Origin of the sequence: Jeongeupia sp. USM3, from assembly GCF_001808185.1 — a bacterium.
Lineage (GTDB): Bacteria > Pseudomonadota > Gammaproteobacteria > Burkholderiales > Chitinibacteraceae > Jeongeupia.
The window spans coordinates 111,912-337,639 of record NZ_CP017668.1 but is presented as its reverse complement, the minus strand read 5'-3'; the positions used below and the strand labels follow the sequence as shown (position 1 = coordinate 337,639).

The following is a 225,728-nucleotide window of genomic DNA, read 5'->3' as shown; positions in this document are numbered from 1 at the left end:
CGGCACTACTTTTTTACGTAGCGGGACGGCAGCGGAAGAGCCCAGCTGCACCTCAAGGCTGGAGCGCACTCTTAAGCAGACAGGATGCCCACTGCAAGTGCAGCAGAAGCTAGGAAAAACCAGCAGATGTCTAGTTAATTACCACAGAAAATTTGATATATTTCTAGTATATTTCCCATGCATTTCTTATGTATTTTTTTTGCATTTCTCACACTAGAAGCGATATATTTCCTGCACGAAAGAACAGCATTGCACCAACTCTTGACCTCGGTCACCATCCAAAAAAACAAACGAAAAACACATGACAATAGTTCGCGACTATAGTAATGACAGGGAAGCACACCCTCTCGCATGGACTCTACTCAAGCGATGCCTTCCTTCGTGGAAGCTGGATGAACGAGAACGAGTTTGGATATGGCTCAAACTTAGCCATTCAGGTGATGACCTCCCCCTGGACGGGTTCGGCACGGTTGAAACATATAAACGAATGGCCGAAATAATCGACAAGAACGAGTTTGCAACTCTCCTTGAGAATGACAGGACGACAACTCAAGTACCAAAACACGACTTACGATGGATTGACAAGACCGGCCGACAAATAAGCTGGCTTCTTCACGAAATAAAGCGCAACAGCGACATTCCCGATATTCAATGCCCCGCACACTTACCCGAAAAAGAAGAATTTATTGCACGACTCGATTATTGGTCGGAGTCGATCTCAAAGAAAAGGAAATTCCTAGAGAGCATTAGAAACCAATGGAACCGGCACTTGCGCGAAGACAAAAATTACAAATGGTTCGAAGGAGATAATGAGAAACAGAAGTGCGAGGCGGCTTGGGAATGGCTTCAAAAAGTTGATCACCGCCTGCTACGAGGTACATCGAAGTTTACAGAGATTGAGCATTTACAACGATGCTTCGACACTTCGACGCTAACCACTAACGAAAAGCTCTATTACATCAATGAAATAAAAAAAGAAATGAAGCGTCGGCAGTCAAAGGAAAATCTGAAAGGAAAAATTCAAACCAACCTTGCGTTACCCGACGAATCCAGGAATCAGCTAACAGAACTAGCCAAACGAAACGGCATGACAATGACAAAGATGGTCGAGTACCTCGTCAGGCATGCACATACAAATGGCTTACCTAAGGAATAAATCTTCAACGCCATTCGAACTACTTGAAATCCAAGTAGTCCGCCCAAGCCTGCATTAATGGCCGGCGCTGCTCCAGCAAATCGGTACGGTGATACGCCGCTTCGACCTTGTTCTTGACGGTATGGGCCAGTGACCGTTCGGCCAGATCACGGTCATAACCGTGTTCGCTGCACCAGTCGCGGAAGCTGGAGCGAAAACCATGTGCCGTTGCAGTCCGGCCGGGGATATCGCTATGAGCATCTGCACGCCGAAGAAAGGACGTCAGCACCATATCGGACAGGACGACACCATCACGCGGCGAGGGAAAGATCAGCACGTCATGCTGACCTTGCTGCTGCTTCAGAAGCGCAATCGCTTGCGCGGCGAGTGGGACGCGATGCAAGAGACCGGCTTTCATTCTCTCGGCCGGAACGGTCCAGACTGCATATCGCCAGTCAATTTCGTCCCAGGTCATACCACGTGCTTCGACCGAGCGGCAGGCGGTCAGAATCACGAACTCGAGCAGCCGACGGCTGACGTCACTCTGCTTTCCACGAAACTGGGCAGTAACGAACGCAGGAATATCCCGCCAAGGCATGGCGGGTTGATGGGTCGTACGGACTGTTTTGCTGGGCTGCTGCGGCAGCAGGAACGAGACGACGTCGACCGGATTGGCAGCGCAGTAACCATGCGCCCAGGCCCAAGCCATTACGGCATGCAGTCGTTGCTTCACACGACTTGCCGTTTCCGCTTTGTCGAGCCAGAGCGGCCGGAGCGCATCGGCAATGTGTTTGGGCTGAATCTGGTCCAGCTGCAATGCACCCAAGCTTGGGAAAGCATACTGCGTCAGGGTGTTGATCCATTGCTGGCCGTGCTTGACGTTCTTCCAGCCTGGCAACAACTCCGCATGCAGTCGCTCGGCGGCCTCCTTGAACGTCGGAATTGTTGGAGCACTCGGCGCACCCAGTTCGCTCGCTCTGGCATCCAGTGGGTCAATCCCCTGCGCCAGCTGTTCACGCATGGCCTGCCCCATTTTGCCGGCTTCGGCCACCCCTACCTCGGGGTAGCTCCCCAAGCCCGCATTGCGGCGCTTGCCACTGACCGGACTGACATAACGAAGCACCCACTTGCCCCGTCCCTTCGTCGCGGAAGGGTGCAAGGCGAGACCGGTAACCCCACCGTGTGGCAGCGCTGAGTCGTCGGGTTTGATGTTTCTGGCTTTGGCATCGGTCAGGTTGGCCATGGCATACTCGGCGAGTTGGTATGCCACACAGTATGCCATTTTCGAGAGAACGATTCAGATACCCATGGACTCGTGCGGACACAAACCCAATAAAATAAAGAGTGTAGCCACAGAAAATGGATGTTCATGGACATGCACGGACTGAATTATGGCGGTCCGTCTCTCCGCCAGAATACGATAAGCCCTTGATTTCTTGGTAACTTACTGAGAAACAAGGGCTTTTTCTTTGGCGCGTGGATACGAGTGTGGATATTCAACTCGAGACACGGGGCACTCAAGTCTTCAGCGCTGTAGATATGAACCACCCCATGAAACCTGCCCGGCACGTCGGCAAACGGCAGTAAACGAAATGCCGCAGAAACCGAACCCACCCGAGGTTCGCCACGCCATTACGGCCTAGCAGCGCAGAAAATACGCCCCCGACGCCCAGCGGAATCGGGGGCGCCTGCGGATTACTGGTAGGCCACCGTCAGCATCGCCATGGCGCTGCCCGTCTGGGCCGGGATGCGACTGACATGGAACGAGGCACGTTCGGACGAAACAGGCAGCCGGCGGGCCTCCCCGGCTGCAACGCTGTTCCCGAGTGCATCACGAATCTGCAGGGATGAATTGATGCTGGTCAGACTGAGCGCGGCCGTGGATGCGCGCGCACCACAATGGCCGATCTCCATCGAGACGTTCGTCGTCTGGAACAGCGTATCCGGAGCGGCAAGGGCCGATCTGGGCGCCGGAACCAGGCTATAGGTTGTCGCGTGCCCGATGGAGCAAGGGCTTTCGACGACCTGCCCGACAAAGGTAAGGGTGCCGCCGGCGGCAATGCTGCCCGTCGCGGTCGCAACCGCGGCCAAGGCCAGCCCTGAAAAAACAAGCGCCTTCATCTGTATACCTCCTCGTGGTCATGCATCGACGTCTATGCGCCGCGCATCATTAATTCGGCTTCGGCCGTGACAACTTGAGGAGTCAACAAAAATATTACAAAGGCATTTTTCGTATTGATGCGGGGCGACGTACGACGCCCGCACATTCAGATCCGGCCACCGCCCATGACCGGAACACACCACAGCAACTGCGCTGCGCCGCCCAGCTCGCCGAATACGACCGCGTACTGGTCGAAATCGTGACCGAGCTGCGTCGCCCGCTCGGCAGAAACACCGAGGACCAGCGCCGACGACTCCGGCGCCCAGCCCGCATCAAGCGGCTCACCGATGCCGTCGAACCAGGTCACGCCACATTGCGCCAGCGTGTCGGTCAGGTTCTGGTGGCGGGCGCGGTTTTCGTGCTCGCACAGCGCCACCGACCGCGGGTTGGCCGCCGAGACGAAGGCCCACGCAACAACGCCGTGCTGTTGCAGCACGGCGTCCAGATCGGGATGGCGGCGGCCGATGCGCAGGCCCAGCTGCAGCGCCGGCACCACGTAGCGCGTGGCGCGGTAGGCTGCTTCGAGGCGCTGGCGCTCGACCGCGTCCATTACTTGATGTTGTGCTGCTTGATCAGCTGCAGCATCTGACCGAACACGCGCGGCGTGCCGCAGAGCACGTCGCCCGACTCGAGGAATTTCTCCTCGCCCGCGAAGTCGGTCACCAGGCCGCCGGCTTCCTGCACCAGCAGCGTACCGGCGGCGATGTCGACGAGCTTGAGGTCGAACTCGAAGAAACCGTCGAAACGGCCGCAGGCGACATAGGCCAGATCCAGCGCAGCGGCACCCGGGCGGCGCACGCCGGCGGCTTTTTGCGCCATGTCACGGAAGATCGCCATGTAGGCATCGAGATTGTCGAACTTGGTGTACGGGAAGCCGGTGCCGACCAGCGCATCCGACAGGTCGCGCACCTTGGACACGCGGATGCGGCGGTCGTTAAGGAAGGCGCCGACGCCACGCGTTGCGGTGAACAGGTCGTTGCGGTTCGGGTCGTAGACGACGGCCTGAGTGATCACGCCGCGGTGTTCGAGCGCGATCGAGACCGCGTATTGCGGGAAACCGTGCAGGAAGTTGGTGGTACCATCGAGCGGATCGATGATCCACACGTATTCCGAGTTGCCGCGCGCGCCGGATTCTTCGGCGATGATCGCGTGCTGCGGGTAGGCTTCGAGGATGGTTTCGATGATGGCCTGTTCGGCGGCCCGGTCGACTTCGGAGACGAAGTCGTTGTGGCCCTTCTTTTCCGGCTGGATCAGGTCGAGATTGTTCGACGCGCGCTGGATGACGGAGGCGGCACGGCGGGCGGCGCGGACGGCCGTGTTGAGCATCGGATGCATGGCGGGTTCCTGTACGGTTCATCAGCGGATCGACGGGAACGCGGGCCGGAAAGGCCATCAAGCAACGCGATGCAAATTGTCTGCGATCGGGCGCGTGCGCCGGATCCGCCTGTAAAGATCGAAAATCGGCCCCCATTGTAACCAACTCAGTGATGAATCCCAAGACCTCCGGCACCGCGCCGACCGCTCCGCACTCCGCCAACCTCGAAGCCAATCAACAGCTTGCGCGCTTTCGGGTCATCCTCTCGCACACCTCGCACCCGGGCAATATCGGCTCTACCGCCCGGGCGATGAAAACCATGGGCCTGAGCCGGCTCTACCTCGTCAACCCGAAGGAGTTTCCGTCCGAAGTGGCCGTGTCGCTGGCGTCGAACGCGCACGACCTGCTCGACAACGCCGTTGTCGTCGGCTCGATGGAAGAAGCGCTTGCCGGCACGACGCTGCAGGTCGCGATGACCGCGCGCCGGCGCGAACTGGCCCAGCCGTTGCAGACGCCTCGCCAGCTCGCGCCCGAACTGGTCGCCGAAGCCCGGCACGGCGGCGAGATCGCGCTGGTGTTCGGCACCGAGATGAGCGGCCTGACGATCGACGAAGTCCAGCTGTGCAACCGCCGGGTGACGATCCCGACCAACCCGGACTACTCGAGCCTGAACCTTGCGCAGGCGGTACAGGTGCTGTGCTACGAGCTGCGCGCCACCCTGCTCGACGACGTCAGCCACCTCGAAGAACAGCGCAATCTGGCCAGCCATGAGTATGTCGAGCTGTTCTACCAGCACCTGGAAGAAACGCTGACGACGATCGGCTTCCTGCGCCCAAAGGCGCCGAAACGGCTGATGCCGCGGCTGCGCCGGATGTACCAGCGCATCGGGCTTGAACAGGAGGAGGTCGACATCCTCCGGGGCATCCTGCGCGCAACGCTCGAGTTCGACCGCAGAAACAAGGACGAATAGCACGCCGGCACGGCCTGCGAAATTCGGCACCAAACGGACCGAACCGCAGGCGACACGTGCATCGCGGCTGGCCGGCCACCGCCAGCGGGATGGCGCCGACCGCGCTTACTCCAGATAGCGCCGGCCGCCGTAGCCGCTGATTGCCATCAGCACCCGGACGATGCCGTGCGAGATCCACGGCAGGATACGGAAATACCAGCGGCCGCGGCGCAGATCGTCCGGCGCGATCGCCACCGAATCATGGTCGAGCCGGCGCTGCAGATCGTCCCGCAGCGCGCCGGCCAGATCATGGTCGCGCACGACGATATTGGCCTCGCGCGCCAGCAGCAGGCTGAACGGATCGATATTGCTCGAACCGACCGTTGCCCAGTAGCGGTCGACGACCGCAACCTTGGCGTGCATGAACCCCTTGCGGTATTCGTAGATCTCGATGCCGGCCTTGAGGAAGCTGTGGTAGAAGCCGCGACTGGCGTAGTGCAGCAGCGCATGATCGACCCGCCCCTGCAAGAGCAGCACGACGCTGACGCCGCGCTCGGCCGCACGCAGCAAGGCGTGACGGAAGCGGTAGCCCGGCAGGAAGTACGCGTTGGCGATGATGATCTCGTCGCGCGCGGTCTCGATCGCGCGCAGGTACTCCTGCTCGATCGCGTGGCGGTTGCGGAAGTTGTCGCGAATCGCCAGCTTGGCGATGCTCTGCCCGGCCTTCATCGGCTTTGGCGGCGCCGGTAGCGTCCTGGCCCACTCGGGCTGCAGCTGCACCCAGGCGGTATGGCGCCAGACGCGGTCGGCGGTTTCGCGCATCTGCGCAACCAGCGGCCCGTTGACCCTCACCGAGTAATCGTAACGCGGCGCCAGTTCGGGTGAGTCGACGTCGGACAGGATGTTGATGCCGCCGATGAAACCGACCTGGCCGTCGACGACCGTCAGCTTGCGATGCAGCCGCCGGAGCCGCTGGCGGTTGAGCGAGAAGCGTCCCACCTCGGGCCGGAAGAACAGCAGCCGGACGCCGGCGTCGCCCAGCCGCGCCTGCCACCCGGCGGGGAAGTTTCGCGCCCCGAAGCCGTCGATCTGCATCTGCACGCTCACCCCGCGTCGCGCCGCCGCCATCAGCGCCTCGATCACCGCGATGCCGACCGCGTCGGTTTCGAACAGATAGCTTTCCAGATAGATTTCGCGCCGCGCCGATTCGATCGCCGCGATCAGCGCCGGAAAGAAATCGGCGCCGTTGTACAGCAGCGTCAGGTGATTGCCGCGAACGAAATCCGTCATGCCTGCCCTCGGTGCAGGACCGTATACAGCGGCGCATGATCGGACAGCGCCGCCCATGGCGCGCCACTCAGGACGTCGGCGGCCTCGATCTGGAAACCGCGCACGTAGACGCGGTCGAGCGACAGCAGCGGCATGCGGGCCGGAAAGCTCCGTGCCGAATCGCCGTGCAGCGCCTCGAACGCCTCGACGACGCCGAGCTCGTGTCCGAGCAAGCGCGTCGACTCGCGCCGCCAGTCGTTGAAATCACCGGCCAGCACCATCGGGGCGTTCTTCGGAATGCGCTTGCCGATGAAATCGACCAGCATCGCCAGCTGCTTGCGCCGGTCGTGCCCCAGCAGGTTCAGGTGGACGCACAGCGCGTGCAGCGGCTGGTTCCAGTCCGGCAGATCAAGCTGGCAGTGCAGCAGCCCGCGCTGCTCGAAGCGGTGCAGCGTCAGATCATGGTTGTAGTAGTTGCGGATCGGAAACCGTGACAGCAGCGCATTGCCGTGATGGCCGTGCTGATAGTTGGCATTGCGGCCGTAGGCGGCGGTCAGCCCGTCGCCGGCCAGGTACAGGTGCTGGCCTTCGTCGGGCCAGGTTTCGAAGCGGTGCGCGTGCGAGCGGTGTGCGCCCTGCACTTCCTGCAGGAACACGAGATCGGGCGACAGCTTCTTGAGCGCATGCCGCACCTCGTGCACGACCAGCCGGCGATTGAACGCCGACAGCCCTTTGTGGATGTTGTAACTCGCAACGCGCAGCTTGTTCACGATCTGGAGGTCGGCCGCGAACACTCCGCGGCCTGATGCTGGACATGATGTCCAGCTTATCACGCCCGCCCGCCGCACCCCCGCATCACAACAAACCAAGATCCGGCGAATGCCTCAGCCGAGCAGGCCGGCGGCATACAGCAACAACATCAGCACACAGGCAATCAGCGGTGCATTGAACTTGAGCAGCGTGACTGCCATGGCGGAATGCGACGACTGGGCTTTGAGCATGATGGCGCTCCTTTGGCTGGATACGGCCATCGTGCCCGCGCAACCCGGCGCCAACCTTGCGCCCGGTCAAACCCGATAGCGATTTCGCATATCGCCCGCCTGTCGCAACGGCCCCGGCCATGCGGGTAGAATGGGCAAGGGGCAGCCGCCCGCAGATCGCCCTTCGGTTTCAACCAGCCAGGAGTCGATATGGTGTTCGAAGAAAAGCAGCCCATCGAGGGCCTGCACATCAACCTGCCCGTGCGCAAGCGCGACGAGCGCAAGCACACCGACACGACAACGGCGCCGCCACCAGAGGCACGCCGGGTCGACGTGACGCTGCAGAAGCCTTTCGACCATGACATCGGCGATCTGTACGACCCCGACCACCCGCCCGAAAACGACTGAGCGATCAGTGGCCGGTGCGCACCGGCAGCATGCGGATCGCGTCGGCGTTCGATGGCGAGAACACCATTTCCGCGGCCTGCGACCAGTCGACCCAGCGGTAGCGGCCGTGCTCGCCCGGCGACAACGTGACCGGCAGCTCGGCCGGCACCTCGAGCGAGAACACGTGCTCGGCGTTGGTCGTCACGCCGGGCGCGTAGCGGTGGCGCCAGACCTCGTAGATTTCGTACTCGTTGACGCGCTGCCAGTCGTCCAGCCGGTACAGGGCCGCGTCGATACCGGTTTCCTCGCACACCTCGCGCCTGGCCGTCTCCGCCAGCGCCTCGTCGCCCTCGCGGCTGCCGGTGACCGACTGCCACGCATTCGCGAAGTCGCGCCGCTCGATCAGCAGCACCTTGCACTCGGGCGTATGGATCACGACGAGTACGGAAACCGGTTGTTTGTAGGTCATCGCGGCATTATACAATCGCCGTCCGCTTCCACCCCCCTTCCTCAGTCATGAGCAGCGCACGCCGATGAACGCGCCTTTCTCCGCCGCCCGCATCCGCGACGAATTCCCGGTCTTCCGCCATCATCCGGACCTGGTCTACCTCGACAACGCCGCGACGACGCACAAGCCAGCAACGGTGCTCGACGCCGAGCGGACCTTCTACGAAACCGCCAATGCCAACGTCCACCGCGCCGCGCACCGGCTCGGCAGCGCGGCGACCGACGCGTTCGAAGGGGCGCGCACGCGCATCGCCGCGCACCTGAACGCCGCCCATGCCGACGAAATCGTCTTTACCCGCGGCACGACCGAAGCGATCAATCTGGCCGCCTACAGCTGGGGCCGCGCGAACCTGCGCCCCGGCGACGTGGTGCTGCTGTCGACGCTCGAGCACCACGCCAACATCGTACCGTGGCAGCTCGTCGCACAGCAGACCGGTGCCGTCGTCCGGCCGGTGCCGCTCGGTGCCGACGGCCAGCTCGACCCGGACGCTTACCAAGCGCTGCTGGCCCGGGGCGTCAAGCTGGTCGGGCTGACGCAGTGCTCGAACGCCACCGGCGTGCAGCCGCCGCTTGCGGCCATGATCGCCGCGGCCAAGGCCGCCGGTGCAACGGTGCTCGTCGACGGCGCGCAGGGCATCGCCCACGATGGCGTCGACGTGCAAGCCCTCGGCGCCGATTTCTATGCATTCTCGGGCCACAAGGCCTACGGCCCGACCGGCATCGGCGCACTGTGGGCGCGGCGCGAACTGCTCGCGCAGATGCCGCCATGGCAAGGCGGCGGCGAAATGATCGAGCGCGTGTCGTTCGACGGCACGACCTTCGCCGAACCGCCGTTCCGCTTCGAGGCCGGCACGCCGCCGATCGCGCAGGCGGTCGGCCTTGCCGCGGCGCTGGGCTGGCTCGCCAACCTCGACCGCGACGCCCTGCTCGCCCACGAACTGGCGTTGCGCGACCGCTTCGAGGCCGGCCTGGCCGGACTCGACGATGTCCGTATCCTGGGTGCGGGCGCACCGCGCGGCGCGATCAGCGCGCTGACCTTCGACGGCATCCACCCGTACGATGTCGCGCAGTTCCTCGACGGTTACGGCGTCGCCGCCCGCGTCGGCCAGCACTGCGCCGGACCGCTGCACCAGGCGCTGGGCATCGCCGGCAGCCTGCGCTTTTCGTTCGCCGCCTACAACACCGACGCCGACGTCGACACCGCGCTGGCCGCACTGGCATCGACACTGGAGTTGCTGCGATGAGCCATCCGCCCCCGTTCGATCACCCCTTCGGCACGGCGCTCGACCGCAATGCGCTGGCCGAAAGGCTCGAGGCGGCGGCCGGCTGGGAAGCCAGGAACCGGTTGCTGGTCCAGCTGGCGCGCGAACTGCCGCCGCTGCCCGACGCTTTCCGCAACGACGAGTACCGCGTAGCCGGCTGCGAAAGCACCGCCTGGATCGTCACCGGCTGGCAGGACGGCCGGCTGCTCGTCGCCGCCGACAGCGACTCGCGCATCGTCAAGGGCCTGCTCGCGCTGCTGCTGACCGCCTACCACGGCCGCACCCCGGCCGAGCTGGCCGGCTTCGACTTCGAGGCCTGGCTGGCGTCGCTCGGCCTGCAGCGTTTCCTGACCGCATCGCGCGGCAACGGCCTGCGCGCGATGGCCAGAACGATTCACGACGCGATTGCGGAATACTCGCATTGACGCTGTCCTGATGACGCGCGGATGCTTGGGCGGCTAATACCAGAAGGAAATGCCGCCCATGAAATCCGCCCGCTCACTGCTTGCCACCCTGATCGCCTGTGCCGCCATCGCCGCGCCGACCACCGCGCTGGCCCGCACTTACACCGCCGGCGCCGAAGCCACGTTCGCGCCGTTCGAGTCGCTGAACCAGAAGCGCGAGGTCGTCGGTTTCGACGCCGACATCATCGCCGCCATCGGCAAGAAGACCGGCCTCGACATCAAGATGGTCAACACGCCGTGGGAAGGCCTGTTCATGAGCCTGAACAACGGCGACATCGACATCGCCGCGTCGGCGATCACGATCACGCCGGACCGCCAGAAGACCATGGACTTCAGCCAGCCCTACTTCGAAGCGCAACAGCTGATCGTCGTCCCCGAAGGCAGCAAGGTCGCAACCCTGTCCGACCTGAAGGGCAAGAAGATCGGCGTGCAGACCGGCACCACCGGCGACATCGTGTCGCAGAACGCCTTCGGCAAGACCACGCCGGACATCCGCCGCTACGAGAGCATCACGCTGGCGATGCAGGAACTGCGCGACGGCGGCCTGCAGGCCGTGGTCGGCGACAACGCCGTGGTCAAGAACTACCTGAAGAACAACCCGGGCGCGAAGTTCAAGCTCGTCGACGACAAGAGTTTCAAGAAGGAGTACTACGGCATCGCCGTGCGCAAGGGCAACAAGCAGTTGCTCGACCAGATCAACAAGGGCCTCGGCGCCATCAAGGCCGACGGCACCTACCAGACGATCTACGGCAAGTATTTCGGCAAGTAAGCCGAACTCCCCGAAAAAGCCCGGCCTGTGCCGGGCTTTTTTGTCAGCCCCCCCCCGATCCGGCCGGCTCAGCGCGTGCGTGCCGACCCCTCCGGCACCGCCTGCGGGGTGCCGTCGAAGCCCGGACTCACGCGCCGGCCGATATCCCTGAGCCTTGCCATCTGGTCAACCATCGCCGGCGCCTCATCCAGGCTGGTCACGAACGTCCACAGATAGGTCATGACCGCATACACATGACCCGGCGTCACTGCCGGCGTCGTGGCCAGCTGCACGATGGCGAGGGCGAAGAGCAATGCCGCCGCCGTGCCGACCACCAGGAACGCCGAGGCCTCGCGGTCCGAGAGCCAGATCCTCAGCTTCGACAGCACGGTGTAGTGACGCAGCAGGGTCTTCGAGCCGGCTCGCTCGACCATCCGGATTTCGTTCTCGAGCCTGTCATTCAGGCGCTCGTGCAGCGCTTCGTTGCGTCGGGCAAATTTCGGCAGCCTCGTGATGCAAACGAGCAGTGCGGCCGTGCTCGCCAGGCCCAGCCACGGCTCGATGATCAACAGCATGGCTGCCGCGCCGAACATCGACACCAAGGCGGTGGTGATGATCGGCACATGCTTCTCGAAAAAATCCACGAACTCGCGCGCCAGCACGACGCGCGCCGCGGCGGTCGACGTCGGCTGCTGCTGAAGACGCTGGGCAAGCACCACGTCCACAGCCAGGTCGGCGTAGATGCGGGTGAAGGTGCGTGTGTCCATCGCCCGGCGTGCGGCGCCCACCAGCCAGAACGACAGCACCACCGCGGCATACCAGATCGCGCTCGATACATCGCCGCGGATGATGGCGTTCACGGCAAATCCGGCAAAGAGCGGGTAAGCCAGCAGCAGCGCGTTTTCGAGGGCCACCAGTGACAGGGTGACCGACAGTTGCCCCGGATAGGCCTTTGCAATAGCCTTGAGCGTACCGGCAGCCGTCTGCTGGCCGATACCTTGCGCCGGCGCGCAGGAGGCCGATGGAGGAATGCTGTTCATGGATTACACGAAAAAATTGAGCGGTCGCTCAATATTACTTGAGCGACCGCTCAAATCGCAAGAGCGGGTATCCTGCCAATCACGGAACCAACCAGCAGGCACCCCGCTTTGCCGCCATCCAACCGCAAAGACCAGATCATCGACTCGGCCCTGAAACTCTTCAGGACCATGGGCTTCGCCAATGTCTCGACCCGCGACCTTGCCGATGACGCAGGCTTGTCGCGAAGCCACATCTATCACTACTTCGCCGACTGGAACGAGCTTCGCCGGGAAGCGTTCTTGCGGTTTGCCAACGCGCAGCTACAGGAAGTCGGCGCCCTGGTTGCAGGCATGCAGCCGGACGACGCGCTGCGGGCCTTCCTTCGCAACTGCCTGCCCGCCAAGGGCGACGACGCCTGGGTGCTCTGGCTGGATGCCTGGGATGAAGCGATGCACGACCCGGCGCTGGCCAAGACCTACCAGGCCGTGGACGAGCAGTGGCAGCAGATGCTGGCGACATTGATCGACCATGGCGTCGAGGCCGGTGTCTTCCGCTGCAGCTCGTCCAGGCGCGCAGCCAGGCAACTGTTCTTTCTGGCCATTGGCTACGCCAACGACCTGATGCTTCGGCAGTCCGACCAAGCGGCGGCCGAGGCCGAGGCGGAGTTGATGGAGGTCGCGGACCTGCTGCTGGGTACGCACCCCGCGCCGGCCTGATCGCCGCTGGCCGCATCGCTGGCGGGGACTTCATCGACCGGAATCCGCACGGCAGGCCGGGCCGATGCCGGCGCCATTGCATGCGGGATCGAAGCGGATCGGCGACCCGGAGCACGGCATCATCGCCGGCCCCGTGAATGGTTTGCAGCTGACGGAACGGATTTGTCCTGCACGGAGGCTGCCGGCAGGACGCCGCACATCCCCCGCTGCATCAGCGCGTCAGGCGGTCAGCCCCGCGTGTAACGGGCCACATCCTCGTCGCAGATGCGCTCGCCGAGGAAGCCGAGCAACGCCCGCACCGCCGGCAGCAGCCCGCGACGACTCGGGTAGACCGCGTGGACGATGCCCGGAGGCGGAAACCAGTCCGGCAACACCTGGACCAGCGCGCCGGATTTCAGCTCGTCGCGACACATGAAATCGGGCATCAGCGCCATCCCGACGCCACCGACCGCGGCGCTGCGCAGCGTCTGCAGGTCTTCGGCCACCAGCCTCGGGTAATGATTGAACGGATATTCGGCGCCGCCCGGCCCGTTCAGCAGCCACTGCACCCGCCCGTCGCTCTCGCCGGTTGCCACCGTATCGAGCCAGGACAACTCGTCCGGCCCGCCCGGCTGCCCCTGCCGCAACAGCTGTTCGGGGCTGGCGACCAGAATCGTCCGGCTGACGCCGAGTTTCTTGACGACCAGCGTCGCGCTGTCCTGCAGTACCGGGCGCACCCGCAGCGCAACGTCGATGCCTTCGTCGATCACGTCGATCGGCCGGTTGGCGATCAGCAGGTTCAGCCGCACCTGCGGATAACGCGCCATGAACTCGCCGAGCAGCGGCGCCAGCGACCATTGCGCCAGCGTCACCGGACAACTGACCTTGAGCGTGCCGCGCGGCTCGGACTGGATCTCCTGCACCGCCTCCTCGGCGGCCCTTGCCTCGTCGCGGATCGCCAGGCAGTGGCGGTAGTAGCGCTCGCCGGCGTCGGTGAGCGACAGCTTGCGCGTCGTCCGCTGCAGCAACCGCACCCCCAGCCTGGCTTCGAGTTCGGCCACCCGCCGCGACAGCCGCGATTTCGGAATGCCGAGGCTGCGGCTGGCCGCGCTGAAACCGCCCTGTCCGGCGACTTCGGCAAAGAAAAGCATGTCGTTGAGATCGAGCATTGCCCACACCATTGTTCCACCAACAGGACAATGTATCGCATTTTTGCCGGCTTATCGCCGATTGGATGCAAGACCACAATACGTCCATCGCATCAACGCGACCCGACACATTCAGGAGAGTCCCACCATGAAGCTGCTGCACATCGATTCCAGCGTCCTCGCCGACAACTCGGTCTCGCGCCAACTGACCGCCCGCATCACCCGCGAATGGCAAGCCAAGCATCCGAACACCACGGTCGACTATCTCGACCTGGCCCAGGAAGCCCCGAGCCACCTGTCGATCGACTCGCTCGGCTTCCGCCTCGGCGTCGACGCCCAGACCGAGGTGCAGCGCGCCGAGAACCAGCGCACCGAAGCGCTGCTGCAGCAGTTCCTTGCCGCCGACGTCGTCGTCATCGGCGCGCCGATGTACAACTTCTCGGTACCGAGCCAGCTCAAGGCGTGGATCGACCGCGTCGCCCAGGCCGGCCGCACCTTCAAGTACACCGAGAACGGCCCGGTGGGCCTTGCCGGTGACAAGACCGTGATCGTCGCCTCGAGCCGCGGCGGCTTCTACTCGACCAGCGAAGCGATGCGCGCGCTGGACCATCAGGAAAGCTACCTGACGACCGTGTTCGCCTTCTTCGGCATCGACAATGTCCGCTTTGTCCGCGCCGAAGGCATGGGCATGGGCGACGCGGTGAAGAACGAATCGCTGGCTGCGGCAGAGAAGGAAATCGCTGCGCTGGCCTGACCGTCACGCCAGCCCCAACCAGCAGCACACAAAAAGGCCCACGAGGCCGAGACCGGCCGGCGCCAACCCGGCGACCGGCCCAACGCGCCGACCACGCGCAATCACTGGAGCAAAACACCATGAAGAAACTGCTGACCCTTGCCGCTTTCGGCGGCCTGCTGAGCCTGTCGCAACTGGCCAGCGCCGACGCGATGCCGACCCAGTTCGACGGCAGCCGCGCCAACTTCCACACCGCGCCGACCCGCGTCGCCGACGCTGGCGACACCAAGTCGCAAGACCGGCTCGAGTGGCTGCACAAGCAGGCCGGCCCGGGTTCGGCGGCAGGCTGACCGGACCCCGACCATGTCCAACCCCGAAGCGCGCTTCGACAAACGCCAGGTCCAAGCGGCCTGGCGTTTGTTCGACGAGGCCCACCCCCCTTGCGCCAGTGCCGGTCTGATCTACCTGCTCGAGGAATCGGCCGGCCGGCTGCTGCTCGACGGCGGCGAATCGCTGTATCCGGGCGGGCTCTACATCGGGCCGCTGGCCGGCAGCCCCAGCGCGGAATCCGGCCTGGCCATCCGCGGCATCCAGATTTCAACGCCGGCGACCTCGCCCAGACGGCTATGCAGGACGCAGATCCCGGTGGTGACCGCGCCGGGCAGCCGGACCCGGCTGCTGGCCGGGCGCATCGGCCAGTGCGCATCGCCACTGCCGTGGCCGGGCGCATTGCTCGACCTTCACCTCGATACCGCCGCGAGCTGGACGCTGCCCGACGGACACCGCGCCCGCGTCATCGTCATCAAGGGCGCGCTGCAGGACGGCTGCACCCCGGTCGCCGCCGGCGGCGAACACGCCATCGACGGCGCGGCGACCCTCCATGCAGGCTGCCGCAGCCACGCGCTGATCTGGCTCGAAGGGTAATGCCCTGCACGCCACAAAACTTTCGTTTTTTGGCGCGCCTTTTTGTGTGACGCTGCGTTGCCCGTCGTCGCCATGGCTACGGCCATGACGCCGCCTCGCGCCTTGATCCGCACACAAATCCGTCGCCCCTTAACGCACGATTTATCACGTGCAGGGCACTAACGCTCTTCCTTGCCCGACACCCAGATCGAGAACACCAGCCAGATGGTGTTGAAGAAGGCGATCAGGAAGCCGAGGAAACCGAGCGCCGGCAGGCCGAACAGCATGGGACCGCTGTCGACCGTCATCACGATCGACGAACCGATGATCAGCGCGCCGGTGACGATGCCCATCGTCAAGCGGTTGGCGCTCTTGGCCAACTGGCTGCCGAAGCGGTCGAGCCGCTTCAGGTCGAGGTCGACGCGCAGGTTGCCGCGCCGCGCCTGCTTGATCAGCTTGCCGATATCGCGCGGCAGGCCGGCGACCAGGTGGAACGCCTCGTAGAGGCCGTCCTTGCCCTTCTTGTAGAGCGATCGGGGCTGGAACCTCGCCAGGATCACCTCGCGCACGAACGGCGTCAGGTGCGGCACCATCTGGAAACCCGGATCGAGCTGGCGACCCAGCCCCTCCAGGGTGACCAGCGCCTTGAACAGCAAGGTCAGATCGGACGGCAGGGTGATCTCGTGCTCGCGCATCAGGCTGGCGACGTCGCCGAGCAAGGCGCCGAAACGGATGTCCTTGAGCGGCAGGTTCTCGTAGTTGAACATGAACTCGGCAATGTCGATGCCGAGCTTTTCCTCGTCGACGACGGTGTCGCCGGTCCATTCGAGCAGCACGTTGAGGATGCCGTGCTCGTCGCGCTCGGCCAGCGCCGCCAGCAGGTCGACGATCTGGTCGCGGCGCGGATGCGGCAGGCGGCCGACCATGCCGAAATCGAGAAAGGCGATCTTGTTGTCCGGCAGGTACTTGACGTTGCCGGGGTGCGGATCGGCATGGAAGTAACCGTCGATCAGCACCATCTTCAGCACCGCATCGGCGCCATGCGCCGCCAGCACCTTGCGGTCCAGCCCCATCGCATCGGCCAGCGCCAGGTCGTTGCCGGCGACGCCGCCGATCCACTCCTGCACGTTGAGCCGCTCGGACGTGTACGCCCAGTGCACCTCTGGAATCCGGATGTCCGCATTGCCGGCAAAGTTCTGCGCAAACCGCTCCTGATTGCGCGCCTCCGACGACAGATTGAGCTCGCGCCGCAGCGAACGCGCGAACTCGTCGGCAATCTTGCGCGGCTGGTAGCGGCGCGTTTCGGGAAACTCGAACTCCATCAGCCCGGCGATGTGCGCAAGGATGCGCAGGTCGGCCTCGATCTTGGCGGTGATGCCGGGCCGGCGCACCTTGAGCACCACGTCGCGGCCGTCCTTGAGCCTGGCGCGGTGCACCTGCGCGATCGACGCCGCGCCGATCGGCACCGGGTCGAGTTCGTCGAACAACTCGTGCGGATCGCGGCCGAGGATGTCGGTCAGCTCGGGAACGAGCTGGGTGAACGGCAGCGACGGCACGTTGCTCTGCAACTGCTCGAATTCGGCGATCCACTCGGGCGGGAACACGTCGACCCGGGTCGCAAGCACCTGGCCGAGCTTGATGAAGGTCGGCCCCAGTTCTTCCAGCGCCCGCCGCACCCGGACCGGCGCCTCCAGCGCCTCGATCTCGTGGTCGCCGGGCAGGTGCAGCAGGTCGGCGCCGCGTTCCAGCCCTTTGGCAAGCCCGAGCCGGTGCACCAGATTGCCCAGCCCGTGCCGCACCATGACGGTGATGATCTCGCGTACGCGCGGCAGATCGCGCATGACCGAGAAGGTTTCTTTCAACACCGTTGAACTCTCCCTGTGATTGGCATGTCAGCCAGTATGGCGCCACGGCCACGTGCGGTGACCGGCGACGGCCAGACGCCCGCAACGGGCGCCGGCTTACAGCTTCCGAATATTAGGCTTTACAGCTTTTTTGTACATCCGATACATTCCAGACCCATGAAATGGTACCGAATCCCCGCAGCGCTGCTTGCCGGCGCCTGCCTTGCCCTGATGCAGCCCCTCGCCCACGCCGAAGAGCCGCCGGCGGATACCGGCAACTGGAGCAGGTCGTCCAAGGAGGGCGGCGACAACCAGGCCGCCGCGCAGGAACTCCTGCTGCAGGCAATGAGCCTGATCGGCGTGCGCTACAGCTGGGGCGGCAACACCCCCGAGGAAGGCCTCGATTGCAGCGGCTTCATCCGCTATGTATTCCAGAATTCGCTCAACATCACCCTGCCGCGTACCGCGCTCTCGATGTCGCAGACCGGCCAGACGGTGAACAAGGACGAGCTCAAGCCCGGCGACCTGGTGTTCTTCAACACCCTGGGCCGGGCTTTTTCGCACGTGGGCATCTATCTGGGCGACAACCGCTTCATCCACTCGCCGCGCGCCGGCAAGAGCGTTGAAGTCTCGAACATCCAGCAAAGCTACTGGCAGCAGCGCTGGAACGGTGCGCGGCGCATTGCCGGCGCGTCGGGCAGCGGCATCAACATGACGACGCTGCTTGCGTCGGCCGGCAACAGCAAGGCCCGCGCCGTCCCCCGCCCGGCCGCCGTCGCCACCGCCGAGCGCCAGTGCCGCAAGGTCACGACCGGCAAGGGCAGCAAGCGCAAGACGACGACGGTCTGCGAACGCAGCGCCGCCAAGCCGGCCAGCGCCCAGAGCAGCACCAAGCCATCGAGCCGGAAAGCCAGTGCCAAACCGGCAAGCGGCAAGTCGGCCAAGCCTGCGGCAAAGGCGGCAAAAAAACCGGCGGCCAAACCATCGGCCAAATCGTCAACCAAGCCGGCCGGCAAAAAACCGGCAACGGCCACGAACAAACCGGCGCAGAAAAAAACGTAATCAGGCCGGCGCCGCGGGCACCACGATCAGCCCCGCACGCTGGCCGACGGCGACATCCGGATTCGGGAAGACGATCAGCGCACCGGCCTCGTCGACAATCCAGCGCGTCTCGCCATCCTCGGCCAGCAGCATGCCCTGCGGCAACGGCGTGAAGTTGTCCGTCTCGGCGTCGATCAGCAGGCGGAACGCGTCGCTGTGTTTGATGACTTCGCGCGAAACGCGATAAACCGTCACCCCGCCCGCCGGCGGCTCGGGCAGCGCACCCTCTATCAGCCCGCGCAGGTAAGCATCGAGCCGAGACAGATCGACACCCCGGTTCTGGCCGAACGGCATTGCCCGGCCCAGCTCGACGGTAAACGCCGATGCCCCGCAGTAGCGGCTGCTGAACAGCGTGAATGTCGGCGCCGCGGCCGACTGCAGGAGCACGGCCGAAATGCCGGCAAGCCCGAGCCTGGCGATTTCGACCTGATCGAAATCGCACCCCTGCGCCGGCAGCGGACAGATCGCGAATTTCTCGATCAGGCTGCCGTGAATCGCCGTATGCAGGTCGTAGTGCAGCCGCGGCACCGCCCCTCCACCTTGCGAGAAAAAGCGGCCGAGCTGCATTTCCAGCATCGCGGCGCGGCGCGCCTCCGCATCGTCGCCGGCATCGGGCACCCGGCAGAACTGGCGGTTCATGTCCCGCTCGACAAAGCGCTCGCCACGACGCAGCGCCTCGATATTGCCGATGATGAACAGCACGCGGGCACGCGGACGCAACTCGCCCGACAACAGCGCCGAGATCAGTGTATCGACGAGTTCGACCGGTGCCGTCTCGTTGCCGTGAACACCGCACGATATAACGACGTCGAACACCCGGTGTTCGGGCTCGCGCGGCTCGAAGCGAATCACGCCCTCGTCGAGCACCTGCACGTGGGTGCCGTTGGCCTGGCAGTACGGCAAGGCAATTGCGGTGCGCCCTGCCAGCGTTTCGGCAAGAAAACTGTTCATCGGGAACCACCTTCAAGACGTTGAAACGGGTAAATCGAACCGAGTCCGAGCAGCGCCGTCAGCTCATCGAGCGCGGTACGCACTTCGAGCAGCAATTGCGGGTCGGCCAGATCGGCTTCGCTCAGGCGGTCGCGGTAATGCCGTCCGACCCAGCCGGTCAGCGCCTCATATAGTGCCGGCGTCAACCAGATCCCCGGGTGGACCGCTGCGGCCTCGGCATCGGTCAGCGCCACACGCAGTCGCAGGCAGGCGGGTCCGCCGCCGTTGCGCATGCTCTGCTTGAGGTCGTAGACGCGGACATCGGCCAGCGGGCCGTCCTGCGCCAGCAGCGCCTGCAGATACGCCCACACCGCCGGCGTCTCGCGGCACTCCTCGGGCACGACCAGCCGCATCCGGCCACCGCCGGCGTCGAGCAACTGGCTGTTGAACAGATAGCTGCGCACCGCGTCGTCGACGCTGACCTTCGTCGCCGGCACCTCGATCAGCCGCAGACCGCCGAGCTTCGTATCGAGTTCGGCATAGACCGCATCGCGGCCGACAAAGGCCGATTCATGGCAGAACAGCACGTCGAGGTTGCCGACCGAGATCACATCGTTGTGGAACACGCCGGCGTCGATCACGTCGGGGTTCTGCTGCACATAGACGGCATCGCGCACGCCGTGCCGTCGTGCGACCGCCTGGCTGGCTTCGAGCGTCTGGCGCGCCGGGTAGTGTTGCGGTGCCAGCGATCCGCCCCAGTGCCGCTGACCGTAGACGAATAGCTCGACCCCGGCAGCGTCGTAGGCCCTGGCCAGCCGCGTGTGGTTGGCCGCGCCCTCGTCGCCGAAGGCCGGGTGCATTGCCAGCGCCGGGTGATGGGCGAAATGCGAGGCATCGCCGAAGATCGCCTTCAGTGTCCGTCCGGTCTGCTCGTGTTCGATCGCCCGGTGAAACTTGTTCTGCAGGTTGGCGACGCTGAAATGCACGCGGCCGTCCGCGGTATCGCCGGACGGGCTGACCGTCGCGGCGTTGGCAACCCACATCGCCGATGCCGACGACGCGGCCGCGAGCAGTTGCGGCGCCTGTTTCGCCGCCGCGGCCAGCACGCCGGCATCATCGCCACCAAAACCGAAGCCGCGCAGGACATCGACCGCCGGGCGCTCGTGCGGCGGCAGCACCCCCTGCCGGTAGCCCAGGTCGGCGAGCGCCTTCATCTTTGCCAGCCCCTGGAGCGCGGCGGCGCGCGGATTCGCCGGCTGGCCCGCATTGCCGGTCGACGCGACGTTGCCGAACGAGTGCCCGCCGTAATGGTGGGTCGGCCCGACCAGACCGTCGAAATTCGCTTCGCATCCCGCCATGTGTCCCCCTGTCGGTTACAGCGTCACGCCCGGCGGCAGCTGCGCCGGCAGCGCCAGCGTCGGCGCCTCGAGCGAAGCGACCGGATAGGCGCAGTAATCGGCCGCGTAATAGGCGCTCGGCCGGTGGTTGCCCGATGCGCCGATGCCGCCGAACGGCGCGGCGCTCGACGCACCGGTCAGCGGCTTGTTCCAGTTGACGATGCCGGCGCGCGCATCGCGCCAGAAGCGCTGGTAGCGCTCGGCCGAATCGGACAGCAGTCCGGCCGCCAGACCGTAACGGGTCCGGTTGGCCAGCGCGATCGCCTCGTCGAAGTCGCCATAGCGCTGGATCTGCAGCAAGGGGCCGAAGTACTCCTCATCCGGCAGCTCGGCCACGTCACTGACGTCGATCAGCGCCGGCGACAGCAGCGCCGAGCCCGGCCGCAGCCGCTTCAACGGCAGGATCGACCGTGCGCCGAGCGCGACCAGCCTGTCCTGCACCGCCAGCAGCGCATCGGCCGCGGCGTTCGAAATCACTGCCCCCATGAACGGCGCCGGCTCGGCATCCCATGCACCGACACGAATCGACTGCGCCACCGCGGCCAGACGCGCGACCAGTGCATCGCCCCACGCGCCCCGGGGAACGAGCAGCCGCCGCGCGCAGGTGCAGCGCTGGCCGGCCGAGACGAAGGCCGACTGGACGATGTGGTGCAGGGCGGCCGGCACGTCGGCAAGCTCGTCGACGATCAGCGGGTTGTTGCCGCCCATTTCCAGCGCAAGAATCCTGTCGGGCCGGCCGGCAAACTGCCGGTGCAGCGCATAGCCGGTCGCGGCGCTGCCGGTGAACAGCAGACCGTCGACACCGGCGTGCGCGGCAAGCGCAACACCGGTGTCGCGACCGCCCTGCAGCAGCCCGATCACCCCGGCGGGCAGCCCCGCCGCCAGCCACAGCTCGACGGTCTTCTGCGCGACCATCGGCGTCAGTTCGGACGGTTTGAACACGACGACATTGCCTGCGATCAGCGCCGGCACGATGTGGCCGTTGGGCAGATGGCCGGGAAAGTTGTACGGGCCGAAGACCGCCAGCACGCCGTGCGGCCGGTGCCGCAGCACCGCCTGCGCATCGCCCTGCTGGCTCTCGTGCTCGCCGGTCCGCTCGGCATGGGCACGCAAGGATATCTCGACCTTGTTGACCATCGTCGTGACCTCGGTCAGCGCCTCCCAGCGCGGCTTGCCGGTCTCGCGGCCGATCAGCGCGGCCAGCTCGGCCTGCGCACCGCGCAGCATGTCGGCGAACACCCGGACGACGGCGACGCGCTCCTCGATGTCCAGATCGCGCCATGCGGGGAAGGCCGCCCGTGCTGCGGCAACCGCAGCGTCGACCTCGGCGCCGTTCGCCGCCCGCCCCTGCCAGACGATGTCGCCGCTCACCGGGTTGGCCGATGCAAACGCCTCCCCACTGCCGGGCCGCCAGGCCCCGTTGATCAACAGCATGTCTACTCCTTGCTTGAAAGTGGCACCGCACGCACGGGGTCGCCGTCGGCCAGCCCTAGCGCGTCGAGTACGGATTGCGGCAACGGCAGCGCATCCTCGAGCGGCCGGGTGATCGCCAGCGCGCAACGGAAGCCGGCCAGTTGCCGGTTAGACACCAGCCAGGGCACGCCGCCCTTGGGTGCACCGCTGATCGCCAGCGCCTGGAAGCAGGTGCTCTGCCGCACCGCGCGGATGTCGGCGCGCGAACATTCGAGCGTCGGGCCGGCATCGAAAATGTCGATATAGCCCTGGTAGCGAAAGCCCTCGTCTTCGAGCAGCGCGCGCGCAGGCCGGGTCGCCGGATGCACGTCAGCGATCGCGTCCTGCGCCTCTTGCGACAGCAGCATCGTATAGATCGGGTAGCGTGGCATCAGTTCGGCAATGAACGACTTGCTGCCGACATAGGAAAGGAAATCGGCGCGGGCGAAGTCCATCGTGAAGAAGTGCCGGCCCAGGCTTTCCCAGAACGGCGAACGACCGTCAGCGTCCGACACGCCGCGCATTTCGGCGATTACGCGCTCGGCGAAACGCTCGGGAAACTCGGCCATGAACAGAAAGCGGCTTTTCGACAACAAGGCGCCATTGCCGTCGCGGCGCCAGTCCGGGTGCAGGAACAGCGAACACAGCTCGGACGAGCCGGTCATGTCCGACGTCAGGAACAGCGTCGGCAGCTGCTTGTAGATGTCGAGCTCGCGCGACGCGTGCACCGACAGGCCGACCCGGTAGTTGTACCAGGGCTCCAGCATGCCGACCGCCGCCTCGATCGCGGCAATACCGGCCAGCTCGCCATTGCCTTCGTCCTCGAGCGCGAAGAAATAGCCGGCATCGGCCGAGCCGCCTTCGTCGGCAACGGTACGCTCGCTCGCGGCGATCCGCGCGGCCAGTCGCGCCGGATCGGGCTGCAGGGTGGTGACGCCCACGCCGGCGCTGCCGGCCAGCCGGACAACCGCGTCGAGATCGGCATGCGCCAGTAAACGGACTCTCATCGGGTACACCTCCCGATCCCACTGTATGCAGCCACCGTGGCGGCAGCCATTCGGTAAAGCCGCAATGTCCGCCGCAAGCGCGCTGAAAACAAAACCGCCCGGCAAGCCGGGCGGTCAGGGTAAGAGCGTTTCGGGACTAGGTCTTGAATGCTTTCAGCGCGCGAGGCTTGCCCGACGGGTTGTCGCACGCCTCCAGCAAGGGGTCAGGCCTTGAACGCCTTCAGCGCGCGGGCAAAGCGCGCCAGACCTTCGTCGATGTCGGCATCGGCTATCACCAGCGACGGTGCGAAACGGATCACGTTCGGCCCGGCCATCAGCACCATCAGCCCTTCGGCCGTCGCGGCGTTCAGCACGTCCTTCGCCCGCCCCTCGTACTCGGGCTTGAGTGCCGCACCGACCAGCAGGCCAAGGCCGCGGACCGCACCGAACACGTCGAGTTCGGCATTGATCGCCTCGATTCCGGCGACGATGCGCGCACGCTTGGCGGCGACACCGGCCAGCGTTGCCGGATCGTTGATCACGTCGAACACCGCACCGGCAACGGCGCACGCCAGCGGGTTGCCGCCGTAGGTCGTGCCGTGCGTACCGGCCGAGAGGTGCTTGGCCAGGTCCGTGGTCGTCAGCATCGCGCCGATCGGGAAGCCGCTACCGAGGCTCTTGGCACTCGACAGGATGTCCGGCACGACACCGAAATGCTGGTAGGCGAACAGATGGCCGGTCCGGCCCATGCCGGTTTGCACTTCGTCGAAGATCAGCAAGGCATTGTGCTTGTCGCACAGCGCACGCAAGCCCTGCAAGAACTCGCGCGTCGCCGGCAGCACGCCGCTTTCGCCCATGATCGGCTCGACGATCACGCAGGCGGTATCGTCGTCGATCAGGGCTTCGACACTGGCCAGATCGTTGTACTCGAAATGGGCGATCCCTTCCGGACGCGGGCCGAAGCCGTCCGAATACTTCGGCTGGCCACCGACCGACACGGTGAAGAAAGTCCGGCCGTGGAACGAGTTCACCGCCGACAGCACCTTGTGCTTTTGCGGCCCGAAGCGGTCGACGCCGACACGGCGCGCCAGCTTCAGTGCGGCCTCGTTCGCCTCTGCGCCGGAGTTGCAGAAGAACACGCGCTCGGCGAACGTCGCGCCGACGATCTTCTCGGCCAGCGCCAGTGCCGGCTCGTTGGTGAACACGTTCGACACATGCCAGAGCCGGTTTGCCTGCTCGGTCAGCGCGGCAACGGCCACCGGATGGCAGTGTCCCAGCGAGTTGACGGCAATCCCGCCGGAAAAATCGACGTATTCGCGACCGGCCTGATCCCAGACTCGGCTGCCCTGACCTCGGACCGGCACGAAGGCGGCTGGGGCGTAGCTGGGTACCATGTACTGGTCGAAATCGGCGCGGGTCGGTGACATCGGCGTTTCCTTGATCGGGAGTGAATTGGACAGGCGTTGGACAATAAAAAACGGGCCACCGTAGTGGCCCGTTTTTCCGTGACGATCAGTGCGCTTTCTGACCGGCCAGGAACAACCAGGTTTCCATCACGGTGTCCGGGTTCAAGGATACCGTTTCGATCCCCTCTTCGACCAGCCATTGTGCGAAGTCGGGATGGTCCGACGGCCCCTGGCCGCAGATGCCGACGTACTTGTCCAGCTTGCGGCACGCCGCAATCGCCATGCTCAGCATCGCCTTGACTGCATCGTTGCGCTCGTCGAACGACGCCGAAACCGGGCCACCCGAATCGCGGTCGATGCCGAGCGTGAGCTGGGTCATGTCGTTCGAGCCGATCGAGAAACCGTCGAAATGCTCGAGGAAACGCTCCGCCAGCACGGCATTGGCCGGGATTTCGCACATCATGATCAGCCGCAGACCCGCCTTGCCATCCGGACCACCCTCGCCGCGCTTGAGGCCGTTGCGCTCGAGCAGCTCGACCACGCACTGCGCCTCGTTCAGCGTACGCACGAACGGGATCATCACCTCGATATTGGTCAGCCCCATCACGTCGCGAACCTTCTTGACCGCACGGCACTCGAGCTCGAAGCAGTCGCGGAAGCTCTTGTCGACGTAACGCGCCGCACCGCGGAAGCCCAGCATCGGGTTTTCTTCGTGCGGCTCGTACTGCGGACCGCCGATCAGGTTTGCATACTCGTTCGACTTGAAGTCGGACAGGCGGACGATGACCTTCTTCGGCCAGAACGCCGCGCCCAAGGTCGCGATCCCTTCGGCCAGCTTGTCGACATAGAAGTCGACCGCACTGCGGTAGCCGGCGATCCGCTCGTCGATCTGCGCTTTCAGCTCGGCCGGCACGTTCGGGTAGGCGAGCAGCGCCTTCGGGTGCACACCGATCATCCGGTTGATGATGAACTCGAGCCGCGCCAGACCGACGCCTTCGTTCGGCAGCTGGGCGAACTCGAATGCCAGTTCCGGATTGCCGACGTTCATCATCAGCTTCACCGGCGACTCGGGCATCTTGGTCAGCGCGATGTCCAGCTTCTCGAACTTCAGCAGGCCGCTGTAGACATTGCCGGTGTCGCCTTCGGCGCACGACACGGTGACGAGGTCGCCGGTCTTGAGCATGCGGGTTGCGTCGCCGCAACCGACGACCGCCGGCACGCCGAGTTCACGCGCGATGATCGCCGCGTGGCAGGTCCGGCCGCCACGGTTGGTGACGATGGCCGACGCGCGCTTCATCACCGGCTCCCAGTCCGGGTCGGTCATGTCCGACACCAGCACGTCGCCCGGCTGCACCTGATCCATTTCCGACACGTCGCGGATCACGCGCACGGTGCCCTGGCCGATCTTCTGGCCGATCGCACGGCCGCTGGTCAGCACTTCGCCCTTTTCGAGCATGCGGAACTTCGACATCTTGTCGGCGGCGGCTTCCTGCGACTTCACCGTTTCCGGCCGCGCCTGCAGGATGTAAAGCTTGCCGTCGACGCCGTCGCGACCCCATTCGATGTCCATCGGCCGGCCGTAGTGCTGCTCGATGATCAGCGCGTAGCGGGCCAGCTCTTCGACTTCCTCGTCGGTGACCGAGAACTTGCGGCGGTCGGCCGCGTCGACGTCGACGGTCCTCACCGACTTGCCGGCGGCGGCCTCGAGGTCGAACTCCATCTTCAGTGCCTTGCCGCCGAGGTGCTTGCGCACGATCGCCGGACGGTCGGCCTTCAGCGTCGGCTTGTGCACGTAGAACTCGTCCGGATTCACCGCGCCCTGCACCACGGTCTCGCCAAGGCCGTACGATGCGGTGACGAACACCACGTCCTCGAAGCCGCTCTCGGTATCGATGGTGAACATCACGCCGGCGGCGCCCTTGTCCGAACGGACCATGCGCTGGATGCCGGCCGACAGCGCGACGAGCTTGTGGTCGAAGCCCTTGTGGACCCGGTAGGCGATGGCGCGGTCGTTGTACAGCGAGGCGAACACGTGCTTCATCGCGTCGAGCACGTTGGCGACGCCGACGATGTTCAGATAGGTTTCCTGCTGGCCGGCGAACGACGCATCGGGCAGGTCTTCGGCGGTGGCCGACGAGCGCACCGCGACAGTCACGCCTTCGCCAAGCTGCGCATAGTGCTCGCGGATCTCGGCTTCGAGCTCGGCCGGGAACGGCGTCTCGATGATCCAGTCGCGAATCTGCTTGCCCACCACCGCCAGTTGCTTGACGTCGTCGACGTCCAGCTTCGAGACGGCGGCGTCGATGCGGTCGGCCAGGCCGTTATGGGCGAGGAACACCCGATAGGCGTGCGCGGTCGTCGCAAAACCGCCCGGAACGCGGACGCCCTTCTCGGCCAGCTGGGAAATCATCTCCCCCAGCGAAGCGTTCTTGCCGCCGACGTACTCGACGTCGGACATGCGCAGGTGGACAAAATCGATCACGTTGCGATCATTGAGGTAGGCGGTCATCTACGGCCTCGGCTCCACAGAGTTGGTTCGAATGCTTTTAAACTTATGTTGCAATGCGCAAAGGGTTACTGCCATTCTAGGCACGCAGTCCTTGCCGGCTAGTCGGGATATTCCATTACATGCTATCCCGCAATTGGCTGTCAGGATGATGGCCATTTACGCCGAGCAGCAACATTCACGTCCCCGCCTCGCGCGCCCGGAGCCCCGATGCCTCGCACTGCCTTCTTCGTATCCGACCGAACCGGCATCACCGCAGAAATGCTCGGCCACAGCCTGATCACCCAGTTCGAAGACGTGAACTTCCGCCGCATCACCCTGCCGTACATCGACAGCGCCGAAAAGGCCCATGAAGCCACCGCCCGCATCCGCCACCAGGCCGAAGTCGACGGCTGCCGGCCCATCGTCTTTTCGACCGTCGTCGACGATGCGCTGCGCGAGATCATTCATGTCGACGAAGCGCTGACGCTGGATTTCTTCGAAATCTTCATCGGCCCGCTCGAAAAGGAGCTCGGCCGTGAATCTTCACACTCGGTCGGCAAGACGCACGGCATCGCCAACTTCGACGAATACAAGGCGCGGATTGATGCGGTCAATTTCGCGCTCAACCACGACGACGGCGTGATGCCGCGCGACCTGAACGAAGCCGACATCATCCTGATCGGCGTTTCCCGGGCCGCCAAGACGCCAACCTGCCTGTACCTGGCGCTGCAGTATGGCATCAAGGCCGCCAACTATCCGCTGACACCGGAAGACTTCGGCCAGCACACGCTGCCCAAGCTGCTGCTGCCCTACCGCAACAAGCTGTTCGGCCTGACGATCGACCCGGTCCGGCTCGCGCAGATCCGCGAGGAGCGCAAGCCGAACAGCAAGTACGCCGCACTCGACAACTGCCAGTTCGAGGTCGGCGAAGCCGAAGCGCTGATGCGCCATGTCGGCGTCCCCTACCTCGCATCGACGACGCGTTCGATCGAGGAGCTGGCCACCACCATCATGCACCGCACCGGACTGACCCGGCGCACCTACTGAGGGCGCCAAGCCCGGAGTCGTCATGCCCCGCACCGCTTTCTTCGTTTCCGGCCGGACCGGCATCACCGCCGAGATGCTCGGCCACAGCCTGATCAGCCAGTTCGAAGAGGTCAATTTCCGCCGGATCACGCTGCCGTACATCGACTGCATCGACAAGGCGCGCGAAGCGATCGAACAGATCCGCGAGCAGGCCCGTACCGACGGCGTGCGGCCGGTGGTCTTCTCGACGCTGATCGACGAGGACCTGCGGCAGTGTTTCTACATCGAGGAAGCGCTGACGGTCGATATTTTCGCGACCTTCATCAAGCCGCTCGAAGAGGAGCTCGGCGTCAAGTCGTCGCATACCGTCGGCAAGGTCCACGGCATCGCCAACTTCGAGGAATACAAGAACCGCATCGACGCGGTGAACTACTCGATGAGCCACGACGACGGCGGCATCTCCCGCAACCTGGCCGACGCCGACGTGATCCTCGTCGGCGTGTCGCGCGCCGGCAAGACGCCGACCTGCCTGTACCTGGCGCTGCAGTACGGCATCAAGGCCGCCAACTACCCGCTGACGCCCGAAGATTTCGCCGACCACAAGCTGCCGCGCGTGCTCGCCCATCACCGCAGCAAGCTGTTCGGACTGACGATCCAGCCCGAACGGCTGTCGCAGATCCGCGCCGAGCGCAAACCGGGCAGCCACTACGCGTCGATCGACATCTGCCGCGCCGAGGTCGCCGAGGCGGAAACGCTGATGAAGCAGGCACAGATCCCTTATCTGAACACCACCTCGCTTTCGATCGAGGAACTCGCCAGCTCGATCCTGCACCACAGCGGTTTGAAGCGCCGGCTGTTCTGAGCTGTGAGCTGAGTCACTGCGGCGCCGTCCGCACAAGCGCTTACGCGCAACTACAGCTTTCGCACCCCAAACCGAACCGGTACACTCGGCGTTTCCTTCGTCCGCACTCCACACCATGCCCAGCGGTAACACCGAGACGGCCTCGGCCTTCGAATTCAAGAGCGCCAGCGTGCAACTGGTCAGCTTCGTCCCCGCGACGCTCGACCCCGAACGACTCGAGGACGAGCTGCGGGACAAGCTCGGCGACGGCGAGCACATGCTCAGCGGCGCCCACGTCGCCATCGACTTCTCCAGCCTGCCGCAAACGCCGGACAGCGACATGCTGCGTACCGCGGTCGCGCTGCTCGCCCGCTTCGGCCTCGACGCAGTCGCGGCCCAGGGCGGCAACGACGCGCAACTGGCCGCAGCGCGCGACGCCGGGCTGATCGTCATCGACAGCGACGCCGTCACGCACCTGTCGCCACCAAAACCGGCCGAAGCCGAGCGCGTACCGGCGATGATCGTCACCAAGCCGATCCGCGCCGGCCAGCAGGTTTACGCCCGCGGCGGCGACCTCGTCGTACTGGCGCTGGTTTCGAACGGCGCGGAGGTCATCGCCGACGGCAGCATCCACGTCTACGCGCCGTTGCGCGGCCGGGCACTCGCCGGCGCACGCGGCGATGCCGCCGCCCGTATTTACACGACCTGCCTCGAGGCCGAACTGGTGTCGATCGCCGGCGTCTACCGGACACTGGAAGAGGCACTGCCGGCCAACATCAAGTCGGCCGCCGCGCAGGTCCGCCTCGATGAAAACAAACTCGTGATCGAGGCCCTGAGCGGCCTCGTCTAAACCAGCAGATACATAAAGGATTTCAGCAACGTGGCCAAGATCATCGTCGTCACCTCCGGCAAGGGAGGCGTAGGCAAGACCACCACCAGCGCCAGCTTCGCAACCGGGCTCGCGCTGCGCGGCTTCAAGACCGCCGTCATCGACTTCGACGTCGGCCTGCGCAACCTCGACCTGATCATGGGGTGCGAGCGCCGTGTCGTGTACGACTTCGTCAACGTCGTGCAGGGCGAAGCCTCGCTGAAGCAGGCGCTGATCAAGGACAAGAACTGCGACAACCTGTACATCCTGCCGGCGTCGCAGACCCGCGACAAGGACGCACTGTCGAAGGAAGGCGTCGAGAAGGTACTCAAGGAACTCGAGCACGAAGCGTTCGACTACGTGATCTGCGACAGCCCGGCCGGCATTGAGACCGGTGCCTTCCTGGCGCTGTACTTCGCCGACGAGGCCATCGTCGTCACCAACCCGGAAGTCAGCTCGGTGCGCGACTCGGACCGCATCATCGGCATCCTCGACGCCAAGTCGAAGAAGGCCGAGGAAGGCGGTTCGGTCAAGACCCATCTGCTGGTCACCCGCTACAGCCCCAAGCGTGTCGACTCGGGCGAGATGCTCTCGCTCGACGACGTCCAGCACCTGCTGCGCATTTCGCTGATCGGCGTGATCCCGGAGTCCGAGTCCGTGCTGCAGGCCTCGAACGCCGGCTCGCCGGCGATCCACCTGAACGGCTCGGACGTGTCCGAAGCGTACAAGGACGTCGTCGCCCGCTTCCTCGGCGAACAGAAGCCGTTGCGGTTTATCGATGCACCGAAGCAGCCGTTCTGGAAGCGGCTCTTTGGAGGTTAATGAATGTCTATCCTGAGTTATTTTTTCGGCGAAAAAAAGAAAACTGCCTCGGTTGCCCGCGAACGGCTGCAGATCATCCTTGCGCACGAACGCGCCGGCGGCCGTGCAACGCCGGACTACCTGCCGCAGCTGCAGAAGGAGCTGATGGAGGTGATCTCCAAGTACGTGTCGGTTAATCCGGACGACATCAAGGTCCAGCTCGACAAGAAAGACGACATGGAGGTGCTTGAAGTGAATATCGTGCTCCCGGAAGGGCCGCGGCGATAGAATCCAAGCATTCCGTGCCATACGATCCAAAGAGAGGCGCACGCCTCTCTTTGCCATTTCAGGACTCCCCATGACGATCGTCATCAAGACCAGCGAAGACATCGCGAAAATGCGTATCGCCGGCCGGCTGGCCAGCGAAGTGCTCGACTACATCACGCCGCACGTCGCTCCCGGCGTCACCACCGAAGCACTCGACAGGCTGTGCGCCGATTACATGCGCGACGTGCAGGGAACGATCGCCGCGCCGCTCAACTACTGCCCGCCCGGCTACACGCCCTATCCGAAGTCGATCTGCACCTCGGTGAACAACGTGATCTGCCACGGCATCCCGAACGACAAGCCGCTGAAGAACGGCGACATCGTCAACCTCGACATCACCGTCATCAAGGACGGTTACCACGGCGACACCAGCCGCACCTTCCTGATCGGCGACAAGGTGCCGCTGCACGCGAAGCGCCTGGTGCAGGTCACCTACGACTGCATGTGGCTCGGCATCGATCAGGTCAGGCCGGGCGCCCACCTCGGCGATATCGGCGCGGCGATCCAGCACTACGCCGAGAAGGCCGGCTTCTCGATCGTGCGCGAGTTCTGCGGCCACGGCATCGGCCAGGTGTTCCACGAGGAGCCGCAGGTCGTCCACTACGGCAAGGCCGGCACCGGCATCGAGCTTGTTCCCGGCATGATTTTCACGATCGAACCGATGATCAACGCCGGCAAGCGCGAACTCCGGGTCATGCCCGACGGCTGGACCGTCGTCACCAAGGACCGCAGCCTGTCGGCGCAATGGGAGCACACGATCCTGGTGACCGACAGCGGCTACGAGGTACTGACCGTTTCGGACGGCGCCCCTGCCCGCCCGGAACGTTACCTGCTCGACTGAGTTTCACCCTACCCAGAGGACCGCCGATGCGCTCGGTCAACGCGATTCGTGACGACTACGCCGCCGCCAAGCTTGCACTGCGAGCCCGCTTCGCCGCGCCGCGCCGCACCACCCCCCTGCTGCGCGCGCTGGCCCGGCAGACCGATGCCACGCTGTGCGAGCTGTGGGAGCGCCATCAGTTCGGCTGCGACGTGCTGCTGGTCGCCGTCGGCGGCTACGGCCGCGGCGAGCTGTATCCGCACTCGGACATCGACCTGCTGATCCTGCTGCCGGACCAGCTCGGCCCGGCGCTGCTCGAGAAACTCGAGGTCTTCGTTGGCGAGCTGTGGGACATCGGCCTCGAGGTCGGCCACTCGGTCCGGACCGTCGCCGACTGCCTTGCCGAAGCGGAAAAGGACATCACCGTCCAGACGGCCCTGCTCGAATCCAGGCTGCTGGTCGGCGACGAGGCGCGCTTTGCCGCGTTTCGCGACACGGTCTACCGCTATATCGACCCGAAGGAATTCTTCGAAGCCAAGCTGCTCGAGCAGCAGGCGCGCTATGGCCGCTTCCAGAACGCCACCTACAAGCTCGAACCCAACCTGAAGGAAGCGCCGGGCGGCCTGCGCGACCTGCACCTGATCGGCTGGATCGCCGCCAGCCTCGGCCTCGGACGCGACTGGCGCGCACTGGCGGCGATGGGCATGCTGACGCGCGAGGAAGGCCAGAAGCTGCGGCGCGCCGAGCGCGTACTGCGGACGATACGCATCCAGCTGCACTGGCTGGCGCGCCGGCGCGAAGACCGCATCCTGTTCGACCACCAGAACCGGCTTGCCGACCTGTTCGGCTACGAGGACGACGGCAAGCTGCGCGCCAGCGAACAGCTGATGGCCCGCTACTACCTGGCCGCGCGCATCATCACCCAGTTGGCGCCGCTGCTGGTCCAGGCATTGCGCGCGCGGATCTTCTCGCAGGTCGGCAGCGACGCCGTGGCGCTCAATCCGCGCTTCCGGTTGCGTGGCAGCACGCTCGAAATCACCGCGCCGGACGTGTTCGAGCGCGAACCGTCGGCAATCCTCGAGCTCTTCCTGCAGTTCGAGCAGCAGCGCGATGTCACCGACATCGCGCCTGAAACGCTGCGCGCGCTCTGGCACGCCCGCCCGCACATCGACGACGATTTCCGCGCCGATCCGCACAACCGCGAACTGTTCATCCAGCTGTTCCGCGAGCCGCGCGGCCTGACCCGCATCCTGCGGCGGATGAACCAGTACGGCGTGCTCGGCCGCTACATCCCGAAGTTCGGCGAGCTCGTCGGCCGGATGCAGCACGACCTGTTCCACGTCTATACCGTCGACGAACACACGCTGATGGTGCTGCGGAACATGCGCCGCTTCGCCCAGCCGGCGTTCACGCACGAGTACCCGCTGTGCTCGCGGCTGATCGAGGGGTTCGAGCACCCCGAGGCGCTCTACCTCGCCGCGCTGTTCCACGATATCGGCAAGGGGCGCGGCGGCGACCACTCCAAGCTCGGCGCCGACATCGCCCGCGAATTCGTCGACCAGCACCCGCTGCGCGACGACGATCGCGCGCTGGTCGTCTGGCTGGTCGAGCACCACCTGACGATGTCGCATGTCGCCCAGAAGCAGGACGTCTACGACCCCGAGGTCGTCGCGCACTTCGCCGAGCTCGTCGGCACGCAGCGCCGGCTGACCGCGCTCTACCTGCTCACCGTCGCCGACATCCGCGGCACCAGCCCCAAGGTCTGGAATGCGTGGAAGGCCAAGCTGCTCGAGGACCTGTTCAGGGCAACGCAGCGCCAGCTCGCCAGCGAAGACCTGCCCCCGTCGACCTGGCTCGAAGAACGCCAGGAGGACGCACTGAGCCAGCTGCGGCTGTACGGGCTGCGCAACGACGCCCACACGGCGTTCTGGAACGAGCTCGACACCGTCTACTTCCTGCGGCACGAAGCGCGCGAGATCGCCTGGCACACGCGCCAGCTCTTCAACAAGGTCGGCAGCACCACGCCGATCGTCCGCGCCCGGCTGTCAGAGTCGGGCGAAGGCCTGCAGGTGCTCGTCTACACCCGCGACATGCCGGACCTGTTTGCGCGGATCTGCAGCTTCTTCGAGCGCGCCGGCTACAACATTTTCGACGCGCACGTGCATACGACGCACCACGGCTATGCGCTCGACAGCTTCTACGTATTCATCCCGGAAAACCGCCACGACAGCTACCGTGATCTGATCGGCTTCGTCGAATACGAGCTGACCGAGCAACTGACCAGGGCCGGCCCGCTGCCGGCGCCGATCAAGGCGCGGGTTTCGCGCCAGCTCAAGCACTTCCCGGTGCAGCCGCACGTACTGATTCGCGCCGACGAACGCGGCAAGTTCCACGTGCTGTCGATCGCCGCCGGCGACCGTCCGGGCCTGCTGTCGACGATCGCCCGCGTGCTCGCCGACCACCGGATCGACATTCAGAGCGCCAAGATCATGACGCTGGGCGAGCGCGCCGAGGACAACTTCCTGATCTCGGGGCCGCGCCTCGGCGACGAACGCAGCATCCGCCAGCTCGAGGGCGAACTGCTGCAGGCGCTGCAGGTCTAGGACACTACTTGCCGGGCCTGCTGGCGTCGCGCTTGTCGGCGCTGCGCTCGGCGGCCTGATAGGCGAGATAGTAGCGGTTGACCGCCGACACGTAGTCGAGCAGGTGCTGGCCGACGGTGCGGCGCGCAACCTCCTCGACATTGCCTCGCCAGACATTGGGGTCAAGGCCTTGCGCCTTGGCCTTCTGCCGCAGTTGCTGCACCCGTCCCTCGCCGGCGTTGTACGACGCGATCATGAAGTAGAGCTGGTCGGTCGGCGTAATGCTGCTACCGGAAAACAGCCTGCGCAGGTACGACAGGTAGCGCGCCGCCGCGGTGACGTTCTGCTCGGTATCGTGCGGATCCTTCACGCCCATCTTGCGTGCGGTGCTCGGGTTCACCTGCATCAGCCCGGTCGGACCACCGCCCTTGCGCGTCATCGGCTGCAGCTTGGTTTCGCGCTGGCCGATCGCGGCGAGCAGCAGCCAGTCGAGATTGTTTGCCGCCGCCACCAGCTGCAGCATCGGCGCAAAAAAGCCGAGCTTGTCCGTCGCACTCATCTCGTCCGGCGCATCGGCGCGCGCATCCTTGGGCAGGAAGCGCTGCGTTTCGATTGCGGCCTTTTGCGCCAGCTTGCCGCCGGTCGATGCGATAAAGCCGTTGAGCACCGCCAGCAGCTGCGGATGCTCGGGCGCGACCGCCCACGCAACCGGCACCGTGTCGCCGGCGCAGGCCTGCGTCTTCAGCGCCGGGTAGCGCTTGCTCCACAAGCGGACCAGGTAATCGGTCGACACCGTCGCCGTCGCGCCACGCTGGACCTCGCCGAACAGCTTCTCGACCGGCTCGCCGGGCTGGGCGTCGGTCACCCTGACCGCGGCCAGCTCGTTCGCCAGTACGCGCCGACCGAAGCTCGCGGTCGGGATCGTCAGCGCCCGCTCGCCGAGTTCGTCGATTCTGGCCAACGCAGGTGCACTGCGGCTCTGCACCACGCACCAGCGCTCGTTCAGATACGGCGCAGTGAATTCGGCCAGATGGCCGGCGCCGGCAATCACCGGGATCAGCCCGGCGGCGATATCGCCTTCGCCGTCGCGCAACTTGGGCAGCAAGGCGCCTGCGTCGACCGGCACATACTGGATGCGCAGCGGCACCCGCCCTTTCGGGCGGTTGCGGTTCAGGTATTTTTCCAGCTCGGCGAGCATCGCGTACTCGACGCCTTGCGGCCGACCGTTGACGAAGAAATACGTCGACGGGCCGAGTGCGACCAGCACGCGCAAGCGGTCCGGCGGATTGGCCGGATCGTAGTCGGCACCGGCAAGCTCGGTCGGTTCGGTCAGGGCGGGGTGAATGCTGGCAGGAGCGGCGACGGGCTTCTTCTTGGGCGGCTTGCTGGCCGCCATCGACACCGGCGAGGCATAGACCAGGGCCAGCAACAAGTACCTGATCGCAAACGTTTTATACGGGTGGGCTGAGCGCATTTTTTTGATTCTAGCGGGATTCGATCAATTCGGCATGTCGCCAACACCGCTTGAAGCGGCCAGACAAATCCGTTACCGGCATCGGGCGCGCTTATAATGGCGCGCTTGTTGAATGGAAGACCGTCATGCCGCTGCTCCTCGTTGAAAACGCTTCGCTCGCCTTTGGCCACTGGCCGCTACTCGACCATGCCACGCTGGCGCTCGAGCCGGGCGAGCGCGTCGGGCTGATCGGCCGCAACGGTCAGGGCAAGTCGTCGCTGCTGAAAGCCGTTGCCGGCGTGATCCGGCTCGACGATGGCGACATCCGCATTCCGGCCGAGGTACGCACCGCCTATGTCGCACAGGAACCCGAGTTCACCGCCGGTGCAACGGTGTTCGACGCTGTGGCCGACGGCCTGGGCGAACTGAAACAGCTGCTTGCCGATTACCACGCGGCGACCCACAACCAGGACGGCTCGACCGCCGCGCTCGCACGGCTGACCGAGCTGCAGCACGAGATCGAGATTCGCGACGGCTGGCGCTTCGACGCACTGATCTCGACCACGCTGACCCACCTCGACCTGCCTGCCGACACGCCGGTGGCCGCATTGTCGGGCGGCTGGAAAAAGCGCGTCGCACTGGCCCGCGCGCTGGTGGTCGAACCGCAACTGCTGCTGCTCGACGAGCCGACCAACCACCTCGACGTCAGCGCGATCGAATGGCTCGAGGGCCTGCTGAACACCTTTGCAGGCAGCGTGCTGTTCATCACCCACGACCGGCGCTTCCTCGACAATGTCGCCACCCGCATCGTCGAACTCGACCGCGGTCGCGTCACGAGCTTTCCGGGCAACTTCAGCGCGTACGAAACGCGCAAGGCCGATCAGCTTGCCGCCGAGGAGCAGGTCAACAAGAAGTTCGACAAGGTACTGGCGCAGGAAGAAGTGTGGATCCGCAAGGGGATCGAGGCACGGCGCACCCGCAACGAAGGCCGCGTACGGCGGCTCGAGCAACTGCGGCGCGACCGTGCGGCACGGCGCGAGCGGGTCGGCAACGTCTCGTTCCAGCTCGACGCCGGCGAGCGCAGCGGTAAGCTCGTTGCCGAGTTCGAGCACGTCGGCAAATCGTTCGTCGACGCGAACGGCGGCGAAAAGCGCATCATCCGCGACTTCACCACGCGGCTGATCCGCGGCGACCGCGTCGGCCTGATCGGCCCGAACGGCGCCGGCAAGACGACGCTGCTCAAGCTGATCCTCGGCGAACTCGAGCCCGACACCGGCAGCGTCAAGCGCGGCACCAACCTGCAGGTCGCCTACTTCGACCAGTTCCGCACCCAGCTCGACGAAGAAGCCGCAATCGTCGACGTGATTGGCCAGGGCAAGGACTACGTCGAGATCGGCGGCCAGCGCAAGCACGTGATGGGCTATCTCGAGGAATTCCTGTTCGCGCCCGAGCGCGCGCGCAGCCCGGTCAAATCACTGTCGGGCGGCGAGCGCAACCGGCTGCTGCTGGCGATGCTGTTCACCCGTCCGGCCAACGTGCTGGTGCTCGACGAACCGACCAACGACCTCGACATCGACACGCTCGAGCTGCTGGAAAACCTGCTCGCCGACTATCCGGGCACGCTGTTCCTCGTCAGCCACGACCGCGCCTTCCTCGACAACGTCGTCACCCAGACGATTGCCTTCGAGGGCGACGGCCTGCTGGTCGAAAACGTCGGCGGTTTCGCCGACTGGCAGGCGGCACGCGCGCGCAAGCTGGCGCATGCGCCTGCCAAGGCGGCCGACGCAGAGATCAAATCCGCCACCGAACGCAACAAGCCGCGAACGCAGAAGCTCAGCTACAACGAGCAGCGCGAGCTCGAACGCCTGCCGGCCGAGATCGAAACCCTTGAGACCGAGCAGGCGGATTTGCAACAGGCGATGCTCGATCCGCTCCTTTACAAAGACAGCCCGATGAAAGCACGGGAAATGCAGGATAGAATCGACGCCATCGAAACCCTGCTGCTGGAAAAGCTCGAGCGCTGGGAAACCCTCGAGGCCAAACGCCCCTGAACATGAACTGGCCCACGAACTGGCCCTGGCCACGCCGGCACTCGAAATCGGCCCAGACGTCGCTGCAGCCGCTGCGGCGCGGCCTGATCCTGCTCTATGCGGCACTGATGGTCGTCGGCATCGCGATGCTGTTCTGGGCGACGTCCCGCGACTACCAGCAGGCGCTCGACGAAGCCGAACGGCAGAACCTCTCGCTCGCCCGGTCGCTCGACGAGCACGCGACCCGAACCTTCGTCTCGGTCGAGCAGGCGATGCAGAACATCATCGAAAACCTCGAAGGGCTTGGCGGCGTCGACCAGGCCGACGAGTACCTGACCTATCTGCTGCTGCGCGACAAGGTCAAGCTCGCGCCGCAGGTGCGCGGCATCATCGCGATCGACTCGCACGGGCGCATCCAGAGCCATGGCCTCGAATACCCGACCCGGCGCGTCGACCTGTCGGACCGCTCGTACTTCCGCGACCACCGGCAGTTCCCCGATCTGCGCCCGCAGATCCAGCTTCCGATCGTCAGCCGCACCGACGGCAAGTGGCTGATCCCGGTCACCCGGCGCATCAACCGGCCCGACGGCAGCTTCGGCGGCATCCTGCTTGCCGGGGTCGAACCGAACTACTTTCTCGATTTCTACCAGTCGCTGAAACTGCCGCCGAGCATGCACATCCAGCTGCTGCGCTCCGACGGTGTCGTCATCCTCAACTACCCGTTCGACGAGGTCCACGTCGGCCAAAGCGTGCGAGCGCGCGACCCGCTGAAGTTCGAGCAGCGCCGGCTGATGCGCAACACCACCTACCGGCAGGCATACCCGGCAACCGGCAAGAACGCACTCGTCGCCTTCCACGCCAGCCAGGGCGAATTGCCGCTGATCGTCACCGTCGCGATCGACGAAGACGCCGTGCTCGGCAAGTTCCGCGACAACCTGCTGACCCGGGCCATCGTCGCGCTGGCGCTGATGCTGATCGTCACCGTGCTGTTCTACCTGCTGCTGCGCCAGCTGCGGCGGATCGAGCAGATCGAGGGCCGGCTGTACCTGACCCAGTTCACCGTCGACGAGTCGCCCGACGCGGTGCTGTGGAGCGACCGCTTCGGCCATATCCGCTACGCCAACCGCTCGGCCTCGCGGATCACCCACTACACGCCGGACGACATCCTGGCGCTTCGCTTCGCCGACCTCTTCCCCAATATCGGCGAAGCGCAGTGGCTGGAGCTGTGGGGGCGGCTCAAGCAGGAACGCCAGCTCGTGCAGACGACGCACCAGCGCGACCGCTACGGCCAGTTGCTGCCGGTCGAAGTCACGCTGTCGCACATCGAGTTCAACAACGAGGCCTACACCTGCGCAACGGTGCGCGACATCACCGAGCGGCAGAACACCGAGCGCGAACTGCGTCGCCACCGTGACCATCTGCAGGATCTGGTGCTCGAGCGCACCGCCGAGATCCGCACCGTGCTCGACGCCAGCCCGCTGGCGATCATGCTCTCGGTCAAGGGCACGATCCGTCTCGTCAACCCGGCGTTCGAGAAGCTGTTCGGCTTCACCTCCGGCGCGATCATCGGCCAGCCGATGAGCCTGATCCACGCCGACCAGAGCGAGTTTTCCGACAGCCAGCAGCAGATGCTGCAGAAGGTCCAGCAGGGCGAAGTCTTCCGCGGCGAAATGGCGCTGTTCCGCCGCGACCTGTCCGAATTCTGGGCCATGCTGTACGCGAAGGCGCTCGACCCGGACGATGCGGACAAGGGCGTCATCTGCGTGATCGAGGACGTCACCGCGCAGCGGATCGCCGCACAGGCGCTGCGCCAGTCCGAACGCCTCAAGCGGACGATCATCGACACGACCGCCGACGGCTTCATCCTGCTCGACGCCTCCGGGCGCATCGTCGAGATCAACCAGGCGTTCTCGCGCCTGCTCGGCTACCGGCGCGAAGACGTCGTCGGCCACCCGCCGCAGGTGCTGTGGGGCGAGCAGGCGGCGAAAATCTTTCCGGCCGACCTGACGCGCCGCGTCGGCGCCGGCAACCACATCGCGGAAGTCAGCCTGCGCGCATCGACCGGTGAGTCGCAGCCCTTCCTCGTCAACTCGGCGGCGATCAACGACGAACATCAGCAGCTCGAATACGCGTTCGCCTTCCTGACCCACATCGGCCGGCTCAAGGAATTCGAGCGCAATCTGGTCGAGGCAAAGGAAGCGGCCGAAAGTGCCAACGTCGCCAAATCGGCCTTCCTCGCCAACATGTCGCACGAGCTGCGCACGCCGATGCACGCGATCCTGTCGTTCTCGGAAATGGGGCTGTCCAAGGTCGGCCGGACCGAGCCGACCAACCTCGCCCGCTATTTCGAGCGGATCAACTCGAGCGGCAACCGGCTGCTGGTGCTGCTGAACGACCTGCTGGACATGTCGCGGCTCGAAGCCAATCGCATGCAGTACGACAAGTCACGATATTGCCTGCAGCAGACGATCCAGGCGGCCGTCAGCGAGATCAACCCGCTCCTGATCGGCAAGCGGCTCGACCTCGACGCCGACGATGCAACACCGCCGCTGCTTGCCGTCTACGACAAGACCCGAGTGATGCAGGTCGTCGTCAACCTGCTGTCGAACGCGATCAAGTTCAGTCCGGTCGGCGGCAGCATCGCCATCGACTATCTGGCCGACGCAACGATCGACGGCAAGCCGGCGATCGGCCTCGCGGTGCGCGACCACGGCCCCGGCATCCCGCCCGACGAGCTCGAGCAGATCTTCGACAAGTTCATCCAGAGCAGCCGGATGCGCGCGACCGGCGGCACCGGGCTCGGGCTGGCGATCAGCCGGCAGATCATGGAAGACCATGGCGGCAAGGTTTTCGCCGCCAACCACATCGACGGCGGCGCCGTGTTCACACTGCTGCTGCCGGCGGAGCGCGACGCGGGCCGCTGAGTTTTGAATACCGGGCGATTGGCGTACAATGCCGCGCTTTCCTGCCGCAAATCCAAGATAAATCAAGACCATGCCCACGCTCGCCCAGCAAGTTGCCCGCCGGCGCACCTTTGCCATCATCTCGCACCCGGACGCCGGTAAGACCACGCTGACCGAGAAGCTGCTGCTGTTCTCGGGCGCGATCCAGCTCGCCGGCACCGTCAAGGGCAAGAAGGGCGGCAAGTTTGCCACCTCGGACTGGATGGACATCGAAAAGCAGCGCGGCATTTCGGTCGCTTCTTCGGTGATGCAGTTCGACTATCGCGACCACGTTGTCAATCTGCTCGACACCCCGGGCCACCAGGACTTCTCCGAAGACACCTACCGCGTGCTCACGGCGGTCGACTCGGCACTGATGGTGATCGACGCGGCCAAGGGCGTCGAGGAACAGACGATCAAACTCCTGAACGTCTGCCGGCTGCGCAATACGCCGATCGTCACCTTCATGAACAAGTACGACCGCGAAGTGCGCGACAGCCTCGAGCTGCTCGACGAGGTCGAATCGGTGCTGCAGATCCGCTGCGCGCCGGTGACCTGGCCGATCGGCATGGGCAAGACCTTCCGCGGCGTCTACCACATCCTCAACGACGAAGTCCTGCTGTTCAACGCCGGCGGCGGCAAGGCCGACGGCAGCGTCGAGATCATCAAGGGGCTCGACAACCCGCGCCTGGACGAGCTGTTCCCGCTCGAGATCGGCAATACGCGGATGGAAATGGAGCTGGTGCACGGCGCGAGCCATCCGTTCAACCTCGACGAGTTCCTCGCCGGTACGCTGACACCGGTGTTCTTCGGCTCGGCGATCAACAACTTCGGCGTGCGCGAGATCCTCAACGCACTGGTCGACTGGGCGCCGGCGCCGGGCTCGCGCGACGCGACCGTACGCAGCGTCGACCCGACCGAAGAGAAGTTCTCGGCCTTCGTGTTCAAGATCCAGGCAAACATGGACCCGAAGCATCGCGACCGGATCGCCTTCCTGCGCGTCTGCTCGGGCGAGTTCTCGCGCGGCATGAAGTTCAAGCACCTGCGCCTCGGCCGCGACATCGCGGCCAACTCGGTGGTGACCTTCATGGCGCAGGGTCGCGAACAGGTCGAAGAGGCTTACGCCGGCGACATCATCGGCCTGCCGAACCACGGTAATATCCAGATCGGCGACTCGTTCTCCGAAGGCGAGGCGCTGTCGTTCACCGGCATCCCCTACTTCGCGCCGGAACTGTTCCGCATCGTCCGGATCAAGAACCCGCTCAAGCTCAAGCAGCTGCAGAAAGGCCTGCAGCAGCTCGGCGAGGAAGGCGCGGTACAGGTCTTCAAGCCGCTGAACGGCTCGGACCTGATCCTCGGCGCGGTCGGTGTCCTGCAGTTCGAGGTCGTCGCCTCGCGACTGCTGAACGAGTACGGCGTCGAAGCGATTTTCGAATCGACGACGATCTACACCGCCCGCTGGGTCAGCTGCGAGAACGCCAAGAAGCTGACCGACTTCGAGAACAGCCTCGGCAACAACCTGGCGCGCGACGCCGCCGACAGCCTCGCCTACCTGGCCACCAGCCGCGTCAACCTCTCGCTGACGCAAGAGCGCTGGCCGGACATCGTCTTCCACGCCACCCGCGAGCATGCGGTGACGCTCTAAGCCAACCGTATAACCGCAAAGAACGGGCCGACTCATGTCGGCCCGTTTTGTTTTCCGCCACCTGGAAGACGGTTCGCATGAAAAGCCACTCCCGAACGGGAATATCTGCTAGCTGTGAAGAGTCAAGACGTTGTTTTTCGTTGCTGAGAGACGGGACATGGGCACGTGGCAGCCGATGCCGTGATGCGGACGGTGCCAGTTGTAATAATGATTCCAATACCTCAGGACTGCGCCGCGCTCATCCGAGTGTTGATAGGTTTGGCCGTAGGCCCATTCGCGCAGCGCGGACTGGATGAAGCGCTCGGCCTTGCCGTTGGTTTGCGGTCGGTAGGCGCGGGTGAACCTCTGCTTAATGCCCAGTTCAACGCAAACGCGGCCGAAGTCATGGGAGCGGAAGGCGGGCCCGTTATCGGTGATCAGGCGCTGGAGCGGTACGCCCAGCGTTTTGAAGTAGTCGTTGGCCGCACGCAGGAAGTCGATGGCGCTGGCGCGGCGCTCGTCGGGGTAGAGTCGGGTGAAGGCGATGCGACTATGGTCGTCGATCGCCACGAACAGATATTCCCAGCCGCTGTTTCGGCTGTTCTGGCGACGATCGCCGGTGATGCGATGGCCGACCTGCTCGAAGCGGGCGAGCTTCTTGATGTCGACGTGCAGCAGTTCGCCGGGCGTTTCGCGCTCGTAGCGCTGCACAGGCTCTGCGGGCTGCAGGTCGCTTAACCGCGATAGCCCTGCGTGTCGCAGCACGCGACTGACGGTTGCTTTGGACACGCCGATATAGCTTGCGATGCGAGCCTGCAGGAACAGCTTGCGACGCAATTCGATGATCGTCAGGGCAACGCTGGGCGCAATGGCACGTGGCGAGCGCTCGGGACGCGAGGATTTGTCGAGCAAGGCAGCCGCGCCGCCGACCAGATAGCGGCCCAGCCACTTGCGGGTGGTGACCGCGCTTACGCCATGGCGTGCCGCCGCCGCCGCGGTCGACAAACCATGCTCGGTGATGTCCTGAACCATTTCCAGGCGACGCAGATACGTCAGTCGGGCATTCTTATGTGTGTTCATCCGGTGTCTTGTTCTGTGACTGGGGGGTTGGCGATTTCCAGTCTCGCAGAACTTCTCCGGGTGAACACCCGAAACAACCTATTGAACCTTCACAGCTAGCCACAGGGATGGTGCCGCGTTCAAATAGCAACGATGGCGCCAGTAGAAAAACATACAACGGTTGCACATGACATACTTCGCCAGCGCAACCAAATCTGCGCAAACCGTGCCGAATCGAGTTGATCCTGATCAATGCCGACGCGGATTCCCGCCCTCACAATGAACGTGCTTTTTTGCAGAGCGCAAAATAGGTCAACGGAGTAGTCTTAATTCCAGAGGAAGCGCCCCACCCGGCGACGATCCGCGGGTCCGGTGGTTCCAACCACTGTTTTTACTGATCGTTGAACAGATTCATCGAAAGGAGCATCACCATGAACGCACCGGAAACCAACCTGCAGATCAATGCCTGGCGTGGCTTCAAAGAGGGCGAGTGGCAGAAGAAAGTCGCGGTCCGCGATTTCATCCAGCTCAACTACACCCCGTACGAAGGCGACGACAGCTTTGTCGCCGGCCCGACCGAGCGCACCAACAAGGTCTGGGAAAAGCTCTCCGAGATGCTGAAGGCCGAACGCGCCGCGCCGGGGCAAGTCCTCGACGTCGCTGCCGACCGCGGCACCAGCATCACCGCTTTCGGCCCGGGCTACATCGACAAGAATCTGGAGAAGATCGTCGGCGTACAGACCGATGCGCCGCTCAAGCGCGCCATCTTCCCGAACACCGGCCTGCGCATGGTGCAAAGCTCGCTCGAGGAAATCGGCCGCGAACTTGATCCGAAGATCGAAGAGGTCTTCCACAAGTACCGCAAGGACCACAATTCGGGCGTGTTCGACATCTACAACCCGCTGATCCGCGCCTGCCGTTCGTCCGGCGTGATCACCGGTCTGCCGGATGCCTATGGCCGCGGCCGCATCATCGGCGACTATCGCCGCGTGGCGCTCTACGGCATCGACCAGCTGATCGAATTCAAGAAAGCCGAAAAGGCCGAAACCGACGATTTCGACTTCACCGAAGACACCATCCGCCTGCGTGAAGAACTGTCCGAACAGATCCGTGCGCTGGGCGAGCTGAAGGAAATGGCCGCCGGTTACGGCTTCGACATCGGCAAGCCTGCCGCCACCGCGCAGGAAGCGATCCAGTGGACCTATTTCGGCTACCTCGCCGCGATCAAGGAACAGAACGGCGCCGCGATGTCGATCGGCCGCATCTCAACCTTCCTCGACGTCTACATCGAACGCGACCTGAAGGAAGGCAAGATCACCGAGGCCGAGGCGCAGGAATTCATCGACGACCTCGTCATCAAGCTGCGCATCGTCCGCTTCCTGCGTACCGAGGAATACAACAGCCTGTACTCGGGCGACCCGACCTGGGTGACCGAGTCGATCGGCGGCATGGGCAAGGACGGCCGCACGCTGGTGTCGAAGAACAGCTTCCGCTTCCTGAACACGCTGTTCAACCTCGGCCCGGCACCGGAACCGAACCTGACCGTGCTGTGGTCGCCGGCGCTGCCGCAAGGCTTCAAGAACTTCTGCGCCAAGGTGTCGATCGAAACCAGCTCGATCCAGTACGAGTCGGACGAACAGATGCGCCCGCACTGGGGTGACGACTACGCGATCGCCTGCTGCGTGTCGGCCATGGAAGTCGGCAAGCAGATGCAGTTCTTCGGTGCCCGCTGCAACCTGGCCAAGGCCATGCTGTACGCGATCAACGGCGGCGTCGACGAAAAGAGCGGCAAGAAGGTCGTTCCGGGCTTCGAGCCGATCACGTCGGAATACCTCAACTACGACGAGGTGATGGCCAAGTACGACAAGATGCTCGACTGGCTGGCTGCGACCTATGTCAAGGCACTGAACGCGATCCACTACATGCACGACAAGTACTCGTACGAGCGGATCGAGATGGCGCTGCACGATCGCGACATCCTGCGCACGATGGCTTGCGGCATCGCCGGTCTGTCGGTCGCGGCCGACTCGCTGTCGGCAATCAAGTTTGCCAAGGTCAAGACGATTCGCAACGAGGCAGGCGTGGCCGTCGACTTCGAAATCGAAGGCGAGTACCCGGCATTCGGCAACAACGACGACCGCGTCGACGAAATCGCCGTCTACCTGACCGAATCGTTCATGAACAAGGTCAAGAGCCACAAGACCTATCGCAACTCGCTGCCGACCCAGTCGATCCTGACCATCACGTCGAACGTCGTGTACGGCAAGAAGACCGGCAACACCCCGGACGGCCGCCGTGCAGGCGCGCCGTTCGCACCGGGCGCCAACCCGATGAACGGTCGCGATACGTCGGGCTTCGTCGCTGCCGGCGCATCGGTCTCCAAGCTGCCGTACGAAGCTGCGCTGGACGGCATCTCGTGGACCGCCTCGGCAACGCCGGATGCGCTGGGTCACTCGCTGGCCGATCGCGTCAACAACCTGACCGCCTGCCTCGACGGTTTCTGCAACGCCACCGGCTTCCATATCAACGTCAACGTGCTCAACCGCGACACGCTGCTCGATGCGATGGACCACCCGGAGAAGTACCCGCAGCTGACCATTCGTGTCTCGGGCTACGCGGTCAACTTCATCAAGCTGACGCGTGAACAGCAGCTGGACGTGATCAACCGCACTTTCCACGTGAAATGCTGATCTAATAAGAAGACGAGGGGGTGGGCCCGCCCTGCCCCCGCAGCGAACAGGGCGGCCCTCGGGTCGCCTTTGTTTTGCCCACCGGAGATTAAACGATGTCCATCGAGATCGTAGAAGTGCAAAAGCCGCTCGGCGAAATCGTCCCGGCCATGGTCGACGAAAACGGCAAGATGTGCGGTTTCGTCCACTCGTTCGAAACCGGCGCCGCCGTTGACGGCCCGGGCATGCGTTTTGTCGTTTTCGTTTCGGGCTGTCAGTTCAGGTGTCTGTACTGCCACAACCCGGACACCTGGAAACTGCACAACGGCAGGCAGAAGACCGTCGACGAGGTCGTTGCCGAGATCGGCAAGTACGCTGCATTCCTGAAAATGACCGGCGGCGTCACCATTTCCGGCGGCGAACCGCTGATGCAGGCGCACTTCGTCGGCGAGATCTTCTACCGGGTCAAGAAGGAATACGGGCTGCACACGGCGCTCGACACCCAGGGCTTCCTGGCCGCCCATCTCGAGGACAGCTGGTTCGACAACGTCGACCTGGTACTGCTCGACATCAAGCAGTTCAACCCCGAACGCTACGAGCGCCTGACCAGCAAACCGCTGCAGCCGACGCTGGACTTTGCCCGCCGGCTGCAGAAGATGGGCAAGAAGATCTGGTTGCGCTATGTGCTGGTGCCAGGCTGGTCGGATGACTTCGACGACGTCGAAGGGCTGGCCGGGTTCGTCCAGTCACTCGGCGATATCGTCGAGCGTGTCGAAGTCCTGCCCTTCCACAAGATGGGCGAACACAAGTGGGAAGAGCTCGGGATGAAGTACGAACTCGGCGATGTCGAACCGCCGAGCAACGAGGTGACCGAGCGCGTGCGCGGCCAGTTCCGTGCACGCGGGCTGAATACCTACTGACCGACAACGGGGCCGCAAGGCCCCGTTCTTCATCGGCACGTCACCGGCGCGTCATTTCGCATACATATAGCCGCGCGACATCGGCGTCGGGTTCTGCCCCGGCGCGCCGGCACGACAGCCGAGCAGCTGGTAAATCGATACCCAGTCGTTGGCGAATGCCCATGCGCAGCCGGCGAGATAGACGCGCCAGATGCGGTAATGCTTGTCGTCGACCATCGCCCGTATCCTGCCGGCATTCGCCTCGAAGCGTTCGGTCCAGAAATCGAGCGTTCTGGCGTAATGGCGGCGCAGCGACTCGACATCGAGCACCTCGATCCCGGCGGCCGACATTTCCTTCACCGTCAGCGCCAGATGCGGCAGTTCGCCGTTCGGGAACACATAGCGGTCGATGAAATCGCCGCCGCCGAAATACGCACCGCTGCCATTCTCGACATCGGTCGTCGTGATGCCGTGGTTGAGCACCAGCCCGCCATCGCGCAGCAGGCTGTTGATCTTGGCGAAATAGCCGGGCAGGTTCGCCAGCCCGACGTGCTCGAACATGCCAACGCTGGTGATCTTGTCGAACGTGCCGGTCACGTCGCGGTAGTCGCACAGCAGCACCTTGCAGCGATCCTCGACCCCGGCAGCGCGGATGCGTTCCTGCGCCAGCGCGTGCTGGTTTTCCGACAGCGTGATCCCGGTTGCGCGCGCGCCGAACTTCGTCGCCGCGCGCAGCACCAGTGCGCCCCAGCCGCAGCCGATGTCGAGCAGCTCCTCGCCCGGCCTGAGCATGATCTTGGTCAGGATGTGGTCGAGCTTCTTGAGTTGCGCCGTATCCAGGTCTTCGTCGCCGTGCTCGAAATACGCGCACGAATAGACCATCTGCTCGTCGAGCCACAGCCGGTAGAAATCGTTCGACACGTCGTAGTGGTACTGGACGGCCTCCGAATCGAGCGCGCGCGAATGGTGCCGGCCGCGCGCTGCCAGCCGCCCCCAGAGCCTGTGGCCCGACACCAGCCGGCCCGCCAGCTCGACCGCCACCTCGAACACGCTCGGCAGCGGCCCGTCGATGTCGACCTGCCCCTCGACATACGCTTCGCCGAGGCTGGCAAGGCTCGGGCGGCGAAAATAGCTGACCGCGTGCGGACTCGGCAGCGTGATCGTCACCGTCGGCGACGGCGAGAAGCAGTAGTCGCGACCGTTCCACAGCCGGATCTGCAGCGGCAGCTCCCCGTGCGCGCGAACCTGCCCTACCCAGCGGTCGAATTGATCGAGTCCGAACCGTCCCAGTTTGTCGATCAGCATGCGCGCACTCCTCGGGGCTGGCCACGCCGCGGCCATGCCTCTGATTCTAGGACGCTTGCCGGAAATCAACGTTCAAAGCTGCCGGACGCGCTGCGACTAATCACGCCCGGGCCGACAAGGACACTGTGCTAAAATCCGCGCCTCCGTCCCTTGGCCTGGGCCATGTACGAACTCCTGATCGGCTTGCGCTACACGCGCGCCAAACGCCGCAACGGCTTCATCTCGTTCATCTCGCTCGTCTCCATCCTCGGCATCACGCTCGGCGTCGCTGCGCTGATCATCGTGCTGTCGGTGATGAACGGCTTCCAGGAAGAGGTCCGCGACCGGATTCTCGGCATGGCCGCGCACGTGCAGATCACCGGCGCCGACAACCGGCTGCCGGACTGGCGGCAAGTCGCCGCCGACGCCAGGCAGAATCCGCACGTCGAGGCCGGCGCGCCCTACGTGCTCGGCCAGGGTCTGCTCGCCAACGGCAGCCTGGTGAAGGGCACGATCATCCGCGGCATCGACCCGGCGCTGGAGCCCAAGGTCAGCGAAGCGGCAAACAAGATGCTCGCCGGCCGGCTGACGGACCTGCAGGACAGCCAGTTCAACATCGTGCTCGGCTGGCAGCTTGCCGCCGAACTCGGCGTGCGTGCCGGCGACAAGATCACCCTGATCACGCCCCAGGGGCAGGTCACGCCCGCCGGGCTGATTCCGCGCTTCCGCCAGTTTCTCGTCGTCGGCGTGTTCCGGGCCGACTACTACCCGTACGACGCCGGCCTTGCCTTCATCCATATCGGCGACGCACAGAAGCTGTTCCGCACCGGTGACGACGTCAGCGGCGTGCGCCTCAAGCTCGACGACCTGTTCAATGCCCGCAACGTCGCGCGCGAGCTGGGCCGGGCGATGCCGTCGCTGCTGGTCAGCGACTGGTCGCAGGAGAACCCGACCTACTTCCGCGCCGTCGAGATCGAGAAGCGGATGATGTTCATCATCCTGACGCTGATCGTTGCCGTCGCCGCATTCAACCTTGTCTCGACGCTGGTGATGGTCGTGACCGACAAGCAGGCCGACATCGCCATCCTGCGCACGCTCGGTGCATCGCCCGGGTCGATCATGAAGATCTTCGTCATCCAGGGCGCGATTTCGGGCTTTGTCGGCACGCTGTGCGGCGTGCTTGGCGGCGTGCTCGTCGCCAGCAACCTCGACGTCATCATCCCGACGATCGAGCGCATCCTGAGCATCCGTTTCCTGTCGCCGGACGTCTACCTGATCACCGAGCTGCCGTCGAAGATCATCCCGAGCGACGTCACGACCATCGGGGCGATCTCGCTGCTGCTGGCGCTGGCGGCCACGCTGTACCCGAGCTGGCACGCCAGCCGCATCAACCCGGCCGAGGCGCTGCGCTATGAGTGAGACCGCGATGAACCGGACGATCCTGAGCGCGCAGAACCTCGTCAAGCACTACCGCGGCGGCAAACTGGAAACGCCGGTGCTCGAGGGCCTCGACTTCCACCTCGAGGCCGGCGACACCGCCGCGATCGTCGGCGCCTCGGGCTCGGGCAAGTCGACCCTGCTGCACTGCCTTGGCGCGCTCGATACGCCGACCAGCGGCCGCGTGCGCATCGGCGACGTCGACCCGTTCGCGCTGAACGAAGCGAAGCGCGGCGTGCTGCGCAACCGGCAGCTCGGCTTCGTCTACCAGTTCCACCATCTGCTGCCCGAGTTCTCGGCCGAAGAAAACGTCGCGATGCCGCTCCTGATCCGTCGCGAACCGAAGGCGCAGGCGCTTGCCGCTGCGCGCGCGATGCTCGAGCGCGTCGGCCTCGGCCACCGGCTGCACCACAAGCCGGGCGAGCTGTCGGGCGGCGAGCGCCAGCGGGCAGCGATCGCCCGGGCGCTGGTCAACCAGCCGGCGTGCGTGCTCGCCGACGAGCCGACCGGCAACCTCGACCGCGGCACGGCGGAGTCGGTGTTCGCGCTGATGCTCGAGCTCAACCGCGAACTGCGCACGAGCTTCGTCATCGTCACCCACGACCCGCTGCTGGCGCAGCGCTGCCAGCACCGCTACCAGCTTGCCGACGGCCGGCTCTCCGAGCTCTGACGATGCTGCTCCGCCTGCGCCGTACCGACCGGCTGGGGCTGATTGCCGGCGTGGTGTCGATTGCACTGGCGCTGCTGCTGACGACGCTGGTCTACCTGCACCACGGCCGGGCATTTACGCTCGACGGCTATCCGTGGCTGCGCTCGATCGGCTGGCTGCTGTTCATCGGCCAGATCGGCCTGCTGATGTCGAGCATCATCCATTACCACCACCGCAGCCTGCCCGCGCTGATCCGGCTGTACGCGTGGCTGATCTTCCAGTTCGCGCTGACCTATTACGCGCTGGTGCTGTTCGACTTCGACAACAGCGCCTTCGCCGGCATCCACGACCTGCACGCCTACAGCCCGGACAAGCCGCTCGTTTTCTTTACCGGCGCGCTGAAGACGTTTCTCGACTGCCTGCACTTCAGCATCGTCACCTCGGCAACGGTCGGCTACGGCGACATCTATCCGCGCGACTGGCTGGCGCGAATACTGACCGACGTGCACATCCTCTCGGCCACCGGCGTCGCGATCATCGGCTTCGGCCGCTACTTTTCCGGCCATGACGCGCCCCCCGGCGCCCAGCGCTAGCCGATGCGCATCTTCCGGACCGACCGGTTTGCCCTGCCGCTGCCGCCCGGCCACCGCTTTCCGGCCGAGAAATACCGGCTGCTGTACGAAGCGGTCGCGGACGATCCGGGCCTGCGCTTTGCCGACGCCCCGCGCGCCGACAACGCCGAACTGGGCTGCGCCCACACCGCCGGCTACCTGCACAAGCTCGACACTGGCACGCTGAGCCGCGCCGAGGAGCGTGCCATCGGCCTGCCATGGTCTCCAGCACTGGTCGAGCGCTCGCGGCATTCAACCGGCGCGACGATCGCCGCCTGCCGTGCCGCACTCGGCGACGGCCTGGCCGCCAGCCTCGCCGGCGGCACTCACCATGCCTACGCCGATCGGGGCAGCGGCTTCTGCGTATTCAACGATTCCGCCGTCGCGCTCAGGCTGTTGCAGCGCGAGGGCGGGATCGGGCGCGCACTGGTGATCGACCTCGACGTCCACCAGGGCAACGGCACGGCGGCGATCCTCGCCGGCGACCCGGCGCTCTATACCTTTTCGATGCACGGTGCCGGCAACTTTCCGTTCCAGAAGGAACGCAGCGATCACGACGTCGAACTGCCCGACGGCAGCGGCGACGACGCCTACCTGAGCCGGCTGGCGCACGAGCTGCCCGGCCTGTTTGCGGCCAGCTGGCCGGACCTGGTGATCTACCTCGCCGGCGCCGACGCCTACGCAGGCGACCGGCTCGGCCGGCTGGCGCTCAGCCAGCCCGGACTGGCCGAGCGCGACGAAATGGTGCTGCAGGCCTGCCGGCGCTACGGTGTGCCGGCGGCGATCACGATGGGGGGCGGCTATGCGGTGCCGATCACCGATACCGTGGCGATCCACGCAACGACGATCCGCACCGCGCTGGCGATCGCCCGGCGCGCCTGAAGCCGCTTCAGGCCAGCCAGTAGCCGAGACGCTGCGTCAGCGTCAGCGAACTCCACCATTTCTCGCCACGCGCCAGCATGTCCAGCCCGTGGTCCGACAGGAACCACGCCCGGACACCGTTGGGCCAGTCCTGCGCGGCGATCCAGCCGTTGCGGCGGAAATAGCCGAGCCACAGCGCCGCCTCGGCGCCATAGCCGTCGAGATAGGTCGTGATGGCCAGCGGGCCGGCTTCGAGGATGGGGTAGCCGAGGCGCATCCGGCGCATCACGCCCAGCGCGCGCCTCGGTCGCGGGATATTGCTCATGACGGGGGGAGATGGAGAAAAGGCCATTTTTCATCATGTCCTTACAGTTTCACTACGCCATATTGGCGAGCGTGAATATCACCGGTTTAGCACCAAAGGCCGGACCGGCGGTCCACCTTCAGGGCTTTGTGCGGCTGGCCGGCGCAAAGCCCGCAAACGCGCCGGGAGATTTCCCGCACGGAAAGCCCCCGGCGAAAGCCTTGCAACGACGGATTTCCGCTCGCGTAATGCCTTGGAAAAATCGCCGTATGTCATTGTGAAATAAGGACTTTTCATGAAATTTTTGGCTGGCAAAACCATATTGACACTGATACCTTGCGGCTTGACTCTGAATCCGAACGCCGCCTGAACCGATGTCGAACACCCATCCTCACCCGCCCCACCTGCCGCTGCTGTGGCTTGCCGCAGCGATCGCCGCCCCGGTATCGCTGACCGTCACCGCCTATGGCGTCGCCGAATACGGCCCGCAGGAAACGGTGCAGGTCCAACACGTCACGCAGCCCCTCGCCACGCCCGAGCTGGTCAGCCGCATCGCAACGACGCCGCTGCGTCAGGACGACGTGATCCGCAACGGCGACACGCTGGCGCGCGTGCTCTCGCGGCTGTCGGTCGACGACCCGGCCGCGCTCGACTACCTGCGCCGCTCGGCGGATGCGCGCGGCTTTTTCGATCTCGCGCCGGGCCGCAGCATCCATGCGGTGACGCAGCGCGACGGCCGGCTGAACGAGCTCGGCTACGTCAACGCGCAAGACCAGCGGCTGACGCTGCGCCGCGACGGCGACCGCTTCAGCGTGAGTTCGGAACAGGTCGTGCTGACCCGCTCGACCGCCTACCGCAGCGGCAGCCTCGCCAGCGCCGGCGCACTCAAGTCGCTCGACCTGCCCGGCAGCGTACGCCAGCAGCTCGATGCGCTGTTCGGCGACGCCAAGCTTGCCCGGGGCAGCCGCTACAGCGTGGTCTACGAAACGTTCAACGACGACGGCCAGACCGTGCGCACCGGCCGGGTTCTGGCCGCATCGCTGAACGACGGCAAGTCGGTCAGGCGCGCGTACTGGTTCCAGCCGCAGGGGCAGGACGGCGGCTACTACAACGAGAACGGCGAGAGCGCGTCGGCACGCTTCCTGCGCTATCCGACCGAGTTCAGCCACGTCTCGTCGGAGTTCGGGCTGCGCATGCATCCGGTACTCAAGCGCAGGATCGGCCACGAAGGCGTCGACCTCGCCGCGCCGAGCGGCACGCCGGTCTACGCTGCCGCCGCCGGCAAACTGGTCAAGTACGGCCGCGAAGGCGCCTACGGCAACATGGCCGAGATTCGCCACGACGGCCGCCTGCAGACCGTTTACGCCCACATGAGCAAGTTCGCCAGCGGCCTCAAGGCCGGCAACACCGTGAGCAAGGGCCAACTGATCGGCTACGTCGGCAGCACCGGCCGCTCGACCGGGCCACACCTGCACTACGAATTCCGCATCAACGATCAACCGGTCGACCCTTTGGCAGTAAAATTGCCGGCCGACGCGGCGCTGGGAAAGACCTGGCTCGCCGCGTTCAAACAACAGACCCTGCCGCTGGGCGACCAGTTGGCACTGCTGGACGGTTCGAGGATCGCCAGCCGCTGAAACAACGACGAGGACCCATGCCGCGCCCGCAACTGCTGATCGGCCTGATGACAGGCACCAGTCTGGACGGCATCGACGCCGTCCTCGTCGATCTTTCGAACGCACAGCCCCTGCTGCTCGCAGCGCAAGGCAGCCCGCTGCCCGAGGCGCTGCGGGATGACCTGCTCACACTGCAGGCACCGTCGGCCGACGAGATCGACCTTGCCTGGCGTGCCGGCAACGCTCTGGCGGACTGCTATGCCGATGCCGTGTCCGCCTTGCTGTTGCAGGCTGGCGCCGCTGCCGACGATGTCGTCGCCATCGGCAACCACGGCCAGACCGTCCGCCATCGCCCCGAACGGGGCTATACGATCCAGCTCGGCAACCATGCACGGCTGGCCGAACGCTGCGGCATCACCGTCGTCGGCGACTTCCGTTCGCGCGATGTTGCCGCCGGCGGTCAGGGCGCCCCGCTGGTGCCGGCCTTCCACCACGCGATCTTCGCCGATGCCCGGCGACACCGCGTCATCGTCAATATCGGCGGCATTGCCAACCTGACCGACCTGCCGCCCGACGGCGCCGTCTCCGGCCACGACACCGGCCCCGGCAACGTGCTGATGGACCTGTGGATCCACCGCCACCGTGGCGAGCGCTACGACGCCAGCGGCGCCTGGGCCGCCAGCGGCAAGGTGATCGGCACGCTGCTGGCACAGCTGCTGGCGGAACCGTATCTGGCGCAGCCGGCACCGAAAAGCACCGGACGCGACCTGTTCCACGCCGACTGGCTGGCCACGCAGCTCGCCGGCCGCAACGACGACCCGGCCGACGTGATGGCAACGCTGACCGCCTACACCGCCCGCACGATCGCCGACGCGGTCAGGACCACGGCCCCCGGCGCCGACGATGTCTTCGTCTGCGGCGGCGGTGCGCACAACCCGACCCTGCTGGCCATGCTCGGCGACGCCCTCCCCGGCGTCGGCATCGCCAGCACGGCATCGCTCGGCGTCGACCCGGACTGGGTCGAGGCGATCGCCTTTGCCTGGCTGGCGCAGCGCTGCATCGACAGCGCCTGCGGCAACGTCCCGGCGGTGACCGGTGCGGACGGCCCGCGCGTGCTCGGGGCAATCTGGCCCGCCTGAGCACCGCGCATCGCGTACCCGGCAAGGCGTAAGTAAGCACGATGCAACCGGCGAGGTTTTCGCAAGCGCTCTAGGGTAGACTTGCCGCCGGATTGTCATCTACCGGACCCGCGCCGATGTCGCACCCCAACCAGTTCGACCTGTTCCGCAGCCGCCGCTTCCTGCCGCTGTTCGTCACACAGTTCTTCGGCGCGTTCAACGACAACCTGTTCAAGAACGCGCTACTGGTGATGATCGCCTTCCACGGACTCTCGGCCGCCGGCATGGGCGCCGCAACGCTGGTCAACGCCGCCGCCGGCATCTTCATCCTGCCGTTCTTCCTGTTCTCGGCCTTTGCCGGGCAACTGGCCGAAAAGTACGACAAGGCCGTGCTGGCACGCTGGGTCAAGATCCTCGAAATCCTCATCATGCTCGCCGCCGGCTACGGCTTTGCCACCCGCAACGCCGCCGTGCTGCTGGGCTGCCTGTTCATGATGGGCGTGCACTCGACGCTGTTCGGCCCGCTCAAGTACTCAATCCTGCCGCAGTACCTGAAACCGCAGGAACTGCTCGGCGGGAACGGCCTGATCGAGATGGGCACCTTCATCGCCATCCTGCTGGGCCAGATCGCCGGCACGCTGATCGTCAGCCACCAGCCGCACGGCGAAACACTGATCATCTGGGCCTGCGTCGGCGTCGCCGTCCTCGGCTGGCTCTCCAGCCGCAGCATGCCGGCCGCCCCGCCACCGGCCGCCAAACTCCCGATCAACTGGAACGTGTTCGGCGAGAGCTGGCACATCATCAGGCACGTCAAAAAGAACAAGACCGTCTTCAACAGCCTCTTGGGCATCTCGTGGTTCTGGTTCTTCGGCGCCGTCTACCTGACCCAGCTGCCCGAAGTCGCCAAGACCGTGCTGCACGGCGACGAGCAGGTCTACACGCTGCTGATCACGCTGTTCTCGGTCGGCGTCGGCGTCGGCTCGATGCTGTGCGAGCGGCTGTCCGGCCGCACGATCGAGCTCGGCCTCGTGCCCTTCGGCTCCATCGGCCTGTCACTGTTCGGCATCGACCTGTACTTCGCGCTGGCCAATTCGCCCGCAGGCCAGTACGGGCTGACGGGCTTCATCACCGCCGCCGGCCACTGGCGCGTGATGGCCGACATCCTGCTGCTGGGCGTGTTTGGCGGTTTCTTCATCGTCCCGCTGTATGCGCTGATCCAGACCCGTTCCGAACCGGGCTTCACTTCGCGCGCCATTGCCGCCAACAACATCCTCAACGCCTTCTTCATGGTCGTCGCCGCCGGCATGAGCATCGTCCTGCTCAAGGCCGGCATGTCGATCAAGGGGCTGCTGCTGACCGTGGCGCTGATGAACGTCGCCGTTGCGATCTACATCTACTCGCTGATCCCCGAATTCATGATGCGCTTCCAGGTCTGGATTCTCACCCACCTGCTCTACCGCATCCGCGCGCAGGGGCTGGACAACATCCCCGACACCGGCGCCTGCGTGCTGGTGTGCAACCACGTCAGCTTCATGGATGCGATGGTGCTCGCCGGCCGCGTGCGCCGGCCGATCCGCTTCGTGATGGACCACCGGATCTTCAAGATTCCGCTGCTCAACTTCATCTTCCGCACCGCCGGCGCCATCCCGATCGCCCCGGTACGCGAAGACCCGACGCTCAAGGACAAGGCCTTCGACCGCGTCGCCGCCTACCTCGAAGCCGGCGAAGTCGTCTGCATCTTCCCCGAGGGCAAGATCACCAAGGACGGCGAGATGAACCGCTTCAAGCCCGGCATCGAGGAAATCATCCGCCGTACGCCGGTGCCGGTGATTCCGATGGCGCTGCAGGGCCTGTGGGGCAGCTTCTTCAGCCGCAAGGACGGTGCAGCCATGATGAAATGGCCGCGCGGGATCTGGTCGAAGATCGGGGTAAATGTGGGGGAGCCGGTGATGGCGGAAGTTGTAACGCGCCAAGGGCTAGAAGAAAAAGTCAAAGCATTGCGAGGAGAGTGGCACTAGGTGTTGGGTTTCGTCTGATTGGCTTCCAAAACGCAGCTGGCCGCTGTTCCAAGCGCGTGACCTTTTGCGTACCTTGATCACCCAGTCCGTCAATGCGAGCCAGTCATGAGCCACCGCCTGCACAGCAATGCCCGCACCACACCGCTCACCCGCGAGGAAATCCGCCACTCCAGCCTCTCGCAAAGCGAGCTGATGCTGCGCTACAGCGTCGGCAAGGGCACCATCCGCAAATGGCAAACGCGCGACGAATTCACCGATCGTTCGCACCGGCCGCATACCCTGCACACCACACTGTCGCCAGCGCAGGAAGCGCTGGTGCTGATCCTGCGCACCACCTTGCTGCTGCCGCTCGACGACCTGGTCGCGGTGGCCCAGCGCTTCCTCAATCCGAACGCCACCCGATCCGGCATCAACCGGCTGCTGGTGCGCGAAGGCGTCGGCAACCTCAAGGCACTACAGGCCCAACTGCAGCCGGAAGAACCCGCCGCGCCCTCCAAAGGGTTCAAGGACTACGCACCGGGCTACTTCCATTTGGACATCAAGTACTTGCCGCAGATGCCCGACGAAACCTCGCGCAGCTACCTGTTCGTCGCGATCGACCGGGCCACCCGCTGGGTGTTCCTGCACATCTACCCGGATCAGTCCGAAGCCAGCAGCGTCGACTTCCTGCAGCGCCTGTACAAGGCGGCGCCGATAAAGATCGAGAGACTGCTGACCGATAATGGCAGCCAGTTCACCGACCGCTTCACCAGCAAAGCCAAGACCCCGAGCGGACGGCACGTGTTTGATCGCCGTTGTGCAGCCTTGGGGATCGAGCACCGGCTGATCCCGCCGCGCACGCCGCAAATGAACGGTATGGTCGAGCGTTTTAACGGCCGGATCAGCGAGCTGGTGAAACAGACCCGCTTTGCCAGTGCAGCGGAATTGGCCGTCACGTTGAATGACTACCGGATCGCCTACAACCATCACACCCCGCAAAAAGCGCTGGGCTTCCGGTCACCGGTTGAATCGCTGAAAATGTGGCAGCAAGCGCGGCCGGAATTGTTCAAGAAAAAAGTCTACAAACAGGCGGAACCCGACAACTAGGCGCCACGAGCCAAAGATACCCAGAAAACCCGTTTCTATTGGTGGGGGGGGCGCTGGGTATTTAGTAGTATCACCATACTGATTTACTGGCATGGCTTGCACTGCGTTTCGCCACCTTGGTCGCATCTGCTTTTGCAGCTGGAGATGATAAACGACGACAAGATACTCGGCGAGATCATTGTCAATTTAGCCTTGTTATCGCTGGCCTACTGGAATACACGGACACCCACTACCGATAAATGATTCTCAACCGAGCAGGCTCAGAGTCTGATGAATAAATTCGTTGCATTGCTCCTCTTTTTCATTTCATGCACTGTCCACGCAGGCTGCGAAGAAAATCTGCCAAAATGGGGGAAGAAACTCCAGCCAGGGAGGACGTTATCCACTCAATTTGCAAGTTGCAGGGTCTGGCCTGCAGCCCCCTCCCTGACGCTTGCAGTGCTCCCCTATCTGCGTGAGCACTCCGATGGTTTCGTCGAGGTGTATGACCTTGAAACTCTGGTTGTGGATACCGCCAGTGGCACGATCGTCGCCCATCTATTTCAATCATCAGCCATCACATCCGATACTGTCCGCCTGTCCAGTATCACAATGGATACTGCACGCTATCGCTTAACGCAGGACCGGCGCGCCTTCGGCATTCGCATCGCTTATATCGGACAATCAAGAGTCAACCCGTACAATCCGACGTCATTAAACCTGTATGTGTTTGACGGTCGAAAGCTGTCAATTGTACTGGCCAAATTGGCTGTTTCTGTCAACGGCGGAGAGTGGGATGGAAACTGCAGAGGGGCATTTTATTCAATCGTCAGGACGATTGACTCCACTTCAACCACCTCACACAACTACGCCGACTTGAAGATAAATGAAGAGCAGAAATCTGTGCTTGCAACCGGCACCATGGATGATTGCAAGGAACAAGCCAGCAAAAAAAAGCGGAGGCAAATTTCCGTGAAATTCAAAAACGGTCTGTACGACTTACCCACACAACTGAGGCTGGATTAATTTTTACATAACATTCACACCGAACGGATGTTTTTACTTCGGCAGCACATTCAACCTGCACTTGAAAAACTTGCTGTTCAGGTACTCCGTCAGCGCCTGATTGCCGTTATCGGTTATCGCGCCATCCACATCGTGGCAACGCCAGACAAAGTGCTCGTTCAGCCGGATCGTACCATCCAGATCGGCACTCACCAGCCAACGGGCAAACTGCTGGCCGTCGTCCGAGTCCGACCACGCCTTTGATGCGCAGACTTCGTCCGGCAGCCCATTCAGCACCACGGCCATCACAGCCTGATCGTGATTGCCGGCGGTTTGCCAGTCGGCAGCAACATCCGGGTACACAGCCTGAGGCGTTGAAGTCGGGTCGATGAACAGTCGATATCCCATCTTGTTTTCTCCCAGTGTCTCAGTCGACGGCCAGCCAGACCGTATCGTCGCGCAGTTCGACCTTGTGGCAAGGCGTGTGGCCTTCGTCCGGCGCCTGCGCCTGGCCGGTCTGCAGGCTGATCTTGAAATTGTGCAGCGGGCAGGCAACGGTGTCACCGTACACCAGCCCGTGCGATAGCGCGCCGCCCTTGTGCGGGCAATGGTCGTCTAGGGCGAACACGCGGTTGTCCAGCGTGCGGAACAGCGCGATATCGGTCTTGCCTTCGCGCTTGACGACGCGGGCGCCCTGCGCCGGGATTTCGTCGAGCTTGCAGATGGATTGCCACTGGCTCATGTCGGTTTTCCTTTTTCAGCCCGCCGGGTATCCAGCGGGCATCAGTCATTGTCGGTCGGTCAAACGGTCAGGTCGGTGAAGCGCGCTGCTGCATCGGCACCCAGTTGCGCCTGCCACGGGTCCGGCTCGCCGGCCAGCGCCAGTTGCAGCCGCGCCCACAGCGCCTTGCGGTTGGTCGCGTCTTCGAGCACCTTGGACTTGATGTAGTCGAGGCCGACGCGGCCCATGTAGTGCACGGTCCGCTCGAGGTAATACGCCTCTTCCCGGTACAGCTGCAGCACGGCGCCCGAGTATTCGAGCACTTCGTCCTCGGTCTTCACCTTGGTGAAGAACTCGGCCACTTCGGTCTTGATGCCGCCGTTGCCGCCGATATAGATTTCCCAGCCCGAATCGACGGCGATGATGCCGACGTCCTTGATCCCGGCTTCGGCACAGTTGCGCGGGCAGCCGCTCACGGCAAGCTTGACCTTGTGCGGCGCCCACATCCGGTCGAAGGCCTTTTCCAGCGCAATGCCCATGCCGGTCGAATCCTGCGTACCGAAGCGGCAGAACTGCTTGCCGACGCAGGTTTTCACCGTGCGCAGCCCCTTGGCGTAGCCCATGCCGCACGGCATGTCGAGCTCGCGCCACATCTGCGGCAAGTCCTCCTTCTTCACGCCGAGCAGGTCGAGCCGCTGGCCGCCGGTGACCTTGACCATCTTGACGTTGAACTTGTCGGCCACGTCGGCAATCTTGCGCAGCTCGGCCGGGCTGGTCACCCCGCCCCACATCCGCGGGATCACGCTGAAGGTGCTGTCCTTCTGCACGTTGGCGTGCACGCGCTCGTTGATCAGCCGTGCCTGCGGGTCGTCCTTGGCTTCGCCCGGCCAGGTCGAGATCAGGTAGTAGTTCAGCGCCGGACGGCAGCTCGGGCAGCCGTCCGGGGTTTTCCAGTGCAGCGCCTTCATCGTGTCGGCCAGCGTCACCAGATGCTGTTCGCGGATCGCCTCGCGCACTTCGCCGTGGGTGTGGTCGGTACAGCCGCACATCGACTTGCGCTTCGGCGCATCCTGGAACGAGCTGCCGACGGTGCTCATCAGCACCTGCTCGACCAGCCCGACGCACGACCCGCACGAGGCGCCGGCCTTGGTGTGCTTCTTGACGTCGTCGACGGTGAACAGGCCCTTTTCCTTGATCGCCTTGACCAGCACGCCCTTGGTCACGCCGTTGCAGCCGCAGATTTCGGCGTCGTCGGGCAGCGCGGCGGCGCGGCTGGCGCCCGAGGTACCGGTGTCGCCCAGATCGCGCGGCGGGCCGAACAGCAGCTGGCTGCGCAGGTCGGCGACATCGCGCTCCTGCCGCAGCAGCTGGAAGTACCATGCGCCGTCGCTGGTGTCGCCGTACAGGCAGGCGCCGACGAGCTTGTTGTCGCGCACGATCAGCCGCTTGTAGACGCCGCCGGCCGGGTCGGACAGCACGATCTCGTCGCAGCCCTCGCCGCCCATGAATTCGCCGGCACTGAACAGGTCGATGCCGGTGACCTTGAGCTTGGTCGATGTGGTGGTGCCGGTATAGCGCTGCTTGCCGCAGCCGCCGAGCTGGTTGCCGAGCACCTTGGCCATCTCGAACAGCGGCGCCACCAGACCGTAAGACACGCCGCGGTGGCTGACGCATTCGCCGACGGCGTAGATGTGTTCGTCGCTGGTGGCCAGCGTGTCGTCGACGACGATGCCGCCCGCGACCTCGATGCCGGCATCGCGCGCCAGATCGGCGTTCGGCACGATGCCGACGGCCATCACCACCAGATCGGCCGCGATCACTTCGCCCGATTCAAGCTGCACGCCGGCAACGTGGCCGTTCTCGCCGACCAGCGCCTGCGTCTTGGCGCCAAGCTTGAATTTCAGCCCCTGTTCGGCCAGCGACTGCTCCAGCAAGCGGCCGGCGGTTTCGTCGAGCTGACGGTTCAGCAGCCAGTCGCCCAGGTGGATCACCGTGACTTCCATGCCGCGCAGCTTCAGCCCGTGCGCGGCCTCCAGCCCCAAGAGGCCGCCGCCGATCACCACCGCATGCCGGTGCAGCGCCGCGGCGACGATCATCTTCTCGGTGTCCTTGATGTCGCGGAAGCCGATCACGCCATCCAGATCGCTCCCCGGCACCGGCAGCATGAACGGGCGCGAACCGGTCGCGACCAGCAGCTTGTCGTAGCCGATGGCTTCGCCGGCGGCGGTGTGGACTTCGCGGCGCTCGCGGTCGATGCGCGTCGCCGCACAGCCCTTGATCAGCCGGATGCCGTTGTCGCGGTACCAGTCCAGATCATTGAGGATGATGTCCTTGAGCTTCTGCTCGCCGGCCAGCACCGGCGAGAGCTGGATGCGGTTGTAGTTGCCCCACGGCTCGTCACCGATCACGGTGATGTCATAGCGGTTTGCATCGTGCTTGAGGATTTCCTCCAGCGTGCGGATGCCCGCCATGCCGTTGCCGATCAGTACCAGTCGCTGTTTTTGCATTCCTCACTCCTTGGCTGACACCGCGCGCGGTGTGATGCGTTGCAGTGATGATCGCCAATTCATGACGTTTGGGACAGGTAAATACCGACGCCGGAAACTTGATGAAAATCAAAGCCTTCTGCCCTTATAGTTCTTTCGAACTGGTACCGTCTCACTTGCCTAATCCTGTTGCACTAGCCGTCGTACGTGAAAAAAAACGCTACCTCACGGTGGCGTTTTGTCTTTTCGGACTCGGCCTACTCTAGGTGTGAAGAGTCAAGACGTTGTTTTTCGTTGCTGAGAGACGGGACATGGGCACGTGGCAGCCGATGCCGTGATGCGGACGGTGCCAGTTGTAATAATGATTCCAATACCTCAGGACTGCGCCGCGCTCATCCGAGTGTTGATAGGTTTGGCCGTAGGCCCATTCGCGCAGCGCGGACTGGATGAAGCGCTCGGCCTTGCCGTTGGTTTGCGGTCGGTAGGCGCGGGTGAACCTCTGCTTAATGCCCAGTTCAACGCAAACGCGGCCGAAGTCATGGGAGCGGAAGGCGGGCCCGTTATCGGTGATCAGGCGCTGGAGCGGTACGCCCAGCGTTTTGAAGTAGTCGTTGGCCGCACGCAGGAAGTCGATGGCGCTGGCGCGGCGCTCGTCGGGGTAGAGTCGGGTGAAGGCGATGCGACTATGGTCGTCGATCGCCACGAACAGATATTCCCAGCCGCTGTTTCGGCTGTTCTGGCGACGATCGCCGGTGATGCGATGGCCGACCTGCTCGAAGCGGGCGAGCTTCTTGATGTCGACGTGCAGCAGTTCGCCGGGCGTTTCGCGCTCGTAGCGCTGCACAGGCTCTGCGGGCTGCAGGTCGCTTAACCGCGATAGCCCTGCGTGTCGCAGCACGCGACTGACGGTTGCTTTGGACACGCCGATATAGCTTGCGATGCGAGCCTGCAGGAACAGCTTGCGACGCAATTCGATGATCGTCAGGGCAACGCTGGGCGCAATGGCACGTGGCGAGCGCTCGGGACGCGAGGATTTGTCGAGCAAGGCAGCCGCGCCGCCGACCAGATAGCGGCCCAGCCACTTGCGGGTGGTGACCGCGCTTACGCCATGGCGTGCCGCCGCCGCCGCGGTCGACAAACCATGCTCGGTGATGTCCTGAACCATTTCCAGGCGACGCAGATACGTCAGTCGGGCATTCTTATGTGTGTTCATCCGGTGTCTTGTTCTGTGACTGGGGGTTTGGCGATTTCCAGTCTCGCAGAACTTCTCCGGGTGAACACCCGAAACAACCTATTGAACCTTCACATCTAGGTGTCGGGTTCCGCCTGTTTGTAGACTTTTTTCTTGAACAATTCCGGCCGCTCTTGCTGCCACATTTTCAGCGACTCGATCGGTGACCGGAAGCCCAAGGCTTTTTGCGGGATGTGCTGGTTGTAGGCCTGCCGGTAATCCTGCAGCGTCTGCGCCAACTCCGCTGCGCTGGCAAAGCGGGTCTGTTTCACCAGCTCGCTGATCCGGCCGTTGAAACGCTCGACCATGCCGTTCATTTGCGGCGTGCGCGGCGGGATCAACCGGTGCTCGATCCCCAGGGCTGCGCAGCGGCGATCAAAGACGTGCTGACCACTGGGGGCCTTGGCCTTGCTGGTGAAGCGGTCAGTGAACTGGCTGCCATTGTCGGTCAGCAGTTTCTCGATCTTCATCGGCGCCGCTTTGTACAGCCGCTGCAGGAAGTCGACGCTGCTGGCTTCGGACTGATCCGGGTAGATGTGCAGGAACACCCAGCGGGTGGCCCGGTCGATCGCGACGAACAGGTAGCTGCGCGATGTTTCATCGGGCATTTGCGGCAGGTACTTGATGTCCATGTGGACATAGCCCGGTGCGTAGGCCTTGAAGCCCTTGGAGGGCGCAGCGGGTTCTTCCGGCTGCAGCTGCGCCTGCAGTGTCTTGAGGTTGCCGACGCCTTCACGCACCAGCAGCCGGTTGATGCCGGATCGGGTGGCGTTCGGATTGATGAAACGCTGGGCCACCGCCACCAGATCGTCCAGCGGCAGCAGCAAGGTGGTGCGCAGGATCAGCATCAGCGCTTCCTGCGTCCGGGACTGGACAGGTATGCGGCCGGTGCGACCGATCGATGAATTCGTCGCGCGTTTGCCATTTGCGGATGGTGCCCTTGCCGACGCTGTAGCGCAGCATCAGCTCGCTTTGCGAGAGGCTGGAGTGGCGGATTTCCTCGCGGGTGAGCGGTGTGGTGCGGGCGGTGGCTCATGGCTGGCTCGCATTGGCGGACTGGGTGATCAAGGTACGCAAAAGGTCACGCGCTTGGAACAGCGGCCAGCTGCGTTTTGGTAACCAATCAGACGAAACCCAACATCTAGGATGGACATGTTCCGCTGGGGCTAGATCCGTGCAGGACCATTCATGAGTCGCGGTGCGATTTATTGCACCGTCTGTCGGCAAGTTTAGTGCTTGATACGCAAAATCCTGCACCACCTCCTGCATTGCACAAAATAATGTCTAATCTATAGTGAAATGATTTCAATCACAGGAGAGACATCATGAAATTCGCATTAATACAGGATATGGAATGAGCAAAAAATAATCCACAGAAACAATCATCTAGCAGCAATCAAAGCATAACAAAATCCACCACGAGAACCAATTCGCCATCCATGCTTTCGCACGACAACTTACAAAAGGAGCATCATTATGCCATTTAATCCAAACCAATCAAAAATCGCGATAACCATGCCAAGGTTCACATTACAAAAAAACTCGGACGCGTTCGACAATTACAGTGAGCCATATATACTATCAATGGCGATCGACACAAATGGAGAGGCAAATCCTGAAATAGATTTCAACTTCATGCCATTCCCTAAAGTAGCTCCTGCAAGCACAGTTACCATGCTTGGGGATGGACACTTGCTATACGGACCCAAAAATCCCGGGGAATTTATTGCCCTATCCATACTGATGATGGAATCAGATGCCGACATGCAGGAACGCGGAAAACTAATAAAAGAGATCATAGAAAGTAGAGCCGCCGACCTTGGCATCAGCGCCATAATTGCAGCAAATCCTGGCTCCGCCGCCATAGTCGGAATACTTAAAGAACTCGCTTCGTTTGTAGCCAGTGCGCTATCAAAAAATGGAGATGATGAACTTTTTCGCGCAGAAGGATCATTTCTCCGGGACCAGCCAAACCCTTACCACATCAATCGCAGCTACGAGCATCAGAATGACTTTGTTAAAGTAACAATTCAAATAATCCCACTCGAAACCCCCAATGGAGAAGGTGCGCTCGTGCAAGCCCTGCCACTGTAAGTCAATCAGGCCAGCCCATCTAACCCAAAAAAATAAACGCCACCATGCGGTGGCGTTTATGCACCTCCAGATTAGCCAACTCAACAAGGACACTTGCCGCCGGCCGCCCGGTCGGCGCTGGGGAAGCGCGCATCCAGGCAGTAGCGGTAGAAGTCCTCGCGGCTCATCGGCACGGCATCCGGGTGCTGGCTACGCATGTGCTCGACGTAGTACTCGTAGTCGTGCACGCCGACCATCAGCCGGCAGGTCTGCACGACCTTTTTCGCCGCGTCCTTGAGCCCGGACAGCCAGTCCGAGCCGAGGCTGTAGCGCTCGAACTCGGCACGGCTCATCGGCGTCCCGGCACCGTGGCGGCGCTGGTGGTCGAGCACGTAACGCTGGTAGTCGTCACCCTCGTCCACCGCCGGCGGCGGGGCCGGCTCGCGCCGGCCACCGGTCAGGAAAGACAGGTCAAGCATTGGCTGCCGCCTCGTCACCGCGCATCACCACTTCGGCCTCGCGCACCGTCGGGTGACGCGCCGCCAGTGCACGGCGGACGTTGAAGAACGCCGCCACCAGCATCACCGCCGCCACGATCATGAAGAAGCCGCACAGCGTGGCATTGATCTGGTTGTTGAAGGCGATGCGCTGCATGTCCTCGACCGTTTTGGCCGGCGCGATGATCGTCCCGTTGGCCGCAGCGGCGTTGAACTTGTCGGCTACGGCAAGGAAGCCGATCTTCGGGTTCTCGCTGAAGATCTTCTGCCAGCCGGCGGTCATCGAGGTGATGAACAGCCAGACCGTCGGCACGATCGTCACCCACGCGTAGCGCTCCTTCTTCATCTTGAAGAGCACGACGGTACCGAGGATCAGCGCCATCGACGCCAGCATCTGGTTGCCGATGCCGAACAGCGGCCACAGCGTATTGATGCCACCCAGCGGGTCGACCACGCCCTGGTAGACGAAGAAGCCCCAGCCCGCAACGGCGATCGTGGTGCCGACCATATTGCCGAGCCAGCTGCGGCTCTTGCCCAGCGACGGGATCGCCACACCGGCCAGATCCTGCACCATGAAGCGGCAGGCGCGCGTACCGGCGTCGACCGCGGTCAGGATGAACAGCGCTTCGAACAGGATGGCGAAGTGGTACCAGAACGCCATCATCGCGCGGCTGTTGAAAATGTCGGTGATGATGTGTGCCATGCCGACGGCAAAGGTCGGCGCACCGCCGGCGCGCGACAGGATCGAGTGCTCGCCGACGTCCTTGGCGATCTGCACCAGCATCTCCGGCGTGACCACGAAGCCCCAGCCGTTGATCACTTCCGACGCCGACTCGACCGTCTTGCCGATCACGGCGGCCGGCGAGTTCAGCGCGAAGTAGACGCCCGGGTCGATCACCGAGGCGCAGATCAGCGCCATGATCGCGACGAACGACTCCATCAGCATGCCGCCGTAGCCGATCATGCGCATGTGGCTTTCGCGTTCGACCAGCTTCGGCGTCGTACCCGACGACACCAGCGCGTGGAAGCCCGAGATCGAGCCGCAGGCGATGGTGATGAACAGGAACGGGAACAGGCTGCCCGAGAACACCGGACCGGTGCCGTCGATGAAGCGGGTAACCGACGGCATCTTCAGCTCGGGCGCGGCAAAGACGATGCCGACGGCCAGGCCGACAATGACGCCGATCTTCAGGAAGGTCGACAGGTAGTCGCGCGGCGCCAGCAGCAGCCACACCGGCAGCACCGAGGCGATGAAGCCGTAGATCACCAGCGCCCAGACGAGCTGAGTGCCGTGCAGCGTGAACATCGGGCCCCAGACCGGGCTCTGCGCGATGTCCTCGCCGTAGACGATGGCCAGCATCATCAGGATGAAGCCGATCACCGAAATCTCGCCGATGCGGCCCGGACGGATGTAGCGCATGTACACGCCCATGAACAGCGCGATCGGAATCGTCGCCGCGATGGTGAACGTGCCCCACGGGCTTTCGGCCAGCGCCTTCACGACGATCAGCGCCAGCGCCGACAGGATGATGATCATCACGCCGAGCGCGCCGAGCATCACCACCACGCCGGCGAAGGGGCCGAGCTCCTGCTTGGCCATTTCGCCGAGCGAGCGCCCGTCGCGGCGGGTCGAGATGAACAGCACCAGGAAGTCCTGCACCGCACCGGCGATCATCACGCCGATCAGGATCCACAGCGTGCCGGGCAAAAAGCCCATCTGCGCGGCGAGGATCGGGCCGACCAGCGGGCCGGCACCGGCAATCGCGGCAAAATGGTGGCCGAACAGCACCCACTTGTTGGTCGGCACGTAGTCGAGGCCGTCGTTGCGGCGTTCGGCCGGCGTCATCCGGCGATCGTCGAGCTCGAATACCTTGTTGGCGATGAACGAGCTATAGAAGCGGTAGGCGATGCTGTAGCAGGCCACGGCCGAGACCACCAGCCATACCGCGTTGACATGCTCCCCACGGCTCAGCGCCAGCATCCCGAAGGCAAACGCCCCCACGATGGCCACGGCGAGCCAGATCAGTTTTGATTTGAACGTACTCATCCTGTCTCCGAGTCATGAAATCACTGCGTCCGGGCGGCGCAATGTAGTCGTTTTTATGACACTACAACAGACAGGATGATCGCCGCCGACGCGGCGGCGAAACATAAGCATTTTCCCTAGGGGGAAAACGCGGTCAGCCCAGCTTCAAACCGACGATGCCGGCCAGGATCAGCAACACGGACAGCACGCGCCACAGATTCATCGGCTCGTGGAACCAGACGATGCCGAGCAGCACCGTACCGAGCGTGCCGATACCGACCCAGATCGCATAGGCGGTGCCGAGCGGCAGGTGCTTCACCGCATAGGCGAGCAGCCCCATGCTGACCGCCAGGGTCGCGACAAAAACGATCGAAGGCAGCGGACGCGAGAAACCGTGCGACGCTTTCAGTGCGAGCGCCCAAGCCACTTCGAACAGGCCGGCGAAAACGAGGGAAATCCAGGGGATGAGAGTAGGAGACATGGGCCTTTTCCTTGGTGAAGGTCGGGGCCGTCCCCGGATGAAACGAGACAGTGCCGGGTCGTCCCGGCACTGGAGATTACGTGCCCAGCATATCGGATGCCGGGCCCGCGGGAAAGTAGAAGCCACTAACAAAACCCTGCTGGCGGCGTTGCGCTCACTGGTCGTACGTCTTGTACTGCCTGCGTTTCGCGCGCCTTGCCAGCACCGTTTCACTGGATTTTGTTAGCGGCTCTATCGTGGCGATCAGCCCAGGCCGAGCGCCAAATCCGCGGTCAGGTCGTCGATATGCTCGAGGCCGACAGCAATGCGGATCAGCCCGTCGCGGATCCCCGCGGCGGCGCGCGCTTCCGGCGTCAGCCGGCCGTGTGTCGTCGACGCCGGATGGGTGATCGTCGTGCGCACGTCGCCGAGGTTGGCGGTGCGGCTCATCAGCTGCACCGCGTCGACGAGCTTCCATGCGGCATCCTTGCCGCCCTTGAGCTCGAACGACACCACACCACCGCCGCCCTTCTGCTGGCGCATCGCCAGCGCATGCTGCGGGTGGCTTTCAAGACCCGGGTAGTAGACGCGCTCGACGGCAGGCTGCGCCTCGAGCCAGGTCGCCAGCTTGAAGGCGTTGTCGCAGTGCGCGCGCATGCGCAGCGGCAGCGTTTCCATGCCCTTGAGCAGCACCCAGGCATTGAACGCCGACAAGGTCGGGCCCGAAGTCCGCAGGAACAGGTAGACCGGCTCGACGACCTCCGACTTGCCGACGACGGCGCCGCCGAGCACGCGCCCCTGGCCATCGAGGTATTTGGTTGCCGAATGGATGACGATATCGGCCCCCAGTGCCAGAGGCTGCTGCAGGATCGGCGAACAGAAACAGTTGTCGACCGCCAGCAGTGCGCCATTGGCGTGGGCGATCTCGGCAATCGCACCGATGTCGGACACGTCAGTCAGCGGGTTCGACGGTGTCTCGAGAAAGAACAGCCGGGTATTCGGGCGGACCAGCGCCGCCCAGTCGGCCGGATCGGTCGGCTTGGCGTAGCTGACTTCGACGCCGAACTTGCTCATGTAATTGTTGAAGAACTGGATCGTCGAACCGAATAGCCCCGCCGATGCAAGGATGTGGTCGCCGGCCTTCAGGTGCGCCATGCACAGGCCAAGGATCGCACTCATGCCCGACGCCGTCGCCACTGCCCGCTCGGCCCCTTCCAGCGCGGCCAGCCGGTCCTCGAACGCGGTCACGGTCGGATTGGTGAAGCGCGAATAGGTGTAGCCCGGAATCTGGCCGCCGAACTTCAGCGCGGCATCTTCGGCGCTGTCGACGACAAAGCTCGACGTCAGGAACAGCGCATCGGAATGCTCGCCGAACTCGGTACGGTGGGTGCCGGCGCGGACGGCCAGCGTGTCGGGGTGCAAATCGGTGCGATCGGTCATTTCGGCATCCTTGGGCGGAGATGTATCGGCGTTCAAATGGTAAAAGGGCCGGAGAATGATCTCGCGGCCCTTGTTATGCGCATCGCTTCTTTGATCTGGTGTTATTAGATCAAATTCTGCTCGGCAACGCCAATATTGAGGTCGAGCACGCGGCTGTCCGGATCCCCTTCCTTGCTCTTGGTCGACAGCGGCGACAGGCGCTTGGCTTCGAGTGCATCGAGGTAGGCATCGGTGATGTCGCCGGTGATGTAGCGGCCGTCGAAACACGAAGTCTCGAACTCGACGATCGCACCGCCGCTGGCATCGGAACAGGCCTGGATCAGCGCCGACAGATCCTGGTAGATCACCGCATCTGCACCGATCTCCTCGGCGATCTGCTCGTGCGTACGGCCGGTCGCGATCAGTTCGGCGCGCGTCGGCATGTCGATGCCGTAGACGTGCGGATACTTGACCGGCGGCGCCGCCGAGGCAAGATAGACCTTTTTGGCGCCGACGTCACGCACCATCTGGACGATTTCCTTCGACGTCGTGCCACGAACGATCGAGTCGTCCACGAGCAGCACGTTCTTGCCGCGGAACTCGCCGGCGATCGGGTTCAGCTTCTGCCGCACCGATTTCTTGCGGCTCGCCTGCCCCGGCATGATGAAGGTCCGGCCGATGTAGCGGTTCTTCATGAAGCCCTCGCGGTACGGCAGCTTCAGCGTATTGGCCAGCTCGAGCGCCGCATCGCGGCTGGTGTCCGGAATCGGGATCACCACGTCGATATCCATGGCCGGCACCATCGCACGGATCTTGTCGGCAAGCTGCTCGCCCATCTTCAGCCGCGCCTCGTGCACCGAAATGCCGTCGATCACGCTGTCCGGCCGGGCAAAGTACACGTGCTCGAAAATACACGGCACGAGTTTCGGGTCCGGATGGCACTGGCGACTGTGGAACTCGCCGTCGAAGCTCACGTAGATCGCTTCGCCCGGGGCCACGTCACGCCAGAACTTGAAGCCCATCGTGTCGAGCACGACCGATTCGCTGGCGACGAGGTACTCGGTCCCTTCGGGCGTCTCGTGCCGGCCGAGCGACAACGGGCGGATGCCGTGCGGATCGCGGAACGCAACCAGACCGAAGCCGGCGATCAGCGCAACGACCGCATAGGCGCCGCGAACGCGCGAATGCACGGCTTCGATCGCGTCGAAAACGATTTTCGGCGTCAGGATCGGGCCCTGGGTGCGGCGGCTGATCTCGTGCGCCAGCACGTTGAGCAGCGCTTCGGAATCCGAATTGGTGTTGATGTGCCGCAGATCGCTGCGGTACATGTCTTCCTTGAGATCCTTGTCGTTGGTCAGGTTGCCGTTGTGCGCCAGCACCATGCCGAACGGGCTGTTGACATAGAACGGTTGCGATTCGGCCAGGCTCGACGCCGATCCGGCAGTCGGGTAGCGGACGTGGCCGATGCCGGCGTTGCCAAGCAAGGAGCGCATGTTCCGGGTGCGGAACACGTCGCGCACCAGTCCCTGCCCCTTGTGCATGTGGAACACATGCCCTTCGGCGGTCACGATGCCGGCAGCATCCTGGCCACGGTGCTGCAGGACCAGCAACCCGTCGTACAGCAACTGGTTGACCGGAGTTTTGGCGACCACGCCGACGATGCCACACATAACAGAAACCTCGATACTTGGTAAAAGCTTGCTTAGTCGAAGGACACGTGCGCCGCCAGCGCTTCCGGCAGCCACGGCAGGGTCATCCTCGCCGCCTGCTCGAACAGCGGGCTGAACATCGCATTCCGCCACATCTCGGTCTTGGGCAAGCCGGTCATGCCGCCGGCCAGTACCAGCAGGATAACGAACAGGCTACCGCGCACCAGACCGAACAGCGAACCGAGCAGACGATCGACCGGCTTGAGTCCGGTCGCCTTGAGAAACTGGTTGAGCGTGATCCGCACGATGGCGCTGGCCAGCCAGGCCGCGCAAAAAATCAGCACCAGCGCGGCTAGATAGCGCAGGGACTCGCTGGGCAGCGCTGCCGGCATGTAGGCCGAAATGGGGGCGGCATAGTTCAATGCAAGCCAGGCCGAAATCACCCAGCCGGCCAGGGCCAGCAGCTCCTGCGTCAGCCCCCGCATCACCGACAGCAGGATCGACAGGCCGAGGATGGCGAGAACGACGTAATCGAAGCCGGTCACCGTAGGCTCTTACTTGCTGACCAGTCGGGCCGACACGCCCAGCGCGTCGAGCTTCTGCTGCCAGGTCCGCGCCTTGGCCTGGTCGGCCGGGCCGACGCGCACCCGGGTCAGCGCGCCCTTGTCGGTCTTGACCGATTCGCCGTAAGCGGGAATGCCCGACTCTTTGAGCTTGGCGACCATCTGCTGCGCCTTGGCCGGATCGGCGTAGGCACCGAGCTGTAGGTAATACTGGCGCGGCGCACCCGCCTTGTCGTCACCGTCGTCGAGCCCCTGCAGGATGCGTGCGGGATCTTTGGCCGGCGTCGGTTTCGGCGTTGCTTCAGGCGATCTGGCTTCCCTGGCGGGGGTCGGCTTCGGCGTTGGCGAGGGCTTGCGCTCGAGCTGCGGATTGACCAGCTTGCCCGGCAGCAGCGCGGCGTTGTCCTGATCGATCAGCGGCGTCGATTCGGCCTGGACCGGCGGCACGACAGGCAATGGCGTCGACGCCACCGTTTCGGCCGGCATCGGCGCGCTGGCCGCGGCCGCAGCCACGGTCGACGCGGACGGCGCACTGGCGATGATCTCGACGGGCGTCGAGCCATTGTTGAGCGCGGCCGGCGGCTCGCCGTCCATGACGGTCCACAGCACGACCAGCGAAAACAGCACCAGGGCGACCGCCCCGACCAGCCGTCGCCGTGCGCGTTTGCGCAATTGCAGGAGTTCTTCGCTGATGTTTTCTCGAGCCATACTCAGCGTCCACGCGCCGCCAAGACTTCGGCGACGGTGTAGAAGGAGCCAAAAGCGAGGATTCTATCACTATCGCCGGCAAGCTGCTCGGCACCGCGCCACGCCGCCGCCACCGAATCGTAGCGCGACAGCTTCGCCTGCGGCGCCGCAGCGGCAACGAGCCCGGCGACCATGTCGGCACTGGCGGCGCGCGGCAGAGCGGGTGCGGCCAAATGCCAGTGGTCGATGCTGTCCTTGAGCAGCGCAACCACGCCGGCGATGTCCTTGTCGGCCATCATGCCGAACACCGCATGCCGGTTGGCGGCAAAGCCCATCTGGTCGAGCGCCGCTGCCAGCACCCGGGCCGCATGCGGATTGTGCGCGACGTCGAGCACGACCTGTGGCCGCCCCGGCAGAACCTGGCAGCGCGCCGGCCACTCGACCTCGATCAGGCCGCGCTTGATCTGTCCGATCGACACCGGCAGCTTGTCGCGCAAGGTATCGAGCATCGCCAGCGCCAGCGCGGCATTGCCAAGCTGGTAAGCGCCGCGCAGCGCCGGCAGCGGCAGCGCATGACGACGCTGCTCGGGCGTCCAGCACATCCATTGATTGCCCTCGGCCTCGCGCTGACAGCCGAAATCCCGGCCAATCAGCCGCAGCGGCGCACCGATGGCCTGCGCATGCCCGACCAGGCTTTGCGGCGGGTTCGGATCGGCACACAACGCCGGGCGGCCAGCACGGAAAATGCCGGCCTTTTCAAAACCGATCGACTCGCGGTCGTTGCCCAGAAACGCCTGATGGTCGAGATCGACGCTGACCACGCCGGCGACATCGGCATCGAAGATGTTGATCGCGTCGAGCCGGCCGCCAAGGCCGACCTCGAGCACCGCGGCGTCGACGCCGGCGCGCATGAAGCAGTACATCGCCGCCAGCGTGCCGAACTCGAAATAGCTCAGCGAGGTTTCACCGCGCGCCGCCTCGATTGCGCGAAATGCATCGACGATCTCGTCGTCGGACACCGGCACGAGGCCGATGGCAATCCGCTCGTTGTAACGGCTCAGGTGCGGCGACGTGTAGGTGCCGACGCGGTAGCCGGCAGCATGCAGCATCGTCGACAGGAAAGCGCAGACCGACCCCTTGCCATTGGTACCGCCGACGGTCAGCAGCGGAAACGCCGGCGCCATGCCCATCGCCGCCCGCACCGATTCGACACGGGTCAGGCCCATGTCGATTTCCTTCGGGTGCGATTGCTCCAGATGGGCGAGCCAGGCGTCGAGCGTGTCGGCGTCAAACCGCGACATCAGGCATTCACCGCCGGCTGCTTCTGCAGCAGGGTCAGCAGCTGCACCAGTTGCTGGCGCATTTCACGGCGGTCGACGATGCGGTCGATCGCGCCCTTTTCGAGCAGGAACTCCGAGCGCTGGAAGCCTTCCGGCAGCGTTTCGCGCACGGTCTGCTCGATCACGCGCGGGCCGGCAAAGCCGATCAGCGCACCCGGCTCGGCCATCACGACGTCGCCGAGGAAGGCGAACGATGCCGACACGCCACCCATGGTCGGATCGACCAGGATCGAGATGAACGGCAGGCCCTTGTCGGCCAGCTTGGTCAGGATGGCCGAGGTCTTGGCCATCTGCATCAGCGAGTTGAGGCCTTCCTGCATCCGCGCGCCGCCCGATGCGGCAATGCAGATGAACGGCAGGTTGTGTTCGAGCGCGACCTTGGCGCCCCGCACGAACCGCTCGCCGACGACCGAACCCATCGAACCGTTGACGAAACCGTACTCGAACACCGCCAGCACGACCGGCACCGTGTGGATGGCGCCCTGCACCACCACCAGCGCCTCGTCCTCGTCCGAGCTTTTCTTGAAGCCTTCGAGCTGCTCGCTGTAGCGCTTGGCCGCCTTGAACTTGAGGATGTCGATCGCCTGGACTTCGGCGCCGATCTCGAAACGCCCTTCGGTGTCGAGCAGCAGGTCGACGCGGCGACGCGCCGAAATGCGGTTGTGGTAGCTGCACTTGGGGCAAACGTCGAGATTCTTCTCGAGGTCGGTCCGGTACAGCACTGCGCCGCAGGCCGAGCACTTGTGCCAGAGCCCTTCCGGCACGGCGGACTTGGCGCCGGGCTCGCGGCTCTTGATCTTCGGAGGCAGGAGTTTCTGCAACCAACTCATCGTGAATCTCCTTGTTTCAGCGGCGCGCAGTATCCATCGCGGCGCGGACGCTGGCAAGAAATTCCGTCAGCCGATCCGCCAGACCGGCCTCGCCGGCCTCGACCTCCTGCACCAGTCGCGAACCGATCACCACGGCATCGGCGACCGCGGCGATCGCGCGCGCCGTCTCGGGGTCGCGGATGCCGAAACCGACGCCGACCGGCACCGACAGGTGCGCGCGCAACTCGTCGAGCTTGGTCGCGACACCGGCAACGTCGAGCGTTGCCGCGCCGGTCACGCCCTTGAGCGAAACATAGTAGACATAGCCGCTGACCAGCCGCTCGACCGCCTGAATGCGACTGACGGGCGTCGTCGGTGCCAGCAGGAAGATCTGGTCGATGCCGTGGCGCTTGAACGTCGATGCACACTCCTCGGCCTCTTCGGGCGGCAGGTCGACGGTCAGCACGCCGTCGACACCGGCGCTCACCGCTGCCTGCGCGAAGGCTTCGTAGCCCAGCGCTTCGACCGGGTTCGCGTAGCCCATCAGCACGACCGGCGTCACCGCGTCGTCCCTGCGGAACTGCGCAACCATGCCGAGCACGTCGCGCAGGCTGACACCGTGAGCCAAGGCTCGCTCGGACGCACGCTGGATCACCGGGCCGTCGGCCATCGGATCGGAAAACGGTACGCCGAGCTCGATCACATCGGCGCCGCCCTTGACCAATGCATGCATCAGTTCGACGGTGATGCCAGGGCGCGGATCGCCGGCGGTGATGAACGGGATCAGGGCCTGGCGGCCGTCGGCCTTCAGGGCCGCGAGAGTTTTCTGGATACGGGACATGAATGAAGTCACCTAAACGGCGGACACCGGCCGGTGCCCGCGCATGATCAGAGCTGGATGCCGTCGAGCTTGGCGATCGTCGGAATATCTTTGTCGCCGCGGCCGGACAGGTTGACCAGCAGCACTTGGTCCTTGGACATCGTCGGCGCGATCTTGGCCGCATGCGCCAGCGCATGGCTCGACTCGAGGGCCGGAATGATCCCTTCGAAACGGCACAGGTCATGGAAAGCCCGGAGTGCTTCGTCGTCGTTGATCGCGACGTACTCGGCCCGGCCGATGTCCTTGAGGTAGCTGTGCTCGGGGCCGACGCCCGGATAGTCGAGCCCGGCGGAGACCGAATGCGTTTCGACGATCTGGCCGTTCTCGTCCTGCATCAGGTACGAGCGCTGACCGTGCAGCACGCCGACCTTGGCATTGGTCGTCAGCGGCGCGGCATGCTGCCCGGTCTCGACCCCGTGGCCGCCGGCCTCGACGCCGATCAGTCGCACGCCCGGCACGTCGACATAGGGATGGAAGATGCCGATCGCGTTCGAACCGCCGCCAACGCAGGCGATCACCGCGTCGGGCTGACGGCCGATGAGGTCCTGCATCTGCACCTTGGCTTCTTCGCCGATCACGCACTGGAAGTCGCGCACCAGGGTCGGATACGGGTGCGGCCCGGCGCAGGTACCGATGATGTAATAGGTCGAATCCACATTGGTGACCCAGTCACGCATGGCTTCGTTCATTGCGTCTTTCAGCGTCTTGCTGCCCGAGCTGACCGGCACGACGGTCGCGCCGAGCAGCTTCATCCGGTAGACGTTGGGCGACTGGCGCGCGACGTCCTCGGCACCCATGTAGACGACACATTCGAGACCGTAACGCGCCGCAACGGTCGCCGACGCCACGCCGTGCTGGCCGGCGCCGGTTTCGGCGATCACGCGCTTCTTGCCCATCCGCCGCGCGAGCAGCGCCTGGCCGATGGTGTTGTTGACCTTGTGCGCACCGGTGTGGTTCAGGTCTTCGCGCTTGAGGTAGATCTGCGCACCGCCGAGCAGCTCGGACCAGCGCCTGGCGTGGTAGACCGGGCTCGGACGGCCGACGTAATGGGCGAGCTCGTAACGGTACTCGGCCATGAACGCCGGATCGGCGATGGCCTTTTCGTATTCGACGCGCAGCTCGTCAAGCGCCGGCATCAGCGTTTCGGCGACGAAAATGCCGCCATGCCGGCCGAAGTGACCCAGTGCATCGGGCTGGTTGTAGCGAAGCTTATCGTTCATCGGTCTTCCCGTTTGCAGCCAGATGCACCGCCTCGACAAAGGCGGCCACCCTGGCCAGATCTTTTTCACCCTTGCTGCGCTCGACGCCGCTGGATACGTCCAGCGCCCAAGGCCGCACCTGCCTGACCGCCTGCGCCACATTGCCCGGATGCAAGCCGCCGGACAGGATCAACGGCAGCGGCAAATCGTCCGGCAACACTTTCCAGTCGAAAGCCTCACCGGTGCCACCAGGCACGCCGGGCACATAGGCATCGACCAGCAGGCCGCGCGCATCGTGATAGCGCCTGGCACATTCTACCAAATCCGTATCCGGTTTTACCCTAAGTGCCTTGATATAGGGCCGCCCGAACGACCGGCAGTATTCGGGCGCTTCATCGCCATGAAACTGCAGCAGATCGAGCGGCGCTTGCGCCAGCACGTTGCGCACGAAGGCCGGCTCGGCATCGACAAACAGGCCGACGCTGGTCACGAAGGCCGGCAACGCGGCCGTGATGGTCGCGGCGGTTTCGGCCGAGACGCTGCGCGGACTCGGCGCGTAGAACACCAGTCCGATCGCATCGGCCCCCAGGCGGGCCGTCTCGACCGCAGTGGCCACATCGCGCAGGCCGCAAATCTTGATACGCGGAATCAAAGGTTCACCTCAAATCAGTCCATGCCGTTCACCGGGCTCGGTATCGAGCCCGTACTCGGCCGGATAGCTGACGCCGGCCAGATACAAGCCGTCGGGCATGAAGGTCGGCGGTGCCACGGCGCGTTCGCGCGCCGCCAGCAGCGTATCGATCCATTCCGGGGCTTCGTTGCCTTTGGCGACGTGCAGCAATGCCCCCATGATATTGCGCACCATGTGGTGCAGAAAGGCATCGGCGGAAAAATCGACCATCAGCAGGTCGCCCTGCCGCGAGAGACTGAGCCGGGTCAGGGTCTTGACCGGCGTTTTGGCCTGGCATTCGGCGGCACGGAAACTGGAAAAATCGTGCGTCCCAAGCAGCCTTTGCGCCGCGGCATCGAACGCGCCCAGATCCAGCGACTGATGGATCCAGCCGACGCGCCCCGCCATCAGCGCCGGCCGGACCGGATGGTTGAGCAGCAGGTAGCGGTAATGCCGGGCGTGGGCAACGAACCGCGAGTGGAACGAGTCCGGCACCGCCCTGGCCCACAACACCGCCACCCCGGGCGGCAGGAAGCTGTTGACGCCGCGCACCCACGCGGTCAGCGGGCGATGGACGTCGGTGTCGAAATGCGCAACCTGCCGGCTGGCGTGGACGCCGGCATCGGTCCGCCCGGCCGCATGCACGCGCACCGGATGACCCGCCATGCGCGACACGGCGTCCTCGAGCGCACCCTGCACCGTTTTCATCTGCGGCTGGATCTGCCAGCCGCTGAAACCCCGTCCGTCGTACTCGATTGCCAGCGCGTAGCGGCTCACTTACCTACCCCTATCAATATCCAGCCGATCGCGCACAGCAATACAGCACAACAACACCGCTGGCCCGGACCAAACGGCAGCAAAGCCAGCCTGACCGGCTCCGGCGCCGGCCAGTCGACGCCATCAAGCCAGGCGCGCCAGCCACCGGCGCGAGGCTTCGGCGCCGCCAGCAGCGTCTCGGCGTAATCCAGCGTCAACGCCAGGCGCAGCGCCCAGCGTTCACGCCCAAGCCCACACAGTGCCAGCGGCGCTGCCAGCGTGTAAAGCCCGCAGAAGAGCCGATCCCGCCCCAGCCCCAGTTGCAGCGCCTGCAGGCTCGCCAGCATGCCGACCAGCCGCAAGGCCTGCAGCCCACCGAGCCACAACCCTTCCTCGCTCGGCGCCCAGGCCAGCGCACCGAGATGGCGGCCGGGCGTCCCCCAGCCGTACACGACGGCCAGTGCCAGCAACAGGAACCGTACGCGTCCGAGCGTACGCCCCAGCGGCGGGCGTCCTGCCACAGCGCGAACAGGGCGAGCAGCAGCACCGAAACGACAAGTGGCGTGGGCCGCAGCACATGCAGCCAGCACGCCACCGTCACCCAGCACAGAATCCAGTTGGCCGGGTGGATACGCGACAACATCGTCGATCAGAGTTCGGCGAGCAGGCGCTGCGCCTCCTGCTGGTGATGGGCGCCGCCTTCGCCGAGCGCCTCCTGCAGAATCTCGCGCGCGCCTTCGGTATCGCCCATGTCCAGATAGGCTTTGGCCAGATCGATCTTGGTCTGCACCGGGTCATCCTCACCCGCGGCCAGTTCGTCGCCGCGCTCATCGCCGCCCAGACTCAGGTCCAGCCCGGACAGGTCCACCTCAGGCAAGGCTGCGGGCAGCTCGGCGTCACCGGCGAGGGCGTCGCCGAAGTCGAAGTCCAGCCCCAGATCGCCCTCCTCGTCGCCACCGCCTTCCGGCAATGCGAGCGCCGCCTCGGGCTCGGCAGCCGCAAGCTCGGGCAGTTCGAGGTCGAGCGGGAAGTCGAGTTCATTCCCGCCTTCGAGGTCGAAATCGGCCGGCACGGTCGGCGCATCGAGCAGCCCGTCGAGCCGGTCCGGCACCCCGGCTACCGATTCACCAACGTCATCGGCGACAGGCGCCGTGGCGACCGCCTCGACCGGCGCGGGCACCCCGCCATCCAGATCCTGACCATCCAGATCAAAGTCGAGATCGTCGAGCAGCGACGCCATGCCGGTCGCCGCGTCGTCGGCCGGACCGCCGGCAGGCAGGTCGGCCGACGGCGTCTCTTCCGCCTCGACCGCGTCGCCACTCAGGTCCAGATCCAGATCGAGCGCATCCGCAGCGACGGCGACCGCAGCAGCACCAGCGGCGACACCAGTCACTGCACCAGCCGCAACGCCACCACCCGCCGGCGCTCCCGCCTTCTGGTACAGCGGATTCGCCGAATCCAGATTGCGCCCCATGTAGGCGGCCTGCTCCCACAATGCCCCCTGGCCGCCAACCTGGGCGAACAGCGACGACGCAATCTCCTCGAACGCCACGTTGTCCTTGCGCGCGGCATAGATTTCCAGCAGCTTGAGCCGGATCTCGTTGCGGCTTTCATCCTTGCCCAGCGCATCGCGGAGAATTTCCTCGGCCTGCGCATCGCGACCGTAGGCCATGTAGACCTCGGCCTCGGCCACCGGATCGACCTCGTCGGTGTCGATGGTCCCCAGCCCCTGACGACTGAAGTCGGTCAGGAAGGAATTCTCGGTCGGCTGGGTACTGATCACGGCACCGCCACTGCCACCGATCACGGTATTGGGCTTGAGGTCGCCCGCCGTCAGGAAGCTGTCTTCGAACTGCGCCGGCTTGCGGCGACGCATCCACACCAGGCCGCCGAGACCGGCCAGCACGGCGGCCAGCCCGCCGCCGATCAGCAGCGGATTTTCGAGCATCGAATCGACGAACGACGGCTCCCCGGCCGGCGGCGCGACGACGACCGGCGCGCGCTTTCTGGCAACCGGACTCGCCACGGCAAGCGACGACGCAGCGACCGGCGCGGCAGCGCTCGCAGCCGCGACCTCGGCGACTGCCGAAGCCACTTCGGCCTTCACCGCCGAGGCACTGGCCGGCACCGTTGCAGATGCCGCAGCGGCAAGCCCGGACGGGCTCTTGATCGCCAGCGCCTGCTCCATGTCCTTGATGTTCTTCTGCAGCTCGGCGACACGCTGGTTCGCCTCGTCAAGCGACTTCTGGCGCGCCTGCGCCTCGTCCTGCAATGCCTTCAGCTGCGTATCGGCAGCCTGGCCGCCCTTGGAAAGCTTGAGCACGTCTTTGCCGGACTCGCCCTGCGCCAGCCCCTTGTCATCGACCTTGGCAGTGATCCTGCCTGACGCCGCGCCGGCACCGGCATCCGCCGCCGACTGCTTGCCGGCTGCATTGGCCAGCTGGTTGCGGTAGCTCGCCCAGTTTTCACCCTGCAGACGGATTTCCTTGGCCGCTTCGTCACGGCTCACCGACGCCATCGCATCGCGATCGGGCACGCGGAGGATCCTGCCGCGTTTGAGGCGATTCATATTGCCGTCAAAGGCCGACGGATTGCTGCGATACAGGCTGACCAGCACCTGTTCGTAGCTCACGCCATCGGCCTGGAACTTGCGCGCCAGCGACGACAAGGTATCGCCGCTCTTGACCGTGTAGGCATCGGCGGCCGGCGCATCGGCTGCCGCCTGCTGCGTCGCCCGGGCCGGTGCAGCGGCCTTGGCCGGCCTGACCGCGGCGGACGAAGGCGCCGCGCCCGATGCCCCCTTGCCGACAACCTTTCCGGGCAGCTCGCTCGATCGCGCCGGCGTGTTGCCATAACCGACCGGGTCGATCAGCGCCGAGTATTCGCGCTGGATCCGTCCCGACGCCCAGTTGAGTTCGACCAGCAGGCCGAGGAAAGGCTCGCTGACCGCCTGACTCGAGGTCACCAGCACGTAGTACTGGCCGTTGGCGCGCTTGTCGATATTGAAGCGCAAGCCCAGCGACGACGGCGGATACGGCACCTGCGCATTGGCATAGCCCTCCGGCGAAGCCAGGCTGACCGCCAGCGAATCGGCCTCTCCCGGCTGTACCGACGTCAGGTCGATCTCGGCACGAAACGGCTGCCCCAGACCGGAAACGACATTCAATTTGCCAAGGCCGGCGGCATGACTCACCCAAGGCGTCGCAAGCATCATTGCCAATACGCATGCTTTGAGTTTCGATTGAATTTGCACGATGTCCCCCCAAGGGCGCTAGATCACCAGCCGGCGTGTGCTGAGTGCATTATTTGAATATTGGAACGCAACATATCACCCCGGCAGACGGGGTTGCAAGAATGCCCAAAAGGCGAAAAACAAATCGTTGCGGATTCACCATTGGCGCGGCTTTCAGCCTGATTAAGCCACTACCGGGGCACGGCAAAAAATCACCCCGAATCATCCGTACGGCACATCGCGGAACACTCGCCAATTATTTGCAAATAAAGTAAGAATCATCCGAATACGCCGCCCCCGCCCTCTGGCGGATAGAGCTGCCTCAGCCCGATCAGTGCATCCATGCACCAGTGCGCTTCGGCCCAGCCCCAGACCTCGGCCAGCTTTGCCTGGCGCAACGCCGGCGGCGGCGACTGACGCAACAATGACAACGCCGTCACCAGGGCCCCGGCGGCATCGCCAACCACCAGCGGATGCGCCAGCGTCTGCTTGCTGAGCTTTTCGCCACGCTCGTTCACCAGCACCGGAATATGCGCGTATGCCGGCGTCGCATAACCCAGCAATTGCTGCAGATGGCATTGCCTGGGCGTCGAATCGAGCAGATCGGCGCCGCGCACCACATCGGTGATGCCCTGGGCCGCATCGTCGACGACAACAGCCAACTGATAGGCGACCAGGCCATCCGCACGCAGCAGCACGAAATCGCCCACTTCGCGAGCCAGATCCTGCCGCAGCCATCCCTGCAGCGCATCGGGAACGGCCATGCCGCGATCGCCAACCCGCACCCGCCAGGCTCTCGCCTCGCGCCCCGGTGCCAGCCCTGCGCGGCACGTCCCCGGATAGACCGGTCCGTCGATGCCGGCGTGGGCAATCTGCGCGATTTCCTTACGGGTACACGCACAACCGTAGAGCCAGCCATCGGCCCTCAGGCGCTCGATCGCCGCCATGTACAGCTCGGTCCGCCGGCTCTGGTGGCAGACCTCACCGTCCCACTCGAAGCCATACCCATCCAGCACCCGAAGAATGCGGTCGGTGGCGCCAGGCACCGTACGCGGCGGGTCGAGATCCTCGATCCGCAGCAACCACTCGCCCCCCGCCCGCCTCGCCTGCAGATAGCTCGCAACCGCAGCCAGCAGCGAGCCCATGTGCAGGTCGCCGGTCGGACTGGGCGCAAAGCGGCCACGATAGGCCGGCGAAGTTAGCACCCCGGATTCTTTGGAAATAGCCACGCCGTCACTCAGCCCGGAAAGGGCTTTGGTAATATCGCGATATTCTGACGACCGTCTCGCATCAAGAAAAGGACAAAAATCATGACCTACGTTGTCACCGACGCCTGTGTGAAGTGCAAGTACACCGACTGCGTCGACGTCTGCCCGGTGGACTGCTTCCGCGAAGGCCCGAATTTCCTGGTGATCGACCCGGACGAATGCATCGACTGCACGCTGTGCGTCGCCGAATGCCCGGTCGAGGCGATCTACGCCGAGGACGACGTCCCGGCCGACATGCAGGACTACATCGCGCTGAACGCCGAGCTCTCGCAGCAATGGCCCGCCATCGTCGAAAAGAAGGACCCGCTGCCCGACCACGAAACCTGGGCAGCCGTCAGCGGCAAGATCGACCAGGTCGAGCGCTGAGCACCGGCTTGAATGAAACGGGCAGGCCGATTATAATCGCCTGTTACCCCTTGCCTGACCGGCGTCGCTGACGGCAGGCTTTTATCCATAAGGAGCACACATGCGACATTACGAAATCGTCTTTATCGTGCACCCGGACCAGAGCGAGCAAGTGCCCGCGATGGTCGAGCGCTACAAGAGCCTGATCGCTACCGGTAACGGCACCGTTCATCGCCTGGAAGACTGGGGCCGTCGCCAGCTGACCTACCCGATCCAGAAGATCCACAAGGCTCACTACGTACTGATGAACGTCGAAATCGGCCAGGAAACCCTGGACGAGCTCGAACACGCGTTCAAGTTCAACGATGCAGTGCTGCGTCACCTCACCATCAAGATGGATCACGCCGTAACCGAACCGTCGCCGATGATGAAGGAAGAGAAGTCGAAGTCGCTGACCGGCGGCGCGCAAGCACAGGAAGGCCAGGCTGCTGCCTAAGTGCCTGATCGCAACAAGGCGGTTCTCGGCGGCACGCTGATCGAACTACCCGCTCTGCGCTACACCCCTGCAGGCATTCCGGTTCAGCACTGCGTCATCAGTCATGAATCCAGCCAGCAGGAAAACGGCAAGCTTCGCCAGGTCATCGTCGAAGTGGAAGCGGTGGCAGTCGGCCCGACCGGCCAGGCGATCAGCCGGCTCACGACCGGCCAGCAGCTCAAGGTTCGCGGCTTCTTTGCCGCGGCCGGACAGCGACAGCGCCGACGTCTTGTTTTGCACATCAACGAATTTGAATTGCTGAATTGAGGAATTAACAATGTCCCGTCATCTGTTTAAGCGGAAAAAATTCTGCCGCTTCACCGCCGAAGGCATCAAGCATATCGACTACAAAGATATCGCCATCCTGAAGGATTTCATTGCCGAAAACGGCAAGATCATCCCGGCCCGCATCACCGGCACCAAGGCCAAGTACCAGCGCCAGCTGTCGACCGCGATCAAGCGCGCTCGTCTGCTTGCCCTGCTGCCGTTTACCGATCTGCACTGATTCGAGGAGAAACTGACATGCAAATCATTCTGCTCGAAAAAGTCGCAAACCTCGGTGGCCTCGGCGACGTGGTCAAGGTCAAGGACGGTTACGCACGTAACTTCCTGATCCCGCAAGGCAAGGCCAAGCGTGCCAACGATGCCAACCTGGCTGAATTCGAAGCGCGCCGCGCCGAACTCGAAGCCCGCCAGGCTGACATCCTCGCCGGTGCCCAGTCGCGTGCCGCTCAGCTCGAAGGCGCCGTGGTCACCATCAGCCAGAAGGCTGGTGTTGACGGCCGCCTGTTCGGCTCGGTGACGACCGCCGACATCGCCGAAGCATTCACCAGCAACGGCATCGACGTGAAGAAGTCGGAAGTCCGCCTGCCGGAAGGCCCGTTCAAGGCCATCGGCGAGTACGACATTGCCCTCGCGCTGCACCACGATGTCGTGGTCGAAGTGAAGGTAACCGTCGTCGGCGAGCAGTAATCGCCCGGCTCCGGCTCCATGAAAAAGGCACCTTCGGGTGCCTTTTTTGTTGCCCGTCCGCGCCATCATTGCCGCCCGGCGTAGCCAGGCCCGGTGGCGCACAGAACGCAGGGCCGCGCGGCTGGGCGCTCGCAAGTAGAGCACATCCTTTCTCACCCCTGAAGCCGCCTAGGTAACGGGGATCATTTCGGTTCGCCAGCGCACCGGACCTGACCACCCGGAGCAACCTCGCAAGCCAGGACGAAAAAAAGCCGACCCTTTTACAGGGTCGGCTTTTCATCAGTCGGGTAACTCAGCGCTTGTCGCTGCCCGATTCGTGCGGGAAGTCCATGTCGGCATAGGCCACCAGACGGCTCTTGTTCTTGATCCTGTAGCCCCACCAGATTGCCAGGAACAGCGGGATGCCGATGTAGGTTGCCACCACGCCGACCCAGTCGATCCGGTCGAGCAGGAAGGCCTGGTAGTTCTGCCCCAGCATGATCACCATGCACAGCGCGAAGGCGAACATCGGCCCCAGCGGGAAGAAGCTGGATTTGTACGGCAGGTCCTCAAGCGAATGCCCCTGCGCGACAAAACCCTTGCGGAAACGGTAATGGCTGATCGCGATACCGAGCCAGGCGATGAAGCCGGTCATGCCCGAGGTGTTCAGCAGCCAGAGGTAGACCTCCTTGTCACCGTACAGCGAGGTCAGGAAGCACAGCGCGCCGACGGCGGTCGTTGCATACAGCGCGTTGCGCGGCACGCCGTTCTTCGACAACCGTGCGAACAGCTTCGGTGCCTTGCCTTCGGTGGCGAGGTTGTAGAGCATCCGTGTCGACGCATACATGCCCGAGTTGCCGGCCGACAGCACCGCGGTCAGGATCACCGCATTCATCACCCCGGCGGCAAAGGCCAGCCCGGCGTGCTGGAACACCAGCGTGAACGGCGAGACTCCGATGTCGGCGACGTCGTTCTTCAGCAGGCTCGGGTCGGTATACGGAATCAGCACGCCGATCAGGAAGATCGCCAGCACGTAGAACAGCAGGATGCGCCAGAACACCTGCTTGACCGCGCGCGGGATGTTGCGGCGCGGGTTTTCCGACTCGCCGGCGGCCACGCCGATCAGCTCGGTTCCCTGGAACGAGAAACCGGCGATCATCGCCACGCCGAGCATGGCCGGGAAGCCGCCGACGAACGGCGCATCCCCGGTGGTGAAGTTGCCGAAGCTCTGCTGCGCCCCGCCCTTGAGGATGCCGAAGATCATCGCCAGCCCCACGCCGATAAACACCAGCACGGTGATCACCTTGATCAGCGCAAACCAGTACTCGGCCTCGCCGAAGCCCTTCACCGAGATGTAGTTGAGCAGGAACATCAGCCCGAGAAACAGCGCACTCCAGTAGATGCCCGGTACGTCCGGAAACCAGTAGTGCATCACGAGCTGCGCCGCGGCGAGCTCGACCGCGATCGTCACCGCCCAGTTGTACCAGTAGTTCCAGCCCAGCGCGAAGCCGAAGCCTTCGTCGACGTACTTGGCGCCATAGGTCGAGAACGACCCGGCTACCGGCATGTAAGCCGCCAGCTCGCCCAGGCTGGTCATCAGGAAGTAGACCATCAGGCCGATCAGCGCGTAGGCGGCGAGCGCGCCGCCCGGGCCGGCCTGCGACACGGTAGCACCGGACGCGACGAAGAGCCCGGTCCCGATCGAGCCGCCGATGGCGATCATCGTCAGGTGGCGCGCCTTGAGGCTGCGCCGCAAGGTGGGCGCGCCGCCGTCGGCGGCGTGAGTTTGGTGTTCTTGCATATTGTGGGTTCTATAGAGATTGAACACGCCCGGCGACGCCGGAGCACACGACCATCATCGAAGCAAACCCGGCAGGGTAGCAAACTGCCGGCAATGGTGAAACGGCGGTTTTCCACAATCATCACGGCAACGGCGCATCATTTTATTTCATATGATATATTTCAGTTAAGTACTAAATAAGGAGGGACCATGGAATTCGAAGCACGCATCGCGCGCATCTGCGCAGCCAACCCGGATGCGCCACGCGATGCGATCATCGCATCGCGCCGGCTGTTCCGTGCCGCCCACCTGCTCGAAAACCGGATCAACGCCGCGCTCGCGCCATTCGGACTCGACATGCGCGAGTACCTCGCACTGGCGCTGCTCGCGAGCAACGCCGACGAGCCGATGCGGCCGACCGAACTCAGCATTACGCTCGATGCCACGCGCACCCAGATCACCCGGCTGCTCGACGCGCTGGAAAAACGCGGGCTGCTCGAGCGCGCGCCTTCGGTCACCGACCGCCGTGGGCTTGAACTGAACATTACTGCAGCCGGCAGAGACCTGCAGAAAAGTGCCGTACCGGCGGTCCATGCTGCCTATGAAGCTTGCTGGGCGCTGGTGCCGTCCCCGTTGCAGCCGGGGTTGCTCTCCGCGCTCGGCAGCATCGACCGGGGGCTGTCGCAACCGTGAACCTGCGCCTGCACGCGCGCTACCGGGCCGGCAAGAAGCGGCTGCTGATGGCGCTGCTCGGCCTGATCACCGGGGTCGAGTTTCTCGAGAACGTGATGTTCGTCTTCGCCGCCAGCCACATCATGGGCGGCGTGGGCGCCGCGCCGCGCGAATTTGCGCAGGCGCAGGCCGCGTATGCAATCGGCAGCCTGCTGATGATCGTCAAGCAGCAGTGGTCGGCACGGCGCTTCGGCTACCGCCGCTACCTGTGCGGCGCACTGACGCTGTTCATCATCGGCACCGTCGGCTGCTCGCAATCGGCCAGCCTTGGCGAACTGACGCTGTTCCGCTTCGTCCAGGGCCTCGGCGGCGGTGCTTTCTTCACCAGCACGCGCGTGCTGATCCCGCTGATGTTCAAGGGGCAGGAACGTGCGCTGGCGGTCAAGTACTTCATGTACGGGATCTTCAGCGCGTCGAGCATCGCCCCGCTGCTGGCCGCCACCCTGGTCGACAGCGGCAGCTGGCATCTCGTGTTCTACGGTGCATTGCCACCGGCGCTGCTCGCGCTGTTCGGCGCATGGTGCCTGCTGCCCGACGCGGGAACGAGCCACGAGCGGGAACCGCTGGCCATCGGCGGCCTGCTGCTGTTCGGCGCGGCGGTGCTGTGCCTGCAGCTGATGCTCAGCGACACCCGCTACGACGTCTTCTCGCACCCGTACCGGCTCGCCCTGCTTGCCAGCGGCGGCACGGTGCTGCTGCTCGCCTTCCTGTTGCACCAGTGGCGCCATCCGCGGCCCATCCTGCACCTGCGCGCACTGGCCAGTCCGGTCTACCTGACCGGGCTCGGGCTGTATTTCCTCTATTACGCAATCAAGAATTTCAGCGGCTACCTGTTTCCGATCTACGCCGAACGGGGGCTCGGCATCCCGCTGATCGCGGTCGGCTGGCTCGACAGCTTTGCCGGCGTCGCCACCTTTGCCGCCGTGTATTTCTACATCCGCTTCAGCCGCAAGCTGCAGAACAAGAAACCGATGATGCTCGCCGGCACGCTGATCATGGCCGGCGTCTGCTGGTGGTATTCGCTGATGCCGCCCGGCGTCGATACCCACTGGCTGATGTACGGCCTCGCGCTGCAGGGGCTGTTCGCGGTGCTGGTCGTGCTGCCGGTTGCCGGGCTGACCTACAGCGAGCTCGGCGACGAGTATTTCGGCCACGGCTACCAGGGCAAGAACCTGATGCGCCAGCTGGCCACGTCGATCTCGAGCGCCTTTGCCGCCGTGCTGCTGCAGGACCGGCAATTCGAGGTACACAACGACCTCGCCGCAACCGTCCACGCGGGCAACCCGCAGCTCGACCAATGGCTTGCCGGCCTGAGCGCCAGCTTCGGCCGTCACGGTTACGACAGCGCACAAGCCACGGCCGCCGCGCACGGCGTGCTCGAACAGCTCATCGCGCAGCAGTCGCAGCTGCTGGCCTGCGAATCGCTGTACCGCTATCTGGCCGGCTTCACGCTCGTCACCGGTCTGGTCATCGCCGTCCAGCGCAGGCTGAGGTAGGCGCCGGACGTCCCCCCGGAAACCGGGCACCGGCCGACCATCGCCGCAACAGCGCCTATCCTGCAAGCATGACAGGGAGCAACCGGCCAGAACCTGCGCCGGGAGGTCAACATGCTCAACGCGCTCACCAGATGGCTCTGCATCGTCCTGATGGCCAGCACCGCCTGCACCATGGCGGCCCCGCCCGCCCCTACCCCTGCCATCGCATCCGCCGCCGGCCAGGCGCGCATCTACGGCGAGCTTCCCTACCAGAACCCGGCCTACACCGGCGATCTGGACGGCATGATCAAGCGCCGCCAGATCCGCGTACTGGTCACGTATTCGAAAACCAACTACTGGGTCGAGAACGGCCGGCAGCGCGGTGCCTCGTACGAGGCGCTCAAAGCTTACGAGGACGAACTCAACAAGCGGCTCAAGACCGGCAACGTCAAGGTCTTCGTCGTGTTCGTGCCGACGCGGCGCGACCAGATCATCCCGGCACTGCTCGCCGGCCGCGGCGATGTCGCCGCCGCCAGCCTGACGATCACGCCCGAGCGCCTCAAGCAGGTCGACTTCAGCGACCCGACCATCACCAACGTCAACGAGATCGTCATCACCGGCCCCGCCTCGCTCAAGATCGGCAAGCTCGAGGACCTGTCCGGCCAGCAGCTCTACGTCCGCAAGTCATCGAGCTACTGGACGCACCTGCAGCAACTGAACCAGCGCTTCATCAAGGAAAAGCGCCCGCCGATGAAGCTCGTTCCGGCCGCCGAGGAACTCGAGGACGAGGATCTGCTCGAGATGCTCAACAGCGGCCTGCTCAAGTTCGCCATCGTCGATGACTTCAAGGCCAGACTGTGGGCCAAGGTGCTGCCCAAACTGCAACTGCATCCGGACCTCGCGGTCAACCGCGACGGCCAGATCGCGCTGATGCTCCGCAAGCACAGCCCCAAGCTGAAAGACGACCTCAACACCTTCATCAAGACGCACGCGCGCGGCACGGCGTTCGGCAACACCATCTACAACCGCTACTTCGGCGAACAGAACTTCGTCCGGAACGCGCTGCAGACGACCGACCTGAGCCGTTTCGAGGCCACCAAGGCGATCTTCCAGCGTTACGGCAAGCAGTACCAGATGGACTACCTGCTGATGATGGCGCAGGGCTACCAGGAATCGCGGCTGGACCAGCAGGCCCGCAGCCACGTCGGCGCCATCGGCGTGATGCAGCTGATGCCGGCCACCGGCAAGGAAATGAAGGTCGGCGACGTGCGCCAGCTCGAGCCCAACATCCACGCCGGCGTGAAGTACATCCGCTTCATGATCGACCAGTACTACGCCAAGGAGGCGATGACGGCGGTCAACAGGGGCCTGTTCGCATTCGCCTCGTACAACGCCGGCGCCGGCCGGATCGCCCAGCTGCGCAAGGAGGCGCAAAAGCGCGGGCTCGACCCGAACAAGTGGTTCAACAATGTCGAGGTCGTCGCCGCCGAGAAGATCGGCCCGGAAACCGTCACCTACGTCAGCAACATCTTCAAGTACTACATCGCCTACACGCTGCTGATCAAGAGCGAACAGGAGCGCGAGGCGGCAAGGAAACGGATGGGGGCGCCGCAACGTTGATTCTTGCACATCGCCCGGGCCGGCAAGGCTGCTAGACTGGAGCGCTTCCCACTCGCCCCGTCCCCATGCTGATCGCCGACTGGCTTCCCTCCTTCATCGACCGCGCCTTCATCCGCGACGCGGCCGTATCGCTGATCTTCATCAGCGTGCTGCTGCTGGTGCGCGCACTGGTGCGCCGCGCCATCCTCAGCCGCCGGGACATGAGCGCCGAGCTCAAGCGCCGCTGGCTGGTCACGCTGCGCAATGTCGCGCTGGTGGTATTCGTGCTCGCGATGGCGCTGATCTGGGCCAACGAGATCGAAACACTGGCCGTTTCGCTCGTCGCCATCGCCGCCGCCATCGTGCTGGCGACCAAGGAAATGATCCTCTGCGGCATGGGCTCGATCTACCGGAGCAGCAGCAACGCCTTCAGCGTCGGCGACCGGATCGAGATCAGCGGCCTGCGCGGCCTTGTCATCGACACCAACCTGCTGTGCACGACACTGCACGAATCGAGCCAGGTCCAGACGCACAAGGGCACCGTCGGCCGGGCGGTGACGTTCCCGAACAGCCTGCTGCTGTCCCAGCCGCTGTTCAACGAAACCGCGCTGGGCCAGTACGTGATCCAGACCGTCCACGTGTCGATCGACCGGCAGACCGACTGGCAGCACGCCGAAACGCTGCTGCTCGCCAGCGCCAACGCCATCGTCGCCGACTACGCCGACGACCTGAAGCACCACGCGCGCCAGCTCGAGCGCAGCTATGCGGTCGAAACGCCGACACTCGAACCCCGGCTGCGCATGTCGCTCGAAGACCGCGAGGACATCTCGCTCCACCTGCAACTGCCGGCCCCGCTCGGCCAGCGCGCCACCATCGAGCAGCGCATCCTGCGCGAGCTGCTGACCGGGCTTTACGGCACCCCGGAAAAAACTGACGTGAAATCATAAACTTGTTGCCCTGCCCGGAATTATCTGGCATAGTTCGCAACAGATCGACGACCCGCGCTTGACGCGGGTTCGTTTTTTGCATTGCCCCTGACCTTTCATCCGGTTCCTTTGCGTTCGCGGTTCATTCTGGTTGGCGGCATGTTTTAACGCCGTGACCAGGCCAATGGACCCGAATCGCCTGCCCGCTCCTCAGCGGGCCTGGGTTTCGTCGTCTTGTCTGCCCAAGAACGGCTTCACCCTGCAAGGAAGTCGCAATGAATACCGAAAACAATACCCAGAACATCTCCGCCCTCGACAGCGTTGTCGAAGCGGCCATCGATGCGCCCGTTGCCGCCGCCGCAACCGAAACGACCGAAACCAACTCCTTTGAAGCTCTCGGCCTGTCGATCGACATCGTCCGCGATCTGGCCAGCAACGGCCTGACCACGCCGACCGCGATCCAGGCGCAAGCCATTCCGCAAATCCTCGCCGGCAACGACCTGCTCGCTTCGGCGCAGACCGGCACCGGCAAGACCGCAGCCTTCCTGCTGCCGGCGATCCACATGCTGGGCATGGCGCCGAAGCACCACAGCCGCGGCCCGCGCGTGCTGGTGCTGACCCCGACCCGCGAACTGGCCGAACAGGTTGCCAAGGTGGCAACCCAATTCACCCGCCGCATTCCACGCTGCAAGGTCGTCAGCATCGTTGGCGGCACGCCGTACCCGGTGCAGCACAAGCAACTGTCGCAGCCGGTTGAAGTCGTCGTCGCCACCCCGGGCCGCCTGATGGACCTGATGAACAGCGGCCGCATCGACTTCCGCCGCCTCGAACTGCTGGTGCTCGACGAAGCCGACCGCATGCTCGACATGGGCTTCATCGACGACATCGAAACCATCGTGTCGCAACTGCCGGCCGAGCGCCAGACCGCCCTGTTCTCGGCCACGCTGTCGGAAACCGTCCAGCGCTTTGCCGCACCGATGATGAAGGATCCGGTCCGCGTCGAACTCGCACCGACAGGCAGCCCGACCGCCAACATCACTCAGGCCATCCACTACGCCGACGGCTACGAGCACAAGATCAAGCTGACCGCCGCACTGATCAACGGCGCGCCGAACACCCAGAGCATCGTCTTCACCGCGACCAAGGTCGACGCCGACAGCGTGGCCGATGCGCTGCGCATGGACAGCATCCGCGCCGACGCACTGCACGGCGACCTGCCGCAACGCATGCGCCGCAAGGTCCTCGACAAGCTGCGCCGCGGTGAGATCGACGTCATCGTCGCCACCGATGTCGCCGCCCGCGGCATCGACGTCGCCGGCATCGGCCTGGTGCTGAACTTCGACCTGCCGAAGTTCGCCGAAGACTATGTGCACCGGATCGGCCGTACCGGCCGTGCCGGTCGCGAAGGCCGCGCCGTGTCGCTGGTTGGCAAGAACGATTTCCACCTGCTGACCAAGATCCGTCGCCGCTACGAAATCGAAGTCGAAACGATGGCCGTCGAAGGCCTCGAAGCCAACTTCAACCCGGCCAACCGCGCACCGCGTGGCGAAGGTCGTGGTCGCCCGCAAGGCGGCCGCGGTTTCGGCGGCCGTGATGGCGGCAATTTCCGCCGCGAAGGCGGCTACGGCCAGCGCGACCGCAGCTTCAGCAGCGATCGTGGCGAACGCAGCTACGCCGACCGCGCGCCGCGCGAAGATCGTCCGTCGTTCGGCGACGCCCCGCACCAGGAGCGCAGCTTCGGCGGCGAACGCAGCTTCAGCAAGCCGCAAGGCGAGCGCAGCTACGGCGACCGCAACGACCGCGCGCCGCGTCGTGATTTCGGCGGTGCACCGCAAGAACGCCGCAGCTATGGCGACCGTCAGGACCGCGCACCGCGTGGCGAATTCGGCGCACCGCAAGAGCGCCGCAGCTATGGCGATCGTCAGGACCGCGCACCGCGCGGCGAGTTCGGCGCACCGCAGGAACGCCGCAGCTATGGCGACCGTCAGGACCGCGCACCGCGTGGCGAATTCGGCGTACCGCAAGAGCGCCGCAGCTATGGCGACCGTCAGGACCGCGCACCGCGTGGCGAATTCGGCGCACCGCAAGAGCGCCGCAGCTATGGCGATCGTCAGGACCGCGCACCGCGCGGCGAGTTCGGCGCACCGCAGGAACGCCGCAACTACGGCGACCGCAGCGAGCGCCAGTTCAGCGACCGCGGCTTCGGCGGCGACAAGCCGGCCGGCAAGCCGCGTGGCGAGCGCCCGGCAGGCAAGTCGTTCGACCGCCCGCGTCGCCCGGAGTAATTCGAACGCAACCAGCAAGAGCCCGGCAATGCCGGGCTTTTTGCTGTCCGGCGCTCATCGCAGCCGGGTGATCGCCGGGCTCATGGACATCGGCTCCTCCCCGGCGGACGCAGGCCGGGCACCCGTCGCGCCAGAACGGATGAGCCGCGCAGGCCGCGGCCGCTCGAGCGCCGGCGTGAGGCCGGGACTCAACCCGGATGAGGCATCCGTGGGCGACGTCCACCACCGGACCACGTAAACCGGCGCATTGCCGCCAAGCGCCTCGGTGCCGGCCACAACGGTTCGTCAACGGCACACGGGCTGACTAGCACCACGCAGGCACTGCGGCGCATGCCGCTACGGTGCGTACAGGCGCCCCTGCCAGGTCTGGCGTTCGGCCAGCCTGGCGGCGACACGCTGTTGCAGCGCGGCCAGCGGCACGGTGTCCGCGGGTGCCAGCCGCAGCCGCTCGGGTACCTCGCTGCCGACGCGCTGGATGGCGATTGCCGGCGACAGCCGCTCGAGAAAATCGACCACCAGCTCGACATACTCATCCGGCGTGAACAGTGGCACCGCGCCGGGATTGCGGCGCCAGTCCCGCGCCAGCGCGGTGCCGCGGATGAGCTGCAGCTGGTGCATCTTCAACGACGCCAGCGGCAGCCGGGACAGCGTCGCCGCCGCTTCGAGCTGCGAGGTCCGCGACTCGCCGGGCAGGCCGAACAGCAGGTGACCGCTGACCGGCAAGCCGCGCTCGGCAAGGCGCCGGATCGCGTCGACGCTGGCGGCAACATCGTGACCGCGGTTGACACGCTGCAGCGCCGCATCGTCGCACGACTCGATGCCGATCTCGACCTCGACCGGCGCGCGTTGCGCCAGCCCGGCCAGATAGTCGAGCAAGGGTTCCGGCAGGCAGTCAGGCCGCGTACCGATCACCAGGCCGCCGATGTCGGGGTGGGCCAGCGCCGCCTCATACTGCGACTTGAGCGTTTCAAGCTCGCCATAGGTATTCGTATATGCCTGGAAGTAGGCGAAGAAATGGCGCGTCTTCGGGTAGCGCCGGCGCAGACGCCCCACGCCCTCGTCGAGCTGCGCCTGCAGATCGAGCGGCCGGTGCAGGTAGGCCGGGGTGAATCCGGCATTGTTGCAGAAGGTGCAGCCGCGCCGGCCGAGCGAGCCGTCGCGGTTCGGGCAGGTGAAGCCGGCGTTCAGCGATACCTTCTGCACCCGGCCGCCATGGCGCTGCGCAAGCTGGTCGTGATAGCGGAAGTAACGATGCGCACCGAAATGCGCGGGGATCGGGTTCTGGCTCATCGCGGGAGCATAGCCGGCGGCGGCGGCGACCGCCTTGACCCACGGCAATCACCGGTCAAACCGCACCGCACACGGATCAGACCGGCCTTACCCGAGCAGCAGCGCCGGCAGTCCATGCCGGGCCCGCGCCCGGTTGCATGCCTCGGAGAAAACGCCGACATCCGCCAGCGGTGCAAAATCGCGGCACGGATTCGGCCGCTCGCGATAGAGACCGCAATGCACGGCAACGCCGATCTCGCCGACCAGGGCCACGCAGCGCGGCCGCGCGTAGTCGGTGCCGCGCAAGCGGTAGAGCTCGCTCGTTTCGGCGTCGGCCAGCGCATCCGGCACGCAGCCGCCTTCGCTTTCGAGTTCGGAGCGGTGAAAGGTCACGCGGAACGCGGCACAGCACGCACCGCAGGAAAGACAGGGATTCATTGCGGCCGGACAAAATCGGCAGTTTAACGCGTTGCCGCCGCAGCCCCCAGCCGCTAACCTCGACGCACTGCAAAAACGCCAGCCCGATGAAACCCGACCTCGCACTCCGCCCCATCCGGCCCGATACGCTCGAGCACGTACTCGCCATTCAGGCCGCCTGCTACCCGGCCGGCTACCTTGAAAGCCGCGACGTCTTCGCCCGCAAGCTGAATCTGTCGCCGGATTCGCACTGGCTGGCCTGGCGAGGCAGCCAGCCGCTCGGCTATTTTTTCACCCACGCCTGGCGCGGCGAGACACCGCCCCCGCTCGCAGCCGAGCTCGCCGTGCTGCCGGCGGCGCCCGATTGCCACTTCCTTCACGACCTGGCCCTCCTGCCGTCTGCGCGCGGCACCGGCGTCGCCCAGGCGCTGATCGGCGCGGCACTGGCCTGGGGAAAGCGCACCGGACTGCACCGGACACTGCTGGTCGCGGTGCAGGGTTCGGCGCCGTTCTGGTCCCGGCACGGCTTTGCGCCGCTCGGCCCCGCCGACGGCTACGGCGACGGCGCGCTGCGCATGATCCGGCACGACGGTGTGCTGCCCGCCGGCCGAATCCGCTAAAATAAACGATTGGAATCGAGATGGAGTCTCAGGGCATGTTGAAGCGTTACCGCCCCTCACGCCGGGGTCGCACCCCGGCCGATGCCGCCGATCTGCTGCGCCTGGCCGACGGCCTGGCCCACGCGACCAGCCGCCTCGAAGACGTGTTCTGGGAGAAGCAACTGGCAGAACGCCTGCAGCGCCTGATTGCCGATGGCGAAGAAGATGCGCTGAATCAGGCGCTCGATGCCGCCAGCGAGTCCGAGGCCGGTGAAACGTACAACGTGCTCGCCGATGCGATCGAGGCCGCTTGCGAGATCCAGCAGATCGAACGCGACGGCGTCAGCTGGGACGTGCTGCTGTTTGCCGCCCCGGCACTGGCCTGGTCGCGCTGGCAGATCGGCGGCGGCCACCTGCCCGATGCCCAGCTGCAGAACCTGCGCGTCCAGCTCGGTGCACATGTCTTCTCGCGGATCGCCAAGATTGCGCTCACCGACTACCTGTTCAGCCCGGACCAGTTGCCGCGCGGCTACATCCCCACCGCCGAGCTGACCCAGGCACTCGGCGATGCGGCATTCAGCCGCGAGACACTCAGGCTCGACGCCGACCAACTACCGGAAACCCGGCAGTTCCTCTCCGACACCCGCTATCTGCTCGGCGCCGTCGTCGTGCCCAGCGGCGCAGCGGTGTTCCGCTGGCAGGAGGAAGACGGCAACCGCGACGAAGCGCTGAAGCAATGGCGGCAGCAAGGCGGCGCCGCCCTGCAGCCGGTGCTGGCCGGCGCCGCGTACGAGCTGCTGCTGCCCGGCGCCTATCATGCCGCCTGGCGTGACGCCGACCGGGCATCACGCGCCTACTCGCTGCGTGCAACCGTCGCCTACCTCGTGCTGACGCTCAATCTGGAACCCAAGCATTTTCAGGCCAGCATTGCGCCGTTCGCCGGCCGCGAACTCGAGGAATACCGTGTCGGCTTCTGCAAGCTCGGCGACGACCAGGTGCTCCACGGTATCATCTGGCCCCTGCTCGATGGCGAGGACGAGACCAGCGATTGCGCCGGCGAGATCGAGCAGCTGCTGGTCGAGATCGGCATCGGCGACGTCCGCATCCACGAGCGCGACTTTCCGCTCGACTACTGCGACGACTGCGGCACGCCGCTCTACCCGAACGCCGATGGCGAGCTGCTGCACCCGGAAATCCCCGAGGAGACCGACCATGGCGACGCCGCGCCGCGGCAACTGCACTAGCAGACACCTGATCGCGGTGCTGATGTTGCTGGCACTGGCCGGCTGCGCCAGTGTCGATCGGGAAACCAGCGTGTCCGGCCATATCGACGTAGGCGTCGGCATTCAACGCTGAATGCAAAAAGGCGCATCTTCGGATGCGCCTTTTTCATGTCGCCAAACAACGACAGGGTTCAGGCTTCCGCCACCGGCCGTCCCGGCGAAAGGTAGGCCAGCACCACCCTGACCCGCTGCGGACCCAGCACGACCGACGCAACCTGCGCAAGCAGCGAACGCTGATCTTGCGGCGCGCACGCCTCGCTGGCGGCCTTCACCCAGCATTCGCAACCGTGGATCGATGCATCGGGCGCCACCGTCACGGTGTTCGGGCCGATCTTGCACCAGCCGGCACGCGCTTCGGTCTGGATATGATCGACATCGAACGTGTTGGACGTCGTCGAGCCCGCGGCAATGCGGTAGAAGTCATGCTCGCCATCCCAGGCGCTGACGGCCACCGCGCTCTGGTTGATGACCCGGCCATTGAATGGCCAGGACGTGTACATCGCATTGGCGCCGCCGGCAGCCATCAGGCAGACCAAGGCAAGCATCGACATCATTCTTTTCATGGGTTTGGCTATTAAAAGTGCAGTCAGCATTCATAAAAGCACGATCCATGCCAAGCATTAATATCGTTATATATCAAACGGATGGGCATCAAGAAAGGCGAAGCAACTCCCTGTCGCCCATCAAACAGTGCGATTTTGTCGCTCTTGGGCGACAAACAGCGCTTTCCACCACGAGAACAACGCGTGACGGACCGGCATCAGGTCGCCATTTCACGACAGCCGCCCGAACGCACCATTCGAGATCGCAGGTCAGCCCGATCCCGATGCCCCGCATCACCGGCGACTATTGCCCGTGCCGCTTTTCGAGCTTGCATTCATAACTGAGCACGACCTTGCCGGTTTCGTCGACGCTGTCGAGCTTGACCGAGAACCCCCAGAGCCGGGCGATATGCTTGAGCACTTCGTGGACGCTGTTGCCCAGCGGACGCCGCTGGAACTGGTAGTGCCTCAAGGTCAGCGACCGGTCTCCGCGGGTATTGACGTCGAACACCTGGATATCCGGCTCCCGGCTGGACAGATTGTATTGCTCGGCCAGCGCCCGGCGGATATAGCGGTAGCCCTCGTCGTCATGGATCGCCGAGACGCGCAGCCTGGCCTGATAGTCGTCGTCCAGCACCGAAAACAGCCGGAAATCGCGGATCAGCTTCGGCGACAGATACTGGGCGATGAAGCTCTCGTCCTTGAAGTTGCGCATGGCGAAATCGAGTGCCTGCCGCCAGTCGCTGCCGGCGAGTTCGGGGAACCAGTAACGATCCTCGTCGGTCGGTTCGATGCACATCCGCTGGATATCGCGGTAGATCGCAAAACCCAGCGCATAGGGGTTGATGCCGTTGAAGTACGGGCTGTCGATTCCGGGCTGCAGCACCACGTTCGTATGGCTGTGCAGAAACTCCATGATCGCCGCATCGGTGATCAAGCCCTCGTCGTAAAGCCGGTTCATCAGCGTGTAGTGCCAGAACGTCGCCCAACCCTCGTTCATCACCTGCGTCTGGCGCTGCGGGTAGAAGTACTGCGCAATCTTGCGGATGATGCGCACGACCTCCCGCTGCCAGGGTTCAAGCAATGGCGCGTACTTTTCAAAGAAGTACAGCAGGTTTTCCTGCGGCTCTTCGGGGAAGCGTCGTGGCGATTCGACCCGTTCGATCTCCGGTCGCTGCGGCATGGTGCGCCACAGGTCGTTGACCTGGCTCTGCAGATACGCCTCACGCTCGCTTTGCCTGACCAGCTCTTTTTCGAGCGACAGCTTTTGCGGCCGCTTGTAGCGGTCGACACCGTAATTCATCAGCGCGTGGCACGAGTCGAGCAACTCCTCGACCCGCTCCTCGCCGTATTTTTCCTCGCACTCGGTGATGAATTTCTTGGCGAACACGAGGTAGTCGATGATCGCCGACGCATCGGTCCAGGTCCGGAACAGGTAATTGCCCTTGAAAAACGAGTTATGGCCAAAGCTGGCGTGTGCAATGACCAGCGCCTGCATGGTCATCGTGTTCTCTTCCATCAGGTAGGCAATGCACGGGTTCGAATTGATGACGATCTCGTACGCCAGGCCCATTGCGCCGCGCTGGTAGTTCTTCTGCGTCGAGAGGAAATGCTTGCCGAAGCTCCAGTGGTTGTACATCACCGGCATGCCGACCGATGCGTAGGCGTCCATCATCTGCTCGGCCGAGATGACTTCGAGCTGGTTCGGATAGGTGTCCAGCCCAAATTCGGCGGCAATCCGGGCGATTTCGTCGTAGTAGCGATTGATCAGCTCGAAACTCCACTCCGAGCCGGAAGAAATCGGCCCCATCCTGGTCTTGCGGCGCGTTTTGGTGGCGGTACTCATTCAACCTCCCGCATGCACGGCTGTTTTCTTGAACAGGTCGTGGAAAACCGGCCAGATTTCGGCGGCGGTCTTGATGCGCCGCATCGCAAACTGCGCGTGTCGTTGCGCGACCATCTCGTATTCGAACCACAGGTTCTGCGGCTCGCCTTCGGTGATCTCGACGTAAGCGTAGTACTGAACCAGCGGGATCAGCTCCTCGTCGAGAATGCTCCGGCATTGCGGCGAGTCCGAATCCCAGTTGTCACCGTCCGAGGCCTGGGCGACATAGATGTTCCAGTCGACCGAGCTGTAACGCTGCTCGATGGTTTTCTTGACGAGCTTGAGCGCCGACGACACCACCGTGCCGCCGGTATCGCGCGCATGGAAAAACTCGTCCTCGTTGACCTCGAACGCCTGGGTATGGTGACGGATGAACACCACCTCGATGCGTTCATACACCCGGATCAGGAACAGATAAAGCAGGATGAAAAAGCGCTTGGCGATATCCTTCTTGTATTCGTCCATCGAGCCGGACACGTCCATCACGCAGAACATCACTGCCTGCGTCGTCGGACTGGGAACGCGGATGCGGTTGGTATACCGCAGGTCGAACGGGTCGATGAACGGAATGTTCATCAGCCGGGTCTTCAGCAGCCGTATCTGCGATTGCAGTACGTGCACCTCCGGCGAATGCTCGTCCTGGCTTTCAAGCAGTTCGTCCAGCCGTTCCTGCGCCGCGTTGAGATCGTCGAGCGGCGTTGCCGACAAGGCAATGCGCCGCCCCAGGGCCGATCTCAGACTGCGCAGCACGTGTATGTTCGTCGGCGTGCCGTCGCTGGTGAAGCCGGCGCGGACGGGCTTGAGCACCACGGTTTGCTGCAGCTGGGTTTTGACGAGATTGGGCAGTTCGAGGTCGTCAAAGAAGAAATTGAGGAACTCCTCCCTGGTCAGCTCGAAAACGAAGTCATCCTCGCCGTCGCCGCCCTGACCCGCACCGCCCTGCCCGCCGCTGGCACCGCCTTCCGGCCGTTCGATCTCGTCGCCCTTTACATACTCGCGGTTGCCGGGGAACACACGTTCCCACACCCCGCCGTGCGCATGGCCCAGCGTCGGCTCGCTGGTATCGTGGACCGGGATCGACACCCGTTCGCCGTGTTCGATGTCGGTGATCGAACGGTCCTTCACCGCCTTCGCCACGGCGCCCTTGATCTGTGACTTGAAGCGCCGCAGAAACCGGTCCCGGTTCACCGCAGACTTGTTCTTGCCGTTCAAACGTCGGTCAATCAGCTGGAACATGGCTATCCCCAGTGAGGCGCGAGGGTGAGGCAAAGGTGTCTGGCGGGTAGCCGGTGCAACCGCACCGGCAACGCCGGGTCATCCCGGTGTTCATGGCCCTACACCTCACGTCCTACCCGCACTGGTTCACGATGACTTCCTGACGCGCAGATACCACTCGCACAGCAACCGTACCTGCTTGGGCGTATACCCCTTGGTCACCATCCGGTTGACGAAATCCTCATGCTTGCGGTGCTCTTCGGCGCTGGCCTTGGCATTGAACGAAATCACCGGCAGCAGCTCCTCGGTATTGCTGAACATCTTCTTCTCGATCACCGTCCTGAGCTTCTCGTAACTTGTCCACGCCGGATTCTTGCCCGCATTGCTCGCGCGTGCGCGCAGCACGAAATTGACGATTTCGTTGCGGAAATCCTTCGGGTTGGAAATCCCGGCCGGCTTCTCTATTTTTTCGAGCTCGTTGTTGAGGGAATTGCGATCGAACGACTCCCCGGTATCCGGATCGCGGTATTCCTGATCCTGGATCCAGTAATCGGCGAAAGTCACGTAGCGGTCGAAGATGTTTTGCCCGTATTCGGAGTAGCTTTCCAGATACGCGGTCTGGATTTCCTTGCCGATGAACTCGACATATTTCGGCGCCAGGTACTCCTTGATATAGGAAATGTATTTCTGCTCGATTTCCTGCGCAAACTGCTCGCGCTCGATCTGCTGTTCGAGCACGTACAGCAAGTGCACCGGATTGGCTGCGACTTCCTGATGGTCGAAGTTGAACACCTTGGACAGTATCTTGAATGCGAACCGTGTCGACAGCCCGCTCATGCCCTCGTCGACGCCGGCAAAGTCGCGGTACTCCTGGATCGACTTGGCTTTCGGGTCGATGTCCTTCAGGTTCTCGCCGTCGTAGACGAGCATTTTCGAAAAACTGCTCGAGTTTTCCGGCTCCTTCAGCCGCGACAGCACCGAGAATTGCGCCATCATCTTCAGCGTGCCCGGCGCGCATGCCGCATGCGCCAGCGAGGAATTGCGCAGCAGCTTGTCGTAGATCTGCGTTTCTTCGGTCACGCGCAGGCAGTACGGCACCTTGACGATATAAATCCGGTCGAGGAAGGCCTCGTTGTTGCGGTTGTTCTTGAACTGCTTCCATTCCGACTCGTTCGAGTGCGCAAGAATGATGCCTTCGAACGGAATGGCGCCGAATCCCTCGGTGCCCTTGAAATTGCCTTCCTGCGTTGCCGTCAGCAGCGGGTGCAGCACCTTGATCGGCGCCTTGAACATTTCGACGAACTCGAGCAAGCCCTGATTCGCGAGGCACAGCCCACCCGAATAGCTGTATGCATCCGGATCGTCCTGCGCGTATTTCTCGAGCTTGCGGATATCGACCTTGCCGACCAGCGACGAGATATCCTGATTGTTCTCGTCACCCGGTTCGGTTTTGGCAATGGCGACCTGCTTGAGCACCGACGGATAACGCTTGACCACGCGGAACTGGTTGATGTCGCCGTTGAATTCATGCAGGCGCTTGACCGCCCACGGGCTGGGAATCGCCTTGATATAGCGCCGCGGAATGCCGTATTCCTCTTCGAGGATCTGTCCGTCCTCGTCACTGCTGAACAGGCCCAGCGGCGATTCATGCAGCGGGCTGCCCTTGATCGCGTAGAACGGGACCTTTTCCATCAGCTCCTTGAGCTTTTCGGCAATCGAACTCTTGCCGCCCCCGACCGGCCCCAGCAGATAGAGGATCTGCTTCTTTTCCTCCAGCCCCTGCGCTGCGTGGCGGAAATAGGCCACGACCTGTTCGATGACCTCCTCCATGCCGTAAAACTCGCGGAACGCCGGGTAGAGCCGGATCACCTTGTTCTGAAAGGTGCGCGAGCGGCGGGGATCGAGCCGGGTGTCGACCATCTCGGGCTCACCGATGGCCATCAACATCCGCTCGGATGCGGTCGCGTAGGCGGATTTGTCCTGCTTGCACAGCTCGAGGTAGTCCCGCAGGCTGAGTTCCTCCTCGCGGGTCCGCTCGTAGCGAGACGAGAAGTTGTCGAACACGTCCATGACACACCTCCGTGGGTGGGTTTCGGAATGGCCCTGGAAGTACACTGCTTGGCGGGTCGGGCTTGATTCCGTTATAGACGCCACCCTCCGTTTCGCCGCGGAGTGTGCTTGTTCCTGCTGCTGCGAGGACAAGAAAAACCGATTTAAATTCCCTAAAAATCAGTCACTTGAACAAATAAAAAACGTGCGGCGCGCCAATGTAACAGTTAGCGCAACAGCGACGAGAGCTGCCACAGCCCCCAGGCGACGAAGGCCGTGCCGATCACGTTGCGGACGAGCGGATGACGCAGCGCCCGGAGCAGCGATTGCGCCACCGAGCCGATCAGCAGCAGGTTTGGCAGGGTGCCCAGACCGAAGGCCAGCATCGCCAGTGCACCCTTGAGCGGCGACGCGCTGGCCAGCGCCGAAATGCTCGCCGTATAGACCAGGCCGCAAGGCAGCCAGCCCCATAGCAGCCCGACCCATAACGTTTGTGGCCAGCGACGGATAGGCAGCGCCTTTCTGAGTACGGGCTGAAGATGCCGCCACACCGGCACGCCCAGCTGCTCGACCCGGGTCAGCCAGCGCGCCCAGCCGGCCAGATAGGCCCCGAGCGCGATCAGCAGCAGTTGCGCCAGCACGAACAGCCCGGTCTTCAACGCCTGCAATTGCAGCAATACACTGAACGAGCCCAGCGCGCCAAGCAAGGCGCCGATCAGGACATAGCCGGCGATCCGGCCCGCATTGAATCCCAGGTGATACGGCCAGCGGGCGCCGGCGGGCAGTTGCAGGCTGAACGCGGTCACCACGCCGCTGCACATGCCCAGACAATGGCCACCACCGAGCAGGCCGGCCAGAAACAGCGCCAGCAGGTTGTATTCGGCCATTGCACTCCGGTATCAGATCAGTTTGGAATAGCGCGCCGCCGTCTCCGTGGTTCTCAGGTAGCGGTCGAAGACCATCGCGACCGAACGCACCAGCAGGCGCCCCTTGGCGGTGACCGCAATCCGCTGCGCGTCGATGGTCACCAGTCCGTCGGCCTGCAATGCGGCGAGCGAGCGCAATTCTTCCGCAAAGTAGTCGGTGAAATCAATCAGGTAGGCGATTTCCACCGGCTGGTACATCACCTCGAACTGACACATCAACGACTGGATCACCGCGCGGCGCAGCAGATCGTCGTGCCTGAGCGTGATGCCGCGCTCGACCGGCAGCGTCGCGGCATCGAGCGCCGCATAGTAGTCGTCGATGGTCTTGCGGTTCTGCACATAGGCCGGCCCGACCTTGCCGATTGCCGACACGCCGAACGCCATCAGGTCGCAGTCGGCATGGGTCGAGTAACCCTGGAAGTTGCGATGCAGCCGGCCATGGTCCTGCGCCTTCGCCAGTTCATCGTCGGGCAGAGCGAAATGATCCATGCCGATGTAGCGGTAGCCGGCAGCGAGCAGCTGGTCGATGCTCGCCTGCAGGATGTCGAGCTTGGCCTCGGCCGAGGGCAGGTCGGCGTCGTTGATCCGCCGTTGCGGCATGAAGCGCTCGGGCAGGTGCGCGTAGTTATACAGCGCGATGCGCTCGGGCCGGATCGCGATCACCCGCTCCAGCGTCCGGTGAACACGCTCGGGGGTTTGCAACGGCAAGCCATAGATCAGGTCGAGATTGATCGATCTGAAGCCTGCCGCGCGCGCGGTATCGATCAGCGCCCGCGTCTCGGCCTCGCTCTGCACGCGGTTCACCGCCCGCTGCACGTCGTCGTCGAAATCCTGCACGCCGACACTCATCCGGTTGAGCCCGAGCCGCGCCAGCAGCCGCACCGTCTCGGCCGACACCTTGCGCGGATCGATCTCGATCGAAAACTCGCCCTGCGGGTCCAGCTCGAAGCGCCGGTGGATCGCCGTCAGCAGCCGTTCGAGCTGGGTATCGGACAGAAAGGTCGGCGTGCCGCCGCCGAAGTGCAGTTGCCTGACCTTCGGCCTGAAGGCCAGCGCCGCGCACTGCAGATCCATTTCACGCTCGAGGTAATCGATGTACCGCTCGGCGCGGCGCCTGTCCTTGGTGATGATCTTGTTACAGGCGCAGTAGTAGCAGATGGTGTCGCAGAACGGGATATGAAAATAAAGCGATAGCGGGTGACGCGTCGTTCCCGCTTGCTGCTGCACCAGTCGTTCGAGATAATCGTCGGCGGTCATCTCCCCGAAACGGTCTGCCGTCGGGTACGAGGTATAGCGCGGCCCCTTGCCGTCGTGTCGCCGGATCAGGGCGCGGTCGAATTCGATCAGTTGCTGATTCATTGTGGTCGCCAGGTGGTATTTTGCTTGGTTGTGCTCTAAGGCGAGCTTGCCGATAATCAACGCATGCAATCTTGACGGCGATCAAAGCCCGTTTACCCGGACACCGGTAATCGGTCAGACCGTTTTATTGCCCCTTCACCTGTAGAGCCCCGCCATGCAACCAGCCCTTCAGCCCCGCGACGTCACCTTCAAGCAATTGCGTCAGGCCTGCTCCAATTGCAGCCTGCGCGAGCTGTGCCTTCCCAACGAGCTGAGCGCAGAAGAGATGAAGCAGGTCGACGACCTGATCGGCCAGGGCAAGCCGATCAAGCGCGGCGAGGCACTGTACCGCGCCGGCGAACCGTTCCGGGCGCTGTACGCGGTCCGGGTCGGCTTTTTCAAGACCAGCGTCGTTTCCGAAGACGGTCGCGAACAGGTCACCGGCTTCCACATGAGCGGCGAGCTGATGGGCATGGATGCCGTCAGCGGCGACCACTACACCTGCGACGCCGTCGCGCTCGAAGACAGCGAAGTCTGTGAACTGCCGTTCGCCGAAATGGAAGTGCTGTCACGCAAGATTCCGGCACTGCAGCACCACTTCTACCGGGTGATGAGTCGCGAGATCGTCCGCGATCACGGCGTGATGTTGCTGCTCGGCAACATGAAGGCCGAAGAGCGCATCGCCGCCTTCCTGCTCAATCTGTCGCAACGCTTCCAGATCCGCGGCTACTCGGCCACCAGCTTCCACCTGCGGATGACCCGCGAGGAGATCGGCAGCTACCTCGGCCTGAAGCTTGAAACCGTCAGCCGAACGCTGTCGAAGTTCCAGGACCAGGGGCTCATCAAAGTGCAGAACCGGCTGATCGAGCTTTACGACGTGGCCGGACTCAAACAGCTCGTCAACAACTGCCAGAGCTGAGCGTGCCCGGGGTGCCATCCATACTGGCATTGGCCCCCGCCCCGATGCTCGACGCATTGCGCGCACGCAATGCGCAGCGACAGGGCCCGGAGGTGGACTGGCTGCCGCTGCTGCCGCCATCCGCCTCCATCAAGACACCGCCGAATAGCGCCGATACCCTCGTCGTACTGATCAATGCCACGCTGGACGACATCGTGCCGTGGCTGCACCACCCCCGCCTCGTCGACCTGGCCGCCTACGGCGACCCGCCGCTGGCCAGCCAGCACGGCTGGATCATCGGCGCCGGCGGCGCACGCGCCGCGGTTGACGCCGCCACCGCGTTGCTCGATGCCTTGGCACCACCCCGGCCGCAGGCCTGGCTGCATCTCGGCCCCTCCGGCGCCGGCGCCTTTGCCGCCGGTCTCGTGCAGCACTGGCAGAGCCAGACACTGGCGATTCTCGGCTGGCTCGGCGGCACCGATCGCTCGCAATGGGTGTACGACCCCGGACACTGGCAGGCACTCACGCAGGTCACTCTGGCGCAAGCGCGTGAAGACGCCACGCGTTACCTCGCTATGGCCGCCACGACACCGTTCGAGCCCGCCCGGCCTACACCCGCCGCGCTCACGCGATCCTTCCCCTTCCTGCACGACGACACCGCTGCGCCTGCTACGCTGCTCGCGCAGCTCGTGCTGAGCATCCCGGCACTGCCGCAGCAGCAATGAAAAAGGCCGCCCGAAGGCGGCCCGACATCATCTGCGATCGACGCTGCGAATCAGGCGGCAGTCTTGCGCGTGGCAGCCTTCACGGTCTGCTCAACGCCGTTGGTCGTCGCTTCGACGAAGTCGCTGGCCAGCTTCTGCGTGGTCTTGGCGACGGCGTCATAGGCGCTGCTGGCGGTTTCAACCGCATTGCGCAGCACGTTCACCGCTGCGCCGGTACCTGCCGGTGCATTCTGGATGGCGCTATCGAGCGTACCCACCAGCTCCTTGTTGAACGACAGCACCTGCTCTTCGAGCAGCGCGCCCAGTTCGTGCTGGGTTGCGCTGGCAGCGTCGAACACGGTCCGCGCCACGTTGAGCGACTTCTCGACCGACGGCTGGGCCAGTTGGCGCTGGAGGTTGACGAGCCCCTGGACGTCCTTGACCTCCGACAGCGTTTTTGCGGTTTCTGCCTGTTCGGTCAGCAGTTCGCGGGCGATGCCGAGTTGCAGGCTGACGAGACGCTCGACGCCGGCCAGGGCGATCTGGCTCAGGCGCAGCGACTTTTCGAGGTTGGCTTGGTTGATTTCGGCAAACTTGGATGCATTGAACATGTGGTTTCTCCTATTTGTGCACTGCAATATACCGATGCCATTCTAACCCTCAACGTGTACGCGTCAAGTTATTTATTGTGCACCGCACAAAAACGCAAAATCTCCGGTGCAGCCACCCCGGATCGTCACCGCCGCCAAGGCGACGCGGGGCGGCGGGATGCTAGAATACGCCGATGAATCAGCCCGCCTTCATCCATCTCCGCATCCACTCCGAATTCTCCGTGACCGACGGCATCGTCCGTATCGACGATGCCGTGAAACACGCCCAAAAGCTCGGCATGCCTGCACTCGGCGTGACCGACCTGATGAACCTGTTCGGTCTGGTCAAGCATTACAAGGCCTGCCGCAGCGCGGGCATCAAGCCCGTCATCGGCCTCGATGCCTGGATCGAAAACGAGGTCGATCGCGACAAGCCGTATCGCGTGCTGCTGCTGGCCCGTGATCGCGACGGCTATGGCCGGCTGTGCGAGCTGCTGACCCGCGCCTACCGCGACAACCAGTACCGCGATCGCGCCGAGCTGCGCAAGGAATGGATCGCCGACGGCGACAACGGCCACCTGCTCTGCCTGTCCGGCGCGCACCTTGGCGAAATCGGCCAGGCACTGCTGTCGGGCAACTACGACGCGGCCCGCGATGCGACACAATGGTGGGCCGGACAGTTTGCCGGCAATTTCTACCTCGAGCTGCAGCGCAGCGGCCAGCCCGAATGCGAACCGTGCGTTCAGGGCCAGCTCGACCTCGCCTCGGACCTCGACCTGCCCGTCGTCGCCACCCACCCGGTCCAGTTCATGGCAGCGGACGATTTCAAGGCACACGAGGCGCGCGTCTGCATCGCCAGTGGCCATATGGTCGCCGACAAGCGCCGGCCAAAGCTCTTCACCGACGAACAGTACTTCAAGAGCCCGGCCGAGATGGCCGAGCTGTTCGCCGACCTGCCCGAGGCGCTGGCCAACTCGGTCGCGATCGCGCAGCGCTGCAACCTGACCGTCACGCTCGGCACCAACTACCTGCCGGACTTTCCGACGCCGGACGGCATGACGCTCGACGACTATCTCATCCATCTCGCCAAGGAAGGACTCGAGGCCCGTCTCGCCCAGCTGTATCCCGACACGGCGCAGCGCGATGCCGAACGGCCACGCTATCTCGAACGGCTCAAGTTCGAGACCGACACCATCATCCAGATGGGCTTCCCCGGCTACTTCCTGATCGTGGCCGACTTCATCGTCTGGGCGAAAAAGAACGGCTGCCCGGTCGGCCCGGGCCGGGGTTCGGGTGCGGGCTCGCTGGTCGCGTATTCGCTTGGCATTACCGACATCGACCCGACCGCATACGCGCTGCTGTTCGAGCGCTTCCTGAACCCGGAACGGGTATCGATGCCCGACTTCGACATCGACTTCTGCCAGGACAACCGCTGGCGCGTGATCGAGTACGTGCGCGAGAAGTACGGCGCCGAGGCGGTCAGCCAGATCGCAACCTTCGGCACCATGGCCGCGAAGGCGGTGGTGCGCGACGTCGGCCGCGTGCTCGACCTGCCGTACATGTTCTGCGACGGGCTGTCGAAAATGATTCCGGCCGCACCGGGCAAGCACTTCAGCCTCGATGATGCGGTCGAGATGGTCCCCGAACTGGCCGAGCGCGTCCGCAACGAGGACGAAGTCAAGGAGTTGTGGGAGCTGGCGCTCAAACTCGAAGGCATGACGCGCAACATCGGCATGCACGCCGGTGGCGTACTGATCGCACCGGGCCAGATCACCGACTTCTGCCCGGTGTATCAGGCCAGCGGCGCCGACGCGTCGCCGGTGTCGATGCTCGACAAGGACGACGTCGAATCGATCGGTCTGGTGAAGTTCGACTTTCTGGGCCTGCGCAACCTGACGATCATCGAGCTGGCGCTGCAATACATCAGGGAGCAGACCGGCGAGTACCTCGACCTGATGAGCATGGGTTTCGAGGATCAGGCCGCATATCAGGTCTTCCGCGACGCCAACACCACCGCCGTCTTCCAGGTTGAATCGGACGGCATGAAGCGGCTGCTCGAGAAACTGCAGCCCGACCGTTTCGAAGACATCATCGCCGTGCTGGCGCTGTACCGGCCGGGCCCGCTCGGTTCGGGCATGGTCGACACCTTCATCAACCGCAAGAAGGGTCTGGAAGTCCCCGACTACTTCCACCCGGATCTGGAGCGCTGCCTCGAGCCGACCTATGGCGTGATCGTGTATCAGGAACAGGTGATGCAGATCTCGCAGATCATCGGCGGCTACACGCTCGGCGGCGCAGACATGCTGCGCCGCGCCATGGGCAAGAAGAAGCCCGAGGAGATGGCCAAGCACCGCGAGATGATCGCCGACGGCGCCAAGAAAAAGGGCTACGACCCGGCGCTGGCCGAGATGCTGTTCGACCTGATGGCCAAGTTCGCCGAATACGGCTTCAACAAGTCGCACACGGCGGCGTACGCGGTGGTGTCGTATCACACCGCGTGGCTCAAGGCACACCACACCGCGGCCTTCATGGCAGCGACGATGAGCTCGGAACTCGACAATACCGACCAGCTCAAGATCTTCTACGACGACTGCATCGAGAAGAACCGCCTGGAGATGTTGCCGCCGGACATCAACGAGAGCGTCTACCGCTTCGTCCCGGTCGGCAAGAAGCAGATCCGCTATGCGCTGGGTGCGATCAAGGGCGTCGGTCAGGGCGCGGTCGAGCAGATCGTCGCCGAACGCAAGGTCAATGGCCCGTTCAAGGACCTGTACGACTTCTGCCGCCGCACCGACAAGAAGGAAGTCAACAAGCGCGTGCTCGAGGCGCTGATTCGCGGCGGCGCGTTCGATGCGCTCGACGACCACCGCGCCCGGCTGATGGCCAATGTCGAGCAGGCGATGAAGCTTGCCGAGACCGAGGCCGCCAATGCCAACCAGAACTCGCTGTTCGACATTTTCGAGCCGTCCGCGGTGCCGACGGTCGAGCCGATCGAGGTGCCGCGCTGGGACGACAAGGTCAAGCTCGCCGAGGAAAAGACCGCGCTGGGCCACTATCTGTCCGGCCACCCGTTCGACGCGCATGCCAAGGACATCAAGGGCCTGATCAAGACGCGTCTCGACCGGCTCGAGCCCAAGCGCGAGCTGCAGTACCTCGCCGGCATCGTCGGCGGCCTGCGGGTCAAGAACGGTGACCGCGGCCGGATGGCCTTCCTGCAGCTCGACGACGGCAATGCCAAGGTCGAGGTCGCGCTGTATTCGGAAGTGTTCGAAGCGCACCGGACCAAACTCAAGGACGACACGCTGCTCGTTGTCGCCGGCAAGGTCAGCGAGGACCGTTTCAGCGGCGGCCTGCGCGTGATCGCCGACGCGGTGATGGATGTGCCGGAGGCGCGCAGCCACTTTGCCCGGTCGCTAAACCTGCAGGTCAACGGCAACGCCGATGCCGCACGGCTGTCGACGCTGCTGTCGGCCTACAACGGCGGCGCCTGCCCGATCGAGATCGACTACCGGACCAGCGGCGCGCGTTGCGCCTTGCGGCTGGGGCTCGACTGGCGCGTCACGCTGCACGATGCGCTGATCGCCGAACTCCAGAGCTGGCTTGGCAACGACGCCGTGAAAATCCGTTTCTGACCCCGGACGGGCCGGACTGCAAAGTCCGGCCCGTGTTTTTTGCGGCGAACGAAAACGCTCACCCTAAGGAATACGCGTATCCCGCATCGGGCAAAACCCTAGCTTGCCATCGCATGTAGTCGCGCCCAGCATCACAACATCGCTCACTGACCCATCAGACCGGAACGGTTGCGTATCCGGCATCACGGAGAACCACATGGACGAAGAACTCAAACGAAAAGCCCTCGACTACCATCGCTATCCGCGCCCCGGCAAGATCCAGGTCGCGCCGACCAAGGGGCTGTCCAGCCAGCGCGAGCTGGCGCTCGCCTACTCGCCGGGCGTTGCCTACGCCTGCATGGCCATCGTCGAGGACGAGGCCGAAGCCCGCAACATGACCGCACGCGGCAACCTCGTTGCCGTCATCACCAACGGCACTGCGGTGCTGGGCCTCGGCGACATCGGCCCGCTGGCCGGCAAGCCGGTCATGGAAGGCAAGGGCGTGCTGTTCAAGAAGTTCGCCGGCATCGACGTGTTCGACATCGAGATCGACGAGAAAGACCCGGAAAAACTGGTCGAGATCATCGCCTCGCTCGAGCCGACCTTCGGCGGCATCAACCTTGAGGACATCAAGGCGCCGGAGTGCTTCTACGTCGAGCAGAAGCTGCGCGAGCGGATGAACATCCCGGTGTTCCATGACGACCAGCACGGCACGGCGATCATCGTCGGCGCAGCGGTCAAGAACGGCCTGAAACTGATCGGCAAGAAGATCGGCGAGGTAAAGCTCGTCGCTTCCGGCGCCGGTGCCGCCGCGATCGCCTGCCTCGATCTGCTGGTGTCGCTCGGCGTGCAGCGCGAGAACGTGATCGTCTGCGACTCCAAGGGCGTGATCCACACCGGCCGCACCAACCTCGACGAAACCAAGCAGCGCTACGCCCGCGACACCGATGCCCGCACGCTGCAGGACGCCATCGGCGGTGCCGACATCTTCCTCGGCCTGTCCGGCCCGGACGTGATGAGCCAGGACATGGTCAAGACCATGGCCGAGCAGCCGCTGATCCTCGCGCTGTCGAACCCGGACCCGGAAATCTCGCCGCCCAAGGTCAAGGCCGTCCGCCCCGACGCCATCGTCTGCACCGGCCGTTCGGACTACCCGAACCAGGTCAACAACGTGCTGTGCTTCCCGTTCATGTTCCGCGGCGCGCTCGACGTCGGCGCAACGGCGATCACCGAAAGCATGAAGCACGCGGCCGTCAATGCCATCGCCGAGCTGGCGCTGGCCGAGCAATCGGACGTCGTGGCCGACACCTACGCCAACGAGAACCTGACCTTTGGCGCCGAATACCTGATCCCGAAGCCGTTCGATCCGCGCCTGATCATCAAGATCGCCCCGGCCGTCGCCCGCGCGGCGATGGAAGCCGGCGTTGCCACGCGGCCGATCGAGGACTTCGGCGTCTACACCGAAGAGCTGACGCAGTTCGTCTACAAGTCCAACCTGTTCATGCGCCCGGTGTTCGCCGCCGCGCGCAAGGCCAAGAAACGCGTGGTGTTCTGCGAAGGCGAAGACCAGCGCGTGCTGCACGCGGTGCAGGAAGTCATCGACCTCGGCCTGTGCTACCCGATCGTCATCGGCCGTCCGAGCGTGATCGAAAGCCGGATCGAGAAACTCGGCCTGCGCATCCGCCCCGGCGTCGACTTCGAGCTGTGCAACCAGGAAAACGACCCGCGCTACCGCGAATACTGGACGCTGTACCACTCGCTGATGATGCGCAAGGGTGTGTCCGAAGAGCTGGCGCAGGCCGAGGTGCGCAGCAAGACCACGCTGATCGGCGCGCTGATGGTCAAGCGCGGCGAGGCCGACGCGATGATCTGCGGCACGCACGGCCAGTACCACCGTCATCACTGGTATCTGGAAAACGTGCTGGGCCTGCAGAACGGCGCGACGACGACCGCGGCGATGAACGCGCTGCTGCTGCCGACCGGCAACATCTTCATCACCGACACCTATGTGAACCAGGACCCGAGCCCGGAGCAACTGGCCGAGATCACCTGCCTCGCCGCCGAGACCGTGCGCAACTTCGGCATCCAGCCGCAGGTCGCACTGCTGTCGCACTCGAGCTTCGGCACGCTGAGCGACCCGTCGGCACAGAAGATGCGCCATACGCTCGAACTGCTGCGCGAACAGGCACCCGACCTGGATGTCGACGGCGAAATGCACGGCGATGCCGCGCTGTCGGCCGAGATCCGCCAGCAGGTGTTCCCGCACTCGACGCTCAAGGGCGACGCCAACCTCCTGATCATGCCGAACCTCGACGCAGCGAACATCTCGTTCAACCTGCTGAAGATCACCGCCGGCGACGGCGTGACCATCGGCCCGATTCTGCTCGGCATTTCGGCACCGGCGCACATCCTCACGCCGACCGCATCGGTACGCCGTCTCGTGAATATGGCCGCACTTGCTGCGGTACAGGCCGCCGCAAAGGTCTAGAATCGGAAGCGGCCCCACGCCGTGGGGCCGCACCGTTTTACGGCGGTGCCCGCCGTTCCTTCCGGAGCCCGCCATGAGCGATACCCCGCAAGACCCGTTCGGCTTCTTTACGCAATTCCTGAAGCCGGGTACGCCCAACCCCTTCATGCCGCCGCTGACCGAAGAGGAAATCGACCGCAAGATCATCGAGATGCGCACGATCGAACAGTGGCTGACGATGCAGGTCGGCATGCTGCAGATGACCGTGAAGACGCTGGAGATGCAGAAAGCCGGGCTGCAGGCGTTCAAGAAAGGCATCGACCCCAAATCCGACACGCCCTGATGACCCAGATTTCCCGTTTCCCCGCCCGCACGCTCGCCGCGCTTGCCGCACTCGTCCTTGCAGCCTGCACAACCCCGCCCTCCGCGCCACCAGCCCAACCCGCACCGCCCGCTCAGCCGGCGCCGACACCCGCGCCGACACCGCCGGCCGCCGACATGGCACCGTACCAGCCCGCAGACTGGGCATCGCTTCCTGCTGTAAGCGATGCCGACTGGCTCGCCGGCTTCGATGCCTGGCTGCGCAGTTGCCCGCGCCTGCAAAAGCAGCCGCGCTGGGCGACGCTGTGCGCCGATGCGGCCACGCTGTCGAAGGATGCAGCCGGTGTCCGGGCCTTCCTGACCGGCCGCCTCGTCCCGCTGACGCTGCGCAATGCCGACGGCAGCAACCAGGGCCTGATCACCGGCTATTACGAGCCGGTCTATCCCGGCAGCCTGAGCCGGACGAGCGCCAATACCGTTCCGGTCTACGGCCCGCCGAACGACATGATCACGGTCCAGCTCGACAGCCTTTACCCCGAACTCAGGGGCAAACGCCTGCGTGGCCGCCTGAGCGGCAAAACGCTCAAGCCGTACTCCGACGCTGCCGATATCGCCAGACTCGCGAAAGCCAGTAAGCTCGATGCCCCGGTGCTCGCCTGGCTGCCGGACCCGATGGACCTGCAGTTCCTGCAGGTACAGGGTTCGGGCCGGATCAAGCTTGCCGATGGTCGCGAACTGCGCCTCGGCTATGCCGACCAGAACGGCTGGCCGTATCGCGCGATCGGCAAATGGCTGATCGAGCAGGGCGAGCTCAAGGCCGCCGACGTCAGCATGCAGACCATCCGCGCGTGGGCGCGCGCCAATCCGGCCAAGGTGAACCAGTTGGTCGCCAGCAACCCGAGCTACGTGTTCTTCCGCACCCTGCCCGACAGCAACGAAGGCCCGATCGGCTCGCTCGGCGTCCCGCTGACCGCCGGTTACAGCCTCGCCGTCGATCCCCGCCACGTCCCGGCAGGTGCGCCGATGCTGATCGACACCACCCGCCCGGACGGTACGCCGCTGACGCGGCTCGCCGCCGCGCAGGACACCGGCGGTGCGATCCGCGGCCAGGTCCGCGCCGACTTCTTCTGGGGCAAGGGCGATGCCGCCGGCGAGCTGGCCGGCAGGATGAAGCAGCCCGGGCGGCTCTGGCTGCTCTGGCCCAGGGGAGAACCGCTGCCGGACGCCAACTGAGGCCATCCGGACGCGATCAGGGGTCGGCCGCGCCGCCGCGGTTGACCCCTGCTGCCGCATTGGGCAAGATGCAAGACATCCCCAAGGCAATATTCCGATACCTGATCATGGCGTTCCACTCCAACGAAATCTGGCTCGAATGGCGATGGCGTCGCTGGTAAGCGTCCCCTGCCGTCCCGCCCTTTTCCTTCGTCTGGAGTTGTCATGATCACGCGCGATGAATTCGCGGCTTTGGCTCGCCAAGGCTACAACCGCATTCCCGTCATCCTCGAGCTGTACGCCGACCTCGACACGCCGCTGTCGGTCTACCTCAAGCTCGCCAACCGCCCCTATTCCTACCTGCTCGAATCGGTCGTCGGTGGCGAGCGTTTCGGTCGTTACTCGTTCATCGGCCTGCCCGCCCGGACCCGCATCACGGTCACCGGCCAGCACACCGACGTCATCCACGACGACCGCATCGTCGAGACCCACGACGGCAATCCGCTCGACTTCGTCGCCGAATACCAGAAACAGTTCAAGGCTGCGGTGCCGGCCGGCATGCCGCGCTTCATGGGCGGCCTCGTCGGCTACTTCGGCTACGACACGATCCGCTACGTCGAAAAGAAGCTTGCCCACTGCAGCAAGCCCGATCCGCTCGGCGTCCCCGACGTCCAGCTGCTGCTGTCCGAGGAGCTCGCCGTCGTCGACAACCTGTCGGGCAAGCTCTACCTCGTCGTCTACGCCAACACCGATCACCCGGAAGCGTACGAGCGCGCCGAGGCACGGCTGGCCGAGCTGCGGCTCAAGCTGCGCGAACCGGCAAAACTGCCGCTGTCGGGCCCGGCAAAATCGTTCACGAGCGCGCAGTCCGAGTTCGGCGAAGCCGCGTTCAAGGAAGCGGTACTCAAGGCCAAGGACTACATCGCCGACGGCGACGTGATGCAGGTGGTGCTGTCGCAGCGGATGACGATGCCGTTCGATCAGGACCCGCTGGCGCTGTACCGCGCACTGCGGTCGATCAACCCGTCGCCGTACATGTTCTTCTACCACTTCGGCGACATGCACATCGTCGGCGCCTCGCCGGAAATCCTCGCCCGGCTCGAAGGCGACACGATCACCGTGCGGCCGATCGCCGGCACCCGCCCGCGCGGCAAGACCCGCGAGCACGACGAGGCGCTGGCGGAGGAGCTGCTGGCCGACGAGAAGGAAATCGCCGAACACGTGATGCTGATCGACCTCGGCCGCAACGACACCGGCCGTGTCGCCGAGACCGGCTCGGTCAAGCTCGTCGACCGGATGACCATCGAGCGTTACTCGCACGTGATGCACATCGTTTCGAGCGTCGAGGGCAAGCTCAAGGCCGGCCTGAGCAATATCGACGTACTCAAGGCCACCTTCCCCGCCGGCACGGTCTCCGGCGCACCCAAGGTGCGGGCGCTCGAGATCATCGACGAGTTCGAGCCGAGCAAGCGCGGCATCTATTCGGGCGCCGTCGGCTATCTCGGCTTCAACGGCGACATGGACGTGGCGATCGCGCTGCGCACCGCCGTGGTCAAGAACGAAACGCTCTACATGCAGGCCGGCGCCGGCATCGTCGCCGACTCGGTACCCGAGAGCGAATGGCAGGAAACGCTGAACAAGGCCCGCGCCGTGCTGCGCGCCGCCGAACTCGTTCAGGCCGGCCTCGACGCCTGAGTCCGATCCAAGGCCGTCGCCCGCCCCGCGTACAGATTCAAAGGAATTCCGCCATGCTGCTGATGATCGACAACTTCGATTCGTTTACCTACAACATCGTCCAGTACTTCGGCGAACTCGGTCAGGACGTCCACGTCTACCGCAACGACGAAATCTCGATCGAACAGATCGAAGCGCTCAAGCCCAGATACCTGGTCGTCTCGCCGGGCCCCTGTTCGCCGAAAGAGGCCGGCATTTCGGTCGAGGCCATCCGCCACTTCGCCGGCAAGCTGCCGATTCTCGGCGTCTGCCTCGGCCACCAGGCGATCGGCGAGGCGTTCGGCGGCAAGATCATCCACGCCAAGACGCTGATGCACGGCAAGGTCTCGCCAATCGAGCACACCGGCGCCGGCGTGTTCAGCAAGCTACCCTCGCCGTTTACCGTCACCCGCTACCACTCGCTGGCGATCGAGCGCGAATCGCTGCCCGATTGCCTTGAAGTGACCGCCTGGACCGCCGACGGCGAGATCATGGGTGTGCGCCACAAGACGCTGGCGATCGAGGGCGTGCAGTTCCATCCCGAGTCGATCCTGACCGAGCACGGCCATCAGATGCTCGACAACTTCCTCAAGGAATGGGCGTGATACGCCGCATCGCCGCGGCCTTGCTGCTCACGGCGGCCGGTGTGCAGGCCCAGCCGTCGCCCCCCGCCATCAGCGAATGCGATCGGCACAGCGTCAATCAGGTCGAACTGAGCCGCTGCCTGGGCCAACTGGAAACCGGCGCGATACAGGACAGGCTCAATGCCGAGGCCGCCGCGCGGGCCGCGATGCGACGACTCGATCAAACGACGCCGGACAGCCACGCGCTGGGCCTGTTCGAAACCGATGTCGCCGCCTACCTCGCCTACCGCGATGCCCACTGCAACTGGGCCGGCGCATCGTTTTACGGCGGCACGGTCGCCGGCGTCGCGATGCAGACTTGCCGGATCGACATGGACCGGCGGCGCGCCGACGAGCTGTCGCGCTTCTACGTGAACTGAACCCTAGCCATCCAGGCGGACAAACCACCATGATTACCATCCAGGCCGCACTGAGCCGGCTGATCTACAGCAACGAGCTGTTCTTCGACGAAATGGTCTACCTGATGCGGCAGATCATGACCGGCGAACTGACGCCGGTACAGACTTCCGCACTGCTGATGGGCTTGCGCACCAAGGTCGAGAGCGTGTCGGAAATCGCCGCCGCCGCGACGGTGATGCGCGAGTTCTCGAGCAAGGTGGCCGTACAGGACCGACGCCATCTGGTCGACACCTGCGGCACCGGCGGCGACGGCGCGCATACTTTCAATATCTCGACCTGCTCGGCCTTCGTCGCCGCGGCAGCCGGCGTCAAGGTCGCCAAGCACGGCGGCCGCTCGGTCAGCTCGAGCAGCGGCTCGGCCGACGTGCTCGAGACCCTCGGCGTCAAACTGAACCTGACACCGGAGCAGGTCGGCCAGTGCATCGACGACGTCGGGCTCGGCTTCATGTTCGCGCCGAACCACCATCCGGCGATGAAGTATGTCGCGCCGATCCGCCGCGAACTCGGCGTACGGACGATCTTCAATATCCTCGGCCCGCTGACCAACCCGGCCGGCGCCGACAACCAATTGATGGGTGTATTCCATCCTGACCTCGTCGGCATCCAGGCTCGCGTACTGAAGCAGCTCGGCTCGAAGCACGTGATGATCGTCCATGGCTGCGATGGCCTCGACGAGATCACGCTGTCGGGCAACACCTCGGTCGCCGAACTCAAGGACGGCGACATTACCGAATACGAGCTGGACCCGCGCAACTACGGCTTCGAGCCGTGCGACATCAAGGCGCTGCATGCCGGCGATGCGCAACAGTCGGCCGGGATCATCCATCGCGTGCTGGCCAACGAAGCCGGCCCGGCCCGCGATATCGTGCTGCTGAACGCCGGCGCAGCGATCTACACCGCCAACATCGCCGTCACGCTCGAGGACGGCATCAACGCCGCACACGAAGCGCTCGCCAGCGGTGCCGCAGCCGCCAAGCTCGACGAACTGGTCCGCGCGACCGGCCAGCTTGCCAATTAATCCGTAGAGTCAACCATGTCCGACATCCTGAAACAGATCTGGGCGACCAAGCACGACGAGGTCGCCGCTGCACGCAAAGCGGTTCCGCTGGCCGAAATCCGTGCCCAGGCCGAAGCCAACAGCGACCGCCGCGATTTCGTCGCCGCGATTCGCGCAAAGCACGCGGCGGGCCAGCCCGGCATCATCGCCGAGATCAAGAAGGCCAGCCCGTCCAAGGGCGTGATCCGTACCGACTTCCAGCCGGCCGAGCACGCGGCCGACTACGCAGCCAACGGCGCCGCCTGCCTGTCGGTACTGACCGACCGACAATACTTCCAGGGCCACGAGGACTACCTCAAGGCCGCGCGCGCCGCCTGCACGCTGCCGGCGCTGCGCAAGGATTTCATGGTCGACGAATACCAGCTGTTCGAAGCGCGCGCCTGGGGCGCCGACTGCGTGCTGCTGATCGCCGCCGAGCTGCCGCTGGTGCAGATGAAGGACTTCGAAGCCATCGCGCATGCGCTGGGCATGAGCGTACTGGTCGAAGTGCATAACGGCGAGGAACTGGATGCGGCACTGCAACTGGCCACCCCGCTGGTCGGCATCAACAACCGCAACCTGCGCACCTTCGAGGTCAGCCTCGACACGACACTGGGGCTGCTGAAAAACATCCCGGACGAGCGGATCGTCGTCACCGAAAGCGGCATCCTCGCAACACAAGATGTCGCTTTAATGCAACAAAACAACGTCAACACTTTCCTCGTCGGCGAAGCCTTCATGCGCCAGCCATCCCCCGGAAAGGCGCTCCACGGCTTGTTCTTCGGCTGAGATACACACTCTTCCCTGCGGATCAATCAGGGCGATTTGTAATGTGAAATACATAATCGCCTCGTAGACTTCACTGCACCGAAACGGCATAGAAAACGAACGCACGGCGTAAGCCTAGAGCGTTCACACGCCGGATTTCCGATCGCCCTGCCTGCGCCGATTCCCGGAGACGCCTGGCGGGGCAACAGTACAGGCCGGCTACACAAGGCCTCTTATCCGCAACAGGAGAGTGAAGTAATGAAAAAGACCCTGATCGCCGCCGCCCTCGGCGCCGCTTTCGTGGCCCAGTTTGCTGCAGCCGAAGTCACCGTCTACGGCTCGATCCGCGAATCGCTTGAATACGACCAGCTCAAGGATGCCGGCGGCAAGGATTACAACGGTGAAGTCCAGCTGATCGACCAGTCGTCGCGCTTCGGCTTCAAGGGCTCGGACAAGCTCGACATCGGCGGCAAGGTGATCTGGCAGATCGAATCGGCCATCAAGACCTCCGGTAACGGCGGCACCGGCAACACCACCTGGGGCGGCCGCAACACCTTCGGCGGCTGGCAAGGCGACTGGGGTACCCTGCGCTTCGGCAACTACGACAGCGCCTACAAGACCCTGCTGACCTCGTCGGACCTGTCGAGCCTGTTCGACAACTACGCCGACACCGCCGACTACAAGGGCAAGGGCGCCGTGTATGCCCAGCTCAACAGCCGTCTGCAGAACTCGGTCAGCTACGATTCGCCGAAGTTCGGCGGCTTCCAGGTTCGCGGTTCGTGGGGTCTCGACCAGAATTCGCAGGCTGGCGGCAACTCGCCGATCTACGCGGCGTCGGCACTGTACAGCGGCTACGGCTTCGTCGGTGGCCTCGGCTACTACTACTCGAAGAACCGCACCTTCGCACAGACCACCGGTCTGGCGTCGGCCGACCAGGCCAGCAACACCACCAGCGGCGCATCGACCTGGGCGACCAACCTGGCACTCGGCTACAAGTTCGACTTCGGCCTGCAGCTGGGCGCGGGCTGGGAACACATCGACAGCGACAACGGCAAGACCGGCACCGACTGGGAAAACTACGCCGTGGTCGGCAACTACAAGTTCGGCCAGTTCGAAGTCCAGGGCGTCTATGCCTGGTCGGACGAGCAAATGGGTGTTGCCGACAACAGCGGTGCCCAGGCTTCGCTCGGCCTCGTCTACTACGCGACCAAGCAGACCCGTTTCTACACCTACCTCGTGAACCTCGACAACGACACCAAGGGCAAGTTCAAGAACAACTCGGGCTCGCTGACGCCGGACTTCGTCGACCAGGACGGCTACGCGTTCTCGGTGGGCTTCCGTACCGACTTCTAAGCCGTATCTACAGTCTTCCTAGACTTCAAACCGGGCACTAACGTGCCCGGTTTTTTTTCGTTCCCCGACAGCAGACCTCGCCGCCAGCTGGTTCAGCGCTTGAGCTTGAGCCCCGCAAGCGCCGATGCCATCGCGCCGGACGCAGCCGGCACATCGGCTTTCGGCGCTTTCCGCCTTGCAGGCTCCGCCGCCGCACCAGCCGGTGCCGCAACCGACGCATTGCCAAGCCGCATCGTCAGCGCCACGCGCCGCCGCTTCAGATCAACCTCGAGCACCTTGACCCTGACGACGTCGCCGGCCTTGACCACTTCGTGCGGATCCTTGACGAAGCGGCTCGCCAGCGCCGAAATGTGCACCAGCCCGTCCTGATGCACGCCGATATCGACGAAGGCGCCGAAATTAGTGACATTGGTTACGACGCCTTCGAGCACCATCTCCGGGCGCAGGTCCTTCAAGTCCTCGACGCCGTCGGCAAACCGCGCGGTCTTGAACTCGGGGCGCGGATCACGGCCCGGTTTTTCGAGCTCGGCGAGAATGTCCCTGACCGTCGGCACGCCAAACCGGGCATCGGTAAACTCGGCCGGGTTCAGCTGCCGCAGTTGTACCACGTCACCGATCAGCGCCTTGACGCTTTTCTGCACTCTGGCGACGATGCGCTCGACCAGCGGGTACGACTCCGGGTGCACCGCCGATGCATCGAGCGGATTCTTGCCGTTCATCACCCGCAAAAAACCCGCCGCCTGCTCGAACGCCTTCTCGCCCAGCCGCGGCACCTTGAGCAGGGCCTTGCGGTCGGCAAACGCGCCGTTGGCGTCGCGGTACTGGACGATGTTGGCCGCCAGGGTCGCGCTCAGGCCCGATACCCGGTTGAGCAGCGCGGCCGATGCGGTATTCACGTCGACACCGACGGCGTTGACGCAGTCCTCGACCACCGCATCGAGCGAGCGGGCGAGCTGGCCCTGATTCACGTCATGCTGATACTGGCCGACGCCGATCGCCTTCGGGTCGATCTTGACGAGCTCGGCCAGCGGGTCCTGCAGCCGCCGGGCAATCGACACCGCACCGCGCAGGCTGACATCAAGCTCGGGAAACTCCTTCGCCGCCAGCTCGGATGCCGAATACACCGACGCGCCGGCCTCGGACACCACCAGCTTGCTCAGTCCCAGCGCCGGAAGCTGCTTGATCAACTCGCCGGCGAGCTTGTCGGTCTCGCGACTCGCAGTGCCGTTGCCGATCGCAATCAGCTCGGCACGGTGCTGCTTCGCCAGCCGCTCGAGCACCGCCAGCGCCCCGTTCCAGTCGCGCCGCGGTTCGTGCGGGTAGATCGTTGCGGTGTCGAGCAGCTTGCCGGTCGCATCGACGACGGCGACCTTCACGCCGGTGCGCAGCCCCGGATCAAGGCCGATGGTCACCCGCGGTCCGGCCGGCGCCGCCAGCAACAGGTCCTTGAGGTTGCGCGCAAACACCGTGATCGCTTCCAGCTCGGCCTGCTGCCGCAAGGCGCCGACCAGCTCGGTTTCCAGACTCGGGAACACCCTGGCGCGCCATGTGAGCCGCACGGTGTCGGCCAGCCATTTACTGCCCGTGTCGACACTGAAGCATCTGGCGATGCGCTGTTCGGCGACGCTTGCCCCCGTCTCGTCCGGCAAGCAGAGCGCGACGTTCAGCACACCCTCGGCACGACCGCGCAGTACCGCCAGCACCCGGTGCGACGGCATCTTGACCAGCGCCTCCTCGTACTCGAAATAGTCGGCGAACTTGGCGCCCTCGTCCTGCTTGCCGTCGACGACCGCGGTTCTGACCACACCGTGACTCTTCAGGTAGTCGCGCAGGCCGCCGACCAGTTCGGCGTCCTCGGCAAACTGCTCGATCAGGATCGCACGCGCGCCGTCGAGCGCGGCCTTGACGTCGACGACATCGGCATTGATGAACGCCAGGGCCTCCTGCTCCGGCACGCTGGTCGGGTCGGCGAGCAAGGCCGCCGCCAACGGTGCCAGCCCGGCCTCGCGGGCAATCTGTGCCTTGGTACGGCGCTTGGGCTTGTACGGCAGGTACAGGTCTTCGAGCCGCTGCTTGTTGTCGGCGTCCTGCAACTGCCCCAGCAGTACCGGCGTCAGCTTGCCCTGCCCGTCGACGCTGGCGATCACCGCCGCACGCCGCTCTTCCAGTTCGCGCAGGTAATGCAGGCGCTCGTCGAGCGTGCGCAGCTGCGTGTCGTCGAGCCCGCCGGTCACTTCCTTGCGGTAGCGCGCGACGAAAGGCACGGTCGCGCCGTCGTCGAGCAACTGGATCGCGGCATCGACCTGCGCCGGACGGCAGGCGAGTTCCCGGGCAATACGGTGCGAAATCGGCGGCAGCATGACGGATTACTCTTTGGCCGCGATCAGCGTCAGCAGCTGCAGTACGGCCAGCGCCGGCAGGCGGGTATTGTCGGCTACGCTCCACAGCGTCACGCCGCGGCCGTCAGCGGCAAACCGCAGCCGGCTGACCCAGACCTTGTCGCCGCCGACCGCGTCCTGGCTCGCGGCGATGCCGGCCTCGCCGGCAACCTGCAGCAGGAAGACGCGCTCGCCGGCCTTGAGCGCGGCAATGATCGCATCCTGGGCAACCGGTGCGGAGAACCGCACGGTGACGCTGGCGCCATGGCCAAAGAAATGCGGCGTGCGCACGCACGTCACGTCGATCGCGCAATCACCGGGCAGCTGCTTCTTCAGCAGCGCGAGCGCGGCATTTTCCTCGGCCGTTGCGCCGCCCTCGTCCGGCTCGCCGAAGCCACCGAGCACGTTGTAGGCGATCCGCTTCGGGTAAACGGCGGTCTCGTGCTCGGTCTGCGCAAACAGCGCGCGCGTCTGGCCGGACAAGGCATCGATGCCGGCCTGCCCCTCGGTCGACACCGACAGCAGACCGGTCGCCGTCACCTGCATCACTTCGCCGATTTCGGCCAGCGGCGCGACCAGCGTCGCCAGCTGCTGCGCGAACGGATCGGGCAGCGACAAGACCTGGCCCTTTGCGAGCTTGCCGCCGGGCGGATTCGCGCCGGTCAGGTCGATGACGATGACGCCGGCCTGTGCGGCCTCGGCCAGCACCGGGCCGACACCGGGAACGGTGTTCACCAGTACGCGCAGTTGGGTCCACTCGAAATCCTCGACGTTGAACTCCGGGTGGTCTTCGCCGCGGAACTCGACCAGGCCTTCGTCGTCGCTCATCGTCAGCGGATACAGCGCCGCCAGCCGCAGCGGGCTGTCGGAGATCACGTCGAGCAACGCCTGACCGAGAGAGGAAGTGGCGCCGAGCACGCCAAGGGTAAGATGAGCCATGAAACCTCCGGAATGGGAAAAGGGCGCCTGCGCGCCCTTTGGGAATGGCTCCATTGTAATTCACTTGCGCCGATTCACCCATGCCCGCGCCGCGCATGCCCCGCTTTGCCCGCCTTGGTGAATGCCAGCGCCGCCCTGTGCAGCGTCTTGCCGTCGCCGGTGCGCGGCCGGACACTGCGCTTGCCGCCACGCGCCGGGATGGACCAGCAATCCCCCGGTCCGAGGCGTACCTACCCGCCCCGCAGGAGTTTCATGGTTCCTCTCCCCAAAACCGACTACCGCATCGCCCGGCCGCTGTTTGCGGCATTCGTCGACCTCCATCTCTCGGTTGCTGCCGTGCTTGCCGCCGAAGCGCCCGGCGACGTCTGGGTCGACGACGTGCAACAGCCGAACGTCGCGCTGCTCGACGGCCCGGAAGGCTGGTATCTGGCCGGTAATCCCGACGCAGCCGCCGATCTTCAGGCGCTTGGCGCGCTGATTCCGCCCACGGCCTACCTGGTCTACGCCCCGGATCGCTGGGAAGCGCACTTCCCCGTCATCCTGATCAACCGCTTCGCCCGGCGCCACGAGCGTGTTGCCGCACGGCGAGGGCTGGCGCCAGCCGCCCCCCCCGCCGCCACGAATCCCCGCTACCGGCAGCTGGCACTGAGCGCCGACGGGCTTCATCGCCTGTCGGAGGCGGACCGCCGTGCGCTGGACGACTGGTTCGAGCTGGATCGCGGCTGCGATGCAGCTGCGGCACTGGACGGCAATCTGGGCTATGCGCTGCTCGCGGCCGACGCCGTCGTGGCCCTGTGCCTGAGCGACATGATCGCCGGCAACCGCAGCGAGATCGGCGTCCGGGTTGCGCCCGAGCACCGGCGCCAGGGTCTGGCGCAGCAGCTGGTACTACACACGCTCGCGCTGCTGGCCGCGCACGGCGTGACCGGCGCCGGCTGGCACTGTCTTGCCAACAACCGTGAGTCCCGCGCCCTTGCGCGTGCGGCCGGCTTCGAGGAGGTGGCAAGCTATCGCGCATTCAGCGCCACGCTGCCAGCGGAATCGGCAACGGCGATGAGCGCCGGGGAGTTCGGCGACTGGGCCGTCCACTACGAAAAGGCACGGGACCTCGACCCCTGGTTCTCGTTGCTGGCGGCCGAAGCATGGGCGCTGGCAGGCCACGCCGACGCCGCCTTCGCCAACCTGCAGCGCCTGATCGGCGACGACGACGAATGGGCGGAGCGCCTTCTCCAGCGCTGGCGCCTGGCGTCGCTGCGGCGGGACCGCCGCTTTCCCGAGCTGATCAGGGCTTTGCAACCAGGGGCGCAACCGTAAGCCGGTGGCGCTTGTTCTGGCCAGCGTCTCTGGCCGTGGCGCTCCATGAAAAAAGGCACCGCCGTGGCGGTGCCTTTTACCGGGCGCAACGCGATTACAGCGCAGCGACCACCGCATCGCCCATCTGCGAGCAGCTGACCCTGGTGGTGCCGGCTTCGTAGATGTCGGCGGTACGCAGACCCTGGGCGAGCACGGTCTTGACGGCGTTCTCGACCCGAACCGCTGCCGCTTCGTTGTTCAGGCTGTAGCGCAGCATCATTGCCGCCGAGAGGATCGTCGCCAGCGGGTTGGCCACGTCCTTGCCGGCGATGTCCGGTGCCGAGCCATGGCTCGGCTCGTACAGGCCCTTGCCGTTCTGGTCGAGCGACGCCGACGGCAGCATGCCGATCGAGCCGGTGAGCATCGATGCCTGGTCCGACAGGATGTCGCCGAAAATGTTGCCGGTCACCATCACGTCGAACTGCTTCGGCGCACGCACGAGCTGCATCGCGGCGTTGTCGACATACATGTGACTCAACTCGACGTCCGGATACTCCTTGGCGACGTCGGTCATGATTTCCTTCCAGAACTCGGTCGTCTCGAGCACGTTGGCCTTGTCGACCGAACACAGCTTCTTGCCGCGCTTCTGCGCCGCACGGAAGGCGACGTGGGCAATACGGCGCACTTCGCTTTCGGAATACAGCATCGTGTTGAAGCCTTCGCGCTCGCCGGCCTCGTTGACGCGAATCCCGCGCGGCTGGCCGAAGTAGATGTCACCGGTCAGCTCGCGCACGATCAGGATGTCGAGGCCGCTGACGACTTCCGGCTTCAAAGTCGAGGCGTTCGCCAGTTCCGGATACAGGATGGCCGGGCGCAGGTTGGCGAACAGGTTCAAGTCCTTGCGGATACCGAGCAGGCCGCGCTCGGGGCGCAGCGGCCGGTCGAGCTGGTCGTACTGCGGGCCGCCGACGGCGCCGAGCAGGATCGCATCGGCTTCGCGCGCGAGCTTCTGGGTGAATTCCGGATACGGCGCGCCGTAGGCGTCGTAGGCGGCACCACCGAGCGGGGCTTCGGACAGCGTGATGTCCAGGCCGTCCTTCTGCAGCGCGTTCAGTACTTTTTTCGCCTGCGCCACGATTTCCGGGCCGATGCCGTCGCCGGGCAGAATCAGAACTTTCATTTGCTCACTCCTAACGTTGATATGCGCCGCCGGACGGCGCCAATCGGAATACTCAGTCGGCCAGGACCACGTCGCAGGCAGAACGCCCGCCGGCGGCACTGGTCAGCATCGATTTGGCCGACGTCACCACACCGCGCTGGCGATCGATCACCACGTCGAACTTCAAGCGAACCGAGTCGTTCCCCCCAGTAGGCCCTTTGCCGCGCTGATCGCCCTCGATAGTCAGCCGCACCAGCGCACCGCCCTCCTCCATACGGGTGTACTTGTACCACGCAGGCACTTCATTGCCGCCGCCACCAAAGACCTTTCGCTTGTACGTCACGTTCAATCCGCTCGCAGCTTCGTCAAGCAGCCGCTTCGCGTCAAACACGCCTGCGCCGAGACTGATGTCAGTAATTGCACCCAAGAGGCAAGCGTGCCGGTCGATTGGGTCGTTAACCACCCAGACCTTACCGTCGTAACGAAGGGTCAACTCCTGCAGTCGACCGCCATAGCTGACACGATATGCGAGCGGCACCTGCGCGGACTGAGACACGACCGAGACCGAAGCCGGCCGCACGGCGCTGACAATCGCCGGCTTTTGCAGTTTGGCAAGTTTGACCTCAGCCAGCTTGGCAAACACGCCATTAGGAAACTGATCCAGATACGCTTGAAACTCGGCCGGATCCTTGCTGTCCTTGATGCTGTTCCAGAACAGTATTTGCGCCTCATCGGAACCGCCCGACTTCTGGACTGGCACCGTCACAGCAGTCGTCGCTGCGACCGTAAAAGACGGCAGAGATAACAGGGCGACAGCAACGCACGAAACACATGCCACACGACTCAAACTCATCGTCAAATCCAGTGAAATCATTATTTTTATTGGCTTTTCGCCTTATTTCAGACAAACAAAAAGCGGGATCGCTCCCGCTTTTTGTCGGCGCGTCCGATTACGAGTGCGAAACCTTGTAGGTCACGTTGCAGTCGGTCATCACGATCACGCGCGGGTGCGTCTGCAGCAGCGACGCCGGCACCTGGGTGGTGATCGGGCCGTTCAGCGTGCGATCGAGTATCTCGGCCTTTTCCTGGCCCTTGACGACGAGCAGGATCGCCTTGGCATGCAGGATCGAGCCCATGCCCATGGTGATCGCATGCGTCGGCACTTCGTCGATCGAGTTGAAGAAGCGCTTGTTGGCTTCACGCGTGGCTTGCTTCAGCGTGACCTTGTGGGTGAAGCGCGACAGCTCGTCATCCGGCTCGTTGAAGCCGATATGGCCATTGCCACCGATGCCGAGCAGCTGCATGTCGACCGAGCCCTGCTGATAGATCGCCTCGTCGTAACGGCGGCCTTCGGCATCGATGTCGGCGGCATTGCCGTTCGGAACATGGGTGTTTTCCGGCAGGATGTCGATATGGTCGAACAGATTCGTCTGCATGAAGCTGCGATACGACTCCGGATGCGACACCGGCAGGCCGACGTATTCGTCGAGGTTGAAGGTCGTGACTTCCCTGAAGCTGACCAGACCCTGCTGATAGGTCTTGACGATTTCCTTGTACAGGCCGACCGGCGTGCCGCCGGTGGCCATGCCGAGCACCGCATTGGGCTTGGCGCGAACGACGGAGATGAACAGATCGGCGGCGGCGCGGTCGAGATCGGCTTGGTTTTTGAACTTATGCAGGATCATGGTCTTATTCTTTCCGGGTAGACAAGAAAACGTCTAACTATACGACAAATCAGGTGGAGGCCGTATTGACCTCCCCCAATTTTCCACCGCTCAAACCGGTTAAACGAAGAGCCAGGGCCTGGTTTCGCGGTGCTTCGCCTCGAAGGCCCGGATTTCGTCGGCGTGCGCCAGCGTCAGGCCGATTTCGTCAAGTCCGTTGAGCAGACAGTGCTTGCGGTGCGCGGTCACATCGAAAGCGAACGATTCGCCCGACGGCGTCGTCACACGCTGCTTTTCGAGGTCGACGCCGAGCCGGTAGCCGTCCTGCGCCTCGCACTCCAGGAACAGCCGCTCGACGACATCGGCCGGCAGCACGATGGGCAGCAGCCCGTTCTTGAAGCAGTTGTTGAAGAAGATGTCGGCAAAGCTCGGCGCGATCACGACACGGAAGCCGTAGTCATCGATCGCCCACGGCGCGTGCTCGCGGCTCGAACCGCAGCCGAAGTTATCCCGCGCCAGCAGCACCTGCGCACCTTTGTAGCGCGGGAAGTTGAGCACGAAGTCCGGGTTGGCCGGCCGCGCGCTGTTGTCCATGCCCGGTTCGCCATGGTCGAGGTAACGCCACTCGTCGAACAGGTTCGGACCGAAGCCCGAACGCTTGATCGACTTCAGGAACTGCTTCGGGATGATCGCGTCGGTATCGACATTGGCGCGGTCGAGCGGGCAAACCAGGCCATTCAACGGGGTAAAGGCTTTCATTGCGGATTCCTCGCGGCCACGATGCCCTTTGGCGAAGCGTGGCAGCCGAATTATTTGTTGCCGGCGTTCTCGATCTTGCCACCGACCTTCTGCACGTCCTGGCCGAACCCCTTCATGGTGTTACAGCCGGACAGGGTCAAAGCGGCGACAACGGCGAGCAGGAAAATCGATTTCATGAGTACACACTCCAGCAGATCAAAAATGTTTAGAGCGTCACGTCACGCAAAAGTGCGTACATCGACGAAATGACCGGCAATCGCCGCGGCTGCGGCCATTTCCGGACTGACGAGATGGGTACGTCCACCCTGCCCCTGACGCCCTTCGAAATTGCGGTTGCTTGTCGACGCGCAACGCTCGCCCGGCTCGAGCCGGTCGGCGTTCATCGCCAGGCACATCGAACAGCCCGGCTCGCGCCACTCGAAACCGGCGTCGATGAACACCTTGTCGAGCCCCTCGGCCTCGGCCTGCGCCTTCACCAGGCCCGAGCCCGGAACGATCATCACCAGCTTGACCGAATCGGCCTTCTTCTTGCCCTTGACCACCGATGCCGCGGCGCGCAGGTCCTCGATCCGCGAGTTGGTACACGAACCGATGAACACCTTGTCGACCGGGATTTCGGTGATCGGCGTATTGGCGGCGAGGCCCATGTACTGCAGGGCGCGCTCGTAGCTGCCCTTCTTCACCGCGTCGGTTTCCGCAGCCGGATCGGGCACACGGCCGTTGACCGACAGCACCTGCTCGGGTGACGTACCCCAGGTGACTTGCGGCTCGATGTCTTCGGCCCTGATTTCGACCACGGCGTCGAACACCGCGCCGTCGTCGGACACCAGGGTGCGCCAGTCGGCGACGGCGGCGTCCCATTGTTCTGCGCTCGGCGCAAACGGCCGGCCCTTGACGTAGTCGATCGTCGTCTGGTCGACCGCGACCATGCCGGCACGGGCGCCGCCTTCGATCGCCATATTGCACAGGGTCATCCGGCCTTCCATCGACAGACCGCGAATCGCGCTGCCACCGAACTCGATCGCGTAGCCGGTACCGCCGGCGGTGCCGATCCTGCCGATGATGGCCAGGGCCACGTCCTTGGCGGTTACACCACGACCGAGCTGGCCGTCGACGCGCACCAGCATGGCCTTCGACTTCTTGGCGACCAGACATTGCGTCGCGAGCACGAGCTCGACTTCGGACGTGCCGATGCCGTGCGCCAGCGCGCCGAAGGCGCCATGGGTCGACGTATGGCTGTCGCCGCAGACGACGGTCATCCCCGGCAAGGTCGCGCCGCTTTCCGGGCCGACGACGTGCAGGATGCCCTGATGCTTGTCCTTGAACGGGTAGTAGACCAGCGCGCCGAATTCCTTGATGTTGGCGTCGAGCGTCTCGACCTGCTGGCGCGAGATCGGGTCCTTGATCCCTTCGTCCCAGTGATCGGTCGGCGTGTTGTGGTCCGGCGTCGACACCACCGAATGCGCGCGCCACAGCTTGCGGCCGGCGAGCTTGAGCCCCTCGAACGCCTGCGGGCTGGTCACTTCGTGAACCAGATGGCGATCGATATAAAGCAGACAGGTTCCGTCGGCTTCCTCGCTGACGACGTGCGAGTGCCAGAGTTTGTCGTAAAGCGTCTGTGCGGCCATATTCGTTCCAGAAGAAAAACCGTGATACCACGGTGTGATCATACCGTGCTGCCGGCGCAATGGCGTGAGCTGGATCACGCCACGGCAGCCACCGCAGACGGGAAGGACTGCACCTTTCCGCCCGATGCAGGGCAGATTAAAAGCGTTTGGATACTGGAACAAGTTTAGTACTTATACTGGTATGAAGAGTAACAGCCAGAGCCACCGCATGTCCGCTTCGATCCGCCGCAAGGAACTCGGCGACTTTCTGATGAATCTGCGCCAGCAGTGCGAACCGGCCGCGTTCGGCTTTCCGGCCGGCGCCCGGCGGCGCACCGCCGGCCTGCGCCGCGAAGAGGTCGCCCAGCTCGCCGACATCAGCCCGACCTGGTACACCTGGATCGAGCAGGGCCGCGACATCAGCGTCTCGGCCGACGCGCTCGACCGTCTCGCCGTGGCACTGCGCATGGACCGGCCGCAGCGCGCCTATCTGTTCGAACTCGCCGGCCGGCACGATCCGCAACAGCCACGCACCGAGCACGATGTGACTCCCGGCATCCTCGAGGCCGCAGTGCGCGGCTTTGCCGGCCCGGCCTACGTGCTCGGCCGGCGCTGGGACGTGCTGGCCTGGAACGATGCGGCGGCCGGCCTGTTTGGTCCGTGGCTTGCCAGCGGCGCGGCACCGAACCTGCTCGCCTTTGTCTTTCTCGACCCGGCCGCCCGGGCGCTGGTCGTCGACTGGGAAGTCCGCGCCCGGCGGCTGGCAGCCGAGTTCCGAGCCGATACCCGGGCCAGCGTCGACGATGCAGACCTGATCGAACTGATCGGCCAGCTGTCTCAGGCCAGCCCCGAGTTCGCCGAGTACTGGCGCCGTCACGACGTGCTCGAGCGGCAGGGAGGCGAGCGCGCCTTCTCGCATCCCGACACTGGCCTGCTCGTCTATCATCAACTGTCGTTCAAGCTCGTCGATCACGAAGCGCTGAAACTCGTGCTGCTGACGCCGCTGGAACCCTGCTGATCCCACCACCGGACCCGCCATGTACCCCATCCTGCTCGGCCTGCTGCTCGGTTTCTCCGTGCCGGCGCTGGCGGCCCAGTCGCGCTGCGACGACATTGCCGCAACGTTCGCCGCTTCGCAAAGACTCGATCGCGGCGAGCTTTCTGCCGTGCTCGTCAGCCTGGCCCGCGACGGCCGCCTGCCCGAGCGCTACGTGACCAAGCGCGAGGCGCAGGCCGCAGGCTGGAAACCCGGCCGCGACCTGTGGCAGGTGCTGCCCAATCACTCGATCGGCGGCGACCGCTTCGGCAACCGTGAACAACGACTGCCGCACGGCCAGTATCGCGAGGCCGACCTCGACTACCGCGGCGGCAAGCGCGGCGCCAAGCGGCTGGTGTTCGAACCGAAAGGCCGCCGCTTCGTCACGGTCGACCATTACCAGACCTTCACCGAACTGCCCGCCTGCCAGCCGTAAGGAGATGCAATGACCCCGCACAAGAACGTGCTGCTGCACGATATCCGCAGCATGGACGACGTCTACGAACAACTGGCCCGGCAACTGCCGCTGCCGGTGTATTTCGGTCGCAACCTCGACGCGCTGTTCGATCTGCTGACGACCGACATCGAAGGCCCGTTGACGCTGCACTGGCCCGACGCCAGCGCTGCACGCGAGCAACTCGGCGCCGAACACTACGCCGCGCTGATCGCCACGCTGCGCGACGCCGCCGACGAGCGCGACGACCTGCAGCTCAGGATCGGCTGATCACACCTTCAGCGATTCGATCAGCGCCAGTTCTTCGTCACTGAAGCCGGCCGCGCGCCGCGCCGGATAATTGAGCCGGCCGCGCGGCATCACCGCATCGTAATCGCGCAGCAGCCGGACAAAGGTCGGCACCGGATCGAGTCCGCGCTCGGCACAGCACCAGTGGAACCAGCGGTTGCCGATTTGCACATGGCCGATCTCGTCGCGCAGGATCACGTCGAGGATCTCGCAGGCGCGATGATCACCACTCTGCTTGAGTTTCTCGCGGATGCCCGGCGTCACGTCGAGCCCTCTCGCCTCGAGGATTCGCGGCACCAGCGCCATCCGCGCCATCACGTCGTCGTCGGTCTTGACCGCCATTTCCCACAAGCCGTTGTGCGCCGGGAAATCGCCGTAGGCGTAGCCCAGCGCGCCCAGATGTTCGCTCAACAGGGTGAAATGCAGTGACTCCTCGCGCGCCACGCGGAGCCAGTCGAGGTAATAGGCGTCCGGCATACCGGCGAAGCGGTAGATCGCATCGAGCGCCAGGTTGATCGCATTGAACTCGATATGCGCGATCGCGTGCAGCAAGGCAGCCCGCCCTTCGTCGCTGGCGACATCGCGGTTGACCAGCGCCGACGGCGCCACCAGTTCAGGTCGCAGCGGCCGCCCCGGAACGACGACACGCTCGACGACCGGCCTGTCCGGGCCGGCATCGCAATTGCCATTGAAATCACGGACTTGCGCAACTTTGCGCAGTGGATCGGGCTCCATCAGCGCCCGATGGGCAAAACGTTGCTTATTGAGATGATTTAAGTCAAGGGTGTATGACATAAGATTGCGTGACTAAATCACAGCTTCATCAGGAAATACTTACGTGTTTGCAAATGGCCCTCGTCCTTATGATGACGTCAAGATTTTCGCCGTCATGCCGCAGTACCGAGGAGTCCAATATGAAAGAATCCACACTGAATCCGCGCGAAGTGCGCCGCCGCCTGGGCCTGAACCAACAGGAATTCTGGAGCAAGATCGGCGTGACGCAAAGCGGCGGTTCCCGTTACGAAAGCGGCCGCAACATGCCGCGACCGGTTCGCGAGCTGCTGCGCGTCGTCCATATCGAGCAGGTCGACCTGGCCAAGATCCATCGCGAGGACTTCCTGATCCTCGAGTACCTGAAGGAAATGAAGCCGGAGCTCTACGAAACGCTGCGCCTTGCCGCAACGCGTGATCGCGAGCCCGTGCACGCCCAGCCGGCCCAGATGGCGGCACGCTAAGCCGATACAGAAGCCCCGCACGCGGGGCTTTGCCCCATCAGAGGCTGAGTTTCACCGGCAGGCCGATCGACTCGATCCGCGCCGCCAACGCCTGCATCCATTCCGCCGGCGCCGGTGACAGCCTTGACGCCTCCGCCTGCATCGACGGCCGTGCCAGGCCGTAGAGCAGCACGCCCTGCAGCGTAATGCCATCCCTGCGCAACGACGCCAGGAAGTCGAGATAGGCGCTCAGCATCGCCTCGTCGGGCAGGACGTCGTCGAGCGCAAACATGCACGTCTGCAGCCAGGTCGAACAGCGCGCCACTGCCGCAGCCAGATGCAGGCGCACCGACGCCGCCTTGAGTTGCACCTGATTGACCGCGCTGAACCCGTCATGCGGCGCACGGTCGAGCTTGAACCACACCTCACCGCCGAGCCCGGCCATTGCCTCGACCGCCGCCTGCACCGCCGGCTTGTAGAGCTGGCTGCCATTGGTGATCAGTACCACCCTGATCCGGCCGGCGAGTCCGAAGCGTGCCAGCACCCGTCCGACCAGTTCGACCGCGGCGGGGAACTCCGGGCTCATCGTCGGCTCGCCGTTGCCGGAAAACGCCACGTCGTTGAGCCGCCGCGCGCCCTCGGGCACCCGGCGCAGCATGAAATCGCCGTGAACGATCTCGTCCAGCATCGTCGTCAGCTCGGCCTCGAGCTGCGCAAGCGCCACCGGCGGCGGGCCGCCGCGCTTCAAGTCCGGAACCTGGCAATACACGCAGCGCCAGTTGCAGGCATTGTTGGGATTCAGGTTGATGCCGACCGACACCCCGCCGGCACGGCGGGAAACCACCGGATAGACATAGGTCATCCCGGCCGCGTCGCGCGCGTGATCATCGACGCGCAGCCGTGCAGCGGTCATGCGGCCCTGGCCCGCACCAGCAGCACCGGCACCTGCGTCACATGGATCACGCCCTCGGCCACGCTGCCGAGCAGCATGTGCGTCAGGCCGCCGTAGCCGTGCGTCCCCATGACAATCAGTTCGGCCCGCCATTTGTCGGCTTCATCGACGATCGCCCGCGCCAGATTGCCGCCCCAGGCTTCGAGCAGCTCGGACTCGACATCGACGCCGGCGCTCTTGAGCACCTCGCCCTGCTGCTCGAGCACGCGCTGGCCCGAGCGGCGCAGCGCCTCCTGCAACTGCGGCACGTCGAGAAACTCGTTGGCGCTCCAGGCGAACTGGGCCAGGTCGATCACGTGGACGATCTTGACCCTGGCCTTCTGGTTGCAGGCCACCTTGGTGGCTTCACGCAGTGCCGCGGCGCTGGTTTCGCTGTCGTCCACCGGTACCAGAATGCGTTCGTACATGGTACGTCTCCCTCGGATGTGCTCACTGCCAGTCTAGCAGAACCCCTACCACCCGTTGCGGCGCTGCAGGGCCACGCATACACTGGAACGCCAATATTTACGCGGATTCCGCCGTGCCCCGCCTGAAACTGAACATGCCCGACGGTGTCGATTTCCAGACCCGTCTCACGGTGCGGGTCACCGACCTGAACTACGGCGGCCACCTGGGCAACCAGGCGCTGCTCGGCCTGTTGCACGAAGCACGGCTGCAATTCCTTCGTGCCCTCGGGTTCGATGAACTCGGTACGGCGGACCGCCCCGGCCTGATCCAGGCCGATGCGCAGGTCGCTTTCCGCAGCGAAGCGTTCGCCGGCGACGATCTGACCATCAAACTTACAGCGTGCGACGTCGAGCGGACGCATTTCGATCTGTATTACGAAGTACGCACCGACGAGAGATTGGTTGCCCAAGCAAAGACCAATCTGGCATTTTTCGACTACAGCAAAAGAAAAACAACCGCGGTACCCGACGCATTCCTGGCAGCACTGGACTTACAAAGGATGAAAAAATGAAAAAGTATGCGAACAACAGCCCCGAGGCGATGGCGCGCCTGCTGGTCCTGCAGATGATGTGTGACGGCAACTTCGATCCGGAAGAGCTCGACCAGCTCGAACACCTGCGTGTCTATGAGGTGCTCGACATCAGCCGCAAGCGCTTTATCGACGTCGTGCACGACTACTGCAACGACCTGTCCGACGAAGCCGACGAGGCCGGCACGATCAAGCTGATCGACCGCGAACGCATCGACGACCTGCTCGACACCGTTGACGACCCCAAGAAGCGCATCCTCGTCGCGGCGATCGCACTTGACATCGCCAAGGCGGACGACGACTTCAGCGCGGTCGAGCTTGCCGTGTTCCGCCACATGCTGCAGCGCTGGCACCTGACGCTCGAACATCTGAACGCCGCACTGTCTGCCTGAGCCGGGCCGCCGGCCCGGCGGGCTCAAGTTCCACCCGGCCGGGCCGAAATAAATATAAGAACACAGTCACATGCTGACACGCCGATGGCGTGCATTGCTGGGGAGATCGACAAGATGAGCGGTTCCACCGGGTTCCACACGGCGCTGGAGCGGCGCCTGCTGCCGACACTGGGGCGCAAGTTCGCCTTTTTGTATCTGTTCGCGCTGCTGCCGCTGGCGACCCTGCTGGCGGTTTATTTTGCCGAGGGCCGGCTCGCCGACGTCGCGACCGGCCTGAAACTCGATGCCGCCGCACAAAGCGCCCTGCTCGAGCCACTCGGCACGGCGCGCCTCGTCTGCTGGAGCATGCTGGTGCTGATGCTGGCGCTGGTCACCATCCAGTTCTGCTATTTCCACTTCTGGATCACCCGGCCGATCCGCCGGATCACCACGGTATTCGCCGAGGTGTCCAGTGGCGAGGGCGACCTGTCGGTCGACGTGCCGGTGATCACCTGTGACGAGATCGGCGCGCTCGCCGGCACCTGCAACCGCTTTCTCGCGCGTCAGCGCGACACCATCGCCAGCGTGCAGACGATGACCGTCGGCATTGCACTCGAAGCCGCCAAATCGATGAAGAACATCAAGGACTCGGCCGCATCGACCAAGCAGCAGGACCAGTTGGCGCAGGGCGTGGTCGAGGCGAGCAACGCGACGACCAGCGGCATCAACCAGGTGTCGCAGCGCACGCAGGCGATTTCGGAAACCACCAGCCAGAATCTCGAACTGGCCCATGCTTCCTACGCCGAGCTGCAGGACGTGACGGAGCGCATCAACGCGATCACCGCCAAGATCGAGAACTTCAACAGCACGGTCGACGGGCTGAACCAGCGCTCGGCGAGCATCAAGACCATTGTCGACCTGATCAAGGAAATCTCGGGCCAGACCAATCTGCTGGCGCTGAATGCCGCGATCGAGGCCGCGCGTGCCGGCGAAGCCGGTCGCGGCTTCGCCGTCGTCGCCGACGAGGTGCGCAAGCTGGCCGAGAAGGTCCACGTCGCCACCGACAACATCTCGCACGACATCGACAGCATGCTCGGCCAGGTTGCCGAAACGCAGACCGAGACCGTACAGATCACCCACGACGCCAAGCTGACCCACGAGGTCGTCGCCAAGGCGTCCGGGCAGTTTGCCAAGATGATGAGCGACTTCGAGGCGACCAGCGACGCGCTGACCGGTATTGCCGCGACGCTGGAGGAGTTCACCGAAGCCAACAACACCGTCAACGCCAACGTCTCGGAAATCCACCAGCTCTCGCTCGCGGTCAACGAGCGGATGACGCGCTCGGCGCAGTCGTCGCAGGATCTGTCGACCGCCACCGAGAAGGTGCAGGAAATGATCGGCCGCTTCATCGTCGGCCAGGGCGAGCTCGACGCGGCGATCCAGCGCGCCGGCCACTACCGCGATCAGGTCGCGGCAAAGCTCGAAGGCTTCATCCAGCGCGGCGTCGACGTGTTCGACCAGCGCTACCAGCCGGTCGCGGGCACCAATCCGCCGAAGTTCCGTACCAGCTACGACGGCCTGTTCGAGAAGGAAATCCAGCCCTTGTACGACGCGCTGGTCCGCGAAACCAGCGGCGGCAAGTTCTCGCTGGCAACCGACACCAACGGTTACGGCGCCACCCACAACAGCTGGTACTCGAAACCGGCAACCGGCGACCTGGCTGTCGACCTGCTCAACAGCCGTGACAAGCGGATCTTCAACGACCCGGCCGGGCTGCGTGCAGCGCGCAATACCCAGCGCTTCCTGCTGCAGACCTATGTGCGCGACACCGGCGAGATCATGACCGAGCTCGACCTGCCGATCCACGTCGGCGGCCGTCATTGGGGCGGCTTGCGATTGGGCTTCGACGCCAGCGAACTGGTACGCGGCTGACGCCGTTCCGCAGCGCGCCGACCGGCGCGTTGCTGAGCCCGACGCCAAGCACCGCCAGCATGCCCCCGGCTGCAACCGGCCACGTCAGGCGCTCGTCGAGCAACAAGGCGCCGAGCAGCACCGCGGTCAGCGGACTCAGTGCAATAAAGGCGCCGGAACGGGCGGCGCCGATCCGGCGGATGCCGTCGTAGTACCAGACATAAGCAAGCGCCGAGCCGATCACGCCGAGATAGGCGAGGCTCGCCCACTGCGGCAGCGTGATGCGGGACAGCGACGCCGCGCCCACCTCCCCTGACAGCAGTGCAGTCACCGTCAGCATGACTGCACCGAGGCACACCGAGAAGCTCACCGTCGGCAACGGCCCGATGGCATCCGCCAGATGTCGCGAGCACACGCTGTAGACGCCCCAGGCCAGCACGCAGCCGACGATCAGCGCATCGCCGATCCAGTTCGCCGCTCGCGACGGCGATCCGCTCCCGCCAAGAATGACCAGCGCCGCGCCGAGTACGCAGAACAGCACGCCGAGCAGGCGCAAGCCCGACGGCTTCTCGCGATGGAGCACGGCAGCCAGCAGCGCAATCGCCACCGGATTCAGCGCCACGATCAGCGCCGCACGCGACGCGTCGATGTAGCGCAGCCCGTAGAAAAAGCACACGTTGTAGCCGAACACGCCGATCAGCCCCAGCAGCGCAAGCTGGCACCACTGCCCGGGGCTTGGCCGCACCAGCCGCCGCCCGAGCAGCATCAGCGCCAGCAGGACCGCACTGGCCAGCAGGAAGCGGATGCCGGCCGACAGCAGCGGCGGCACCCCGCCGGACAGGAAACGACCGGCGACGAAGGTTCCGCCCCAGATGACCGAGACGGCGGACAGTTTCAGATAGACGGAACGGTCATCGGAAAGACGCATTGCTTTTAGCCATCCGGAACAGCCCGACCTAGCGGGCTCGACGGCGCATCATCAAGCTCATGGATGCTCATAGTAAAATGAGCAGACACTCATGATCCTGCAACGCCATGACCTTGACGCAGCTGAACATTTTCTCGACGGTCGTCGAACTGCGCGGCTTTACCGCCGCGGCGATGCGGCTTGGCATCAGCCAGTCGGCGGTTTCGCACGCGATGCGCGCACTCGAGCGCGAGCTTGGCGTCGAACTGCTGCAACGGCACCAGACCGACATCGAACCGACCGGGATCGGGCAGGTATTGCTGCAGCGCGCCCGGGCCATGCTCGGCCTGGCCGAAACCATGCGGCAGGAAGCGGCCGACGCCCGTGGGATGAAAACCGGCAGCCTGCGTATCGGCTCGTTCGGGCCGACGGCGTCGACACGGCTGCTGCCGCAGGTGCTGGCGCAATTCCGGCGCAGTTTTCCGGGTATCGAAGTCCACATCGACGAAGGCCCTGACCGGCAGGTCGTACAGTGGCTGGACGAGCGCAGGATCGACGTCGGCTTCGTCGTGCTGCCGAGCGAGCACTTCGATACCGTTGCACTGATCGACGATCAACTGCTTGCCGTCGTCCCGGCCGGCCACCCGCTGGCCGCATTGGCGGCGGTACCGCTCGCGGCGCTATGCAACGATCCGTTCGTGCTGACCGAAGCCGGTTCGGCCGAACTCGTCGGCGGGCTGTTCGCGTCGGCAGGCCTGGATCCCAAAGTCCGCTACCGCTGCACGCAGCTGATCAGTACGCTGGACACCGTTGCCCGAGGCGATGGCATCACCGTCGTAGCCGAGCTGGCGTTGCCTGCCCCGGCCAACCGGGATGGACGCTGGGTCGCCCGCCCCCTCGATCCGCCGGTCCGGCGCAGCATCGGCCTCGCGATACTGGACAAGCGGCAATGCTCGCCGGCAACGACGGCCTTTGTCACGCTGGCGCGAAAACTCGGTCGCGACGGCCTGTTGCTCGCCGCATGACGTCCGCCCATGAAAAATGCCACCGGGGCGCGGTGGCATTTCCGAAGGTGTGGTACTGGTTCAACGGAACAGATGGCTGTACCGTTGTTCGAGCATTGCCTGGGCCTTGCGTTCAATTTTTTCCAGCAGCTTGCGCACGATGTTGCTCCTGATGAGTTCGTAACTTTATTACGTCTATTTTGCTGATAAACATCAATCACAACTACATCAATTTCACCACGACGATCGCCAAGTATTCACGCCGACATGCTGAAAACCAGCCTTGCGCCGGTCACCTCGACCACCACCCGACTGCTGATCCTCGGCAGCCTGCCCGGCGACGCCTCGCTCGCCGCGCAGGCGTACTACGCCCATCCGCGCAACGCGTTCTGGCCCGTCATGTCGGCCTTGACCGGCTGCGCGCTCGACACGATGGCTTATGACGACCGGCTCGCCGCCCTGCTCGCGCACCGGATCGGCCTGTGGGATGTCGTCGGCACGGCAAAACGCCGGGGCAGCCTCGATCAGGCTTTGCGCGAGATCGAGGCCAACCCGCTGGCGGCGCTGATCGATACCCTCCCCGACCTGGGTGCAGTCGCTTTCAACGGCCTGACCGCCTACCGGCTCGGCCACACGCTGATTCCGGCAAGGTTGCACTGCATCGCGCTGCCGTCGACCAGCCCGGCACATACGATGCCGGTGCAGGACAAGATCGACGCTTGGATGCAGCTTCGCGCCTTCCTCGGTTGATCGCGGCCGGTACCGCCTTGCACGCTGTCGGCAAGGACCGGCATGTTCGGAAATCCCCGATGGATTTCTGTCACAAATTTCTATAATTTCTTTCAAATCAAAATTTATTGACGATAGGAAGCTGAAATGAAAATCCGCCTTGCCGCGATCGCCGCCAGCGTACTGGCCTTCACCGGCTGCGCCCAGATGGACGCCAATGCCCTGCTGCAGTCGGGCGCGACCGCCGCGCAGGCGGCGATGCTGACCGATGCCGACGTCCAGCAGCTGTCGGTCCAGTCGTGCCAGCAACAGGACGCCAAGTCCAAGATCGCGCCAACGAACAGCGTTTACGCCAAGCGGCTCGCCAATGTGATGAAGGGCCTGCCGACCAGCGTCAACGGCGCCACGCTCGACTTCAAGGTGTACCAGACCAAGGACGTGAACGCTTGGGCGATGGCCAACGGCTGCGTGCGCGTCTACGGCGGGCTGCTGGACCTGATGAGTGACGACGAAGTTCGCGCGGTGCTCGGCCACGAAATCGGCCACGTGGCGCTCGGCCACACCAAGAAGGCCGCGCAGGTCGCCTATGGCGTTGCCGCCGCGCGCGGTGCGGTTGGTGCCGTCGGCAATGCCACGGTGAGCGCGCTGAGCAAGTCGCAACTGGCCGACCTCTCCGAGCAACTGATCAACGCGCAGTTCTCGCAAAAGCAGGAAAGCCAGGCAGACGACTATTCGTACGACCTGCTCAGAAGCAAGGGCTACAACCCGCAGGCGCTGGTCACGAGCTTCCAGAAGCTGGCCAAACTCGACGGCGGCAACAGCAGCATCATGAGTTCGCATCCGGCATCCGCCGACCGCGCCAAGCACATCCAGGACCGGATCAACAGCGGCAAGTAAGAACCTATTCCATTAGGCGGCTACGCCTGCGCATTTTGGCCCCGTCCGGTGCTCCGAACCCCGCAAGGGGGCTACCTTCGGGTCGTCCTCATGTACTTACACGTACATTCCGGTTTCTGCGCTCCGGGCGGGGGCCAAACTGCTTTGGCTCGCTCGCCTACCGGATAGGTTCTAAGCCTCCCCCTGATCGTCGCCGGGCAACAACAAAAACGCCACCCGAAGGTGGCGTTTTCTTTTCACGCTTCTGCGTGATCAGATCATGTTCTTGCTTTTCAGCAGTTCGAACATGGTCTTGCCGAGTTCGGCCGGGCTGCGGGTGTAGGCGATGCCTGCACGCTCGAACGCGGCGAACTTTTCTTCGGCCGTGCCCTTGCCGCCCGAGATGATCGCACCGGCGTGGCCCATGCGCTTGCCTTTCGGCGCGGTGACGCCGGCGATATAGCCGACAACCGGCTTGGTCACGTAGGACTTGGCGAATTCGGCCGCTTCTTCTTCGGCCGAGCCACCGATTTCACCGATCATGATGATCGCGTCGGTATCCGGATCGTCCTGGAACAGCTTCAGCGCGTCGATGTGGCTGGTGCCCGGGATCGGGTCGCCACCGATACCGATGCAGGTCGACTGACCCAGACCCAGTGCGGTGGTTTGCGCCACGGCTTCGTACGTCAGCGTGCCCGAACGCGACACGATGCCGATACGGCCCGGCTGGTGGATGTGCCACGGCATGATGCCGATCTTGCACTCGCCCGGGGTGATGATGCCGGGGCAGTTCGGGCCGATCAGGCGGATGCCGGCTTCGTCGACGGCCTTCTTCACGTACAGCATGTCCAGCGTCGGCACGCCTTCGGTGATGCAGACGATCAGCTTCACGCCGCTGTCGATCGCTTCGAGGATCGAATCCTTGGCGAACGGTGCCGGCACGTAGATCACCGATGCATCGGCCTGGGTCTGGCGCACGGCGTCCTTCATGGTGTTGAACACCGGCAGGCCGAGGTGCTCGGAACCGCCCTTGCCCGGGGTCACGCCACCGACGACCTTGGTGCCGACCTTCAGCGCCTGCTCGGCATGGAAGGTACCGTTCTTGCCGGTGAAGCCTTGCACCAGCACTTTCGTATCTTTGTTGACCAAAACGCTCATTGGTTTATTCCTTATCCGTATGCAGGTGATCAGGTCAGCGCGGCGACGATCTTCTCGGCCGCGTCGTTCAGGCCCTGGGCCGAAGTCAGCTTCAGGCCCGATTCGTCGAGCAGCTTGGCGCCGAGTTCGGCGTTGTTGCCTTCCAGACGGACCACGACCGGCACGGTCACGTTCACTTCCTTGACGGCGGCGATGATCGCTTCGGCGATCATGTCGCAACGGACGATGCCGCCGAAGATGTTGATCAGCACGCCCTTGACCGATTCGTCGGCCAGGATCAGCTTGAACGCTTCGATCACGCGTTCCTTGGTTGCGCCGCCGCCAACGTCGAGGAAGTTGGCCGGCTGGCCGCCCTTGAGCTTGATGATGTCCATCGTGGCCATCGCCAGACCGGCGCCGTTGACCATGCAGCCGATGTTGCCTTCGAGCGCGACGTAGTTCAGTTCGAACTCGGACGCCTTCACTTCACGCTCGTTTTCCTGCGACTTGTCACGCTGGGCCAGCAGCTCCGGGTGACGGTACAGGGCGTTGGAGTCGAGGTTGATCTTGCCGTCGACGCACGCCAGCTCGCCATTTTCACGCAGCGCCAGCGGGTTCACTTCGAACAGCGCGAAGTCGTTCTCGATGAAGGCCTTGGCGGCACCGAGGAACAGCTTGGTGAACGCGGCGATCTGCGGACCTTGCAGGCCGAGCGCGAACGCAGCGTCGCGGCCCTGGAACGGCTGAGCGCCGACCAGCGGATCGATCTCGATCTTGATGATCTTTTCCGGGGTTTCTTCGGCAACCTTCTCGATCTCGACGCCACCTTCGGTCGACACCATGAACACGACGCGCTGGCTCGAACGATCGACCACGGCGCCCAGATACAGCTCGCGCTGCACCGGGTACATGTCTTCGCACACCAGCACCGAGTGCACCGGCTGGCCGGCTGCGTCGGTCTGGTAGGTCACCAGGTTGGTGCCGATCAGGGTCTTGGCGACTTCAGCGGCTTCTTCGCGGCTCTTCACCACCTTGACGCCACCGGCCTTGCCACGGCCACCGGCGTGCACCTGGGCCTTGACCACGGCGAACTTGCCGCCGAGGGTGTCGTAAGCGGCTGCGGCTTCTTCGGCGCTGTTCGCCAGAATGCCCTTCTGTACCGGCAGGCCATACTTGGCCAGCAGTTCCTTGGCTTGATACTCGTGGAGATTCATCTCGTGTATTCCTCAGTCAGGAAAGATACGGAACGGTCGGCGCCGTTCCGCTGGTTAATCAGCTGTGCAGGCCACGCTTGTCGACGCCGAGTGCCGCTTCGTGCAGCGATTCGGACAGCGACGGGTGCGCGTGGACGATACGGGCGATGTCTTCGGACGATGCGTTGAACTCCATCGCCACCACGGCTTCGGCGATCAGTTCGGACGCGAACGGACCGATGATGTGCACGCCGAGGATGCGGTCGGTCTTGGCATCGGCCAGCATCTTGCAGAAGCCGGCGACTTCGCCCAGACCCAGCGCACGGCCGTTCGGGCCGAACGGGAACTGGCCCTTGCGGTAGTCGACGCCCTCGGCCTTCAGTTGCTGTTCGGTCTTGCCGACCCAGGCCATTTCCGGGCTGGTGTAGATGACCCACGGCACGGTGTTGAAGTCGATGTGCGGGTGCTGGCCGGCGATGCGCTCGGCCACCGCGACACCTTCTTCCGACGCCTTGTGTGCCAGCATCGGACCGCGGACGACGTCACCGATCGCCCAGACGTTCGGCAGGCTGGTCCGGCATTCGCCGTCGACGACGATGAAGCCGCGCTCGTCGACCGGCAGGCCCACGCCGTCGGCAGCGAGGTTCCAGGTGTTCGGCACGCGGCCGATCGCGACGATCAGCTTGTCGAAGGTGATGCTGTGGTCCTTGCCTTCGCTGTCGGCATACTCGACCTTGACGCCCTTCTTGCCCGGCTCGACCTTGGCGATCTTCACGCTGGTGTTGATCTTCAGGCCCAGATCCTTGGTGAAGATCTTGTGCGCTTCCTTGGCGACCGCTTCGTCGGCGGCGAGCAGGAAGCCCGGTGCGGCTTCGAGCACCGTCACGTCGGCGCCGAGGCGCTTCCAGACCGAGCCCATTTCCAGACCGATGACGCCGGCACCGATCACGCCGAGCTTCTTCGGCACGGCCGGAATCGCCAGCGCGCCTTCGTTGTCGAGCACGAGGTCGTTGTCGAACGGCACGCCCGGGAAGGCGCGCGGGGTCGAACCGGTAGCGATGATCACGTGGGTGGCTTCGACCACGTCGGTCTTGTCGCCGTCGGCGACTTCGAGCTGCCAGCGGTCGCCGTTGCGGCCGAGGATGCGGCCGTGGCCGTGCAGGCTGGTGACCTTGTTCTTCTTGAACAGGAAGCCGATGCCCTGGGTCAGCTTGTTGACGATGCCATTCTTGCGTTCGAGCATCTTGGCGACGTCGAACTTCGCACCTTCAACGGTAATGCCGTGCGCGGCGAACTTGTGCTCGATGCGCTCCCAGTTTTCCGACGATTCGAGCAGCGCCTTGGACGGAATGCAGCCGACGTTCAGGCAGGTGCCGCCGAGGCTGGCATTGCCTTCCTTGTTCTTGAACTCGTCGATGCAGGCGGTGCTGAAACCCAGTTGCGCAGCACGGATCGCTGCGATGTAGCCGCCGGGGCCAGCACCGATCACGACGACGTCGAATTGTTGCGACATGTTGTTTTCCTAAGCTGATGCGAGCCGTGCTCGCGCGTTCGGGCGGGTTGCCCCGCCCATTTCCGGAATTACAGGTCCAGCAGCAGGCGGGCCGGGTCTTCGATCGCTTCCTTGATCGCCACCAGCGACAGCACCGCTTCGCGGCCGTCGATGATCCGGTGGTCGTACGACTGCGCCAGGTACATCATCGGGCGGGCGACGATCTCGCCGTTCTCGACCACGGCACGTTCCTTGGTCGCGTGCATGCCGAGGATCGCCGATTGCGGCGGGTTGATGATCGGGGTCGACATCATCGAACCGAAGGTGCCGCCGTTCGAGATCGTGTAGGTACCGCCGGTGAGTTCGTCCAGACCCAGCTTGCCTTCCTGCGCGCGCTTGCCGAAGTCGGCGATGGTCTTCTCGATGTCGGCCAGCGAGAGCTGGTCGGCGTTGCGGATCACCGGTACGACGAGGCCGCGCGGCGAACCGACGGCAACGCCGATGTCGAAGTAGCCGTGGTAGACGATGTCGTTACCGTCGACCGACGCGTTGACGATCGGATACTTCTTCAGCGCGTGCACGGCCGCCTTGACGAAGAAACCCATGAAGCCGAGCTTCACGCCGTGTTCCTTCTCGAAGCGGTCCTTGTACTTGTTGCGCAGGTCCATCAACGGCTTCATGTTGACTTCGTTGAACGTCGTCAGGATGGCGTTGGTCTGTTGCGACTCGAGCAGGCGCTCGGCCACGCGCTGGCGCAGGCGGCTCATCGGCACGCGCTGCTCGGCGCGTTCGCCGGCGGCAACCGGCGCTGCAGCCGGTGCGGCGGCCGGCTTGTTCAGCGCGTTCTGCACGTCTTCCTTCAGCACGCGACCACCACGACCGGTGCCTTCGACCTTCGACACGTCGACGCCGGTGTCGGCAGCGAGCTTCTTCGCGGCCGGCATCACGGCCGAACCGAAACCGAGTGCCGAAGCCGGCACGCCGGCCGAAGCCGCGGCGGCTTCGATGCGCTGCTGCTGTTCGACGATGGCTGCGCTCGGCGCCGATACCGCCGGCGCCGCTGCGGCCACCTTGGCCTCGGTGTCGATGGTCGCGATCAGCTCGTCGCTGCCGACGGTGTCGCCTTCGTTCTTGATGATCGACACCAGCACACCGGCTTGCGGCGCCGGGATTTCCAGCACGACCTTGTCGGTTTCGATGTCGATCAGGTTCTCGTCGCGCGCTACGGCTTCGCCGGCCTTCTTCTTCCACGTCAGCAGCGTGGCTTCGGTCACGGATTCCGGCAACTGCGGTACTTTGACTTCGATGATCATTGATGTTTCTCCAATTCGTTCCAGCTCGGGTTCCAGCTTGGGTTCCGGCTTGAGGCGGTTCGGGGCGGCGGCGCCGCCCCGCGGCAATTACAGCGTCAGTGCTTCGTCGACGAAGGCCTTGAGCTGGGCGGTGTGCTTGCTCATGTAGCCGACGGCCGGCGATGCCGACGACGGGCGACCTGCGAACTTGAGTTCCTGCTTCGGCGAGGTGCAGCCTTCGAGGCGGTGGCGGATCTGGTGCCAGGCGCCCTGGTTGCGCGGCTCTTCCTGGACCCAGACGACTTCGCGGGCGTTCGGATACTTCTCGAACTCGGCCTGCAGCTCTTCGGTCGGGAACGGGTACAGCTGCTCGACGCGGACGATGGCGATGTCCTTGATCTCGCGTTCGGCACGGGCCGTGGCGAGGTCGTAGTACACCTGACCGGCGCAGACGAGGACGCGCTTGACCTTCTTGGCATCGAGTTCGGCGGTATCGCCGATCACGTTGCGGAAGGCGCCGCTGCTGAACTGCTCGATCGGGCTGGCGGCAAACTTCGCCTTCAGCAGCCGCTTGCTCATGATGATGATCAGGGGCTTGCGGACCGGGCGCAGCATCTGCCGGCGCAGCACGTGGAAGATCTGGCTGGCTTCGGACGGCTGCACGACCTGGACGTTGTGCTCGGCGCACATCTGCAGGTAGCGCTCGACGCGGGCCGAGCTGTGTTCCGGGCCCTGGCCGTCGTAGCCGTGCGGCAGCATCATCGTCAGGCCGCACAGGCGGCCCCACTTGGTTTCGCCCGAGGTGATGAACTGGTCGATCACGACCTGCGCGCCGTTGGCGAAGTCACCGAACTGCGCTTCCCAGATCACCAGCTCTTCCGGCGCCGACGAGGCGTAGCCGTATTCGAACGCCAGCACCGCCTCCTCGTTCAGGATCGAGTCGATGACGGTGAAGTGCGCCTGGCTGTCCGACAGGTGCTGCAGCGGAATGTAGGCGCCCTGGTCCCATTTCTCGCGGTTCTGGTCGTGCACGACGGCGTGGCGGTGGTTGAAGGTGCCGCGGCCCGAGTCTTCACCCGAAATCCGCACCGCGTAGCCTTCGGTCACCAGCGTGGCATAGGCGAGCGACTCGGCCATGCCGAAGTCGACCGGCGCGTTGCCGGCGACCATTTCACCGCGTTCCTTGAGGATCTTCTCCACGTTGGCGCGCAGCTTGAAGTTTTCCGGCACCGCGTTGAACTTCTCGGCCAGACGCTGCAGGCCGCCCAGACGCACCGCGGTATCGACCGGGTGGCGCCAGTGGTTGCCCATGTACTTGCCGAAGTCGATCGCGAAGTTGCGCTTGTAGTCGGTCAGCGTGGTCTGTTCGACGTGCTCGCCGCGATCCAGTGCCGCGCGGTAGGCGTCGATCATTTCGCTGGCTTCGGCTTCGGAAACGACGCCTTCGGCCACGAGACGGTCGGCGTACTTCTTGCGTACGCCCGGGTGCTGGCCGATCTTCTTGTACATCATCGGCTGGGTGACGAAGGGATCGTCGGCCTCGTTGTGGCCCCAGCGACGGAAGCAGACGATGTCGATGACCACGTCCTTGCGGAAGGTCTTGCGGAACGCCATCGCCGCTTCGACCACGAGGCACACGGCCTCCGGATCGTCGCCGTTGACGTGGAAGACCGGCGCTTCGACCATCTTGGCGATGTCGGTACAGTACAGGGTCGAACGGTTGTCGCGCACGTCCGAGGTCGTGAAGCCGACCTGGTTGTTGACGACGATGTGCACGGTACCGCCGGTACCGTAACCGCGCGTCTGCGACAGGTTGAACGTGCCCTGGTTGGTGCCCAGGCCGATGAAGGCCGAGTCGCCGTGGATCAGCACCGGCAGCACCTGGTCGCCGGTCTTGTCGTTGCGGCGCTGCTGGCGCGCGCGGACCGAACCGACCACCACCGGGTTGACGATTTCAAGGTGCGACGGGTTGAACGCGAGGCTCAGGTGCACCGGGCCGTGGGCGGTCGGAATGTCGCTCGAGAAGCCCATGTGGTACTTCACGTCGCCCGAGGCGAGCTGCGTGGTGTAACGGCCTTCGAACTCGCTGAACAGGTCGCGCGGCTGCTTGCCAAGGATGTTCACCAGCATGTTCAGGCGGCCGCGGTGGGCCATGCCGATGACGATTTCCTGCACGCCGGTCGCACCGGACAGCTGGGTCAGGTAGTCCATCGCCGGAATCAGCGAATCGCCGCCTTCGAGCGAGAAGCGCTTCTGGCCGACGTACTTCTTGTGCAGGTACTGCTCGAGCGTTTCCGCCGCGGTGACCTGCTTGAGGATGCGTTTCTTCTGGCTGGCGTTGTACTGCGAGGTCGAACGGCGCGACTCGAACCATTGCTGAACCCAGTGCTTCTCGTCCGAGCGGGTGATGTGCATGTACTCGAGGCCGATGCTGCCGCAGTACGTCTGCTTCAGGAAGGACAGCACCTCGGCGAGCGAAGCCTTTTCCATGCCGGCGATGTTGGTGCCGAAGACCTTGGCCTGGTCGGCATCCGAGAAGCCGTGATGCTTCGGATCGAGCTCGGGCACGTAGGCCTGGTCCATCCGGCGCAGCGGATCGAGCGCTGCGTTGCGGCTGCCGAGTACGCGGTAGGCGGAGATCAGCCGCAGCAGGTTGATCTGCTGGCGCACCGCCTTCTCGTCGGCGGCACCCGCAGCGGCGACGATACGCGGCTTGCGGGCCATCTGGCGGAACGATTCCTCGATCGGCGCACGCGGCACATCGCGCTCGATCGCACCGGCCGTCTGCTGCAGCCGGTCGAAATACTCGCGCCATTTGCCGTCCACCGACGTCGGATCGGCGAGGTACTGTTCGTACAGTTCCTCGATAAACGGTGCATTCCCGCCGAAGAGGTGAGAACTAACCTGATACTCGGTCATCATTGTGGTTCTGTCCTGTCTATCTAGCCAGACGCAGCGGGTCTTGTTGCCCGGCTGCTATGGTATTGCGCCGCCCTCGAGAGGCGGCGCATCCACGCGGTTAACCGCGATTTTTGATATCTACGTAGTCGCGACGCGGCGAGCCGGTGTACAGCTGGCGCGGACGGCCGATCTTCATTGCCGGGTCCGAAATCATTTCGTTCCAGTGGCTGATCCAGCCAACGGTACGGGCCAGCGCGAAGATCACCGTGAACATCGACACCGGAATGCCCAGCGCGGTCAGCACGATGCCCGAGTAGAAGTCGACGTTCGGGTACAGCTTGCGCTCGATGAAGTACGGGTCTTCCAGCGCGATCTTTTCCAGTGCCATCGCCAGCTTGAACTTCGGATCGTTCTCGAGGCCGAGTTCCTTCAGCACTTCGTCGCAGGTCTCTTTCATGATCGCTGCGCGCGGGTCCATGTTCTTGTAGACGCGGTGACCGAAGCCCATCAGCTTGTGGGTCTTGTTCTTCACGCCTTCCATGAACGCCGGGACGTTCTCGACCGAGCCGATCTCGTCGAGCATCTTCAGCACGGCTTCGTTGGCGCCGCCATGCGACGGGCCCCACAGGCAGGCGATGCCGGCGGCGATGCATGCGAACGGGTTGGCACCCGACGAGCCGGCCAGACGCACGGTCGAGGTCGACGCGTTCTGCTCGTGGTCGGCGTGCAGGATCAGGATGCGGTCGAGCGCCTTCACCAGCACGGGGTTCGGCTCGTACGGCTCGCACGGCGTCGAGAACATCATGTGCAGGAAGTTGGCGGTGTAGCCGAGGTCGTTGCGCGGGTACTCGAACGGCAAGCCCTGGTTGTAGCGGTAGCACATCGCGGCGATCGTCGGGATCTTCGAGATCAGCCGGTAGATCGCGACACGGCGGTGTTCCGGATCGGCGATGTCGAGGCTGTCCTGGTAGAACGCCGACAGCGCGCCGACCACGCCGACCATCATCGCCATCGGGTGCGCGTCACGGCGGAAACCCTGGAAGAAACGGGTCATCTGGTCGTGCACCATGGTGTGCTTGGTGACGACGCGGACGAAATCGTCCTTCTGCGATTTGGTCGGCAGTTCGCCGTAGATCAGCAGGTAGCACGATTCGAGGTAGTCCGAGTGCTCGGCCAGTTGCTCGATCGGGTAGCCGCGGTAATAGAGTTGGCCAAGGTCACCGTCGATGTAGGTGATCTGCGATTCGCACGCCGACGTGGCGAGGAAGCCCGGGTCGAAGGTGAACATGCCGGTCTTCGAAAAGGCACGGATGTCGACCACACTCGGACCGAGCGTTGCCGGCAGCACCGGCAGATCGATCGACTGCTCACCATTCTTGTAAGTCAGGGTGACCTTGTTTTCCATCTCTATAGGCTCCAGGTTGGGTGCGGGATCGAGCCCGCCACCGTTATCGTTGTGCTGCGCGGATGCGCTCGATCATCGGCACGAGTCGCGCGTCGGGACATGCGACCGCACCGTTCACGTAGGCCAGGAAATCCTGGTCGGGAAGCAGCAGGACATCGCCATAGAGCGCCAGTTCGGCGTCCGACAGCGTCGGCAGCACATCGGCAACGAAACGCTCCAGCTGCAGGTCCAGCTCCAGCAGGCCGCGGCGCGAGCGCCACAGGATGCGTTTCAGCTCTACTTCTTCCATGCCTCACTTCCCCTTGTCGTCGACCGATCCGTGATCAGGCGATGCGCTTGACCATCAGATCCTTGATCTTGCCGATCGCCTTGGTCGGATTGAGTTCCTTCGGGCAGACGTCGACGCAGTTCATGATCGAGTGGCAGCGGAACAGCCGGTACGGGTCTTCCAGATTATCCAGACGCTCGTTGGTCGCCGTATCGCGGGTATCCGCAATGAAGCGATAGGCGGCGAGCAGGCCGGCCGGGCCGACGAACTTGTCCGGGTTCCACCAGAACGAAGGACAGGACGTCGAGCAGCACGCGCACAGGATGCACTCGTACAGGCCGTTCAGCTCCTCGCGGTCTTCCGGCGACTGCAGACGCTCGCGATCCGGCGCCGGCGTGTCGTTGATCACGTACGGCTTGATCGAGTGGTACTGCTTGAAGAACTGCGTCATGTCGACGATCAGGTCGCGCACCACCGGCAGGCCCGGCAGCGGACGGATCTGGATCGGCTGCTTGAGCGTGTCGATGTCGGTCACGCAGGCCAGGCCGTTCTTGCCGTTGATGTTCATCGCGTCCGAGCCGCAGACGCCTTCGCGGCACGAGCGGCGGAACGAGATCGCATCGTCGACGACCTTGAGCTTGACCAGCGCGTCGAGCAGCTTGCGGTCGGTCGAATCGAGTTCGACGGTGTAGTCCTTCATGTACGGCTTCGCGTCCTTTTCCGGATCGAAGCGGTAGATGCTGAATTTGACGGTACGGGTAGTCATTGATGCATTCCCCTCAGTAGGAGCGGGTCTTCAGGGCGATCGTATCGACCGACAGCGGCTTCATCGTCACCGGCTTGTACTTGAGCTGGTTGCCGTCGCGATGCCACAGCGTGTGCTTGAGCCAGTTTTCGTCGTCACGGCCGTTCGGGCGCTCCGGCGTGTCCTCGGCGTCGTCGCGGACGTGGGCGCCGCGCGATTCGGTGCGGGCATCGGCCGAGATCATCGTCGCCTTGGCGACTTCGATCAGGTTCTCGAGCTCCAGCGCTTCGAGGCGCGCGGTATTGAAGGTCTTGGACTTGTCGGCAATCTCGATGGTCTTGACCAGCTTTTCGACTTCCAGAATCTTCGCCACGCCTTCGGCAAGCATGTCCTTGAAGCGGAACACGCCGCAGTGTTTCTGCATGGTGGCCTGCATTGCGGCACGGGCGTCGTTGACCTGCGTACCGTTGCTCTGCTGGTTCAGACGCTCGACGCGGGCCAGCGAACGTTCGACGTCGGCCATCGCCAGCGCCGGCAGATCCTTCGGCGCGGTCTTGATGTAGTCGATCATCGAGTTGCCCGAGCTCTTGCCGAATACCAGCAGGTCGAGCAGCGAGTTGGTGCCGAGGCGGTTGGCGCCGTGCACCGACGCGCAGGCGACTTCGCCGGCGGCGTAGAAACCGGTCACCGGCTTCTCGTCGACGATCACCTCGCCCTTGTAGTTGGTCGGAATGCCGCCCATCTGGTAGTGGCAGGTCGGCACGACCGGAATCGGCGCCTTGATCGGGTCGACGTTGGCGAACTTGATCGAGATCTCGCGGATGCCCGGCAGCTTGGACTTGATGACTTCCGGGTCCAGGTGGGTGATGTCGAGCAGCACGTGGTCCTTGTTCGGACCGCAACCGCGACCTTCGTTGATCTCGGTGACCATGGCGCGCGATACGACGTCGCGCGACGCCAGATCCTTGGCGTTCGGCGCGTAACGCTCCATGAAGCGCTCGCCGGCCGAGTTGCGCAGGATACCACCCTCGCCGCGTACGCCTTCGGTGATCAGCACGCCGGCACCGGCGACGCCGGTCGGGTGGAACTGCCAGAATTCCATGTCTTCGAGCGGAATGCCGGCGCGTGCCGCCATGCCGAGGCCGTCACCGGTATTGATGAAGGCATTGGTCGACGACGCGAAGATGCGGCCGGCGCCGCCGGTGGCGAACAGCGTCGCCTTGGCCTGGAACACGTAGACGTCCGACGTTTCCATTTCCATGGCGACGACGCCCTGGACGTTGCCCTGCTCGTCACGAACGAGGTCCAGCGCCATCCATTCGACAAAGAACTGCGTATTGGCGCGCACGTTGCGCTGGTACAGCGCGTGCAGCATGGCGTGGCCGGTACGGTCGGCGGCGGCACAGGCGCGGCGGACCGGCTTTTCGCCGAAGTTGCTCATGTGGCCGCCGAACGGACGCTGGTAGATCGTGCCGTCGGCGTTGCGGTCGAACGGCATGCCGAAGTGCTCGAGCTCGACGACGACGTTCGGCGCTTCGCGGCACATGAACTCGATCGCATCCTGGTCGCCGAGCCAGTCGGAACCCTTGACGGTGTCGTACATGTGCCAGTGCCAGTGGTCGGGCTCGGAGTTGCCGAGCGATGCCGACACGCCACCCTGCGCCGCCACCGTGTGCGAGCGGGTCGGAAACACCTTGGAGAGCACGGCGGTCTTCAGGCCGGCTTCGGACAGCTGCAGTGCTGCGCGCAGACCGGCACCGCCGGCGCCGACGATCACTGCATCGAATTTACGAACCGGAACCGACATTACGCACCCCACACGACTTTAACCGAGTAAACAAAGCTGGCGACGAGCCAGAGGATCGTCAGCACATGCAGCGTCAGACGCACGCCGGTGTGATAGGCGTAATCCATCCAGATGTCGCGGGTACCGACCCAGGCGTGCCACAGCACCGCGACGATGGTCACGGTGGTCAGCACCTTGACCCAGGTACAGGCGAACAGCGCCTGCCAGGCTTCGAACGACGCACCCGAGGCGAACAGGACGAAAGCGGCGACACCGATGCCGTAGACCAGCATGATCACGGCGGTCACGCGCTGAACCAGCCAGTCGCGCAGACCGTAGTGCGCACCGACAACCTTGCGATTTACCATGCCACCACCCCGATCACGACAGTAAGAACCAGGCTGACCGCCATGACGAGCTTCGCGCTCAGGCGCGCGGTCGGCAGATCGATACCCTTGTGGATATCCATCAACAGGAAACGGGTGCCGGCACAGGCGTGGTGCAGCAGACCCCACAGCACGACCAGCAGGCCGAGCTTGACGACCGGATGGCCGATACAGGCGCGGAACGCGTCAAAACGCTCAGCGGACGACAGCGAGCCTTCCAGCGCGTACAACACAAAGGGAATCGCCAGCACCAGCAGGGCGCCACTGATCCGGTGCAGACCCGACACGATGGCAGGCAGGGGGAACCTGATCTGCCACAGCGCCAAGTGCTTGGGGCGTGTTTTGTTCATACGCGCTTATCCTCTCCTTGATGATCGGCACCGGCGACCCACTCGCCAGCGCCTTGCCAGCCTGCCGCCACCGTCCCGGCGGCGTTCAGGCCACATTCTGTCAAACCTCGCCGGGCAGCACACTGCGGCTTTCCCGACCTCGCCCGCCATCAGCCCTGCATCAGCACCGGCGGCTCGAATGCCCACTGCTCGGTCTTCATCCAGGCCACGCTCCACATCTGCGGCCGCCCTTCGAAATCCCGCGCCAGACGCACCACCTGCAGCAAGGGTTCGTTGAGCTCGCACTGCAACAATCTTGCCTCGGCCTGCGATGCCGGCAACGCCTTGTAGCGTACCTCGGCATCCTTCAGCCTCACCCCGAAATCCCGCCAGCACAGCTCGCGCACATTACCCTTGAGCTCGCGGATCCGCCGCACGTCCAGCTCGGGAAAATTCGCCTCCGGCAGCAGCATCTCCTCGATGCCGACCAGCTCGCCGGCAACCCGTACATGCCTTCTCACCTGCCACAGCGCCGCACCGCGGCGCAGGCCGAGTATCTCGGCCAGCTGCTCGCCGGCGTGGATCTTGACGCAGCCGAGCAACTCGAACTTCGGCACCTGCGCATCGTCACCGGTCAAGCCGGTAAAGCGGCCGCGAGCCAGAAAATCGTTCGCCCCCTCGACAAACGTACCGACACCCTGACGGCGGTACAGCAAGCCTTCGGCGACCAGCGCATCCAGCGCCTTGCGAACCGTCCCCTGACTGACGCCGAAGCGCACCCCGAGCTCCACCTCGCTGGGCAGCGGCTCGTCCTCGCGCCAGGCGCCCGCCTCGATCGAGACCAGCACCTCCCGCATGACCTGCCGATAGAGGGGTTGAACAGTGAGCTTGCGCATGGGCATCTGGATTGGCTTTTTATCATGTTGTCGGACCGGAGTCTACTACAGTCTTATATAAGACAAAAGATAGATGTGTTTTCGCCGACCGGCACGCCACAGCCTGCACACGGACTGGGATCGCGTGATAGACTGCTTCGGCTAAAGGCATATCTCTTTCAATACGCGCGATGCCGATTTGTGACGCATTGCCGTAGTCGTTGACGGCGGACAACCGCCGAGTTTCGGAGTGAACCAATGAAAAAACCCGTACGCGTCGCCGTTACCGGCGCAGCCGGCCAGATCGGCTACAGCCTGCTGTTCCGCATTGCTTCCGGCGCCATGCTCGGCCCGGACCAGCCGGTCATCCTGCAACTGCTGGACATCACCCCCAGCCTGCCGGCGCTGAACGGCGTCGTCATGGAACTGGACGACTGCGCATTCCCGTTGCTGCAAGGCATCATCCAGAGCGACGACCCGAAGGTCGCCTTCAAGGATGCCGACATCGCCCTGCTGGTCGGCGCCCGTCCGCGCGGCCCGGGCATGGAACGCAAGGACCTGCTCGAAGCCAACGGCGCAATCTTCACCACCCAGGGCCGCGCGCTGAACGAAGTCGCCAGCCGTGACGTCAAGGTGCTCGTGGTCGGCAACCCGGCCAACACCAATGCCTACATCGCCATGAAGAACGCGCCGGACCTGAACCCGGCCAACTTCACCGCGATGATGCGTCTGGACCACAACCGCGCACTGACGCAGATCGGCCAGAAGACCGGCAACGCCGTCACCGACGTCAAGAAGATGATCATCTGGGGCAACCACTCGGCCACCCAGTACCCGGACATCTTCCACGCCGAAGTGAAGGGCCAGAACGCCGCCAGCCTGATCAACGACCAGAAATGGCTCGAAAGCGAGTTCATCCCGACCGTGCAACAGCGCGGCGCCGCCATCATCAAGGCACGCGGCCTGTCGTCGGCCGCTTCGGCCGCCAACGCCGCCATCGACCACATCCGCAACTGGGTGCTCGGCACGCCGGAAGGCGACTGGGTCACCATGGGCGTTCCGGCGAACGGCGAATACGGTTACAGCGACCTGATCTACGGCTACCCGGTAACCTGCAAGGACGGCAAGTACACCATCGTCGAAGGTCTGGAAATCAGCGAATTCAGCCGCGCCCGCATGGATGCGACCGCGAAGGAGCTGTCGGAAGAGCGCGACGCGATCAAGCACCTGCTGGGCTGATCCGCCTCACCATGAAAACGGGCCTTGCGGCCCGTTTTTTTGTGCCCGGCTCCTGCCCCACCGGCAACAACGCAAACCGCGCGCAATAAAAAACCCCGGCCTGAACCGGGGTTTTTTATTGCGCCACCCGAAGGTGGCGACAAGCGCTTACTTGGCTTTCAGCGTGTACAGCTTCGTCTGGCCCGCAACGACCGAACCGGTCGCCACATTGGCAACACCCGCGAACTGGTCGATGTTGCTGACGATCACCGGGCTGATCACCGACTGGGCGTTCTGCTCGAGGTAAGCCAGATCGAGTTCGAGCACCGGATCACCCGCATTGACGCGTGCGCCCTGCTCGGCCAGGCGCTTGAAGCCCTGACCGCCGAGTTTCACGGTATCGACACCGACGTGGACGATCAGTTCGGCACCGTTGTCCGCCAGCAGCGCAAACGCATGGTTGCTGTTGAAGATCTTGACGATGGTCCCCGCGACCGGCGACACGACAAGCTTGCCGGTCGGGCGGATCGCCACGCCTTCGCCAACAGCCTTGCTGGCAAATGCCGGATCCGGCACTTCTTCGAGCGCCACGATCTCGCCCGAAATCGGCGCAACCAGCACCAGATCACCCGCAGCAGCCTTGGGTGCGGCGGCAGGAGCCGGCACCGGCGCAGCGACCGGAGCCGGTGCAGCCACGCCCCCCTTGAGACCACGCATCACGTCAGCCACCAGTTCGGCCTTCGGACCGATGATGATCTGGACGTTCTCCTTGTTCAGGCGAACCACACCCGAAGCGCCGAGACGCTTGGCAGCGGCTTCGTCGACCAGCGCCGAATCCTTCACGCCCAGACGCAGACGGGTAATGCATGCATCGATCGACGTCAGGTTGGCATTGCCACCGATGGCCTGCAGGTAACCGGCAGCCAGCGACGCGTTGTCCGATGCGACCGGCGCAGCAGCAGCGGCAGCGTCGTCACCTTCTTCGTCGTCTTCACGGCCCGGGGTCTTCAGGTTGAAGGCACCGATCGCGGCACGGAAGGTCACGTAGTAGATCACGAAGAACGCGATACCCTGGACGATCAGCATGTACCACTGCTGCGCCAGCGGGTTGCGTGACGACAGCACCATGTCGACCAGACCGGCACTGAAGCCGAAGCCGGCGATCCACTGCATGCTGGCGGCGATATAAACCGATACGCCGGTCAGGAACGCGTGCAGCAGATACAGCGGCGGAGCGACGAACATGAACGAGAACTCAAGCGGCTCGGTCACGCCGGTGAAGAACGCGGCGAATGCGGCAGCAATCATCAGCGAAGCCACGCGCGCCTTGTTGGCCGGCTTGGCAGCGTGATAGATCGCCAGCGCAGCACCCGGCAGGCCGAACATCATGATCGGGAAGAAACCAGCCTGATAGCGGCCGGTAATGCCGAGCACGGCCTTGCCTTCGGCGATCGACTTGGCGCCGCCGAGGAAGTTCGGGATGTCGTTGATGCCGGCGACGTCGAACCAGAACACCGAGTTCAGCGCGTGGTGCAGACCGACCGGGATCAGCAGGCGGTTGAAGAATGCATAGATACCGGCGCCGAGACTGCCCATGCCCTGGATGGTTTCACCGAAGTGGACCAGGCCGTTGTAGATCACCGGCCATGCGAACATCAGCACGAAGGCGACGAAGATCATCACGAACGACGTCAGGATCGGAACCAGACGCTTGCCGCTGAAGAACGCCAGCGCCTTGTGCAGCTCGACGTGGCTGAAGCGGTTGTACAGCTCCGCCGAGATCACGCCGGTCAGGATACCGATGAACTGGTTGTTGATCTTGCCGAACGCGGCCGGCACTTCTTTCGGATCGATGCCCTGAATCATGGCCACCGCACCCGGCGACAGCAGGGTGGTCAGTACGTAGAAGCCGACCAGGCCGGTCAGCGCCGCGGCGCCATCCTTGTCCTTGGACATGCCGTAGGCGACACCGACGGCAAACAGGATCGCCATGTTGTCGATGATCGCGGCGCCCGCCTTGATCAGGAACGCGGCCAGCGCGCTGTTGCTACCCCAACCGTTCGGGTCCAGCCAGTAGCCGATACCCATCAGGATCGCGGCTGCCGGCAGCGTCGCCACCGGCACCATCAGCGCGCGGCCGATTTTTTGTAAATATCCTAGAACGTTCACACCCTACCCCCTTTTTTCGTTCATGCAGGACGCCACCCAGTGACCCTGCTAGATACCTGCACGCCGCAACTGCCGGCACACGGGCCACCTACTGCAATGGCGACGACTCGGATCGACTCCTTCCTTTTGCCATGCACATTCTGCCTCCCATCTGACTTTACGGTAAATAAAGTTTCAGTCACGCAGAAGACTAACGTAAATAAATTAGTACTTCCGGCGAGGCGCGGCCGATTTTTCCACTTGTCCCCCGATCGTGGCAATCCATCTACCGCCATTCACCAAGGGAAATCACTTATCCCGATGAATAAACTGATGAATTAGTAACCGCTAATTTCCACCCGCATCGCCCGTACCGCAGGAGACACTTCATGGAAACGCCCGCTTCGTCGTCCTCGAAAAAGTCGGTCGCGCTATCGGGAGTGGCCGCCGGTGAAACCGGCATCTGCACCGTGGGACAGAACGGTGACAATCTACACTACCGGGGCTACCCGATTTTTGCTCTGGCGCAAGCCTGCACTTTCGAGGAGATCGCCCACCTGCTGATCCATGAGCGCCTGCCCAACGAATCGGCGCTGACCCAATACCGCCAGCGCCTGATTGCCGGGCGCAGCCTGCCGCACGAGGTTCTGACCGTGCTCGAGCACCTGCCCGCCGCCGCACATCCGATGGATGTGCTGCGCAGCGGCAGCTCGGTACTCGGCTGCGTCCTGCCGGAAAAGGACGAACACAGCGCGGCCGGTGCCCGCGACATTGCCGACCGCCTGCTGGCGGCGCAGCCGTCGATGCTGCTGTACTGGTACCACTACAGCCACCGCGGACGCCGGATCGCGACCGAGACCGCCGCGCCGACCCTGGCCGGCCACTTCCTGCACCTGCTGCACGGCGACACGCCGTCGCCCGAGCACGTGCGTGCGCTCGACCAGTCACTGATCCTCTACGCCGAGCACGAGTTCAACGCATCGACCTTTGCCAACCGGGTCATCGCCAGCACCGGCGCCGACCTCTACGGCTGCATCTGCGGTGGCATCGCAGCGCTGCGCGGCGCCAGGCACGGCGGCGCCAACGAAGTGGCAATGGACATCATCGCCCGCTACGCGGATGCCGACGAGGCCGAAGCGGACATCGCCGCCCGGCTCGACCGTCACGAAGTGATCATCGGCTTCGGCCACCCCGTTTACACCCGGTCCGACCCGCGCAGCGCGATCATCAAGGCCGTCTCGCAGCGCCTGTGCCAGACCGGCGGCAACCCGCGGCTATTCGAGATTTCCGAGCGGATCGAGCACGTCATGCAGACCCGGCGCGGCCTTTTTCCCAACCTCGACTGGTATTCGGCGTCGGCCTACCACATGCTCGGCATCCCGACCGAACTGTTCACGCCGCTCTTCGTCATGGCCCGCTGCGCCGGCTGGGCCGCACATGCGATCGAACAGCGCACCAGCGGCAAGATCATCCGCCCGACCGCCCTTTATACCGGGCCGGGCGAGCGAGCGGTCCCCACCATCGAGGACCGCCCGGCATGAGCCCCGTCGACCCGCTGCTGCGCCAGATCGCCGACTATGCCTGCAGCGACTTCACGCCGAGCCCCGAAGCGCTCGCCACGGCGAGGCTGTGCCTGCTCGACAGCCTCGGCTGCGCGCTGGCGGCGCTCGACCAGCCCGCCTGCACCCGCCTGCTCGGCCCGATCCTGCCCGGCACCCGGACCCCCAGGGGGGCACGCGTCATCGGCACCGGCGAAACGCTCGATCCGGTCAAGGCCGCCTTCGATGCGACGACGCTGATCCGCTGGCTCGATTACAACGACACCTGGCTCGCCGCCGAGTGGGCTCATCCGTCCGACAATATCGGCGCGCTGCTGGCCGTCGCCGACTGGCGCTGCCGCAACGGCAATCCGGTGACGCTGGCGCAACTGCTCGCGGCGATGGTGCAGGCGTACGAGATCCAGGGTGTGCTGGCACTGGGCAACGCGTTCAACCGGGTCGGGCTCGACCACGTGCTGCTCGTCAAGGTCGCGAGCAGCGCCATCGCCACCCGGCTGCTCGGCGGCAGCCATACGGACGTCGTCAACGCCGTTTCGCACGCCTGGCTCGACGGCACGCCGCTGCGCGTCTACCGGCACGCGCCGAACGCCGGGCCGCGCAAGTCGTGGGCGGCCGGCGACGCGGCCAGCCGTGCGGTGTGGCTGGCGCTACTGACGCGCAAGGGCGAACTCGGCTATCCGGGCGTGCTGACGACACCGACCTGGGGTTTCCAGGATGCGGCATTCCGTGGCCAGACGGTGACGCTGGCGCAGCCACTCGCCAGCTATGTGATGGAACACGTCCTGTTCAAGGTCGCCTACCCGGCCGAGTTTCACGGCCAGACCGCAGTCGAAGCGGCGACCCACCTGCACCCGCAACTGGTCGGCCGCTTCGATGCCATCGCCGGGATCGAGATCACCACCACGGAAGCGGCGCTGCGCATCATCGCCCGCGACGGCCCGCTGACCAACCCGGCCGCGCGCGACCACTGCCTGCAATACATGACCGCAATCGCGCTGCTGCGCGGCGACCTGACCGTCGCCGACTATGACGACGCCACCGGCTGCGACCCGCGCATCGACCGGCTGCGCGACAAGATGCACGTCGTCGAGAGTCCGCAATGGAGCCGCGACTACCTCGACCCGGAGCGACGCAGCATCGCCAACGGCATCCGCATCCGCTTTACCGACGGCAGCACGATTGCCGACGCGGTCGAGCTGCCGCTCGGTCACCGGCTGCGGCGGGATGAAGCCTATCCGCACCTGATCGCCAAGTTCGACGAGAACGCCACCCCGCATCTGGAGCCCGAACGCCGGCGTACGCTGACGGCACGCATTCTCGACCCCGGCTTTGATCACATGCCCGTCTCGGAACTGGTCGACCTGACCATAGGCTGATCGCCCGGCACCTGCACCACAGTGGTTCATCCCGCCGCGCCCCGCTAGAATGCGACGCACGGCCACATGGCCGCCCCTGGAACAGGCCCGATGAAATTGCGTCCCCGCACGCTGCTGATCGTGGTGCTGGCCGTCATCGGCGTCGGCGCCCTGGTCACCGCCGTCTCGACCCGGTCGTCGCCAACGCCCAAGCCCCCCGCCACCGTCGTCGTCGAACTCGCGAGCGACGACGTCGCCACCGTCGGCCGCGGCGACATCACCCGGACGCTGGCGATCACCGGCACGCTGCAGGCCGAACGGCAGACGACCGTCACCGCCCAGGTCGAAGGCCAGATCAGCGCCGTCGACGTCCGCCCCGGCCAGCCGGTCCGCCGCGGCGACGTGCTCGCACGGCTCGACGGCCGCGATCTCGAGCGGCAGGCCGCGGTTGCCCAGGCACAGTTGGCCAAGAGCCGCGATCTGCTCGAGTACAACCGCAAGCTGGCCGAACGCAACCAGAACCTGCTCAAACAGAACTTCATCTCCAAGAACGCCTTCGACACCACGCAGAACCAGTTGCAGACCGCCGGTGCCGACACCCGCAGCGCCGAGGCCCAGTTGGGACTGGCGCAGCAGGCGCTGGCCAAGGCCGTGACCCGCGCGCCGTTCGACGGCATCGTCGCCGAACGGTTTGCCGAGCCCGGCCAACACATCGGCGTCAACGGCAAGCTGTTCACCGTCGTCGATCTGACAAGCCTCGAGCTCGTCGCCAACGTGCCGGCACGCCGGATTGGCGAAATCCACGTCGACCAGCCGGTCGGTTTCGAGGTCGACGGTTTTGCCGCGCATTACAGCGGCCGCATCACCCGGATCAATCCGAGCGTCGATGCGGCATCGAAGGCCGTGCAGGTCTACATCCGCATCGACAATCGCGACGGCGCGCTGCGCAACGGCCTGTTCGCACAGGGGCTGATCGATCTCGCGTCGCATCCGGCGGTGCTGACGCTGCCGCTCGGCGCCGTCCACGACGACGGCGGCAAGTCCTACGTGCTGGCGATCGAGGCCGGCAAGCTCGTCCGGCGCCCGGTCCGCACCGGTGCCCGCGACGACCGGGCCGGGCTGGTCGAGATTGCCGAGGGGCTGCAACAGGGCAGCACGGTACTCACCGGCAATCTGCAGCTGGCGCCAGGCGCCACCGTCAAGCTGCCGCAGCGCTGAACGAGGAGCCGGTCCATGTGGTTCACCCGAGTCAGCATCCAGAACCCGGTGTTCGCGACGATGATGATGCTGTCGCTGCTGGTGCTCGGGCTATTCTCGATCACGCGCCTGCCGGTCGAAGAACTGCCCGACGTCAAGTTTCCGGTCGTCGTCGTCAGCACCTCGTACCCGGGCGCGTCGCCCGAGATCGTCGAATCGGACGTCACCAAGAAGATCGAGGAAGCACTCAACACCGTCAACGGCCTCGAACAGCTGTACTCGTTCTCGTACCAGGGTCTTTCGGTCGTCGTCGCCGAGTTCAGTCTCTCGGTCGAGCCCGAGATTGCGGTGCAGGATGTCCGCGAGAAGGTCGCAACGGTCACGCCGCTTTTCCGTGACGAGGTCAAGACACCGACGATCAGCCGCTACAGCCCGGACGACCTGCCGATCGCCTCGCTGCTGCTGCGCTCGGACCGGCTCAGCCCGCGCGAACTGACGAGCCGCGCCGAACAGGTGTTCAAGAAGCGTTTCGAGACCATCCAGGGCGTCGGCCAGGCCGAGCTCGTCGGCGCGATCACCCGGCAGGTCGAGGTCGTGCTGCAGCCGCAGAAGCTCGCCGAGGTCCGCATCGGCGTCAATGACGTGATGAACGCGCTGCGCGCGCAGAACCTCGAGATCCCGGTCGGCACGATCCAGGCGCGCGGCCGCGAGGAGGTTGTCCAGATCAAGGGCCGGCTGAAGAACCCGGCCGATTTCGCCAAGGTCGTCGTTGCCTGGCGCAATGGCGCACCGGTCTATCTCGGCGATGTCGCCACCGTCCGCGACGGCCAGGCCGAAGAAGACAGCCTCGCGCTGGTCAACGGCCAGCGGGCGATCGCCATCGACATCAAGAAGGTCAACGGCGCGAACACCGTCGAGGTCAGCGACCGGATCCACGCCGAGATGGACCGGCTCAACCGCGAGTTCGCCAATGAGGGCGTCCGGCTGTCGGTACTGAGCGACAACGCCGACGGCATCCGCGCCTCGCTCGCCGACGTCAAGACGACGATGATCGAAGGGGCACTGCTGACGATCGCCATCGTCTTCCTCTTCCTCGGCTCGTGGCGCAGCACCGTGATCACCGGGCTGACGCTGCCGGTCGCGCTGATCGGCACCTTCTTCGCGCTCTACATCGCCGGATTCACGATCAACGTCATGACGATGATGGCGCTGTCGCTGTGCATCGGCCTGCTGATCGACGACGCGATCGTCGTGCGCGAGAACATCGTCCGCCATGCCGCGCTCGGCAAGGATCATTACACGGCGGCCATCGACGGCACCCGCGAGATCGGTCTGGCGGTACTGGCAACGACATCGACCATCGTCGCGGTGTTCCTGCCGGTCGGCTTCATGGGCGGCATCATCGGCAAGTTCTTCCACCAGTTCGGCCTGACCGTGTGCGCGGCGGTGCTGATCTCGATGTTCGTCTCGTTCACGCTCGACCCGATGCTGTCGTCGGTCTGGGCCGACCCGCACGTCCACGGCGGCAAGCGGCCGCTCGGGCGCGTGCTCGATGCCTTCGAAAACGGCATGGACTGGCTCGCAAACCGCTACAGCGCGCTGATCCGGTGGAGCCTCAGGCACCGGATCGCGGTGATCGGCATCGCCGTTGCCAGCCTAGTCGCCGCCTTCATGCTCGCCCGCTTCATCGGCGCCGAATTCGTCCCCAAGCCCGACCTGTCCAAGGTCTCGCTGCAGTTCGAAACGCCGGTCGGCTCGTCGCTCGACTACACGGCGGCAAAGACCCGGCAGATCGAGGCGGCACTCAAGGATTTTCCCGAAGTGCGCGAAACGTACACGGCGATCAATACCGGCGGCGCGCAGGGCAAGAACAGCGCGCGGATGGTGATCATGCTCACGCCGAAAGCGACCCGGCAGCGGAGCCAGGACGAACTGATTGCGCTGTTCCGCGAGCGCCTTGCGGTCGTTGCCGGCGTGTCGATCCGCTCGCTGCAGCCACTGGGCGGCGGCGGCCCCGAAGGCAAGACGATCCAGATTTCGCTGCAAGGCACCGATCTGGCGCGGCTGCGCGCACTGAGCCACGACTTCACGACCCGGCTCGCCGCGATTCCCGGCGCCGTCGACGTCGAGGCCAGCATGAAGGCCGCTCGGCCGGCGCTCGACGTCGACATCAACCGTGACCGTGCCGCCAGCCTCGGGCTCGACCTTGCGCAGATCGGCAACGCGCTGCGGCCGCTCGTCGCCGGCGAGGAAAGCGGCACCTGGCTGGCCCCCGACGGCGAAAGTTACGGCGTCAACGTCCGGCTGGCCGCCGACGCGCGCGAAAGCGGCGCCAAGCTCGGCAGCGTCCATTTCACCAGCAGCCTGCGCGACGCCCAGGGCCTGCCGGTGCTGGTACCGCTGGCCGAGGTCGCGACGATCAGGCCCGCCGAGAGTCCCGTACAGATCAACCGCCGCAACCTGTTCCGCGAATCGAACATCACCGCCAACGTCGCCGGCCGCACGACCGGCGAAGTCCAGCACGACATCGACAAGCTGCAGACCGAGTTCAAGCTGCCGCCGGGCTACCGCTTCGTCGCTGGCGGCGACACCAAGAACATGACCGAATCGGCCGGCTACGCGCTCGCCGCGCTGGTGCTCGGCGTCGTGTTCATCTACATGATCCTCGCGTCGCAGTTCGGCCACTTCCTGCAACCATTCGCGATCATGACCTCGCTGCCGCTCTCCCTCGTCGGCGTGCTGCTGGCACTGCTGGTGTGGCGCAGCACGCTGAACATCTTTTCGATCATCGGCGTGATCATGCTGATGGGCCTTGTGACCAAGAACGCGATCCTGCTGGTCGATTTCGTCAATCACCTGCGACGCGAGGGCATGAACCGCCCTGACGCGATTGCCGAAGCAGGCCGGGTCCGGTTGCGGCCGATCCTGATGACGACGGCGGCGATGGTCGTCGGCATGCTGCCGCTGGCATTCGCGTTCGGCGAAGGCTCGGAACAGCGCGCACCGATGGCGCACGCGATCATCGGCGGCGTGATCACCTCGACGCTGCTGACGCTGGTCGTCGTTCCGGTCGTGTTCACCTGGCTCGACGACCTCGGCAACTGGCTGGTCGGCCGGTTCCGACGGCGGCAAGTTTGAGCAGGATTCGGGTTCCCGCCTGCGCCGGGTCCGGTTAGAATGCCGGCTGATTGTTTCAATTGACCAAACGGGTATGCGGGCATGTTGACAGGGAGTTTGGTGGCACTGGCCACCCCGATGTTTGAAGACGGCAGCCTCGATTTTGCGAGCTTGCGCAAGCTCGTCGACTGGCACATTGCCGAAGGCACCAGCGGTCTCGTCGCCGTCGGCACGACCGGCGAATCGCCGACCGTCGACGTCGAAGAACATATCGAAATCATCCGCGCCGTCGTCGAACAGGCCGCCGGACGTGTTCCGGTCGTCGCCGGCACCGGCGCCAACTCGACCCGCGAAGCCATCCACCTGTCCAAACGCGCCAGGGACGTCGGCGCCGACTACGGCCTGTCGGTCGTGCCGTACTACAACAAGCCGACCCAGGAAGGCATGTTCCTGCACTTTCGCGCGATCGCCGAAGAAAGCGGCCTGCCGACGCTGCTGTACAACGTGCCCGGCCGCACCGTGGCCGACCTCGCCAACGACACCGCACTGCGTCTGGCCGAAGTGTCCGGCATCGTCGGCATCAAGGACGCGACCGCCAACCTCGAGCGTGCAGCCGAGCTGACCAAGCTGGCGCCCAAGGGCTTTACACTGCTGAGCGGCGACGACGCCTCGACGATGGCCTTCATCCTCCAGGGTGGCCACGGCGTGATCTCGGTCACCGCCAACGTCGCACCGCGACTGATGGCGCAGATGTGCAAGGCCGCGCTGGCCGGCGATATTGCCGGTGCGCGCGAACTGAACGACAAGCTGCAGGGTCTGCACAAACACCTGTTCGTCGAAGCCAACCCGATCCCGGTCAAGTGGGCGCTCGAGCAGATGGGCCTGATCGGCAGCGGCATCCGCCTGCCGCTGACCCGCCTGTCCGACGGCGCTCACGCCGTCGTCCGCCAGGCCATGCAAGGCGCCGGTGCGCTGTAAGCCAAATTCCTTAGTGAAGAAACCGATGAAACCGTTTTTCCGCCTGATCCCGATCGCGCTCGCCATCAGCCTCGCCGGCTGCTCGAGCGATCAAATGATGCTGCAACGCAAGGTCGACTACCGTTCGGGTAGCGACAACATCTCGACCAATGCGCTCGAAGTACCGCCCGACCTGAGCTCGCCGTCGTCGAACCAGGGCTATACGATTCCGGAGCGCGCGGACGCCACGTCGACCACGACGACAGGTACCGCCGCCGTTGCCTTGGTCAGCAAGGAAGCCGCCTCGGGCACCGCGGCCGTGACGCTGCCGACGAACGAGAAAGCCAAGCTCGTCGAGGCCGGCGGCCAGCGCTGGCTCGTCGTCCAGGGCGACCCGAAGAAACTGTGGCCCGAAATCCACCAGTTCTGGCTCGACAATGGCTTCATCCTGAAGATCGACAACCCGCAGCTCGGCATCATGGAAACCGACTGGCTGGAAAACCGCGCCAACCTGCCGCAGGACTGGGTCACCAAGCTGCTTCGCAAGGTCGCCGACAGCTTCATCTCGACCGGCGAACTCGACAAGTTCCGCACCCGCGTCGAGCGCGGCAGCCAGCCGGGCACGACCGAGATCTACGTGTCGCACCGTGGCATGCAGGAAGTCTACAAAGACACCGGCGACGCCGACACCAGCCGCCTCGGCTCCACAGCTTCGGACGCCAAGACGATCTGGGTTCCGCGCAAGGCCGATGTGGAACTCGAAGCCGAGATGCTCGCGCTGATGCTGCAGCGCTTCGGCATGACCGAGGAACAGGCGGCCACCGTCGTCAAGAAGCCGGTCAGCACCCAGGTATTTGCGTCGCTGAGCGATGACGCAACGTCGCTGAAGATCAACGACAACTACGATCGCGCCTGGCGGCGTGTCGGCCTAGCGCTCGACCGGATCGGCTTCGTCGTCGCCGACCGCGACCGCAGCAAGGGCGTCTACTACGTCCACCGCGCGGCCGAGGACATCGGCAAGGAAGAAAGCAGCAGCTTCTTCTCGTCGCTGGCGTTCTGGCAGAAGGACGACAAGGGCGGCAAGGCGCCGGTACCGAAGGACTACGAAGTCCGCCTGAAGGAAGGCGTCAACCAGACGACGCTGACCGTGACCGGCAAGGACGGCGCCACCGTCGACGCCGACACGCGCAACAAGCTGCTTTCGGCACTGCTGGGCCAGCTGCGCTGATCCTTGGCCCGATGAAAAAAGGCGACCCGCGGGTCGCCTTTTTCTATGGCTTGGCCGGAAGCCGCCGGATCAGACGCCGAGCAGGCCGGGCCAGACATGGAGCGCGAGCCGCAATACCGCGATCGAGTACACCGCGGCCAGCAGATCGTCGATCATGACGCCGATCCCGCCGGGCACGCGCGCATCGAGCACGCGGATCGGCCACGGCTTGACGATGTCGAAGAAGCGGAAGACCACGAACGCCGCGGCAAACCCCGCCCACGTCGCCGGCACGGCCGCCAGCACCAGCCAGATGGCGACGATCTCGTCGATGACGATGCTGCCGTGATCGTGCACGCCCAGCGCCCTGCCGGCGATGCCCGCCGCCCACACGCCGAGCGCAAATGCCGGCACGCACAGCAAGGCAATCTGCACCGGCGTCAGCCAGTGCAGCAGCAGCGCGTAGCACGGCAAGCCGAGCAGCGTCCCCCAGGTGCCCGGCGCCTTGCGGGCAAGCCCGCCACCGAAACCGAGGGCGATGAAATGCGCCGGATGGCGCAACAGGAAACGCCAGTCCGGATGCCGGACCGGCGCGTGTCCGGAGTGCTTCATGGTGATGAGAAATGATCGAAGCCGCCGCGGCCGAGATCGAGCAGCCGGCCTGATGCGTCCCTCACGGTGACGCCGGTGCCGGCGCGCATTGCACCGATCCGGGTCAGCGGCAAGGCCAGCTCGGCCGAGATTGCGGCGATCGCGTCGCGCTCGGCCGGTGCGGCGGTAAAGCACAGTTCGTAGTCGTCGCCGCCAGCCAGCGCAGCACGCTGGCGCAGGGGCTCGGGCATGTCCTGCAGCGCAGGATCGACCGGAACGCAGGTCCAGTCGATCTCGGCGGCAAGCCGGGACTGCTCGCAGATATGCGCCAAGTCACCGACGAGTCCGTCGGAAACATCGAGCGCGGCACTGGCGTGCGAACGCAGCCGCTCGCCCAGCGCCAAGCGCGGCGCAGGCCGGTCCAGCCGTTCGGCACAGCGGGCGAGCACCTCGACCGGCAGTGCAAGCTCGCCGGCACGATGCCGTACCGCCATCGCTGCGGCGCCGAGACGGCCGGAAACCCAGACGTCATCACCGGCCTTGGCGCCGTCGCGACACAGCGCTCCGCCCGCCGGCACATGGCCGGCAACCTGGATCGAGATCGTCAGCGGCCCGCGTGTCGTGTCGCCGCCGACGAGTTCGATGCCCGAGGCATCGGCCAGCGCGAACAGGCCGTCGGCAAACGCAGCCAGCCAGCCCTCGTCGGCGCGCGGCAAGGCCAGCGCCAGCGTGAACCACGACGGCTTCGCGCCCATCGCGGCCAGATCGGACAGATTGACCGCCAGTGCCTTGTGACCGAGCGTATGCGGGTCGACACCGGCGAAGAAATGCCGCCCCTCGACCAGCATGTCGACCGACACCGCCAGCACCTCGCCGGCCGGCGGTGGCGCCAGCAGCGCACAATCGTCGCCGACGCCGAGCAGCGCCCGGCGCGCCGGACGCGCAAAGTAGCGGCCGATCAGATCGAACTCGTTCACCCGGCGTTCGCTCAGCCGCGCCGCTTTGCGCGGATCGCCTCGACCTCGTCGGCACGCACGGCGGCCGCGAGCTTGTCGAGCACGCCGTTGACGAAGCGGTGGCCATCGCTGCCGCCGAAGGTCTTGGCCAGCTCGATCGCCTCGTTGATGATCACCGGGTACGGTGTCTCGGGCATGTGGACGATCTCGAACGCGCCGGCGAGCAGCACGGCAGCCTCGACCGGGCTGACTTCCTCGAGCGGACGATCGACGTGCGGCGTGATCAGCCTGATCAGATCGGCCGATTCCTTGATCGCGCCGTACATCACCGCGCGGAACAGCGCCTCGTCGGCCTTGGCGAACTGCGGGCTGCTTTCGCGCAGGAACTTCTCGATATTGTTGACGGTGTCGCCGGTCAGGTTCCACTGGTACAACCCCTGGACCGCGAATTCGCGGGCGCGGCGGCGGGCCGATTTCGGCTTGGCCGGCGGGGTGTTTGCTTGCTGTTCGTGTTCGCTCATGCTTTTAACGCTTTCTGAAGTTGGGCCATTTCTACGGCGACGCGGGCGGCATCGACGCCCTTGTCGGTCTTGCGGGCCTCGGCCTGCTCATCGTTCTCGACGGTGAGGATGGCGTTGGCAATCGGGATCGACGCATCGAGGCCGACCCGGGTCACCCCGGCGCCGGACTCGTTGGCGACGAGCTCGAAGTGATAAGTGTCGCCACGGATGATGCAGCCGAGCGTGACCAGCGCATCGTAGCGCCCGGTTCTGGCCAGCAGCTGCAGCGCCAGCGGCGCCTCGAGCGCGCCCGGCACTGCGTATTCGTCGATGGCGTTCTCGGCGACGCCGAGACGCAGCAGCTCGCCGACGCAGGCGTTGCGCAGCGCAACGGTGATCCCTTCGTTGAAGCGGCAGGTCACGATGCCGACATGCAGCCCCTTGCCGTCAAGCGGCGGCAGCGTCTGGTCACGATTCGGAACAAAACTCATGGTGGCAATCCAGTGGGTCGTACGGTTCAGGGGGTTTCGAAGCCGGTGACTTCGAGGCCGAAGCCGGCCATGCTCGGCATCTTGCGTTCGGGGCTCAGGAGACGCATCTTGCCGACGCCAAGCGCGCGCAGCATCTGCGCGCCGATACCGTAGGTGCGCAGGTCCCAGCGGCGGACCTTGTTCAGGCCGAGTTCGGGCAAGGCGCGCGCCAGCAGGTCTTCGCCGCTTTCGGTCCGGTGCAGCAGCACCATCACGCCGCAGCCCGCGCGGTTGATCGCGTCGAGCGAAGCGCGGACGTCCCACGAATGGTTGCTGCCGCCCAGGTCGATCCAGTCGACGACCGACAGCGGCTCGTGTACGCGCACCAGCGTTTCGCTGCCCGGCTGCGGTTGCCCCTTGACCAGCGCCAGATGCGTCGCCGTCGACAGCGTGTCGCGGAACACGACCAGCTCGAACGCGCCGGCGGCGGTTTCGACCCTGCGGCGGCCGGCGATCTCGATCAGCGATTCGGTCTGGCTGCGGTAATGGATCAGATCGGCGATCGTGCCGACCTTGAGGTCGTGCTCGGCCGCAAACTCGAGCAGTTGCGGCAGCCGCGCCATCGTGCCGTCGTCGTTCATGACCTCGCAGATCACCGACGCCGGCTGCAGGCCGGCGAGCTGCGACAGATCACAGCCCGCTTCGGTGTGGCCGGCGCGGACCAGTACGCCGCCCGGCTGCGCCAGCAACGGAAACACGTGGCCCGGCGATACCAGATCGTCCGGCCTGGCGTCGAAGGCCACGGCCTTTTTGATCGTCAGCGCGCGGTCGTACGCCGAGATGCCGGTCGTCACGCCTTCGGCGGCTTCGATCGACACGGTGAAATTGGTGCCGTGACCCGAGCCGTTCTGGCTGACCATCAGCGGCAGATTCAGCTGCCGGCCACGCTCGGCCGACAGCGTCAGGCAGATCAGCCCGCGGCCGAACTTGGCCATGAAATTGATCGCTTCCGGGGTGACGAACTCGGCGGCCATCACCAGGTCGCCTTCATTCTCCCGGTCTTCCTCGTCGACGAGGATGACCATCTTGCCGGCGCGGATGTCGGCAATGATGTCCTGCACCGAAGAAATCGTGACCATCAGCGGTGCTCCGTACCGAGCATGCGCTCGACGTAACGGGCGATCAGGTCGATTTCCAGATTGACCTTTGCGCCGGCGGCCAGCTGGCCGAGCGTCGTCACCGAGAGCGTATGCGGAATCAGGTTGATCGAGAACACGCAACCGTCCTCGACATCGCGGACCGAATTGGTCGTCAGCGACACGCCGTTGACGACGACCGAGCCCTTGGCGGCCAGATACCTGGCCATGGCCTTCGGCGCGCGGACGACGAGCTCGCGGTTGTCGCCAACCGGATCGAACGACAGCACTTCGCCGACACCGTCGACATGCCCCGAGACCAGATGGCCGCCGACCATGTCGCCCAGACGCATCGCCTTTTCCAGATTGACGCAGCCGCCTTCGGCGTCGAGGCCGACGGTACAGCGCAGCGACTCGTCCGAGACGTCGATCCGGTAACGCTGCGGGTCGATCTGCTCGATCACGGTCATGCATGCACCGTTGTGCGAAATGCTGTCGCCGAGCACGACGTCGCTCATGTCGAGCCCGGGTGCACGGACGGTCAGCCTGACGCCGCCGGCGAACGGTTCGACCCGCTCGATCTTGCCGATAGCCTGGACAATTCCGGTAAACATTCAGCCTTGCTCCTTGTCGGCCGCCGCATTGCGGCTGGCGTTCGCTTCACTCACACGCTGCGACGACTTGAGTTCGTTGCAGTGGTTGCAGAAATAACTGGTGGCGCCACAGGCCTTGAGGACTTCCAGTGGCTTGCCGCAGTCCGGGCAGACCGGTGCTTGTTCGCTCATCGCATGCTCCTCATGACTCAGGCCCTGAAAGCTTGGGCCGGATCGGTAAAACGCAAGGTCCAGCGCAGGTCGTCGCCGACGCTGCGGCGCTCGATCACCCGCGGCGCGTAGCGCTCTGCCAGGCTGGCCAGACTGAAGTCCAGCATCGCCCTGCCCCGGCCGACCAGCACCGGCGCCTGATACAGCAACAGCTCGTCGGCGAGCCCCGCCTGCAGCAGGCTGCCGGCCAGCACGCCGCCGGCCTCGACGGTCAGTTCGCTGATGCCCCGGCTTCCCAGCTGCGCAAGCAAGGCGGCCAGATCGACGCGACCATCACCGCCCGGCAGCAGCAGCACCTCGGCACCGGCGGCTTCGAGCGCTGCACGCTGCGGGCCATCGACGGCGGCGGCGATCAGCACGCCCTTCGTCTGCAGCAGCGCCGCATCGGCCGGCGTGCGCAGGCGGCTGTCGACGACGACGCGCAGCGGCTGGCGCTCGACGGCAAAATCGCGCACCGTCAGCCGCGCATCGTCGGCCAGTACCGTCTCGACACTGGTCAGCATCGCGCACGAGCGCGCACGCCAGCGCTGCACATCGGCGCGCGCGGCGGCACCGGTGATCCATTTCGATTGTCCGTCGTCCAGCGCGATCCGGCCATCCAGACTTGCGGCAAGTTTGATCCGTGTCCATGGGCGGCCGCGCAACATCCGGCTGATGAAGCCGACGTTCAGCTCGCGTGCCTCGGCCTCGAGGATGCCGGAAGCGGTGTCGATACCCGCCGCCGCCAGTCCGGCAAGGCCGCGGCCGGCGACCTGCGGATTCGGGTCGGTCATTGCGGCGACGACGCGGGCGACGCCGGCGGACACCAGCGCATCGGCACACGGCGGTGTCCGGCCGTGATGGCTGCACGGTTCGAGCGTCACGTAGGCCGTCGCACCACGCGCCGCGCCGCCGGCCATGCGCAGCGCATGAACCTCGGCATGCGGCTCGCCGGCACGGATGTGCCAGCCTTCGCCGACGACTTCGCCGTCACGGACGATCACGCAACCGACCCGCGGGTTCGGCGTGGTCGTATACAGCCCCAAGGCAGCAAGCCGCAGCGCCCGCTGCATGTGGATGCGGTCCTGCACGGCGAGCGTATTCACAGCGAATCCAGCCATTCGCCGATGCACAGCGCAGCCTGTGTACGCAAACGCCCGCCTTCGGCCGCGGTCTGCGCGCGCAGCACGCCGAAACCGATACCGGCGGCATCGAGTTCGTCGCCGTGGCCGATCAGCCATTGCTCGAAACGGGCTGTGTCGATTTCGGGGTGGCACTGGAACGCCAGCACCCGCGGGCCGACGCGGTAGATCTGGTGCGGATACGCAGCGCTCGACGCCAGCAGGTCGGCGCCGACCGGCAGGTCGAAGGTGTCGCCGTGCCAGTGCAGCATGGACGTCAGCGCACCGTCGAGATGCCGAACCGGCGATGCTGCGCCAGCGTCGGTCAGCGTCAGCCGCGACCAGCCGATTTCCTTGTCGTGCCCCGGATAGACGCGCGCACCGAGCGCTGCAGCAATCAGTTGCGCGCCAAGGCAGATGCCCAGCGCGGCGCGGCCGCTGTCGAGCCAGCCCGCGATGGCGACGGTTTCGAGCAGCAACCATGGATAGCGGTCGGTCTGGTAGACGCCGATCGGCCCGCCAAGGACGACGAGCAGGTCGTCGACACCGGCGTCGGCCAGCGCATCGGGCGAATCGACACCGGCTTCGAGATAGCGCAGCGCATAGCCACGCGACTCGAGCGTTCCGGCGAGCGTGCCGAGGTCTTCGAATGCCAGATGGCGGATGATCCAGGCGGTACGCGGCATGCCTAGTCCTTCCTGGTCACTTCGCGGATCGCATCGCGGAAATCGTCGACATCGGAGAACGAGCGGTAGACCGAGGCAAAGCGGATGTAGGCGACCTTGTCGAGCTTGGCGAGTTCGGTCATCACCATCTCGCCGATCTGGCGCGACAGGATTTCACGGTCGCCGATGCTGAGCACCTTCTGGATGATGCGCGCGATCGCCTCGTCCATCAGCTGCGTCGACACCGGGCGCTTGTGCAGCGCGCGCTGGAAGCTGATGCGGATCTTGTCGCGGTCGAACTCGGTGCGCTGGCCGTTCTGCTTGACGACCTGCGGCATGCGCACGTCGGCGGTTTCGTAGGTGGTGAAGCGTTTGTCGCAGACGTTGCAGCGGCGGCGACGGCGGACCGCATCGCCCTCGTCGGAAACACGCGAGTCGACCACCTGGGTATCGGGGGAACCGCAGAACGGACATTTCATCGACAGGCCCTCGTGGCCGGATAGGAGCAAAGATCAATAAAGAACGGGCGCGTGAAAATGGCAAAGGGTGGCGCCTCTCGGCACCACCCTTTTCATGCGCTGGGCAGGATCAGGCGACGTAGACCGGGAACTTCGCGGTCAGCGCCTTGACCTTCTCGGCCACGGTCGCAAGGTTGGCTTCGTCGGCCGGATTGTCGAGCACGTCGGCGATCAGGTGCGCGACCTGGACGGCCTCGGCCTCCTTGAAACCGCGAGTCGTGATCGCCGGTGCGCCGATGCGGATGCCCGAAGTCACGAACGGGCTTTCCGGATCATTCGGGATCGCGTTCTTGTTGACGGTGATATGCGCCTTGCCCAGCGCCGCGTCGGCAGCCTTGCCGGTCAGGTTCTTCGGACGCAGGTCGACGAGGAACACGTGCGACTCGGTACGGCCCGAAATGATGCGCAGGCCGCGCTCGGCCAGCGTGGCGGCCATCGTTTGCGCGTTCTTGATCACCTGTGCCTGGTATTCCTTGAATTCCGGCGTCGCCGCTTCCTTGAACGCGACGGCCTTGCCGGCGATCACGTGCATCAGCGGGCCACCCTGCAGCGTCGGGAACACGTTGGAGTTGATCGATTTCTCGAACTCGGCCTTGGCAAGGATGATGCCGCCGCGCGGGCCGCGCAGCGTCTTGTGCGTGGTCGAGGTGACGAAGTGGGCGTGCGGCACCGGGTTCGGATAGACACCGGCAGCGATCAGGCCGGCGTAGTGCGCCATGTCGACCATGAAGTAGGCACCGACCTTGTCGGCGATCTCGCGCATGCGCGCCCAGTCGAAGCGCAGCGCGTAGGCCGAGGCGCCGCCGATCAGCAGCTTGGGTTTGGTCTCGAGCGCGACACGTTCCATGTCGTCGTAGTCGATCTCTTCGTTTTCGTTCAGGCCGTAGGCAACGATGTTGAACAGCTTGCCCGACAGGTTGGCCGGCGAACCGTGGGTCAGGTGGCCACCGTGACCAAGGTTCATGCCCATCACCGTGTCGCCCGGCTTCAGGATCGAGAAGTACACCGCCTGGTTGGCCTGCGAGCCCGAATGCGGCTGCACGTTGGCGTACTCGGCGCCGAACAGCGCCTTGACGCGGTCAATGGCCAGTTGCTCGATCACGTCGACGTATTCACAGCCACCGTAGAAACGCTTGCCCGGATAGCCTTCGGCGTACTTGTTGGTCAGTTGCGAACCCTGCGCTTCCATCACGGCCGGGCTGGTGTAGTTTTCCGACGCGATCAGCTCGATGTGCTCGTGCTGGCGGACCACTTCACCCTGCAGGGCGGCGGCGAGGTCGGGATCGTATTGCGAGAGGGTGACAGACTTGGAGAACATGAGTTCGCTTTCCGTGTCGATTGAGATGGGGAATGGCCCGGATTCTACCACGAGCCGCAGCGCTCTTTGCCGCAATCCTGATGCGCCACAGGATGAGCGCCATTCATGGCCGGTTCAGCCCCGCCGGCGCCGCCAGATGTGGATGAAGGCCGCCAGCCGTCCTCGCCAGCCGGCGCGCTGGTCGGCCATCCGCTCGAGGAACTCGGCCAACGGGCGCGCCTTCATCAGCGTGTACAGCGTCAGCATCAGCGTCGGGGCCAGCACGATCGCGAAATAGCCGACCTTGGCCAGCGGGCTTGCGTCGGCGAGGTCGAACACGTTCATGCCGAGAAATCCGGTCACCGTCGTGCCGACCAGGCTGAGTATCGTCACCACGGTCAGCTTGACGATCGTATCGGCCTGACGGCGCAGATCGTCACTCTCGAGGTACTGGCTCATGCTCCGCACCGAGTCCTGCACCTCGCGATACAGCTCGGCGGTGCCGAGATGCCGGCGCAGCATCTCGAACAGCCGCGCGGTCACCGCCTGGTTCGAAATTTCGCTGAACCAGTAGCGCTGGGTGAAGCGCAGGAAGACCTCAAGCTGGATACGGATGTCGCGCTTGAACAGCCGCACCGAATGCACGTCGGCGACATTGAGCCGCGCCAGCGCCACGGCCATCCGGTCCGAAAACGTCAGCAGCGCCGCCTTGTGGAAGTGCGCGATCAGCGCCAGCAGGAACTGCTGATGGCGGAACTGGCCGAGCACGCCGGTCTGCGCGTCGCAGAAGAACCGGTGGCGCCGGTCACCGACGACGACGAGCGCCTGGCCATTGCACATCATCCGCGTCGACGCGCTCGGCACACCCTGTTCGGGCGACCAGTAGCGGTCGTAGCAGTTCTGTTCGATGAAATCCCTGACCAGCCGCCCGGGCAGGGCCTCGTCGTCATCCGGCCGGGTCACCATGCCGATCCGGTAGAAATCGGCCTCGGACAGCGAAAACGGCTCGTCGAGCGCCAGGTAGGCCATCAGCGGCATCCGGTGATACTCGAGCTGGCGGTAACGCACACCCCCTGCCACATCCGAATGGTGCGGCACCATCGGTTCGAGCAGCCAGGCCCAATGGCGCGCAAGCCGCGGCGAACGGTAGCTGGCGAGATGGTCGAGATAGGCATCGCGGTCGTCGTAGTCGGATGTCGCGAGCACCCGCCCGCCGGCATCGCGCCACGCCACGCGGGCAAGGCAGCTTGCCGGCCCGCCGTCCTCGTCCCACTGCGCCGGGAAGGAGCGGCCGAAACGGAACAGGATGTCCTGCACGCGCGGCAACGGCAGGTCGTCGCCCATCACCTCGAATGCGAGGATGACGACGTCGATGTCGAAGAAGAAATACAGGTCGATGTGCGCGATCGCGAGGTCGATCTCGGCGCCATCACGGAACGTCAGCCGGGCCGACTTGACGTCGTGGCGGCGAAAGACGTGCAGCGGCGACTTGCCGTAACTGGCGACGTCGTTGGCTTCGGTCTCGCCTTCGCCATACAGGAAGCGCTGCACATAGGGCAGGAAGGTGATGAACTCGCGGTAATGGCGCTCCTGGAACGCCCCGGGTTCGAACTCGCTGGCGCGCAACTGCCACGGCGAATCGGCCGCGGCGGCCATCAGCCGCCACTGCTGGCCGAGCACGCCGCTCTCGTCGAGCGGCATCAGCTGCAGCGGCCAGATCAGGATCTGGCGGAAGTGACGAACCTGTTGGGAATCAGCCATCCGCCCTCCGCCGAGTGTTCGCTACAGGCCCTTGACCGCGTAGATCGCCAGCGTGTTGCGCCAGTAGCCCTGGTAGTCCATGCCGCAGCCGAACAGGAAGCGGTCGTCGACCTTGAGTCCGACGAAGTCGGCCTTGATGCCCGCGGCCTTGCGGTTGTGCAGCTTGTCGACCAGCACCGCGACGTGGATGTCCTTGACGCCCTGCGCCCGGATGTACTCGACGATGGCCGCCAGTGTATGACCTTCGTCGAGGATGTCGTCGACGATCACCACGGTCCGCCCCTTGAGGTCGTCGTGCGGCTTGACCTTCCAGTCGAGCACGCCGCCGCTGGTGTCGTTGCGGTAACGCGTCGCGTGCAGATAGGACATCTCGAGCGGAAACTTCAGCCGCGGCAGCAGGTTGCCGGCGACGATCAGGCCGCCGTTGAGCACGGTGTAGACGATCGGGTTGGCATCCTTGAGCGCAGCGGTCATCTGGCTGGCCATCCGGTCGATCGCCGCCAGGACTTCGGCCTCCGAGTGCAGCAGGTCGGCGTTATCGATGATCGTCAGCGCTTCGGGCAATTCCATGGTCACGGTAAAACTCCTGAATCTACGGGTGCGGCCTCAGTGGCCGGCAAAATCACAAATCGTGTACAGCGGGATGCCCTGCCCGGTGACGAGCTTCGAGCCACCGAGCTCGGGCAGGTCGACGATGGCTGCCGCCTCGACCACCGTCGCGCCAATGCGCGTGAGCAGCTTGGCGGCGGCGATCATCGTGCCGCCGGTGGCGACAAGGTCGTCGATCAGCAGCACGCGATCGCCGGCATGACAGGCATCGCAATGGATCTCGACCGTTGCCGAGCCGTATTCAAGCTCGTACTCCTCCGAAACGGTCGTGAACGGCAGCTTACCCTTCTTGCGGATCGGCACGAAACCCAGGTTGAGCTCGTACGCCACCACGGCACCGAGGATGAAACCCCGCGCATCGACGCCGGCGACGACGTCGAGCTTCTGGTCCATATAGCGATGGACGAAGGTATCGACGAGCACGCGGAAGGTTTTCGGATCCTGTAGTAGCGGCGTGATGTCGCGGAACTGCACGCCGGGCTGCGGCCAGTCCGGCACCGTACGGATGCGGGCCTTGATGTATTCCTCGTTGCGCGGTTCCATCGCCCTTCCTTAGCCGAACAGTGCGAACTTGGTGATCCACAGCGCGGTGATGATCAGCACCGCCGGGCTCAGGTCCTTGAAGCGGCCTGCCAGCAGCTTGATCGCAGCATAGCTGATGAAGCCGAAGGCGATCCCGTCGGCAATCGAATAGGTGAACGGCATACCAACCGCGGTGATCACCGCCGGCGCGGCCTCGGTGATGTCGTCCCAGTCGATTTCGGCCAGGCCGCGCGCCATCAGCACGGCCACATAGCACAGCGCCGGCGCGGTCGCGAAGGCCGGCACGGTGCCGGCCAGCGGCGCCAGGAACAGCGCAACAAGGAAAAGCAGCGCAACGACCAGCGTCGTCAGGCCGGTACGACCGCCTTCGGCGACGCCGGCGGCCGACTCGACGTAGGCGGTCACGCTCGACGTGCCGAGCACCGAACCGGCAATGATCGCGCTCGAATCGGCCAGCAGCGCCTTCTTGATGCGCGGCAGCTTGCCGTCCTTGTCCAGAAGGCCCGAGCGGTGCGAGACGCCGATCAGCGTACCGGTGGTGTCGAACAGGTCGACAAAGAAGAAGATGAACACCACGCCGATCAGGCCGGCATTCAGCGCCCCCTGGATGTCGAGCTGCATGAAGGTCGGCTCGATCGACGGCGGCATGGCAAACACGCCCTTGAACGGCACCAGCCCCATCAATACCGACAGGACCGTCACCGTGAGCACGCCGATGATGATCGAGCCCTTGATCTTGCGGTATTCGAGCGCAACGATCAGCACGAAGCCGAGCGCGGCGAGCAGCACCGACGGCGCATGGATGTCGCCGAGCTTGACCAGCGTCGCCTCGCTACCGGTGATGATGCCCGCGCTCTTGAGGCCGATGATCGCCAGGAACAGGCCGACACCGGCCGAGATCGCCAGCTTGAGCGAGCGCGGAATCGCGTTGACGAGGATTTCGCGGATCTTGAACGACGACACCAGCACGAAAATGATGCCCGAAATGAACACCGCACCCAGCGCCGTCTGCCACGGCACGCCCATGCCCTTGACGACGGCAAAGGTGAAGTAGGCGTTGAGCCCCATGCCCGGCGCCAGCGCGATCGGGTAATTGGCAAACAGCGCCATCACCGCGGTACCGAACGCGGCGGCGAGGCAGGTCGCCACGAATACCGCGTTGAAGTCCATGCCGGTCAGCGACAGGATGGCCGGGTTGACGAAGATGATGTAGGCCATCGTCAGGAAGGTGGTGAAGCCGGCGATCACCTCGGTCCGGACGTCGGTACCGTGTTCCTTCAGTTTGAAAAATGCGTCGAGCATCGTTTCCCCGATTTGTCTGCGTGGTAGTTAGGTCAGTGAATCAACTGCCCACACCGGCGAGCGCCAGCCCGCCCATGAGGGCAAATACGGCCGCGGCCACGAAACGAACGTAGCGCAGCAGGTGCATGCGTTGCGAAATCCAGTTGCCGATGAATACGGCGGGCACGTCGGCGATCATCATCCCGATCGTCGTACCGGCGATCACCATCCACAGCGGATGGTAATGCACGGCCAGTGCAACGGTCGCGATCTGCGTCTTGTCGCCCATTTCGGCCAGGAAAAAAGTCAGCGCGGTCGCCACGAAGGCGCCATAGGCCTTGGTCGGCGTCTCGTCATCGTCCATCTTGTCCGGAAACAGCGTCCAGACGGCGATCGCCAGAAAACCGAAGCCGACCACCCAGCGCAAGGTCGACGGTGCGATCAGCGTAGCCAGCCACTGGCCGAGCCAGCCGGCGGCGAAGTGGTTCAGGATGGTGGCGACGAATATGCCGAGCACGATCGGCAAGGGACGGCGAAACCGCGCGGCGAGCAGCAGGGCCAGCAGCTGGGTTTTGTCGCCGATTTCAGCAAGGGCGACGACACCGGTCGAGACGAAGAGGGCGTCCATTCAGATATGTACTCCAGGGCGGGCAGACATGAGGACCGCAACCGTCGCCCACCCGGGTGTACGGTTTGCAGACCTCAGGTCTTGTCAAGCACGGTGCCAAGGCAGGCAACCGGCCGGATACGCCATGAGCCACGGGCTCAAGTGTGTTGACGTACCCCCTGCACGCGGCAGGCGACTACTCCCCTGAAGACCAAAGAGCGCGATGATACCGGCTCGAACCGGCGCCGGCAACGCACCGCAAACCCGAATTTTGCCGTTTCTGCCCCAGGTCAAACACCGTATCAGGCACCACGGCGGGCCAGCTCGCTGCGAACGTGCGCCAACAGCCCGGCGCAGCCGTCCTCGACCAGGTCGAGCACATGCTCGAAGCCGTCGGCGCCGCCGTAGTACGGATCGGGCACCTCGCGCTCACGCGTGCCCGTGGCGAAATCGAGGAACAGCTTGATCTTGGCCTGATGCTGGGATGGCGCCTGGCGCTCGAGCTGGCGCAGGTGCCCGGCATCCATGGCCAGAATCAGGTCGAAGCGCGCGTAATCGCTCGCCGCGACCTGGCGTGCCCGCAGGCCGGACAGATCGTAACCGCGCTTTTTCGCATGCGCCTGCGCACGCCGGTCCGGCGCCTCGCCGACGTGGTAGCCCTGGGTGCCGGCGGAATCGACGACCAGCCGGTCGCCCAGGCCTGCATCCGCCGCCATCGCCAGCAGCACCCCGTCGGCAGTCGGGCTGCGGCAGATGTTGCCGGTGCAAACAAACAAAACGGAATATTTATTCATAAACAGGACAATCAGGAAAAAACCGGTCTGGGTATCAGGCCGCATTCTACGCCCCGGGACGCATTATCGCGCCCATGCAAAATCACGGTACGCCGCAACGCAAAAGCCGGCACCCGGGCTCGCCGGTGCATTCCCGCCACCGGTACGGCCCGCCAGTCACGCCGGCGCCGGCCTCCGTCTGCCGCCCCCGCCCCCGTTCTTGTTTCCACCCTCCCGGTTTGCCATATTGGCTCGCCTCAATGGCAAAGGCATAACCATAAAACGGAGGATTCAACATGAAGTCTGCCCTGCTCTGCGCCGCGTGGCTGCTCGCATCCGCAAGCGCCTACGCCACCTGCACCCCGCCGCCGCCCGACGGCTTCAACAATCCGTGGTGGGGCAACACCCTCCCCGAGCGGATCGGCGACGACGCCAGGCTTCCGGTACGCCGACCGCTGACCGATGCGGGCACCGACTATCTCTGCCCCATGCCGGTCGAAATGGGGGTCGCATATCGGGTGCACAACTATCGGCCGACCGCGATCGTTCACGCACTGCTCGATGAACAGATGCAGCAGGCCGGCTTCCCGCTTGGCAATGCGCCAACCGCCCCGGCCTGGGATGCCGCGCGGATCTACCAGCAGGGCGAGCGGGCCAGTCACGGCGGCATCGTGTATCAGGCGCAGTGGTGGACCCAGGGCGAAGCGCCCGGCGTCACCGCCAGCGGCGCCTGGCAAACGGTCGATGCGGACGGCATCGGTGCCTGGTCGGCCAGCCGTGCGTATCAGGCCGAAGAAAAAGTCGTCCATGACAGCAAGGTCTGGGCCGCCCGCTGGTGGACGCAGGGAGAACAACCCGGCAGCAACGAATGGGGCGCGTGGCTGCAGACAGCGGACCCGCTGCCGCAGCCGGCAGCAGCGCTGCCAAGCCGGTACAGCGCGAGCCTGAGCTGGAGCGGCGGCGAACTGTCGGTCCATGTACAAAGCGTGAACGGCGCGCTGCAGGGGCGCCCTGCGTATCTCGAGGTCCGCGAGCAGGGCGTTGCGCTGGGCCGGCTGACCCAGTTCCCCGCCTTCTACCGCGACTGCTTCGGCGCGCCTGAATGCCAGCCTGGCGTCTACTGGACCGGCTACGGCAAGTTCGTGAGCACGAAGGTACCCGGCTCGGCCTGGGTGAGCCTGTGGGCCTGCAACAGCAAGGACGTCTGCCGCCCGGCGGAGGTGACACGCCATGTCGTCGGGCAGACGACGAGCGGCCATCCTGGCGAGCCGATGCCGCATGAAGGCGATCCGCGTCTGGGCACGCGGTAGGCCGGGCATCGCAACCTTCGGGCCGGTCATGCCGGTCCGACGCCCGGCATCGCATGCAGCGGGCCGGGCGGCGCCCGAGCGGATTACCGGCGTACTATTCTTCCCAGACTTCCCGTGGCGCACTGGCAATGGCGCGCTCTTCCTGCGCATCGCGCTGCGCCCGGATGCGCTGGACCAGATCCCTGCGCAGCAGTCCCTTGGCACGGTCCTCGTCGCCCAGCGCACGTTCGTTGCGCGTATTGGCGTCGTACAGTGCCCCCGAATTCCACGTGGTTTTGGTGTTCATGTTCGTCCCCCTTCGGTTCTGAAATGCAGCTCCAGCGTACACCGATTTTATGACAGCTGGTGCAAGCCCGGTCACCGCCACGGCGACCCGCGGCGGCGCCGCACCCCGCCGGACGGCGCGCCGGCATTGCACGAAAGGCATTATTTACACTTGCATGTGACAAGAATGATGTGCAGCATCGTCGGCACTGATTTGACAGAGCACGCTCTCACGATTGTTTCCTAAGCAGTACTCCAAGCGAGTCGTCCGACTCCCAAGAAAGTTCTTCTCAGAACAAGTGCTCCTCCTTCAGCGCCCTGCCATCCGGCTTGGATGGCTCGTTTAGCAAGGAGCCGAATAATGGCAAACCAAAACTACTACGACTTCAATGTTGAAGTCCGCCCGACCCCGATCGGCACTGGCCTCGATGGCTGGTACCAGATCGTCCGTTGCACCCGCGACGCCCGCCAGCCCGTCACCGCATGGCAGCGCGCACCGCAAACCCGCAGCAATTCGGTTCACGAATCGCTGCGCAACGCGGCCAACTGGGCCAAGACGCAAATCCCGCACCAGTTCGCTTCGTAACCCCGCACCGCCCCACGCGGTACACACCGAAAAAGCCGCTCCCGAGCGGCTTTTTTTGCGCCAGCGCCGGGCGAGTGCTGGCCGGGTTTTTGCTTTGATGCGGGAAACAATGTCGTTCGTGCGCCACTCCTGTTGGGTTAGTCTTCGGGGTAGCGCCGTTTACGCCAACGACAAGGACCGCGATGCCCCACGCCACGCCACTGATCACCACCATCGTCGGCGGCCTCGTGCTCGCCTTCATTCTCGGCAGCATCGCCAACAAGCTGAAACTGCCGCCACTGGTCGGCTATCTGTGTGCCGGGATTCTTGCCGGTCCGTTCACGCCGGGCTTCGTCGCCGACCCGAAGCTCGCACCCGAGCTGGCCGAACTGGGCGTCATCCTGCTGATGTTCGGCGTCGGCCTGCACTTTTCGATGAAGGACCTGCTGTCGGTCAGGCACATCGCCATTCCCGGCGCCGTGGCGCAGATCGGCCTCGCCACGCTGATGGGCATGGGGCTGGCGTGGCTGTTCGACTGGACCTTCGGCGCCGGCTTCGTGTTCGGACTGGCGCTGTCGGTTGCCAGTACCGTGGTACTGCTGAAGGCGCTCGAGGAGCGCGACCTGCTGGAAACGCCCGAGGGCCGGATCGCCGTCGGCTGGCTGATCGTCGAAGACCTGGCCATGGTGCTGGCGCTGGTGTTGCTCCCCGCGCTGGCGGGACTGCTCGGTGGCAAGGGCGGTGATCTGGACGCCTCGGCCCTCGGCCTGACCCTGCTGATCACGCTGGGCAAGGTCGTCGCCTTCGTCGCCTTCATGCTGATCGTCGGCCGCCGCTTCATCCCGTGGATGCTCGAGCGCATTGTGTGGACCGGCAGCCGCGAGCTGTTCCGGCTCGGCGTGCTCGCCACGGCGCTCGGCGTCGCCTTCGGCGCGTCGCAGCTCTTTGGTGTGTCGTTTGCGCTCGGCGCCTTCTTTGCCGGCATGGTGCTGGCCGAGTCCGAGTTCAGCCAGCGCGCCGCCGAGGAGTCGCTGCCGCTGCGCGACGCATTCGCGGTGCTGTTCTTCGTCTCGGTCGGCATGCTGCTCGACCCGCGTATCCTGATTGAGCATCCGCTGGCGGTTTTCGGTACGGTCGCGGTCATCGTCGTCGGCAAGTCGCTGGCGGCGCTCGGCATCGTCATGCTCTTCCGTCACGATCTGAAAACCGCGCTGACGATCTCGGCGAGCCTGGCGCAGATCGGCGAATTCTCGTTCATCCTCGCCGGGCTGGGCGTCGCGCTCGGCCTGCTGCCGCCGCTGGGGCACGCGCTGATCATCGCCGGCGCGATCATCTCCATCCTGCTCAACCCGCTGGTGTTCTCGCTACTGGACCGCTACCGGGTGGCCAGGCCGGCCTGATCTTTGCCGCAGACCGACAGGGCCGCTCTCGCGGCCCTTAGTCATTGTGCCGACCGGTGGCCGATGACAACGGCTTGCAATATACCCCCATGGGGCATAATATACCCCCATACCCTATATGGAGGTACGACGATGAACACCGAAGTCAGCCTGCCGATCGGCGGAATGAGCTGCGCGGCCTGCGCCACGCGGATCGAGAAGGTGCTCAACCGGCTCGACGGCGTCAGCGCCACCGTCAACTTAGCCACCGAAACCGCCCAGGTCCGCCTGAGCGGGCCCGCCGGCGTACCCGATATCGTCGGCGCAATCGCCCGGGCCGGTTACACGGTGCCCGAAGAAACGCTGACGCTGGCGATTTCCGGCATGACCTGCGCCGCCTGCGCCGTGCGGATCGAGAAAGTGCTGAACAAGGCCGCCCGCGTCAGCGCCAGCGTCAATCTCGCCACCGAAACCGCCACGCTGCGCTACCCCTCCGGCCAGTACGGCCTTGATGCCGCGATCGCCGCGGTCCGCAAGGCCGGCTACGATGCGCGACTGCAGCAACAGGATACCCCTGCCCCCCATGACGACGCGGCGCTGCGCCGCAGCTGGTGGGCCTTCGGCGCCGCCGCGGTCCTGACCTTGCCGCTGATGGTCGAGATGGGCGCGATGCTGCAGGGCGCCCATGAAGTCGTTCCGCGCTCGTGGCAGCTGGTGCTGGCGACGCTGGTGCAGTTCACCGTCGGCCTGCGCTTCTACCGCGGCGCCTGGCACGCGCTGCGCGGCGGCGCTGCCAATATGGACGTGCTTATCGCGCTCGGCACGACGATGGCCTGGGCCTACAGCACCGTCGTGACGCTGGCCGGCTGGCACGACGCCCACGTGTATTTCGAAGCCGGCGCCGCCGTGATCACGCTGGTACTGCTCGGCAAGCTGCTCGAAGCCCGCGCCAAGGGCCGCACCGCCGGCGCGATCGCCGAACTGCTGGCGCTGCAGCCGAAAACCGCCCGGGTCGAGCGCAACGACCAGCTGGTCGATGTCGCCATCGGCGACCTCGTGGTCGGCGACATCGTCATCGTCCGCCAGGGCGAGCCGCTGCCGGTCGACGGCCGGGTCGAGGACGGCAATGCCGCGATCGACGAAGCCATGCTGTCCGGCGAATCGGCCCCGGTCTCCAAGGCATCTGGTGACAGCGTCTACGCCGGCACCCGCAATCTCGAGGGCATGCTGCGCATCCGCGCCAGCGCCACCGGCGGTGCCACGCAACTCGCCGACATCGTCCGGCTGGTCGCGCAGGCCCAGGGTTCGAAGGCGCCGATCCAGCAACTGGCCGACAAGATATCCGCGGTCTTCGTCCCGGTGGTCGTCGCCATCGCCGTCGTCACCTTTATCGCCACCGCATGGTGGACCGGCAGCTGGGTGACCGCAATGATGCACGCCGTCGCGGTGCTGGTGATCGCCTGCCCTTGCGCGCTCGGCCTCGCCACGCCGACGGCGGTGATGGTCGGTGTCGGCCTTGGCGCCAAGCGCGGCATCCTGTTCCGCAACGCCGAAGCGCTGCAGCGCGCCCGTGAAGTCAACCTGCTTGTCGTCGACAAGACCGGGACGCTGACCGAAGGCAAGCCGGCCGTGACCGAGGTGCTGCCGCAGAACGGCTTCGACCTGAACACCGTGATGCAGCTGGCCGCCAGCGCCGAGGCCGGTTCCGAACACCCGCTGGCCCGCGCCGTACTGGCGCATGGCGAAACGCTCGGCCTGAGCCGGTTGCCCGTCGAGGACTTCGTCGCCGCACCGGGGCACGGTGTCAGCGCGAAGATCGACGGCCGTGCCGTCCGCATCGGCGTGCCGCACTGGGCATTGCCCGATGCCGATCAGGCCGGCAGCCTGATCGAGGCGGAACGGCTGCAGCAACGCGGCCAGACCGTCATCGCCATCACCGTCGACGGCATTCCGGCCGGGCTGATCGGCATCGTCGACACCGTCCGGCCGACGTCGAAGGCGGCGGTCGCCCAGTTGCAGCGAGCCGGCGTCGAGGTCGTCATGCTGTCCGGCGACAACGAAGCCGTCGCCGCCAGCGTCGCCGCATCGCTCGGCATTCAGCGTTACCGTGCCGGCGTGAAGCCGGCCGACAAGGCCGATTCAGTGCAGGCGTTCCGCGCCGAGGGCAAGGTCGTCGCCATGGCCGGCGACGGCGTCAACGACGCCCCGGCGCTGGCCGCTGCCGACGTCAGTTTTGCGATGCGCACTGGCGCCGATGCGGCGATCGAGGCCGCCGACATCACGCTGATGCACAACGACCTCGCGCACATCGCCGATGCACTGAGCCTGTCACGCGCGACGATGCGCAAGATCCGCCAGAACCTGTTCTTTGCCTTTGCCTACAACGTGCTCGGCATCCCGCTTGCGGCCTTCGGCCTGCTGAGCCCGGTGATCGCCGGCGCGGCGATGGCGGCGAGTTCGGTGTCGGTCGTCGGCAATGCGCTGCTGCTCAAGCGCTGGCACCGTTAGGCGGCTGCGCGCCCATGCATCTTGCGCCATCCCGCGCCCGTACGATGCTCGAAGCCCCGCAAGGGGGCGACCTTCGGGTCGTCCTCATGTACCTGAACGTACATTCCGGCTCACCCCAGGGGGTGCTTCCGGAGGGGCGTCTACGCTTCGGTCGGGCACGACCTGCATCGGCTCGCTCGCCTACCGGCATCGTGTACCGTTTAATCAAGTCCCAACAGGAGAAACACACCATGGAACACATCGAAATCCGTATCGACGGCATGAGCTGCGGCGGTTGCGTCGCGTCGGTCACCCGCGCGCTGCAGGCCGTCGACGGCGTCAAGACCGTCAGCGTCACGCTGGACCCGCCGCAGGCCCGGGTCGATTTCGACGCGGCCGATACCGATGCGGCCGAAATCGAACGCGCGGTTGAGGATGCAGGCTATGACGTCATCCGCTGACTGCTGTGCCGGGGACCACGACGCCGGTGACGACCGCCGGGTCGAGCGCGACAACAAGGATGCGCTGACCAAGCGGCTGAACCGGATCGAGGGCCAGATCCGCGGCATCAACAAGATGGTGCAGGAAGACCGCTACTGCATCGACATCCTGACCCAGATCGCCGCCGCCAAGTCGGCGCTCGACAGCCTCGGCATGCAGCTGCTCGAAGCGCATGCCCGGGGCTGCGTTGCCGGCGCAATCCGCGACGGTGACGGCGCTGCCGCGATCGACGAGCTGATGACGGTGCTGCGCAAGCTGGGCTGATGCCCCGCCCGCCCGGCGCCGGCTCAGCCGGCGTCGAGCAGGCCGGCCAGCCTGGCGATGCCGGTGTCGATCTGCGCCGGGCTGGCGTGGCTGAAATTGAGCCGCAGCCAGCTTGCGCCGGCGCCGGCCGGAAAGAACGGCTCGCCCGGCATCACCGCGATGCCGGCGTCGAGCGCACGGCGCATCAGCGCCATCGTGTCGCACGCCTCGGCCAGTTGCAGCCAGAAGAACAGCCCGCCGGCGGGCAACTGCCAGCGGGCGCGCTCGCCGAGGTGGCGTTGCAGCGCCGCCGCCATCGCGTCGCGGCGTTCGCGGTACAGCGGCAGCACCGATGCAACGTGCCGGTCCAGCTCGCCGCGCGCCAGCAGGTCGGCGACGACGATCTGGCTGACGCGGTTGCTGTGCAGGTCGGCGGCCTGCTTGAGCCGGGTCAGCGGCACGATCAGATCCGGATGCACGATCAGGAAACCGAGCCGCAGCCCCGGCGCCAGCGTTTTCGAGAACGAGCCCTGGTAGACCCAGCGCGCCGTCTTCAGGCGGCCGGCGATCGGCTGCGGCGCTTCGCCGTCGTAGGCCAGCGCGCGGTAAGGGTCGTCCTCGAACAGCAGCACGTCGTGCCGGTCGAGCGCGGCGGCGGCGGCGGCACGCTCGGTATCGCTGTAACAGTAGCCGGACGGATTCTGGAATGTCGGGGTCAGATAGGCCATGCGGACATCGGCGAGCGTGCACTCGAAACCGGCCAGGTCGGCGCCGTCGGGGCCGACGGACACCGGACAGAAGCGCGCGCCGAACAGCTTGAACGACTGCAGTGCCGCCAGATAGGCCGGCGCTTCGGTCAGCACCGGCGTGTCCTCGTCGATCATCAGCTTGCTGACGAGGTCGATCCCCTGCTGCGAACCGTTGACGATCAGCACCTGTTCGGGCGCGCAGTCCAAGCCCAGCTTGCGGCCCAGCCGGGCGATTTCGTCGCGCAGCACCGGCTCGCCCTCGGTTTCGCCATACTGCCAGGCACCGGCCAGCAGCGACGCATCAAGCTTCTCGGGACGGTACAGTGCTTCTTCGGCCGGCAGGCCGCCGGCAAAGGAAATCATGCCGGGACGGCGGGTGGCGGCAAGGATGTCGCGGACGAGGGACGAGCTGAGGCGATCAATGCGGCTGGCATACATGGAAGGGCTTCCTGTTCAACGCGATGGGGCACCGGCTCGGAGCCGGAACGGTACGGATTTCGCGTTGTGCGCGCCGCGGCGCCTGCCTGTCGCCGATTTGGTGAATCGTGGCCTTGGCAGATCGCGCCCGGATAAGCCAAAATCATTGACCTATCATGGAATAAATCCTGCCGACTTCCAGGGAGCGCGTCAACATGACCGGCACACCCATCGACGAAACGCAGCTCAACGAAGCCTGGGAGCAGATGTTCTACGGCTTCCGGGCGCTGACCGCACCGCCGGACTCGCTGCTCGCCGAACGCGGCTGGAGTCGCGTCCACCACCGCATCCTCTACTTCGTTGCCCGCAATCCGGGGCTGACGGTCGGCGAGCTGCTCGGCCGCCTCGGCGTCAGCAAGCAGGCGCTGAATGCGCCGCTCAAGGCACTGCAGCAGGCCGGCCTCGTCACCGTCGCCGTCTGCAATGACGACCGCCGCGCCCGCCGGCTGACGCTCAGCCCGGCCGGCCGGGTGCTCGAAGCATCGCTGACCGGCGTCCAGCGCGAACTGCTCGCCAAGGTGTTCGAGCGCGCCGGCGAAGCGGCCTTCGACGGCTGGAGCCGTGTCATGGACGAACTCGCCGCCAGCGAGTCGCGCCAAACTTGATCAAGCTCAGGGCGCATCCGCCGTCTTCACCTAGCATGAAACGATCCGCAAACTGCCACCCAAACCGCCATGACTGACCTGACCTGCCATTTCCTTGGCCAGCCTTTGGCCAACCCGCTGATGAACGCGTCCGGCGTGTACTGCCGGACCGTCGCCGAACTCGACCAGCTTGCCGCGAGCAGCGCCGCCGCGATGGTGACCAAGAGCTGCACGCTGCTGCCGCGCGAGGGCAATCCGTCGCCGCGCTACCGCAGCCTGCCGCTGGGCAGCATCAATTCGATGGGTCTGCCCAACGAGGGCTACCAGTACTACCTCGACTACGCCGAGCGCTTCGATCACGAGCGCAAGCTGCTGTTCCTGTCGATCTCGGGGCTCACGCTCGACGACAATGTCGAGATGATCGCCGCGATCCGCGAGGCAGTGAACCCGGCGCTGCTCGAGGTCAATCTGTCGTGCCCGAACGTGCCGGGCAAGCCGCAGACCGGCTACGACTTCGAGGCGATGGACGAGCTGCTCGACGAGGTCAACGACGCCTACAAGCGGCCGTTCGGCGTCAAGCTGCCGCCGTACTTCGACATCTCGCACTTCGATGCCGCAGCCGAGGTGCTGAACCGCTACCCGCGGCTCGCCTTCGTCACCTGCATCAACTCGATCGGCAACGGCCTCGTCATCGACCCGGAAACCGAGTCGGTCGTGATCAGGCCCAAGGACGGCTTCGGCGGCCTAGGCGGCGCCTACGTGCTGCCGACGGCGCTGGCCAACGTCAATGCCTTCTACCGTCGCTGCCCGGACAAGCAGGTCATCGGCTGCGGCGGCGTGCAGAGCGGCACCGAGGCCTTCATGCATCTGCTGGCCGGCGCCAGCCTGGTCCAGATCGGCACCGCGCTGCAGGAGGAAGGCCCGGGCGTGTTCGATCGCGTTCTCGGCGAGCTTGCGGCGATCATGGCGAGCAAGGGCTACGCGACGATCGACGAGTTCCGCGGCAAGCTCAAGACGCTGTGAGTACCGCTGCTCCGCAAACAGAAAGCCGCGAATGCGGCTTTTTGTTTGCGCGCCACCGGCCAGTTCAGGCCGTACGCGGCGCGAACATGATGATCGCCATGCCGGCGAGCGACACCGCCACACCGAGCACGTCCCAGCCCGACGGCCGGATGCCGTCAACCGCCCACAGCCAGCCCAGCGCCACGGTGATGTAGACGCCACCGTACGCGGCGTAAACCCGCCCTGCCGCGGCCGGGTGCAGGCTCAGAAGCCAGGCGAACAGCACCAGGCTGGCTACACCCAGTGGCAGCCACCACGCAGACAGACCTTGCCGCAGCCACAGATAGGGAATGTAGCAGCCGATGATTTCGGCCAGTGCGGTCAGCACGAACAGGCCGACCGTCTGCAGTGCACTCATCTCAGAAGGCTCCCTCGGCGTCGCCTAGTTGTGAAGGTTCAATAGGTTGTTTCGGGTGTTCACCCGGAGAAGTTCTGCGAGACTGGAAATCGCCAAACCCCCAGTCACAGAACAAGACACCGGATGAACACACATAAGAATGCCCGACTGACGTATCTGCGTCGCCTGGAAATGGTTCAGGACATCACCGAGCATGGTTTGTCGACCGCGGCGGCGGCGGCACGCCATGGCGTAAGCGCGGTCACCACCCGCAAGTGGCTGGGCCGCTATCTGGTCGGCGGCGCGGCTGCCTTGCTCGACAAATCCTCGCGTCCCGAGCGCTCGCCACGTGCCATTGCGCCCAGCGTTGCCCTGACGATCATCGAATTGCGTCGCAAGCTGTTCCTGCAGGCTCGCATCGCAAGCTATATCGGCGTGTCCAAAGCAACCGTCAGTCGCGTGCTGCGACACGCAGGGCTATCGCGGTTAAGCGACCTGCAGCCCGCAGAGCCTGTGCAGCGCTACGAGCGCGAAACGCCCGGCGAACTGCTGCACGTCGACATCAAGAAGCTCGCCCGCTTCGAGCAGGTCGGCCATCGCATCACCGGCGATCGTCGCCAGAACAGCCGAAACAGCGGCTGGGAATATCTGTTCGTGGCGATCGACGACCATAGTCGCATCGCCTTCACCCGACTCTACCCCGACGAGCGCCGCGCCAGCGCCATCGACTTCCTGCGTGCGGCCAACGACTACTTCAAAACGCTGGGCGTACCGCTCCAGCGCCTGATCACCGATAACGGGCCCGCCTTCCGCTCCCATGACTTCGGCCGCGTTTGCGTTGAACTGGGCATTAAGCAGAGGTTCACCCGCGCCTACCGACCGCAAACCAACGGCAAGGCCGAGCGCTTCATCCAGTCCGCGCTGCGCGAATGGGCCTACGGCCAAACCTATCAACACTCGGATGAGCGCGGCGCAGTCCTGAGGTATTGGAGTCATTATTACAACTGGCACCGTCCGCATCACGGCATCGGCTGCCACGTGCCCATGTCCCGTCTCTCAGCAACGAAAAACAACGTCTTGACTCTTCACACCTAGTAGCTGACCGGCAACGGTTCGAGTCCGCGCCACAGGTACCAGGTCGCGACCGAGCGCCACGGCGCCCAGCGCTGCGCCAGCGCGTGGACCTCTGCCTTCGGCCGGCGTTCGTCATCGTGGTAATAGCGGGCAACCGCCTTGATCAGGCCGATGTCGTCGAGCGGCAGCACATCGGGCCGCATCAGGTGGAACATCAGGAACATCTCGGCCGTCCAGCGGCCGATGCCGCGGATCGCCGTCAGCTCCGCGATCACCGCTTCGTCATCCATCGCCGCCAGCCGCCCGGCGGCAAGCCGGCCGTCGGCATGGTGCTGCGCCAGGTCCGTCAGGTACTCGACCTTGCGCTGCGACAAGCCGCAGGCCCGCAGGGCGTCGACCGGCGTCGCCAGCAGCCGCTCGCTGCGCAGCTCGCCGAGGCAGGCCTCGAAGCGCCGCCAGATCGAATCGGCGGCCTTGACCGAAATCTGCTGGCCGACGACGGACCGGCACAGCGTCACGAACACGTCGCCGCGCCCTTCGAGGCTGATGCCCGGGTAGCGGGCAATCAGCCCGGCCATGACCTGATCGGCCCGCGACAGATCGGCACATGCATCGTCCCAGTACGCCGGGCGGCCGACGATCGACACCTCAGTGCCCCGCCACCGTCATCCTGTCGACCAGGATCGAGCCGACCCGGCGGCTGCTCGACTTCTGCCCGTCGTCACCGATGCCGACGATGCCCTTGAAAATGTCGCGCAGATTGCCGGCGACGGTGATCTCCTCGACCGGATGGCTGATCCGGCCGTTCTCGACCCAGAAACCGGCCGCGCCGCGCGAATAGTCGCCGGTAACGAGGTTGATGCCGTGGCCGAGCAGTTCGGTCACGAAGAGGCCGGTACCGAGCTCGGCCAGCAGCTCGTCGAGGCTGGCGGTCGCCTTGACCAGCAGGTTGTGCGCGCCGCCGGCATTGCCGGTGCTCGCCATGCCGAGCTTGCGGGCGCTGTAGCTGCCGAGGAAATAACCGTTCTGCACGCCGGCGGTGATCAGCTCGCGCCTTGCAGTGGCAACCCCTTCGGCGTCGAACGCACCGCTGGCGAGGCCGCGAATCACGAACGGGTCTTCGACGATGTCGACCACCGGCGAGAACACCTGGGTGCCGATGCTGTCGGTCAGGAAGCTGGTCTTGCGGTACAGGCTGCCGCCGCTGACCGCCGACACCCAGTGGCTGATCAGCGACGATGCAACCGGCGCCTCGAACAGCACCGGGTATTCGCCGGTCTTGACCCGGCGGCCGCCGAGCCGGCGCACCGCGCGCTCGCCCGCCTTGCGGCCAACCGACTCGGCATCGTCAAGGTCGTCGGCGGCGCGCGCCGCGGTATACCAGTAGTCACGCTGCATGCCCGACTCGTCCTCGGCGATCAGCGCCGCCGAGATGCCGTGGCGGGTCGATTCGCCCAGGCCGGAGAAGCCGGCCGAGTTCGCGTACACCCAGCGCGATGCCGCCGTCGAGACGCTGGCGCCCTCCGAATTGCCGATCCGCTGGTCGACGCCACGGCCGGCCGCCTCGCAGCGCTGCGCCAGCCCGATCGCCTGCTCGACCGGCAGCGCCCACGGATGGTAGACGTCAAGGTCGGGGAAGACCGTGGCAAAACGTGCCGGATCGGCCAGCCCCGCGCACGGGTCCTCGGCGGTGTAGCGGGCGATCGCCAGCGCGGCCTTGACCGTGTCGGCCAGCGCCGTCGTGGAGAAATCGGACGTACTGGCGTGGCCCTTGCGCTGCCCCAGATAGACGGTGACGCCGACGCCCTTGTCGCGGTTGTATTCGATCGTTTCGACCTCGCCCAGCCGCACCGAGACGTTCTGGCCCAGCCCCTCGGAGGCATCGACCTCGCAGGCGGTGGCCCCCTGCCGGCGGGCTTCATCGAGCACGGTCGCGGCAAGGTCTCGGAGCTGGTCGGGGCTGAAACTGAAATCGGACATCGGGCATCCCTGGTAAAAGGTCAACAGGCGCGGTTCGCACGCAGCGGTGCTGGCAGGACGAATGCGGCATCGGGTACGGTGGCCGGCATCAGCATTGCTGCGCCCGGCCGGGCGGCACAAGTGTACGCCGGAGAAGCCCGGCGGGTTTGGTATCATTATGCTTTTGCTCAGCGCTCCCCGCCATGGCTCGACACACAGACCCCGCCCCACACGACGACGACGTCGAAATCGTCAGCAAGAGCCAGATGAAGCGCGACATGAACGCGCTGCAGGATCTCGGCGAAGCGCTGATCCCGCTCGACCGCAAGTACCTGATCGGTCTGGACCTGCCCGAGACGCTCTTCAACGCCCTGATCGAGGCCAAGCGGCTGACCGCGCACGGCGCGGTCGCCCGCCACAAGCAGTACATCGGCAAGCTGATGCGCCAGGTCGACCCGGCGCCAATCCAGGCCCTGCTCGACTCGCTCGCCGGCAACTCGGACCGCCACAACGGCTGGCTGCACCAGCTCGAGCGCCAGCGCGACAGGCTGCTGACGGACCCCAAGGCCGTCGAGGCGCTGATCGGCGATCATCCGGATATCGACATCCAGCAACTGCGGCAGCTGATCCGCAACGCGCAAAAGGAGCGCGAGCAGCAGAAGCCGCCGAAGGCCTTCCGCGAGCTGTTCCAGCTGCTGAAGACGCGCTACCCCGAACCGCCGCTGATCGACCCGCGCGAGGAGAAATGATGCCGCTCACCCAACACTTCGACGCCCTCTTCTTCGACATGGACGGCACGCTGATCGACTCGACCCCTTGCGTCGAACGGATCTGGCGCAACTGGGCCGGCGAACATGGCATCGACGCCGAGCACCTGATCGCCAATATGCACGGCGTGCGCGGCATCGACGTGATCAGCCGCTTTGCGCCGCATGCCGACCTGCAGACCGAATTCGAGAAGCTGCTCGGGCGCGAATTGAGCGATATGGAAGGCACGGTCGCGATCAACGGCGTGCTCGAGCGCATCGCCGAACTGCAAGGTGCCTGCACAGCCGTGGTCACCTCGGCGCCGCGGCCGCTGGCGCAATCCAAGCTCGAATATTGCGGCGTCACGCCGCCGGCCTTCATGGTCTGCGCCGAGGACGTCGCCAACGGCAAACCCTCGCCCGACCCTTATCTCGCCGGCGCGCGGCACTTCGGCGTCGATCCGGCCAGATCGCTGGCCTTCGAGGACGCCCCCAACGGCGTGCGTTCGGCCAAGGCCGCCGGCATGACGGTGATCGCGCTGACGACCTCGCACGCAGCCGAAGAACTCGCCGAAGCAGACCTGCTGATCCGCGACTGGCACGATCTGCGCTTTACCGTCGGGGCCGATGGCCGCGTTGCCGTGGCGTTGAACCGATGAGCACGGCGCTGAAAATCGGGCTGGTCTCGGTTTCGGACCGCGCATCGACCGGCGTCTACGACGACAAGGGCATCCCGGCGCTGAGTGACTGGCTGGCCAGCGCGCTGGCCACGCCGTTCGAACTCGTCACCCGCCTGATCCCGGACGAACAGCCGCAGATCGAGGCAACCTTGCGCGAACTGGTCGATCTCGAGGGCTGCCAGCTGGTGCTGACGACCGGCGGCACTGGCCCGGCGCTGCGCGACGTGACACCCGATGCCACGCTCGCGGTCGCCGACCGGGTGATGCCCGGCTTCGGCGAGCAGATGCGCCAGGTCAGCCTGCATTACGTGCCGACGGCCATCCTGAGCCGCCAGGTCGGCGTGGTCCGCCAGCGCACACTGATCCTCAACCTGCCGGGCCAGCCGAAGTCGATCAAGGAAACGCTCGAAGGCGTCCGCGATGCCGAGGGCAAGGTCATCGTGCATGGCGTGTTCGCGTCGGTGCCGTATTGCATCCAGCTACTCGACGGCCCGTATATCGAAACCAACCCCGCCGTCGTCGCCGCATTCCGGCCCAAGTCGGCCATCAAGGACAAGCAATGAGCGAACTGCTCCCCTGCGTTGAAATCGAAACCGCGCCGAACCCGCAGGCCAGCGTGATCTGGCTGCACGGCCTCGGCGCCGACGGCAACGACTTTGTCCCGGTGGTGCCGGAACTCGGCCTGGACGGGCTGGCGGTGCGATTCCTGTTTCCGCACGCGCCGTACATGCCGATCAGCTGCAACAACGGTTACGTGATGCGCGCGTGGTACGACATCGTTTATTTCGACAGCATCGATCGCCATGCCGATATCGACGGCGTGCGGGCTTCGGTCGAACACGTGCGTGCGCTGATCGCCAGCGAGAACGCCCGCGGCATCCCGAACGAGCGCATCGTCCTGGCCGGCTTCTCGCAAGGCGGCGCGATCGCTTACACGGCCGGCCTGACGCATCCCGAACCGCTGGCCGGCATCGTCGCGCTGTCGACCTATCTGCCGGCACCGCAGCTGATCGACGCGACGACCACCGCGGCCAACCGCCAGACGCCGGTCTTCGCCGCCCACGGCAGCCACGATCCGGTGGTCCCGGTCGCACTCGGCGAAGCGGCGGTCCGGACCGTCACCGACCTCGGCAACGCCGCGAGCTGGCAAACCTGGCCGATCCAGCATTCGGTCTGCCTGCCGGAAATCCAGGCGATCGGCCGTTTCATCGCCCAGCGGCTGGGCTGAACACCCGGTTGATGCAAAAACGGCGCCGCTGGCGCCGTTTTTTTAGCGGTTGCGGCCGGCGCTCAGTCGGCCTGCTTGATCACCTGCACATTGGCCCAGACCCAGTCCGGCCCTTTCTCGATCACGCTGCCAAGCTTGATCGTGAATGCCCGGTCCCTCGCCTGCACCTTGCACAGCCGCGCGCCCGCGTATTCGGATGCATGCATCATCAGCGTGTTGACGCTGTTGCCGGCGTGCAGGTGAGGTATGTAGAGCCCCACGCGCAGCATCGGAAACTCGGTATTGAAGAGCGACAGGTCAGTGAGGTTGATCTGGCTGTTGCCATCGTCGTCGGACTTGACGCTGACCGCGACCGGCGTTGCCGAAAGGACCTGGATGCCGGCCGACAACTGCTCGTCGCGCAGCCGGTTGAGCCGCCGCACCACGCAGACCCGCCAGTTCTCTTCCGCACCGAGACGCATCCCGACCAGCGCACCGGGCCGGATCCATTCATTCTCGGCTGAATGCAGCACGGCACCAAAGCCGCCCTCGGATTCGTTCTCGATCGCCCAGCTTGCCGAGGCGACCTGCTGCTTGGGCTGTACCGTCGTCGGGCCGCTCGCCTGCTTCGCGCGCGTACGCTCGGACACGAAACCGTACAGGCGCATGTCCATGATCTCGTCGTAGTCGACATCGGTCCTGGTCTCGGCCGGCTGCCGGCTGAACCTGTCGTTGTCGGCCCGGACCATTGCCCAGAGCCGGCTCAGGCCCTGGACCACATCGGCCGACTTGCTGACGCTTTTCCGGGCACCGCGGCTGATCTGGGTATTGCGCATCAGCATCACCCAGGCGGACTCGATGTGCCTGAGCAGCTCGGTGCAGGCCGGCTGGCGGCAATCCTGGCCAAAGCCCAGCGACACCGGCGTCGCGCCCTGCTCGATCCGGCGCTGCATTTCCTGCACGTCGTGAAGCAGGTCGAACAGCCCCCAGTAGCGGAACGGTTCCTCGGCCTGATCCTCCTGCACGCGTTGCGGGCCGGCATCCTCCTGCAGGTTGACGCACAGGTGGTGCCGGTCCGGCTGAAACCGGCGCGACAGTTGAAGCAGCTTGCTCCAGCGGTCGAGCCACTGGTCGGCCCAGTCGAGCTGGCGGACCGTCAGATTGCTCTGCGACAGCGTCGCCAGCATCAGCAGCTGCAGGTATTCGTCGGCACAGGAACTGACTTCGTCGGAATGCTGCGGATACAGCACGAAGGGGTTGCTGTCGAAGCCGTCGATCTCGGAGAGCCGGTAGAGCTGGTGCGCGAGCTTCCACAACCGCGACGGCAGCTTCTCGAAACGGAAGTGGTGCCATTTGGCCTGCCGGCCTAGATAGTGCAGGCTGCGCGCCAGCACCGACGGCATCAGCGCCTCGAACCTGGCCTTGTCCTGCGCTTCGGGCTCGCATTTGACGAAGCACTGGTAGAGATCGACCATGAGCTGCGCATGCTCTACGATCTCCTTCCACAGCTGGCGCTCGAGTTCCTTCGACATGCGCGGGTTGGCGACATACTGGTCGCACAGCGCCTCGAAACTGGCCCGCCCCGCCGCGTCGATCAGCAAGGCGGCTTCGAGCGCGTCCGGCGTCGGCGAGGGTTTGCCGTCCAGATAGGCCCTGACCGCGGCCGATACCTGGCCGCGCTGCGCCACTGCCGCCTCGAGTTCGAGCTGACGACACCACGCGGCGGCCTGTTTGGCGCCGGCAAACGGCGAGACGTCGCGCTTGAAAAGCCTGTTCAGTAATTCACGCATGGGCAGCGACCGGCGGCCTTACTTGGTCTCGGTATCGAACGACGACACTTCCAGCCAGGTTTTGGCCTCGTCGACGTCGTCGAACACCTCGATCTCGGCGTCGGAAAGCAGATTGTTGATCCAGGCCGACCAGGTGACCCACTGGTCGTCGGAAACGATGGCGACGCGGCCGAAATCGCGCCTGTGCTTGCGCGCAAACCTGACTTCCTCGACCGCCATGTCGATGGTGTAGCCCATCATGCCCGAGAGGTCGAACAGCAGATTGGCCGAACCGTGAAAGCGCAGCTCGTAGAGCACGCTGTCCTCGAACTCCTTGAAATCCTGAACGGTGAATTCGTTCAGCACCGCAACATAGATGTAGTGGGCTTCGTGCGAGATGGTGATCATGTCCGCTCCTCGATCCGGCGTTGTCTTACAGCATAGCGCATTCGCCCCGGCCAGCCGTTGCCGCCGGAGCATGAATCCGTCCGTGGTTGCACCGATCCGACAACGGTGCAAGCACTGTCCAGTCATGCTGCGACAGACCGGTGGGGCGCAGCAAGGGTGCTTTCCCTTACATTGTCGGTTTTGGCTGCGACGCTCAGCGTATCCGGCGGGCGGCCACCATCAGCGCCTTCATTTCGCGCACGGCCTCCTTCAGGCCGACGAAGACCGCGTGGCCGATGATCGCGTGGCCGATATTGAGCTCGCGGATCTGCGGGATGGCCGCGACGGCCTGGACGTTGTGGTAATGCAGGCCATGGCCTGCGTTGACGATCAGCCCCAGCGAGTCGGCGTACTCGGCCGCCTCGCGCACGCGTGCCAGTTCGGCGTCGCGTTCCGCCGGCGAGTGGGCATCGGCGTAACGGCCGGTGTGAATCTCGATCACCGGCGCGCCCAGGTCGTACGCAAGCTTGATCTGCTCGAGGTCGGGGTCGATGAAGATCGACACCCGCATGCCGGCATCGGTGAGCGTACGGGTATAGTCGCCGGTCTGCGTGGCAAAGCGCCTGACGTCGAGCCCGCCCTCGGTGGTGACCTCCTCGCGCCGCTCGGGAACAAGACAGATGTCCTGCGGCGCAATCGCCAGCGCGTGCTCGAGCATTTCCTGCGTCAGCGCCATTTCCAGATTCATCTTGGTCTGGATCACGCTGCGGATCAGCCTGACGTCGTCGTCGCGGATATGGCGCCGGTCTTCGCGCATGTGCAGCGTGATCAGGTCGGCACCGGCCTGCTCGCACAGTTGCGCCGCAAGCACCGGGCTCGGGTAGACCGTGCCACGCGCGTTGCGCAGCGTCGCGACGTGATCGATGTTCACGCCCAGCTGGATATCGACTGCCATCTTCGTTCCCGTTCACGCCGGCCGGACCGGCAAAAGACGCAAAGTGTAGCGGCTACGACGCCGCCAGCGCTATAGCGTCTGCAGATCGATCAGCAGCTGCCGCGTATGCAGCGGCGTATCGGCGAGCAAGGGCGCGAACGCCAGCCGCATCAGCGGCTTGGCCTGTGCGAGCATGCGCTCGTCGTCGAAACGCCCGGCCGCAATCGCCAGCAGCGCCTCGGCGTCGTAGCGCGCCTGATCTCCACCGGCCGGCACGATGCCGAGCCCGGGATCGAAACCGTAACGCCGCCCCGGCTGCAGCGGCGTGCCGTCGGCCAGCCGGTCGAGCGTCGGCGCATAGCCGAGCGCGCGCAGCAGCGTCAGTTCGAAACCGCGCAGCACCGGTTCGACCGCCGTGCGTTCGCTGCCGGCGCGGCCGAGCTGCCGGATTGCGTCGAAGTAGGCCCCGAACAAGGCCGGATATGCATCCTCGCGCGGCAGCAGCTTCATCAGTAGTTCGTTCAGGTAGAAGCCGCACAGCAGCGGCAGGCCGGTGAGCTGTGGTAGCCCCCCCTGCCATTCGGCCGCATGCAGTGTCTTGACCTCGCCGGCGCCGAACCATGCCAGCAGCAAGGGCTGGAACGCCAGCAGGCTGCCGCGCAGCTGCGAACCCGGGCGCTGCACGCCGCGGGCGACGATCATCGTCCGGCCGTGGTCGCGGCTGAAAACGTCGAGCAGCCGGCTGGTTTCGCGGTACGCGTACTGGTGCAGGATGAAGGCCGGCTGGGCATCGACGCGCGGGACGTCGCCGGCCGCCTTGCGTCGCGGCTTGCGGGGAGGTTTTTCAGCCATTGAAGTAGCAGTCATCGCAAACCAGCCTCAATGGGCCAGTGAGCCAAAGCAGTTTGGCCCCGCCCGGCGCGCGGGAACCGGAATGTACTCGCAGTACATGAGGACGCCCCGAAGGCAGCCCCCTTGCGGGGGTCGGAGACCGGACCGGGCCAAGATGCGCAGGCGCAACGGCCCGATGAGCGCTGGTTTTATTCGAAGCCGTACTGGCGCAGCAGCCGGGTATCGTCGGCCCAGCCGCTCTTGACCTTGACCCAGACCTCCAGATACACCTTGCCATCGAAGAGCTTTTCCATGTCCTGACGCGCCTCGGTGCCGATGCGCTTGAGCCGCTCGCCGTTCTTGCCGATCAGCATCGCCTTCTGGCTGTCGCGGTCGACGAGTACCGCCGCGTAGATCCGCTTGAGCGTGCGGCCGTCCTTCATTTCTTCTTCGTCGAACTTTTCGATCTCGACGGTCACCGCATACGGCAGTTCATCGCCCATCATCCGGAAAATCTTCTCGCGGATGATTTCGGCGGCAAGGAAGCGCTCGCTGCGGTCGGTGACCTGGTCTTCCTCGTACATCGGCACCGAATGCGGCAGCAAGGGCTCGACCGCCTGCAGCAGCACGTCGAGCTTGAGTTTCCTCTGCGCCGAAATCGGCACGATCGCGGCAAACGGGTGCTTTTGCGCTACCGATTCGATGAAGGGCAGCAGCGCCGCCTTGTCCTCGATCTCGTCGACCTTGTTGACGACCAGCAGTACCTGGTGATCCTTCGGCAGCAGTTTCAACACGTCCTCGTCCTGCTGGGTGAAGCGGCCCGCCTCGACGACGAACAGGATGGCGTCGACATCGGCCAGCGTCGTCGTCACGCTGCGGTTCATCGCCTGGTTCAGTGCATTGCGGTAGCGGGTCTGGAAACCGGGGGTATCGACGAAGACGAACTGCGCGGTTTCGCTGGTCAGCACGCCGGTGATCCGGTGGCGCGTCGTTTGGGCCTTGCGCGAGGTGATGCTCACCTTCATGCCGATCAAGTGGTTCATCAGCGTCGACTTGCCGACATTCGGCCGGCCGATGATCGCGACAAAGCCGCAACGGTAATCTTCGGCCGCCGATTCTTCCGGCAGCATCAGTTCTTCAGTCATGGGGTTCTCCGTGCAGGGCTGTACACCCTGCCAGCTTAGAGGCGCTTGCCGGGGTGACGTTCCCGGAGCAGCGCCAGCGCCGCGGATGCGGCCTGTTGTTCGGCATTGCGGCGGCTCGGCCCTTCGGCACGGGTTTCGACCTGCAGGCCGCGAACGAGGCAGACGACTTCGAACAGCTGGTTCGGCGATTCGCCTTCCTGCCGGGCCAGCACGTATTCGGGCAGCGGCTGACGGCGTGCCTGCAGCCATTCCTGCAGGCCGGTCTTCGGATCCTTGAGCGCTTGCGCCGGGTCGATACGGGCAATGCGCGACGCAAACAGCGCGGTGATCACCCGCTCGGCCTCGGCAAAGCCGCCGTCGAACCAGATCGCACCGAAGACCGCTTCGAGTGCATCGGCGAGGATGGACGGCCGGCGATGGCCGCCGCTCTTGAGCTCCCCTTCGCCGAGCGAGAGGTAGTCGCCCAGCTGCATCTCGCCGGCCACGTCGGCCAGCGCCTCCTGGCGCACTAGGCTCGCACGCAGCCGCGAGAGCTCGCCTTCGGTCAGTTGCGGAAACGCCAGATACAGCGTGCGGGCGATGACTGCATTGAGGATGCTGTCACCGACGAACTCGAGCCGTTCGTTGTGCGTCGATGAGTAGCTGCGGTGCGTCAGCGCCTGCTTGAGCAGCTGCGGCGCCTGAAATGAATAGCCGAGCACCTTCATCAGGCGCTCGGCGGGCAATACGACGGACATTGGCGGTTTATTCGGCGCCGGAACCGGCGGCCTCCACGTTGAAATCGAACAATAGGCTGACATTGGCGACGACCGGCACGACCTTCTCGTAGCCGACACCGACCGAGGTCTTGCCGCCGGCCTGGATGATCTGCAGATCCTTGCCCGAGACGGCCTTGATGTCGCTGATGCTGGCGTGCTTGTCGAACGACTCGCGTATCGTCGCCGCCGGCTGGGTGCCCTGCTCCTTGGCCACGCTGGCGACGGCCTTCTTGACGTTGAAGTATTCGACGTAGGCCGGCACGACCTTGAAGAAGACGATCGCGGCGGCGGCGACAAAGCCGGCGACGATGATGAAGCCGAAAAAGGACAAACCGCGTTGCATGCGCACTGGTGAAATCTCCCCGTTCTAGTGGATCAGCCGATCCGGGTGCCGATGCGGTTCAGCTGCTTGAAGTTGAACCACACGAGGAAAGCCTTGCCGACGATGTAGCGGTCCGGCACGAAGCCCCAGTAGCGGCTGTCGGCACTGTGGTCGCGGTTGTCGCCCATCATGAAGAAATAACCGTCGGGCACCTTGCAGCTGAAGCCCTCGTCATCATAACGGCAGTTTTCGCGGAACGGAAAATCGCGCACTTCGGCGAGATTCACTTCCGGCACATCCATCTGCAGCGTGTTGTAGACGTGTTCGCCAAGCTTCTCGGTGGACTGCAGGTTGTCGATCAGATAGGCGCCTTCGGTGTACTGCAGCTGCCCTGCGGACTGCGTCGGCACCGGCTGGCCGTTGACGGTCAGCTTCTTGTTGCGGTACTCGATCGTGTCGCCGGGCGTGCCGATCACGCGCTTGATGTAGTCGATCGACGGCTTTTCCGGATAGTTGAACACCATCACGTCACCGGGTTGCGGCTTGCCGACCGGGATGACCACGTTGTTCAGGATCGGCATCCGGATCCCGTAGGCGAACTTGTTGACGAGGATGAAATCGCCGACGACCAGGCCCGGGCGCATCGAACTCGACGGAATCTGGTACGGCTCGACCAGGAAGGAGCGCAGCAGGAAGACCGCAAGGATGACCGGAAAGAAGCCGCGCGCGTATTCGACCCAGTCCGAAGGCCGGGCCTCGCCGCGCTTCTTGGCCAGCACCAGCTTGTCGATCACCCAGACGACGCCGGTCACCAGCACGAAGATCAGCAGCGCCGCGGCGATCGAGAACAGTTGCACCAGCAGGATGAAGGCGCCGACGATGACGCTGAGGAAACCGTACTGAACCAGTTGCGGCGGTTCGTTGTTCTTGCGCTCGTGCTTGGCACCGAGTCCGATCAGCACCGGACCGAGAATAAGCAGAATGACGCCGATCACATACCAGTTCATGCGGTTTCCCTTGTTGCGTTGTTATTTGTCGCTGACCTGCAGGATGGCAAGGAAGGCCTCCTGCGGGATCTCGACGTTGCCGACCTGTTTCATGCGCTTCTTGCCCGCCTTCTGCTTTTCGAGCAGCTTCTTCTTGCGGGTGATGTCGCCGCCGTAGCACTTGGCCAGCACGTCCTTGCGCATGGCCTTGACGTTCTCGCGGGCAATGATGGTACCGCCGATCGCCGCCTGCACCGCCACGTCGTACATCTGGCGCGGGATCAGCTCGCGCATCTTGCTGACGAGTTCGCGGCCGCGATAGACGCTGGTGCTGCGGTGGACGATCAGGCTCAGCGCATCGACCTTGTCGCCGTTGACGAGCACGTCGAGCTTGACCAGATCGGCGGCCTGGAATTCCTTGAACTCGTAGTCGAGCGACGCATAACCGCGCGACACCGACTTGAGCTTGTCGAAGAAGTCCATCACCACTTCGGCCATCGGCATGTCGTAGGTCAGCATCACCTGCCGGCCCATGTACTGCATGTTGCGCTGCGCGCCACGCTTCTGGTTGCACAGCGTCATCACCGCGCCGACGTAGTCCTGCGGCACGAGGATGGTCGCGGTGATGATCGGTTCGCGGATTTCCTCGAACTTGGTCTGCTCGGGCAGCTTGGACGGGTTTTCGATGTGCGTGACGGTGCCGTCCTTGAGCACCAGCTCGTACACCACGGTCGGCGCCGTGGTGATGAGGTCCATGTCGAACTCGCGCTCAAGCCGCTCCTGGACGATTTCCAGATGCAGAAGGCCGAGGAAGCCGCAGCGGAAGCCGAAGCCGAGCGCCTGCGACACTTCGGGCTCGAACGCCAGCGCGGCGTCGTTGAGCTTGAGCTTGGTCAGCGAGTCCCGCAGCGACTCGTAGTCGTGGCTTTCGACCGGATACAGGCCGGCGAACACCTGCGACTTGACATCCTTGAAGCCCGGCAGTGCCTCGGTCGCCGGGTTCTTCACCGTGGTGATCGTGTCGCCGACCTTGGCCGACGCCAGTTCCTTGATGCCGGCGATGATGAAACCGACCTCGCCGGCGCGCAGCACGTCGCGCTGCACCGATTTCGGCGTGAACACGCCGACCTGCTCGCACAGGTGCTGCGCCTTGGTCGCCATGAACTGCAGCTTTTCCTTCGGCCGCACCTCGCCGTCGACGACGCGGACCAGCATCACCACGCCGACGTAGTTGTCGAACCACGAGTCGACGATCAGCGCCTTCAGCGGTGCATTGACGTCGCCCTTCGGCGGCGGAATCCTGGTGATGACCTCTTCGAGAATGTCCTCGATACCGATGCCCGACTTGGCCGACGCGCGCACCGCGTCGGCGGCTTCGATACCGATGATGTCCTCGATTTCCTGCGCCACGCGCTCGGGCTCGGCGGCCGGCAGGTCGATCTTGTTCAGCACCGGCCGCACTTCGACGCCCAGTTCGATCGCGGTGTAGCAGTTCGCCACCGTCTGCGCCTCGACGCCTTGCGAGGCGTCGACGACCAGCAGCGCGCCTTCGCACGCCGACAGCGAGCGGCTGACTTCGTAGCTGAAGTCAACGTGCCCGGGGGTGTCGATCAGGTTCAGGTTGTAGACCTTGCCGTCGCGGGCCTTGTACTGCAGCGCCGCGGTCTGCGCCTTGATGGTGATGCCGCGCTCTTTCTCGATGTCCATCGAGTCGAGCACCTGCTCACTCATCTCGCGCATTTCGAGACCGCCGCAGAACTGGATGAAACGGTCGGCCAGCGTCGATTTGCCGTGATCGATGTGGGCAATGATGGAGAAGTTGCGGATGTGATCCATAGATCCTGTTTTACGAAAAAAGGGCACGCCGTGCGTGCCCTGTATCAGCCAATCGCGTGATTTTACCGGATTTTCGCCAGCCAATCATCCAGCGCCTGCAGATCGAGATGGTAATGACAGATTTCGCCGCCATCCGCATCCGCAAGCACCGGAACCAGCTCGCCGTACAAGGCTTCGAGCGCGTCGTTGTCGTCGATATCGACCCACTCGACGGCAAAGCCGTGCCGCGCGGCCAGCGGCTGCAGCTGGTCGCGCATCGTCAGGCACAGGCCGCAGTATTCACGGCCATAGAGCTTGAGCGCCGGATTCACTTGGCCGGCGCCGCCATCGAGATGAAGATGGCCGCACCATCGCGCACCACGCGCAGCGCAACCGCCTCGCCCGGCTTGACCGCGGCCAGCAACTGGCGCAGCTGCTGCATGCTGGCAAGATCGGTACCGCCGACGCCGATGATCACATCACCGCGCATCAGGCCGGCCTTGGCCGCCGGCCCGGTCACCGACTGGATCGCCAGACCGTACTTGACGCCGAGCGCCTTCAGTTGCTGCGGCGCCAGCTCGCGCAGCGTCAGGCCGAAGCGCTGGCTGTCCTCCTGCAGCGCCGAACCACCCTTGTACTCGCGCGCCTTGTTCGGGCCTTCGACGCTGTCGAGCAGACCGATCGTCACCGGCAGCTCGCGGGCAGCGCGGTCGCGCCAGACGCCGAGCTTGACCGTCGTACCGGGCTTGGTGTCGGTCACAAAGCGCGGCAGGTCGCCGGTGTTGTTGATCGGCTGGCCGTTGTACTTGAGCACGACGTCACCGGGCTTGAGGCCCGCCTTGGCAGCCGGACCGTCCTTGTCGACGCCGGATACCAGCGCGCCATTGGTGTTCGGCAGGCCGAAGGTCTTGGCCAGATCGTCGGTCAGATCCTGCACCGAGACGCCGATACGGCCGCGCGTCACCTTGCCGGTTGCCTTGAGCTCGCCGGCGACCTTCATCGCCACGTCGATCGGGATCGAGAACGACAGCCCCATATAGCCGCCCGAGCGGCTGTAGATCTGCGAGTTGATGCCGACGACCTGGCCCTGCATGTTGAACAGCGGCCCGCCCGAGTTACCCGGGTTGATCGCGACGTCGGTCTGGATGAACGGCACGAAAGTCTCGTCCGGCAGGTTGCGGCCCTTGGCCGAGACGATGCCGGCGGTCACACTGTTTTCGAGCCCGAACGGAGCACCGATCGCGACGACCCACTCGCCGACCTTGAGCGCCTCGCTGTCGCCAAGGTCGACCTTGGGCAGCCCGGTCGCTTCGACCTTGAGCAGCGCGACGTCGGTCCGCGCATCCGAGCCGATGACCTTGGCCTTGTATTCGCGTTTGTCGGTCAGCTTGACCTTGATCTCGTCGGCATCGGCAACGACGTGGGCATTGGTCAGCACATAGCCGCTGCTGTCGATGATGAAGCCCGAGCCGAGCGAGCGCACCTCGCGTTCGCGCGGCTGGTTCGGCTGCGGCATCGCACCCGGCGGCACCGGGAAGCCGAAGCGGCGGAACAGGTCGAGCACGTCGTCATCGCCTCCCCCTTGCGGCTGCGCGGCTTCGCGCACCTTGCCGGTCGTCGAGATGTTGACGACGGCCTTGCCTTCCTTTTCGACGAGCTGCGTGAAATCAGGCAGGCCGGACACTGTTGCCGCCTGTGCGGCACCAAAACCGAGCGTGAACAGCCCGGCTGCAAGCCAGCGGGTCACTTTCATGGTCTATCACCCATTGTTATGAGAATGAAGCAAACGCAACGTTGGAACGGGAACATCAATCGGCGGAAGCGCAGCGGCGCGGTGGCGGCACACGGCCGTGACGGGAGACGATGGTCGGCCCCTGGCCGGCCGCAGCGTGACGGGCCAACCGCAACCAGACGAATGCACCGCAAAACCCGATTCCTGCACCGGCAACCTCGGCAAGCGGCGACATCAGTCCCGACGCCCGCCCCAGCACCGCGCCCAGCAAGACTGCAAGCAACGGAAGGCCGTAGGCCCGCAACGCCGACTGCAGCAACGTGCGTTCTGCGACGGCCACTTTGACATACTCCCCTTCCATTGCGCCAAGGGGATTATTAACGCGGTACTGCTGCTGCGCCTGGCCGAACATGCGGCTGATCGCGACCGAACGGCAGCCCGTTTCCGGATCGCAGTTGCCGCAGGGCGCATGCGGCCGGATCGCCACCCACGCATCGGAACCATCGCACCGGACAACCTGGGCTTCTGTCGAGATCATGTCAGGCGGTTATTTGTCGGTCGCGCGCGGTGTGAAGGCCTGGCTGAACGCCTGCACCGTCTCGGCCGGCACCTCGCCAAGTGCGGTGACCATATAGTTACCGACCTGGCGGCAGTACAGGCTGACACCGTTCTGCTGCGTCAAACCCTGCGGCATGCGCGGATCGACCGGCTCGATGAACACCGATACCGTCACCAGCCCGTCGCCGTAAAGGTAATGCAGCACCGGCTTGTTCTTGCCGGGCAGGTTGCGCTTGAGCTGGCGGAACAGCTTGAAACCGGGCGGCCGCTCGTGGATTTCCCACTGCGGATCGACGACCGGCGCCTGCGGCACCTGCTCGAGCACGATCGGCCGGACCGGGTGCACCGGCTTGAGCAGCCGCTTGTCGAGCGAGCCGCCGATATTGATCTGCGAGAACGCGAAGATCTCGGTGACCTCGCGGCGCGGGCCGTACATCACCGTCTTGAGCATCAGGCCGCTGCTGCTGTCGATCCAGTAGCGGTGCGGAAAGCGGAAGCGGTCGCGCGGCTCGAAATCGTAGATGTCGGCATCGAGCCCGGCGACGCGCTCGCGGCCGAGCTTGCGGATCTGGTAATTGCCGAGCAGCTCGTCGGCCTGGTCCGGAAACTGGCGCGGGAACATCTTCGATGTGTGGCGCCGGTCGAGCGTCACGGGCCGGGAATCCGGCGTGAACACGCTGATCTGGTCGCCGTGGCGCAGGTACTCGAGCTGAGGGCCGTCGAGCGATTCGCGCCGCTCGACGTCGGACCCGCCACCGCCCTGGTGGAAGACCCGGTAGCTCTGCATGAAATTGTGCCGCTGCTGGATGTAGATGCCCTGGAATGTCAGGGTCTTGGGCGCCTCGGTGACGCGATTGACAAGCTGGCTGGCCTGCGCGGCATCAAGCAGCTCTCCCGGGGGAGCGGCCAGCGCCGAAAGCGAGTATCCAACGAACAGCAGGCTGCCGGCGAAGAGCCACCCCTTCAGTTTCATCATTGACGTGATTGCGGGACTTGATAGGAAATGGAAACCATGTCTTGGCCGGCGAACGGGCTACCGGCATCTTCGCGATGCGCGACGAGGTAATCGTGGATGCGCGCGGCATCGACATTGACGTTGACGGTGTCGTTGCTGGCGACCCGCTCGATCGCCGCCGGCGCGGCCTGGCCGGGCATGCCCATGCCGCTGTAGGCCTGCCAGCTAGCGACGCCGACAAAGGCGATCGACGCGGCGGCCGAAAACGGCACCAGCGCACGCTTGAACAGCGATCGCTTGCGCTTGAACGCCTGCGGCGCAATCACCACCGGCTCGGTGGCGAGGCGGGCGGAAAACTTCGTCATGAAATCGGGCGACAGGATCGGATGGTCGTGCATCGCGTCGCTGATCAGCTGCCAGTCGTGCAGATCCCGCTTCAGCTCGCCGTCACCGGCCAGCTCGGCCAGGACCGGCGTGCAGGCTGCAGTATCCAGTTCGCCGTCGATGAGCGCTGATAAATGCTCTTTCATGTCGATAAACCCTCTTTGCGCATTATGAGTGCCCTACCAGCGGCGATCCTTGCCGACGGTGGCCAGCAAGGGGCGCAGCTTGGTGGCGATCGCCTCGCGCGCCCGGAAAATCCGCGAGCGTACGGTGCCGATCGGGCAGTTCATCACGCTGGAGATTTCCTCGTACGACAGGCCTTCCATCTCGCGCAGCGTGATGGCGGTCCGCAACTCCTCGGGGAGCGCATCGACCGCCTCGTTCACCGTAGTGACAATCTGACGATTCGATAGTTCAGACTCCGGTGTATGAAAGTCCGGTATTTGTGCCGCCGCGTCGAGGGTCTCGCCCTCGTCGTCCTCGTAGTCCATCGCCAGCTGCGGGCGCCGGCCCATCGACGCAAGGTAGTTCTTCGCAGTATTGATCGCAATCCGGTAAAGCCAAGTGTAAAACGCCGATTCGCCCCGGAAGGACGGCAGCGCCCGATATGCCTTGATGAACGCTTCCTGCGCCACGTCCTCGATTTCGGCCGGATCGCGGATCAGGCGCGACAGGAGACGGGCGATGCGGCGCTGGTACTTGATCACCAGCAGCTCGAACGCCCGCTTGTCGCCGGCTTGCGCCCGGGCGACGAGTTCCGAGTCGAGTTCCCGTTCCGTCCGTTGTTCCAATGCGTACTCCGTGTTCGGCCTGCGCGCTGTTTGCATGCGCAGTTGAATCGGCCAGATGGGGACGATTCCGTCGATTTCAAGCCACGAGGTGTCAGCGCGGCCGGATTGTGCCCGGCGCGCACCCGCCGCGCAAGCTGCAGCGGCGATGGGCTCTGAGGTAACATTTACCGTCAATCCTGACTTTACGGCGTAAGTGACGATGCGGCAATTCGACGTACTGATTATCGGCAGCGGGCTCGGCGGCATGACCATCGCGCTGCATCTGGCGGACAAGCTCAAGGTCGGCCTCGTCACCAAGCGCGCGCTGCGCGACGGCGGCAGCGGCTGGGCCCAAGGCGGCATCGCCGCGGTGCTCGACGATCAGGACAGCATCGAGCTGCACATCAAGGACACGCTGGTCGCAGGCGCCGGGCTGTGCGATCCGGAATCGACCCGCTTCATCGTCGAACACTCGAAGGAAGCGATCGACTGGCTGATCACGATGGGCGTGCCGTTCACCCGCGACGAATCGGGCGAAACCAACTACCACGGCTACCACCTGACCCGCGAGGGCGGCCACAGCCACCGCCGGATCATCCACGCCGCCGACGCGACCGGCGCCGCAGTGATCGACACGCTGGCGACCAAGGTCGCCGCGCATCCGAACATTGCCGTGCTCGAAAACCATATCGCGCTCGACCTGATCACCGACGCCAAGCTCGGCAACGGCGGCAAGCGCTGCCACGGCGCCTACATCTACGACATCGCCGCCGACCGCGTCGAAACCGTGCTGGCGCAGCATACGGTGCTGGCGACCGGCGGCGCCGGCAAGGTCTACCTGTACACGACCAACCCCGACGTCGCGACCGGCGACGGCATCGCGATGGGCTGGCGCGCCGGCTGCAAGGTCGCGAACATGGAGTTCATCCAGTTCCACCCGACCTGCCTGTATCACCCGCACGCCAAGTCCTTCCTGATCACCGAGGCGGTGCGCGGCGAAGGCGGCATCCTGCGGCTGCCCGACGGCACGCGCTTCATGCCCGACCACGACGAGCGCGCCGAACTGGCGCCGCGCGACGTCGTGGCCAGGGCCATCGACTTCGAGATGAAGAAAGGCGGCTACGACTGCGTGTATCTGGACATCAGCTACAAGCCGTCGAAGTTCGTCAAAGAGCACTTTCCGAACATCTACCAGCGCTGCCTCGAGCTCGGCATCGACATCACCAAGCAGCCGATTCCGGTCGTGCCGGCCGCGCACTACACCTGCGGCGGGCTGGTCGTCGACCACGCCGGCCGCACCGAGGTCGACGGCCTCTATGGCGTCGGCGAGGTCAGCTACACCGGCCTGCACGGCGCGAACCGGCTGGCGAGCAACTCGCTGCTCGAATGCATGGTGATCGGCAAGGCCGCGGCCGAGGACATCCTCGCCGCCAGGCCGCATCCGCAGCCGCAGATTCCCGAGTGGGACGAAAGCCGTGTGACCGACCCGGACGAGGAAGTCGTGATCGCCCACAACTGGGACGAGCTGCGCCGCTTCATGTGGGACTACGTCGGCATCGTCCGCACCAACAAGCGGCTCGAACGCGCCCAGCACCGGATCGAGCTGCTGCAGCACGAAATCGACGACTACTACAGCAACTTCCGCGTCTCCAACGACCTGATCGAGCTGCGCAACCTCGTCACCACGGCCGAACTGATCGTGCGCTCGGCACTGGCACGCAAGGAAAGCCGCGGCCTGCATTACAGCCGCGACTATCCGGGCATCCTGACCGAATCCAAGCCGACGGTGCTGGCGCCCTAAGAACCTGTTTACGACCTTTTCACGGCCGCGCCGAGCCGGAAAAAGCGCAGGCACACGGCGTGCGGCGCGGGCAGTAACCGGTTATTGGCAAGGAGCACAACATAATGAATGCGATTTTTCCGGCCCGGCCCTCCGGGTTTCCGGCATTGCCGGCGGATGGCCGCGTTGCAAACCGCTTGCGGTACGCGTACCGCGACGCGGTCCGCGCCTTGCCCTCCCCCCGGCACTGCCCGGAACGCGGCCGTAACAAGGTCGTGAACAGGTTCTCATGCTGACGACGCTGGCGATCGCCAACTACCGCTCGCTGCGGCAGCTGGTGCTGCCGCTGGCGCGGCTGAACGTGATCACCGGTGCCAACGGCAGCGGCAAATCGAACCTGTACCGCGCGTTGCGGCTACTGGCCGAAACGGCGCAGGGCCGGGTGATCCCGTCGCTGGCGCGCGAGGGCGGGCTGCCGTCGACGCTGTGGGCCGGGCCCGAGTCGATCTCGCGGGCGATGCGCCGCGGCGACGCGCCGGTACAGGGCACGGTGCGCAACGAACCGGTCCACCTCAGGCTCGGCTTCGCCGGCGACGATTTCGGCTACGCGATCGACATCGGCATGCCAGAACCGGTGCCGAACTCGCTATTCGGCCTCGACCCCGAGATCAAGCGCGAATGCCTGTGGGCCGGCCCGGTACTGCGACCCGCCGCCCTGCTCGCCGACCGGCAGGGGCCGCTCGTCAAGGTGCGCGATGCCCGCGACTGGCGGGTGCTGACCCGCAACATCGCCGGTTTCGACAGCATGATGCTGCAGTGCGCCGACCCGCTGCTCGCGCCCGAGGTGCTGCGGCTGCGCGAACTGATGCGCTCGTGGCGCTTCTACGATCACTTCCGCACCGACGCCGATGCCCCGGCGCGGCAGACGCAGGTCGGCACGCGCACGCCGGTACTGAACCACGACGGCAGCGATCTGGCCGCGGCACTGCAGACGATCATCGAGATCGGCGACGACGATGCGCTCGAAGCGGCGATCGACGATGCGTTTCCGGGTTCGGTCATCGAAATCGTTGCCGAACGCGGACGCTTCGGCGTCGGCATGCGCCAGCACGGCCTGCTGCGGCCGCTGTCGAGCGCGGAGCTCTCGGACGGCACGCTGCGCTACCTGCTGCTCGTCGCCGCCCTGCTCACGCCGCGCCCGCCGGCGCTGCTGGTGCTGAACGAACCGGAAACCAGCCTGCACCCGGACCTGCTGCCGGCGCTGGCACGGCTGATCCGGCGTGCGGCGCAGGACACGCAAGTCATCGTCGTCTCGCATGCCGCGCGGCTGATCGCGGCACTGGAGCGCCACGGCGACTGCAACGCGCTGATGCTGGAAAAGGACTTCGGCGAAACGCGGATTGCGGGACTGGGCGAGCTGGAAAGGCCGCCCTGGCAGTGGGCGACGCGGTAAGCGCGGGCTGACACAACGCCGCCGGCTGCGTCGTACTCCTCTGCCGTACTGCCTGTACCGTTGCGACCGCAGGAAGTCCGTGCGGGACGTGTTCGTACGCCCTGCCAGCACCGTTGCACCGGTTTTTGCCAGCCGCTCCTGGCCCGAACACCGTTGCCGGATCGCGGCGGACACAGGGAACCGGCCGCACGGGCCGGTTCCTGTCCCGACGAGATACCCGCTACCAGCGGAAAGTGGTCTGCTTGCCGCCCTTGGTGCCGACCTGCAGCGGACGGGTCTGCGTCCTGCCTTCGTTGCTGGCGCTCACGCTGTAGCGGCCGGTCGGCAGGCTGGCGTAGAAGTACGGGCCGTCGGACTCGGCGTCGAGTACCGTTTCGCCCCGGGCGTTCTTGACTGCCACCTGCGTTCCGCTCAGATAGTGGCCGCCACGGTCGACGAACAGCAGATGCAGGTTATAGCTTTTCTGCATCGACTTGAGCGCCGCCATTTCCTCATCGCCGATGCCGCCGCTCACATAGGACACATTGCCCTGCGTTTGCACCGGCAAGGGCTCGGCCCAGGCCGGCCCGGCAAGCACTGCGGTCAACAGGCCAATGGCGAAAGTGCTTTGGACTCGGGTCATACGAACCTCCTTGTCGCCTTGAAGCGACTTGGCGCGGGGGCTTGCTGCCGCCCCTACATCAGGTAGGAGGCCCGCGCTTGCGAAAGGTTGCAGATCCATGCCGGAAATGGCGGCCTGGCTGGAAGGACGGTGTCAGCCGTCGTGCCGGCTCAGGCCGGGCAGCCCGGATCGACGATGCTGAACGCCCGGCCGATCGTTGCCGGATCGGCCAGGCAGCCGAGCACCACGGCTGCGACATCGGCGCGGCGGACGAAGCCGTGCGCTTCCTCGTTCTCGATCCGCAGTGCGCCGCCCAGCGCCGCACCGTCGCGCAGGCCGCCGGGGCGGATGATGGTGTGGTCGAGCCCGCTGGTGCGCAGCCAGGCCTCGGCCAGCGTCTTTTCGCGCACCGCGCCGCCAAAGCCCTTGCGTGACCGCTCGGACAGGTGCGGCCAGGTTTCGCTGCCACCGAGCGAGGTGACCAGCACCAGCCGCCTGAGCCCGGCGCGCTCGGCGGCGTCGATCACGTTGCGGTTGCCGAGATAATCGACCGGCACGCCGGGGCCGAAGCTGCCCAGCGTCGTCACCACATCGGTACCGGCGTCCAGGCCGGCCATGGCGGCATCGACCGCCGCGGCGTCGAGCGCATCGCCGCGAACGATGTCGGCACCGATGGCTTCAAGCGCTGCCGCATCGCTGCCGTCGCGCAGCATCGCGCGCACCGGCCGCCCCTGCGCCCTCGCCTGTTTCGCGACTTCCAGCCCGACGCCACGACTGGCGCCGAATACGATCAATCCCCGCACGACCCTTCTCCCTGGCAACCGCCGCAGCAGGTTTTTGCCGCGGCCAAAGCGCGGAAGCGTACCAGTTGTTCGGCGTCCAGGCTCTTGTCCTTGTTGCGGCGGACGAAGACCTTGTACATCGCCCCGCCATCCGGGTTGAAGAAGATCACGCTCGCCGTCGCGAGCCCCATGAACGGGCGCTCGACCAGCGCGATCGTCGTGCAGCGGTCGGCGCGGATGTGGCCGCTGAGCGAACCGCCGCCGCGCAGGTTGAAGAAGCCGTGCGCCGAGCGGCCGACCGGCACGCGGCCGTGGAACTCGAGGATGGCGTCTGCGCTGTGCGTCAGCAGCGTCACGTCGCCCCAGTGGCTGATTTCGGCCATGACGTCGGCGAAGCGGTCGCCGGGCAGCAGCGTGCGCATCGCGCCGGGGCCTGCTTCAGGCATGGCGGTCACGACGTCGAGCAGGCTGACGCCGTATTCACGGGCGAGGTTTTCGAGAATGCCATCGGCATCGGCAGCGAGACGTTCGGCGAGCGAGGTTGCGGGTGCGTTCATTTCGGTTCTCCAGGATTCAGGCGGCGATGGATTCGGCGGCTGCGGCGGTGGCAAGTGACGGGACCAGCTCGTTCAGCGCCGAGTGCAGGTTGTTGGCCCAGAAGCGGCCGCGCGGCGTCAGCCGCAGCACCGGCCCGGCGTCGGCGAGCAGGCCTGCTTCGTGCCAGTTGGCGATCAGCGGCTGCAGTTGCGCCGCCACGATGCCGGCGTCGTCGAGCGGCAGCGTGCGCAGGTCGAGCCGGCCGCGCTCGATGCCGCCGGTGACGGCGTCGCGGGTCCGCTGCCAGGCGTCGCTCGTCGCCATGTTCGACAGCGGCTTGAGCCCGGCGTCGATCTGCGCCTCGTAGCCGGCCAGCTCGCCACCGACGACATAGCTGACGCCGTGTGCGCTGCCACCGGCACCCGATCCGAAGGCAAGGCAGTCGGCGCCGTCCTTGATCAGCTGGTTGTAGAGATTGCGTTCGCGCGTCGTCCGCGCCCAGTGGCTGTTCGACAGCTGCGCCCAACCTGCGTCGGCCAGCCGCGCGACGCCGGCGAGGTACATGCGCTGGCGCTCCTGCGGGCTCGACAGGCTGCGCCGCTGCAGCTCGACCGCCTTGAACAGCGGCGTCGTCGGCAAGAGGTTCAGTGCGTACAGGTCGACGCCGTCGAGCGGCAAGGCGCAGACGGTGTCAAGGTCGCGCCGCCAGACCGCCTCGTCCTGATCGGGCAGGCCGAAGATCAGGTCGCAAACGACGGTGGCGCGATCGCGGCGGGCCAGTCCTTCAAGGAAGGCGGCCGCCTGCTCGCCGCTCGCCTGCCGGCCGAGCCGCTGCCGGACGTGGCTGTCGAAGCTTTGCACGCCGATCGAGAAACGGTTGGCGCCGGCGTCGAGGCAGGCATCAATGCGGGCATCGTCGAAATGGCGGATGCGGCCCTCGACGGTGATCTCCGCATCGGGCGCCAGCGGCAGGTGGTTGCGCAGCGCGGTGATCAAGCGGGCCAGATCGTTCGCGGCCAGCGCCGACGGCGTGCCGCCGCCGAGGTAGACCGCGTGGATCGGCGCGCCCTGCACCAGCCCCGTATCGGCCTCGCGCTCGATCTCGGCGATCAGCCGGTCGGTATAAGGGCGCGATGCCTCCTCCTGCCAGCGGTTCTGGTAGAAGCCGCAGAAAAGACAGTGATTGGCACAGAACGGCACATGCACGTAAGCCAGCCCCTTGCGGCCATGGCGAGGCGTCGCCTGCAACCTTTGCCATGCGGCGGGATGGTCGGCCTCGGTGATCGGGGTTCGGTGGCGCCAAGGCATGACGAGGGCGCGCTTGGCAAACGCCAGTTCGCCCTTTTCGGCGAACCAGGCGCTGAGTTCTGCGGACATGCAGGCTCCTGAGCGGGTTCAAGACATGCCCATCAATCTATTTGATAACAATTCTCGTTACATGATTCGCGCAAAGATGTTTGATCTGGCGCAAATACACGACACCCCGTAAGAAATCTTGTTAATGAGAATAATTCGCGTTAGTATTCTCACCCATGAACAAGCCAGCGCCCCCGACCACACCGTCCATCCCGACCCTGCCGGTCCTCAACAGCAGCCAGTTGCTGCAGGGGCAGCGCGCCGTCGTGATCGAACACAACGGCGAGCGTTACACCCTGCGCGAAACCCGCCAGGGCAAGCTGATTCTGACCAAGTAAGAACAAGGCCCGTTCGTCGCAACGAACGAAGCCGACAACCCACGCATGCCAGCCAGTGGGCGGACCGGTCTCCCCGCCAGCAAGCCAGCCGCGTTCGGTGCAGCCGCACCGCTTTCGACTGCTCATAGGACTTGCAATGAACCGCTCCACCCATCCGCTCGTGCTCAGCCTGCTCGCCTGCGCACTGCAAACGGCCTTTGCCGCCGTCCCGCAACAGGCCACCGCCGGCAAGCCGGCCAAGCAGGACGCCAGCGCCGCCAGCCTGTCGCCGATCGTCGTCACCGCAACCCGTACCGAAAAGACCCTCGACGAGCTGCCGCCGTCGGTCACGACGACCGACCGCAAGACGCTGGACGAGAAGTTCATCCGCGACTTCAAGGACCTCGGCGACCATGAGCAGCCGGGCGTCGACATGTCGCGCAGCGGCCGCTACGGCGGCACCAACATCAACATCCGCGGCCTTGAAGGCAACCGCGTGCTGATGATGGTCGACGGCGTCCGCCTGCCGGAAGTGTTCTCGTTCCCGAACCGCGACACCTTCGTCGGCCAGGACATGGTCGACTTTTCCTCGCTCGCCGCGATCGACATCGTCCGCGGTCCGGGCTCGACGCTGTACGGTTCGTCGGCACTCGCCGGTGTCGTCGGCATGCGCACGCTCGACCCGACCGACCTGATCAAGGCCGGCAAGACCTTCGGCGGCCAGGTCAAGGCCGACTACGACAGCGCCGACAAGAGCTACGGCCTGTCCGGCGCCGTTGCCGGCGAAGTCAACCAGGACACCTACTGGTTGCTGCAGCTCGGCGGCCGCAAGGGCCACGAGCAGGACAACATGGGCAGCAACGACAGCAAGAACAAGAACACCCGCACCACGCCGGACCCGCAGGACTACACGACCAAGAATGCGCTGGCCAAGGTGCAGCACTACTTCGAAGGCGGCCACAAGCTCGGCCTGACCGGCGAATACCGCAAGACCGAAAGCGACACCGACCTGTACAGCGAACTCGGCGTGGTGATGCCGCCGATGCCGACCGCGATCACGTCGAGCAAGGCGCACGACGAGCAGGAACGCAAGCGCGTCTCGCTCGAGTACGACTACACCGCACCGCAGGCCGGCGGCCTGATCGATTCGGCATCGGCCCGGATGTACTACCAGAAGTTCGACAGCGACCAGCGCCGCGACCAGACCCGCAACACCCGCGACCCGGTCTACTGGCGCGACGGCACCTACACCGAAACCGCCCGCGGCGTGTCCGGCCAGGCGGTGAAGAACATCGGCGGCAGCATCACCCAGCAATGGGTGGTCGGCGGCGAATGGTGGCAGACCGATACCAAGGAGTTTGCTGCCGGCTACCCGGCGTCGACGTCGATCAACCTGCGCACGATTCCGGACACCACGGTCACGCAGTGGGCGCTGTTCGCACAGGACGAGATCGGCTTCGACGGCGGCCGCTACACCCTGACGCCAGGGCTGCGCTACGACAACTACCGCAACAATCCGGACGCCGGCTCGCTGCAGGGCCAGATCGGCCAGGGCATCGGCATGACGCCGAAGAGCCAGGAAGACGACAAGATCTCGCCGTCGCTCGCCGGTACGTGGAAGTTCGCCGAGCAGGCCACGCTGTTCGCCAAGTACGCACAGGGCTTCCGCGCGCCGACGACGCTGGAAATCAATGGCCAGTTCACCAACTCGGCGCAGGGCTACACGCTGGTGCCGAATCCGGACCTGAAGCCGGAAACCAGCTCGGGCTACGAGTTCGGCCTGCGTCTGGGCAACGACAACGCCGGCGGCACGATCACCGGCTTCGATACCCGCTACAAGGACTTCATCGACACGCTGCACCCGATCAACAGCAGCTATCCGGGCTGGATTCCGGGCTACCCGATGGTTTACCAGAGCGTGAACATCGACAAGGCACGGATCTACGGCGTCGAAGCGACCGCGCACTACAGCTTCACCAGCGCATGGCGCAGCTGGGGCTCGCTGGCCTGGACCGTCGGCCGCAACGAAACCGACGACACCTGGCTCGATTCGGTTGCCCCGCTCAAGCTGATCGCCGGCCTGTCGTACAAGCAGGAAGTCTGGGGCGCCGACGCGCTGCTGACCGCCGCCGCGGCCAAGACCAAGCTGTCGAGCAGCACGCTGTACTCGGCACCGGGCTACGGCGTCGTCGACCTGACCGCGTGGTGGAAGCCGCTGAAGGACCTGCGCGTTTCGGGTGGCGTGTTCAACGTCTTCGACAAGAAGTACTGGGACGGCGCCGACGCGTCGACCCGCGCGCTGACGTCGAACAGCATCATCGTCGACCGCTACACCCAGCCGGGCCGCAGCTTCCGGGTCAACGCGAACTGGAGCTTCTAAAAACCCGCCCCATTCGGCGGCTGCGCCTGCGCATCTCGCGCTCGTCCGATGCCCGAAATCCACGTGGACCCGCGCGTCCATGCCGGTTTCCGCGCTTCGGGCGAACGTGACCTGCCTTGGCTCGCCCGCCGACTGGAACAGGTTCAAGCCACAGACTCACACAGCCGTCCCGCCCGCGGGTCGGCCTTTGCTTTTGCAGGATGCCGTCCATGCTGATGACATTCGCCTCGTACCACCAAGGAGACCCGAAATGAGCAACTTCAAAGAACTCGCCTACACCCTGCAGACCCGCTATCAGGCGCTGCTGGCCACCGAACCGAAGCTGCGCGCGCGCGACCGCGCCGCCCGCCTTGCGGTATCCGAAGCACAACTGATCGCCGCGGACTGTGGCGTGGCCTCGACCGAGCTCGCCGGCACGGCGCAGGCCATCTTCAAGGAGCTGGGCACGCTGGGCCACGTGATGGCGCTGTCGCGCAACGAATGGTGCGTGCACGAGCGCAAGGGCACGTACGAGGACATCCAGGCCGAAGGCGCGATCGGCCTCGTGCTCGGCGCCGACATCGACCTGCGGATGTTCTTCAGTTCGTGGACCTACTTCTACGCGGTGACCGACGGCGACCGCCGCAGCATCCAGTTCTTCGACGCCGAAGGCGTGGCCGTCCACAAGGTCTTCCTGCTCGAGAACAGCAACAACGACGCCTACGACGCGCTGGTCACCAAGTTCGCCGTCAGCGACAAGACCTGGCCGGAAACCAGGCCGTACGCGCCGGACGCCACCCCGGATGCGCCGGAAGACGCCGCCGCGCTGCGCGACACCTGGCTCGGCCTCAAGGACACCCACGCCTTCTTCCCGATGCTGCGCAAACACAAGGTGAGCCGTCTCGGCGCGCTGCGCTCGGTCGGCAACGATCTGGCCCAGCAGGTCGACAACGACGCGGTCGAAACCATGCTGCAACGCGCCGCCGACACCGGCCTGGCGATCATGTGCTTCGTCGGCAACCGCGGCATGGTGCAGATCCACAGCGGCCCGGTGAAGAAACTCGTGCGCACCGGCCCCTGGTACAACGTGCTCGACCCGCTCTTCAACCTGCACCTGAACACCGAATCGGTCACGACCAGCTGGGTCGTCAACAAGCCGACCAGCGACGGCTGGGTCACCTCGCTCGAGCTGTACAACGACGCCGGCGAGCTGATCGTCCAGTTCTTCGGCGTGCGCAAGCCGGGCGTGCCGGAACTGGTTGAATGGCGCGAGCTGCTGATCGACCTGTGCAACGAACCGCTCGCCGCCTGAGGTTGACATGAAACAGCGCCTTGCCCTCCTCCTCGCCGCCGTACTGGCGTTCCTCTCGCTGTCGGCGCAGGCAGCGCCGCAGCGCGTCGTCGCCCTCGGCGGCCCGCTGACCGAGATCGTCTACGCGCTCGGCGCCGGCAAGCTGCTGGTCGGCGTCGACCAGTCGAGCACGTATCCGGAGGCGGCCAAGGCGCTGCCCAAGGTCGGCTATTACCGCGCCTTCTCGCTCGAAGGCGTCGTCGCGCTCAAGCCCGATCTGGTGCTCGCATCGGACCAGGCCGGCCCGCCGCAGGCGATCGAGCAGCTGCGCCGCCTCGGCCTGCGCGTGATCACGCTGCCGAGCGCGCCGACGCTCGCAGCGCTCGAGCAGCGCATGCACGGCGTTGCCGCAGCGCTGGGCCTGCGCAACGACGGCCGCGCGATGGTCGCCGAGCTGCGCACTCAGGTCGATGCGCTCGCAGCCAGGCAGGTCGGCCCGACCCGCGCGCTGCTGCTGATCAACCGCAGCGGCAACCCGGAAGGCGCCGGCACCGACACCAGCGCCGACGCGATGCTCAAGCTCGCCGGCTATCGCAACGTGCTGGCGAAGCAGAAGGGCTACAAGCCGCTGTCGCTCGAAGGCATCGCGGCGCTCAAGCCCGATCTGATCATCACCTCGACCGCGTCGATCGCCGCATCGGGCGGGCTCGACGCGCTGCTGGCCCGCCCCGGCATCGCCACGACCCCGGCCGCACAAAACCGCCGCGTGATCGTGATGGACGACCTGCTGCTGCTCGGCTACGGCCCGCGGCTGCCGCAGGCGCTGCGCGAGCTGAAGGCCGCGCCGGCAGTCGCCAGCCGCTAACGACCCGTTCCGTTCGGCTGCGGCACCTGCATGCGGTGCCGGACGGAACAGGCTCCGAGCCCCGCGCAATCCCGCAATTCCCCGGTGTAACATGAACTCCGTGACTTCCACCCTTTCCTCCCCGCTGCCGGCAGCGTCGAAAACCTCGCGCTGGCGCACGCCGGCCGGCGTGCTCGGCCTGCTCGCGGCACTGCTGCTCGCGCTGATGATGCTGTCCGCCAGCAGCGGCGCACTGCACATCCCGCTGACCGCACTGCCCCGCCTGCCGTTCTCGGCCGACGGTCCGGACGAAGCGCTGTGGCGCAGCGTGCTGCTCGACGTGCGCCTGCCGCGCGTGCTGTTCGCCGCGCTGGCCGGCGCCGCGCTGGCGCTGTCGGGCGCGGCGATGCAGGCACTGTTCCGCAACCCGCTGGCCGAACCGGGGCTGATCGGCATTTCCGCCGGCGGCGCCCTCGGCGCGGTCGGCGCCATTGTGCTTGGTGGCGGTTCGTTCCTGATATTGGCGCCGTCGGCCTTCATCGGCAGTCTGATCGCCACCGTCGCCGCCTACCACCTCGGCCGCCGCTATCCGGGCATGGCCGGGCTGCTGCTCGCAGGCGTGGCGATCAACGCGATCTGCGGCGCCTTGGTCGGCCTGTTCACCTATCTGGCCGACGACACGCAGCTCAGAAGTCTGACGTTCTGGAACATGGGCAGCCTGGCCGGTGCCAGCTGGCCGCTGCTGGCCGGCCTTGCGCCGTGGACCATCGCCGTCGGCGCACTGATTGCCCGCGACTGGCGCGCGATGAACGCGCTGCTGCTCGGCGAGCGCGAAGCGTTGCATCTGGGTTTCCCGCTCAAGGCCGTGCGCCGCCGGCTGATCCTGCTGACGGCGCTGCTGGTCGGCCCGCTGGTGGCCGCGACCGGTGCGATCGGCTTCGTCGGCCTCGTCGTGCCGCATCTGGTGCGGCTGGCGCTCGGCGCCGACCACCGCTGGCTGCTGCCGACCTCGGTCGTTGCCGGCGCGATCGCACTGACCCTGGCCGACTGGCTGGCACGCATCGCCGTGATCCCGGCCGAACTGCCGATCGGCATCGTCACCAGCCTGGTCGGCGGCCCCTTCTTCCTGTGGCTGCTCGCGCAGCGGAGGCACTGATGCTGCTCGCCGAACAGCTGTTTATCGAACGTGGCGGCAAGGTCGTGCTTGACGACGTGTCGCTGTCACTCGCCGCCGGCGAAGTCGTCGGCGTGCTCGGTGCCAACGGCGCCGGCAAGTCGACGCTGCTGGCGATGCTCGCCGGCGAGCTGGCGCCGCAGCGCGGCACGGTGTCGGTCGACGGTACACCGCTGGCCAAACTCGACAACGCCCACCTTGCCCGCCAGCGCGCGGTGCTGCCGCAATCGCCGTCGCTGTCGTTCAACCTTGGCGTCTGCGAAGTCGTTGCGATGGGCGCCTACCCGTTTCCCGAGTTGTCGACAGCCGAAGTCGAGCAGCTGATGATCCGCGCGCTGGCGCTGGCCGACGTCTCGCACCTGGCCGGCCGCCGCTACCCTCAGCTCTCGGGCGGCGAGGCGCAGCGCGTGCAGTTTGCCCGCGTACTGGTGCAGACGCTCGCGGCGCGGCAAAGCCACGGCGGACGCTTCCTGTTGCTCGACGAGCCGACCGCCAGCCTCGACCCGAAGCACCAGCAGGCGCTGCTCGCCTGCGCGCGGCAACTGGCGCGCGACGAGCGGATCGGCGTGCTGGTGATCCTGCACGACGTGAACCTCGCCGCCGCATGGTGCGACCGGCTGGCACTGCTGGCGCAGGGGAAACTGGTCGGCTGCGGCGATCCGGCCAGCGTGCTGACGCCGGCGACGCTGGCTGCCGTCTACGGCGTCGCCGCCGAGGTGATTCCGCACCCGCGCGATGTAAACCGGCCGCTGGTCTTGTTCAACTAGTCGGGCCGAACAGGCTGTGGGTGTCGAGGATTTCGTACGCAATCGCCGGCTTGTCGCTCAGGCAGCGGCGTACCGCGGCCGGGATCGCCTGCTGCGTCTTGCGGCACAGCCCCGGATGCGGATCGAAGGCGATATCGAAACCGAGCACCGTGCGCACCTCGTTCGGCCCCGGCGCAATCCGCAGCACCACGCCCAGCTGCGCCTGCATCCGCGCGCAGACCTTTTGCAGGTCAGCGTAGTCGCAGGCCCGCTCGATGCGCTCGACCAGCCGGCGCTCCTCGTCGCGGGTCAGCATCAGGATGCGGCAGTCGGCGAACGGATCGTCCTCGAGCGCATCGCGCCCGCAGACGCAGGCGCCCGGCGGGCAGGGAGTGCGGATGGCGGCAGGCATGGCCGTCGGGATGTCCGGTTGTAGCAACAACCGTCAGTGTTACATAACCCGTGCGATTGCACGCTGCTTGCTGGAGAACATGATGAACGGACGCATTACCGCCACCGTCCCGGTGCTCGCCTCGCTGGACATCGCCGAATCGGCGGCGTACTACCAGACGCTCGGCTTCACCATCAACCTGCACCTGCCCGACTACCTGATCGTCGTGCGCGACGGCTGCGAGCTGCACTTCTGGCCCTGCGACGAAAAACACATCGCCGAGAACACCTCCTGCTACGTGCGCAGCGACGACGTCGACGCATTGCACGCCGAGTTTGTCGCCCGCGGCGTGCGCCACCGCGGGCCGGTCGTCCAGCCGTGGGGGATGAAGGAAATGTACATCCTCGACCCGCACGGCAACCTGCTCAAGTTCGGCGAGATCGTCGCGTCCCTTCAGCAGTAACGCCGGTTCAGCTCCGCGCCGGACAGCGCCGGGCTGAACAGGAAGCCCTGCATCTGATGGCAACCGCTCTCGAGCAGGCAGCCGAGCTCGTCCTCGGTTTCCACACCCTCGGCGACGATCTCGGCGCCCAGCGACGTGGCCAGCCGGACCAGGCCGGCCAGCATCATGGCCGCGCGGGGGTGCCGGTCGATGCCCCGGACCAGCGAGCGGTCCAGTTTGACCACGTCGCACTCCAGCTCGCGCAGCAGTTGCAGCGACGCGTTCTCCATGCCGAAATCGTCGATCGCCACCGAGTATCCGGCTTTACGGATCGCCTGAATCTGCATCAGCGCCGCCGCCTTGTCCCGGATCGGCGACTGCTCGGACAATTCGACCTGCAGGCATTCCGGCACCAGGCCGAACGCGGCAACGGTCTGGTTCAGCTCTGACAGCAGGCTGCCATCCTCGACGCTGGGCCACTCGACATTGATCGCCACCTGCAAATTGCGGCCTGCCCGCCGCCACGCGAGTACCTGCGTGCAAGACTGGGCCAGCACGGTGCTGGTCAGTTGCGGCAGCAGGCCATGCCGCTTGATCGCATCGATGAAGCGATCCGGCCCCACTAGCCCCAGGCGCGGATGCTGCCAGCGCACCAGGGCTTCGACGCCGCTCAGGCTGGCTTCACGCAGATCAAGTTTGGGCTGGAAGTGCGCGACCAGCTCGCCACGCTCAAGCGCGGTGACCAGTTCGTCACGACCGAAACCCTCGTCCGGCCTGTCTACCACAACGGTTGACGAGCGCTTCCACCGGTCGTTGCAAACACGTTCGAACGGACACAGTCTGGACTTCGGCTTGCGCCGGCACAGCCCCCCCAGGTCGGCCGCATTGTTGCCAACGATGCCGGCATGCCCGGCTCCGGCATAGTGGGCCGCGACCCGGTTGCTCATT

The 225,728-nt window shown here is 64.9% G+C and carries 216 protein-coding genes, 1 pseudogene and 1 riboswitch (1 of these 218 only partly in view); of the genes and pseudogenes, 98 read left to right on the top strand and 119 right to left on the bottom strand.

Annotated features, from left to right (window positions below):
- Positions 1 to 301 precede the first annotated feature (301 nt).
- Positions 302 to 1,156 (top strand): hypothetical protein, encoded by an 855-nt coding sequence (locus BJP62_RS18215; protein ID WP_145927062.1) that lies wholly within the window; start codon positions 302 to 304, stop codon positions 1,154 to 1,156.
- A gap of 19 nt (positions 1,157 to 1,175) precedes the next feature.
- On the opposite strand, the gene BJP62_RS01570 is transcribed toward BJP62_RS18215, so the two are convergent.
- From BJP62_RS01570 to BJP62_RS01555, 4 genes are all read right to left on the bottom strand, one after another.
- The gene (locus BJP62_RS01570; protein ID WP_070532155.1) at positions 1,176 to 2,378 is read right to left on the bottom strand and encodes a site-specific integrase; all 1,203 of its coding nucleotides are present in this window, start codon (positions 2,376 to 2,378) and stop codon (positions 1,176 to 1,178) included.
- Positions 2,379 to 2,830: 452 nt separating this feature from the next.
- Positions 2,831 to 3,256 (bottom strand): hypothetical protein, encoded by a 426-nt coding sequence (locus tag BJP62_RS01565; RefSeq protein WP_070525830.1) that lies wholly within the window; start codon positions 3,254 to 3,256, stop codon positions 2,831 to 2,833.
- A 146-nt stretch (positions 3,257 to 3,402) separates the two neighbouring features.
- A complete protein-coding gene (locus tag BJP62_RS01560; protein WP_070525828.1) occupies positions 3,403 to 3,846 on the bottom strand; it encodes a DUF3293 domain-containing protein in 444 nt (147 codons plus the stop codon).
- Entirely contained in the window at positions 3,846 to 4,631 is a 786-nt protein-coding gene (locus BJP62_RS01555) for an inositol monophosphatase family protein (RefSeq protein ID WP_070525826.1), read from the bottom strand. The genes BJP62_RS01560 and BJP62_RS01555 overlap by 1 nt, the downstream gene beginning before the upstream one ends.
- A 152-nt stretch (positions 4,632 to 4,783) precedes the next feature.
- Between BJP62_RS01555 and BJP62_RS01550 the strand changes: the two genes are divergently transcribed.
- Complete coding sequence (locus BJP62_RS01550) at positions 4,784 to 5,581, top strand: RNA methyltransferase (RefSeq protein WP_083300629.1); 798 nt, start codon at positions 4,784 to 4,786, stop codon at positions 5,579 to 5,581.
- A 105-nt stretch (positions 5,582 to 5,686) separates the two neighbouring features.
- Here the strand turns inward: BJP62_RS01550 and clsB are convergent, their stop codons facing one another.
- On the bottom strand, positions 5,687 to 6,850 hold the full coding sequence (gene clsB, locus BJP62_RS01545) for a cardiolipin synthase ClsB (RefSeq protein ID WP_070525824.1): 1,164 nt from the start codon (positions 6,848 to 6,850) through the stop codon (positions 5,687 to 5,689).
- The gene (locus BJP62_RS01540) at positions 6,847 to 7,623 is read right to left on the bottom strand and encodes an endonuclease/exonuclease/phosphatase family protein (protein WP_236943641.1); all 777 of its coding nucleotides are present in this window, start codon (positions 7,621 to 7,623) and stop codon (positions 6,847 to 6,849) included. Before BJP62_RS01540 ends, clsB begins: the two co-directional genes overlap by 4 nt.
- 396 nt (positions 7,624 to 8,019) lie before the next feature.
- Here BJP62_RS01540 and BJP62_RS01535 point away from each other — a divergent pair, with 396 nt between their 5' ends.
- A complete protein-coding gene (locus BJP62_RS01535) occupies positions 8,020 to 8,217 on the top strand; it encodes a hypothetical protein (protein ID WP_070525823.1) in 198 nt (65 codons plus the stop codon).
- Positions 8,218 to 8,221: 4 nt separating this feature from the next.
- Here BJP62_RS01535 and nudB read toward each other — a convergent pair whose 3' ends face one another.
- Entirely contained in the window at positions 8,222 to 8,665 is a 444-nt protein-coding gene (gene nudB / locus BJP62_RS01530) for a dihydroneopterin triphosphate diphosphatase (protein ID WP_070525822.1), read from the bottom strand.
- Positions 8,666 to 8,729: 64 nt separating this feature from the next.
- Between nudB and BJP62_RS01525 the strand changes: the two genes are divergently transcribed.
- Genes BJP62_RS01525 through BJP62_RS01515 form a run of 3 tightly spaced genes read left to right on the top strand, consistent with a single transcriptional unit; the run spans position 8,730 to position 11,198 of the window.
- Positions 8,730 to 9,947, top strand: coding sequence for an aminotransferase class V-fold PLP-dependent enzyme (locus tag BJP62_RS01525; RefSeq protein WP_070525821.1), 1,218 nt, complete (start codon positions 8,730 to 8,732; stop codon positions 9,945 to 9,947).
- The gene (locus BJP62_RS01520) at positions 9,944 to 10,390 is read left to right on the top strand and encodes a SufE family protein (protein ID WP_070525820.1); all 447 of its coding nucleotides are present in this window, start codon (positions 9,944 to 9,946) and stop codon (positions 10,388 to 10,390) included. The genes BJP62_RS01525 and BJP62_RS01520 overlap by 4 nt, the downstream gene beginning before the upstream one ends.
- Before the next feature lie 58 nt (positions 10,391 to 10,448).
- On the top strand, positions 10,449 to 11,198 hold the full coding sequence (locus tag BJP62_RS01515) for a basic amino acid ABC transporter substrate-binding protein (protein WP_070525819.1): 750 nt from the start codon (positions 10,449 to 10,451) through the stop codon (positions 11,196 to 11,198).
- Positions 11,199 to 11,266: 68 nt separating this feature from the next.
- Here BJP62_RS01515 and BJP62_RS01510 read toward each other — a convergent pair whose 3' ends face one another.
- Positions 11,267 to 12,217, bottom strand: coding sequence for an ABC transporter six-transmembrane domain-containing protein (locus BJP62_RS01510; protein ID WP_070525817.1), 951 nt, complete (start codon positions 12,215 to 12,217; stop codon positions 11,267 to 11,269).
- Positions 12,218 to 12,325: 108 nt separating this feature from the next.
- Here BJP62_RS01510 and BJP62_RS01505 point away from each other — a divergent pair, with 108 nt between their 5' ends.
- Positions 12,326 to 12,913, top strand: coding sequence for a TetR/AcrR family transcriptional regulator (locus BJP62_RS01505; RefSeq protein WP_145927061.1), 588 nt, complete (start codon positions 12,326 to 12,328; stop codon positions 12,911 to 12,913).
- A 227-nt stretch (positions 12,914 to 13,140) separates the two neighbouring features.
- Here BJP62_RS01505 and BJP62_RS01500 read toward each other — a convergent pair whose 3' ends face one another.
- Positions 13,141 to 14,061 (bottom strand): LysR substrate-binding domain-containing protein, encoded by a 921-nt coding sequence (locus tag BJP62_RS01500; protein ID WP_070525815.1) that lies wholly within the window; start codon positions 14,059 to 14,061, stop codon positions 13,141 to 13,143.
- Positions 14,062 to 14,188: 127 nt separating this feature from the next.
- Between BJP62_RS01500 and BJP62_RS01495 the strand changes: the two genes are divergently transcribed.
- From BJP62_RS01495 to BJP62_RS01485, 3 genes are all read left to right on the top strand, one after another.
- Positions 14,189 to 14,794 (top strand): FMN-dependent NADH-azoreductase, encoded by a 606-nt coding sequence (locus BJP62_RS01495; protein ID WP_070525813.1) that lies wholly within the window; start codon positions 14,189 to 14,191, stop codon positions 14,792 to 14,794.
- Positions 14,795 to 14,913: 119 nt separating this feature from the next.
- On the top strand, positions 14,914 to 15,123 hold the full coding sequence (locus tag BJP62_RS01490) for a hypothetical protein (protein ID WP_070525811.1): 210 nt from the start codon (positions 14,914 to 14,916) through the stop codon (positions 15,121 to 15,123).
- A gap of 13 nt (positions 15,124 to 15,136) precedes the next feature.
- Positions 15,137 to 15,697, top strand: coding sequence for a hypothetical protein (locus BJP62_RS01485; RefSeq protein ID WP_070525809.1), 561 nt, complete (start codon positions 15,137 to 15,139; stop codon positions 15,695 to 15,697).
- A 158-nt stretch (positions 15,698 to 15,855) separates the two neighbouring features.
- Here BJP62_RS01485 and BJP62_RS01480 read toward each other — a convergent pair whose 3' ends face one another.
- Positions 15,856 to 17,541 (bottom strand): AarF/ABC1/UbiB kinase family protein, encoded by a 1,686-nt coding sequence (locus BJP62_RS01480; RefSeq protein WP_070525807.1) that lies wholly within the window; start codon positions 17,539 to 17,541, stop codon positions 15,856 to 15,858.
- A 156-nt stretch (positions 17,542 to 17,697) separates the two neighbouring features.
- On the opposite strand from BJP62_RS01480, the gene BJP62_RS01475 reads away from it, so the two are divergent.
- Positions 17,698 to 18,582 carry a C40 family peptidase gene (locus tag BJP62_RS01475; RefSeq protein ID WP_070525806.1) on the top strand — a complete coding sequence of 295 codons (885 nt, stop codon included), beginning with the start codon at positions 17,698 to 17,700 and terminating at the stop codon, positions 18,580 to 18,582.
- Here BJP62_RS01475 and astE read toward each other — a convergent pair whose 3' ends face one another.
- The 6 genes from astE to ppsA form a co-directional block, all read right to left on the bottom strand.
- Positions 18,583 to 19,572, bottom strand: a complete 990-nt coding sequence (gene astE, locus BJP62_RS01470; RefSeq protein WP_070525804.1) for a succinylglutamate desuccinylase — start codon at positions 19,570 to 19,572, stop codon at positions 18,583 to 18,585.
- On the bottom strand, positions 19,569 to 20,909 hold the full coding sequence (gene astB, locus BJP62_RS01465; protein WP_070525802.1) for an N-succinylarginine dihydrolase: 1,341 nt from the start codon (positions 20,907 to 20,909) through the stop codon (positions 19,569 to 19,571). Before astB ends, astE begins: the two co-directional genes overlap by 4 nt.
- A gap of 15 nt (positions 20,910 to 20,924) precedes the next feature.
- Positions 20,925 to 22,382: a succinylglutamate-semialdehyde dehydrogenase gene (astD, locus tag BJP62_RS01460; RefSeq protein ID WP_070525801.1), complete on the bottom strand. Its 1,458-nt coding sequence runs from the start codon at positions 22,380 to 22,382 to the stop codon at positions 20,925 to 20,927.
- A 2-nt stretch (positions 22,383 to 22,384) separates the two neighbouring features.
- A complete protein-coding gene (gene astA / locus BJP62_RS01455) occupies positions 22,385 to 23,407 on the bottom strand; it encodes an arginine N-succinyltransferase (protein WP_070525799.1) in 1,023 nt (340 codons plus the stop codon).
- Between the two features lie 203 nt (positions 23,408 to 23,610).
- Complete coding sequence (locus BJP62_RS01450; RefSeq protein ID WP_070525797.1) at positions 23,611 to 24,813, bottom strand: aspartate aminotransferase family protein; 1,203 nt, start codon at positions 24,811 to 24,813, stop codon at positions 23,611 to 23,613.
- An 85-nt stretch (positions 24,814 to 24,898) separates the two neighbouring features.
- Complete coding sequence (ppsA, locus tag BJP62_RS01445) at positions 24,899 to 27,301, bottom strand: phosphoenolpyruvate synthase (RefSeq protein WP_070525795.1); 2,403 nt, start codon at positions 27,299 to 27,301, stop codon at positions 24,899 to 24,901.
- 207 nt (positions 27,302 to 27,508) lie between these two features.
- Between ppsA and BJP62_RS01440 the strand changes: the two genes are divergently transcribed.
- The 7 genes from BJP62_RS01440 (at position 27,509) to BJP62_RS01410 (ending at position 34,566) form a co-directional block, all read left to right on the top strand.
- Complete coding sequence (locus tag BJP62_RS01440) at positions 27,509 to 28,327, top strand: pyruvate, water dikinase regulatory protein (protein ID WP_070525793.1); 819 nt, start codon at positions 27,509 to 27,511, stop codon at positions 28,325 to 28,327.
- 22 nt (positions 28,328 to 28,349) lie between these two features.
- Positions 28,350 to 29,168: a pyruvate, water dikinase regulatory protein gene (locus BJP62_RS01435; RefSeq protein WP_070525791.1), complete on the top strand. Its 819-nt coding sequence runs from the start codon at positions 28,350 to 28,352 to the stop codon at positions 29,166 to 29,168.
- Between the two features lie 115 nt (positions 29,169 to 29,283).
- Entirely contained in the window at positions 29,284 to 29,997 is a 714-nt protein-coding gene (gene minC, locus BJP62_RS01430) for a septum site-determining protein MinC (protein ID WP_070525789.1), read from the top strand.
- A 30-nt stretch (positions 29,998 to 30,027) separates the two neighbouring features.
- Positions 30,028 to 30,837 (top strand): septum site-determining protein MinD, encoded by an 810-nt coding sequence (minD, locus tag BJP62_RS01425; protein ID WP_070525787.1) that lies wholly within the window; start codon positions 30,028 to 30,030, stop codon positions 30,835 to 30,837.
- Positions 30,838 to 30,840: 3 nt separating this feature from the next.
- On the top strand, positions 30,841 to 31,104 hold the full coding sequence (minE, locus tag BJP62_RS01420) for a cell division topological specificity factor MinE (protein WP_070525784.1): 264 nt from the start codon (positions 30,841 to 30,843) through the stop codon (positions 31,102 to 31,104).
- A 70-nt stretch (positions 31,105 to 31,174) separates the two neighbouring features.
- The gene (gene map / locus BJP62_RS01415; protein WP_070525782.1) at positions 31,175 to 31,984 is read left to right on the top strand and encodes a type I methionyl aminopeptidase; all 810 of its coding nucleotides are present in this window, start codon (positions 31,175 to 31,177) and stop codon (positions 31,982 to 31,984) included.
- A gap of 26 nt (positions 31,985 to 32,010) precedes the next feature.
- The gene (locus tag BJP62_RS01410) at positions 32,011 to 34,566 is read left to right on the top strand and encodes a [protein-PII] uridylyltransferase (RefSeq protein WP_145927060.1); all 2,556 of its coding nucleotides are present in this window, start codon (positions 32,011 to 32,013) and stop codon (positions 34,564 to 34,566) included.
- Between the two features lie 4 nt (positions 34,567 to 34,570).
- Here the strand turns inward: BJP62_RS01410 and BJP62_RS01405 are convergent, their stop codons facing one another.
- Positions 34,571 to 35,977, bottom strand: a complete 1,407-nt coding sequence (locus BJP62_RS01405; protein ID WP_168163772.1) for a transglycosylase SLT domain-containing protein — start codon at positions 35,975 to 35,977, stop codon at positions 34,571 to 34,573.
- A gap of 167 nt (positions 35,978 to 36,144) precedes the next feature.
- Here BJP62_RS01405 and BJP62_RS01400 point away from each other — a divergent pair, with 167 nt between their 5' ends.
- From BJP62_RS01400 to BJP62_RS01390, 3 genes are all read left to right on the top strand, one after another.
- Positions 36,145 to 38,049, top strand: a complete 1,905-nt coding sequence (locus BJP62_RS01400) for an ATP-binding cassette domain-containing protein (RefSeq protein ID WP_070525777.1) — start codon at positions 36,145 to 36,147, stop codon at positions 38,047 to 38,049.
- Between the two features lie 2 nt (positions 38,050 to 38,051).
- Positions 38,052 to 40,952 (top strand): PAS domain S-box protein, encoded by a 2,901-nt coding sequence (locus tag BJP62_RS01395; RefSeq protein ID WP_070525775.1) that lies wholly within the window; start codon positions 38,052 to 38,054, stop codon positions 40,950 to 40,952.
- Between the two features lie 70 nt (positions 40,953 to 41,022).
- Positions 41,023 to 42,615 (top strand): peptide chain release factor 3, encoded by a 1,593-nt coding sequence (locus BJP62_RS01390; protein ID WP_070525773.1) that lies wholly within the window; start codon positions 41,023 to 41,025, stop codon positions 42,613 to 42,615.
- Positions 42,616 to 42,723: 108 nt separating this feature from the next.
- Here the strand turns inward: BJP62_RS01390 and BJP62_RS01385 are convergent, their stop codons facing one another.
- Positions 42,724 to 43,674, bottom strand: a complete 951-nt coding sequence (locus BJP62_RS01385; RefSeq protein WP_070525350.1) for an IS481 family transposase — start codon at positions 43,672 to 43,674, stop codon at positions 42,724 to 42,726.
- Between the two features lie 410 nt (positions 43,675 to 44,084).
- Here BJP62_RS01385 and pflB point away from each other — a divergent pair, with 410 nt between their 5' ends.
- Both pflB and pflA read left to right on the top strand, forming a co-directional pair.
- Positions 44,085 to 46,343, top strand: coding sequence for a formate C-acetyltransferase (pflB, locus tag BJP62_RS01380; RefSeq protein WP_070525771.1), 2,259 nt, complete (start codon positions 44,085 to 44,087; stop codon positions 46,341 to 46,343).
- A gap of 95 nt (positions 46,344 to 46,438) precedes the next feature.
- Complete coding sequence (pflA, locus tag BJP62_RS01375) at positions 46,439 to 47,242, top strand: pyruvate formate-lyase-activating protein (protein ID WP_070525769.1); 804 nt, start codon at positions 46,439 to 46,441, stop codon at positions 47,240 to 47,242.
- A 51-nt stretch (positions 47,243 to 47,293) separates the two neighbouring features.
- Here pflA and BJP62_RS01370 read toward each other — a convergent pair whose 3' ends face one another.
- A complete protein-coding gene (locus BJP62_RS01370; protein ID WP_070525767.1) occupies positions 47,294 to 48,526 on the bottom strand; it encodes a cyclopropane-fatty-acyl-phospholipid synthase family protein in 1,233 nt (410 codons plus the stop codon).
- Positions 48,527 to 48,688: 162 nt separating this feature from the next.
- Between BJP62_RS01370 and BJP62_RS01365 the strand changes: the two genes are divergently transcribed.
- From BJP62_RS01365 to BJP62_RS01350, 4 genes are read left to right on the top strand one after another with little or no spacing between them, the layout of a single operon-like run.
- Positions 48,689 to 49,924 (top strand): lipoprotein-releasing ABC transporter permease subunit, encoded by a 1,236-nt coding sequence (locus tag BJP62_RS01365; RefSeq protein ID WP_070532142.1) that lies wholly within the window; start codon positions 48,689 to 48,691, stop codon positions 49,922 to 49,924.
- 7 nt (positions 49,925 to 49,931) lie between these two features.
- Positions 49,932 to 50,612, top strand: coding sequence for a lipoprotein-releasing ABC transporter ATP-binding protein LolD (gene lolD / locus BJP62_RS01360; protein WP_205700997.1), 681 nt, complete (start codon positions 49,932 to 49,934; stop codon positions 50,610 to 50,612).
- 2 nt (positions 50,613 to 50,614) lie between these two features.
- Positions 50,615 to 51,184, top strand: a complete 570-nt coding sequence (locus BJP62_RS01355; RefSeq protein WP_070525763.1) for a potassium channel family protein — start codon at positions 50,615 to 50,617, stop codon at positions 51,182 to 51,184.
- A gap of 3 nt (positions 51,185 to 51,187) precedes the next feature.
- Positions 51,188 to 52,084, top strand: coding sequence for a histone deacetylase (locus tag BJP62_RS01350; protein WP_070525761.1), 897 nt, complete (start codon positions 51,188 to 51,190; stop codon positions 52,082 to 52,084).
- 7 nt (positions 52,085 to 52,091) lie between these two features.
- On the opposite strand, the gene BJP62_RS01345 is transcribed toward BJP62_RS01350, so the two are convergent.
- Complete coding sequence (locus BJP62_RS01345; RefSeq protein ID WP_070525759.1) at positions 52,092 to 52,388, bottom strand: hypothetical protein; 297 nt, start codon at positions 52,386 to 52,388, stop codon at positions 52,092 to 52,094.
- A gap of 353 nt (positions 52,389 to 52,741) precedes the next feature.
- Here BJP62_RS01345 and BJP62_RS01340 point away from each other — a divergent pair, with 353 nt between their 5' ends.
- From BJP62_RS01340 to BJP62_RS18210, 5 genes are all read left to right on the top strand, one after another.
- The gene (locus BJP62_RS01340; protein WP_070525757.1) at positions 52,742 to 54,004 is read left to right on the top strand and encodes a M23 family metallopeptidase; all 1,263 of its coding nucleotides are present in this window, start codon (positions 52,742 to 52,744) and stop codon (positions 54,002 to 54,004) included.
- A gap of 17 nt (positions 54,005 to 54,021) precedes the next feature.
- A complete protein-coding gene (locus BJP62_RS01335; protein WP_070525755.1) occupies positions 54,022 to 55,122 on the top strand; it encodes an anhydro-N-acetylmuramic acid kinase in 1,101 nt (366 codons plus the stop codon).
- Between the two features lie 116 nt (positions 55,123 to 55,238).
- Positions 55,239 to 57,119: an MFS transporter gene (locus BJP62_RS01330; protein WP_070525753.1), complete on the top strand. Its 1,881-nt coding sequence runs from the start codon at positions 55,239 to 55,241 to the stop codon at positions 57,117 to 57,119.
- A gap of 105 nt (positions 57,120 to 57,224) precedes the next feature.
- Positions 57,225 to 58,205: an IS481 family transposase gene (locus BJP62_RS01325; protein WP_070525751.1), complete on the top strand. Its 981-nt coding sequence runs from the start codon at positions 57,225 to 57,227 to the stop codon at positions 58,203 to 58,205.
- 270 nt (positions 58,206 to 58,475) lie between these two features.
- Positions 58,476 to 59,210: a hypothetical protein gene (locus BJP62_RS18210; RefSeq protein WP_145927059.1), complete on the top strand. Its 735-nt coding sequence runs from the start codon at positions 58,476 to 58,478 to the stop codon at positions 59,208 to 59,210.
- A gap of 33 nt (positions 59,211 to 59,243) precedes the next feature.
- Here the strand turns inward: BJP62_RS18210 and BJP62_RS01320 are convergent, their stop codons facing one another.
- The 5 genes and pseudogenes from BJP62_RS01320 to BJP62_RS01300 all read right to left on the bottom strand — a co-directional run bounded on the left by BJP62_RS01320 (position 59,244) and on the right by BJP62_RS01300 (position 64,623).
- Positions 59,244 to 59,597, bottom strand: coding sequence for a hypothetical protein (locus BJP62_RS01320; protein WP_145927058.1), 354 nt, complete (start codon positions 59,595 to 59,597; stop codon positions 59,244 to 59,246).
- 19 nt (positions 59,598 to 59,616) lie between these two features.
- The gene (gene nirD, locus BJP62_RS01315; protein WP_070525747.1) at positions 59,617 to 59,931 is read right to left on the bottom strand and encodes a nitrite reductase small subunit NirD; all 315 of its coding nucleotides are present in this window, start codon (positions 59,929 to 59,931) and stop codon (positions 59,617 to 59,619) included.
- Between the two features lie 59 nt (positions 59,932 to 59,990).
- Complete coding sequence (gene nirB, locus BJP62_RS01310; protein WP_070525745.1) at positions 59,991 to 62,417, bottom strand: nitrite reductase large subunit NirB; 2,427 nt, start codon at positions 62,415 to 62,417, stop codon at positions 59,991 to 59,993.
- A gap of 241 nt (positions 62,418 to 62,658) precedes the next feature.
- Complete coding sequence (locus BJP62_RS01305; protein WP_070525743.1) at positions 62,659 to 63,609, bottom strand: IS481 family transposase; 951 nt, start codon at positions 63,607 to 63,609, stop codon at positions 62,659 to 62,661.
- 95 nt (positions 63,610 to 63,704) lie between these two features.
- Positions 63,705 to 64,623 (bottom strand): annotated as a pseudogene (locus BJP62_RS01300) (DDE-type integrase/transposase/recombinase).
- A 588-nt stretch (positions 64,624 to 65,211) separates the two neighbouring features.
- Between BJP62_RS01300 and BJP62_RS17800 the strand changes: the two are divergent.
- Positions 65,212 to 65,721, top strand: a complete 510-nt coding sequence (locus BJP62_RS17800) for a hypothetical protein (protein WP_205700944.1) — start codon at positions 65,212 to 65,214, stop codon at positions 65,719 to 65,721.
- A gap of 80 nt (positions 65,722 to 65,801) precedes the next feature.
- Here BJP62_RS17800 and BJP62_RS18915 read toward each other — a convergent pair whose 3' ends face one another.
- The 16 genes from BJP62_RS18915 to gluQRS form a co-directional block, all read right to left on the bottom strand.
- A complete protein-coding gene (locus BJP62_RS18915) occupies positions 65,802 to 66,179 on the bottom strand; it encodes a CstA-like transporter-associated (seleno)protein (protein ID WP_070525740.1) in 378 nt (125 codons plus the stop codon).
- Complete coding sequence (locus BJP62_RS01290; RefSeq protein ID WP_070525738.1) at positions 66,172 to 68,244, bottom strand: carbon starvation CstA family protein; 2,073 nt, start codon at positions 68,242 to 68,244, stop codon at positions 66,172 to 66,174. Before BJP62_RS01290 ends, BJP62_RS18915 begins: the two co-directional genes overlap by 8 nt.
- 133 nt (positions 68,245 to 68,377) lie before the next feature.
- Positions 68,378 to 68,704: a multidrug efflux SMR transporter gene (locus BJP62_RS01285; protein ID WP_269466102.1), complete on the bottom strand. Its 327-nt coding sequence runs from the start codon at positions 68,702 to 68,704 to the stop codon at positions 68,378 to 68,380.
- A 243-nt stretch (positions 68,705 to 68,947) separates the two neighbouring features.
- Entirely contained in the window at positions 68,948 to 70,123 is a 1,176-nt protein-coding gene (locus BJP62_RS01280) for an O-succinylhomoserine sulfhydrylase (protein WP_070525736.1), read from the bottom strand.
- Between the two features lie 104 nt (positions 70,124 to 70,227).
- Positions 70,228 to 71,772, bottom strand: a complete 1,545-nt coding sequence (purF, locus tag BJP62_RS01275) for an amidophosphoribosyltransferase (protein ID WP_070525733.1) — start codon at positions 71,770 to 71,772, stop codon at positions 70,228 to 70,230.
- Between the two features lie 32 nt (positions 71,773 to 71,804).
- A complete protein-coding gene (locus BJP62_RS01270) occupies positions 71,805 to 72,296 on the bottom strand; it encodes a CvpA family protein (RefSeq protein WP_070525731.1) in 492 nt (163 codons plus the stop codon).
- Positions 72,297 to 72,305: 9 nt separating this feature from the next.
- A complete protein-coding gene (locus tag BJP62_RS01265) occupies positions 72,306 to 73,022 on the bottom strand; it encodes an SPOR domain-containing protein (RefSeq protein WP_070525729.1) in 717 nt (238 codons plus the stop codon).
- 2 nt (positions 73,023 to 73,024) lie between these two features.
- On the bottom strand, positions 73,025 to 74,302 hold the full coding sequence (folC, locus tag BJP62_RS01260) for a bifunctional tetrahydrofolate synthase/dihydrofolate synthase (RefSeq protein WP_070525726.1): 1,278 nt from the start codon (positions 74,300 to 74,302) through the stop codon (positions 73,025 to 73,027).
- The gene (accD, locus tag BJP62_RS01255) at positions 74,302 to 75,171 is read right to left on the bottom strand and encodes an acetyl-CoA carboxylase, carboxyltransferase subunit beta (protein WP_070525724.1); all 870 of its coding nucleotides are present in this window, start codon (positions 75,169 to 75,171) and stop codon (positions 74,302 to 74,304) included. Before accD ends, folC begins: the two co-directional genes overlap by 1 nt.
- A gap of 16 nt (positions 75,172 to 75,187) precedes the next feature.
- The gene (gene trpA, locus BJP62_RS01250) at positions 75,188 to 75,991 is read right to left on the bottom strand and encodes a tryptophan synthase subunit alpha (RefSeq protein ID WP_070525722.1); all 804 of its coding nucleotides are present in this window, start codon (positions 75,989 to 75,991) and stop codon (positions 75,188 to 75,190) included.
- A gap of 47 nt (positions 75,992 to 76,038) precedes the next feature.
- Entirely contained in the window at positions 76,039 to 77,250 is a 1,212-nt protein-coding gene (gene trpB / locus BJP62_RS01245; protein WP_070525720.1) for a tryptophan synthase subunit beta, read from the bottom strand.
- Positions 77,240 to 77,881 carry a phosphoribosylanthranilate isomerase gene (locus BJP62_RS01240; RefSeq protein ID WP_070525718.1) on the bottom strand — a complete coding sequence of 214 codons (642 nt, stop codon included), beginning with the start codon at positions 77,879 to 77,881 and terminating at the stop codon, positions 77,240 to 77,242. The genes trpB and BJP62_RS01240 overlap by 11 nt, the downstream gene beginning before the upstream one ends.
- A 9-nt stretch (positions 77,882 to 77,890) precedes the next feature.
- Positions 77,891 to 78,676, bottom strand: a complete 786-nt coding sequence (gene truA / locus BJP62_RS01235) for a tRNA pseudouridine(38-40) synthase TruA (protein ID WP_070525716.1) — start codon at positions 78,674 to 78,676, stop codon at positions 77,891 to 77,893.
- Positions 78,673 to 79,176: a hypothetical protein gene (locus tag BJP62_RS01230; RefSeq protein WP_145927057.1), complete on the bottom strand. Its 504-nt coding sequence runs from the start codon at positions 79,174 to 79,176 to the stop codon at positions 78,673 to 78,675. The genes truA and BJP62_RS01230 overlap by 4 nt, the downstream gene beginning before the upstream one ends.
- Before the next feature lie 128 nt (positions 79,177 to 79,304).
- Positions 79,305 to 81,866: a FimV/HubP family polar landmark protein gene (locus tag BJP62_RS01225; RefSeq protein ID WP_168163771.1), complete on the bottom strand. Its 2,562-nt coding sequence runs from the start codon at positions 81,864 to 81,866 to the stop codon at positions 79,305 to 79,307.
- A 299-nt stretch (positions 81,867 to 82,165) separates the two neighbouring features.
- Complete coding sequence (gene gluQRS / locus BJP62_RS01220) at positions 82,166 to 83,110, bottom strand: tRNA glutamyl-Q(34) synthetase GluQRS (protein ID WP_374749748.1); 945 nt, start codon at positions 83,108 to 83,110, stop codon at positions 82,166 to 82,168.
- 87 nt (positions 83,111 to 83,197) lie between these two features.
- Here gluQRS and fdxA point away from each other — a divergent pair, with 87 nt between their 5' ends.
- The 5 genes from fdxA (at position 83,198) to rplI (ending at position 85,007) form a co-directional block, all read left to right on the top strand.
- Positions 83,198 to 83,521 carry a ferredoxin FdxA gene (gene fdxA / locus BJP62_RS01215; RefSeq protein ID WP_070525708.1) on the top strand — a complete coding sequence of 108 codons (324 nt, stop codon included), beginning with the start codon at positions 83,198 to 83,200 and terminating at the stop codon, positions 83,519 to 83,521.
- Between the two features lie 100 nt (positions 83,522 to 83,621).
- Positions 83,622 to 83,996 carry a 30S ribosomal protein S6 gene (gene rpsF / locus BJP62_RS01210; protein WP_070525706.1) on the top strand — a complete coding sequence of 125 codons (375 nt, stop codon included), beginning with the start codon at positions 83,622 to 83,624 and terminating at the stop codon, positions 83,994 to 83,996.
- Complete coding sequence (priB, locus tag BJP62_RS01205) at positions 83,997 to 84,302, top strand: primosomal replication protein N (RefSeq protein WP_070525704.1); 306 nt, start codon at positions 83,997 to 83,999, stop codon at positions 84,300 to 84,302.
- Positions 84,303 to 84,312: 10 nt separating this feature from the next.
- Entirely contained in the window at positions 84,313 to 84,540 is a 228-nt protein-coding gene (gene rpsR / locus BJP62_RS01200) for a 30S ribosomal protein S18 (RefSeq protein WP_070525702.1), read from the top strand.
- A gap of 17 nt (positions 84,541 to 84,557) precedes the next feature.
- Positions 84,558 to 85,007: a 50S ribosomal protein L9 gene (gene rplI, locus BJP62_RS01195; RefSeq protein ID WP_070525700.1), complete on the top strand. Its 450-nt coding sequence runs from the start codon at positions 84,558 to 84,560 to the stop codon at positions 85,005 to 85,007.
- Positions 85,008 to 85,299: 292 nt separating this feature from the next.
- On the opposite strand, the gene BJP62_RS01190 is transcribed toward rplI, so the two are convergent.
- On the bottom strand, positions 85,300 to 86,787 hold the full coding sequence (locus BJP62_RS01190) for an amino acid permease (protein WP_070525699.1): 1,488 nt from the start codon (positions 86,785 to 86,787) through the stop codon (positions 85,300 to 85,302).
- Between the two features lie 189 nt (positions 86,788 to 86,976).
- On the opposite strand from BJP62_RS01190, the gene BJP62_RS01185 reads away from it, so the two are divergent.
- The 5 genes from BJP62_RS01185 to BJP62_RS01165 all read left to right on the top strand — a co-directional run bounded on the left by BJP62_RS01185 (position 86,977) and on the right by BJP62_RS01165 (position 93,783).
- Complete coding sequence (locus tag BJP62_RS01185; protein ID WP_070525698.1) at positions 86,977 to 87,459, top strand: MarR family winged helix-turn-helix transcriptional regulator; 483 nt, start codon at positions 86,977 to 86,979, stop codon at positions 87,457 to 87,459.
- Complete coding sequence (locus tag BJP62_RS01180; RefSeq protein WP_070525696.1) at positions 87,456 to 88,994, top strand: MFS transporter; 1,539 nt, start codon at positions 87,456 to 87,458, stop codon at positions 88,992 to 88,994. The genes BJP62_RS01185 and BJP62_RS01180 overlap by 4 nt, the downstream gene beginning before the upstream one ends.
- Before the next feature lie 111 nt (positions 88,995 to 89,105).
- Positions 89,106 to 90,593, top strand: coding sequence for a lytic transglycosylase F (locus BJP62_RS01175; protein WP_070525694.1), 1,488 nt, complete (start codon positions 89,106 to 89,108; stop codon positions 90,591 to 90,593).
- Between the two features lie 65 nt (positions 90,594 to 90,658).
- Complete coding sequence (locus tag BJP62_RS01170; RefSeq protein WP_083300624.1) at positions 90,659 to 91,519, top strand: mechanosensitive ion channel family protein; 861 nt, start codon at positions 90,659 to 90,661, stop codon at positions 91,517 to 91,519.
- A gap of 254 nt (positions 91,520 to 91,773) precedes the next feature.
- Positions 91,774 to 93,783, top strand: coding sequence for a DEAD/DEAH box helicase (locus BJP62_RS01165; protein ID WP_083300623.1), 2,010 nt, complete (start codon positions 91,774 to 91,776; stop codon positions 93,781 to 93,783).
- Between the two features lie 336 nt (positions 93,784 to 94,119).
- Here the strand turns inward: BJP62_RS01165 and BJP62_RS01155 are convergent, their stop codons facing one another.
- Both BJP62_RS01155 and BJP62_RS01150 read right to left on the bottom strand, forming a co-directional pair.
- Positions 94,120 to 95,073: a TIGR01212 family radical SAM protein gene (locus tag BJP62_RS01155; protein WP_070532126.1), complete on the bottom strand. Its 954-nt coding sequence runs from the start codon at positions 95,071 to 95,073 to the stop codon at positions 94,120 to 94,122.
- 87 nt (positions 95,074 to 95,160) lie between these two features.
- A complete protein-coding gene (locus BJP62_RS01150; RefSeq protein ID WP_070525691.1) occupies positions 95,161 to 95,490 on the bottom strand; it encodes a YkgJ family cysteine cluster protein in 330 nt (109 codons plus the stop codon).
- 86 nt (positions 95,491 to 95,576) lie between these two features.
- Here BJP62_RS01150 and BJP62_RS01145 point away from each other — a divergent pair, with 86 nt between their 5' ends.
- From BJP62_RS01145 to BJP62_RS18585, 3 genes are read left to right on the top strand one after another with little or no spacing between them, the layout of a single operon-like run.
- Positions 95,577 to 96,089, top strand: a complete 513-nt coding sequence (locus BJP62_RS01145; RefSeq protein ID WP_070525689.1) for a GNAT family N-acetyltransferase — start codon at positions 95,577 to 95,579, stop codon at positions 96,087 to 96,089.
- Positions 96,090 to 96,124: 35 nt separating this feature from the next.
- Positions 96,125 to 97,312, top strand: coding sequence for a DUF2863 family protein (locus BJP62_RS01140; RefSeq protein WP_145927056.1), 1,188 nt, complete (start codon positions 96,125 to 96,127; stop codon positions 97,310 to 97,312).
- Positions 97,281 to 97,424, top strand: coding sequence for a hypothetical protein (locus BJP62_RS18585; protein WP_168163770.1), 144 nt, complete (start codon positions 97,281 to 97,283; stop codon positions 97,422 to 97,424). Before BJP62_RS01140 ends, BJP62_RS18585 begins: the two co-directional genes overlap by 32 nt.
- A gap of 58 nt (positions 97,425 to 97,482) precedes the next feature.
- Here BJP62_RS18585 and BJP62_RS01135 read toward each other — a convergent pair whose 3' ends face one another.
- From BJP62_RS01135 to hemN, 6 genes are all read right to left on the bottom strand, one after another.
- On the bottom strand, positions 97,483 to 97,944 hold the full coding sequence (locus BJP62_RS01135) for a hypothetical protein (protein ID WP_145927055.1): 462 nt from the start codon (positions 97,942 to 97,944) through the stop codon (positions 97,483 to 97,485).
- 253 nt (positions 97,945 to 98,197) lie between these two features.
- Positions 98,198 to 99,739 carry a SpoVR family protein gene (locus BJP62_RS01130; protein WP_236943640.1) on the bottom strand — a complete coding sequence of 514 codons (1,542 nt, stop codon included), beginning with the start codon at positions 99,737 to 99,739 and terminating at the stop codon, positions 98,198 to 98,200.
- A complete protein-coding gene (locus tag BJP62_RS01125; protein WP_070525686.1) occupies positions 99,740 to 101,014 on the bottom strand; it encodes a YeaH/YhbH family protein in 1,275 nt (424 codons plus the stop codon).
- 126 nt (positions 101,015 to 101,140) lie between these two features.
- Positions 101,141 to 103,063, bottom strand: a complete 1,923-nt coding sequence (locus tag BJP62_RS01120) for a PrkA family serine protein kinase (RefSeq protein WP_070525684.1) — start codon at positions 103,061 to 103,063, stop codon at positions 101,141 to 101,143.
- Between the two features lie 206 nt (positions 103,064 to 103,269).
- Positions 103,270 to 103,929, bottom strand: a complete 660-nt coding sequence (locus BJP62_RS01115; RefSeq protein ID WP_070525682.1) for a sulfite exporter TauE/SafE family protein — start codon at positions 103,927 to 103,929, stop codon at positions 103,270 to 103,272.
- Between the two features lie 12 nt (positions 103,930 to 103,941).
- Positions 103,942 to 105,327, bottom strand: coding sequence for an oxygen-independent coproporphyrinogen III oxidase (gene hemN, locus BJP62_RS01110; protein ID WP_070525680.1), 1,386 nt, complete (start codon positions 105,325 to 105,327; stop codon positions 103,942 to 103,944).
- Between the two features lie 154 nt (positions 105,328 to 105,481).
- On the opposite strand from hemN, the gene fnr reads away from it, so the two are divergent.
- Positions 105,482 to 106,225 (top strand): fumarate/nitrate reduction transcriptional regulator Fnr, encoded by a 744-nt coding sequence (gene fnr / locus BJP62_RS01105; RefSeq protein WP_070525678.1) that lies wholly within the window; start codon positions 105,482 to 105,484, stop codon positions 106,223 to 106,225.
- 44 nt (positions 106,226 to 106,269) lie between these two features.
- Positions 106,270 to 106,929: a hypothetical protein gene (locus BJP62_RS01100; protein ID WP_070525676.1), complete on the top strand. Its 660-nt coding sequence runs from the start codon at positions 106,270 to 106,272 to the stop codon at positions 106,927 to 106,929.
- Positions 106,930 to 106,979: 50 nt separating this feature from the next.
- Here the strand turns inward: BJP62_RS01100 and BJP62_RS01095 are convergent, their stop codons facing one another.
- Positions 106,980 to 107,519, bottom strand: coding sequence for a phasin family protein (locus BJP62_RS01095; RefSeq protein ID WP_070525674.1), 540 nt, complete (start codon positions 107,517 to 107,519; stop codon positions 106,980 to 106,982).
- A 173-nt stretch (positions 107,520 to 107,692) separates the two neighbouring features.
- Between BJP62_RS01095 and dnaE the strand changes: the two genes are divergently transcribed.
- The 10 genes from dnaE (at position 107,693) to BJP62_RS01045 (ending at position 121,022) form a co-directional block, all read left to right on the top strand.
- Complete coding sequence (gene dnaE / locus BJP62_RS01090; RefSeq protein ID WP_070525672.1) at positions 107,693 to 111,130, top strand: DNA polymerase III subunit alpha; 3,438 nt, start codon at positions 107,693 to 107,695, stop codon at positions 111,128 to 111,130.
- 196 nt (positions 111,131 to 111,326) lie between these two features.
- Entirely contained in the window at positions 111,327 to 113,597 is a 2,271-nt protein-coding gene (locus BJP62_RS01085; protein ID WP_070525670.1) for an NADP-dependent malic enzyme, read from the top strand.
- Between the two features lie 73 nt (positions 113,598 to 113,670).
- Positions 113,671 to 113,919, top strand: coding sequence for a PhaM family polyhydroxyalkanoate granule multifunctional regulatory protein (locus tag BJP62_RS01080; protein ID WP_070525668.1), 249 nt, complete (start codon positions 113,671 to 113,673; stop codon positions 113,917 to 113,919).
- The gene (locus tag BJP62_RS01075; protein ID WP_070525666.1) at positions 113,919 to 115,130 is read left to right on the top strand and encodes a murein transglycosylase A; all 1,212 of its coding nucleotides are present in this window, start codon (positions 113,919 to 113,921) and stop codon (positions 115,128 to 115,130) included. Before BJP62_RS01080 ends, BJP62_RS01075 begins: the two co-directional genes overlap by 1 nt.
- Positions 115,131 to 115,334: 204 nt before the next feature.
- Complete coding sequence (gene trpE, locus BJP62_RS01070; protein WP_070525664.1) at positions 115,335 to 116,804, top strand: anthranilate synthase component I; 1,470 nt, start codon at positions 115,335 to 115,337, stop codon at positions 116,802 to 116,804.
- 53 nt (positions 116,805 to 116,857) lie between these two features.
- Positions 116,858 to 117,427, top strand: a complete 570-nt coding sequence (locus tag BJP62_RS01065; protein WP_070525662.1) for an aminodeoxychorismate/anthranilate synthase component II — start codon at positions 116,858 to 116,860, stop codon at positions 117,425 to 117,427.
- Positions 117,424 to 117,825, top strand: a complete 402-nt coding sequence (locus BJP62_RS01060) for a lysozyme inhibitor LprI family protein (protein ID WP_168163769.1) — start codon at positions 117,424 to 117,426, stop codon at positions 117,823 to 117,825. Before BJP62_RS01065 ends, BJP62_RS01060 begins: the two co-directional genes overlap by 4 nt.
- 29 nt (positions 117,826 to 117,854) lie before the next feature.
- Positions 117,855 to 118,883 carry an anthranilate phosphoribosyltransferase gene (trpD, locus tag BJP62_RS01055; protein ID WP_070525660.1) on the top strand — a complete coding sequence of 343 codons (1,029 nt, stop codon included), beginning with the start codon at positions 117,855 to 117,857 and terminating at the stop codon, positions 118,881 to 118,883.
- A gap of 15 nt (positions 118,884 to 118,898) precedes the next feature.
- On the top strand, positions 118,899 to 119,690 hold the full coding sequence (gene trpC, locus BJP62_RS01050) for an indole-3-glycerol phosphate synthase TrpC (RefSeq protein WP_070525658.1): 792 nt from the start codon (positions 118,899 to 118,901) through the stop codon (positions 119,688 to 119,690).
- Positions 119,691 to 119,927: 237 nt separating this feature from the next.
- Positions 119,928 to 121,022 (top strand): porin, encoded by a 1,095-nt coding sequence (locus tag BJP62_RS01045; RefSeq protein ID WP_070525656.1) that lies wholly within the window; start codon positions 119,928 to 119,930, stop codon positions 121,020 to 121,022.
- Positions 121,023 to 121,114: 92 nt separating this feature from the next.
- On the opposite strand, the gene BJP62_RS01040 is transcribed toward BJP62_RS01045, so the two are convergent.
- Together BJP62_RS01040 and BJP62_RS01035 are read right to left on the bottom strand one after the other, a co-directional pair.
- The gene (locus tag BJP62_RS01040) at positions 121,115 to 123,382 is read right to left on the bottom strand and encodes a Tex family protein (protein WP_070525654.1); all 2,268 of its coding nucleotides are present in this window, start codon (positions 123,380 to 123,382) and stop codon (positions 121,115 to 121,117) included.
- Positions 123,383 to 123,388: 6 nt separating this feature from the next.
- Complete coding sequence (locus BJP62_RS01035) at positions 123,389 to 124,339, bottom strand: Asd/ArgC dimerization domain-containing protein (RefSeq protein ID WP_168163768.1); 951 nt, start codon at positions 124,337 to 124,339, stop codon at positions 123,389 to 123,391.
- A gap of 252 nt (positions 124,340 to 124,591) precedes the next feature.
- On the opposite strand from BJP62_RS01035, the gene BJP62_RS01030 reads away from it, so the two are divergent.
- A complete protein-coding gene (locus tag BJP62_RS01030; protein WP_070525650.1) occupies positions 124,592 to 125,653 on the top strand; it encodes a GNAT family N-acetyltransferase in 1,062 nt (353 codons plus the stop codon).
- A 94-nt stretch (positions 125,654 to 125,747) separates the two neighbouring features.
- Here the strand turns inward: BJP62_RS01030 and leuB are convergent, their stop codons facing one another.
- From leuB to leuC, 6 genes are all read right to left on the bottom strand, one after another.
- Positions 125,748 to 126,812, bottom strand: a complete 1,065-nt coding sequence (gene leuB, locus BJP62_RS01025) for a 3-isopropylmalate dehydrogenase (RefSeq protein WP_070525648.1) — start codon at positions 126,810 to 126,812, stop codon at positions 125,748 to 125,750.
- Between the two features lie 52 nt (positions 126,813 to 126,864).
- Positions 126,865 to 127,665, bottom strand: coding sequence for a hypothetical protein (locus BJP62_RS01020; protein ID WP_145927053.1), 801 nt, complete (start codon positions 127,663 to 127,665; stop codon positions 126,865 to 126,867).
- Positions 127,666 to 127,741: 76 nt separating this feature from the next.
- Positions 127,742 to 128,476: a glucosamine-6-phosphate deaminase gene (gene nagB, locus BJP62_RS01015; RefSeq protein ID WP_070525644.1), complete on the bottom strand. Its 735-nt coding sequence runs from the start codon at positions 128,474 to 128,476 to the stop codon at positions 127,742 to 127,744.
- 99 nt (positions 128,477 to 128,575) lie between these two features.
- The gene (leuD, locus tag BJP62_RS01010) at positions 128,576 to 129,214 is read right to left on the bottom strand and encodes a 3-isopropylmalate dehydratase small subunit (protein WP_070525642.1); all 639 of its coding nucleotides are present in this window, start codon (positions 129,212 to 129,214) and stop codon (positions 128,576 to 128,578) included.
- A 50-nt stretch (positions 129,215 to 129,264) separates the two neighbouring features.
- Positions 129,265 to 129,390: an entericidin A/B family lipoprotein gene (locus BJP62_RS01005; protein WP_070525640.1), complete on the bottom strand. Its 126-nt coding sequence runs from the start codon at positions 129,388 to 129,390 to the stop codon at positions 129,265 to 129,267.
- Positions 129,391 to 129,432: 42 nt separating this feature from the next.
- Positions 129,433 to 130,842: a 3-isopropylmalate dehydratase large subunit gene (leuC, locus tag BJP62_RS01000; protein ID WP_070525638.1), complete on the bottom strand. Its 1,410-nt coding sequence runs from the start codon at positions 130,840 to 130,842 to the stop codon at positions 129,433 to 129,435.
- A 208-nt stretch (positions 130,843 to 131,050) separates the two neighbouring features.
- On the opposite strand from leuC, the gene BJP62_RS00995 reads away from it, so the two are divergent.
- Genes BJP62_RS00995 through BJP62_RS00985 form a run of 3 tightly spaced genes read left to right on the top strand, consistent with a single transcriptional unit; the run spans position 131,051 to position 132,581 of the window.
- A complete protein-coding gene (locus tag BJP62_RS00995; protein WP_070532117.1) occupies positions 131,051 to 131,839 on the top strand; it encodes a helix-turn-helix transcriptional regulator in 789 nt (262 codons plus the stop codon).
- 19 nt (positions 131,840 to 131,858) lie between these two features.
- A complete protein-coding gene (locus tag BJP62_RS00990; protein ID WP_070525636.1) occupies positions 131,859 to 132,293 on the top strand; it encodes a ribonuclease domain-containing protein in 435 nt (144 codons plus the stop codon).
- Positions 132,294 to 132,302: 9 nt separating this feature from the next.
- A complete protein-coding gene (locus BJP62_RS00985) occupies positions 132,303 to 132,581 on the top strand; it encodes a barstar family protein (RefSeq protein ID WP_070525634.1) in 279 nt (92 codons plus the stop codon).
- On the opposite strand, the gene BJP62_RS00980 is transcribed toward BJP62_RS00985, so the two are convergent.
- Positions 132,582 to 133,334, bottom strand: a complete 753-nt coding sequence (locus tag BJP62_RS00980) for a ferritin-like domain-containing protein (RefSeq protein ID WP_205700943.1) — start codon at positions 133,332 to 133,334, stop codon at positions 132,582 to 132,584.
- A 179-nt stretch (positions 133,335 to 133,513) separates the two neighbouring features.
- Here BJP62_RS00980 and BJP62_RS00975 point away from each other — a divergent pair, with 179 nt between their 5' ends.
- Positions 133,514 to 133,834 carry a DNA-binding transcriptional regulator gene (locus BJP62_RS00975; protein WP_070525630.1) on the top strand — a complete coding sequence of 107 codons (321 nt, stop codon included), beginning with the start codon at positions 133,514 to 133,516 and terminating at the stop codon, positions 133,832 to 133,834.
- Positions 133,835 to 133,871: 37 nt separating this feature from the next.
- Here BJP62_RS00975 and BJP62_RS00970 read toward each other — a convergent pair whose 3' ends face one another.
- On the bottom strand, positions 133,872 to 134,726 hold the full coding sequence (locus tag BJP62_RS00970; RefSeq protein ID WP_070525628.1) for a radical SAM protein: 855 nt from the start codon (positions 134,724 to 134,726) through the stop codon (positions 133,872 to 133,874).
- Complete coding sequence (locus tag BJP62_RS00965; protein WP_070525626.1) at positions 134,723 to 135,172, bottom strand: universal stress protein; 450 nt, start codon at positions 135,170 to 135,172, stop codon at positions 134,723 to 134,725. Before BJP62_RS00965 ends, BJP62_RS00970 begins: the two co-directional genes overlap by 4 nt.
- A 113-nt stretch (positions 135,173 to 135,285) precedes the next feature.
- Here BJP62_RS00965 and BJP62_RS00960 point away from each other — a divergent pair, with 113 nt between their 5' ends.
- From BJP62_RS00960 to BJP62_RS00950, 3 genes are all read left to right on the top strand, one after another.
- The gene (locus tag BJP62_RS00960; RefSeq protein ID WP_070525623.1) at positions 135,286 to 135,723 is read left to right on the top strand and encodes a thioesterase family protein; all 438 of its coding nucleotides are present in this window, start codon (positions 135,286 to 135,288) and stop codon (positions 135,721 to 135,723) included.
- Positions 135,720 to 136,133, top strand: a complete 414-nt coding sequence (locus BJP62_RS00955) for a hypothetical protein (protein ID WP_070525621.1) — start codon at positions 135,720 to 135,722, stop codon at positions 136,131 to 136,133. The genes BJP62_RS00960 and BJP62_RS00955 overlap by 4 nt, the downstream gene beginning before the upstream one ends.
- A 114-nt stretch (positions 136,134 to 136,247) precedes the next feature.
- The gene (locus BJP62_RS00950) at positions 136,248 to 138,044 is read left to right on the top strand and encodes a methyl-accepting chemotaxis protein (RefSeq protein ID WP_070532114.1); all 1,797 of its coding nucleotides are present in this window, start codon (positions 136,248 to 136,250) and stop codon (positions 138,042 to 138,044) included.
- Here BJP62_RS00950 and BJP62_RS00945 read toward each other — a convergent pair.
- Entirely contained in the window at positions 137,950 to 138,951 is a 1,002-nt protein-coding gene (locus BJP62_RS00945; protein ID WP_070525619.1) for a DMT family transporter, read from the bottom strand. The genes BJP62_RS00950 and BJP62_RS00945 overlap by 95 nt on opposite strands.
- 107 nt (positions 138,952 to 139,058) lie before the next feature.
- Here BJP62_RS00945 and BJP62_RS00940 point away from each other — a divergent pair, with 107 nt between their 5' ends.
- The 3 genes from BJP62_RS00940 to BJP62_RS00930 all read left to right on the top strand — a co-directional run bounded on the left by BJP62_RS00940 (position 139,059) and on the right by BJP62_RS00930 (position 141,560).
- Positions 139,059 to 139,955 carry a LysR family transcriptional regulator gene (locus BJP62_RS00940; protein ID WP_070525617.1) on the top strand — a complete coding sequence of 299 codons (897 nt, stop codon included), beginning with the start codon at positions 139,059 to 139,061 and terminating at the stop codon, positions 139,953 to 139,955.
- 246 nt (positions 139,956 to 140,201) lie between these two features.
- Complete coding sequence (locus BJP62_RS00935) at positions 140,202 to 140,684, top strand: DNA-deoxyinosine glycosylase (RefSeq protein ID WP_070525615.1); 483 nt, start codon at positions 140,202 to 140,204, stop codon at positions 140,682 to 140,684.
- Between the two features lie 126 nt (positions 140,685 to 140,810).
- A complete protein-coding gene (locus tag BJP62_RS00930) occupies positions 140,811 to 141,560 on the top strand; it encodes a M48 family metallopeptidase (RefSeq protein WP_070525613.1) in 750 nt (249 codons plus the stop codon).
- Between the two features lie 252 nt (positions 141,561 to 141,812).
- On the opposite strand, the gene sucD is transcribed toward BJP62_RS00930, so the two are convergent.
- From sucD to BJP62_RS00870, 12 genes are all read right to left on the bottom strand, one after another.
- Entirely contained in the window at positions 141,813 to 142,697 is an 885-nt protein-coding gene (sucD, locus tag BJP62_RS00925) for a succinate--CoA ligase subunit alpha (RefSeq protein WP_070525611.1), read from the bottom strand.
- Between the two features lie 29 nt (positions 142,698 to 142,726).
- Positions 142,727 to 143,890: an ADP-forming succinate--CoA ligase subunit beta gene (gene sucC / locus BJP62_RS00920; protein WP_070525609.1), complete on the bottom strand. Its 1,164-nt coding sequence runs from the start codon at positions 143,888 to 143,890 to the stop codon at positions 142,727 to 142,729.
- Positions 143,891 to 143,948: 58 nt separating this feature from the next.
- Positions 143,949 to 145,382: a dihydrolipoyl dehydrogenase gene (gene lpdA / locus BJP62_RS00915; RefSeq protein ID WP_070525606.1), complete on the bottom strand. Its 1,434-nt coding sequence runs from the start codon at positions 145,380 to 145,382 to the stop codon at positions 143,949 to 143,951.
- Positions 145,383 to 145,450: 68 nt separating this feature from the next.
- Positions 145,451 to 146,674, bottom strand: coding sequence for a 2-oxoglutarate dehydrogenase complex dihydrolipoyllysine-residue succinyltransferase (gene odhB / locus BJP62_RS00910; protein WP_070525605.1), 1,224 nt, complete (start codon positions 146,672 to 146,674; stop codon positions 145,451 to 145,453).
- 87 nt (positions 146,675 to 146,761) lie between these two features.
- On the bottom strand, positions 146,762 to 149,575 hold the full coding sequence (locus tag BJP62_RS00905; RefSeq protein ID WP_070525604.1) for a 2-oxoglutarate dehydrogenase E1 component: 2,814 nt from the start codon (positions 149,573 to 149,575) through the stop codon (positions 146,762 to 146,764).
- Positions 149,576 to 149,672: 97 nt separating this feature from the next.
- Positions 149,673 to 150,959, bottom strand: a complete 1,287-nt coding sequence (gltA, locus tag BJP62_RS00900) for a citrate synthase (protein WP_070525602.1) — start codon at positions 150,957 to 150,959, stop codon at positions 149,673 to 149,675.
- 43 nt (positions 150,960 to 151,002) lie between these two features.
- Positions 151,003 to 151,248 (bottom strand): succinate dehydrogenase assembly factor 2, encoded by a 246-nt coding sequence (locus BJP62_RS00895; RefSeq protein WP_070525600.1) that lies wholly within the window; start codon positions 151,246 to 151,248, stop codon positions 151,003 to 151,005.
- A 34-nt stretch (positions 151,249 to 151,282) separates the two neighbouring features.
- Complete coding sequence (locus tag BJP62_RS00890; protein WP_070525598.1) at positions 151,283 to 151,993, bottom strand: succinate dehydrogenase iron-sulfur subunit; 711 nt, start codon at positions 151,991 to 151,993, stop codon at positions 151,283 to 151,285.
- Between the two features lie 13 nt (positions 151,994 to 152,006).
- Entirely contained in the window at positions 152,007 to 153,779 is a 1,773-nt protein-coding gene (sdhA, locus tag BJP62_RS00885; RefSeq protein WP_070525595.1) for a succinate dehydrogenase flavoprotein subunit, read from the bottom strand.
- A complete protein-coding gene (gene sdhD / locus BJP62_RS00880; protein ID WP_070525593.1) occupies positions 153,779 to 154,126 on the bottom strand; it encodes a succinate dehydrogenase, hydrophobic membrane anchor protein in 348 nt (115 codons plus the stop codon). Before sdhD ends, sdhA begins: the two co-directional genes overlap by 1 nt.
- Positions 154,120 to 154,494, bottom strand: a complete 375-nt coding sequence (gene sdhC, locus BJP62_RS00875; protein WP_070525591.1) for a succinate dehydrogenase, cytochrome b556 subunit — start codon at positions 154,492 to 154,494, stop codon at positions 154,120 to 154,122. The genes sdhD and sdhC overlap by 7 nt, the downstream gene beginning before the upstream one ends.
- A gap of 149 nt (positions 154,495 to 154,643) precedes the next feature.
- A complete protein-coding gene (locus tag BJP62_RS00870) occupies positions 154,644 to 155,369 on the bottom strand; it encodes a GntR family transcriptional regulator (RefSeq protein ID WP_070525589.1) in 726 nt (241 codons plus the stop codon).
- 237 nt (positions 155,370 to 155,606) lie between these two features.
- Between BJP62_RS00870 and BJP62_RS00865 the strand changes: the two genes are divergently transcribed.
- Positions 155,607 to 156,587: a malate dehydrogenase gene (locus BJP62_RS00865; protein ID WP_070525587.1), complete on the top strand. Its 981-nt coding sequence runs from the start codon at positions 155,607 to 155,609 to the stop codon at positions 156,585 to 156,587.
- 147 nt (positions 156,588 to 156,734) lie between these two features.
- Here the strand turns inward: BJP62_RS00865 and nagE are convergent, their stop codons facing one another.
- Positions 156,735 to 158,735 carry an N-acetylglucosamine-specific PTS transporter subunit IIBC gene (gene nagE, locus BJP62_RS00860; protein ID WP_083300619.1) on the bottom strand — a complete coding sequence of 667 codons (2,001 nt, stop codon included), beginning with the start codon at positions 158,733 to 158,735 and terminating at the stop codon, positions 156,735 to 156,737.
- Positions 158,736 to 159,103: 368 nt separating this feature from the next.
- Here nagE and prpC point away from each other — a divergent pair, with 368 nt between their 5' ends.
- The 6 genes from prpC (at position 159,104) to bamC (ending at position 168,127) form a co-directional block, all read left to right on the top strand.
- Positions 159,104 to 160,255: a 2-methylcitrate synthase gene (prpC, locus tag BJP62_RS00855; RefSeq protein ID WP_070525583.1), complete on the top strand. Its 1,152-nt coding sequence runs from the start codon at positions 159,104 to 159,106 to the stop codon at positions 160,253 to 160,255.
- Positions 160,252 to 161,649 carry a bifunctional 2-methylcitrate dehydratase/aconitate hydratase gene (locus BJP62_RS00850; RefSeq protein WP_070525581.1) on the top strand — a complete coding sequence of 466 codons (1,398 nt, stop codon included), beginning with the start codon at positions 160,252 to 160,254 and terminating at the stop codon, positions 161,647 to 161,649. The genes prpC and BJP62_RS00850 overlap by 4 nt, the downstream gene beginning before the upstream one ends.
- Before the next feature lie 90 nt (positions 161,650 to 161,739).
- Positions 161,740 to 162,846 carry an efflux RND transporter periplasmic adaptor subunit gene (locus tag BJP62_RS00845; protein ID WP_168163766.1) on the top strand — a complete coding sequence of 369 codons (1,107 nt, stop codon included), beginning with the start codon at positions 161,740 to 161,742 and terminating at the stop codon, positions 162,844 to 162,846.
- Between the two features lie 15 nt (positions 162,847 to 162,861).
- The gene (locus BJP62_RS00840) at positions 162,862 to 165,963 is read left to right on the top strand and encodes an efflux RND transporter permease subunit (RefSeq protein ID WP_070525579.1); all 3,102 of its coding nucleotides are present in this window, start codon (positions 162,862 to 162,864) and stop codon (positions 165,961 to 165,963) included.
- 81 nt (positions 165,964 to 166,044) lie between these two features.
- Positions 166,045 to 166,920: a 4-hydroxy-tetrahydrodipicolinate synthase gene (dapA, locus tag BJP62_RS00835; protein ID WP_070525577.1), complete on the top strand. Its 876-nt coding sequence runs from the start codon at positions 166,045 to 166,047 to the stop codon at positions 166,918 to 166,920.
- Between the two features lie 25 nt (positions 166,921 to 166,945).
- The gene (gene bamC / locus BJP62_RS00830; protein ID WP_070525575.1) at positions 166,946 to 168,127 is read left to right on the top strand and encodes an outer membrane protein assembly factor BamC; all 1,182 of its coding nucleotides are present in this window, start codon (positions 166,946 to 166,948) and stop codon (positions 168,125 to 168,127) included.
- Positions 168,128 to 168,196: 69 nt separating this feature from the next.
- On the opposite strand, the gene BJP62_RS00825 is transcribed toward bamC, so the two are convergent.
- The 17 genes from BJP62_RS00825 to BJP62_RS00745 form a co-directional block, all read right to left on the bottom strand.
- Entirely contained in the window at positions 168,197 to 168,718 is a 522-nt protein-coding gene (locus BJP62_RS00825) for a phosphatidylglycerophosphatase A (RefSeq protein ID WP_070525572.1), read from the bottom strand.
- The gene (gene thiL, locus BJP62_RS00820; protein WP_070525570.1) at positions 168,715 to 169,674 is read right to left on the bottom strand and encodes a thiamine-phosphate kinase; all 960 of its coding nucleotides are present in this window, start codon (positions 169,672 to 169,674) and stop codon (positions 168,715 to 168,717) included. Before thiL ends, BJP62_RS00825 begins: the two co-directional genes overlap by 4 nt.
- An 11-nt stretch (positions 169,675 to 169,685) precedes the next feature.
- Positions 169,686 to 170,174, bottom strand: a complete 489-nt coding sequence (gene nusB / locus BJP62_RS00815) for a transcription antitermination factor NusB (RefSeq protein WP_070525568.1) — start codon at positions 170,172 to 170,174, stop codon at positions 169,686 to 169,688.
- A complete protein-coding gene (gene ribH / locus BJP62_RS00810) occupies positions 170,171 to 170,644 on the bottom strand; it encodes a 6,7-dimethyl-8-ribityllumazine synthase (RefSeq protein ID WP_070525566.1) in 474 nt (157 codons plus the stop codon). Before ribH ends, nusB begins: the two co-directional genes overlap by 4 nt.
- 26 nt (positions 170,645 to 170,670) lie before the next feature.
- Positions 170,671 to 171,762 (bottom strand): bifunctional 3,4-dihydroxy-2-butanone-4-phosphate synthase/GTP cyclohydrolase II, encoded by a 1,092-nt coding sequence (gene ribBA, locus BJP62_RS00805; RefSeq protein WP_070525564.1) that lies wholly within the window; start codon positions 171,760 to 171,762, stop codon positions 170,671 to 170,673.
- Positions 171,762 to 172,373: a riboflavin synthase gene (locus BJP62_RS00800; RefSeq protein ID WP_070525561.1), complete on the bottom strand. Its 612-nt coding sequence runs from the start codon at positions 172,371 to 172,373 to the stop codon at positions 171,762 to 171,764. Before BJP62_RS00800 ends, ribBA begins: the two co-directional genes overlap by 1 nt.
- Positions 172,374 to 172,544: a zinc-ribbon domain-containing protein gene (locus tag BJP62_RS00795; protein ID WP_083300617.1), complete on the bottom strand. Its 171-nt coding sequence runs from the start codon at positions 172,542 to 172,544 to the stop codon at positions 172,374 to 172,376.
- Between the two features lie 17 nt (positions 172,545 to 172,561).
- On the bottom strand, positions 172,562 to 173,683 hold the full coding sequence (ribD, locus tag BJP62_RS00790; protein ID WP_070525557.1) for a bifunctional diaminohydroxyphosphoribosylaminopyrimidine deaminase/5-amino-6-(5-phosphoribosylamino)uracil reductase RibD: 1,122 nt from the start codon (positions 173,681 to 173,683) through the stop codon (positions 172,562 to 172,564).
- Complete coding sequence (locus BJP62_RS00785; protein ID WP_070525555.1) at positions 173,665 to 174,369, bottom strand: glutamine amidotransferase; 705 nt, start codon at positions 174,367 to 174,369, stop codon at positions 173,665 to 173,667. Before BJP62_RS00785 ends, ribD begins: the two co-directional genes overlap by 19 nt.
- Positions 174,370 to 174,371: 2 nt before the next feature.
- Complete coding sequence (nrdR, locus tag BJP62_RS00780) at positions 174,372 to 174,827, bottom strand: transcriptional regulator NrdR (protein WP_070525553.1); 456 nt, start codon at positions 174,825 to 174,827, stop codon at positions 174,372 to 174,374.
- 109 nt (positions 174,828 to 174,936) lie between these two features.
- Complete coding sequence (gene glyA, locus BJP62_RS00775; protein ID WP_070525551.1) at positions 174,937 to 176,184, bottom strand: serine hydroxymethyltransferase; 1,248 nt, start codon at positions 176,182 to 176,184, stop codon at positions 174,937 to 174,939.
- Positions 176,185 to 176,298: 114 nt separating this feature from the next.
- A complete protein-coding gene (locus BJP62_RS00770; RefSeq protein ID WP_070525550.1) occupies positions 176,299 to 177,924 on the bottom strand; it encodes a CorA family divalent cation transporter in 1,626 nt (541 codons plus the stop codon).
- Between the two features lie 21 nt (positions 177,925 to 177,945).
- Entirely contained in the window at positions 177,946 to 178,494 is a 549-nt protein-coding gene (locus tag BJP62_RS00765) for a hypoxanthine-guanine phosphoribosyltransferase (RefSeq protein WP_145927253.1), read from the bottom strand.
- A 36-nt stretch (positions 178,495 to 178,530) separates the two neighbouring features.
- Positions 178,531 to 179,076, bottom strand: coding sequence for an adenine phosphoribosyltransferase (locus BJP62_RS00760; protein ID WP_070525546.1), 546 nt, complete (start codon positions 179,074 to 179,076; stop codon positions 178,531 to 178,533).
- 9 nt (positions 179,077 to 179,085) lie between these two features.
- Positions 179,086 to 180,378: an NCS2 family permease gene (locus BJP62_RS00755; protein ID WP_070525544.1), complete on the bottom strand. Its 1,293-nt coding sequence runs from the start codon at positions 180,376 to 180,378 to the stop codon at positions 179,086 to 179,088.
- A 40-nt stretch (positions 180,379 to 180,418) separates the two neighbouring features.
- On the bottom strand, positions 180,419 to 180,985 hold the full coding sequence (locus tag BJP62_RS00750; protein WP_070525542.1) for a TMEM165/GDT1 family protein: 567 nt from the start codon (positions 180,983 to 180,985) through the stop codon (positions 180,419 to 180,421).
- 87 nt (positions 180,986 to 181,072) lie between these two features.
- Positions 181,073 to 181,182: riboswitch (yybP-ykoY riboswitch) on the bottom strand.
- Positions 181,183 to 181,266: 84 nt separating this feature from the next.
- Positions 181,267 to 181,803 carry a low molecular weight protein-tyrosine-phosphatase gene (locus tag BJP62_RS00745; protein ID WP_236943639.1) on the bottom strand — a complete coding sequence of 179 codons (537 nt, stop codon included), beginning with the start codon at positions 181,801 to 181,803 and terminating at the stop codon, positions 181,267 to 181,269.
- A 230-nt stretch (positions 181,804 to 182,033) separates the two neighbouring features.
- On the opposite strand from BJP62_RS00745, the gene BJP62_RS00740 reads away from it, so the two are divergent.
- The gene (locus BJP62_RS00740) at positions 182,034 to 183,047 is read left to right on the top strand and encodes a carbohydrate-binding protein (protein WP_070525540.1); all 1,014 of its coding nucleotides are present in this window, start codon (positions 182,034 to 182,036) and stop codon (positions 183,045 to 183,047) included.
- A 94-nt stretch (positions 183,048 to 183,141) separates the two neighbouring features.
- Here the strand turns inward: BJP62_RS00740 and BJP62_RS00735 are convergent, their stop codons facing one another.
- Positions 183,142 to 183,333 (bottom strand): hypothetical protein, encoded by a 192-nt coding sequence (locus BJP62_RS00735; RefSeq protein ID WP_070525538.1) that lies wholly within the window; start codon positions 183,331 to 183,333, stop codon positions 183,142 to 183,144.
- A gap of 339 nt (positions 183,334 to 183,672) precedes the next feature.
- On the opposite strand from BJP62_RS00735, the gene BJP62_RS00730 reads away from it, so the two are divergent.
- The 5 genes from BJP62_RS00730 to BJP62_RS00710 all read left to right on the top strand — a co-directional run bounded on the left by BJP62_RS00730 (position 183,673) and on the right by BJP62_RS00710 (position 188,507).
- On the top strand, positions 183,673 to 183,897 hold the full coding sequence (locus BJP62_RS00730) for a hypothetical protein (protein WP_070525536.1): 225 nt from the start codon (positions 183,673 to 183,675) through the stop codon (positions 183,895 to 183,897).
- 182 nt (positions 183,898 to 184,079) lie between these two features.
- On the top strand, positions 184,080 to 185,276 hold the full coding sequence (ybaL, locus tag BJP62_RS00725; RefSeq protein WP_083300616.1) for a YbaL family putative K(+) efflux transporter: 1,197 nt from the start codon (positions 184,080 to 184,082) through the stop codon (positions 185,274 to 185,276).
- Between the two features lie 132 nt (positions 185,277 to 185,408).
- Positions 185,409 to 187,763, top strand: coding sequence for a heavy metal translocating P-type ATPase (locus BJP62_RS00720; protein WP_070525534.1), 2,355 nt, complete (start codon positions 185,409 to 185,411; stop codon positions 187,761 to 187,763).
- Between the two features lie 230 nt (positions 187,764 to 187,993).
- Entirely contained in the window at positions 187,994 to 188,203 is a 210-nt protein-coding gene (locus BJP62_RS00715) for a heavy-metal-associated domain-containing protein (RefSeq protein ID WP_070525532.1), read from the top strand.
- Positions 188,187 to 188,507, top strand: a complete 321-nt coding sequence (locus tag BJP62_RS00710; RefSeq protein ID WP_145927051.1) for a metal-sensitive transcriptional regulator — start codon at positions 188,187 to 188,189, stop codon at positions 188,505 to 188,507. Before BJP62_RS00715 ends, BJP62_RS00710 begins: the two co-directional genes overlap by 17 nt.
- A 23-nt stretch (positions 188,508 to 188,530) precedes the next feature.
- Here the strand turns inward: BJP62_RS00710 and BJP62_RS00705 are convergent, their stop codons facing one another.
- Positions 188,531 to 189,673, bottom strand: a complete 1,143-nt coding sequence (locus BJP62_RS00705) for a PLP-dependent aminotransferase family protein (protein WP_070525528.1) — start codon at positions 189,671 to 189,673, stop codon at positions 188,531 to 188,533.
- Between the two features lie 194 nt (positions 189,674 to 189,867).
- Between BJP62_RS00705 and BJP62_RS00700 the strand changes: the two genes are divergently transcribed.
- Both BJP62_RS00700 and BJP62_RS00695 read left to right on the top strand, forming a co-directional pair.
- A complete protein-coding gene (locus tag BJP62_RS00700) occupies positions 189,868 to 190,317 on the top strand; it encodes a MarR family winged helix-turn-helix transcriptional regulator (RefSeq protein ID WP_070525527.1) in 450 nt (149 codons plus the stop codon).
- 69 nt (positions 190,318 to 190,386) lie between these two features.
- The gene (locus BJP62_RS00695) at positions 190,387 to 191,319 is read left to right on the top strand and encodes a dihydroorotate oxidase (RefSeq protein WP_070525525.1); all 933 of its coding nucleotides are present in this window, start codon (positions 190,387 to 190,389) and stop codon (positions 191,317 to 191,319) included.
- 64 nt (positions 191,320 to 191,383) lie between these two features.
- Here the strand turns inward: BJP62_RS00695 and BJP62_RS00690 are convergent, their stop codons facing one another.
- On the bottom strand, positions 191,384 to 191,716 hold the full coding sequence (locus tag BJP62_RS00690) for a YnfA family protein (protein WP_070525523.1): 333 nt from the start codon (positions 191,714 to 191,716) through the stop codon (positions 191,384 to 191,386).
- Between the two features lie 123 nt (positions 191,717 to 191,839).
- Between BJP62_RS00690 and BJP62_RS00685 the strand changes: the two genes are divergently transcribed.
- Positions 191,840 to 192,790 carry an IS481 family transposase gene (locus tag BJP62_RS00685; RefSeq protein WP_070525521.1) on the top strand — a complete coding sequence of 317 codons (951 nt, stop codon included), beginning with the start codon at positions 191,840 to 191,842 and terminating at the stop codon, positions 192,788 to 192,790.
- Here BJP62_RS00685 and BJP62_RS00680 read toward each other — a convergent pair.
- Together BJP62_RS00680 and pmbA are read right to left on the bottom strand one after the other, a co-directional pair.
- Positions 192,787 to 193,416 (bottom strand): DNA-3-methyladenine glycosylase, encoded by a 630-nt coding sequence (locus tag BJP62_RS00680; protein ID WP_236943638.1) that lies wholly within the window; start codon positions 193,414 to 193,416, stop codon positions 192,787 to 192,789. The genes BJP62_RS00685 and BJP62_RS00680 overlap by 4 nt on opposite strands.
- A 1-nt stretch (position 193,417) precedes the next feature.
- The gene (gene pmbA, locus BJP62_RS00675) at positions 193,418 to 194,749 is read right to left on the bottom strand and encodes a metalloprotease PmbA (RefSeq protein WP_070525520.1); all 1,332 of its coding nucleotides are present in this window, start codon (positions 194,747 to 194,749) and stop codon (positions 193,418 to 193,420) included.
- A 182-nt stretch (positions 194,750 to 194,931) separates the two neighbouring features.
- Here pmbA and yjgA point away from each other — a divergent pair, with 182 nt between their 5' ends.
- The 4 genes from yjgA to BJP62_RS00655 are packed head-to-tail and all read left to right on the top strand — an operon-like array spanning position 194,932 to position 197,382.
- A complete protein-coding gene (yjgA, locus tag BJP62_RS00670; protein WP_070525518.1) occupies positions 194,932 to 195,477 on the top strand; it encodes a ribosome biogenesis factor YjgA in 546 nt (181 codons plus the stop codon).
- Positions 195,477 to 196,133, top strand: coding sequence for an HAD family phosphatase (locus tag BJP62_RS00665; RefSeq protein ID WP_070525516.1), 657 nt, complete (start codon positions 195,477 to 195,479; stop codon positions 196,131 to 196,133). Before yjgA ends, BJP62_RS00665 begins: the two co-directional genes overlap by 1 nt.
- The gene (gene mog / locus BJP62_RS00660; RefSeq protein ID WP_070525514.1) at positions 196,130 to 196,717 is read left to right on the top strand and encodes a molybdopterin adenylyltransferase; all 588 of its coding nucleotides are present in this window, start codon (positions 196,130 to 196,132) and stop codon (positions 196,715 to 196,717) included. Before BJP62_RS00665 ends, mog begins: the two co-directional genes overlap by 4 nt.
- Entirely contained in the window at positions 196,714 to 197,382 is a 669-nt protein-coding gene (locus BJP62_RS00655) for an alpha/beta hydrolase (protein ID WP_070525511.1), read from the top strand. The genes mog and BJP62_RS00655 overlap by 4 nt, the downstream gene beginning before the upstream one ends.
- A 62-nt stretch (positions 197,383 to 197,444) precedes the next feature.
- Here the strand turns inward: BJP62_RS00655 and BJP62_RS00650 are convergent, their stop codons facing one another.
- The 15 genes from BJP62_RS00650 to rpoE all read right to left on the bottom strand — a co-directional run bounded on the left by BJP62_RS00650 (position 197,445) and on the right by rpoE (position 210,764).
- Positions 197,445 to 199,151: a hypothetical protein gene (locus BJP62_RS00650; protein ID WP_070525509.1), complete on the bottom strand. Its 1,707-nt coding sequence runs from the start codon at positions 199,149 to 199,151 to the stop codon at positions 197,445 to 197,447.
- 18 nt (positions 199,152 to 199,169) lie between these two features.
- On the bottom strand, positions 199,170 to 199,538 hold the full coding sequence (locus tag BJP62_RS00645; protein ID WP_070525507.1) for an STAS/SEC14 domain-containing protein: 369 nt from the start codon (positions 199,536 to 199,538) through the stop codon (positions 199,170 to 199,172).
- 193 nt (positions 199,539 to 199,731) lie between these two features.
- Positions 199,732 to 200,460, bottom strand: coding sequence for a pyridoxine 5'-phosphate synthase (gene pdxJ, locus BJP62_RS00640; protein WP_205700995.1), 729 nt, complete (start codon positions 200,458 to 200,460; stop codon positions 199,732 to 199,734).
- Between the two features lie 81 nt (positions 200,461 to 200,541).
- Positions 200,542 to 201,303, bottom strand: coding sequence for a DNA repair protein RecO (recO, locus tag BJP62_RS00635; protein ID WP_070525503.1), 762 nt, complete (start codon positions 201,301 to 201,303; stop codon positions 200,542 to 200,544).
- A 188-nt stretch (positions 201,304 to 201,491) separates the two neighbouring features.
- The gene (gene era, locus BJP62_RS00630; protein ID WP_070525501.1) at positions 201,492 to 202,427 is read right to left on the bottom strand and encodes a GTPase Era; all 936 of its coding nucleotides are present in this window, start codon (positions 202,425 to 202,427) and stop codon (positions 201,492 to 201,494) included.
- Between the two features lie 35 nt (positions 202,428 to 202,462).
- Positions 202,463 to 203,164: a ribonuclease III gene (gene rnc / locus BJP62_RS00625; protein WP_070525498.1), complete on the bottom strand. Its 702-nt coding sequence runs from the start codon at positions 203,162 to 203,164 to the stop codon at positions 202,463 to 202,465.
- Positions 203,165 to 203,171: 7 nt separating this feature from the next.
- Complete coding sequence (locus tag BJP62_RS00620; RefSeq protein WP_083300614.1) at positions 203,172 to 203,528, bottom strand: DUF4845 domain-containing protein; 357 nt, start codon at positions 203,526 to 203,528, stop codon at positions 203,172 to 203,174.
- A gap of 32 nt (positions 203,529 to 203,560) precedes the next feature.
- Positions 203,561 to 204,514 carry a signal peptidase I gene (lepB, locus tag BJP62_RS00615; RefSeq protein ID WP_070525494.1) on the bottom strand — a complete coding sequence of 318 codons (954 nt, stop codon included), beginning with the start codon at positions 204,512 to 204,514 and terminating at the stop codon, positions 203,561 to 203,563.
- A 21-nt stretch (positions 204,515 to 204,535) separates the two neighbouring features.
- On the bottom strand, positions 204,536 to 206,329 hold the full coding sequence (gene lepA, locus BJP62_RS00610) for a translation elongation factor 4 (protein WP_070525492.1): 1,794 nt from the start codon (positions 206,327 to 206,329) through the stop codon (positions 204,536 to 204,538).
- Positions 206,330 to 206,391: 62 nt separating this feature from the next.
- Positions 206,392 to 206,640, bottom strand: coding sequence for a glutaredoxin family protein (locus tag BJP62_RS00605; protein WP_083300613.1), 249 nt, complete (start codon positions 206,638 to 206,640; stop codon positions 206,392 to 206,394).
- Positions 206,637 to 208,061, bottom strand: coding sequence for a DegQ family serine endoprotease (locus BJP62_RS00600; protein ID WP_070525490.1), 1,425 nt, complete (start codon positions 208,059 to 208,061; stop codon positions 206,637 to 206,639). The genes BJP62_RS00605 and BJP62_RS00600 overlap by 4 nt, the downstream gene beginning before the upstream one ends.
- Before the next feature lie 55 nt (positions 208,062 to 208,116).
- Positions 208,117 to 208,578 (bottom strand): SoxR reducing system RseC family protein, encoded by a 462-nt coding sequence (locus BJP62_RS00595; protein WP_083300612.1) that lies wholly within the window; start codon positions 208,576 to 208,578, stop codon positions 208,117 to 208,119.
- Positions 208,579 to 208,587: 9 nt separating this feature from the next.
- Complete coding sequence (locus BJP62_RS00590; protein ID WP_070525486.1) at positions 208,588 to 209,574, bottom strand: MucB/RseB C-terminal domain-containing protein; 987 nt, start codon at positions 209,572 to 209,574, stop codon at positions 208,588 to 208,590.
- Positions 209,571 to 210,083, bottom strand: coding sequence for a sigma-E factor negative regulatory protein (locus BJP62_RS00585; protein ID WP_070525484.1), 513 nt, complete (start codon positions 210,081 to 210,083; stop codon positions 209,571 to 209,573). Before BJP62_RS00585 ends, BJP62_RS00590 begins: the two co-directional genes overlap by 4 nt.
- A gap of 33 nt (positions 210,084 to 210,116) precedes the next feature.
- Positions 210,117 to 210,764 carry an RNA polymerase sigma factor RpoE gene (gene rpoE / locus BJP62_RS00580; RefSeq protein WP_070525482.1) on the bottom strand — a complete coding sequence of 216 codons (648 nt, stop codon included), beginning with the start codon at positions 210,762 to 210,764 and terminating at the stop codon, positions 210,117 to 210,119.
- A gap of 163 nt (positions 210,765 to 210,927) precedes the next feature.
- Between rpoE and nadB the strand changes: the two genes are divergently transcribed.
- Positions 210,928 to 212,508, top strand: a complete 1,581-nt coding sequence (nadB, locus tag BJP62_RS00575) for an L-aspartate oxidase (RefSeq protein WP_070525480.1) — start codon at positions 210,928 to 210,930, stop codon at positions 212,506 to 212,508.
- Positions 212,509 to 212,776: 268 nt separating this feature from the next.
- Positions 212,777 to 213,940: an AAA family ATPase gene (locus BJP62_RS00570; protein ID WP_070525478.1), complete on the top strand. Its 1,164-nt coding sequence runs from the start codon at positions 212,777 to 212,779 to the stop codon at positions 213,938 to 213,940.
- A gap of 220 nt (positions 213,941 to 214,160) precedes the next feature.
- On the opposite strand, the gene BJP62_RS00565 is transcribed toward BJP62_RS00570, so the two are convergent.
- The 4 genes from BJP62_RS00565 to hutW all read right to left on the bottom strand — a co-directional run bounded on the left by BJP62_RS00565 (position 214,161) and on the right by hutW (position 217,237).
- On the bottom strand, positions 214,161 to 214,562 hold the full coding sequence (locus BJP62_RS00565) for a hypothetical protein (protein ID WP_070525476.1): 402 nt from the start codon (positions 214,560 to 214,562) through the stop codon (positions 214,161 to 214,163).
- A 149-nt stretch (positions 214,563 to 214,711) separates the two neighbouring features.
- Positions 214,712 to 215,344, bottom strand: a complete 633-nt coding sequence (locus tag BJP62_RS00560) for an SDR family oxidoreductase (protein ID WP_070525474.1) — start codon at positions 215,342 to 215,344, stop codon at positions 214,712 to 214,714.
- On the bottom strand, positions 215,332 to 215,880 hold the full coding sequence (gene hutX / locus BJP62_RS00555; RefSeq protein ID WP_070525472.1) for a heme utilization cystosolic carrier protein HutX: 549 nt from the start codon (positions 215,878 to 215,880) through the stop codon (positions 215,332 to 215,334). Before hutX ends, BJP62_RS00560 begins: the two co-directional genes overlap by 13 nt.
- Positions 215,881 to 215,896: 16 nt before the next feature.
- Positions 215,897 to 217,237, bottom strand: coding sequence for a heme anaerobic degradation radical SAM methyltransferase ChuW/HutW (gene hutW, locus BJP62_RS00550; RefSeq protein ID WP_070525470.1), 1,341 nt, complete (start codon positions 217,235 to 217,237; stop codon positions 215,897 to 215,899).
- A gap of 155 nt (positions 217,238 to 217,392) precedes the next feature.
- On the opposite strand from hutW, the gene hemP reads away from it, so the two are divergent.
- The 6 genes from hemP to BJP62_RS00525 all read left to right on the top strand — a co-directional run bounded on the left by hemP (position 217,393) and on the right by BJP62_RS00525 (position 223,968).
- Entirely contained in the window at positions 217,393 to 217,554 is a 162-nt protein-coding gene (hemP, locus tag BJP62_RS17795; RefSeq protein WP_083300611.1) for a hemin uptake protein HemP, read from the top strand.
- A gap of 136 nt (positions 217,555 to 217,690) precedes the next feature.
- Entirely contained in the window at positions 217,691 to 219,913 is a 2,223-nt protein-coding gene (locus tag BJP62_RS00545; protein WP_070525468.1) for a TonB-dependent hemoglobin/transferrin/lactoferrin family receptor, read from the top strand.
- A 250-nt stretch (positions 219,914 to 220,163) separates the two neighbouring features.
- Positions 220,164 to 221,204: a hemin-degrading factor gene (locus tag BJP62_RS00540; protein ID WP_070525466.1), complete on the top strand. Its 1,041-nt coding sequence runs from the start codon at positions 220,164 to 220,166 to the stop codon at positions 221,202 to 221,204.
- 7 nt (positions 221,205 to 221,211) lie between these two features.
- Positions 221,212 to 222,048 carry a hemin ABC transporter substrate-binding protein gene (locus BJP62_RS00535; RefSeq protein ID WP_070525464.1) on the top strand — a complete coding sequence of 279 codons (837 nt, stop codon included), beginning with the start codon at positions 221,212 to 221,214 and terminating at the stop codon, positions 222,046 to 222,048.
- 91 nt (positions 222,049 to 222,139) lie between these two features.
- A complete protein-coding gene (locus BJP62_RS00530) occupies positions 222,140 to 223,183 on the top strand; it encodes an iron ABC transporter permease (RefSeq protein WP_070525462.1) in 1,044 nt (347 codons plus the stop codon).
- The gene (locus BJP62_RS00525) at positions 223,183 to 223,968 is read left to right on the top strand and encodes a heme ABC transporter ATP-binding protein (RefSeq protein WP_145927050.1); all 786 of its coding nucleotides are present in this window, start codon (positions 223,183 to 223,185) and stop codon (positions 223,966 to 223,968) included. Before BJP62_RS00530 ends, BJP62_RS00525 begins: the two co-directional genes overlap by 1 nt.
- Here BJP62_RS00525 and BJP62_RS00520 read toward each other — a convergent pair.
- The gene (locus tag BJP62_RS00520) at positions 223,961 to 224,359 is read right to left on the bottom strand and encodes a hypothetical protein (RefSeq protein ID WP_070525460.1); all 399 of its coding nucleotides are present in this window, start codon (positions 224,357 to 224,359) and stop codon (positions 223,961 to 223,963) included. The two genes, BJP62_RS00525 and BJP62_RS00520, sit on opposite strands and share 8 nt — an antisense overlap.
- An 82-nt stretch (positions 224,360 to 224,441) precedes the next feature.
- On the opposite strand from BJP62_RS00520, the gene BJP62_RS00515 reads away from it, so the two are divergent.
- Positions 224,442 to 224,801: a VOC family protein gene (locus tag BJP62_RS00515; protein ID WP_070525458.1), complete on the top strand. Its 360-nt coding sequence runs from the start codon at positions 224,442 to 224,444 to the stop codon at positions 224,799 to 224,801.
- Here BJP62_RS00515 and BJP62_RS00510 read toward each other — a convergent pair.
- Positions 224,792 to 225,728, bottom strand: the 3' portion of a protein-coding gene (locus BJP62_RS00510; protein WP_083300610.1) for an EAL domain-containing protein. Its footprint extends 95 nt past the window's final position; only the last 937 of its 1,032 coding nucleotides appear in the window; the start codon falls outside the window, past its right edge; its stop codon occupies positions 224,792 to 224,794. The genes BJP62_RS00515 and BJP62_RS00510 overlap by 10 nt on opposite strands.

Excerpts from the sequence above, each read along its gene's own strand:
- BJP62_RS00520 (WP_070525460.1), bottom strand. The coding sequence starts at position 224,359 with ATGCCTGCCGCCATCCGCACTCCCTGCCCGCCGGGCGCCTGCGTCTGC.
- BJP62_RS01285 (WP_269466102.1), bottom strand. The coding sequence starts at position 68,704 with ATGTCTCCTACTCTCATCCCCTGGATTTCCCTCGTTTTCGCCGGCCTG.
- rplI (WP_070525700.1), top strand. The coding sequence starts at position 84,558 with ATGCAAATCATTCTGCTCGAAAAAGTCGCAAACCTCGGTGGCCTCGGC.
- lepB (WP_070525494.1), bottom strand. The coding sequence starts at position 204,514 with ATGAACTGGTATGTGATCGGCGTCATTCTGCTTATTCTCGGTCCGGTG.
- trpB (WP_070525720.1), bottom strand. The coding sequence starts at position 77,250 with ATGAACGATAAGCTTCGCTACAACCAGCCCGATGCACTGGGTCACTTC.
- BJP62_RS01390 (WP_070525773.1), top strand. The coding sequence starts at position 41,023 with ATGCCCACGCTCGCCCAGCAAGTTGCCCGCCGGCGCACCTTTGCCATC.
- BJP62_RS00970 (WP_070525628.1), bottom strand. The coding sequence starts at position 134,726 with ATGACCGCTGCACGGCTGCGCGTCGATGATCACGCGCGCGACGCGGCC.
- ribBA (WP_070525564.1), bottom strand. The coding sequence starts at position 171,762 with ATGGTCACGATTTCTTCGGTGCAGGACATCATTGCCGACATCCGCGCC.
- BJP62_RS18585 (WP_168163770.1), top strand. The coding sequence starts at position 97,281 with ATGGCGACGCCGCGCCGCGGCAACTGCACTAGCAGACACCTGATCGCG.
- ribD (WP_070525557.1), bottom strand. The coding sequence starts at position 173,683 with ATGGCTGGATTCGCTGTGAATACGCTCGCCGTGCAGGACCGCATCCAC.
- ppsA (WP_070525795.1), bottom strand. The coding sequence starts at position 27,301 with ATGACCGCCTACCTCAATGATCGCAACGTGATCGATTTTGTCCACCTG.
- BJP62_RS01325 (WP_070525751.1), top strand. The coding sequence starts at position 57,225 with ATGAGCCACCGCCTGCACAGCAATGCCCGCACCACACCGCTCACCCGC.
- BJP62_RS01350 (WP_070525761.1), top strand. The coding sequence starts at position 51,188 with ATGCGCATCTTCCGGACCGACCGGTTTGCCCTGCCGCTGCCGCCCGGC.
- BJP62_RS01150 (WP_070525691.1), bottom strand. The coding sequence starts at position 95,490 with ATGAATCCCTGTCTTTCCTGCGGTGCGTGCTGTGCCGCGTTCCGCGTG.
- BJP62_RS00655 (WP_070525511.1), top strand. The coding sequence starts at position 196,714 with ATGAGCGAACTGCTCCCCTGCGTTGAAATCGAAACCGCGCCGAACCCG.
- BJP62_RS00755 (WP_070525544.1), bottom strand. The coding sequence starts at position 180,378 with ATGCTCGACGCATTTTTCAAACTGAAGGAACACGGTACCGACGTCCGG.
- sdhD (WP_070525593.1), bottom strand. The coding sequence starts at position 154,126 with ATGGTAAATCGCAAGGTTGTCGGTGCGCACTACGGTCTGCGCGACTGG.
- glyA (WP_070525551.1), bottom strand. The coding sequence starts at position 176,184 with ATGTTCTCCAAGTCTGTCACCCTCTCGCAATACGATCCCGACCTCGCC.
- BJP62_RS01020 (WP_145927053.1), bottom strand. The coding sequence starts at position 127,665 with ATGATTTCACTGGATTTGACGATGAGTTTGAGTCGTGTGGCATGTGTT.
- BJP62_RS01510 (WP_070525817.1), bottom strand. The coding sequence starts at position 12,217 with ATGAACAGCATTCCTCCATCGGCCTCCTGCGCGCCGGCGCAAGGTATC.
- BJP62_RS00515 (WP_070525458.1), top strand. The coding sequence starts at position 224,442 with ATGAACGGACGCATTACCGCCACCGTCCCGGTGCTCGCCTCGCTGGAC.
- trpC (WP_070525658.1), top strand. The coding sequence starts at position 118,899 with ATGTCCGACATCCTGAAACAGATCTGGGCGACCAAGCACGACGAGGTC.
- BJP62_RS00990 (WP_070525636.1), top strand. The coding sequence starts at position 131,859 with ATGTACCCCATCCTGCTCGGCCTGCTGCTCGGTTTCTCCGTGCCGGCG.
- BJP62_RS01040 (WP_070525654.1), bottom strand. The coding sequence starts at position 123,382 with ATGCTGCCGCCGATTTCGCACCGTATTGCCCGGGAACTCGCCTGCCGT.
- BJP62_RS00600 (WP_070525490.1), bottom strand. The coding sequence starts at position 208,061 with ATGAAAGTGACCCGCTGGCTTGCAGCCGGGCTGTTCACGCTCGGTTTT.
- BJP62_RS01550 (WP_083300629.1), top strand. The coding sequence starts at position 4,784 with ATGAATCCCAAGACCTCCGGCACCGCGCCGACCGCTCCGCACTCCGCC.
- folC (WP_070525726.1), bottom strand. The coding sequence starts at position 74,302 with ATGTCGCGGTTTGACGCCGACACGCTCGACGCCTGGCTCGCCCATCTG.
- BJP62_RS00955 (WP_070525621.1), top strand. The coding sequence starts at position 135,720 with ATGAAAAAGTATGCGAACAACAGCCCCGAGGCGATGGCGCGCCTGCTG.
- leuB (WP_070525648.1), bottom strand. The coding sequence starts at position 126,812 with ATGAAAGTTCTGATTCTGCCCGGCGACGGCATCGGCCCGGAAATCGTG.
- BJP62_RS00565 (WP_070525476.1), bottom strand. The coding sequence starts at position 214,562 with ATGACCCGAGTCCAAAGCACTTTCGCCATTGGCCTGTTGACCGCAGTG.
- ribH (WP_070525566.1), bottom strand. The coding sequence starts at position 170,644 with ATGAGTTTTGTTCCGAATCGTGACCAGACGCTGCCGCCGCTTGACGGC.
- trpE (WP_070525664.1), top strand. The coding sequence starts at position 115,335 with ATGATCACGCGCGATGAATTCGCGGCTTTGGCTCGCCAAGGCTACAAC.
- BJP62_RS01265 (WP_070525729.1), bottom strand. The coding sequence starts at position 73,022 with ATGGCTCGAGAAAACATCAGCGAAGAACTCCTGCAATTGCGCAAACGC.
- BJP62_RS00870 (WP_070525589.1), bottom strand. The coding sequence starts at position 155,369 with ATGCGCAAGCTCACTGTTCAACCCCTCTATCGGCAGGTCATGCGGGAG.
- BJP62_RS01130 (WP_236943640.1), bottom strand. The coding sequence starts at position 99,739 with ATGAGTACCGCCACCAAAACGCGCCGCAAGACCAGGATGGGGCCGATT.
- BJP62_RS00980 (WP_205700943.1), bottom strand. The coding sequence starts at position 133,334 with ATGGAGCCCGATCCACTGCGCAAAGTTGCGCAAGTCCGTGATTTCAAT.
- BJP62_RS00985 (WP_070525634.1), top strand. The coding sequence starts at position 132,303 with ATGACCCCGCACAAGAACGTGCTGCTGCACGATATCCGCAGCATGGAC.
- BJP62_RS01005 (WP_070525640.1), bottom strand. The coding sequence starts at position 129,390 with ATGAAATCGATTTTCCTGCTCGCCGTTGTCGCCGCTTTGACCCTGTCC.
- minE (WP_070525784.1), top strand. The coding sequence starts at position 30,841 with ATGTCTATCCTGAGTTATTTTTTCGGCGAAAAAAAGAAAACTGCCTCG.
- sucC (WP_070525609.1), bottom strand. The coding sequence starts at position 143,890 with ATGAATCTCCACGAGTATCAAGCCAAGGAACTGCTGGCCAAGTATGGC.
- mog (WP_070525514.1), top strand. The coding sequence starts at position 196,130 with ATGAGCACGGCGCTGAAAATCGGGCTGGTCTCGGTTTCGGACCGCGCA.
- BJP62_RS01330 (WP_070525753.1), top strand. The coding sequence starts at position 55,239 with ATGTCGCACCCCAACCAGTTCGACCTGTTCCGCAGCCGCCGCTTCCTG.
- leuD (WP_070525642.1), bottom strand. The coding sequence starts at position 129,214 with ATGAAAGCCTTTACCCCGTTGAATGGCCTGGTTTGCCCGCTCGACCGC.
- BJP62_RS01290 (WP_070525738.1), bottom strand. The coding sequence starts at position 68,244 with ATGAGTACGTTCAAATCAAAACTGATCTGGCTCGCCGTGGCCATCGTG.
- dapA (WP_070525577.1), top strand. The coding sequence starts at position 166,045 with ATGTTGACAGGGAGTTTGGTGGCACTGGCCACCCCGATGTTTGAAGAC.
- bamC (WP_070525575.1), top strand. The coding sequence starts at position 166,946 with ATGAAACCGTTTTTCCGCCTGATCCCGATCGCGCTCGCCATCAGCCTC.
- BJP62_RS01175 (WP_070525694.1), top strand. The coding sequence starts at position 89,106 with ATGCTCAACGCGCTCACCAGATGGCTCTGCATCGTCCTGATGGCCAGC.
- clsB (WP_070525824.1), bottom strand. The coding sequence starts at position 6,850 with ATGACGGATTTCGTTCGCGGCAATCACCTGACGCTGCTGTACAACGGC.
- rpsF (WP_070525706.1), top strand. The coding sequence starts at position 83,622 with ATGCGACATTACGAAATCGTCTTTATCGTGCACCCGGACCAGAGCGAG.
- BJP62_RS00760 (WP_070525546.1), bottom strand. The coding sequence starts at position 179,076 with ATGGAACCGCGCAACGAGGAATACATCAAGGCCCGCATCCGTACGGTG.
- BJP62_RS01170 (WP_083300624.1), top strand. The coding sequence starts at position 90,659 with ATGCTGATCGCCGACTGGCTTCCCTCCTTCATCGACCGCGCCTTCATC.
- BJP62_RS01095 (WP_070525674.1), bottom strand. The coding sequence starts at position 107,519 with ATGTTCAATGCATCCAAGTTTGCCGAAATCAACCAAGCCAACCTCGAA.
- BJP62_RS00750 (WP_070525542.1), bottom strand. The coding sequence starts at position 180,985 with ATGGACGCCCTCTTCGTCTCGACCGGTGTCGTCGCCCTTGCTGAAATC.
- BJP62_RS00865 (WP_070525587.1), top strand. The coding sequence starts at position 155,607 with ATGAAAAAACCCGTACGCGTCGCCGTTACCGGCGCAGCCGGCCAGATC.
- sucD (WP_070525611.1), bottom strand. The coding sequence starts at position 142,697 with ATGAGCGTTTTGGTCAACAAAGATACGAAAGTGCTGGTGCAAGGCTTC.
- BJP62_RS00785 (WP_070525555.1), bottom strand. The coding sequence starts at position 174,369 with ATGCCGCGTACCGCCTGGATCATCCGCCATCTGGCATTCGAAGACCTC.
- BJP62_RS01100 (WP_070525676.1), top strand. The coding sequence starts at position 106,270 with ATGCTCGACGCATTGCGCGCACGCAATGCGCAGCGACAGGGCCCGGAG.
- BJP62_RS01140 (WP_145927056.1), top strand. The coding sequence starts at position 96,125 with ATGTTGAAGCGTTACCGCCCCTCACGCCGGGGTCGCACCCCGGCCGAT.
- BJP62_RS01085 (WP_070525670.1), top strand. The coding sequence starts at position 111,327 with ATGGACGAAGAACTCAAACGAAAAGCCCTCGACTACCATCGCTATCCG.
- purF (WP_070525733.1), bottom strand. The coding sequence starts at position 71,772 with ATGTGTGGCATCGTCGGCGTGGTCGCCAAAACTCCGGTCAACCAGTTG.
- BJP62_RS01500 (WP_070525815.1), bottom strand. The coding sequence starts at position 14,061 with ATGCTCGATCTCAACGACATGCTTTTCTTTGCCGAAGTCGCCGGACAG.
- sdhA (WP_070525595.1), bottom strand. The coding sequence starts at position 153,779 with ATGTCGGTTCCGGTTCGTAAATTCGATGCAGTGATCGTCGGCGCCGGC.
- sdhC (WP_070525591.1), bottom strand. The coding sequence starts at position 154,494 with ATGAACAAAACACGCCCCAAGCACTTGGCGCTGTGGCAGATCAGGTTC.
- BJP62_RS18915 (WP_070525740.1), bottom strand. The coding sequence starts at position 66,179 with ATGCTTGACCTGTCTTTCCTGACCGGTGGCCGGCGCGAGCCGGCCCCG.
- BJP62_RS00665 (WP_070525516.1), top strand. The coding sequence starts at position 195,477 with ATGCCGCTCACCCAACACTTCGACGCCCTCTTCTTCGACATGGACGGC.
- BJP62_RS18215 (WP_145927062.1), top strand. The coding sequence starts at position 302 with ATGACAATAGTTCGCGACTATAGTAATGACAGGGAAGCACACCCTCTC.
- BJP62_RS00895 (WP_070525600.1), bottom strand. The coding sequence starts at position 151,248 with ATGGAAGAAGTAGAGCTGAAACGCATCCTGTGGCGCTCGCGCCGCGGC.
- BJP62_RS01435 (WP_070525791.1), top strand. The coding sequence starts at position 28,350 with ATGCCCCGCACCGCTTTCTTCGTTTCCGGCCGGACCGGCATCACCGCC.
- BJP62_RS00795 (WP_083300617.1), bottom strand. The coding sequence starts at position 172,544 with ATGAGCGAACAAGCACCGGTCTGCCCGGACTGCGGCAAGCCACTGGAA.
- BJP62_RS00930 (WP_070525613.1), top strand. The coding sequence starts at position 140,811 with ATGAAAATCCGCCTTGCCGCGATCGCCGCCAGCGTACTGGCCTTCACC.
- BJP62_RS00745 (WP_236943639.1), bottom strand. The coding sequence starts at position 181,803 with ATGCGGCCTGATACCCAGACCGGTTTTTTCCTGATTGTCCTGTTTATG.
- BJP62_RS00700 (WP_070525527.1), top strand. The coding sequence starts at position 189,868 with ATGACCGGCACACCCATCGACGAAACGCAGCTCAACGAAGCCTGGGAG.
- BJP62_RS01340 (WP_070525757.1), top strand. The coding sequence starts at position 52,742 with ATGTCGAACACCCATCCTCACCCGCCCCACCTGCCGCTGCTGTGGCTT.
- BJP62_RS01400 (WP_070525777.1), top strand. The coding sequence starts at position 36,145 with ATGCCGCTGCTCCTCGTTGAAAACGCTTCGCTCGCCTTTGGCCACTGG.
- BJP62_RS01225 (WP_168163771.1), bottom strand. The coding sequence starts at position 81,866 with ATGCTTGCGACGCCTTGGGTGAGTCATGCCGCCGGCCTTGGCAAATTG.
- recO (WP_070525503.1), bottom strand. The coding sequence starts at position 201,303 with ATGGCTGAAAAACCTCCCCGCAAGCCGCGACGCAAGGCGGCCGGCGAC.
- BJP62_RS01560 (WP_070525828.1), bottom strand. The coding sequence starts at position 3,846 with ATGGACGCGGTCGAGCGCCAGCGCCTCGAAGCAGCCTACCGCGCCACG.
- nrdR (WP_070525553.1), bottom strand. The coding sequence starts at position 174,827 with ATGAAATGTCCGTTCTGCGGTTCCCCCGATACCCAGGTGGTCGACTCG.
- BJP62_RS00995 (WP_070532117.1), top strand. The coding sequence starts at position 131,051 with ATGTCCGCTTCGATCCGCCGCAAGGAACTCGGCGACTTTCTGATGAAT.
- BJP62_RS01185 (WP_070525698.1), top strand. The coding sequence starts at position 86,977 with ATGGAATTCGAAGCACGCATCGCGCGCATCTGCGCAGCCAACCCGGAT.
- BJP62_RS00570 (WP_070525478.1), top strand. The coding sequence starts at position 212,777 with ATGCTGACGACGCTGGCGATCGCCAACTACCGCTCGCTGCGGCAGCTG.
- fnr (WP_070525678.1), top strand. The coding sequence starts at position 105,482 with ATGCAACCAGCCCTTCAGCCCCGCGACGTCACCTTCAAGCAATTGCGT.
- BJP62_RS00965 (WP_070525626.1), bottom strand. The coding sequence starts at position 135,172 with ATGTACGAACGCATTCTGGTACCGGTGGACGACAGCGAAACCAGCGCC.
- BJP62_RS00850 (WP_070525581.1), top strand. The coding sequence starts at position 160,252 with ATGAGCCCCGTCGACCCGCTGCTGCGCCAGATCGCCGACTATGCCTGC.
- hutX (WP_070525472.1), bottom strand. The coding sequence starts at position 215,880 with ATGAACGCACCCGCAACCTCGCTCGCCGAACGTCTCGCTGCCGATGCC.
- BJP62_RS00845 (WP_168163766.1), top strand. The coding sequence starts at position 161,740 with ATGAAATTGCGTCCCCGCACGCTGCTGATCGTGGTGCTGGCCGTCATC.
- nusB (WP_070525568.1), bottom strand. The coding sequence starts at position 170,174 with ATGAGCGAACACGAACAGCAAGCAAACACCCCGCCGGCCAAGCCGAAA.
- rpoE (WP_070525482.1), bottom strand. The coding sequence starts at position 210,764 with ATGCAAACAGCGCGCAGGCCGAACACGGAGTACGCATTGGAACAACGG.
- pflA (WP_070525769.1), top strand. The coding sequence starts at position 46,439 with ATGTCCATCGAGATCGTAGAAGTGCAAAAGCCGCTCGGCGAAATCGTC.
- BJP62_RS01490 (WP_070525811.1), top strand. The coding sequence starts at position 14,914 with ATGAAGAAACTGCTGACCCTTGCCGCTTTCGGCGGCCTGCTGAGCCTG.
- yjgA (WP_070525518.1), top strand. The coding sequence starts at position 194,932 with ATGGCTCGACACACAGACCCCGCCCCACACGACGACGACGTCGAAATC.
- BJP62_RS01485 (WP_070525809.1), top strand. The coding sequence starts at position 15,137 with ATGTCCAACCCCGAAGCGCGCTTCGACAAACGCCAGGTCCAAGCGGCC.
- BJP62_RS01440 (WP_070525793.1), top strand. The coding sequence starts at position 27,509 with ATGCCTCGCACTGCCTTCTTCGTATCCGACCGAACCGGCATCACCGCA.
- BJP62_RS01045 (WP_070525656.1), top strand. The coding sequence starts at position 119,928 with ATGAAAAAGACCCTGATCGCCGCCGCCCTCGGCGCCGCTTTCGTGGCC.
- leuC (WP_070525638.1), bottom strand. The coding sequence starts at position 130,842 with ATGGCCGCACAGACGCTTTACGACAAACTCTGGCACTCGCACGTCGTC.
- lepA (WP_070525492.1), bottom strand. The coding sequence starts at position 206,329 with ATGGATCACATCCGCAACTTCTCCATCATTGCCCACATCGATCACGGC.
- BJP62_RS00590 (WP_070525486.1), bottom strand. The coding sequence starts at position 209,574 with ATGATGAAACTGAAGGGGTGGCTCTTCGCCGGCAGCCTGCTGTTCGTT.
- BJP62_RS00690 (WP_070525523.1), bottom strand. The coding sequence starts at position 191,716 with ATGAGTGCACTGCAGACGGTCGGCCTGTTCGTGCTGACCGCACTGGCC.
- trpA (WP_070525722.1), bottom strand. The coding sequence starts at position 75,991 with ATGTCCCGTATCCAGAAAACTCTCGCGGCCCTGAAGGCCGACGGCCGC.
- nadB (WP_070525480.1), top strand. The coding sequence starts at position 210,928 with ATGCGGCAATTCGACGTACTGATTATCGGCAGCGGGCTCGGCGGCATG.
- BJP62_RS01320 (WP_145927058.1), bottom strand. The coding sequence starts at position 59,597 with ATGGGATATCGACTGTTCATCGACCCGACTTCAACGCCTCAGGCTGTG.
- prpC (WP_070525583.1), top strand. The coding sequence starts at position 159,104 with ATGGAAACGCCCGCTTCGTCGTCCTCGAAAAAGTCGGTCGCGCTATCG.
- BJP62_RS00705 (WP_070525528.1), bottom strand. The coding sequence starts at position 189,673 with ATGTATGCCAGCCGCATTGATCGCCTCAGCTCGTCCCTCGTCCGCGAC.
- BJP62_RS00695 (WP_070525525.1), top strand. The coding sequence starts at position 190,387 with ATGACTGACCTGACCTGCCATTTCCTTGGCCAGCCTTTGGCCAACCCG.
- BJP62_RS00740 (WP_070525540.1), top strand. The coding sequence starts at position 182,034 with ATGAAGTCTGCCCTGCTCTGCGCCGCGTGGCTGCTCGCATCCGCAAGC.
- nagB (WP_070525644.1), bottom strand. The coding sequence starts at position 128,476 with ATGATCCTGCATAAGTTCAAAAACCAAGCCGATCTCGACCGCGCCGCC.
- rpsR (WP_070525702.1), top strand. The coding sequence starts at position 84,313 with ATGTCCCGTCATCTGTTTAAGCGGAAAAAATTCTGCCGCTTCACCGCC.
- pflB (WP_070525771.1), top strand. The coding sequence starts at position 44,085 with ATGAACGCACCGGAAACCAACCTGCAGATCAATGCCTGGCGTGGCTTC.
- BJP62_RS01305 (WP_070525743.1), bottom strand. The coding sequence starts at position 63,609 with ATGAACACACATAAGAATGCCCGACTGACGTATCTGCGTCGCCTGGAA.
- odhB (WP_070525605.1), bottom strand. The coding sequence starts at position 146,674 with ATGATCATCGAAGTCAAAGTACCGCAGTTGCCGGAATCCGTGACCGAA.
- astA (WP_070525799.1), bottom strand. The coding sequence starts at position 23,407 with ATGAGAGTCCGTTTACTGGCGCATGCCGATCTCGACGCGGTTGTCCGG.
- hutW (WP_070525470.1), bottom strand. The coding sequence starts at position 217,237 with ATGTCCGCAGAACTCAGCGCCTGGTTCGCCGAAAAGGGCGAACTGGCG.
- hemP (WP_083300611.1), top strand. The coding sequence starts at position 217,393 with ATGAACAAGCCAGCGCCCCCGACCACACCGTCCATCCCGACCCTGCCG.
- BJP62_RS00530 (WP_070525462.1), top strand. The coding sequence starts at position 222,140 with ATGAACTCCGTGACTTCCACCCTTTCCTCCCCGCTGCCGGCAGCGTCG.
- hemN (WP_070525680.1), bottom strand. The coding sequence starts at position 105,327 with ATGAATCAGCAACTGATCGAATTCGACCGCGCCCTGATCCGGCGACAC.
- lolD (WP_205700997.1), top strand. The coding sequence starts at position 49,932 with ATGAACCGGACGATCCTGAGCGCGCAGAACCTCGTCAAGCACTACCGC.
- BJP62_RS00975 (WP_070525630.1), top strand. The coding sequence starts at position 133,514 with ATGAAAGAATCCACACTGAATCCGCGCGAAGTGCGCCGCCGCCTGGGC.
- BJP62_RS00765 (WP_145927253.1), bottom strand. The coding sequence starts at position 178,494 with ATGGAATTGCCCGAAGCGCTGACGATCATCGATAACGCCGACCTGCTG.
- nirD (WP_070525747.1), bottom strand. The coding sequence starts at position 59,931 with ATGAGCCAGTGGCAATCCATCTGCAAGCTCGACGAAATCCCGGCGCAG.
- BJP62_RS00595 (WP_083300612.1), bottom strand. The coding sequence starts at position 208,578 with ATGATCTCGACAGAAGCCCAGGTTGTCCGGTGCGATGGTTCCGATGCG.
- BJP62_RS00825 (WP_070525572.1), bottom strand. The coding sequence starts at position 168,718 with ATGAAGCACTCCGGACACGCGCCGGTCCGGCATCCGGACTGGCGTTTC.
- BJP62_RS01570 (WP_070532155.1), bottom strand. The coding sequence starts at position 2,378 with ATGGCCAACCTGACCGATGCCAAAGCCAGAAACATCAAACCCGACGAC.
- BJP62_RS01515 (WP_070525819.1), top strand. The coding sequence starts at position 10,449 with ATGAAATCCGCCCGCTCACTGCTTGCCACCCTGATCGCCTGTGCCGCC.
- trpD (WP_070525660.1), top strand. The coding sequence starts at position 117,855 with ATGATTACCATCCAGGCCGCACTGAGCCGGCTGATCTACAGCAACGAG.
- BJP62_RS01355 (WP_070525763.1), top strand. The coding sequence starts at position 50,615 with ATGCTGCTCCGCCTGCGCCGTACCGACCGGCTGGGGCTGATTGCCGGC.
- BJP62_RS01115 (WP_070525682.1), bottom strand. The coding sequence starts at position 103,929 with ATGGCCGAATACAACCTGCTGGCGCTGTTTCTGGCCGGCCTGCTCGGT.
- dnaE (WP_070525672.1), top strand. The coding sequence starts at position 107,693 with ATGAATCAGCCCGCCTTCATCCATCTCCGCATCCACTCCGAATTCTCC.
- BJP62_RS00800 (WP_070525561.1), bottom strand. The coding sequence starts at position 172,373 with ATGTTTACCGGAATTGTCCAGGCTATCGGCAAGATCGAGCGGGTCGAA.
- BJP62_RS00945 (WP_070525619.1), bottom strand. The coding sequence starts at position 138,951 with ATGCGTCTTTCCGATGACCGTTCCGTCTATCTGAAACTGTCCGCCGTC.
- astE (WP_070525804.1), bottom strand. The coding sequence starts at position 19,572 with ATGAACAGTTTTCTTGCCGAAACGCTGGCAGGGCGCACCGCAATTGCC.
- BJP62_RS01125 (WP_070525686.1), bottom strand. The coding sequence starts at position 101,014 with ATGTTCCAGCTGATTGACCGACGTTTGAACGGCAAGAACAAGTCTGCG.
- BJP62_RS00935 (WP_070525615.1), top strand. The coding sequence starts at position 140,202 with ATGCTGAAAACCAGCCTTGCGCCGGTCACCTCGACCACCACCCGACTG.
- BJP62_RS01525 (WP_070525821.1), top strand. The coding sequence starts at position 8,730 with ATGAACGCGCCTTTCTCCGCCGCCCGCATCCGCGACGAATTCCCGGTC.
- BJP62_RS00620 (WP_083300614.1), bottom strand. The coding sequence starts at position 203,528 with ATGCAACGCGGTTTGTCCTTTTTCGGCTTCATCATCGTCGCCGGCTTT.
- BJP62_RS00645 (WP_070525507.1), bottom strand. The coding sequence starts at position 199,538 with ATGATCACCATCTCGCACGAAGCCCACTACATCTATGTTGCGGTGCTG.
- accD (WP_070525724.1), bottom strand. The coding sequence starts at position 75,171 with ATGAGTTGGTTGCAGAAACTCCTGCCTCCGAAGATCAAGAGCCGCGAG.
- BJP62_RS01395 (WP_070525775.1), top strand. The coding sequence starts at position 38,052 with ATGAACTGGCCCACGAACTGGCCCTGGCCACGCCGGCACTCGAAATCG.
- BJP62_RS17800 (WP_205700944.1), top strand. The coding sequence starts at position 65,212 with ATGGCGATCGACACAAATGGAGAGGCAAATCCTGAAATAGATTTCAAC.
- BJP62_RS18210 (WP_145927059.1), top strand. The coding sequence starts at position 58,476 with ATGAATAAATTCGTTGCATTGCTCCTCTTTTTCATTTCATGCACTGTC.
- BJP62_RS01030 (WP_070525650.1), top strand. The coding sequence starts at position 124,592 with ATGGTTCCTCTCCCCAAAACCGACTACCGCATCGCCCGGCCGCTGTTT.
- rnc (WP_070525498.1), bottom strand. The coding sequence starts at position 203,164 with ATGTCCGTCGTATTGCCCGCCGAGCGCCTGATGAAGGTGCTCGGCTAT.
- BJP62_RS00770 (WP_070525550.1), bottom strand. The coding sequence starts at position 177,924 with ATGGCTGATTCCCAACAGGTTCGTCACTTCCGCCAGATCCTGATCTGG.
- map (WP_070525782.1), top strand. The coding sequence starts at position 31,175 with ATGACGATCGTCATCAAGACCAGCGAAGACATCGCGAAAATGCGTATC.
- BJP62_RS01410 (WP_145927060.1), top strand. The coding sequence starts at position 32,011 with ATGCGCTCGGTCAACGCGATTCGTGACGACTACGCCGCCGCCAAGCTT.
- astB (WP_070525802.1), bottom strand. The coding sequence starts at position 20,909 with ATGGCGGGATGCGAAGCGAATTTCGACGGTCTGGTCGGGCCGACCCAC.
- BJP62_RS01385 (WP_070525350.1), bottom strand. The coding sequence starts at position 43,674 with ATGAACACACATAAGAATGCCCGACTGACGTATCTGCGTCGCCTGGAA.
- BJP62_RS01555 (WP_070525826.1), bottom strand. The coding sequence starts at position 4,631 with ATGCATCCGATGCTCAACACGGCCGTCCGCGCCGCCCGCCGTGCCGCC.
- BJP62_RS01155 (WP_070532126.1), bottom strand. The coding sequence starts at position 95,073 with ATGAGCCAGAACCCGATCCCCGCGCATTTCGGTGCGCATCGTTACTTC.
- BJP62_RS01035 (WP_168163768.1), bottom strand. The coding sequence starts at position 124,339 with ATGGCTCATCTTACCCTTGGCGTGCTCGGCGCCACTTCCTCTCTCGGT.
- gltA (WP_070525602.1), bottom strand. The coding sequence starts at position 150,959 with ATGGAAAACAAGGTCACCCTGACTTACAAGAATGGTGAGCAGTCGATC.
- era (WP_070525501.1), bottom strand. The coding sequence starts at position 202,427 with ATGACTGAAGAACTGATGCTGCCGGAAGAATCGGCGGCCGAAGATTAC.
- ybaL (WP_083300616.1), top strand. The coding sequence starts at position 184,080 with ATGCCCCACGCCACGCCACTGATCACCACCATCGTCGGCGGCCTCGTG.
- fdxA (WP_070525708.1), top strand. The coding sequence starts at position 83,198 with ATGACCTACGTTGTCACCGACGCCTGTGTGAAGTGCAAGTACACCGAC.
- BJP62_RS01080 (WP_070525668.1), top strand. The coding sequence starts at position 113,671 with ATGAGCGATACCCCGCAAGACCCGTTCGGCTTCTTTACGCAATTCCTG.
- BJP62_RS01345 (WP_070525759.1), bottom strand. The coding sequence starts at position 52,388 with ATGAGCAATATCCCGCGACCGAGGCGCGCGCTGGGCGTGATGCGCCGG.
- BJP62_RS01535 (WP_070525823.1), top strand. The coding sequence starts at position 8,020 with ATGGTGTTCGAAGAAAAGCAGCCCATCGAGGGCCTGCACATCAACCTG.
- BJP62_RS01065 (WP_070525662.1), top strand. The coding sequence starts at position 116,858 with ATGCTGCTGATGATCGACAACTTCGATTCGTTTACCTACAACATCGTC.
- BJP62_RS01120 (WP_070525684.1), bottom strand. The coding sequence starts at position 103,063 with ATGGACGTGTTCGACAACTTCTCGTCTCGCTACGAGCGGACCCGCGAG.
- BJP62_RS01520 (WP_070525820.1), top strand. The coding sequence starts at position 9,944 with ATGAGCCATCCGCCCCCGTTCGATCACCCCTTCGGCACGGCGCTCGAC.
- astD (WP_070525801.1), bottom strand. The coding sequence starts at position 22,382 with ATGCTGTTGATCAACGGGGCCTGGCGGCCCGGCAGTGGGGAGGCGTTT.
- BJP62_RS01135 (WP_145927055.1), bottom strand. The coding sequence starts at position 97,944 with ATGCTGACTGCACTTTTAATAGCCAAACCCATGAAAAGAATGATGTCG.
- BJP62_RS01450 (WP_070525797.1), bottom strand. The coding sequence starts at position 24,813 with ATGTCACCGACCCGCGCCGATTTCGACCAGTACATGGTACCCAGCTAC.
- BJP62_RS00940 (WP_070525617.1), top strand. The coding sequence starts at position 139,059 with ATGACCTTGACGCAGCTGAACATTTTCTCGACGGTCGTCGAACTGCGC.
- BJP62_RS01335 (WP_070525755.1), top strand. The coding sequence starts at position 54,022 with ATGCCGCGCCCGCAACTGCTGATCGGCCTGATGACAGGCACCAGTCTG.
- lpdA (WP_070525606.1), bottom strand. The coding sequence starts at position 145,382 with ATGTCGCAACAATTCGACGTCGTCGTGATCGGTGCTGGCCCCGGCGGC.
- BJP62_RS00545 (WP_070525468.1), top strand. The coding sequence starts at position 217,691 with ATGAACCGCTCCACCCATCCGCTCGTGCTCAGCCTGCTCGCCTGCGCA.
- BJP62_RS00950 (WP_070532114.1), top strand. The coding sequence starts at position 136,248 with ATGAGCGGTTCCACCGGGTTCCACACGGCGCTGGAGCGGCGCCTGCTG.
- BJP62_RS00730 (WP_070525536.1), top strand. The coding sequence starts at position 183,673 with ATGGCAAACCAAAACTACTACGACTTCAATGTTGAAGTCCGCCCGACC.
- BJP62_RS01190 (WP_070525699.1), bottom strand. The coding sequence starts at position 86,787 with ATGCAAGAACACCAAACTCACGCCGCCGACGGCGGCGCGCCCACCTTG.
- BJP62_RS00715 (WP_070525532.1), top strand. The coding sequence starts at position 187,994 with ATGGAACACATCGAAATCCGTATCGACGGCATGAGCTGCGGCGGTTGC.
- BJP62_RS00720 (WP_070525534.1), top strand. The coding sequence starts at position 185,409 with ATGAACACCGAAGTCAGCCTGCCGATCGGCGGAATGAGCTGCGCGGCC.
- pmbA (WP_070525520.1), bottom strand. The coding sequence starts at position 194,749 with ATGTCCGATTTCAGTTTCAGCCCCGACCAGCTCCGAGACCTTGCCGCG.
- BJP62_RS00905 (WP_070525604.1), bottom strand. The coding sequence starts at position 149,575 with ATGATGACCGAGTATCAGGTTAGTTCTCACCTCTTCGGCGGGAATGCA.
- minC (WP_070525789.1), top strand. The coding sequence starts at position 29,284 with ATGCCCAGCGGTAACACCGAGACGGCCTCGGCCTTCGAATTCAAGAGC.
- BJP62_RS00540 (WP_070525466.1), top strand. The coding sequence starts at position 220,164 with ATGAGCAACTTCAAAGAACTCGCCTACACCCTGCAGACCCGCTATCAG.
- BJP62_RS00710 (WP_145927051.1), top strand. The coding sequence starts at position 188,187 with ATGACGTCATCCGCTGACTGCTGTGCCGGGGACCACGACGCCGGTGAC.
- BJP62_RS00840 (WP_070525579.1), top strand. The coding sequence starts at position 162,862 with ATGTGGTTCACCCGAGTCAGCATCCAGAACCCGGTGTTCGCGACGATG.
- BJP62_RS01495 (WP_070525813.1), top strand. The coding sequence starts at position 14,189 with ATGAAGCTGCTGCACATCGATTCCAGCGTCCTCGCCGACAACTCGGTC.
- BJP62_RS01475 (WP_070525806.1), top strand. The coding sequence starts at position 17,698 with ATGAAATGGTACCGAATCCCCGCAGCGCTGCTTGCCGGCGCCTGCCTT.
- BJP62_RS00585 (WP_070525484.1), bottom strand. The coding sequence starts at position 210,083 with ATGAAAGAGCATTTATCAGCGCTCATCGACGGCGAACTGGATACTGCA.
- BJP62_RS01370 (WP_070525767.1), bottom strand. The coding sequence starts at position 48,526 with ATGCTGATCGACAAACTGGGACGGTTCGGACTCGATCAATTCGACCGC.
- nudB (WP_070525822.1), bottom strand. The coding sequence starts at position 8,665 with ATGACCTACAAACAACCGGTTTCCGTACTCGTCGTGATCCATACGCCC.
- BJP62_RS00890 (WP_070525598.1), bottom strand. The coding sequence starts at position 151,993 with ATGACTACCCGTACCGTCAAATTCAGCATCTACCGCTTCGATCCGGAA.
- nirB (WP_070525745.1), bottom strand. The coding sequence starts at position 62,417 with ATGCAAAAACAGCGACTGGTACTGATCGGCAACGGCATGGCGGGCATC.
- BJP62_RS01075 (WP_070525666.1), top strand. The coding sequence starts at position 113,919 with ATGACCCAGATTTCCCGTTTCCCCGCCCGCACGCTCGCCGCGCTTGCC.
- BJP62_RS01365 (WP_070532142.1), top strand. The coding sequence starts at position 48,689 with ATGTACGAACTCCTGATCGGCTTGCGCTACACGCGCGCCAAACGCCGC.
- BJP62_RS01165 (WP_083300623.1), top strand. The coding sequence starts at position 91,774 with ATGAATACCGAAAACAATACCCAGAACATCTCCGCCCTCGACAGCGTT.
- BJP62_RS00535 (WP_070525464.1), top strand. The coding sequence starts at position 221,212 with ATGAAACAGCGCCTTGCCCTCCTCCTCGCCGCCGTACTGGCGTTCCTC.
- BJP62_RS01145 (WP_070525689.1), top strand. The coding sequence starts at position 95,577 with ATGAAACCCGACCTCGCACTCCGCCCCATCCGGCCCGATACGCTCGAG.
- BJP62_RS00685 (WP_070525521.1), top strand. The coding sequence starts at position 191,840 with ATGAACACACATAAGAATGCCCGACTGACGTATCTGCGTCGCCTGGAA.
- BJP62_RS00525 (WP_145927050.1), top strand. The coding sequence starts at position 223,183 with ATGCTGCTCGCCGAACAGCTGTTTATCGAACGTGGCGGCAAGGTCGTG.
- BJP62_RS01565 (WP_070525830.1), bottom strand. The coding sequence starts at position 3,256 with ATGAAGGCGCTTGTTTTTTCAGGGCTGGCCTTGGCCGCGGTTGCGACC.
- BJP62_RS00735 (WP_070525538.1), bottom strand. The coding sequence starts at position 183,333 with ATGAACACCAAAACCACGTGGAATTCGGGGGCACTGTACGACGCCAAT.
- BJP62_RS00650 (WP_070525509.1), bottom strand. The coding sequence starts at position 199,151 with ATGCGTGAATTACTGAACAGGCTTTTCAAGCGCGACGTCTCGCCGTTT.
- BJP62_RS01280 (WP_070525736.1), bottom strand. The coding sequence starts at position 70,123 with ATGACCGATCGCACCGATTTGCACCCCGACACGCTGGCCGTCCGCGCC.